Consider the following 226,392-nt stretch of genomic DNA (forward strand, 5'->3'; position numbering starts at 1 on the left):
GTCGTTGGAGGCATCAATCATGCGTTGCAGCAGCTTGGCGTTGATCATCGTGTCGAACCGAATGTGAAAGGGGCACCCAGGCGAAGGATTCTAGTGGATTGCCGAGCGGTCGGCATCTGCATGCGGGCCAATTGCCAGCGTCCGGAACCCGCATCAGGTGGTAGTATCCTACGCTTTTACTCAGCTTCGGGATTAGTTATGAAAGTTGCCATTCTTTCCGGCTCGGTCTACGGCACTGCCGAGGAAGTTGCACGCCATGCCGCCTCGCTGCTCCAGGCGGCGGGTTTCGAGACCCTGCTGGCCAACCGTGCCAACCTGCAGGACGTTCAGGGGTTTGCTCCGCAGGCCTTTCTGGCGATCACGTCCACCACCGGCATGGGCGAGCTGCCCGATAACCTGGTGCCGCTGTACAGCGAGATCCGCGATGTGCTGCCAGGTGCCTGGCGCGGCTTGCCCGGTGCGGTGATCGGCCTGGGCGACTCCTGCTATGGCGACACCTACTGCGGCGGCGGCGAGCAATTGCGCGAGCTGTTCGCCGAACTGGGCCTCGACGAAGTGCAGCCGATGCTGCGTCTGGACGCCAGTGAAACCGTCACTCCCGAAACCGATGCAGAGCCCTGGCTGGCCGAGTTCATCGCCAGGCTGCGCGGCTGATCACAGCGGTTGCGGGCGCTCGCGCAGCAGCGCCAGCCAGGCCTGCGCCGCCCGTGACAGGTAGGCGCCCTGGCGCCAGATGAAGGCGATGTCCCAGCGCAGGTCGCTGGGCTCGCTCAAGGTCACACGCACCACCCCCGGCCGTTCCAGGCCCCGCGCCACCACCCGTGGCAGCAACACCACGCCCTGGCCTGCCGCCACCAGTGCCGCCAGAAAATCCGCCTGGCCGCTGCGTCCGCCTTCCTTCGGGGTAAAGCCATAGGCCTGGCAGGCCGCCAGCAGGCGATCATTGAGCACGAAGCTGCGCTGGTACAGCAGAAACGGCGTGTCGGCCAGTTGCCCCAGGTTGATGCTGCCGGCAGTGGCCAGTGGGTGGGCTACCGGCAGCAGTGCATCCAACGGTTCGTTGCAGAAGGGCTGGCACTCGAAGCCCGGTGTGGTGGGCGTGAGGCTGCCGCCCAGCTCCAGCTCGCCGCTGCGCACGGCGTGCTCCACGTTCAGGCTGCCGCCTTCGAGCAGTTGCACGGTGATGTTCGGGTAGCGCCGCCGGTACTCGGCGAACAACCCGGCAAACAGCGCGTCGCTGCCCAGCAGCGGCAGCCCCAGGCGCAACTCGCCCCGCGCCAGCTGGCCAAGGTCGTCGAGTTCGTTGTGCAGTTCCTGGCGCAGCCGCAGCATGGTCTCGCCGCGGGCCAGCACGATCTTGCCGGCGTCGGTCAGGTGCAACTGCGAGCCATGGCGATCGAGCAGGGCCATGCCCAGGTCGTGCTCCAGCTGCGCCACCTGCTTGCTCACGGCCGACTGGCTGATATGCAGGGTCTGCGCGGCCTGGGTGAAGCCGCCGCGATGAACCACTTCGACAAAACTGCGTAGTTGCTTGAATTCCATTGCCTGAATTCCATTATGGAATGGAGGCCAGTCTAACAATTCGCTTTTTGCATGGGCAGCGGGATTTTAAACTGCAGACCTCAGAGGACCCCTTCGATGACTGCCGTTTCATTCAAGAAATTTTCGCGCCTGCTCGCCGAACTGGGCGTGCTGCTCGTGCTGTACCTGCTCGGTTGCCAGCTGTCGGCCTGGCTGCACTGGCCGATCCCGGGCGGTGTGGTGGGCATGGCGCTGTTGCTGCTGGTATTCGCCACCGGGCGGGTCAAGCCGGCAACCCTGCAGACCGGCGCCACCCTGCTGATGGCAGAGATGCTGCTGTTCTTCATTCCGGCGCTGATGAGCCTGCTCGACTACGGCCCGCTGCTGCGCAGCGAAGGCTGGCGCATTCTGCTGGTGATCGGTGCAAGCACGCTGCTGGTGATGCTCGCCACTGCCTTCACGGTGGAGTGGGCGTGCCGCTGGAGGCTGCGCCATGACGCTTGAGCCGATGTCGCTGTTCTGGCTGGCGCTGACTCTGCTGGCCTACCTGGGCAGCCGCTGGCTGTACCGACGTACCGGGCGCTACCTGCTGTCGCCGCTGATCCTGGTCCCGGTGGTGCTGCTGGCGGTGGCGGTGCCATTGCACACCGGTTACGCCGAGTATGCGCGCAACACGCACTGGCTGATGTCGGTGCTGGGCCCGGTCACCGTGGCCTTTGCGGTGCCTATCTGGCAGCAGCGGGCGCTGCTGGCACGCCACTGGCCGGCCCTGTCGCTGGGCATGCTGGTGGGCAGTGCGGCGTCCATCGGTAGTTCGTGGGCCCTGGCCCATGCGTTGTCGCTGGACAATCAGGTGAGCCTGTCGCTGCTGCCACGCTCGATCACCACACCCTTTGCCATGCCGCTGGCCCACGACCTGGGCGGTGTGCCGGAACTCACCGCGGTGTTCGTGATGTTCACCGGGGTGCTCGGTGCCCTGATGGGCGGGGTACTGCTCAAGTACCTGCCCTTGCGCACGCCGCTGGCACGCGGGGCGCTGTTCGGGGTGGGGGCGCACGGCGCCGGGGTCAGCCGAGCCCATGAGGTGGGCGGTGAAGAAGGCTCTGTGGCCGGGCTGGTGATGGTGCTGACGGGCATTTTCAACCTGTTCATGGCGCCACTGTTACGTCACCTGCTGTAACTATTTACTGCCCTGACCCGGTGGGCCAATAAGCTGGCTGGCAATGCAACACCCGCTATCGAGTCGCGCCTCTAGACTGACCGGCAGCAGAGCACACCCATGTGCCGAGGTGATTGCAATGACCGCCGCCAACCCTTTGCCCGACAACGCGCTGCCCCCAGGAAGTTGCAGCCCCGAACCAGGACCTGCGTGATGCCCCTCGCCGAGATTCCCTTGAGTGTCTGGCGTACCCGTGGTCGCAGTTTCACGTTTCGCCAGCAATCGATTCGCTACTGGAGCGCAGGGCAGGGCGAGCCCCTGCTTCTGCTGCACGGCTTCCCCACCGCCAGCTGGGACTGGCACTACCTGTGGCAACCCCTGGCCCAGCGCTTTCGCGTGATCGCCTGCGACATGCTCGGCTTCGGTGACTCGTCCAAGCCGTTGCACCACACCTACAGCCTGCTGGAACAGGCAGACGTACAGCAGGCCCTGCTCGAACACCTGCAGGTTCAGGAGCCGGTGCACCTGCTGGCCCATGACTATGGCGCCACGGTGGCCCAGGAACTGCTGGCCCGTCACCACGAGGGGGCGGCCCAGGTGGCCAGTTGCGCGTTTCTCAACGCCGGCCTGTTCCCGGAGTGCCACCGTGCGTTGCTGGTGCACAAGCTCCTGCTCAGCCGGCTTGGCTGGCTGGTGGCGCGCTCGTTCGGGCGCGACGACCTGGTCAGGAATGTCACCCACCTCTATGGCCGCAGCACACGCCCCAGTGAAAGCGTGCTGGATGACTGCTGGAGCCTGATCGCCTCCAACCGCGGCAATCGCATCCTGCACAAGCTGGCAGCCTATGTACCCGAGCGCGTCACCTGGCGCGAGCGCTGGGTGGCGGCCTTGCAGCAGTCAGGCGTACCGCTGCGCCTTATCAATGGCGCCGCCGACCCGGTATCGGGCGCGCATGTGGTGGCGCGCTACTGCGAACTGGTGCCCCAACCCGACACCGTGACCCTGCAGGGCATCGGCCATTATCCGCACACCGAGGCACCGGTACAGGTGCTGCGCCACTACCTGGCATTTCGGCAGCAACCTCTGCCAAGCCTGGCGCACAAGGTCGCCTGGTCCTGATCATCCCGCTGCCTTATTGCCTGCCATTCAGCGTCCGCCCGGTTGATTGTCCGGGGCCGGGCGCTGGCTGACACTGGCTGCCATATTCCTTGCAGTTAACGGAGTGCCGAGATGACCGAGTCGATTCGCCTGGATGAAAAAGTAGTGATTGTGACCGGCGCTGGCGGGGGCCTCGGGCGTGCCCATGCGCTGCTGTTCGCCCGTCATGGTGCCCACGTGGTGGTCAACGACCTGGGAGGCTCCACCCATGGTGAAGGCGCCAGCGCATCGGCGGCCGACCGCGTGGTGGCCGAGATTCGCGAGGCGGGCGGCACGGCGGTGGCCAGCCATGACTCGGTCACCGATGGCGAGCGTATCGTCCAGCAGGCGCTGGACACCTTCGGCCGCGTGGATGTGCTGGTCAACAACGCCGGCATCCTGCGGGACAAGACCTTTCACAAGATGGAGGACAGCGACTGGGACCAGGTGTACCGCGTGCATGTGGAGGGTGCCTACAAGCTCACCCGCGCCGCCTGGCCGCACCTGCGCGAGCAGAACGCGGGGCGGGTGATCTTCACCTCGTCCACCTCGGGCATCTACGGCAATTTCGGCCAGGCCAACTACGGCATGGCCAAGCTGGGCCTGTACGGGCTGACCCGCACCCTGGCGCTCGAGGGGCGCAAGCACGGCATCCTGGTCAATGCCATCGCCCCCACCGGTGGCACGCGCATGACCGAGGGGCTGATTCCGCCGCAGGTGTTCGAACAGCTCAAGCCCGAGCTGATCAGCCCGCTGGTGGTGTACCTGGGCAGTGATCGCTGCCAGGACACCGGCGGGCTGTACGAGGTCGGTGGCGGCTGGGTGGGCAAGGTGCGCTGGGAACGCAGCCTGGGGGTGGGCTTCGACCCGCGCCAGGGCATGAGCGTGGAAGACATCGCCGCAAGTTGGGATGCCATCGGCGATTTCGAGGGCGCGGTGCACCCGCAGGACAGCCTCGAGGCGTTGCAGCAGATGATGGCCAATCTGCACAGGCACGCAGGCTGAACCGGGCAGCACAAATAAAAAAGGCCGCTGCAAAAGCAGCGGCCAAGCAAGACGTAGATCAAGGAGCTTCAAAATCAACGTCGGTGAACCTGAAGGGGGAGGGTTCAACGTGTCAGGTGGTTACTCTAGGGGGAGAGGATTAACCTGACATTAACCGCCAAACCATCGGCCCAGCGCCTGGCGAAACCGCGTTTCGCTGCAAGCCCGGCCAGCATAGCCAGCCCCCCTACCGAAAAAAATAGACGTTTCGGACATTCACTGTTGCAAAGTGGGTAACAGTGCACCAAAACAGGTCACTGTGGTTCATAGCCCATGCGCCAGCTGATTGCCTGCGCCGCCGCCTGCAGCTGCTGCGCCGCCGGGCCCTGTTCATCGGCATGGAAAATCGAGGTCGGGCCCACCACGGTCAGCACGGCAGCGATGTTGCCCATGGCGTTGAACACCGGTGCCGACAGCGCATCCACCCCCGGCATCAGCAGGCCATGCACATGGTGCAGGCCGCGTGCGCGGATCTGCGCAAACAGCGCTTCGTAGTCTGCGGCGTCCTGGCCCAGGGCAAGCAGTTCCTGGTCGCGCAACTCGATGGTCTCGCGCTGGGGCAGGTAGGCCCCGAACACCAGCCCGGTGGACGAACTGAGCAACGGCAGCACCGAGCCGATCTGCGTCACCACCGTCACGGCGCGCACCGCAGGTTCGATGTTCACCACCGTTGCGCCCTGGTTGCCCCACACCGCGATAAAGCAGCTTTCATTGAGCGCGTCACGCAGCTGTGACAACGGCATGGCCGCCACTTTCAGCACGTCCATCCCGCCCAGCGCGGCCAGGCCCACGCGCAGGGCTTCACGGCCCAGCCCGTAGTGGTTGGTGGCCGGGTTCTGCTCGGCAAAGCCGCTGGCGATCAGGGCCTGCAGGTAGCGATGCACCTTGCTCGCGGGCATCTGTACATGCTCGGCCAGGCGCGACAGCGAGGTGGCCGGCGAGAGCTGGGCCAGCGCCTTGAGAATGTCGGTACCGACCTCCGCCGAGCGGACCTTCTGTTTGCCGTTGCTGTCGGCGGTGCTGGTTTTGCTCATGGGAAAGGGGTCCGTGTTGACAGGTGGGCGTCTTTATAGCTTGACGGGTTACAGGTATCAAATTACGTTATGCGTAATCAGTTTACGATAATAATAACGCTACCTGACTGGAGGCTCGATGAACGTCGATTCCACTCCCGCCCTCGCTTACCAGAGCGGCTTCGGCAACGAATTTGCCAGCGAGGCATTGCCCGGCGCCCTGCCGGTTGGCCAGAACTCCCCGCAAAAAGCCCCGTATGGCCTGTATGCCGAGCTGTTTTCCGGCACCGCATTCACCATGGCGCGCAGCGAGCAGCGGCGTACCTGGCTGTACCGTATCCGGCCATCGGCACTGCACCCGGCATTCGAACGCCTCGAGCGCCAGTTGAGCGGCGGCCCGCTGGGCCCGGTAACCCCCAACCGGCTGCGCTGGAGCCCGCTGGACATCCCGGCCGAGCCCACCGACTTCATCGACGGCTGGGTAGCCATGGCGGCCAACTCGGCGGCGCAAAAGCCGGCCGGCATCAGCATCTACAACTACCGCGCCAACCGTTCCATGGAGCGGGTGTTCTTCAACGCCGATGGCGAACTGCTGCTGGTCCCCGAGCAGGGCCGCCTGCGCCTCGTCACCGAGCTGGGCGTGCTGGACGTGGAGCCGCTGGAAATCGCCGTGCTGCCCCGTGGCCTGAAGTTTCGCGTCGAGCTGCTCGACAGTCAGGCGCGTGGCTACATTGCCGAGAACCACGGCGCGCCGCTGCGCATTCCGGACCTGGGCCCGCTGGGCAGCAACGGCCTGGCCAACCCGCGCGACTTCCTCGCGCCGGTGGCCCACTACGAAGAGCAGCAGGGCCCGGTGCCGCTGGTACAGAAGTTCCTCGGCGAGCTGTGGGGCTGCGAACTGCAGCACTCGCCGCTGGACGTGGTGGCCTGGCACGGCAACAACGTGCCGTACAAATACGACCTGCGCCGTTTCAACACCATCGGCACGGTCAGCTTCGACCATCCCGACCCGTCGATCTTCACCGTGCTCACTTCGCCTACCAGCGTACCGGGCATGGCCAACATCGATTTCGTGATTTTCCCGCCGCGCTGGATGGTGGCCGAGAACACCTTCCGTCCACCGTGGTTCCACCGCAACCTGATGAACGAGTTCATGGGGTTGATCAAGGGCGAGTACGACGCCAAGGCCGAAGGCTTCCTGCCCGGCGGCGCCTTGCTGCACAGCTGCATGAGCGCCCACGGCCCGGACGCCGAAACCTGCGCCAGGGCGATTGCCGCCGACCTTGCGCCGAGCAAGATCGACAACACCATGGCGTTCATGTTCGAGACCAGCCAGGTGCTGCGCCCGACCCGCCATGCGCTTGAATGCCCGCAACTGCAGGCCGACTACGACACGTGCTGGGCCACCTTGCCGAGCACCTTCACCCCGAATCGGAGATAACCATGAACCAGTCCGCCATTGCCCGCAGTTGGGTCGAGCACGCCAACGGGCATAGCGATTTCCCGCTGCAGAACCTGCCGCTGGGTATCTTCAGCCGTGGCAGCGACGAGCGTCGCTGCGGTGTGGCCATCGGTGACGCGATTCTGGACCTCGACGCGGTGCTGGCCGCCGGGCTGTTCGACGGCCAGGCCCGCAATGCGGTGCAGGCCACCCGTGGTGGTGCGCTGAACGCCTATTTCGCCCTGGGCCGTGAGGCCCGCGTGGCCCTGCGCGAGCGCCTGCTCGAACTGCTGGGTGCCGACAGCCCGCACCAGGCTGCGCTGAAGCCGGCCCTGTACCCGGCCGCCGAGTGCCAACTGCACCTGCCGGCGCGCATCGGCGACTACACCGACTTCTATGTAGGCATCGAGCACGCCAAGAACGTCGGCAAGCTGTTCCGCCCCGACAACCCGCTGCTGCCCAACTACAAGTATGTGCCGATCGGCTACCACGGCCGTGCCTCGACCATTCGCCCGTCGGGTACCGATGTCCGTCGGCCCAACGGCCAGACCCTGCCCGCCGGGCAAACCGAGCCGAGCTTCGGCCCGTGCGCGCGGCTGGACTACGAACTGGAGCTGGGCATCTGGATCGGCCAGGGCAATGCCATGGGCGATGCCATCCCGGTAGCGCAGGCAGGCGAACACGTGGCCGGCTACTGCCTGCTCAACGACTGGTCGGCCCGCGACATCCAGGCCTGGGAATACCAGCCGCTGGGCCCGTTCCTGTCCAAGAGCTTCATCTCCACCGTGTCGCCCTGGGTGGTCACCGCCGAGGCGCTGGAGCCGTTCCGCTGCGCCCAGCCGGCACGCCCCGAAGGCGATCCGCAGCCGCTGGCGTACCTGCTCGACCCGCGTGACCAGGCGGGTGGCGCGTTCGACATCGAGCTGGAAGTGCTGCTGCTGACCGAGCGCATGCGCGAGCAGAACCTGCCGGCGCATCGCCTGACCCTGAGCAACACCCTGAGCATGTACTGGACCGTGGCGCAGATGGTTGCGCACCACAGTGTCAACGGCTGCCAGTTGCAGCCAGGCGACCTGTTCGGTTCGGGCACCCTGTCGGGCGCCAAGCCTGGCCAGTTCGGCAGCCTGCTGGAGATTACCGAGGGCGGCAAGGTGCCGATCGAACTGGCCAGTGGCGAGGTGCGCAGGTTCCTCGAAGACGGCGACGAGATCATCCTGCGCGCGCGCTGCAAGCGTGATGGCGTGGCGTCGATCGGTTTTGGCGAGTGCCGCGGCAAGATCCTGTCGGCACATTGAGAGGGTACGAGCATGGAACTGTATACCTACTACCGTTCTACCTCGTCGTACCGCGTGCGCATTGCGCTGGCGCTCAAGCAGCTGGATTACCAGTCGCTGCCGGTCAATCTGCTCAAGGGCGCGCAGCGCGAGGCCGAGTTCCTGGGGCTGAACCCCCAGGGGCGCATCCCGGCGCTGCGTATCGACTCGGGCGAGCTGCTGGTGCAGTCGCCGGCCATCATCGAGTACCTGGAGGAGGTTTATCCACAGCCTGCGCTGTTGCCGCAGTCGCCGGTGGCGCGGGCGCAGGCGCGCGCCGTGGCGGCGTTGATCGGTTGCGACATCCACCCGCTGCACAATGTCAGCGTGCTCAACCAGCTGCGTGAGTTGGGGCATGACGACACCCAGGTGAACGCCTGGATCGGCCACTGGATCACCCAGGGGCTGGCGGCGGTGGAGCAGATGATCGGCGAGGCGGGGTTCTGTTTCGGCGATGAGCCGGGGCTGGCGGATGTGTACCTGATCCCGCAGGTGTATGCGGCCGAACGGTTCAATGTGGACCTGTCGGGCTGGCCACGGATTCGCCGGGTGGTGGCGCTGGCCGGTGAGCATGATGCGTTCGTGCAGGCGCATCCTTCGCGTCAGCCGGATACCCCCTGATGGCCCATTCGCCGGCCAGGCCGGCTCCTGCAGGCGCTGCGCGGCCCGTGTAGGAGCCGGCCTGGCCGGCGAAGCTTTCAGTGCACCGAAGGCGTCGGCGGCGGCAGGTGGCTCAGCCGCTCGGTCAGGCGCAACCGCTGGATCGGGTCATCCGTGAGCATCAGCGCATGCTCCAGATCAAACCGCTCTGCCTGCGGGCAATCCAGCCGCTGATACAGGGTCGCCCGCGCCAGGTAATCGCTGGCGCTGGCCGAGCCCAGCAACAACACCCGCTCGGCATCCTTCAGCGCCGCCAGGTCATCATCATTGCTCGCATGCAACTGACGCAGGTTGCGCGACAGTCGTTGCAGCATCTGCTGTGCGCTGGCCGTCACCAGATGCTCGGCGCTCAACGGCAACTGCGGGCCGAACTGGCGGCTGAGCAACTCGCGACAATCGGCCGGGTACAACCGGCGCCCGCCGCAGGGGTCCAGCAGGTGATCGGCCCCCGGCACGCGCAACAGGAAATGCCCCGGAAAATTCACCCCCTCCAGTGGTATCGACAGCCCGCGGGCCAGCTCCAGCGTGAGGATCGCCAGTGCCAGCGGTTGCCCGCGACGACGTTGCAGCACCTTGTTCAGCAGCGCCGCCTGCGGGCGCAATGGGTGATATTCGTCCTGCTGGAAGCCCGCCGCGCTGAGCGCCCGCAGCAACGGCTGCGCCAGTTCGCTCACCGGCAGCATGGGCAGGCTCTGGCTGACCTGCTGCTGCACGAGCTGCAATTCGCCCAGCACCTGGGCCGGCTGCACGCTGGCATCGTGTTCGGCAGCGATCCACAGCGCCGCCTCGAACAGGGCGGCGGGGTTGCGTTCCAGGCAGGCCAGGCAGGCTTGGCGTGGGGTCATGGCAGTCTCCGCTCAAGCTTCTGTTGTAGCGCCGGCAGGGGCGTTCGTCCAGTGCCGCAACGTGTGCCTTCGCGCCGCCTATACTGGTGGGAGCACTGACTCACGAGGGCTGGGCAATGTTCGCTCTCATGCAAAGCACGCGCACCCACTCACTGCACCTGTGCGTCGACCCGGCCACGGGCCTCAAGGCGGTGATCGCCATTCACAACCAGCGGCTGGGCCCGGCCATGGGCGGTTGTCGCTATCTGCCTTACCCGGACGACGACACCGCAATGACCGATGCCATTCGCCTGGCCCAGGGCATGAGCTACAAGGCTGCCCTGGCGGGCCTGCCGCTGGGCGGTGGCAAGGCGGTGATCATCCGCAACCCCCATGTGGAAAACCGCGCCGCGCTGTTCGAGGCCTTCGGGCGCTTCGTCGACAGCCTGGAGGGGCGCTACATCACCGCGACCGATAGCGGCACCTCGACCCTGGACATGGACTGCATCGCCCAGAGCACCCGGCACGTCACCAGTACCACCACCGCCGGCGACCCTTCGCCGCATTCGGCCATGGGCGTGTTCGCCGGCATCCGCGCCACGGCGATGGCGCGCCTGGGCACCGACAACCTGGAAGGGTTGCGCGTGGCTGTGCAGGGGTTGGGGAATGTCGGGTTTGCCCTGGCCGAGCAGTTGCATGCGGCGGGGGCGGTACTGCTGGTCAGCGACCATGACCCGGGGCGGGTGCAACTGGCCATGGAGCAGTTGAATGCGCTGCCGGTGGCCAGCGAAGCGCTGGTCAGCACGCCTTGCGACATCTTCGCGCCGTGCGGGCTGGGCCCGGTGCTCAACAGCCAGAGCGTCATGCAGCTGCGCTGTGCCGCGGTGGCCGGCTCGGCGAACAACCAGCTGACCCACCTTCAGGTCGCCGACCAGCTCGAAACCCGCGGCATTCTGTATGCCCCGGACTACATCATCAATTCCGGCGGGCTGATCTACGTGGCGCTGACCCACCAGGGCCAGGACCTTGGCACCATCACCGCGCACCTGGCGCGCATCCCCACGCGGCTGACCGAGGTCTTCGCCCACGCCCAGGCCGAGAAGAGTTCGCCGGCCCGCGTGGCCCAGCAACTGGCCGAGAAGCTGGTGTACAACGCCTGATGCCTACTCGGCGGGCTGCTCGGCAAGCAGCTCGGACAACGCGTCGGGCTGGCTCTTGAAGGCCTTGGCGAACACATCGCGGTTCTTCGCCATGTAGATACCCGCTTCCTCGACCTGCTGTTCGCTCAGCGACGGCACGGCCTTCAGCAGTACCTCGGCGAGCAGTTCGGCCAGCTCGAGCATCTTGTCGTGACGGTCTGCTTCAGCTTTATCCATGAACAAGCGCTCCAGATCGCGGCTGCTGCGGTATACCACTTCGACGGCCATTCATCACCTCACATGCCTTTCGATAATTGATGTGTACGAGTACTGTGTTTTTATACAGGTAAAAGCATAAGGCAAACCACCACGTTTGGGTAGTGGCATTTTTATAGCCCAATTTGCTCGCAATGGTGGGGTGGCGGGTGTCTTGCGGCAATCGGTCGCCTTCTCAAGCTGTGCCGCTGGCCTTTTTACTGCATGCAGGCAAAGCGTCACCTGGGTGGCGCATCCTCCCTTCGTCGTTTCCAAGGAATTCGCATCGTGAACATCAAATGGGCTGAAAAAGTGCGCAAGGGCCTGCATGGCTCGGCGGATTCGCTGGGCAACCTGTGCGTGGAGGCCTTTCATTACCTGGCACTGTTCGGCATCGGTGCCATCACCGCCTATGCAGCGGTGTCGGCATTCATCGAGATGATCGGCAAGGGTGGGGTGAGCGTCGATGACATCCTGCTGCTGTTCATCTACCTGGAGCTGGGGGCGATGGTGGGGATCTACTTCAAGACCAACCACATGCCCATCCGCTTCCTGCTGTACGTGGCGATCACCGCGCTTACGCGCCTGCTGATCGGCGACGTGTCGCACCACAAGGCCCCCGACGTGGGCCTGCTGTATGTGTGCGGCGGGATCCTGCTGCTGTCGTTCTCGATCCTGGTGGTGCGCTACGCCTCGTCGCGCTACCCCTCCACCAAGGCCATCGACGCCAGCGGCAAGGAAATCGAAGAGGCCAAGTAGCCTTGGCTCACGCCCCCGCGCGGCGCTCGCTGGCGGCGCGCAGGCCCGGGGTGCGTGCACCGTCGCGGGTCATGCTGGCCAGAATCTCCATGGCGCTGTGGCCCTGCTCGATGGCAATGCCAAAGCGCACGCTCTCGATCAGGCGCGCCAGGCGCTTGGGGTCATTGCGCTGGGCCGGGCTGATCAGGCGCTTGGCCACCACGCCCTGATCGTCGGACAGGGTCAGCATGATGCTGCCATCGAGCCGCTCGATACTCAGGTTGACCCGGTAGGTGTCGGCAAATGCAGCGTTGATCTGTTGGAAGGGGTTGATCATGGGGCTGTACCTGGCAAAGACATGTTCTGATTGACCGGGCCCTTGCCAGGTTGGTTCAGGTGGCGTTGCGAGGCAGGTGCCGAGTGGTCAATAAAAAAGGCGAGCCGTGGCTCGCCTTCTTTCATTGCCTAGGCTGTCAGGCCTGACGGGCCTGCAGGGCTTGCTCGTTCTCCAGGAATTCTTCCTGCAGCAGGGCATCGGCTGCCGGGGCGGTTGCGACCTTCTGGGTCACGCCACGTTTGCCGCGCAGTTTGCCGAACAGGTGCTCGAGGGAATGCTCGAGTTTGGTCGCGGCGCCTTCGATGGCCTGCTCCAGGCTATCGGCCTTGTGGCTGACGGAAATCGGTTGATGGCCTTTGGGGCGTGCCTCCATCTGGCAGCGCATGTCGTGGGGGCCTGGCTTGTCGCCGTTCTCATCGCGCAGGTGGACTTCGATGCGGGTGAGGTCTTCTTCGTAGCGTTCGAGCGTGCTTTCTACCGTAGTGCGTACCCACTCTTCGAGACGGGCACTGCTTTGGATATGGTTGTCGCTGTTGACTTGGATTTGCATAGTTCAATCCCTTATTCAGCTAGCTCGCAAGAGAACGATGCGGGCCATTGCGGCCTGTGGAAATCATCGCCTCTTGACTACAAGGTCAGGCAGTTGGCAGAACTTTTCAAGTGCTTGAAGAAGAAAAATATTTTGTGGCAATTAAACAGGTGAAAGGTTGTCTGGGGGTGTCCTGAGTCAATGCGCGGCCCCCCGGCAAGGTGCGCTCCTGTAGGAGCCGGCCTTGCCGGCGAAGCAGGCGCTACCGATCAGAAAGCGACCGATGTCTGCAGATAGACCGTCCGTGGCTCACCCACATACTTGCCCTTGTTGTTGTCGTCGAACGAGCGCGTGAAGTACTGGTGGTTGAAGATGTTCTTCACCCCCACCGCCACGTTCAGGTTCGACAGCTGCGGCCCGAAGTCATAGCCGGCGCGGCTGCTGAAGAGCATGTAGCCCGGGATGCGCCCGGCCGCGCCGTCTGCGCTTTGGGCCGAGGTGTTGGCGTTGTCGGCGAACTGGCTGCTCTGGTAGGTGCTGTCCAGGTTCAGCTTCCACGGCCCATCGGTGTAACCCAGCCCCAGCGTACCCTTGTGCCTGGAGGAGAACGGCACACGATTGCCCTTGTTCGGCCCATCTTCGCGGATGGTCGCGTCAACGAAGGCATAGCTGGCGTACACATCGAACCCGGCCAGCGCCGGCGTGAGGCCGTCCAGCGCGTACTTCACGCTCGTTTCCAGGCCCTGGTGGCGGGTTTCACCACGGGCGATCACGTCGTCGGTGGTCTGGTTGCTTTCGTACTGGTTGTCGAAATTGATCAGGAACAGCCCGGCCTCGGCCTGCAGGTTGCCGTTGTCGTAGCGCGTGCCCAGCTCCCAGGTGCGGGCCTTCTCGGGCTTCACTTCACCCTGGTTCACGCGGTTGGGCATCTGGCTGTACTGCACGCTGCCGAACGAACCCTCGGTGTTGGCGTAGAGGTTCCAGCTGTCGCTCAGGTGGTACATCACGTTCAGCGCCGGCAAAGCGGTGTTGTAGTCGCCCTTGTATTCCAGGCCCTTGAGCTTGTTGCTCTGCTGCGACTTGATCATCTCGTAGCGGATACCCGGGGTGATGGTCCACTGGCCGATGTCGATGCGGTCATCCAGAAACAGCGCATGGGCATCGGTGCCGCCACGGGTGTCGCGGTCGTTGGGGCTGGAGGTGGTCGGCAACTGGCCGGCGCTGACGCTCTCCATGTAGCGCAGCTCGTGCCCGGCCTCGTTGATGTAGCGGTAGCCAAGGCCCACCTCGTGGTGGCTGTCGCCCAGCGCAAAGCCCTGGGTGAAACGGGTTTCGATGCCGCGCACCCAGTACTCGCGCGGCGACAGCGAGATCGACCTGTTCTGCACCAGGTAGCCACTGCGCAGGGTCTTGGTGAAGAAGCTGTTGACGCTGAACTGGCGCTCGCCTTCCTTGTAGTCGTAACCGGCGTTGAACATCGTGCGCCGGCCCCAGAACTTGTCCTGCAGGCGGGTCGACTGATACGGGTCGGCGTCGTAGTCGACCACGTTGAGGCCGCCGGGCATCTGCGCCTCGCCCTCGTAGTACTGCGCCATTGCATGCAGGCTGTTGGCCTCGTCCAGTTGCAGCTTGCCCTTGAGGATCAGGTCGTCGATCTGCGTGTCGCTGTGCTCGCGCCAGTCGCCACCGCGGGTGCCCGAATACAGGATCGCGCCGCCCAGACCGTTGTCGGCGGTGCCGCCGGCCAGCAGGTTGGCGCTGCTCTTGAAACCGTCGTGGCTGGAGGAGGGGCTGGTCTGGGTCTGCAGGCCGGCCTTCAGCGTGGGTTCGTCGGGGATCGCGCGGGTCACGAAGTTGACGATGCCGCCCACGTTCTGCGGCCCGTAGCGCACGGCGCCGCCGCCGCGTACCACGTCCACCGCGTCCATGTTGCCCAGGCTGATCGGCGCGAACGACAGCTGTGGCTGGCCATAGGGCGCAAACGGCACCGGAATGCCGTCCATCAGCACCGTTGAGCGCGAGGCCAGGCGCGGGTTGAGCCCGCGAATGCCGAAGTTCAGCGCCATGTCGTGGCTGCCGGTGCCGTTGTTTTCCGGCGCATTCACCCCGGGTATGCGGTTGAGCACTTCCCGTGCGCTGCTGGCGCCGGTGCGTTCGAACTCTTCACGGCGGATCACGTCCCGTGCGCCGGGGTGTTCGAACACGTTGTCCTGGGTGGCTTCACCCAGCCAGTCGCCGACCACGCTGGAGCTGCCCAGCTCCAGCGGCGCGCCGGCGGCCGGGGCCAGCGGTTGCAGGCTGTAGGCGTTGTCGCCTTCGGCGCGGGCCTGCAGGCCGGTGCCTTCAAGCAGCGCGGCCAGGCCCTGTGCAGTGGAATACTCGCCTTCCAGCCCACGGCTTTTCACGCCCTGGGGCACCTGCGAGCCGAACGAGATCAGCACGCCGCTTTCACGCCCGAACTGGTTCAGGGCGTCTTCCAGCGACATCGGGGCGATGTGGTAGGTGCGTGCCTGGGCGGCGTGCAGGGGCGCAACGGCGCCGAAGGTGAGGCTGGCGCCCAGCAGCAGGGCATGGGCGAGGGGGCTTAGGCGAAGCGGCATGCAAAGGGTCCTTGAGAAGGTCGGGGCAAAGGGTTCTGCCTTCTCTGTCACGCGAGATGAAAAAACGGCTCAAGGTTCTGAAAATAATCTCAGGCGCGGGCTTCTACCGTGACCCAGTAGCGGGTGAAGCGCCGCACGCGCACCGGCAGCGACACCTCCAGCAGGTCCAGGATGCGTTCGCTGTCGGCCAGCGGGTAGCTGCCCGACAGCAGCAGGTCGGCCACCGCCGGATCGCACGTGAGCTGGCCGCGACGGTAGCGGGCCAGATCGTCGATGAAGTCCCCCAGGCGCGTATGCGCAGCCACCAGCATGCCGTCGACCCAGGCGCCGGTGTTGGCATCCACCGCATGGGTGGCGCCCCAGCGTGGCCCGTCGAAACGCGCCTGCTGCCCGGCTTCAAGCGCATGCCCGGCAAGCATCGCCCGGCCCTGCAGCACCGCCACCTGGCTGTGGTCGGCCCACTGTCGCACGTTGAAGCGCCCGCTCGACAACTGCAGCAGGCCGTTGCCGGTCACCACGCGCAGGGGGCGGGGGTCGTCGGCCACATTGAGCAGCAGTTCGCCTTCGAGCAGGTGGATCAGCCGCTGTTCGCGGTCCAGGCGCACGTCGGCGGCGCTGGCGGTGTTCAGGTGCAGGTGCGTGCCGTCGTCCAGGCGCATCTGGCGGCGCTGGCCCAGCGGGCTGCGGTAGTCGGCCAGCAGGGGCGGCAGCGGGTTGTGCTGCTGCAGGGCCAGCCCGCAGGCGCCGCCCACCCCGAGCAGCAACAGCGCCTTGAGCGCGCGCCGCCGGCTGGCCGAGCGTGGCGCCTGCAGGGCGGCGTGCGCCAGTGGCGAAGACAGCCCGCGCAGGCGCTGATTGACCCGCTGTATGTGTTCCCAGGCGCGACGATGTTCTTCGCTGGCCTGCAGCCAGCGCTCCATGGCCAGTTGCTGGCGGCTGTCGAGGGCACCGCCCTGCAGTTCGATCAGCCAGTGCACCGCCTGTTCTGCCACCTTTGGCGAGAATTCCTGGGCGTTCACAGGGCGAAGTAGCAGCGCATGGCCGCCTTGTTCAGATGGCGCTTCACGGTGGCCAGCGAAATGCCCAGCTCCCGGGCGATGTCGGCGTAGCCCAGGCCGTCGACCTGGGCCATCAGGAAGGCGCGCTTGACCACCACGGGCAGGCCGTCGAGCAGCCGGTCGAGTTCGATCAGGGTTTCCAGGATGATCGCGCGATGTTCTTCGCAAGGCGCCACCGCTTCGGGTAGCTGGGCCAGTGCCTGGTAGTAGGCGCGTTCCAGGTCCTGGCGGCGGTAGTGGTTGAACAGCACGCGCTTGGCCACCGTGGTGAGGAAGGCGCGAGGTTCGTTGAGCGTTGGTGTTTCGCGCGCCTACAGCAGGCGCATGAAGGTGTCCTGGGCCAGGTCGGCGGCGCTGTGCGGGCAGCCCAGGCGCTGTCGCAGCCAGCCGGTGAGCCAGTTGTGATGGGCGCTGTAGAGGCCTTCGAGCGAAGCAGGGGCGGGCTGGGCACTGGGCACCGTGACAACTCCGGCGCCGGGGGATGCGCAAAAGAATAAGAATTGTTCGCATTGTAGGATTTGACGCCACAGGCTTCAAGCCACCCGCTGCAAGCGGCCATACCACCGATCTGCTTCTTCAGGGCCGTTTGAAGCGGTGTCTTTGCATCTGCGAATATTAATCATTAATATTACGCCCCTCCTCACACTGGACCCGCTGTCATGAAAAGCAAAGCCGCCGGGCTGCCCTTCAGTTATCGCCTGACCGTGACCTCGCGCAGCCTCGCGGCGCTGCTCGGCGGTTACCTGCTGGCGGCCATGGCCAGCGTGTGCATCACCCTGTTGCTGCCCATGCCCAAGGCCGACGCGGTCGTCACCGGCATGATGCTGTCGTTTCTGTTCTACCTGGTGGCGATCCTCTGGTGCTTCGCCTGTCGCAGCGCCTGGCATGCCTGGCTCGGGGTGCTGCTGCCCGGCGCCGCGCTGGCCGCCATCAACGGCCTGGCCTACTGGATGCAAACCCCATGAAAGAAGGCTTTCGCCAGGCCATGGCCTGGCTGCACACCTGGGCCGGGCTGATCTTCGGCTGGCTGCTGTTCGCGATCTTCCTCACCGGCACGCTGTCGTACTTCAAGAGCGAAATCAGCCACTGGACCCAGCCGGAGATCCCGTACCGCACCCTCGACACCACCGCCAGCCTGAGCCTGGCGCAGCGCTACCTGCAAACCAACGCCGCCGATGCCGGCAGTTGGTTCATCCAGTTGCCCGAAGCGCGCGACCCGACCCTGCGCGTGGGCTGGCGTGCACCCGGCGCTGGCCGGCGCGATTTCAACGAAAAGATCCTCGACCCCGCCACCGGCAATCAACTGCACCCGCGCGACAGCAGCGGCGGCGAGTTCTTCTACCGCTTCCACTTCCAGTTGCAGATGCCCTACCCGTGGGGCCGCTGGCTGTCGACCTTCTGCGCGCTGATGATGCTGGTGGGGCTGGTCACCGGCATCATCACCCACAAGAAGATCTTCAAGGAGTTCTTCACCTTCCGCCCCGGCAAGGGCCAGCGTTCCTGGCTCGACGGCCACAACGCGATCGGCGTGCTGGTGCTGCCGTTCCACCTGATGATCAGCTACAGCAGCCTGGTGATCTTCATGGCCATGGTGATGCCGGCCAGCATCAGCACGATGTATGGCGACAACCTCCAGGCCTATTACAACGAGCTGTTTTCGCGCGACGAGCCGGTCAAGCCGGCGGGCACCCCGGCACCGCTGGTGCCGTTGGCGCAGCTGTATGCCCAGGCGCGCCAGCAGGCGCCCGGCAGCGAGATCAGCTGGGTCGAGGTGCAGAACCCCGGTGACCTCAACGCACGGGTGCGCCTGGTGCGTGCCAGCAACGAGGGCATCGCCCAGAACCGCGGCACCGGCTGGCTGTTCGACGGCGTGCAGGGCACCCCGCTCAAGGCCCCGGGCGAGCAGAGCACACCGTTGGTGATTGCCGCCGGCATGTACGGCCTGCACATGGGCCACTTCGCCGGCCCGACGCTGCGCTGGCTGTACTTCGTGTTCGGCCTGGCCGGCACTGCCGTGATCGGCACGGGGCTGGTGATGTGGCTGGGCAAGCGCCAGCTCAAGCACGCCAAGAGCGGCACCCAGCCCTTCGAGTTGCGTCTGGTCGAGGTGCTCAACATCGCCAGCATGAGCGGGCTGATCCTCGCCGTGGCGGCGTTCTTCTGGGCCAACCGCCTGTTGCCGGTGGCCCTTGAAGGACGTGCCGATCTTGAGGTCGACAGCTTCTTTGCCGTCTGGGGCCTGGCCCTGCTGCACGCACTGTTGCGCCCCGGGCGCCGCGCCTGGGGCGAGCAACTGCTGCTGGGCGCGGTACTGTTCGCCGCCTTGCCGGTGCTCAACGCCCTGACCACCGGCACCGGCCTGCTGCCTGCGATCGCCCAGGGCGACTGGATGATTGCCGGGTTCGACCTCACGGCGCTGGGCTGTGGCCTGCTGCTGGCCTGGATGGCGCGCAAGATGCTGCGCCCGCAGGTGTTGGCGCCCAAGCGCGCGGCACGCACGCCCAGGGTCGCACCGCTGATCGAAAGCGAGGTGCAGTGATGCTGGCCATCGCATTGTTCGGTTTTGCCGCAGTGGCGGCGTTGTGCCTGGCCATGGAGCGCCATTACACCGACCTGCTGGGGCACAAGCCCACGCCCCGCCGCCTGCGTGGCCTGCGCATGGGCGGCTGGTTGCTGATCGCCGTGGCACTGGGGCTGGCGGTGCGTCACAGCGGCTGGGCCATGGGCCTGGTGGAGCTGAGCGCGGTAGTGATGGGCGGCTTGTGCGCGTGGGTGTTCGTCCTTCCCTACGCCCCGCGCCTGCTGCTGGGCCTGGCCGCGGCCAGCCTGGTGCTGGCGCCGCTGGCACTGCTGGCGCCGTACTGAAACGATGAGCGAGCCGCTCGACAGCCACGACGACGCCCCGGGCCGCGCACGTTTCGTGCAGGTGTTCGTGGCGCAGCGTGCGCGCATGGAGCGCCTGGTCAGCCGCCGCGTGGGCTGTCGGGCCACCGCCGCCGACCTGGTGCAGGAACTGTTCCTGCGCTTCTGGCGTCGCCCGCAGGTCGAGGTCGAGGCGCTGGACACCTACCTGCTGCGCTGCGCCGGCAATATCGCCATCGACCACCTGCGCAGCCAAGGCGCCCGCGAGCGGGTCAGCGACAGCCTGCTGGCGCCGCATCAAGACAACCATGCCAGCGAGCCCGAGGCCGCGCTGGAGGCCGACAGCGACCTGCGTCGGATCGAGGCTGCCCTGCGCGAGCTGCCCGAGCGCACCCGCCAGATCTTCCTGCTCAACCGTATCCATGGCCGCACCTATGCCGACATTGCGCGGGCCATGGGCCTGTCCCAAAGCGCCGTGGAAAAACATATGATGCGTGCCCTCGAGGCCTGCAAGGCGAGTATCGCCGCCGAGCCTGCCGTGCCCCGCAAGCCAGGGAATGCCCCGCGATGAACGCTCCAGCCCCACCTACCGCCGAACAGCAGCAGGCCGCGCTCGCCTGGCTCGGCCAGATCAACCAGCAGCCCGCGCGTGCCGAGGGCGCCGCGTTCAAGCGCTGGTTGCTGGCCGACCCTGCGCACCCGCAGGCCTGGCGCCAGGCCCAGGCGCTGTGGCAGCAGACCGCCGCGCCTGCAGCACGCCTGGCCGCCGAAGACGCCCCGGCACTGGAGGCCTACCTGCGCGCGATGGACCGGCCTCGGCGCCGTTGGCCGGCCCGTGTGGCCGGGTTGGCACTGGCTGCCAGCGTAGTACTGGGCGTGGCGATGGGGGCGGGCTGGCACCCGGCCAACTGGGTCGATGACCTGGGCGCCGATTACGTGGCCGCGGTGGGCGAGCTCAAGGCCGTGACCCTGGCCGACCGGTCGCACCTGCTGCTGGATGCCGACAGCGCCATCGACGTGGACTTCAGCGGTGGGCAGCGTCGCGTGCAGGTGCGGCGCGGCGCGGTGTTCTTCGAGGTCACGCATACCGGTGCGCCGTTCACCGTGCAGGCCGATGGCGGCGAGGTGCGGGTGATGGGTACCCGGTTCGAGGTGCGTCGCCAGCCCCAGGGCACCACCGTTACCGTGCTGTCGGGCAAGGTCGGGGTCACGCCGGCGCCGGGGCAGGCGCAGCAGGTGCTCACGGCCGGCCAGCAGGTGGAGTACGCCCAGGGCCTGGCCGGTGCAGTGCAGGGCGTGGACAGCGAGAACCGCCTGGCCTGGCGCCAGGGCTGGCTCAACTACTACCAGGCGCCGCTGGCGCAGGTGGTCGACGACCTGGCCCGGCATTACCCCGGGCGCATCGTGCTGCTGGACGACGCCCTGGCGGCGCGCAAGGTCAGCGGCAGCTTCCCCGCCGCCGACCCGCTGGCGGCGCTGGACGCCCTGGGGGCGGTGGCCGGCTTCCAGCGCAAGACCCTGCTCGGGCGGGTCACGCTGCTGCGCTGAAAAATATTTTCACGGCCCGGTGAGGTAAGTACGTGCGGCAATCGTGTAGTGATTGAAAGTGCGATTCATTCGCATGAAACAGGTTCACTCACAGGTCGACGGCATGAAGTTCAGGGCAAAAGCATCGTTGGTGCGTTGCGTTTCAATCGGGCTTGGGGCGGCAGCGTGGCGGCCGCTGGGGGCGGGCGTGAGCCAGGCGGTGGCAGCGCAGCAGGTCGAGCAGGTGTACCGCTTTGCCCAGCCCAGCAAACCCTTGCCCCAGGCGCTCAACGACTTCAGCCGGGTGACCGGGTTGAGCGTGGTCTACACCGTCGAGCTGCCCGGCCTTGCCGCGCCGGCCCTGACGGGCACGTTCAGTGCCGAGCAGGCCCTGCAGCGCCTGCTGGGCAACAGCGGCTTCACCTACCGCCGCGTGAATGCGCGCACCCTCACCGTCGAACCGCTGGCCCAGGCCGGTGCACTCAACCTCGAGCCCACCACGGTCTCGTCCCAGCAGGACAGCGTCGGCAGCTACCAGCCGCCGGCCACCAGCGCGATCATGCGCAGCCAGGTGCCGAACCTGGAGATCCCCCAGGCCATCAACGTGGTGCCGGCCCAGGTGCTCGCCGACCAGGCGCCGCGCAACCTCGACGATGCGCTGAGCAACGTCAGCGGCATCACCCAGGGCAACAACTTCGGCGCCACCGCCGACACCGTGATGAAGCGCGGCTTCGGCGACAACCGCGACGGCTCGATCATGCGTGACGGCATGCCGCTGGTGCAGGGGCGCAGCCTCAATGCCAGCACCGAGCGGGTCGAAGTGCTCAAGGGCCCGGCCTCGCTGCTGTACGGCATCCAGGACCCGGGCGGGGTGATCAACGTGGTCAGCAAGCGCCCGCAACTGCAGCGCTACAACGCCGTGAACCTGCGCGGTTCCAGCTTTGGCAGCGGCAAGAACGGCAGCGGTGGCGGGCTCGACAGTACCGGCGCGCTGGGCGACAGCAACTTCGCCTACCGCCTGGTGCTCGACCACGAGGACGAAGACTACTGGCGCAACTTCGGCACCCACCGCGAGACGCTGGTGGCGCCGTCGCTGGCCTGGTTCGGTGAAGATACCCAGGTGCAGCTGGCCTATGAGCACCGCGAGTTCCTGTACCCGTTCGACCGCGGCACGGCCATCGACCCACGCACCAACCACCCGCTGAACATCCCCAGCACACGTCGGCTGGACGAGCCCTTCAACAACATGGAAGGGCGCTCGGACCTGTACCGCCTGGAGGTCGACCATCAGCTTGCCGATGACTGGAAACTCCACTTCGGCTACAGCTTCAACCGCGAAACCTACGATGCCAGCCAGGTGCGCGTCACTGCGGTTGACCCTGCCAAGGGCACCCTCACGCGCAACCTGGACGGCACCCGTGGCGCCCTGAGCAGCGACCGCTTCGCCACCGTCAGCCTGGACGGCAAGCTGCAACTGGCAGGCATGCAGCACGACGTGCTGGTGGGGGTGGATGACGAGTACCGCAAGGTGTTTCGTGCCGACCTGATTCGCGGCGCCCGCAACACCTTCGATTACCTGAACCCGGTGTACGGCCAGGTCCAGCCCGGCACCGCCGTGCGCGACAGCGACAGCGACCAGACCGACAAGCTGCGCAGCAACGCGTTGTTCTTCCAGGACTCGATCCACCTCGACGAGCACTGGATTCTGGTGGCCGGTGCGCGCTATCAGCAGTTCGACCAGTACGCCGGTCGCGGCCGGCCGTTCAAGGCCAATACCGACAACAGCGGCCAGGCCTGGGTGCCGCGTGCGGGGCTGGTGTACAAGGTCGACGACACGCTGTCGTTCTATGGCAGCTACACCGAGTCGTTCAAGCCCAACTCCAGCATCGCGCCGATGACCGGTGGCCTGGTGCTGGATTCCTCGATTGCCCCCGAAGAGGGCAAGTCGTGGGAGTTGGGCGCCAAGCTCGACCTGCCGGGGGCGATCACCGGCAGCGTGGCGTTGTTCGACATCACCAAGCAGAACGTGCTGGTGGCCAATTTCGACACGGCCACCGGCGACACCCTGTACAGCAGCGCCGGCGAAGTGAAGTCGCGCGGCCTGGAGATGGACCTCACCGGGCAGGTGAGCGAGCGCTGGAGCCTGATCGGCAGCTATGCCTTCACCGACGCCCAAGTGTCCCAGGACCCCAAGCTCAAGGGCAACCGCCTGCAGAACGTGGCGCGGCATACCGGGTCGTTGTCGGCGGTGTATGACGTGGGCAGCCTGTTCGGTGGTGATCGCCTGCGGGTCGGCGCCGGGGCGCGCTATGTGGGCGAGCGGGCCGGCAACGCGGAGAACGATTTCGACCTGCCGGCGTACACCGTGGCGGATGCGTTCGCCAGTTATGAAACCCGGCTGGATGAGCACAAGGTGCGCTTTCAGCTGAACGTGAAGAACCTGTTCGACAAGACCTACTACAGCTCGGCGGTGAACCGCTACTTCGTGGCAGTGGGGGATTCGCGGCAGGTGAGCCTGTCGAGCACCCTGGAGTTCTGAGAGCACAGGAAGAACACCCACCGTGAGGGCGGTGGGGGCCCTGTGGGAGCGGGCTTGACCCGCGATCAGCGGCGCATGGCCAACCGATAATCCCCCGGCGTGGCCCCCACCACCTGCCTGAAGCGATTGCTGAAATGGCTGGCACTGGCAAACCCGCACGCCAATGCCACCTCGCCCAACGCCCCGTCGCCACAGCGCAGCAACTGGCGTGCCCGGGCCAGGCGCCGCGCCAGCAGGTACTGGTGCGGCGGCAGGCCGAAGCTTGCGCGGAACATCCGTGCAAAGTGGTAGTGCGACAGGTTGCACAGCAACGCCAGCTCACCCAGGCTGATCGCCTGCTCCAGGTGCGCCTCGATGTAGTCGGCCAGGTGCCGGCGCTGATGCGTCGCCAACCCGCCCTTCAGGCGCAGCCCCCGACGCAGCCCCACCTGGTTGAGCACCGCATGGTCGAGAATCTCGTGGGCCAGGCTGCTGGTCAGCAGGCGCTCGCCGGGCTCGTCCCAGTTCAGCTCGATCAGCCGGCCAAAGCGCAGCGCCTGCTCCGGATCGTCGATGAAGGTCGCTTCGTGCAGTTGCACCTCGCGCGGTTCGCGGTCCAGCAGGCGGGTGCAGGCCAGGGCGAACTGCGCCTGGCTGATGTACAGGTGCGCCAGGCGGATGCTGCCATTGATCACCCAGTTCGAGGCGTGCTCGGCCGGCAGGATGCACAGCTTGCCGGGCCCGCCCTTGGCGGCGGGGCGATCCCGGCGAAAGGTGCCGGTGCCGCCGGCGATATAGCACGACAGCGTGTGGTGGCTGGGCGCTTCGTAGTCGCGGGCGTCGTGGCGGTTGTTCCACAGGGCTGCGACCAGCTCGTCGCCGAGCTGCGCACTGTGTTCCAGGCGGGCATTGGGCGAGGCGTGCATGGCTTGAAAGACTTGCAACTGGTCCAGCGGCGTCATGGGGTCTACCTCTGTCGGCCATCCTACTCGCGGCCACCGGGCCTGACAGCCCCGCCCAGCAAAAAACCGCAAGTTTGTGCAAGCGCACGGGGCGGCCCGCGCCGGACACTGCAGGCTGTCGTGAGGAGTGCATGCCATGAACCTGTCGTTGTACCTGCTGACCGTGCTGATCTGGGGCACCACCTGGATCGCCCTGAAACTGCAACTGGGGGTGGTGGCCATCCCGGTGTCCATCGTTTATCGCTTTGCCCTGGCGGCGCTGGTGCTGTTTGCCGTGCTGTTGATCGGGCGGCGCCTGCAGGTGATGAACCGGCGCGGGCACCTGATCTGCCTGGCCCAGGGGCTGTGCCTGTTCTGCGTGAACTTCATGTGCTTTCTGACGGCCAGCCAGTGGATTCCCAGCGGCCTTATCGCGGTGGTGTTCTCTACCGCCACGCTGTGGAACGCACTCAATGCGCGGGTGTTCTTCGGGCAGCAGGTGGCGGCCAACGTGCTGGCGGGTGGGGCGCTGGGGCTGGGCGGGTTGGGGCTGCTGTTCTGGCCGGAGCTGGCCGGGCATGCGGCCAGCCGCGAAACCCTGATCGGCCTGGGCCTGGCGTTGCTGGGTACGCTGTGTTTCTCGGCGGGCAACATGCTCTCGAGCCTGCAGCAGAAGGCCGGCTTGCGGCCGATGACCACCAATGCCTGGGGCATGCTCTACGGGGCCGGAATGCTGGCGCTGTACTGCGTGGTCAGCGGCATACCGTTCGCGATGGAATGGAATGTGCGGTATGTGGGGTCGCTGCTGTACCTGGTGATCCCGGGGTCGGTGATCGGCTTTACCGCGTACCTGACGCTGGTGGGGCGCATGGGGCCGGAGCGTGCGGCGTACTGCACGGTGCTGTTCCCGCTGGTGGCGCTGAACGTGTCGGCGTTCTACGAGGGGTACCAGTGGACAGCGCCGGCGCTGGGCGGGCTGGTGCTGGTGATGCTGGGCAATGTGCTGGTGTTCCGGAAGGGGCGGGTGGTGACGCCTTCGCCGGCAAGGCCGGCGCCTACCAGGGCCGCGTAACCCTTGCAGGAGCCCGCCTTGCGGGCGAATGGCAGCCTTACTTCCACACCTGCGGGTTCACCAGGTCGCGCGGGCGCTCGCCCAGCAGTGCCGCGCGCAGGTTGTCGATGGCACGGTTGGCCATCGCCTCGCGGGTTTCGGCCGTGGCCGAGCCCACATGCGGCAAGGTCACCGCATTGGCCAGCTGGAACAGCGGCGACTCGCTCAGCGGCTCTTTCTCGTACACATCCAGCCCTGCACCGCGAATCGTGCCCTGCTGCAACGCCGCCACCAGCGCCGCCTCATCCACCACCGGCCCTCGCGACACGTTGACCAGAAACGCACTGGGCTTCATCAGCTTCAGTTCGCGCTCGCCAATCAGGTGCCTGGTGTTGGCCCCCAGCGGCACCACCAGGCACACGAAGTCGGCTTCGGCCAGCAGTTGATCCAGGCTGCGGTACTGCGCGCCCAGTTCCTGCTCCAGCGCGGTCTTGCGGCTGTTGCCGCTGTAGATCACCGGCATGTTGAAGCCGAACCGGCCACGCCGCGCAATCGCCGCGCCGATGTTGCCCAGCCCGACGATGCCCAGCGTCTTGCCATGCACGTCGCTGCCAAAGTGTGCCGGGCCCACGGTGGCTTTCCATTCGCTGGCCTTGGTCCAGGCGTCCAGCTCGGCCACCCGCCGCGCCGCGCTCATGATCAGCGCAAAGCCGAGGTCGGCGGTGCTTTCGGTGAGGACGTCAGGGGTGTTGGTCAGGGCGATGCCGCGCTGGTTGAAGTAGGCCAGGTCGTAGTTGTCGTAACCCACCGACACGCTCGATACCACCTGCAGCTGCTCAGCGTTGTGCAGCTGCGCTTCGCCCAGCTTGCGCCCCACCCCGATCAGGCCGTGGGCCTGGGGCAGCGCTTCGTTGAACTGGGCATTGATGTCGCCCAGCTTGGGGTTGGGCACGATCACGTTGAAGTCTTGCTGCAGACGCTCGACCATCGGGGCGGTGATGCGGCTGAAGGCCAGTACGGTCTTTTTCATCGGCGAACTCGCTGCGGGCAGGGGAGAATGGGTAGCACGCTATCATTCTCCGCCGCCCCTGTGCAGCAAGATTTCAGGTGGCGATGAGCAGCTCGTGGGTCTTGAGGTCGGCCTCGTGGGCCGCGAGGATCTCCGGCAGCGAGTTGCGCAGGTACTCGACCCAGGTCTTGATCTTCGCATCCAGGTACTGGCGCGAAGGGTAGATCGCGTACAGGTTCAGCTCCTGCAGGCGGTACTCGGGCATCACCCGTACCAGGCTGCCGTCGCGCAGGCCGTCGATGGCCGAGTAGATCGGCAGCACGCCCACGCCCATGCCGCTGCGGATCGCCGCCTTCATGGCATCGGCCGAGTTCACCTGGAAGGGCGCCTGGGTGATGTTCACCACCTCCTGGCCCTCGGGGCCGTCGAACAGCCATTTTTCCAGCGGGATCACCGGGCTCACCATGCGCAGGCAGGCGTGCTTGAGCAGGTCGGCCGGCTTGTGCGCCACGCCGTGGCGCTTCACGTATTCGGGCGAGGCGCACACGATGCTGTAGGTGATGCCCAGGCGCTGCGACACGAAACCCGAGTCCGGCAGCTCGCTGGCGAGCACGATGGACACGTCGTAGCCCTCGTCCAGCAGGTCGGGCACGCGGTTGGCCATGGTCAGGTCGAAGGTCACGTCGGGGTGGGTTTCGCGGTAGCGGGCGATGGCGTCGATGACGAAATGCTGGCCCACGCCGGTCATCGAGTGCACCTTCAGTTGCCCGGCCGGGCGCGCATGCGCGTCGCTGGCCTCGGCCTCGGCTTCCTCCACGTAGGTGAGGATCTGCTCGCAGCGCATCAGGTAGCGCTTGCCCGCTTCGGTCAGTGCGATGCGCCGGGTGGTGCGGTTGAGCAGGCGGGTTTGCAGGTGCGCTTCAAGATTGGAAACCGCCCGCGACACGTTCGCGGTGGTCGTATCCAGTTGCACGGCAGCGGCGGTGAAACTGCCGACTTGCGCGACGCAACTGAAAGCACGCATGTTTTGCAGGGTGTCCATGGGGCGCTCTCAAGGAAGACGACAGAATTGTGACATGAAGTAACCAAAGCAGTCTTCAGACTAAAGCCGGATTATCGCGGTTTTCGTAACAAAGATTCGCAGTAAAGCACGCTTATCGCCAGTGCGGCGGCCCCCTAGAATTGCGTCACCTAGCGTCATCCACCTTACTAGTCGGGAACTCGCAGCTGTGCCGCGTCGCATCATCAGAGCGCTGAATGCGCTCAGTGTCTGTGCCTTTAGCTTGACCTTGAGCGGCTGTATCGGAACCTGGGGCATCGCCCCGCAAAGCAAGACGCTGCAAGCCAATACCCTGACCACCGACGCGGCCATCCGAGCAGCCGCGCAGGATGCCCACTGGCCCGACCAGCAATGGTGGCAAGCCTATGGCGACCCACAACTGGCGCGTTGGATCGCCCTGGCGCTCCAGGGCAGCCCGACCATGGCCATGGCCGCTGCCCGCGTGCGTGAAGCCAGGGCCATGGCCGGGGTGATCGAGGCCGACGAAAAACTGCAGGTCAACGGCCAGTCCAGCCTCAAGCGCCACAACTGGCCCGAAGACCAGTTCTATGGCCCCGGCGCGCTGTCCGGTGCCAACACCTGGGACAACAATGCCACCCTGGGCCTGAGCTATGCGCTGGACCTGTGGGGCCGCGAGCGCAATGCCAGCGAGCAGGCCGTGGACATGGCCCACATGAGCGTGGCCCAGGCGCGACAGGCGCAGCTCGAACTGCAGAACAACATCGTCAAGGTGTACATCCAGCTGTCGCTGCACTTTGCCCAGCGCGACATCGTCAAGGCCGAGCTGGCCCAGCAGGAGCAGATCCTGGCCCTGGCCGAACGGCGCCTGGCCGGCGGCATCGGCACCCATTTCGAGGTCAGCCAGGCGCAGACGCCGCTGCCCGAAACCCATCGCCAGCTCGACAGCCTCGATGAAGAAATCGCCCTGGCGCGCAACCAGCTGGCCGCGCTGGCCGGCAAGGGCCCGGGCGAGGGCGCGCAGTTGCAGCGGCCGAATCTCTCGTTGGCCACCGCGCTCAAGCTGCCGTCGGCGCTGCCTGCCGAGCTGGTGGGTCAGCGTCCCGACGTGGTTGCCAGCCGCTGGCAGGTGGCGGCCCAGGCGCGCGGTATCGATGTGGCGCATGCCGGCTTCTTCCCCAACGTCGACCTGGTCGGCGGGCTCGGCTTCATGGCCACCGGCGGCGGTGCGCTGGAGTTTCTCACCGGGCGCAAGTTCAACTACAACGTCGGCCCGGCCATCAGCCTGCCGGTGTTCGACGGTGGCCGCCTGCGCTCGCAACTGGGCGTGGCCTCGGCCGGCTACGACATCGCCGTGGCGCGCTACAACCAGACCGTGGTCGAGGCCCTCAAGGGGGTGTCCGACCAGTTGATCCGCCGCCACTCGATGGACGAGCAGCAGCACTTTGCCGCCGAGTCGGTGGCCTCGGCGCAGAAGACCTACGACATCGCCATGATCGCGTTCCAGCGCGGCCTCACCGACTACCTCAACGTGCTCAATGCGCAGACCCTGCTGTTTCGCCAGCAGCAGATCCAGCAGCAGGTGCAGGCCGCGCGCCTGACCGCGCATGCCGAACTGGTCACCGCCCTGGGCGGTGGGCTGGGCGCCGGCAACGATGTGCCGACGCCGGATAAGCAGGCCGCACCGGCCACCCCGCGCACCCTGGCGGTGTTCGACAAATGAGCGCCATGACCCTGCCGTTTCGCTGGCTGGCATCACTTGAATGGCGTCGCGGCTTCTTCGAATGGGCGCGCAGCGACGGCGTCACCTGGGTGTACATCTTCAAGGTGCTGAGCGCGGCGTTTCTCACCCTGTGGCTGGCCATGCGCCTGGAGCTGCCGCAGCCGCGCACCGCGATGATCACCGTGTTCATCGTGATGCAGCTGCAGAGCGGCCACGTGTTCGCCAAGAGCTTCTACCGCCTGCTCGGCACTCTGGCCGGTTCGTCGGTGATGGTCGCGCTGATCGCGATCTTCCCGCAGAACACCGAGCTGTTCCTGCCCAGCCTGGCGATCTGGGTGGGCATCTGCTCGGCGGGGGCGATGCGCTACCGCAACTTTCGCGCCTATGGCTTCGTGCTGGCCGGCTACACCGCGGCCATGGTCGGCCTGCCGGCCCTGCAGCACCCCGACGGTGCATTCATGGCGGCAGTGTGGCGGGTGCTGGAGATCTCCCTGGGCATCCTGGTGTCGACCCTGGTCAGCGCCGCGATCCTGCCGCAGTCGGCCAGTGCCTCGATGCGCAACGCCCTGTACCAGCGCTTTGGCGTGTTCGCCGGCTTCGTCGCCGAAGGCCTGCGCGGCGACAGCCAGCGCGACCGTTTCGAAAGCAGCAACGTGCGCTTCATCGCCGAGGCGGTGGGCCTGGAAAGCCTGCGCAGCGTGACCGCCTTCGAAGACCCGCACATGCGCCGGCGCAACGGCCGCCTGGGCCGCATGAACAGCGAGTTCATGGCCATCACCACGCGCTTCAACGCCCTGCACCAACTGCTCGAGCGCCTGCGCCAGCGCGGCCCGCTGCAGATCGTCACGGCCATCGAGCCGGGCCTCGATGCCCTGGCCAACCTGCTCGACGGCTATGCCGGGCGCTCGCTGACCCACGCCGATGCCGCACGCCTGGCCGAGCAACTGGCCGCCTACAAGGATGACCTGCCCGAGCGGGTACGCAGCCTGCGCGCCGCCTACCTCGACACCGCGCCCAGCGACGCCGACCTGCTCGACTTTCACACCGCCTACGAACTGCTGTACCGCTTCGTCGACGACCTGCACAGCTATGCCCAGACCCACGCCTCGCTGGCCGAGCACAGCCACGCCCGTGAGCAATGGGACGAACCCTACGTGGCCCAGACCAACTGGCTGGTGTCGCTGGCTGCCGGCGTGCGGGCCGCGTTCATTCTGCTGGTGCTGGGCAGCTTCTGGCTGGCCACGGCGTGGCCCAGCGGGGCCATGATGACCCTGATCGCGGCGGCCACCGTGGGCCTGTCGGCGGCCACCCCCAACCCCAAGCGCATGTCGTTCCAGATGGCCTGCGGCACCCTGTTCGGCGCGCTGGTGGGGTTCTTCGAAACCTTCTTCGTGTTCCCCTGGATCGACGGCTTCCCGCTGCTGTGCATGGTGCTGGCGCCGGTGTTCGTGGTGGGCGCGTTCCTGGCCTCGCGCCCGGCCTACGCCGGTTATGGCCTGGGCCTGCTGATCTTCTTCTCGACCGGCTCGGTGCCCGACAACCTCACCGTGTACAACCCCTACACCTTCGTCAACGACTACATCGCCATGGTCATCGGCATGCTGGTGTGCGCGGCGGCCGGGGCGATCATCCTGCCGCCCAACAGCCGCTGGCTGTGGAGTCGCCTGGAGCAGGACCTGCGCGGCCAGGTGCTGTTCGCCATCAGCGGGCGCCTGCGCGGGCTGGGATCGGCGTTCGAGAGCCGCACCCGTGACCTGCTGCACCAGGCCTATGGCCTGGCCGTGGGCCAGCCCCAGGTGCAGAGCAAGCTGCTGCGCTGGATGTTCGTGGTGCTGGAGGTGGGCCACGCGATCATCGAGCTGCGCAAGGAACAGGCGATACTCCCGGTGCACCCGTGCTATGCCGAGTCCCAGCCCTGGCGCCAGGCCATCCGCGTGATGGGCCGGGCGCTGGCGCGGCTGTTCCTGCAGCCCACCGCCAGCAATCACGAGCGTGCGCTGGTGGCAGTGGACCATGCGATCAGCCGCGTGCAGGCCACCGACGAACCTTTCGCCCGGCACTTCGACACCTCGGCCCTGCGCCGGGTGCAGAGCTACCTGCACTTCATCCGTACCTCGCTGCTCGACCCACAATCGCCGCTGGCCCACCTGCCCGCGACGCAAGGACTGCCCGATGCCCCGTGAAATCGCCTTCCACGGCCTGTACATGCCGACCATGACCTTGATGTTCCTGTTCGCCGCAGGGCTTGCCTGGGGGCTGGACCGGTTCATTGCCGGGCATGACGGCTACCGTTTTTTCTGGCACCCGGCGCTGCTGCGCCTGTGCCTGTTCATTTGCCTCTTTGGCGCCATGGCGCTGACCGTCTACCGTTGAGACCCTAGTCGATGAAAAAGTTTTTCAGCCTGATCGCCACCTTGCTGGTACTGGCAGCTGCCGTGGCGATCGGCCGGCAATTGTGGGTGCAGTACATGAACACGCCCTGGACCCGTGACGGGCGGGTACGCGCCGACATCATCAACGTGGCCGCCGACGTGCCCGGCTATGTGGTGGACGTGCCGGTGCGCGACAACCAGCTGGTGAAGAAGGGCGACCTGCTGATCCAGATCGACCCCGAGCACTACGAGGTGGCGGTCAGGCAGGCGCAGGCGCTGGTAGCCTCGCGCAAGGCCACCTGGGAGATGCGCAAGGTCAATGCGCACCGGCGTGCCGACATGGACAACCTGGTGATCTCGAGGGAGAACCGCGACGACGCCAGCAACATCGCCAACTCGGCCCTGGCTGACTACCAGCAGGCCCAGGCGCAGCTGGCGGCGGCAGAGCTGGACCTCAAGCGCACGCGCATCCTGGCCACGGTGGACGGCTACGTGACCAACCTCAACGTGCACCGCGGCGACTATGCGCGCACCGGTGAGCCGAAGATGGCGGTGGTCGACAAGGACTCGTTCTGGGTCTACGGCTTCTTCGAGGAGACCAAGCTGCCGCACGTGAAGGTAGGCGATCAGGCCGACCTGCAGATGATGAGCGGCGAGGTTCTCAAGGGGCATGTGGAGAGCATCTCGCGCGGCATCTATGACCGCGACAACCCTGAAAGCCGCGAGCTGATCGCCGACGTCAACCCCACCTTCAACTGGGTGCGCCTGGCCCAGCGGGTACCGGTGCGCATTCACATCGACGAGGTGCCCGAAGGCTTCCTGCTGGCAGCGGGCACCACCTGCACGGTGGTGGTCAAGCCGCGCGATTGAGCGCGTGCCGCTGCCATGGCGAACGTTCAGCGGTGCATGAACTGCGGCTCGCGCTTCTCGGCGAAGGCGGCCATGCCTTCCTTCTGGTCTTCGATGGCGAAGGTGGAATGAAACAGCCGGCGCTCCTGGCGTACGCCTTCGCTCAAGGTGGTTTCGAAGGCGCCGTTCACCGCCTCCTTGGCCATCATCGCTACCGGCCCGGAGTAGCCGGCGATCCGCGCCGCGACACGCAAGGCTTCGTTGAGCAGCGCCGCGTCGCTCACCACCCGGCTCACCAGGCCGCAGCGCTCGGCTTCGTGGGCGTCCAGGGTGCGCCCGGTGAGCACCATGTCCATGGCCTTGGCCTTGCCGATGAAGTGCGCCAGGCGCTGGCTGCCGCCGGCACCGGGGATGGTCCCCAGCTTGATTTCCGGCTGGCCGAAGCGCGCGCTCTCGGCGGCGATGATGAAGTCGCACATCAGCGCCATCTCGCAGCCACCGCCCAGTGCGTAGCCGGCCACCGCGGCGATCACCGGTTTGCGAAAGCTGGCCAGGCGCTCCCAGTCCACGGTCACGAAGTCGCTGGTGTACACGTCGATGTAGTTGCGGTTGCGCATGGCCATGATGTCGGCCCCGGCGGCGAACACCGTGTCGGTGCCGGTCAGCACCACGGCGCGCACGCTGCGGTCCTGTTCCAGGCGGTCGAGCACGCCGGCCAGCTCCGCCGCCAGTTCGGCGCACAGGGCATTGAGCGACAGCGGCCGGTTGAGGCGAATCAGCGCCACCGCGTCAATCTGTTCCAGCAGCAGGTAATCGAGTTTCATCCGTGTAGTCTCGTTCAAGGGGTGAGTGCAAGGGGGCGTCAGAGATGACGCGCATCGACCAGTACCGGGCAACCGGCCTTGTCGATGACTTTGCTGCTGATCGAGGGGTCGAACATGCGGTCCAGCCGCGACAGGTGGCGGTGGCCCATCACGATCAGGTCGCTGCCCAGGCGCTTGGCCTCGGCGACGATGCTCGACACCGGGTCGCCATTGACCAGGTTGCCTTCGGTCTGGAAGCCGCGTTCGCGCAGGTGGGTCACCGCCTGCAGCATGCTCATGTCGGCCACCTGCTGTTCATGGCTGGCCGCCGGGTATTCGGTTTCGTCCTGCGGGCTGATGTGGCCGTCCTGTTCGGGCAGCGCGTAGGCACGGTCGACCGCCAGCAGCACATGCAGGCGATGACGGGTCTGCTCGCAGAACGTGCTGACGGTTTCCAGGATGCCGTGGCTGCGTGGCGAGCCATCGATGGCGATCAAAACGACGCTGTACATGGGGCAGGGTCCACTCACTGTGCAAAGAGCAGCATTCTTGAAAAAGCATGCGGCGCGGTAAATGGTGCAGCGTGCAATGACTAGTTGCGCCACATGCAGGGGCTGTGAGCGCGGCGGAAACTGTTAAGCTTTGCCCCGGACTCAACGAAGCAATGAATGGATGCTTGCCATGCACTTTCCAGATATGAATTTGCTGGTCGCGCTGGATGCGCTGCTCGATGAAGGCAGTGTGGTCGGCGCGGCGCGGCGGATGAACCTGAGCCCCGCGGCCATGAGCCGTACCCTGACGCGCATTCGCCATGCGGTGGGTGACCCGATTCTGGTGCGCGCCGGCCGCGGCCTGGTGCCCACGCCCAAGGCCATGGCCCTGCGCAGTCAGGTGCGCAGCGTGGTGGAGCAGGCCAACCAGGTGTTCAGTTCCAGTGACGAGGTCGACCTGCAGAGCCTGGAACGGGCCTTCAACCTGCGCGCCAACGATGTGTTCATCGCGCCCTTTGCCGCGCCCCTGCTGGAAACCATGCGCGAACAGGCGCCGCACACGGTGCTGCGCTTCGTGCCCGAAGGCGAGGGCGGCGACGAGGACGCCGCACTGCGCGACGGGCGCCTGGACCTGTACATCAGTGCCACGCGCAACCTCGGCCCCGAGATCAAGGTGCAGAGCCTGTTCTCCACCACCTTCGTCGGCCTGGCGCGGGTCGATCACCCGATCTTCGATGACGAGATCACCCCCGAGCGCTTCGCCGGCTACGAGCAGATCAGCGTGTCGCGCCGTGGCCGCGCCGCCGGCCCGCTCGATGCGGCGCTGGCCGGCATGGGCCTGCAGCGGCGCGTGGCGCTGATCACCCCGAGCTTTCATTCGGCGATGTTCTCGCTGCCCGACTCCGAGTTGCTGCTGGCGCTGCCCGAGCACGTGCTGATGAGCGTGGCCCGGCTCGGCCTGCCGCTGCGCTCGTTCCGCATCCCGATGGCGCTGGAGGCGGTGACCATCATGCAGGCCTGGCACCCGCGCTTCGACAACGACCCCGCCCACCGCTGGTTGCGCCAGACCCTCAAGGAATGCTGCTCCAGGCACTACGCCTGAGCCCGGGGCAGGCACGCGTTATCGATGGCTTTTGTGGATTGCGTTTGACGCAGCAATAAACTGCGAATATGTCAGTTTTCGTCATCTATTGGCCTCCATAGACTTGCCGGGTACTTAACTACCCGGAGTCCTCCTGCCATGTGTGTGCCTTTTTTCTGCCGTGCTTCAGCGCCTGTGGGCGGGGGCCGGCCATGACGTCGCTGGCGGCCCAGGCGCCCTTGGGGGCCACCCCGGCGCCCGCTGCGGCGCCTGCCAAACCGGCCGCCCCGGCTGCCTTCGGCCTGCGTATCGTGGTGGGCCTGGTCGGCGTGCTGCTGGCGGTGCTGTGCGCCGGCCTCAACGAGATGGTCACCAAGATGGCCCTGGCCGACATCCGTGGCGGGATGCACATCGGCGCCGACGAAGGGGCCTGGCTGGTGGCGCTGTACTCGGCCACCTCGGTGTCGGCCATGGCCTTTGCGCCCTGGTGCTCGGTGACCTTCTCGCTGCGCCGCTTCACCCTGTGTGCCATCGGCGCCTTTGCCGTACTGGGGCTGCTCTGCCCGTTTGCACCCAACCTCGAAAGCCTGATGCTGCTGCGCACCCTGCAAGGCCTTGCCGGGGGCGCGCTGCCGCCGATGCTGATGAGCGTGGCGCTGCGCTTTCTGCCCCCCGGCATCAAGCTCTACGGCCTGGCCGGCTACGCCCTGACCGCGACCTTCGGGCCAAGCCTGGGCCTGCCGCTGGCGGGCATGTGGACCGAGTATGTCGGCTGGCAGTGGGCGTTCTGGCAGATCATCCTGCCCTCGCTGGTGGCCATGGGCTGCGTGGCCTGGGGCCTGCCGCAGGACCCGTTGCGCCTGGAGCGCTTCAAGCAGTTCGACTGGCGCGGCCTGTTGCTGGGGCTGCCGGCCATCTGCTCGATCGTGATCGGCCTGTCCCAGGGCGACCGCATGGGCTGGTTCAACTCGCCGCTGATCTGCTGGCTGCTGGGCGGCGGGGTGGTGCTGCTGGTGCTGTTCATGATCAACGAATGGTCGCACCCATTGCCGTTCTTCAAGCTGCAGATGCTGCGCAACCGCAACCTGACCCACGCCCTGATCACCCTGGGCGGGGTGCTGGTGGTGCTGTCGGCCGTGATCATCATCCCCACCAACTACCTGGCCCAGGTCCAGGGCTATCGGCCCGTGCACAGCGGCCCGGTGATGCTGCTGGTGGCGCTGCCGCAACTGCTGGCGCTGCCGCTGACCGCGGCGCTGTGCAACATCCGCGCGGTGGACTGCCGCTGGGTGCTGGCCATCGGCCTGGGCATGCTCGCCATGTCATGCCTGGGCGGCACGCAGATCACCTCGCAGTGGGTGCGCGAAAACTTCTATGTGCTGCAACTGTTCCAGATCTTCGGCCAGCCGATGGCGGTGATCCCGCTGCTGATGCTCGCCACCGGCGGCATGACCCCGCAGGACGGCCCGTTCGCCTCGGCCTGGTTCAACACCATCAAGGGCCTGGCTTCGGTGGTGGCCGCCGGGGTGCTGGAGGCCCTGACCACGGTGCGCCGGCATTTCCACTCCAACATGCTGGTGGACAACCTGGGCAACTCGCCGCTGGCTGCCAGCGATGCGCCGGGGCTGGCCAGGCGCATCCATGAGCAGGCCGTGGTGCTGACCTCGGCCGACCTTTACCTGTGCATGGCGCTGCTGGCACTGGCGCTGATCGTGCTGATTCCCTTTGTGCCTACCCGGATCTACCCGCCGCGTGCAGTGGCCTAGTCCCGTCGAGAGAGAAAGACATGACCTCAAGTAAAACTTCCAGACTCACCCTGATCGCCGTGGCGGTGATCGTCGTCGCCGGCCTGGCCTATGTGGCGCTGCCCGCGCTGTTCGGCAGCGGCGGCACGCAGTCCACCAACGATGCGTACGTCACGGCCGACTACACCGTGGTGGCGCCCAAGGTGTCGGGCTTCATCAAGGCGGTCCACGTCGAGGACAACCAGCAGGTCAAGGCCGGCCAGGTGCTGGCGCAGATCGACGACCGCGACTTCCAGGCGGCGCTGGCCGCCGCCGACGCGCAGTTGCTGATGTCCCGCGCGCAGTACCAGAACGCCCGCGCCACCCTCGAACGCCAGGCTTCGCTGATTGCCCAGGCCCAGGCCACGGTGGCTGCCGACGAGGCGGCGCTGGCGTTCGCCAACCATGAACTGACCCGTCACACCCGCCTGGCCGAGCAGGGCGCCGGCACCGTGCAGAACGCCCAGCAGGCGCGCAGCCGGGTCGACCAGGCCCAGGCACGCCTGGCCAACACCCGTGCGGCGCTGGCCGCGGCACGCAAACAGGTGGACATTCTCACCGCGCAGGTGGAGGCGGCCCAGGGCGGCCTCAAGCATGCCGAGGCCGCGCTGGACCGTGCCCGCCTGGACCTGTCCTACACGCAGATCGTCGCACCCATCGACGGCATGGTCGGCGAGCGCGCCGTGCGCGTGGGCGCCTACGTCAACCCGGGCGCACGGCTGCTCTCGGTGGTGCCGCTGGCGCAGGCCTACGTGGTCGGCAACTTCCAGGAAACCCAGCTGACCCACGTGCAGCCAGGCCAGGCAGTGCTGGTGAGCGTGGATACCTTTGCCGGTGAACAGCTGCGCGGCCATGTGCAGAGCGTGGCCCCGGCCACCGGCCTGACCTTTGCCGCAGTCAAGCCGGACAACGCCACCGGCAACTTCACCAAGGTGGTGCAGCGCATCCCGGTGAAGATCGTGCTCGACGCCGACCAGCCATTGCTCAGCCGCCTGCGCGTGGGCATGTCGGTGATCGCCAGAATCGATACCCAGAGCCCGGCCAGGGCCCAGGCCGGCAACGAGGTCAGCGCTCGATGAACTTCGCACAGGCTACTTCGCCCTTGCTGCTGGGCGCCACGCTGACCCTCGGCGCCTGCAGCCTGGGCCCCGATTTCGAAGCGCCGCGCTCCACCGCGCCGTCGGCCTGGCCGACCCTGCAGGAGAAGGCCGGCCCCAGCCAGCCCGAGGCGACACCGCTGCAGGCGCGCTGGTGGGAGCAGTTCAACGATGCGCAGCTGTCGTCACTGGTGCAGCGCGCGGTCGAACGCAACCTGGACCTGCAGGTGGCCACCGCCCGGCTGATGCAGAGCCGCGCGGTGCGCAGCAGCATTGCCTCCGAGCAGTACCCGTCGGTCGACCTGAACGGCAACTACAGCCGCGCCCGCAACAGCGAGGATGGCCTCAACGACCCGTCCGGCAAGAACGGCAAGTCGGCCTTCAACCTGTGGCAGGGCGACTTCACCGCTGCCTGGGAACTGGACCTGTGGGGCCGGGTGCGGCGTGAGGTGGAGGCCGCCGACGCCAGCGTCGAGGTGGCCGAAAACGACCGCCAGGGCGTGCTGCTGTCGTTGCTGGCCGAGACCGCCCACGACTATATCCAGCTGCGTGCGGTGCAGAGCACCCTGGCGGTGATCCGCGAGAACCTCGACGTGTCGCGCCACAGCCTGCGCCTGTCGCAGATGCGCCTGAACGATGGCGTGGCGACCAACCTCGACGTGGCCCAGGCCAAGGCGCAGGTGGCGTCCATCGAGGCGCGCCTGCCCACCCTGGAAGACCGCCAGGCGCAACTGATCAACGCCCTGAGCCTGCTGCTGGCCGAACCGCCACGCAGCCTGCAGAGCGAACTGCTGCAACCGGCACCGATGCCGCAGACCGCGCAGCGCTTTGCCATGGGCCTGCCCTCGGAACTGGCCGAGCGGCGCCCCGACATCCGCCAGGCGCAGGCGCAACTGCACGCCGCCACGGCCAGCATCGGGGTGGCCAAGGCCAGCTTCTATCCGAGCATCCGCCTGTCGGGCAGCGCGGGGTTCCAGTCGCTGCAACTGTCGGACTTCGGCAACTGGAGTTCGCGCCGGTTTGCCATCGGCCCGCAGTTGAGCCTGCCGATCTTCGAAGGCGGGCGCCTGACCGGCGTGCTCAAGCTGCGCGAGGCGCAGCAGCAGGAAGCGGCTGTGCAGTACCAGCAGGTGGTGCTGCGCGCCTGGCACGAGATCGACGATGTGCTGCGCCTGTACAACGCCAGCCAGCTGCGCCGCGACCTGCTCGACGAAGCGGTGCGCCAGAGCCGGGTGGCGCTGGACACCGCGCGCAACCAGTACGTGGAGGGCGCGGTCGACTTCCTCAACGTGCTGACCGTGCAGAGCGCCTTGCTGGCCAACCAGGAGCAGTGGGTCGAAAGCTCGGCGGCGGTGTCGCTGGCCATGGTCGGCCTGTACAAATCCCTGGGTGGGGGCTGGCAGTCATTTGCCCCACCGGCCCAGGCCAGCGCTGAACTCGATCGAGGGCAGCGGTCAAAGCACCCATGAGGCCTGCGCCGGCCGTGCCCCGGCACGGCCGGCGCCGCGCCGGGGTTCACATGTCATCCAGAAAAGGACGCAGGTATGAATATTTCCTTGCACGGCAAGCGTGCGATCGTCAGCGGCTCCACCGCCGGTATCGGCTTTGCCATTGCCCACGGGCTGGCCGAGGCCGGTGCCGAGGTGGTGGTCAACGGGCGCACCAAGGCCCGTGTCACGCGCGCCGTCGAACAGATCCAGCGCAAGTTGCCCGGGGCCAAGGTCAAGGGCATTGCGGCCGACCTGGGCACGGCCGAGGGGGCGGACATCCTGTTTGCCAAGGAGCCGGAAACCGACATCCTGGTCAACAACCTGGGCATCTTCGAGCCCAAGGGCTTCTTCGAGATCAGCGACGAGGACTGGCAGCGCTTCTTCGAGGTCAACGTGATGAGCGCGGTGCGCCTGTCGCGCCATTACGCCAAGGGCATGGCCACGCGCGAGTGGGGCCGGGTGCTGTTCCTGTCGAGTGAATCGGCGCTGCAGATCCCGACCGAGATGGTGCACTACGGCACCACCAAGACCGCTCTGCTGGCAATTTCCCGCGGGCTGGCCGAGACCCTGGCCGGTACCGGCGTGACCGTCAATGCGGTGCTGCCGGGCCCGACCCGCTCCGAAGGCGTGGGCGGCTACTTCAGCCAGATGGCCAGGGAGCAGGGGGTGGACATCGAGACGCTGGAGGCCCGGTTCATTGCCGAGCACCGCCCCAGCTCGGTCATCAAGCGCCTGGCCACGGTCGAGGAGGTCGCCAACATGGTGGTCTACCTGGCCTCGCGCCAGGCCAGCGCCACCACCGGCGCAGCCCTGCGCGTGGATGGCGGCGTGGTTCGTTCCATCGCCTGATGCACCCTGCCGCGCCCGGGCGAGCGACTCGCCCGGGCGCGGCCTTCAGCCGGCAATCGCCGGCAGGCTGGCCGGTTGCAGCCCGTAGTCGAACTCGGCGAACAGCCGGGCAAAGCGCTTGAGCGATTCGGGCGCGTCCATGCGTTCCATCACCACTTCGATGAACACCAGCGTGTCGGCCTGTGCGGCCTGGGCCAGCGCATCTTCGAGCTGGTCCTCGGTGTGCACGGTGAAGCTGCGCGAGCGCTCGCGGGTGTCCAGCACGCTGGCCAGTTGCGCATAGCGCCAGGGGTTCACGTCGTTGTAGCTGGCATGCTCGCCCAGGATCAGCCGTTCGATGGTGTAGCCATCGTTGTTGATCAGGAAGATCACCGGCTTGAGGTTGTGCGCCAGAATCGTCGACAGCTCCTGCACGGTCATCTGCAACGAGCCGTCGCCGATGAACAGCAGTTGGCGGCGTGTCGGTGCGGCCAGCAGGCTGCCCAGCAGCGCGGGCAGGGTGTAGCCGATCGAGCCCCAGATCGGCTGGGTGATGCAGGTTGCCCCGGTCGGCAGGCGCAGGCCGCTGATGCCCGCCGACGAGGTACCGCTTTCGGCGATGACCAGGTCGTCGGCTTCGATCAGGTGGCCGATGCGCTGCCAGAAGCGCAGCTGGCTCAGCGGCTTGCCCGACAGCGCGGCGAACGCCGGGCTGGCACTGAACGGCGGGATGCGCTGGGCGCGGCGCTCGCGTGCCAGCGCCTGTTGGCCCAGCGCCTGGAGCACCTGGCCCAGGCTCACGGCGGTGTAGTGCTGCCTGGCGATCGAGGCCGCGTAGGCATGCAGCTGGATCAGCGCGCCGTCCATGAAGCTGTGGGAGAACAGCGCGGTGCTGGTGTCGGTGAAGCGTGCGCCAAGGCTGATCACGCAGTCGGATTGCTCCAGTGCCGCACGCACGCCGGGCGCGGAGCCGGCACCGGCGTAGGTGCCGAGGAACAGCGGGTGCGACTCGGGCAGCATGGCCTTGGCCGGCGGCAGGCAGGCGAAGGGCAGGTCGAAGCGCTCGATCAGCTCGAGCACCTGGGGCACCAGGCCAAAGCGCGCCACGTCCATGTCCACCAGCAGCACCGGCGAGCTGGCGGCATCCAGGCGTGCCACCAGCGCCCGTACCACCGCTTGCAGTTGCCCCGGCTCGCTGCGCGGCTCGCTCAGTTGCAGCGGCGTGTCGGGCACCTCGATCGGCAGGGTGGCCAGGTCGCTGGGCAGTTGCAGGTACACCGGGCGGCGTTCGCGGTAGCAGGTCTGCAATACGCGGTCGATTTCCATGGCGGCGTTTTCCACGGTGATGCGCGCCTGGGCCACGGTGAACTGGCGCAGGGTCACCATGATGTTGTCGTAGTTGCCGTCGCCCAGGGTGTGGTGCATCAGGGCCCGGTCGATGATCGCGTGCAGCGGCGGCATGCCCGACACCATGATCACCGGCACCCGCTCGGCATAGGCGCCGGCGATGCCGTTGAGTGCACTGAGGTCGCCCACCCCGTAGGTGGTCAGCACCGCGCCGAAGCCCTGGGTGCGGGCGTAGCCGTCGGCCGCGTAGGCCGCGTTGAGTTCGTTGCAGTTGCCGATGAAGTCGAGCGTGGGCAGCGCCTCGACCTGTTCGAGCAGGGTCAGGTTGTAGTCGCCGGGCACGCCGAACAGGTGGCGGATGCCGAATTCCTGAAGGCGGCGCAGCAGAAAATCGCCAATGGTCATGTCCATGAGTAGGGGAGCCTCGTGATCCTTGAGAGAGGGTGCGCCGCTAGGGCTGGCGGCGCAGGTCGATGACGTTGCCGGCCTTGCCTTCGGAACGCTTGAGGGTGTGGCACGGGTGCAGCTGGATGTGGGTGCTGATGCCCACGTGCACCTTGATCTGGTGGCTCAGCTGCTGGCAGGCGGCCTGTTGCTGCTGGGCGCTCAGGCCGCTGTGTTCCGGGCGCAGCTCGACGTGTACGGCCAGCACGTCGAGGTTACCCTGGCGGCTGACATGCAGCTGGTACACCGGGCTGAACATCAGCAGCTTGAGCAGTTGCTCCTCGATCTGGCTGGGAAACACGTTGACCCCGCGGATGATCAGCATGTCGTCGCTGCGCCCGGTGATGCGGTCGATGCGGCGCATGGCGCGACCGTTGCCGGGCAACAGGCGGGTGAGGTCGCGGGTGCGGTAGCGCACCATCGGCAGCGCTTCCTTGCTCAGGGTGGTCAGCACCAGTTCGCCGAACTGCCCGTCGGGCAGCACCGCGCCGGTGACCGGGTCGATGATCTCGGGGTAGAAGTGGTCTTCCCAGAGTGTCGGGCCGTCCTGGGTGTCGAGGTGCTCCATGGCCACCCCCGGGCCCATCACTTCCGACAGGCCGTAGATGTCCAGGGCCTTGATGCCCAGGCGCTGTTCCAGCTCGCCGCGCATCTGTCCGCCCCACGGCTCGGCGCCGAAGATCCCGGCGCGCAGCGACAGCGACTGCGGGTCGATGCCCTGGCGTTCGATCTCTTCGGCGATGTTGAGCATGTAGGACGGCGTCACCATGATGATGTCCGGCTGGAAGTCCTTGAGCAGCTGCACCTGGCGTGCGGTCTGCCCGCCCGACATCGGGATCACCGTGCAGCCGAGTTTCTCGGCGCCGTAGTGTGCGCCCAGGCCGCCGGTGAACAGGCCGTAGCCATAGGCGATATGGATGCGGTCGCCGCGCCGCCCGCCCGCAGCGCGGATCGAGCGCGCCACCAGCGAGGCCCACACGTCGATATCGTTGCGCGTGTAGCCGACCACGGTGGGCTGGCCGGTGGTGCCGCTGGAGGCATGCAGGCGCAGCACCTGGTCCATCGGCACGGCGAACAGGCCGAAGGGATAGTGGTCGCGCAACTGTGCCTTGCTGGTCAGCGGGAAGTGCGCCAGGTCGTCGAGGTGCTTGAGGTCGTAGGGGTGCACGTCCAGTGCATGGAACTGCTCGCGGTACCAGGCCACATGGGTATAGGCATGCAGCAGGGTCTGGCGCAGGCGCAGCAATTGGTGCTGGCGCAACTCGTCGAGGCCGGCCTGTTCCAGGCGGTCATCGAACGGTTGGGCGAAGGGCACCGGGGCCAGGGCGGCGACAGGGCTTGCGTGCAGTAAAGTCGATTCGATCGGCATCGGGTCTGTTCTCTACCAGGAAGGGGAGTGGTCAAGGGCGCCCACGCTCGCGCTGCCATGCCCGCGCGCCGGGTGGGGCCGGGCGCGCAGGTGGCAGGGGCGGGCGCTGCGGGGTCAGCCGGCCTGGGTCAGGCGCAGCAGCTGGTTGAAGATGTTCTTCTGGTGCATCTCTTCGGTGCCGCCCACGCTGGCAAAGCCCAGCGCGTCCTTGACCAGGGTGGCGATGTCGCCTTCGTGGTAGCCCAGGCTGCCGTACAGCTTGAGCAGGCTGATGGCGCTGTGGATGAAGTCCTGCGCGGCGCCGAGCTTGGCGATCGAGCAGCTCATCAGCGCCTGGGGGTCGTTGCCCAGCAGCTGGTCGAGCGCGGCGTACACCATCCAGCGGTTGCGCTCCATGCCCATGGCGATGTCCACCAGGCGCTTCTGCACGTACTGGTGGGTGTCGATCGCGCTGTTGAAGCTCTGGCGGTTGGCCGCGTAGTGCATGGCCTCGGCCAGGAACGGCGTGGGCAGGTTGGCCGCTACCAGGCCGTAGTACGCACGCCCCAGCGAGATGATCCTGATCAGTTGCTGCAGGCCGCGGCCCGGCTCGCCCAGTACCTGTTCGGCCGGCACCGGCAGGTTGTCGAAGTGCAGCGGGCCGGTGGGCAGGTGCTTGTTGCCCAGCTTGTCGTCCGGCTCGCCACGGGTCAGGCCGGGGGTGTCCTTGTCGATGATCACCAGGGCGATGTTGTGCTTGGAGTCGGTGGCCAGGCGGGTCACGATCAGCAGGAAGTCGGCCACCGGTGCATGGGCGATGTTGAACTTGCTGCCGGTCAGCCGGTAGCCGTCCGCGCACGGGGTCAGCAGGCTGTGGATACTGCGCACGTCGGTGCCGGTGCCCGGTTCGGCGATGCCGGTGGCGCTCAGCGCGCCGGCCAGGATCGCGCTCAGGTAGCGGTCCTTCTGGGCGTCGCTGCCGTAGAGCATCAGGGCACGGACCATGCCGGCCTGGGCAATCACCGACAGCAGCAGCTCGGGCGTGCGGATCGACGAGGCCAGGCCTTCCAGCGCGGCACTGAAGCCCCACCAGTCTTCACCCAGGCCGCCGTATTCGAGCGGGATGACCAGCTTCCACAGGCCCGCGTCGCACAGGCGTTGCCAGCCGTAGTGATCGAAACCGGGGGCGGCGCTGCGCCGCGCCTCGGCCAGTTCCACGCCGATGGCGCGGTAGGTCGACAGCAGCGCGAGCTGCTGTGGAGTCCAGGAGAGTTTCATTGAGCGTACCTTTGCAGTCGGTTCGCCGGGGCGCCTGAGCGTCGGCGAACGGTTCGTCCCTGAGCGCCGGCTCAGCCTTCCTGGAAAGCCAGGACCTGATCCTTGAATGCCTGGGGCACAGGCACGGTGGCCTGTTTGTCGTAGTCGAACATCACGTGGTACGACTTGGCCCTGGCCACCACCTCGTGGGTATCGTCCTGGCGGCGCATGGTGTGCTCGATCTCGAAACTCTTGGTGCCGAATTTCACCACGGCGCTGCTGACCACCAGGGTTTCGCCGTACATGGCCTGCTTGAGGTAGTCGCACTCGCTGCGCACCATGATGTGCGGCAGTTTTTCGCTCTTTGGCAGTTGCAGCAGGTGGTGCATGTAGCAGAGATAGGCATGTTGCATGTAGTCATAATAGATGGGGCTGCTTACATGGCCCATCGAGTCGGTGTCGCGGTATTTGATTTCAATGACGGTCTCAAAGCCTTTCTGGCTCATGGTGCACTTCCTTTTGTTTGTTCTGTTTGAAGTTGGCGGAATGTTCTTGAAACTTCTCGGCAACTTGTTCGGTCCCTTGAAAGTGGGTTTCAAGTTGTTTCAAATGCTAGGCAAGTTGAACTTGCAAGGCTACTCGCGTTTGTTTGCGTGAAACTCGCTTTCGCGCTGCAGCGCTTGTCTGCCGTGGGGTTGCTGGCTGCTGGTTGTACGCCATGGTTCGTTTGTAGGGGCGGCCTTGAGGGTGGCGTTGAATTGCTCGCATTTCGCCGCCGACAACGAACTTTGGTCATGAATATTTAATATTCCCGGCAATGCGAGCAATCCACGGCGGGTACACGGGCACGGCTTTTGTGTGTGGGGTTTTTAATGCGAGTAGTTGTTCGTCAGGCATTCTTTTAGCATGGCCGCCACTCAGGCGCCGTTGTTGTAGCGGCCCTGTATCGCCATTCAGGGAGTGCAGTGTTCATGACCAATCAAGACAGGGTGGCGGTGGTCACCGGTGCGGCCAGCGGTATTGGCGCGGCGACCGCCCTGCAGCTGGCACGGGAGGGTTTTCAGGTGGCGTGCCTGGACCGTGACGAAGGCGGCCTGGATCGCACCCTGCATGCGCTGGGCCCAGGCCATCGGCCGTTCGCCCTGGACCTGTGCGATGAACAGGCAGTGGCCGCGGTGTTCGCCGAAATCGCCCGGTGGCACGGGCGCATCGATGGCCTGGCCACCTGCGCCGGGGTGGTCGACACCACGGCATTCGACGACCTGAGCGTGGCGCGCCTGCGCCAGTTGCTGGAGGTCAACCTGCTTGCCACCTTCAGCGTGGTGCAGCACAGCGTGCCCTTGATGCGCGCCGGCGGGCATATCTGCACCGTGGCCAGCGTCGCCGGCATTCGCGGCGGTGGCCTGGCCGGCACGCTCGGCTACGCCACCAGCAAGGGCGCGGTAATCACCCTGAGCAAGGGCCTGGCGCGCGAACTGGGCCCGCGCGGGCTGACCGTCAATTGCATCGCCCCGGCGGTGATCCGCACGCCGATGCTCGATGACACCACGCGCGTCGCCGGCAAGCTCGAACAGCTGCACGGCATGACCGCCTTGCGCCGCGAGGGCCGTGCCGAGGAAGCCGCCGAGGTGATCGCCTGGCTGCTGTCGGGCAAGGCCTCGTTCGTCAGCGGCACCACCATCGCCGTGGACGGCGGCCTGGCGATGCTCTGAGGCGCTTTCTTTTCTTCCTTTTCTTCTCTGTACAGGACGTCAACCATGGCAGTTTCCAAGGACAACCCACTGGCGCTTTGCCGCACCTTTTTCTTCATTCCCGGCGCCGACGAGCGCGCGTTGCTGGCGGCACTCGACGGCGATGGCGACGTGCTGGTGCAGGAGCTGGAGGACTTCACCCCACCGGCGCGACGCCCCGAGGCGCGTGCACTGGCGGTGGATATCCTGCAGCGCTGGCGCGCCTGCGGGCGGGTCAGTGCGGTGCGCATCAACCCGTTTGAAACCTGTGGCCACGAGGACCTGGCGGCAGTGATGGCTGGCCGCCCGCAGGTGGTGATGATGTCCAAGGTCGAGCGCCGCGAGCAGATGATCGAGCTGGACCAGTTGATCACCGAGCTTGAGGGGCGCCATGGCATCGCTGCCGGCAGCACGTTGATCGTGCCGAACATCGAGACCGCGCTGGGCGTGGTGCGCGCCATCGAGATCGCCGCCGCCAGCCCGCGTATCAAGGCGATGCTGGTGGCCACCGAGGACATGGTGGCCGACCTGGGCGCCGGGCGCAGCCGCGCCGGCACCGAGCTGTATTACCCGCGCTCGCGCTTTCTGCTCGAATGCGCGGCGGCGGGGGTGCTGGCCATCGACTCGCCCTACACCTTTGCCGACGCGCAGGGTGCCGAAGCCGACATGCAGTTCGCCCGCTCCATCGGCTACCAGGCCAAGGGTGTGGTCAACCCGGCGCACGTGGCGGTCGCCAATCGCTACCTCACCCCCGCTGACGCGGACGCCGAACTGGCGCGCCGGCAGGTGGCGGCGTTCGAGGCGGCTGCCCAGGGCGGCAACGTGCGTGCCGAAGTCGATGGCCTGGTGGTGGAAGTGCCCAGCTACCTGCAGGCGCTGCGCTTGCTGGAGCGTTACGAGCAGTTGCAGGCGCGTCAGGCGCTACGCCGCTGAGCTGTGCGGCTGCGCGCGGGCGCGGGCGGTGGCCAGCGGCATGGCCGGCGGGAGGCACAACAGCCCGATCAGCGAGCTGCTGATCGCATCCTCGATCTGCGCCTGGCTCATCTGCGGCGAGTCGAGGATGTAGGCCTTGACCATCGAGGTGATCACCTGGGCCGCCAGCCAGGCGGCCAGGTGCAGGTTGCTGTGAGCCAGCGTGGCCCGCCAGCGGTCCAGCAGGCGCTCGATGGACAGGGTGATGCGGGCCTTGTGCTGCAGGTCGTCGACGCTGCGGCTCAGGTTGGCCAGGTCGGTGTCGAGCAGCCGGTGCAGCTCCGGTTCCTGCTGGTGCAGGTGCAGCAGGGCTTGCACCAGCAGCCTGAGGTGGGCCGGCAGGTCGGCCACCTCGTGTGCGCCGGCGACCTCCAGAATCACCCGGTTCATGGCCTGCGCATGGCGCTCATGCAACGCCGCGATCAATGCATCCTTGTTCGGGAAGTACTGATAGACCGAGCCCACGCTGACCCCGGCGCGCTGGGCCACCAGGTTGGTGTTGGTGCCCTGGTAGCCATGCTTGACCACCACCTTGGCGGTGGAGGTGAGGATGGTTTCGACCATCATCCGCGAGCGGGCCTGGGTGGGGATCTTGCGCGGAAGGTTAAGGTGTTTCACGAATGTCTCCAGAAAGGGCCTGATTGCATTTGTGAGAAAGGCTGCCAGCAGGCAGCGGTGCTCCGACCTTGGAGATTTCTCCCTGATTGCCTGGAGCGCGCCGCCGCTGTGGCAATGCAGCCGATCCAGTACGAGGGCGATTCTTGGCCTTGGAGACGCTTTGGAAAATGCTCTGGTGTGCACTTTATAGTTAGCGATAGGGTCAGCTATCGCCGCCGCAGGCCCCCGCAAACCGGGCAGATCACAGGCTGCGGTCGAGGCCGAAACGTTTCTTCAGCACCTTTTCCAGCAGCCGTTTGGGCAGCACGCCGGCCAGCAGCGGCAAGGCGCGGCTGCCGTTGCCCAGGCGCAGCAGGTCGGGCGGGGTACGCTGCTGTACGGCCTTGAGCAGGCCCTGGGCGAACGCGCTGGCGGGGGTCGGTCTGTCCTGCGAGGCGCGGGCGCGGGCGCGCACCTGCTCGCGCAATGGCCACCACGGCGAGTCTTGCGCCAGCACCTGCTCGGCCTCGCGCCCGGCATTGCTGGCGAAGCTTGAGGCGATGGCGCCGGGCTGCACTTCCATCACGCCGATGCCGAACGGCGCCAGTTCCAGGCGCAGCGCATCGCTGAGCGCATGCACCGCCGCCTTGGATGCGCAATAGGCGCCGGCGAACGGGGTGACCAGCACACCCGACACGCTGCCGATGTTCACCACCAGGCCGCGATTGCGTCGCAGCAAGGGGAACAGTGCACGGGTCACACCGATCAGTGCGAACACGTTGGTCTCGAACTGGCGCTGCATCGCCTCGACACCGCCGTCCAGCAGCGGCCCCATCGCGCCGTAGCCGGCGTTGTTGATCAGGATGTCGAGGCCGCCATGGGCCGTTTCGATGGCGTCGGCCAGGCGCACCAGGGCGTCCTCGTCGTTGACGTCCAGCTGGCGGCTGCTGAAGCCGGCCTTGATCAGCGTGGCGACGTCATCGGCCTTGCGCGCGGTCGCCCACACGTCGTAGCCGGCGGACTTGAAGCTGTCGGCGAGGGCGCGGCCGATGCCGCTGGAGCAACCGGTGATCAGGACGACGGGCATGGAAGGGGGCTCTCCTCAGAATGTGGTGTTCGGTCAGGGCTTCGATCAGCCGGGTGATGCTCGTGGCGCACACCACGAGGTTGGGGCCGGCGACGGGCAACAGGATATGTGAAGGCAGATAGTGCAGCGACAGGCTCTGGAACAGGAGGGTCAGGGCCGGTTCTTGCGGGTGATCCTCGAACAGGTCGACGTTGAAATAGTGGAAGTCGACCTGAGGATGTTGACTGCCAAGCCGTGCAACATCGGGATGCATCGTGCGGCAAGGCGGGCAACTGGCCGAGCCCACCATGACCATGGCCGGGCGTTGGCGTGTGCAATCGTCGAGCAGCGCCTGGAGCTGGTCGAGGCGGGTCACGGGCCTGAGTGACATGGTGGTGCCTCCTGCAAGGATGCCGGTGCGCTCCATTCAACCCCGGCTGGCGTGTTTCAGGTAACTGACAAAAATACTAGTTGGCAAAGCCACCCTGCAGGTGCTCGGCACGAAACTCCAGGGTTTGCGGGCGGTAGCCTGAGCGCAGGGGGGGCAGGGGCAGGCAGTCGTGCCAGCTGGCCTCGGGCTGCAGGTCGCCGGGGCCGCGGTAGCGCGGTGCGGCGTAGGTGTTCTCGGCCAGGTTGACGGTGTCGCCGGGGGCGTAGGCGGCCACGCGCCAGCGCAGCTCGACCAGCGGCACGCGGTTGGCGTTCTTTATCTGTACGCGCAGCGGCCGGTCGGCCGGGCAGGCGTCGGGGGCGTAGTCCAGGCGCAGTTCCAGGCGGGCCAGCTGGCTGGCCTCGCGGTTGTCCAGCCACACCACCCACAGGCCCACCAGGCCCAGGCCGAGCAGCGCGGCCATGGAGATCGGCAAGGCCTTGGCCGGGTAGCGCAGCAGCAGGACCAGCCAGGTGAGGATGAGCAGGATACCGATGAACATGGAGGGCGCCTTGGGTGCGGATGAAGGATCATCCTACCCTGATAAAAGCATCGCGGGTCAAGCCCGCTCCCACAGGTTCGATGGCGACCGTTGTGGGAGCGGGCTTGACCCGCGAAAGGGCCTTCCGGGCTTCAGATCACTGTGCGATGGTCTTGATCGACACCCCGCGCTCCACTGGCGTGGAGCGCCCGTAGATGTCCTCGAAACGCTCGATGTCGTCCTCGCCCAGGTAGCTGCCCGACTGCACCTCGATGATCTCCAGCGGGATCTTGCCCGGGTTGCGCAGGCGGTGCACCGAGGCGATCGGGATGTACGTGGACTGGTTCTCGCACAGCAGGAACACGTTCTCGTCGCACGTCACCTCGGCCGTGCCCGACACCACGATCCAGTGCTCGGCACGGTGGTGGTGCATCTGCAGCGACAGGCTGGCGCCGGGTTTTACCGTGATGTGCTTGACCTGGAAGCGCCCGCCCATGTCCACCGAGTCATACGAGCCCCACGGGCGGTACACCTCGCAGTGGTTCTGGGTTTCGTTGCGGCCCTGGGCGTCCAGGGTGTTGACCATCTGCTTGACCCCCTGAACCTTGTCCTTGTGCGCGATCATCATGGCGTCCTTGGTCTCGACCACCACGATGTTCTCCAGGCCGATCACCGATACCAGCTTGCCGTTGCCGTGGATCATGCAGTTGTGGCTGTCCTGCACCACCACGTCGCCCTTGGTCACGTTGCCGTTGGTGTCCTTCTCGTGCACGTCCCACAGCGACGACCAGCAGCCCACGTCGCTCCAGCCCGCACTCAGCGGCACCACGCAGGCGCGCTGGGTCTTTTCCATCACCGCGTAGTCGATGGAGTTGTCCGGGCAGCAGGCGAAGGTGGCCTCGTCGATGCTGATGCTGTCGCCGTCTTCCAGGCTGCGCTCCAGGGTCAGCAGGCAGGTGTCGTAGATGTCGGGGTCGTGCTTTTTCAGCTCTTCGAGGAAGCGGCTGGCGCGGAACAGGAACATGCCGCTGTTCCAGTAGTAGCCGCCACTTTTGACGAACTCGGTGGCGCGTTTTTCGTCAGGTTTTTCAACGAACTGTGCCACGCGGCTGATGCCTTCGGGCAGCAGGGCGTCCTGGCTCGACTTGATGTAGCCGTAGCCGGTTTCCGGCTTGGTCGCCGGCACCCCGAACAGCACCATTTCGCCGCGTTCGGCGGCCACCGTGGCCAGGGCCAGGGCGCGTTGCAGGGCCTTCTGGTCGTCCAGCACGTGGTCGGCCGGCAGCACCAGCATCAGCTCGTCGCGGCCTTCGTTGACCAGTTTCATGGCCGTGAGCGCCACGGCCGGCGCGGTGTTGCGCCCGAACGGCTCCATCAGGATCGCCTGGGTGTCCAGGTTCAGGTTGGCCAACTGCTCGTTGACGATGAAGCGGTGGTCCTTGTTGCACACCACGATGGGCGCGTCCATGCCGTCGAACACCAGGCGCGACAGGGTTTGCTGGAACAGCGTGTGTTCACCGGTCAGGGCCAGGAACTGCTTGGGGAATTGCTTGCGCGACAGGGGCCACAGACGCGAGCCGCTACCACCGGACAGGATGACTGGAATCATGGGTAATCTCCGAACGTTGAAAGGGGCAGTTGATTAACGGGTGGACACAGGGCGCTTGACCCAGACCGGCGACAGGTTGCTGCCACTGCCGGTCACATACAGCACGGCCGCTTCGCCACGTTCGAGTGCAACGGGCTTGAGGTCGCTGACTTTCTTGTCGCCTTCATACAGCGCCAGGCTGACCTTGACCGGGTTGATCTCGCGCTCGCCGCGCGCCTTGGCCGCCACCGGCTTGACCACTTCGGTCTTGCCATCGGCGGTCTTCAGGGTCAGGGCCTGGTCGCTCAGGTTCTGCACGCGTACCAGGGATTTCTGCTTGTTCTTGAACGGCGGTTCCTCGACCAGTTGCGGCTGGCCGCTGCCGTGGTTGACCAGGGTGTAGTAGTGATCGCCCGCCAGCTTGACCGGTACGGTCTGGCTGCCGACCTTGGCGCTGTAGTCGCCCTGGGGCATGAAGCTGAAATCGCTGCTGCCCTGGGCGGCCACTTCGCTGATCTGGGTGTTGCCGACACTGGCGGCCACCGGCTGGTTGCCGGCGTTGTACAGGCGCACGAAGGTCGAGCCCTTGGGCGCGCTGGGGCCATACAGTGCGGCGTCGGCGCCGGCCCAGGCCTGCAGCGAGAGCAGGCTCATGCCGGCGGTCAGGGCGAATGCTTTGGCAATGCGGTGCTTGGTGGTCATGTGCAGTTCCTCTCAGTGTTGCGTCCGATTGGACGACAGGGCCATGTCTTGATTGGCGGTACGGGTTTGCTTCAGCTGGGCGATCCACTGCGGATCGAAGGCGCTGAGGTCGTTTTTCATTGGCAGATAACGTTCCGGGAACTCCCATACCAGCACCTGTGGGGCGCTGGTCTTGAAGGCGTCGGTCTGCAGGTACTTGAGCATCGGCAGCAGCGGGCCATGGCCGTCCTCGGCGTCATTGACCACGTCGCTGCGCAGCGCCTGCTGCAACGCACCGAGGAAGTTCCAGTGCGGGTTGGCGCTGTAGCTGGTGCCGATCAGCGCCACGGGGATCTCGTTGTCGGCAAACAGCGCGTCGTCGCTGTCGGCCTGGTCCTGGGCCCGGGCAGGGCGGGTGGTGCGTTGCTGCAGGCTGTCCGGGGCCGGCAGCAGGTGGCTGAACAACGGGTCCAGCGGCAGGAAGTTGGTGAGGTCGCCCTTGTACGGTGTGGCGGCTTTGGCTTCGGTGACGAACTGCTGCGGCGTGCCGCTGAGCAGGGTCTGGCGGGCCACGGCTTCGGCCAGGTGGCGTGCCACCACCTCGGCGCCCAGTGGTGTCCAGTGGGTGTCGGTGCGCAGGAACACCTGGCCCTGGGCCTTGGCCGCCTGCAGCGGGCCGAGCAGGTCCGGGGCGAACACGCCGGCCTGGCGCGCCTTGGCATGGAACTGGTTGTACAGGTCGGCATGCAGGCTGGCGGGCGTCTGCTCACCGATGTACTCCGGGTACAGGCGGGCCTTGGCCGGAATGATCGCCAGCACCAGTTGCACACCGTGCTGCTTGAGGGTGTCGCGCACGCCGCGGATCAGTGCGAGGTTCTCGGCCTCGAACTGTTCGCTGCCGGCCACCGGCTTGAACTCTTCATCGCTGAACAGCCATTGCTCGCGGCCCAGCACCACACCCGGGCGGCCTTCGTTGAACAGTTTGAAGTCCAGCGCCGCCCAGAGGTTGGTGCCCAGGCGCTTGATCGGGAACTGCGCGTCGTAGTGGGTTTCAGCGGCCTTGGCCAGCTTGCCGTCGAGCAGGGACATCTGCGCGGTACGCTGGAAACTGCCCAGGCCCCCCAGCGACCAGATGCCCAGGCCCAGCAGCAGGGCCATGAACAGCACGGCGTAGAGTTTGCGTAATGATCGGGTCATGGTCGGCTCGCTCAGAACTGGAAGTAGAGGAACGGCGAGTAGCTTTGCGCCGAGAGTTTGAGGATCGAGGCCACGAACAGCAGCAGCACCAGCGCGCGGGTCATGTACAGGCCCCAGTCCAGGCTCACGCTGCCGTCGCCATGCACGGCCACCGGGCTGGCCTTGGCCGTGGGCTTGGCGTTGCGGTAGAAGTCGCGCAGGCCGAAGAACGCCAGGCTCAGGTAGGCGATCACCAGGGTGGCCACTTGCAGGCCGGTGAGGCTGGCGCGGTTGAGCTCCGACAGCTGCCATTCACCGAAGCTGAACATGGCGCCGTACATGCGCCCGGCCACGTGCAGGTTTTCGGCGCGGAAGATCACCCAGCCCATCACCACCAGCAGGAAGGTGAAGGCCCACTTGACCGGGTTGAAGCGCTGCGGGTTGGTGTCCAGGCCCAGTGCGCGCTCGATCGCCAGCCACATGCCGTGCCAGGCGCCCCAGATGATGTAGGTGAAGTTGGCGCCGTGCCACAGGCCGCCCAGCAGCATGGTCAGGAACAGGTTGCGGTAGGTGGCGAAGGTGCCGCCGCGGTTGCCGCCCAGGGTGATGTACAGGTAGTCGCGCAGCCAGGTGGACAGGCTGATGTGCCAGCGCCGCCAGAACTCGGTGATCGACTGGCTGATGTAGGGCTGCTTGAAGTTCTCCATGAAGCGAAAGCCCATCATCAGGCCCAGGCCGATGGCCATGTCGCTGTAGCCGGAGAAGTCGAAGTACAGCTGCGCGGTGTAGGCCAGTGCGCCCAGCCAGGCGTCGCCGGTGGTCGGGTTCTGCAGGGCGAAGCAGTGGTCGGCGACCACCGCCAGGGTGTCGGCGATGAACACCTTCTTGATGAAGCCCTGCATGAACCGCGTGCAGCCTTCGGAGAACTTGTCCAGGGTGTGGGTGCGGTGGTTGAACTGGTCGGCCAGGTCGCGAAAGCGCAGCACGGGGCCGGCGATCAGGTGCGGGAAGATCGCCACGAACGCGGCGAAGTCGATCAGGTTGCGGGTGGCCGGGGTGTCGCCGCGGTACACGTCGATGATGTAGCTGATCGACTCGAAGATGTAGAACGAGATGCCGATGGGCAACAGGATGTGGGTGAGGATGAACGGCTCCAGGCCGTACGAGGTCATGATCGCGTTGATGCTGTCGACGCCGAAGTTGGCGTACTTGAAGTAGCCCAGGATACCCAGGTCGACCACCACCCCCAGCAGCAGCCAGCGCTGGGCCGGCTTGGTGCGCACGCCGGCGGCGCCCACCTTGAGGCCGATCCAGTAGTTCCACAGGGTGACCGCAGCGAACAGCGCCAGGAAGTCCACTCGCCACCAGGCGTAGAACACGTAGCTGGCCAGCAGCAGCAGGGCGTTGCGGTAGCGTTGCCCGCTCAGGTAGTACAGGCCGAGAAAGATCGGCAGGAACAGGAACAGGAACACATTGGACGAGAACACCATCCCGATCTCTCCTTGTCGTTATCCACAATCGGGGCAGCAGCCCCCCAAACCCCCCGCTGAAATTGCGGGGGAACCAGATCAAACGCATCGCGGGTCAAGCCCGCTCCCACAGGGATTGCGGTCGTTGCTACTTCTTCTGTTCTGCCTGCGGGTCGTAGACGCGCGTCAGGTCGCCGCCCAGGCGGAAACTCTTGAACGGCTGCATCGCGTGCTTGCGCTTGAGCGCATCGGCGTCGCACTGGTACAGGCTGCACCACGGCTCAAGCCAGGCGTATTTGCTGTCGATCTTCAGATCGTCCATGTCCTGCTTCTGGCCATTGCGCGCCTTGAACGCACTCGGGTCTCTGGCCCCGGACAACACCCGCTCGCCCAGGCGCTTGAGCGCGCCGTTGTTTTCCGGGCGCAGGTCCACGCCGTTGGCCTGGGCGAAGCTGGCGATCATCGACAGCGGCGGCAGTGCGTAGTTGTGGTACGCCAGGGCGCGCTGCTTGCGCTTCATCTCGTTGGGCAGAAAGCCCTGCGCATCGACCTGGTTGGCACCCACGCGGTACTCCTTCACGGCCCAGTCGAACAGGTCGCGGCGATCGGTCGCCACCGCCGTGGCCATCACCGACCAGGCGGCCCAGTACGAGTGGTTGTTGATCTTTTCCAGCGGCAGGTCGCTCCAGTCCTTGACCGTCTGCTCGGCCAGGCGCGCGAACCATTTCTCGATCTGTTCGGCCTGGGCCTGGTGCGCCGCCAGTGGCTGTGCGTTGGAGAACTTCAGGCGCAGGTATGCCGAGCTCAGGCTGCCCAGCGCCCATTTGCGCATCGACTTGCCGGTGTGGTTGTAGTCGGTGGACATCAGCGCATCGGCCTGCGCCCAGGTGCCCAGCCACTGCAGGGTGCAGTCCAGCTGCTGCGGGCGGCCGTCGCGCATGTACTGCATCACCTGCTTGCTGACCCCGCGCTCCAGCGTGGTGATGCTGGCGGTGGAGTCGCGAAAGGCCTGTTCGGATGCCTTGTTCAGCGTCGCGCGGGCCTTGTCCGAGCCTTCGTACTTGCTGCGAAACTGCAGCGCGCCGGTGTAGGGCTTGGGCACGGCCTCACAGGTGAAGTCGTTGGGGCTGGTCTTGGGTTTCTCGATGCCGGCGTAGTAGCCCTGCGGCGGGACCAGCCCGCCGGCCTGCACCGCCGGGCCGAACAGGGCCAGGGCGAGCAGGGCGGGGGTGGCAAGGGTGCGGATGGATGTCATGTGCGCCTCACAGGCCGGCCTGGGCAGCATGCTGCCCGGCGCCGGCGATCGGGTTGCGTGTACACAGCCTGGCCTGGACCTTCTGGCTGCCGCTTTCGGGACCCTGCACTTCCACCGCGAGCAAGGTCTGGTTGGCCCAGTCCTCGTCCTCGCGCAGTTGGAAGGCGAAGCGTCCGTCGGTGTCGGAGGTTTCGGGTTTTTCGATCTTCAGGTCCTCGTGACGACCATTGAGGTACCACAGGGTGGCCTGCAAGGTCTTGACCGACTTGTCTTCGAACTGGATGTCCAGTTGATGACGGCCGTTGACCAGGTTCTTGATCACGCCGTTCTTGCCATTGACCAGCAGCTCGTTGGTGCCCGGCTTGAGCGAGGTGCTGACGCTCATCTGCGCAGGCTTGCCTTCGCAGCCGTTGTCGAGCAGGGCGAGCATCTGGCGCCAGATGGTTTCCTGGTCCAGGCGGTACAGCGGCGAGAACTCCCACACCAGGATCTTGGGCGGGTTGTTCTGGAACTCCTCGCTGCCCAGGTACTGGATCATCGAACCTTCCAGGCCGCCACCGGGGAACGCGACGTTGAGCACGTCGGCGCCGATGTACTGCTGCAGAAAACCCGAGAAGTTGTAGTTCTTGCCGCTGTGGCTGGTGCCCACCAGGGTGATCTGCGGGTTGCCCGAGTCGCCGAACAGGTCGTCGCCGCCACTCTCGCCCTTGGGCTCGGTGACGAACTGGTCCATGTACTGCACCGCGTAGCTGGTGCCGCACAGTTGGCCGGCGACGTTGTGCAGGGTGCCGGTCTTGCCCATGCGGCCGGACGGGTGGCTTTCGAATTCACGCCGCGGGATGTCGGCGAAGGCCGGCATGCTGTGCACGGTGTCGGCCACGATTTTTGCCGCACGCTCGGCGCCATAGGGCGTCCAGTGCTGGTCGCCGCGGAAGTAGAAGTCCTTGCCCTGCTGCGCGGCCGGCAACTGTTCGTTGGTCAGCGGCGACAGGTCGGGCACGTTGTAGCCCATTTGGGCGAAGCGCTTGAGCATGGCCTGGTAGTTGCGCAGGGCCTTCTCGTAGTTGAACGCGGCCTTGTCGGCCGGGTTGAGCATGTTGCGGTTCACCAGGCCACGGGTGGGCTGGTACACCACCACCAGTTCCACGCCGCGCGCCTTGAACGCATCGTGCACCTGCTGCAGGCGTTTGTAGCCGGCCGGGGTGGTGCTGAATTCGGTGCGCAGGTCTTCGCGGGTACGGAACAGCCAGTCGCCCTGGGCTTGCACCAGGGTGGTGAAGTTCTGCTGGTAGCGGGTGGTGTAGCGGCTGGCATCGTGGGCTTCGGGGCACAGTTGGCAGCACGGCTGGGCGGTGAAGCTGGGCGCCTGCACCTCGTCGGCACGCACGCCGTTGCTGATCGCCAGCAGCGCCGCACTCAGGCCAAGCAGTTTCATCAGGTGTGGGGTCATGTCAGGTTTCCTCAATCCGCCATGTCGGTCTGGCGTTCGACCGGGTCGATCAGTACGGCTTTGCCCTGGCGAACCATCAGGTCGAGAATCTCGTCCTGGCGATCGCCCAGCACCCCGGAGAAACTGATGCCGCTGGACTTGCTCGGGGCCAGCATCGACACCCGGTACAGCTCCACGCTCAGGGGCGAGTCGATCGACAGCGGGCCGCTGCCGTTGGCCGCCAGTTCACCGCCCACCACGATCAACGACACCTTGGTGTCGAACGGGTCCAGGTCGATGTCGCGGTCGGTATCGGACAGGTCCTTGATGTGCCCGTACACGCCCACCAGGCCGTTGGCCATGGCGAGGTTTTCGTACAGGCGGATGTTCACGCTGTTGCGCACGCGGATGCCGTGGCGACGGTTGCTGATGACCTTGTTGCCCCAGATCAGGTTGTCGCCGCTTTCGTACAGGGTGATGCCGTCGGTGTGGTTGCGGTAGATCTCGTTGTAGGCGATCAGGTTGTTGACGCTGTTGCGGTCGATCACCACGCCCGAGAGCTTGTTGTCGTAGCTCTTGTTGTTGATGATCCAGCTGTCGTTGACCTCGCGCGAGACGATGATGCCGTGCTTCTTCTTGGTGCCATGCACGGTGTTGCCGGCGATGATCAGGCGGTGCGAACGGTCGTGGGGGTCGATGCCGTACACGATGTTGTCGCGGTAGGTGTTGTCCTTGACCACGAAGTCGCTGGTCTCGTAGCAGTAGAAGCCGTACCACATGTCGCTGAACTCGGAGCCGATGATCCAGCCGGTGGGTTCGGGGCGGCCCATCTGCTTGGCCATGTTGGGCGTGTACTGCGAAATGCTCACGCCGTAGGACTTGCTCTGGGCATAGCCGAAGCTGGCCATGCGGGTGTTGACGATGTAGGTCTCGGTGCCGCCCCACGAGAGCAGGAACGGGCGAAATTCCTTGGGTGTGCGGAAGGTCGCCGGGCCGTTGTCCTTTTCGCGCCAGCCGGTGACGCGGGTGTGGCTGACGAACAGCTTGCCGTCGTTGACGATGAACGCACCGCCTTCCTGGGACAGGCGCAGTTCCTTGACCTTGGCATCGATCTCGAGCACGCCCTTTTGCCCCACCACGATCGGCAGGCGCGACAGGTATACCCCCGGCGCGGTTTCACGCAGGTACTGGGCCGGCACGTGCTTGCTCAGCTCGGTGAAGTCGACATGCCCGTCATCGACGAAGATCGCCTGCGGGATGCCGTGCTGGCGGGCTACCCATTCGGCCATCTTGTTGTCGCCGCCGATGAACTCCTTGAGGGCGTCTTCCTGCAGCATGCGGCGTACCGTGACCTTGCCCTTGCGTGCACGCTGGATCTTGGCCTGCACCGCTTCGGCGGTGTAGCCGCTGAGGTCGGGCAGGGTCGGCGCCGGGATCTGCAACGGCTCGATCGGCGCGCTGCTGACGGTGTAGGTCTTGGCGTGCTGCAGCTCTTTGGCCGGGCTGGCCACGGGCAGGCCGTTGGCCAGGGCGATGCTGCTGGCCAGCAGCAGGCTGCCGGCGATCAGCGTGTTGAGCGGGTAAAGGTTCATGTCAATGCACTCCAGGCATCAGAAACGCCAGATCACGTCGATGAAGGCGCGGTGCATGTACGAGTCCGCTTCCTTGCCATAGGCGTCGCCTGGCTTGAACACCCCACCGCGAAAGCGCACCAGTGCCGACGGTTCGTCGATCGACTGGCTCAGCGCGGCCGGCAGCAGGCCCTGCTTGAAGTACTTGGTGACCACCAGGTCCATCTCCTGGCCGAGGTCTTTTTCGCCCTGGATCAGCGGGCGGTTGATGCCGTCATCATCGACCACGGCGTTGATGCCGCTGCTGCCGATGTTCTGCTTGCCGTCGACGCGCCAGAACTTGTGGTACACCAGGCTTGCGTCGTAGTCGTCGCGCAGTTGCCAGGAGGTGAACAGGGTGGCGGCCTGCAGGTTGCCCAGCTCGCCACGGAAGGCCTCGCCGAAGCGGTGCACACGCGAGCGGGTGCCGGTGAAGTTGGAGCGGTTGCTCTCAAGGCCGGTCTGTTCGAAGTTGCCCGAGCCGTCGCTGCCACCGCCGCCGCTGCCGCGGGCATAGGCCGCGCCGACCTGCCAGTTGGGGTCCAGGCGCAGGCGGATGCCCAGGTCGGTGGCCCAGGCGTTGACATCGCCGCTCTGCTTTTGCGTGGCCAGCTGGTCGCCGTTGGCCAGGGTGGTGGCGCTCAGGCGATCACGGTCGCCGGTGAGCCAGGTGACGCTGCCCCAGTAGTTGACGGTGTTCTGGTTGCGCCAGTTGTAGGCGTCGCTGTTGGCCTCAAGGCCCAGCCAGGTGAGGTCGCCGTTGCGGGTCTTGTCCAGCGGGTCGAGGGTCTCGCCCGGGTTCTTCAGCTTGCCGTCGTCGTGGGTGTGGTGCGCGCGCAGGCCGACCCAGTGGCCTGGGGTCCATTGCGCGGCCACGTCGCCGTAGACGTGCAGGCGGTCCTTGTCTTCGGGGGCCAGGTCGGTGAGGTCGGTGCGGTACTCGCTGAAACGCTGGGCCACGCCGGCGTTGGCGCGCAGCAGGGTGGTGTCGAAGGTCCAGTTCAGCGCCTCGATGTTGGTGTCGCGCCACATGCCGTCGTCGCTGCGCAGGCGCTGGCGGCCCAGGCGCAGTTGCTCGCCGGGGTAGGCGGTCAGGCCGCTGTAGCCGACCCAGAACTCGCGCATGGCCAGGTAGCTCTTGTCCTGCTCGCGGCCGCTGGCGCGGCGGGTTTCGACCTGGCTGTCGTCGTCGGCCTGGCGCAGGGTGTCGGTGTCGATGGTGTCGGTGGCGGTGACCGCCTGGCCCATGGCGTAGGCGCTCCAGTTGCCGCGCTCGCCATACACCCAGGGGCGCAGGTCCAGGCCCAGGCCGTTGACGTCGCCGCCGGAGCGGGTGCCCAGGTCGCGGTCATCCTCGGACTGGCCGGTGACTTTCACTTCCAGGCCGAAGTTCTTCTCGGCGGTCATCGCGGCCAGGGTCGGGCACGACCAGAGCAGGGCACAGCCCAGGCCCAGGCCGGCCTTCATCCACGGGTTGAGTGTCATAGGGATTCCTCGCCGTCTTGTTCGGTGGTGTCCTGCAGGGCCTGCATGGCCTGGGCGCCGGGGCCCTGACCCATGGCGCCACGGGCCTGGCGCTCCTGTTGCAACAGGCGCTGGGCCTGGGCCTTCTGCGGGGCGGATAGCTGCTGGTCGAGCTCGCCGGCCATCGCCGTCGATTGCTCGCTGGGGTTGGCCTGCGCCAGTTGCGCGAACACCCAGGCGTTGACCAGGTCCTGGCGAATGCCGCGACCTTCGCTGAACAGTTGGGCCAGCGCGTAGTCGGCGCTGAGCTGGCCACCACGGGCGGCGCGCAGCAGGTGATCGACGGCTTTCTGCGGTTCGACCTGGCCCAGATAGCCACGGCGGTAGAGCTGGCCGAGGTAGTAGTGGGCGCTGATTTCGCCGGCATCGGCGGCGGACTGCAGGTGCGTCTCGGCTTTTTTCGCGTCGGCCGGAACGGCCTTGCCTTCGTAGTAGAGGCGGCCCAGCAGCAGCTCGGCGCGCGGTTGTGCGGCCTCGCGGCCCTTGTCGATGTAGGCCAGCAACTGGTCGCTGTCGCCCAGCTCGGGGAAGCTGTAGAGCAGTTGCGCCAGGCTGACCCAGGACGCGGGGTTGCTCGGTGCGACCTGTTCGAGCAGGGCCTGGGCGGTTTTCTCGTCGGTCTGGCCCAGGCTGGGGTCGGCCAGTACGCGGGCCACGCTGTCGACCCGGCTGGCCGGTACCGCACTGCGGGCATAGGCGGCCTTGAGCTGGTCGATCAGCGCGGCCTGTTGTTCGGGCTGGGCGCGCTTCTGGTACACGCTGGCCAGTTCCACATAGCAGATGTCGGTGCTGGCCAGTGCGGCCTTGCAGATACGTTCCACCTCGTCCAGGTGCTGGTCGTAGGTGTTCTGGGTACGGTACAGCAGCACCTGGGCCAGGCCCGCCTCGGGGTAGCCGGCGGCGCGCCATTGGTCGATCTGCTGCTGGGCATCGAGGTCGGGGAAACTCTGCGGGTATTGCAGGTAGAGCATGGCCAGCGGGATCAGGGTGTTGCTTTCGCCGGCGGCGAAGGCCTGCTTGAGCAGGCCCTGGGCCTCGTGGCGCTCGGCCTCGCTGCTGTCGGGCTTGGCCACCAGCAGACGGCCGAGGCGGGCCTGGGCGCGGGGCGAGGTGCGGGCGGCGGCGCGGTAGGTGGCCTCGGCCTGCCTGAGCTTGGCCGGGTCACCGGTTTCGACCTGGATATCGGCCAGGCCTACCTGGGCCTCGCTGTAGCCCAGGTCGGCGAGTTGCTGGTAGTTGCGCTCGGCCAGGGCGGTGTCGCCGCGCTTGAGGGCTTCGTTGGCCAGGCGCTGGTCGGGCAGGCCGGCGCCACCGGCCAGGCTGACGGCCAGGGCCAGTGCACCCATCGGTAGGAGCCGGCCTTGCCGGCGAAGGGGGCTGCACGATTCGCCGGCAAGGCCGGCTCCTACAGGGATCGCGGTGTGTTGGGTAGTCACCGGCATGTCCTCTTCAAAGCCCACGGGCCACGGCCTTGTCGATCAGCCAGTCCATCGACGGGCCCCGGTCGCTGTTGACCGACACCGGGCGCCCGGCCAGCTCGCTGGGCATCGGCGCATCCGGCTTGATCTGCACGCGAATGTCCGAAGACAGGTCGTCGCTGTTCTGGCTGGTGCTGCTGACGATGCGACCCTGGCGCACGTCGTCTTCGCCGGCCACCTGGAAGTTGACGCGGGTGCCGGGTTGCACTTCGTCGAACTGGCGGTAGCTGAAACGGGCCTCGATGATCGGGTTGGTGGTGCGCGGGATCAGCTGGAAGATCACTGCGCCCTTGCTCGCGTATTGCCCGTCATCCACCAGCTGCCTGGCCACCACGCAGTCGCACGGGCTGGTGAGGGTGCCGCTGAGCTGCTTGCCGAACAGTTCCTCGACCCGCGCCGGCTCCAGTTGCTGGTCGTCCAGGTGGCCCTTGAGCAGGTCGAGCATGCTGGTGTTGAACGAGGCCAGCGGCGCGCCCTTGACCACCGGGCCGTCCGCCTTCACCAGGCTCTGCACGGTGCCGTCGCGCGGCATGGTGACGTTGGTGGTGGGGACGCTGACCACCCCGGCCTCGGCATGGCTGACGAAGTACAGGCCGTACACCGACTTGGCGATGAAGCCGAACGCGGCCACGCCAACCACGAACACGCCGAGGCTGAAGGTGACCGCACGCAGGCGGCCGAAGGCGCTCAGGCCGCCGCCGGTGTCCTTCTGCTTGCGCGCCTTGGTGAAGTTGTCGCGTTGCAGGGTGCTGAGCACGTCGCCGATGCTGATCAGCTCGCCCGACAGGTGCGAGGTGATGATGTGGCGCAGGGTGGCGATGTCGCGCTGTTCCAGGTTCTGGAACTGCACGCCGGTACGACCGTCGGCGACGTTGTGCGAGCGCACCTGGAACTCGATGTCGATGGCCAGGCCCAGGTTGTCGACCACGAACTGCAGGCGGCCGCGCACCACTTCGCCGACCTTCAGCGGGTGGCGGGTGTAGAAGCTCAGGCCACCGGCCGAGAGGTCCTCGACCTTGACTTCGAGGGTCTCGCGGTTGGCCCCCAGGTAGCGCAGCTTGGCGGGGATCTTTACCCGGGCGTGCTGACGCTGGGCTTCGGACTCATGCACGACATTGGCATTCACGGCGGTATTCATGGCGATATGTTCCTGTTTATTCCGTAGGGCGGCGGCTCACACGACCATGAACAGCACAGCGACGAAGATGCTGGCTGCCGAGAAGGTCATGGTCCGCGAAGACCAGGTGTTGAACCATTGTTGAAAGCTCGCGAGGTCGCGTTTGAGCGCAGTGGGCTGGCGGGTCCAGGACTGCTTGTCGAGGCGGAAGAACACGTAGATCTTCATGATTGCGCCGACGATCTGGTTGTAATAGAGAATCAGCGGGTAGGCCGGGCCGATGGCATGCCCCGAGCACATCAGCATCAGGGTCAGGATCAGGCGGGTGATGCCGATCCACAGCAGGTACACCAGCAGGAAGGCAGGGCCGAACTTGAGGCTGGCGATCAGCGCCACGGTGAGCCCGAGCAGGCTGGTCCACATCGACACGCGCTGGTCGAACAGCACCACGCTGGTGAACAGGCCGAGGCGGCGAACGCCCAGGCCCAGGGCGCGGGAGTTCTGGCGCAGGTTGTTGCCGTACCAGCGGTACATCAGCTTGCGGCTGGCCTTGATGAAGCTCTTTTCCGGCGGGTGCTCGACCGTGTTGATCGCCGCATCCGGCACGTAGAACGTGTCGTAGCCCAGGCGCATGAGGCTGAACCAGCTGGACTTGTCGTCGCCGGTGAGGAACTTGAAGCGGCCCAGGCGCCAGTGCTGCAGCGAGTCGTTCTCGACGTCCTTGATGAACTCGGGGTTGGTCACCACGGCGGCGCGGAACACCGACATGCGCCCGGTCATGGTCAGCACGCGCTTGGACAGGGCCATCGAGCACATGTTGATGTGGCGCTGGGCAAAGCGCAGCTTGTGCCACTCGCTCATGATGTAGCCGCCGCGCACTTCGCAGAATTCGTTGGTGGTCAGGCCACCGACATTGGGGTAGAGCTTGAACCAGGGCACGGTCTTGGCCACCACGCCTTCGCCGAGCACGGTGTCGCCGTCGATCACCGCGACCACCGCGTTCTCGTCGGGCAGGTGGCGCGAGATGGCGCGAAAGCCGTAGGCCAGGCCGTCACGCTTGCCGGTGCCGGCGATGCGCACGAAGTCCAGGGCCACGCGGTCGGGCGGGTTGAACTTGGCCCACAGGCTTTTCACCAGCAGTTCGTCGCTCATTTCCACCAGCGAGCAGACCACGGTGGTGGGGTAGCCGCAGTCGATTGCCTCGCGGATCACCGAGCTGTACACCTGCGCGGTGGTCAGGGCGTCGATGCGAAAGCTGGTGACCATCAGGTACACGTGCGACGGGTCGGCCGCGCTGCCCAGTTTGCGCACCTTGCGTCGCAGCATCGGGTAGACGATGTAGAGGAACAGCATGCCCCGCACGAAGTGCGTGGCACCCATGGAATAACGCCAGATTCCGACAGCGCCGATGAGGAAGATGAAGTCCTTGGAGTCGGGGTCGAAAACGGTCTTGGGCAAGGCCAGGGCGATCAGCATGAGCAGGCTCACGTAGAACAGCCATCCGGCGACCTGTAGCAGGCCGTGCTTGAGCCTTTGCATGGTGTGCATCCGTAGCGAATGAATGGGAAGGAACTGCACGGGGCTGGGGCGACCCCGTGCAGTGGCTGCTGTTACCAGCAGATGCCTTCGGTGCGGCTGGTGGGGCAGGTCGGCTTGCCCATGAAGCCGACCAGGTCGATGACCTGCTTGCCGGCCGGGGCCTGTTGCGCCAGCGCACGGAACTTCTCGTCGCGGTTACCCAGCACGATCACGTCGGCGTGGTTGATCACCTGCTCGAAGTCGGCGTTGAGCAGGGACGAGACGTGGGGGATCTTCGACTCGATGTAGTCCTTGTTGGCGCCGTGCACGCGGGCGTACTCGACGTTGCTGTCGTAGATGTTGAGCTCGTAGCCCTTGCCGATCAGGCGTTCGGCCAGTTCCACCAGCGGGCTCTCGCGCAGGTCGTCGGTGCCGGCCTTGAAGCTCAGGCCCAGCAGGGCAACCTTGCGCTTGTCGTGGCTTTCGATGATGTCGAAGGCGTTCTGCACCTGGGACTCGTTGCTGGTCATCAGCGAGTTGAGCAGCGGCGCCTTCACGTCCAGGCTGCCGGCGCGGTAGGTGAGGGCGCGCACGTCCTTGGGCAGGCACGAGCCGCCGAAGGCGAAGCCTGGGCGCATGTAGTACTGCGACAGGTTCAGGGCCTTGTCCTGACACACCACTTCCATCACTTCGCGGCCATCGACGCCGCAGGCCTTGGCGATGTTGCCGATCTCGTTGGCGAAGGTGACCTTGGTGGCGTGCCACACGTTGCAGGTGTACTTGATCATCTCGGCCACTTCGATGTCCTTGCGAATGATCGGGGCGTCGAGCTCTTCGTAGAGGGCCTGCAGCACGTCGCCGCTGGCGCGGTCGAGTTCGCCGATGACAGTCATCGGCGGCTGGTCGTAGTCCTTGATCGCGGTGCTTTCGCGCAGGAACTCGGGGTTGACCGCCACGCCGAAGTCGACGCCGGCCTTCTTGCCCGAGCAGTCTTCGAGAATCGGGATCACCACGTTCTTGACGGTGCCCGGCAGTACGGTGCTGCGCACCACGATGGTGTGGCGGCTGCTCTTGTCGCGCAGTACCAGACCGATTTCGCGGCACACCGACTCGATGTATTCCAGGCCCAGGTCGCCGTTCTTCTTGCTCGGCGTACCGACGCAGATCATCGACACGTCGCTGTCGCGAATGGCCTGGGCAAAATCGGTGGTGCCCCGCAGGCGCTGGTTGGCAATGCCTTGCTGCAACAGGGCTTCGAGGCCCGGCTCCACGATGGGGGATTTGCCCTGGTTGATCAGGTCGATCTTGGTCGCCGATACATCCACGCCGATCACTTCATGGCCCCGGGCGGACAGGCAGCCCGCACAGACCGCACCTACATAACCCAAACCAAAGATGCTGATACGCATCGCATTCACCTCATGTGTTTATCATGTCGGCGCACAACTAAGCGCCAGACCGGGTTGGTTGACCAGCAAATTCAGGGTGCACGGAAGTGTCACGGTTAAACCGCTAACTGCCGGCAGGCAAATTAAAATGGAGTGCGAAAAATAAACGGCACTCAAGTTGGCGGCTAATGGCCATTTACATTAGGGGGTGAGCCCTGGACGGTATCCGTCTTTATTGCAGTACCCACTTCGCGTACTGCTGTGCTTGTTATTTCAAGTGGATTAAATCCTTTGAAATCAACCACTAGGACGATTTTTAAGGGTGCTCTCTCCTGGCTTGGACGCGTAATCTTGTCGAACAATTGCGCGGACAAAAAAGTGCTTTCAAAACTTCCTGATACTGTCCATTTGTCATGTACGTCATCTCTCACATCCATCACGAGATAATCCGTACCGGTGGTATGAGCGAGCCTCAAGGGGATAAGTTCCAGGCTCGCCCGAGTCGCCGTGAAGGATTTTTTAATATTTCAACAGTTGACGATACTTTCACTTTGATAGCACACGGCAGTTTCGTCCCGTGTCTGTAGGGCAAACTTGGAGGGGGATGTTTTTATGCCAGCATGAAAAAAAATTTCAGGATATTTCGTCAGAAAACTACGAACGGTCTTATGACGTTTGGCGATATGGCTAGAGGGGGTGGTTTTTTGGCGCCACGGGATTGGCGCTGGCGGGCTGTGAGGACGCCATCGCGAGTCAAGCCCGCGCCCGCAAGGATTCAGGTGATCCCGGGGGGAGCGGGGGAACCCGCGATGCTTTCTACTCGGCCGGGTGGTCGCGCAGGAACACCAGGTTGTCCGGTTTGGACTGCTCGGCACTGTAGTAGTAGCCCTGCACGTCGAACTGCTTGAGCCGCTCGGGGTCGTCGATGCGCTCCTGGGTCACGAAGCGGGTCATCATGCCCCGCGCCTTCTTGGCATAGAAGCTGATGATCTTGTACTGGCCATTCTTGAAGTCGCGAAACTCGGTGTTGATCACCCGCGCCTTCAACGCGCTGCGCTTGACCGCCGAGAAGTACTCGTTGCTGGCCAGGTTCAGCAGCAGGTCGTCGCCTTGCTCGGCCAGCGCCTGGTTCAGCCACTCGCTGATGCGCGTGCCCCAGAAGGCGTAGAGGTCCTTGCCGCGGGCGTTGGCCAGCTTGGTGCCCATCTCCAGCCGGTAGGGCTGCATCAGGTCCAGCGGACGCAGCAGGCCGTACAGCCCCGACAGCATGCGCAGGTGCTGCTGGGCATAGGTGAAGTCGTCTTCGCTCAGGCTCTGTGCATCCAGCCCGGTGTACACGTCGCCCTTGAACGCCAGCAGCGCCTGCTTGGCGTTGGCCGGGGTGAAGTTCGGGGTCCAGCTGCCGAAGCGCGCAGCATTGAGGCCGGCCAGCTTGTCCGAGAGGTGCATCAGGTCGCTGATCTGCTGCGGCGAAAGTTCGCGCAGTTGCAGGATCAGTTCCTGGGAGTCGTCCAGGTATTGCGGCAGGGTGTGCCGCTGGGTAACGGGCGGGGTGTCGTAATCGAGGGTCTTGGCGGGTGAGATCACCGTCAGCATGAGGTCGGCTCCTTGAATCGTGGCGTCGATTCTACGGGCGGGGGGCGCCGATCTCCAGCTATCGCGCCAATAGCCAAGACCCTGGCGGCGCTTGGCGCTATAGTGCGCGGCGAGAAAATGGAGAGTGTGATCGTGCGCATAGCCCTTCTTTTACTGGCCGGCCTGCTGAGCACGCTGGTGCACGCTGCCCCGATCGAGCTGGCCCGGTTCGACCGCAGCGTGTGGCCCGAACAACTCGACAGCCCGGCCCTGTTCGATGTGGCCTCGCGTGCCGAAATCCTCAGCTTTGCCCGCGTGCTGTATGACAGCGAGGCCCTGAGCGAGGCGCAGCTGGCCGAGCGCCTGAACCTTCGCCAGGTCAACCTGGTGACGCTGAATGCGTTGCGTCAGCGCCTGTGGCAGCGGCTGTGGCGCAACTATGACCTGGCCCAGCAGAGCTGCGAGCAGGACGCCTCGTTCTGTTACGCCATCGACAGCCTGCCGGACCTGCGCCAGCAGGCGGGCAAGTTCAGTGTTGCAGACGATTCGTTCTACGCCGGTTGGGCGCAGCCAAGCCGACGTTTTCACGAGTACTACCTGAACGAGCAGTTGCGCAAGGCGGCGCTGTTTACCCAGACCTCCAGCGAGGTGGAGCGGTTTTCCGACCAGGAGCGCGATGGCCAGGCACTCAACGACCGGCTGTTCGTGCTCAGCTTCGATGGCGGCCCCGGGCCGGCTACCGAGGCGCTGACCGACTACCTGCGCCGGCAGAAGCTTGGCGGGCTGTTCTTCGTGGTGGGCAAGAACCTGCAGGCGCGCCGCGACCAGACCTCGGCCGCGGCGCTGCAACAACTGTATGCCGGGCAGTGCGTGGGGCTGCAGGGCTGGCAGTACAGCTCGCATGCGCAGTGGACTGGCTGGCAGGACTCGGTGGTCTCCAGCCGGGCATTGGTACAGAGCAGCCTGCCCGAGGCATTCGTGCCGCTGTTTCGCCCGCCCTACGGGCAGCGCCGCGCTGACAGTGCGGCGTTTTTTGCCGGCCAGCAGCTGCAGGTGATGTTGTGGGATATCGACGCCCAGGACCAGGCCGGGTTGAATGCCGAGCAGTCGGCGCAGCGGGTGCTGAGCCTGATGCTGCTGTGGCGCCGCGGGGTGATCCAGTTTCATGACGGCCAGCCCAGGGCCCAGGCGGCGATCGACTGGTTGCTGCAGCACACGGCCCAGAGCGGGATTGGCTGGGGCGACTGCCGGGAATTCGCCGAAACCCCGTAATCGCTGGGCGCGGCGGCACCCGGCGGAAAAAATCGCCAGGCGTTCATCGGGGTTTGATCATTAACTGTAGTGGTGCTTGCGGCTCACGCCAAGGGCTTGACCGCACAACGAAAAATAAACTTCAAAAAAACGTAAAAACGCTTTTTATCGTCACGGGTTTTGCGGTATCAAGAAGTCAGACCGCCGAACCCTGCAGCACAGGTGGCGTACTAATGGCCCCTCCTTTGTTCGCAGCTTCCCTACCGTAACGACGCGGCCAGGGGGAGACCGGCGGTCACTTCGCGGCGCAGCACCGCCCAGGTATTGCGTCGTCTGGCCCCTACAAAGGTGACCGAGTATGGATGATCAAGGACGTAACGTTTCTTCCAACCAGCCAATCCTTTACGTGCTCGATACCAATGTTCTGATTCACGATCCGAACGCCTTGCTGAATTTCGAGGAACACCACGTCGCGCTGCCGATGACCGTGCTCGAGGAGCTCGACAAACTCAAGACCGGCAAACACACGATCGCCGCCGAATGCCGCCAGGCCATTCGTCTGATCGACCAGACCCTGGGCGATGCCACGCCCGAGGATGTCGAGCAGGGCGTACCGATCCAGCGCGGCAAGAGCGGCCCCAAGGGCTTCCTGTCGATCCTGATGACCCCACGCGCCGAACCCAACCGGCTGCTGCCCGAACACCTCAACGACAACATCATCATCAACCAGTTGCTCGAGCTGCGTAGCCGGCGCAAGGAACTGGACGTGGTGCTGGTGACCAAAGACATCAACATGCGCCTCAAGGCCCGCGCCTGCGGTATCGCCGCCGAGGACTACAGTACCGATCAGCTGGTCGACGACGTTTCGTTGCTGCCCAAGGGCTACCATTCGGTCAGCGGCTCGTTCTGGGACCGTGTCAACAAGGTCGAGACCCGCCAGGAGCGCGGGCGCACCTGGCACCGCGTGCAACTGGCCGACAACCTGCCGGCGGTTCACATCAACGAGTTCATCATCGACGAGCAGGGCTTCGTCGGCTGGGTCAAGGGCATCCGTGACAGCGAGTTGCTGCTGCTCGACCTGCATCAGGAGCCACTGCTGCACCAGGAAGCCTGGGGCCTGAAACCGCGTGATATCCATCAGGGCCTGGCGCTGTTCGCCCTGCTCGACCCCGACATCCACCTGGTCAACCTCACCGGTGCCGCAGGTTCGGGCAAGACCATCCTGGCACTGGCCGCAGCCATCGAGCAGACCATGGTCAGCAAGCGCTACCGGCGCATCATCGCCACCCGCAGCGTGCAGGGGCTGGACCAGGAAATCGGCTTCCTGCCGGGCACCGAAGCGGAAAAAATGGAGCCCTGGCTGGGGGCGATCACCGACAACCTCGAAGCCTTGCACATGGACGACGAGAACACCCATGGCAGCGTCGAGTACATCCTCGAGCGCGTGCCGTTGCAGTTCAAGTCGCTCAACTACATTCGCGGTCGCAGCTTCCAGCAGAGCCTGATCCTGATCGACGAATGCCAGAACCTCACCCCGCACCAGATGAAGACCATCATCACCCGTGCCGGGGCCGGTTCCAAGGTGATCTGCCTGGGCAACCTGGCGCAGATCGACACCCCTTACCTGTCCGCCACCAGCTCGGGCCTGACCTACCTGACCGAGCGCTTCAAGGACTTCCCCAACGGCGTGCACATCACCCTGCAGGGCGTGCCGCGTTCGGTCCTGGCCGAATACGCCGAATCCCACCTGTAACCCCTGCCACCGGGCGGCCTTGCGCCGCCCGGTTTTTTCCGCTGCCTAATGTTGACCCCTGGGTTTACAATCGGTGCTCCTGATCAGGAGTAACCCTGTGCTGACTCATCTCGATTCCCAAGGTCGGGCCAACATGGTCGACGTCACCGACAAAGCCGTCACCTCGCGCGAGGCGGTGGCCGAAGCGCGGGTGCGCATGCTCCCGCAAACCTTGCAGATGATCGTGGCTGGCGGCCACCCCAAGGGCGACGTGTTTGCCGTGGCGCGCATTGCCGGCATCCAGGCGGCAAAGAAGACCAGCGATCTGATCCCGCTGTGCCACCCGTTGATGCTCACCAGCGTCAAGCTCGAGCTGACTGGCGAAGGCGACGACACGGTGCATATCGTGGCGCGCTGCAAGCTGGCCGGGCAGACCGGCGTCGAGATGGAGGCCCTGACGGCCGCCAGTGTGGCGGCGCTGACGATCTACGACATGTGCAAGGCGGTGGACCGGGGCATGACCATCCACAGCGTGCGTGTGCTGGAAAAACTGGGCGGCAAGAGCGGGCACTACCAGGTGGAGGCGCCATGAACATCGACGTGGTGTATTTCGCGCGGTATCGCGAGGCGCTGGGCAGCGACGGCGAACGCCTCGACGGGCTGTTCGACAGCGTCGACGATGTGCGCAAGGCCCTGCTGGCACGCGGGGAGGGGTACGCGATGCTGGGCGAGCAGAACCTGATGTGCGCGCGCAACCAGGAGTTGTGCAGGCTCGAGGAGCCGGTGGCCGACGGCGACGAAGTGGCGTTCTTTCCGCCCGTGACCGGGGGCTGAGGTGGGCGTTCGAGTGCAGGCCGGCGCGTTCGACCCCGGCGCCGAGACCAATGCGATGCACGCGGCCAACGTCGGGGTGGGCGCGGTGGTGTCGTTTGTCGGCTATGTGCGCGACTTCAACGACGGTCGCGAGGTGGCGGGGATGTTCCTGGAGCATTACCCGGGCATGACCGAAAAGGCCCTGGCCAAGATCGTGCTGGAGGCCGAGCAGCGCTGGCCTTTGCTCAAGGTCGAAGTGCTGCACCGTATCGGCGCATTGCAGCCGGGTGAGCCGATCGTGTTCGTGGGGGTAGCCAGTGCGCACCGGCAGGCGGCGTTCCAGGCGTGCGACTTCGTGATGGACTATCTCAAGACCCGCGCGCCGTTCTGGAAGAAGGAGCAGACCGGCGAGGGGCCGCGCTGGGTCGAGGGGCGCCAGAGTGATGCGGACGCGGCGGGGCGTTGGTAGACGCGCCGCCGGCAAGGCTGGCTCCTGCAACGGTGCGGTGCCGCGAATCGGTTGAAAATTAATACACAAAAGTCCAGTATGGAATTATAAGTACAAAATAGTTCCAGGCTGCCTTGTGCCCGCCGCTTTTTCCTCTGTCTTGCAACACACCCCAACAACGAGCGAGAGAGACCGCTGATGAAAACCCCATCCCTGTTGGCCGCGCTGGCGTTGAGCCTGTTTGCCGCCGCCCCGTCGTTCGCCGCTGAAAAGACCCTGCGCATCGGTATCGAAGCCGCCTACCCACCGTTCGCGTTCAAGACCGCCGACGGCGCTATCAGTGGCTTCGACTACGACATCGGCAACGCCCTGTGTGCGCAGATGCAGGTCAAGTGCCAGTGGACCGAACAGGAATACGACGGCCTGATCCCGTCGCTCAAGGTCAAGAAGATCGACGCCGCCCTGTCGTCGATCACCATCACCGAAGACCGCAAGAAGTCGGTGGACTTCACCCACAAGTACTACTTCACCTCCGCACGCCTGGCCATGAAGGTCGGCAGCCAGGTCGATGACGACTTCGCCAACCTCAAGGGCAAGCGCATCGGCGTGCAGCGCGCGACCACCACCGACCGCTATGTGACTGCGGAACTGGTGCCCAAGGGCATCGAGATCGTGCGCTACACCAGCAACGAGGAAATCTTCATGGACCTGGTGGCCGGTCGCCTGGACGGTGTGTTCGCCGACACCATCCCGCTTGAACAGGGCTTCCTGGAGACGCCCAAGGGCAAGGGTTACGGGTTTGTCGGGCCAGAGCTGAAAGACCCCAAGTACGTGGGTGAGGGCGCCGGGATCGCGGTGCGCAAGGGCAACGCCGAACTGGTGGCCCAGCTGAACGCGGCCATCGACGCCATTCGCGCCAATGGCGAGTACCAGAAGATCCAGGCCAAGTACTTCAAGTCCGACATCTACGGCGACTGACCGTCGCCTGCCCGAGGCCTGAGTTCGTTCAGGCCTTGAGCTCCTTGAGGTGCTTGTACACCGTGGCCCGGCCCATGTTCAGCACGTTGGCCACGTAGTTGGCGGCGCTCTTGCCGCGAAACGCACCCTCGGCGTGCAGGGCCAGCACCAGTTCGCGCTTGTGGTCGCGATTCAGGTTGCTCAGTGCCAGCTGGCGCTCGCGCAGCCAGCTGTTGAGAAACGTGTTGATGCGCTCCTGCCAGTCATCGCGAAACAGCGCGTCGGGCTGGGCGATCAGCCGGGTGGGCGAGAGAAACAGGTCCAGCGCCGCCTTGGCGTTTTCGAACATCGAGATGTTCAGGTTGATGCACAGCACGGCCTGCGGCTTGCCCTGGGCGTCGCGCAGCACGGTGCTGAGCGAGCGGATCTTCTGCCCGTCCCAATTGAGCTTTTCGTAGGGGCCGATGTTGGTTTCGTCGGTACCTGCCTCGAACATGTCTTCCAGGGCCGCATCGTCGCCGATCTCGCGCTTGGACAGGTTGTTGGCGATGTAGTCGATCTTCTGGCTGCGCAGGTCGTGCAGCACCACCTCGGCGTGGGGGAAGAACAGCGTGGCGATGGCGTCGGCAATCGCGCGAAAGTTGCTCAGGGCGGGGTCGTGGGGCGGTGTCGGCATGCAGGCGGGCTCCAGGCGGTGTCAGCGCCCTAGGCGAAGGGCGCTGGGAGTGTGCCGCAAACGCGGGCGGGCGTCACCCGTGCAGGCGGTACAGGGCGTTGGCCAGGGCGATGTCTTCCAGGCCCAGGCCGATGGAGCGGAAGAAGGCATGGCGCTGGTAGGTCGGGCGCGGCGCCTGCTCGCTGAGCAACTGGGCCAGGTCGCCGATGATGGCGTCGGCCTGCCAGCCGTGCTGCTCGCTGGCGATGCGCATCTCGCCGGCAGAGCCGGGGGTGGTCAGGCGGTAGTCGCAGTACACGTCCATGTCGGTCAGGCACTCGGGCGGCACTTCGTGGGCGCGTACCGCGTTGGTGCTGATCGAGGTGATCAGGGCCGGCTTGCTCAGCTGGCGCGGGTCGATCACAGGCTTTGCCGACGAGGTGCACAGCATGATCACGTCGGCGTCGTGCAGTGCTGATTGCAGGTCGTCCACCAGGCTCAGGCGTGGGTCGAGTGCACCGAGGGCTTCGCGCTGCTCGGCGCTTTTATCCTTGAGGCCTGGCGAGTGCAGGCGGATGTCCTGCCAGTCGCGCACGCCGCGCACATAGTGCAGGTGGGCCTGGGCGATGGGGCCGCTGCCGATCACGGTCAGGCGCCTGGCGCTGGTGGGGGCCAGGGCGTCGACCGCGACGGCGGTGGTGGCAGCGGTGCGTGCGGTGGTCAGTTCGCCGGCGTCGCACAATAGCAGTGGCTGGCCGCTATCCATGGACATCAGCAATGTCCAGGCGGTGATCAGCGGTGCGCCTTCGCGCACGATGTAGGGCGAGGTCTTGACGCCGTAGACGCGGTCTTCGGCGAGTACCCCGCCGTAGTTGATGAAGTCGCCCCTGCCGGCCGGGAACTCCACCAGCTGTTGCGGCGGCTGCACGGCCTGGCCGGCGGCCAGGTCACGGAACAGCTTGCGCAGGATCTGCGGCACGTCCACCTGCGCGAGCAGTTGGCGGGCCAGGGGCTGGTCGATCACGCGTGGGGTAGACATGCGGCGCTCCATTTGAACTATTTTGTCTATTATGGACAAATAGTTTAATTGCGCCAACCCTATCGCGGGTCGAGCTCGCCCCCACAATCATTACTGTTGTCGCTGTGGGAGCGGGCTTGACCCGCGATGAGCCAGCCCCGGTCAACGCAAAAAAAAACGCAGCCGGCGAGGGCTGCGTTTTCTGTCCATCAATCGACTCAGTGATGCTTGCGCGCCACCGGCTTGAGCAGCTCGGTCGGCGGGGTCTCGCAACTGATCTTGCGCCCCAGCAATGCCTCGATACCCGGCAACTGGTACGAATCGTCCTCACCGGCGAAGCTGATCGACACGCCACTGGTACCCGCACGGCCGGTACGGCCGATACGGTGCACGTAGTCGTCCGGGTCTTCGGGCAGGGTGAAGTTGATCACGTGGCTGATGCCGTCGATGTGGATCCCGCGACCGGCCACATCGGTGGCCACCAGCACGGTGACCCGGCCTTCGCGGAAATTCTCCAGGGTCTTGATGCGCTTGTGCTGCGGCACATCGCCCGACAATTGCGCGGCATTCACGCCGTCACGCACCAGGCGCTCCTCGATACGGCGCACCTCGTCCTTGCGGTTGGCGAACACGATGACCCGCTCCCACTTGTTCTCGGTCACCAGGTTGTACAGCAGCTTGTACTTGTCGGCGCCGGCTACCGCATACACATGCTGCTCGACGGTTTCGCTGGCAACGTTCTCCGGCTCGATCTCGACGATGGCCGGGTCGGTGGTCCACTGTTGCGCCAGGTTCATCACGTCTTCGGTGAAGGTGGCCGAGAACAGCAGCGTCTGGCGCTCGCTCTTGGGCGGGGTCTGGCGGATGATCTGGCGAACCTGCGGGATGAAGCCCATGTCGAGCATGCGGTCGGCTTCGTCCAGCACCAGCACCTCGACCATGTCCAGGTGCGCTTCACCGCGCTGGTTGAAGTCCAGCAGGCGACCCGGGGTGGCCACCAGGATGTCGCAGTGGCGTGCCTCAAGGGCCTTGAGCTGCTTGTCGAAGTCCATGCCACCGACGAACGTCATCACGTTCAGGCCGGTGTACTTGGTCAACTCGGCGGCGTCCTTGGCGATCTGCACCACCAGCTCGCGGGTAGGGGCGATGATCAGCGCCCGCGGCTCGCCCATGTAGCGCTCTTTGGGCGGCGGGGTCTGTTGCAGCTGGCTGATGATCGAGATCAGGAACGCGGCGGTCTTGCCGGTGCCGGTCTGGGCCCGGCCGATCGCATCCTTGCCACGCAGGGTGAAGCCCAGTACTTCGGCCTGGATCGGCGTGCAGTACGGGAAGCCCAGGTCGTGGATGGCATGCATCAGCTCGGGCGAGAGCTTGAAGTCGTGGAAGCGGGTCTTGCCCTCTTGCGGTTCCACCACAAAGTCTTCCAGTTTCCAGGTGCTGGCCTGGGGTTTTGGCTTGCGCTCGCGGCGCGGCTTGGCCTCGACCGGTTTGCTCGCCGGTTGCTCCAGGGGTTTTTCCGCCGGCTTTTCGGCGCGCGCTGGCGCGGCGGCTTCGGTCTGAGCCTTGAGCGGCGCGGCGGGAGCCGGGGCCTTGGGTGCTGCGGGCGGCTGCACGGTAGCAACGCTTTCGGTGGCGAGTTGCTCAACCTCGCTCTTTCCGAACATCTTCTTGAGTGCTTTGAGCACGGTCATCTCATCAATTGGTTAAGGAATGTACGCCGGCCAGTGTAATGCAAGATTCGGGCGCGGCGTAGTGGATTGCTCCGACAACTACAGACAAGGCGTTTTTTAGCGCAGCCGCTCGATCAGCCAGGCGCCGATGTCCTGGATTTCCTCGGGCAGCACGGCGTGTTCCATCGGGTATTCCTTCCACTGCACGGTGACGCCCCAGCTGTTCAGGTACTCGAAGGCGGCACGCCCCATGGACGGGATGACCACCGGGTCGTACACGCCGTGCAGGCACAGCGCCGGAATGCGCTGCTGGCTGGCGCTGAGCACGGTGCTGTCGGTGAAGGTCGGGGCGTAGGTGGAAAGGGCCATTACCCCGCCCAGCGTCTCCTGCCACTTTACATAGGCGGTGTGCAGAACCACTGCACCGCCCTGGGAGAAGCCGGCCAGGATGATGCGCGACAGGGCGACGCCCTTGGCCTGTTCCTGCTTGATAAGGTCGATGACCGCCTGTGCCGAGGCGTCGAGTTGCGCTTCGTCGATGGCGCGTGCACCCGGCGTCAGCGCCTTGATGTCGTACCAGCTGGGCATGGCGTAGCCATTGTTGATGGTGACCGGCTGGGTGGGTGCCTGCGGCATCACGAAGCGCGTGCTCAGCAGCACTTCCTGCAGGGCTTCGGCCACCGGCATGAAGTCGTAGCGGTCGGCGCCCAGGCCATGCAGCCAGATGACACAGGCGTCGGCGGTTTTCTGGGGTTCGAGAATCAGGGGATTGGTCATGACTGCTCCGAAAAAGTGCACGCAGGCCGGGGTGCGTGCTTGAAAAAAGGCATCGCTGGCGTTGCGTGCAAGGCTGTCACAGAACAGTCGGTCGTGCCAATCACCCGCCGCACGCAGTGCTGCGCCGATGCGGCGTCAGGCCGGCGCGGTCAGTCCTCTTCCTTGGGCGCGGGTGCAGGCGGTGGACGCAGGCCGATCTCGGCGATCAGCTTCAGCGGCTTGCCGTTGCGCACCACTTCGATGGCCACCTTGTCGTTGGGCTTGATCCGCGCCACCTGGTTCATCGAGCGCCGGCCATCGCCGGCCGGTTCGCCATTGATGCTCAGAATCACGTCACCCAGCTGCAGGCCGGCCTTCTGCGCCGGCCCGTCGCGGAAGATGCCCGCCACCACGATGCCTGGCCGGCCCTGCATGCCGAACGACTCGGCCAGCTCCTGGCTCAGCGGTTGCACCTCGATGCCCAGCCAGCCGCGAATCACCTGGCCATGCTCGATGATCGACTTCATCACCTCCAGCGCCAGCTTGGTGGGGATGGCGAAGCCGATGCCCTGCGAGCCGCCGGACTTGGAGAAGATCGCGGTGTTGATGCCGGTCAGGTTGCCATTGGCATCCACCAGCGCGCCACCGGAGTTGCCCGGGTTGATGGCCGCGTCGGTCTGGATGAAGTCTTCGTAGTTGTTCAGGCCCAGCTGGTTGCGCCCGGTGGCGCTGATGATGCCCATGGTCACGGTCTGGCCGACGCCGAACGGGTTGCCGATGGCCAGCGCCACATCACCGATGTGGATGTTGTCCGAGCGCCCGATGGTGATCGAGGGCAGGTTCTTGAGGTCGATCTTGAGCACGGCCAGGTCGGTTTCCGGGTCGCTGCCGATCACCCGTGCCAGGGTCTCGCGGCCGTCCTTGAGCGCCACCACGATCTGGTCGGCGCCGGAGGTCACGTGGTTGTTGGTCAGCAGGTAGCCCTCCGGGCTCATGATCACCGCCGAGCCCAGGCTCGATTCCCAGCGCCGCTGCTTGGGCAGGTTGTCACCGAAGAAGCGGCGGAACTGTGGGTCTTCGAACAGCGGGTGCGCGGTCTTGTTGACCACCTTGGTGGTGTACAGGTTGGCCACTGCGGGGGCCGCATTGCTCACCGCATCGGCATACGACACGGGGCCCTGCATCAGCCGCGTGGTCTGCGGCGCCTGCTGCAGGTTGACGTCCTGGCTGGGCAGGCCGACCCATTGGGGAAATTGCTGGATGACCAGCAGGGCGATCAGTACGCCGGTGACCAGTGGCCAGGCAAAGTAACGCAGAGCCTTGAACATGAGATGGATCCTGGGAGGTGGCCAGAGCCGATGCCGCAGTGGGGAGTAGATGAACGCGCGCGATCATACTGCGGCAAGGCCCGTGCAGGAACTGCTAAATCACGTCGAGCCATGACGGTCATGGCGCCGCGCCCCCGGGCAGTTGCCGTCGGTTTCCCCAAAAACGGTCGACGGCTCATAATGGCGGCCATTATACGAGGCCTTGTGCCACGCTGAACCGCTGAATTGAGGAGTCTTTGCATGGCTGTTGCCCTGAGCACCCTGGTCGAGGAAGCCGATCGCTACCTTGGCAGCGCAAAAATCCAGGACTACTGCCCCAACGGCCTGCAGGTCGAGGGCAACCCGCAGGTGTCGCGCATCGTCACCGGCGTCACCGCCAGCCAGGCATTGCTGGACGCTGCGGTCGAGGCGGGCGCCGACCTGGTGCTGGTGCACCACGGCTACTTCTGGAAGGGCGAGAACCCCTGCATCACCGGCATGAAGCAGCGCCGCCTCAAGACCCTGCTCAAACACGACCTGAGCCTGCTGGCCTACCACCTGCCGCTGGACCTGCACCCCGAGGTGGGCAACAACGTGCAGCTGGCGCGCCAGCTGGACATCACCGTCGAGGGCCCGCTGGACCCGGCCAACCCGCGGGTGGTGGGCCTGGTGGGCTCGCTGGCCGAACCGATGTCGGCGCGGGATTTCGCGCGCAAGGTCAGCGACGTGATGGGCCGCGAGCCGCTGCTGATCGAAGGCGACGAGGTCATTCGCCGGGTGGGCTGGTGCACCGGCGGCGGCCAGGGCTACATCGACCAGGCGATTGCCGCAGGGGTCGACCTGTACCTGAGCGGCGAGGCGTCGGAGCAGACTTTCCACAGTGCTCGCGAGAACGGCATCAGCTTCATCGCCGCCGGCCACCACGCCACCGAGCGTTACGGGGTGCAGGCGCTGGGCGATTACCTGGCACGTCGATTCGCTCTGGAACACCTGTTCATCGACTGCCCGAACCCGATCTGAGGCTAAAACGCCAAGGCATATTCTTATACTGTTTCGTTCTAGTAGCCTGCCTAAATAGAATCGGGTGCTGTGATAAAGTGGCCCGCTCGAACACGGCCCGCTGGCCGTCCATAAGATTGATTTTCCGTGAGTAGCCATGGTCGACAAGCTGACGCATTTGAAACAGTTGGAGGCGGAGAGCATCCACATCATTCGTGAGGTGGCCGCCGAGTTCGACAACCCGGTGATGCTGTACTCGATCGGCAAGGATTCGGCCGTGATGCTGCACCTGGCACGCAAGGCCTTCTTCCCGGGCAAGCTGCCGTTTCCGGTGATGCACGTCGACACCCAGTGGAAATTCCAGGAGATGTACAGCTTCCGCGACAAGATGGTCGAGGAAATGGGCCTGGAGCTGATCACCCACGTCAACCCCGATGGCGTTGCCCAGGGCATCAATCCGTTCACCCACGGCAGTGCCAAGCACACCGACATCATGAAGACCGAGGGCCTCAAGCAGGCGCTCGACAAGCACGGCTTCGACGCCGCCTTCGGTGGCGCGCGCCGCGACGAAGAGAAGTCGCGGGCCAAGGAGCGTGTGTACTCGTTCCGTGACAGCAAGCACCGCTGGGACCCGAAGAACCAGCGCCCAGAGCTGTGGAACGTGTACAACGGCAAGGTCAACAAGGGCGAGTCGATTCGCGTGTTCCCGCTGTCGAACTGGACCGAGCTGGATATCTGGCAGTACATCTACCTCGAAGGCATCCCGATCGTGCCGCTGTACTTTGCAGCCGAGCGCGAAGTGATCGAGAAGAACGGCACCCTGATCATGATCGATGACGAGCGCATCCTGGAGCACCTCTCGGATGAAGAGAAGGCTCGCATCGTCAAGAAGAAAGTGCGTTTCCGTACCCTTGGCTGCTACCCGTTGACGGGCGCGGTGGAGTCGCAGGCCCAGAGCCTGACCGACATCATTCAGGAAATGCTCCTGACGCGCACTTCCGAGCGCCAGGGCCGCGTCATCGACCACGATGGCGCAGGTTCCATGGAAGACAAGAAACGTCAGGGCTATTTCTAAGTTAGGGTCAGACCATGTCGCACCAATCCGAATTGATCAGCGAGGACATCCTCGCCTACCTGGCCCAGCACGAACGCAAGGAACTGCTGCGCTTCTTGACCTGCGGTAACGTCGACGACGGCAAGAGCACCCTGATCGGGCGCCTGCTGCACGATTCCAAGATGATCTACGAAGACCATCTGGAAGCCATTACCCGCGATTCGAAGAAAGTCGGCACCACCGGTGACGACATCGACCTGGCATTGCTGGTCGACGGCCTGCAGGCCGAGCGCGAGCAGGGCATCACCATCGATGTGGCCTACCGCTATTTCTCCACGGCCAAGCGCAAGTTCATCATCGCCGACACCCCGGGCCACGAGCAGTACACCCGCAACATGGCCACCGGTGCGTCCACCTGCGACCTGGCGATCATCCTGGTGGACGCGCGCTACGGCGTGCAGACCCAGACCCGCCGGCACAGCTACATCGCTTCGCTGCTGGGCATCAAGCACATCGTCGTGGCCGTGAACAAGATGGACCTCAAGGGCTTCGACCAGGACGTGTTCGAAGGCATCAAGGCCGACTACCTGAAGTTTGCCGAAGCCATCAACATGACCCCCAGCAGCCTGCACTTCGTGCCGATGTCGGCGCTCAAGGGCGACAACGTGGTCAACCGCAGCGAGCGTTCGCCGTGGTACACCGGCCCTGCGCTGATGGAAATCCTCGAAACCGTGGAAGTGGCGGCCGACCGCAACTTCACCGACCTGCGTTTTCCGGTGCAGTACGTCAACCGTCCCAACCTGAACTTCCGTGGCTTTGCCGGCACCCTGGCCAGCGGCGTGGTACACAAGGGCGACGAGATCGTGGTGCTGCCGTCGGGCAAGAGCAGCCGCGTGAAGTCCATCGTCACCTACGAAGGTGAGCTGGAGCAGGCCGGCCCGGGCCAGGCCGTGACCCTGACCATGGAAGACGAGATCGACATCTCCCGTGGCGACCTGCTGGTGCACGCCGACAACGTCCCGCCGGTGACCGACCAGTTCGACGCCATGCTGGTGTGGATGGCCGAAGAGCCGATGCTGCCGGGCAAGAAATACGACATCAAGCGCGCCACCAGCTACGTGCCGGGCTCGATTGCCAGCATCGCCCACAAGGTCGATGTGAACACCCTGGAACAGGGCGCTGCGAGTGCGTTGCAGCTCAACGAGATCGGCAAGGTCAAGGTGAGCCTGGATGCTCCGATCGCGCTGGACGGCTACGACAGCAACCGCACCACCGGCGCGTTCATCATCATCGACCGCCTGACCAACGGCACCGTGGGCGCGGGCATGATCATCGCGCCACCGGTACTGCCTCACGGCAGCACCGGCCAGCATGGCAGGCAGGCCCACGTGACCACCGAGGAGCGTGCCTTGCGCTTCGGCCAGCAGCCGGCCACCGTGCTGTTCAGCGGCCTGTCGGGCGCGGGCAAGAGCACCCTGGCGTATGCCGTTGAGCGCAAGCTGTTCGACATGGGCCGTGCGGTGTACGTGCTCGACGGGCAGAACCTGCGCCATGACCTGAACAAAGGCCTGCCGCAGGACCGTGCCGGGCGTACCGAGAACTGGCGTCGTGCTGCGCATGTGGCGCGTCAGTTCAACGAAGCGGGCTTGCTGACCCTGGCCGCGTTCGTGGCACCGGATGCCGAAGGCCGTGAACAGTCCAAGGCGCTGATCGGCAAGGAGCGCTTGCTGACCGTTTACGTCCAGGCTTCGCCGTTGGTGTGCCGTGAGCGTGATCCGCAGGGGCTGTACGCGGCCGGTGGCGACAACATCCCGGGCGAGAGCTTCCCGTATGACGTGCCGCAGGATGCGGACCTGGTGATCGACACCCAGAGCGTTGGCGTGGAAGAGGGCGTCAAGCAGGTACTGGAACTGCTGCGCAAGCGTGGCGCGATCTAAGCGCTGCTGCTGAATGAAAAGCCCGCGATGGTGAAGGCCATCGCGGGCTTTTTTGTGGCGGCTGGCCGCTTCGCCGGCAAGGCCGGCTCCTACGGTGAGCGCAAGGCCATGCAGGAGCAGGCCTTGCCGGGGAAGTGCCCAGCGGACACGCCGCTTCAAATATGCTTCTGTGCCACCGGAATCACCCGCTTCTCCTTCACCGCCTTGAACGAGAAGCTCGAATAGATCTCCTTCACCCCCGGCAGCCGCTGCAGTACCTCGCGGGTGAACTCGCCGAACGACTCCAGATCCCGTGCCAGAATCTCCAGCAGGAAGTCATAGCGCCCGGAGATGTTGTGACACGCCACGATTTCGGGGATATCCATCAGCCGCTGCTCGAATGCCCGGGCCATCTCCTTGCTGTGCGAATCCATCATGATGCTGACGAAGGCGGTCACTCCGAAGCCCAGGGCCTTGGGTGACAGGATGGCCTGATAGCCGGTGATGTAGCCCGACTCCTCCAGCAGCTTGACCCGCCGCCAGCACGGCGAGGTGGTCAGGGCGACGCTGTCGGCGAGCTCGGCCACGGTCAGTCGGGCGTTGTCTTGCAGCGCGGCCAGCAGTGCGCGGTCGGTACGGTCGATGGCGCTAGGCATGTCTTGCCCTCCATAGCCTGTTCTTGTTGTTTTTATGTCAGTGAGCGGCGCTTTTCGTAGGCGTATTTGGAAAAATTTAAGCCGGTCTGTGGAATAAGCTTATAACAAACCACAAGAGGCGGTTGCCATGCACGGCTCCAACAAGCTCCCAGGATTTGCCACCCGCGCCATTCACCATGGCTACGACCCCCAGGACCACGGCGGCGCACTGGTGCCACCGGTCTACCAGACCGCGACGTTCACCTTCCCCACCGTGGAATACGGCGCTGCGTGCTTTGCCGGCGAGCAGGCCGGGCATTTCTACAGCCGCATCTCCAACCCCACCCTCAACCTGCTGGAAGCACGCATGGCCTCGCTGGAAGGCGGCGAGGCCGGGCTGGCGCTGGCCTCGGGCATGGGGGCGATCACGTCCACGCTATGGACACTGCTGCGCCCCGGTGACGAGGTGCTGCTGGGCAACACCCTGTACGGCTGCACCTTTGCCTTCCTGCACCACGGCATCGGCGAGTTCGGGGTCAAGCTGCGCCATGTGGACATGGCCGACCTGCAGGCATTGGAGGCGGCCATGACGCCGGCCACCCGGGTGATCTATTTCGAGTCGCCGGCCAACCCCAACATGCACATGGCCGATATCGCCGGCGTGGCGAAGATTGCACGCAAGCACGGCGCGACCGTGGTGGTCGACAACACCTATTGCACGCCGTACCTGCAACGGCCACTGGAGCTGGGCGCCGACCTGGTGGTGCATTCGGCCACCAAGTACCTGAGCGGCCATGGCGACATCACTGCTGGCATTGTGGTGGGCAGCCAGGCACTGGTGGACCGTATACGCCTGCAGGGCCTCAAGGACATGACCGGTGCGGTGCTCTCGCCCCATGACGCCGCACTGCTGATGCGCGGCATCAAGACCCTCAACCTGCGCATGGACCGCCACTGCGCCAACGCTCAGGTGCTGGCCGAGTTCCTCGCCGGGCAGCCGCAGGTGGAGCTGATCCATTACCCGGGCCTGGCGAGCTTCCCGCAGTACACCCTGGCCCGCCAGCAGATGAGCCAGCCGGGCGGCATGATCGCCTTCGAACTCAAGGGCGGCGTCGGTGCCGGGCGGCGGTTCATGAACGCCCTGCAACTGTTCAGCCGCGCGGTGAGCCTGGGCGATGCCGAGTCGCTGGCGCAGCACCCGGCAAGCATGACTCATTCCAGCTATACCCCAGAGGAGCGTGCGCATTACGGCATCTCCGAGGGGCTGGTGCGGTTGTCGGTGGGGCTGGAAGACATCGACGACCTGCTGGCCGATGTGCAACAGGCACTCAAGGCGAGTGCCTGAACCCGTCACGGATGAGGTCAATGCAATGGTGGCAATGATGAACCTTGTGCCTGGCGACGGCGTGCCCGGTGACAGCGACCCTGGCGAAACCGCAGAGTGGCTGGAGGCGCTGGAGTCGACCCTGGCGCACTGCGGCCCGGCCCGCGCGCGGTTTCTGCTCGAACAATTGGAGGCGCATGCCCGCGAACTGGGCCTGGAGCGTGGTGCCCAGCCGTACTCGGCGTACCGCAACACCCTGTCGCTCGAACATCAGGGCGCCTACCCGGGCGACCTGGAACTGGACGAGCGAATCACCAGCATCCTGCGCTGGAATGCCCTGGCGATGGTGGTGCGTGCCAACCATGCCTACGGTGACCTGGGCGGGCACATCGCCAGTTACGCTTCGGCCGCAGAGATCTTCGAGGTGGGGTTTCAGCATTTTTTTCGCGGCGAGGAGGGCGGCGAGCAGCGCACGGCAGACCTGGTGTTCTTCCAGCCACACTCGGCGCCCGGCATCTATGCCCGGGCCTTTCTTGAAGGGCGCCTGAGCGAGGCTCAGCTGGCCAGCTATCGGCAGGAGATCGCAGGCGATGGCCTGTGCTCCTACCCGCATCCGTGGCTGATGCCCGACTTCTGGCAGTTTCCCACCGGGTCGATGGGCATCGGCCCGCTCAACGCCGTGTACCAGGCGCGCTTCATGCGCTACCTGCAGCACCGCGGCCTGGCTGATACCGCGCAGCGCCATGTGTGGGGCGTGTTCGGCGATGGCGAGATGGACGAGCCCGAATCCATCGCCGGGCTGACGCTGGCGGCCCGTGAGCAACTCGACAACCTGACCTTCATCGTCAACTGCAACCTGCAGCGCCTGGATGGTCCGGTGCGTGGCAATGGCCAGATCATCCAGGAGCTGGAGTCGCTGTTCAGCGGCGCCGGCTGGAACGTGATCAAGGTGTTGTGGGGCTCGGAATGGGATGCGCTGTTTGCCCGCGACAGCGAGCACGTGCTGCTGCGCCAGCTGGCGGCAACCCCCGACGGCCAGTTCCAGACCTTGGGGGCCAATGACGGCGCCTACAACCTGGAACACTTCTTCAACCAGCACCCGGCCTTGCAGCGCCTGGTCGAGCACATGAGCTCGGCCGAGATCAACGCGCTCAAGCGCGGTGGCCATGATTTTCGCAAGCTGTATGCCGCCTTTGCCGCCGCCAAGGCGTGCAAGGGCCGGCCGACGGTGATCCTGGCCAAGACCAAGAAGGGCTACGGCATGAGTGCGGCCGGCGAGTCGCGCATGACCGCGCACCAGGCCAAGAAGCTCGACGTGCAGGCGCTGCTGGCCTTCCGTGACCGCTTCCACTTGCCCTTGAGCGATGCGCAGGTTGAGCAGTTGCAGTTCTACCGGCCGGACGAAAACAGCCGGGAGATGCGCTACCTGCGCGAGCGGCGCAATGCCCTGGGCGGCAGCCTGCCGTCGCGGCGGCCCCAGGCGCGCACGCTGCCGGTACCGGCGCTGGAGGTGATGGGCGGTTTTGCAATGCACGCCGAGGGCAAGGAGATGTCCACCACCATGGCTGCGGTGCGCATGCTCGGTGCCTGGCTCAAGGCCCCGGAGCTGGGGCCGCGGGTGGTGCCGATCGTCGCCGATGAAGCGCGCACCTTCGGCATGGCCAGCCTGCTCCGGCAGATCGGCATCTACTCGCCCCATGGGCAGCGCTACGAACCCGAAGATGCCAGTTCGCTGCTCTCCTACAGGGAGTCGCGCGATGGTCAGTTGCTGGAGGAGGGCATCACCGAGGCCGGGGCCCTGTCGTCCTGGGTAGCGGCGGCCACCTCCTATGCGGTGCATGGCGAGCCGATGTTGCCGGTGTACATCTATTACTCGATGTTCGGCTTCCAGCGGGTCGGCGACCTGATATGGGCGGCGGCCGACCAGCGTGCACGGGGCCTGCTGCTGGGGGCTACGGCAGGGCGCACCACCCTGGGCGGCGAAGGCTTGCAGCACCAGGATGGCTCGAGCCTGGTGATGGCGGCCATGGTGCCCAACTGCCGCGCCTGGGAGCCGTGCTTTGCCGGCGAACTGGCGGTGATTCTGGAACACGCGGCGCGGCGCATGCTGGTGGAGCAGTGCGACGAGTTTCACTATGTGGCGGTGATGAATGAAAGTTATCCACACCCCTCCCTGCCACCTGAGGCACATGCGGCAGTGTTGCGCGGGATGTACCGGTTTGCCGAACAGCCGGTGGAGCATGCCCTGGGGCGGGTTCGCCTGCTGGGCTCCGGGGCGATCCTGCGCGAGGTGATCGCCGCGAGCGAGCTGCTGGCGGCGGACTGGGGCATCGCCAGCGAGGTGTTCAGTGTGACCAGCTTCAGCGAACTGGCGCGTGATGCACGGGATGTGCAGCGCGGGCAGCGTCTGGGGCTGGGTGGCAGCAGCCATCTGGCGCAATGCCTGGTGGGAGATACGCCGGTGATTGCCGCAACTGACTATGTACGTGCCTGGCCGCAATTGATTGCCGAGTACGTGCCGGCGCCGTACGTGACGCTGGGCACCGACGGCTTCGGGCGCAGCGATACGCGCCAGCGGTTGCGCCAGTTCTTCGAGGTGGACCGCTTCAGTGTGGTGCTGGCCAGCTTGCAGGCGCTGGTGGATGACGGGCTGCTGGAGGTCGATGTGATGGCGCAGGCACGGGCCAGGTATCCGGCGCTGGATGCGGCGGGCCCCTGGTATCGTTGATGTGAGGGGATGAAAAAAGGGGCCGGTGATCGGCCCCTTTTTTCTTTGTATCGGATGGTTGGGTGTGGCATTCGCCGGCAAGGCCGGCTCCAGCAGGAGCGCGCCATGCCAGTGACGGGGCCGCTGCGATCAGCGCTTGAGCCCGTAATGCTCATCCAGCATGCCCGGGGTGTTCGGTGCCTTGGGCGCGTAGTCGCGTGGCACTTCGGTGTCCTTGGGCGGGGTCAGACGGTCACGCGGGCCCTGCGCTTCGGAGTGCAGTGCGGCCAGCAGGCGCTGACGGGTCTGTTCGTCCAGGGCCAGACGGTTGGCGCCTTCGGCCAGGTGGTCCTGCACTTCCTGGTAGCTCTGGGTCAGCTTCTTGACCAGCGCCGCGGTGCTGTTGAAATGGGTCACCACTTCACTCTGATAACTGTCAAAACGTTCCTGGATATCGTCCAGCTGCCGCTGGGTGCTGCTCGGGGCGGCATTGGGCAAGAGGCGGGCGACCAGGAAACCAACGACTACACCCACTACCAGGGCCAGGGTCGGCAACAACCAAACTAAGAGCGAGAGTTCCACGAGTCCTTCCTCTATAAACGGCTTTGCTTTACGTTAACGGCTCGGACCTGCGCTGTATACCGCGAGCGATCGCAAATATCTCAGACAGAATCATCAGCTAGACGAGTCGACCCCTCCAGAGGTCACGGAGTTCACCCTTGCTTATCCGCGAAACCCCCGTATTCATCGATGGCCCGGTTGGCCAGCTGGAAGCCCTGTACCTGGACGTGGCAGACCCTCGCGGCATCGTCCTGCTGTGCCACCCCAACCCCGTGCAGGGCGGCACCATGACCAACAAGGTGGTGTCGATGCTGCAGCGCACCGCACGCGATGCCGGCTACATCACCCTGCGCTTCAACTACCGCGGTGTAGGCCAGAGCGCTGGCAGCCATGACATGGGCAGCGGCGAAGTCGACGATGCACAGGCCGCTGCAGCCTGGCTGCGCGAAAAACATCCCGAATTACCTTTGACGCTGATGGGCTTCTCCTTCGGCGGCTTCGTCGCGGCCAGCCTCGGCGGCCGGCTCGAAGCCCAGGGCGTCACGCTCAAGCACCTGTTCATGGTAGCCCCGGCAGTGATGCGCCTTGGCGGTACCGACGGCCTGCCGCAGGCAGGTGCCTTGAGCGTGATCCAGCCCGAAACCGACGAGGTGATCGATCCGCAGATCGTCTACGCCTGGTCCGATGCACTGGCGCGCCCCCATGAGCTGCTGAAAGTGGCAGAATGCGGTCACTTTTTTCACGGCAAGCTGACCGACCTCAAGGATCTGGTGCTGCCACGCCTTTCGAACTGATACAAGCCTGATAAGCGATTACCCATGACCACTCGTATCCTTACCGGTATCACCACCACGGGCACGCCGCACCTTGGCAACTATGCCGGTGCCATCCGCCCGGCGGTCCTCGCCAGCCAGCAGCCGGGCGTCGACTCGTTCTACTTCCTGGCCGACTACCATGCGCTGATCAAGTGCGATGACCCGCAGCGCATCCAGCGCTCGCGTCTGGAAATCGCCGCCACCTGGCTGGCCGGCGGCCTGGACCCGGAACGCGTGACCTTCTACCGCCAGTCCGACATTCCCGAGATCCCCGAGCTGACCTGGCTGCTGACCTGCGTGGCGGCCAAGGGCCTGCTCAATCGCGCGCATGCCTACAAGGCCTCGGTGGACAAGAACCTGGAAAGCGGCGAAGACCCGGATGCGGGCGTGAGCATGGGCCTGTACAGCTATCCGGTGCTGATGGCGGCGGACATCCTGATGTTCAATGCCAACAAGGTGCCGGTGGGGCGCGACCAGATCCAGCACGTGGAAATGGCCCGTGATATCGGGCAGCGCTTCAACCACCTGTTCGGCCAGGGCAAGGACTTCTTCGCCATGCCCGAGGCGCTGATCGAGGAAAGCGTGGCCACCTTGCCGGGCCTGGACGGTCGCAAGATGTCCAAGAGCTACGACAACACCATCCCGCTGTTCACCAGTGCCAAGGAGATGAAGGACGCGATCTCGCGCATCGTCACCGACTCGCGCGCGCCGGGCGAGGCCAAGGACCCGGACAACTCGCACCTGTTCACCCTGTTCCAGGCCTTTGCCACCGCCGAGCAAGCCGAAGCCTTCCGCAGCGAGCTGCTGCAGGGGCTGGGCTGGGGCGAAGCCAAGCAGCGCCTGTTCCAGCTGGTCGACGGCCAGTTGAGCGCGCCGCGCGAGCATTACCACCAGCTGATTTCCCGCCCGGCGGACCTGGAGGACATTCTTCTGGCCGGCGCGCAGAAGGCCCGCAGGATCGCCACGCCGTTTCTTGAGCAACTGCGCGAAGCAGTGGGCCTGCGCTCGTTCCGCAGCACGGTTCAGGTCAGCGGTGAAACCAGGAAGAAGGCGGTCAAGGCGGCACGCTTCGTGAGCTTCCGTGAAGAGGACGGCAGCTTCCGCTTCCGCCTGCTGGCAGCCGACGGCGAGCAGTTGCTGCTGTCGCGCAGCTTTGCCGATGGCAAGGCGGCCGGTGCGGTGAGCAAGCAGTTGCAACTGGGCCAGCCGCTGGATGTCCGTGACGAAGGCCTGGGCTTCAGCCTGTGGCTGGAAGGCGAGTGCGTGGCCGACGGCCCGCAGTTCGCCGATGCCACGGCGCGCGATGCCGCCATCGAGAGCCTGCGCGCTGCCTTGCAGCCCCAGCAGGACTGACCGTCAATCGCAAGTCTGATTGCCATTACCCGGGGCCGTCGCTACAGTGACGGCCCGCTTTTGTTGCCTTGCTAACGAATTATGACGCCCCTAGAACGATATCAAGCAGATCTGAAACGTCCCGAATTCTTCCATGACGCGGCGCAGGAAACAGCGGTGCGTCACTTGCAGCGCCTGTACGACGACCTGGTCGCGGCGCACAACAGCAAGCCGGGTGTGTTCGGCAAGCTGTTCGGCAGGAAAGAGCAGGCGCCCGTCAAGGGCCTGTATTTCTGGGGTGGGGTAGGGCGCGGCAAGACCTACCTGGTCGATACGTTCTATGAGGCGCTGCCTTTCCCGCAGAAGGTGCGTACGCACTTCCACCGCTTCATGAAGCGCGTGCACGAGGAAATGAAGACCCTCAAGGGCGAGAAGAACCCGCTGACCATCATTGCCAAGCGGTTCTCCGACGAGGCGCGGGTGATCTGCTTCGACGAGTTCTTCGTGTCCGATATCACCGACGCGATGATCCTTGGCACCCTGATGGAGGAGCTGTTCAAGAACGGCGTGACCCTGGTGGCCACCTCCAACATCGTGCCGGACGGCCTGTACAAGGACGGCCTGCAGCGTGCGCGCTTCCTGCCGGCAATTGCCCTGATCAAGCAGAACACCGACATCGTCAACGTCGACAGCGGCGTGGACTATCGCCTGCGTCACCTGGAGCAGGCCGAGCTGTTCCACTTCCCGCTGAATGAAGCGGCCCACGAAAGCCTGCACAAGAGCTTTCGCGCATTGACGCCGGAATGCACCCAGGCGGTGGAAAACGACGTGCTGATGATCGAGAACCGCGAGATCCGTGCGCTGCGTACCTGCGACGACGTGGCCTGGTTCGACTTCCGCGAACTGTGCGACGGCCCGCGCAGCCAGAACGACTACATCGAACTGGGCAAGATCTTCCATGCGGTGCTGCTCAGTGGCGTGGAGCAGATGGGCGTGGCCACCGACGATCTGGCGCGTCGCTTCATCAACATGGTCGACGAGTTCTACGACCGCAACGTCAAGCTGATCATCTCGGCTGAAGTGGAGCTCAAGGACCTGTACACCGGCGGGCGCCTGAGCTTCGAGTTCCAGCGTACCCTGAGCCGCTTGCTGGAGATGCAGTCCCACGAGTTCCTGTCGCGGGCACACAAGCCTTAAATCGCGTCACTGCTTTCGCGGCTCACGCCCGCTCCCACAGAGGTTTGCAGCGAACCTGTGGGGGCGGGCGTGACCCGCGATAGGCCCTCAGGCCTCCTGCATGAATTGCTGCCGATACTGGTTAGGCGACAGCTCCGTGTGCTGCCTGAACAATCGCGCAAAAAAGCTGGCGTCGTCATAGCCCACCTCGTAGCTGATGGTCTTGATGCTCTTGCGCGTCCCCGACAGCAAGCCCTTCGCCGTCTCGATCCGCAGCCGTTGCAGATAATGCAGCGGCTTGTCCCCCGTCGCACTCTGGAACCTGCGCATGAAGTTGCGGATGCTCATGCCATGGTTGCGTGCCACGTCCTCGAAACGGAACTTGTCGGCGAAGTGTTCCTCCAGCCACTGCTGGATCTGCAGGATGATCAGGTCCTGGTGCAGCTTCTGTCCGCCAAAGCCCATGCGCCCCGGGGTGTAGTTGCGTTGCACCTCGTAGAGGATGTCGCGGGCCACGGCCTGGGCCACGTTGGCCCCGCAGAAGCGCTCGATCAGGTAGATGTACAGGTCGCAGGCCGAGGTGGCGCCGCCGGCGCAATAGAGGTTGTCGGCATCGGTGAGGTGCTTGTCCTGGTTCAGCGACACCTTCGGGAAGCGTTCGGCGAACTGGCCGAAGAAGCGCCAGTAGGTGGTGGCCTCCTTGCCATCGAGCAGGCCGGCCTCGGCCAGCCAGAACACGCCGCTGGCCTCGCCGCACAGCACAGCGCCACGGGCATGCTGCTCGCGCAGCCAGGGCAGTACCTGGGGGTAGCGCTGGCACAGGGCATCGAAGTCGTCCCAGAACGCCGGCAGGATGATCACGTCGGCCTGCTCGAGGCCGCTGTCCACCGGTAGCTGCACGCCGCTGAAGCTCTGCACGGGCAGCCCGTCGGGGCTCACGAGGCGGGTTTCGAACATCGGTTGCAGGCCCAGGCCCAGTTGCTTGCCATAGCGCAGGCTGGCCAGGTGGAAGAAATCCTTGGCCTGCATCAGGGTCGATGCGAATACCTTGTCGATGGCCAGGATGCTGACGCGCCGCAGCGATGCGGTAGGTTGGGTAAACATCATTGTCGTTATTCTTATAGGGTAGAGTGGTCAATCACCGGCTGGATCGTCTTATTTTTTGGCGATTGTGTCTACCCTCGGTTCCCGCAGCGGGCTGCGGGAACCGTTGCAGCGCTTTACGGGGCGGGGTTGGGCTGATCCTGGTGGATCGCATCGATGGCGGCCAGCAGCTCGTCACCGAGCTTCAGGCTGGCGCTTGCCAGGTTGCTGTCCAGTTGCGCCAGCGAGGTGGCGCCGATGATGTTGCTGGTCACGAACGGCTGCTGGGTCACGAAGGCCAGGGCCATCTGTGCCGGGTCCAGGCCGTGCTCGCGGGCCAGGGCCACATAACGGCTGCACGCGGCGACGGTCTGCGGGTTGGAATAGCGCGAGAAGCGGTTGAACAGGGTCAGGCGGCCGTTTTCCGGGCGCGCGCCGTTCTCGTACTTGCCCGACAGCATGCCGAAGGCCAGCGGTGAGTAGGCCAGCAGGCCGCACTGCTCGCGGATAGCGATTTCCGCCAGGCCCACTTCGAAGCTGCGGTTGAGCAGGTTGTACGGGTTCTGGATCGAGACCGCACGGGGCCAGCCGCGGCTTTCGGCCAGTTGCAGGAACTTCATGGTGCCCCACGGGGTTTCGTTGGACAGGCCGATGTGGCGGATCTTGCCTGCCTTGACCTGTTCGTCGAGCACTTCGAGGGTTTCTTCCAGCGGCGTGAAGTGGTCCTGGGGCAGGTGCTGGTAGCCCAGCTTGCCGAAGAAGTTGGTGCTGCGCTCGGGCCAGTGCAGCTGGTACAGGTCGATCCAGTCGGTCTGCAGGCGCTTGAGGCTGGCGTCCAGGGCCGCCACGATGTGCTGGCGGTTGTGCTTGAGCTGGCCGTCGCGAATGTGGCTGATGCCGTTGCCGGGGCCGGCCACCTTGCTGGCCAGGATCCAGTCGGCGCGATCGCCGCGCTGGCTGAACCAGTTGCCGATGATCTGCTCGGTGGCCGAGTAGGTTTCCGGGCGCGGTGGCACCGGGTACATCTCCGCGGTATCGATGAAATTGATCCCGGCCGCCTTGGCCCGTTCGATCTGGGCGAAGCCCTCGGCCTGGTCGTTCTGCTCGCCCCAGGTCATGCTGCCCAGGCACAATGCACTCACGTTGAGGTCGGTGCGACCCAGCTGGCGATACTCCATGACGATCTCCACGGCAAAAGAAGCATAAAAGCAGGTTGATATTTTTTCTGCAATCTGGATAATTCTGCACCTCTCTCAGCAGTGGAAGTGATGCCCCGCCGCCGAAGAATCTTGCCGAGTATTGGACGTGCTGACCCGAGCCCCCGATAGCGTCCGTATCCGGCTGCCTTTGACCTTGTCAAAGTACGCACTATTCAGTAAGATCTGCCGTCTTAAAATTGCGGGACGGCCCCTGAGGCTATAAAGAATGAAAACTTTTACTGCTAAACCGGAAACAGTAAAACGCGACTGGTTCGTCGTTGACGCTGCTGGCAAGACCCTGGGTCGTCTGGCCACTGAGATCGCGAGCCGTCTGCGTGGCAAGCACAAGCCAGAATACACCCCTCACGTTGACACCGGCGACTACATCGTCGTGATCAATGCCGAGCAGGTACGTGTTACTGGTGCCAAGACTTCGGACAAAATGTACTACTCCCACTCCGGTTTCCCGGGCGGCATCAAGGAAATCAACTTCGAGAAGTTGATCGCCAAAGCGCCTGAGCGCGTGATCGAGACCGCGGTAAAGGGCATGCTGCCTAAAAACCCGCTGGGTCGCGACATGTACCGTAAGCTGAAAGTCTATGCGGGCGCTGTACACCCTCATACTGCTCAGCAGCCCCAAGAACTGAAGATTTAACGGAATAGTTCATTATGTCGGCGACTCAAAATTACGGCACTGGCCGTCGCAAGACTGCAACCGCACGCGTTTTCCTGCGTCCGGGTACTGGCAGCATCTCCATCAACAACCGCTCCCTCGAGACCTTCTTCGGTCGTGAAACCGCGCGCATGGTAGTTCGCCAGCCGCTGGAACTCACCGAAACCACCGAGAAGTTCGACATCTACGTCACCGTCATCGGTGGTGGTGTCAGCGGTCAAGCGGGCGCTATCCGTCACGGTATCACCCGTGCACTGATGGACTACGACGAAACCCTGCGTGGCGCTCTGCGCAAAGCTGGCTTCGTTACCCGTGACGCTCGTGAAGTCGAGCGTAAGAAAGTGGGTCTGCGTAAAGCACGTAAGCGTCCTCAGTACTCCAAGCGTTAATTCGCTTCGGCGTTCAAAAAAAGCCCGGTTCCTGGTGGAACCGGGCTTTTTTTATGTCTTGAATAAAAGGGGCTGCCGACCCTGTGTGACAACTTGCCGCATAGACGCAGGTCAAGTGCTATAAGGGATACAGCCTTTATGCCGGGTAATAACCTTGTCTTCGATGGGTCTTTTCATTACCATGCGGCAAATTTTTAGCAGTTCGAAATTTATTTTTAGCAGTTCGAAATTTACTTAGTAGATGCCTGTTGCAACAGGCCACAAAGCTGATGGGAGAGGACTGAATGAGCAATGACGGCGTCAATGCAGGCCGGCGTCGCTTCCTGGTAGCAGCCACGTCCGTGGTGGGTGCTGCAGGAGCGGTGGGGGCTGCGGTCCCGTTCGTAGGGTCATGGTTTCCCAGTGCCAAGGCGAAAGCTGCCGGTGCACCGGTCAAGGTCAACATCGCCAAGGTGGAGCCCGGCCAGCAGATGATTGCTGAATGGCGCGGCCAGCCCGTGTTCATCGTCCGCCGCACCGAGGAGATCCTGGGCAACCTGAAGAAGATCACCGGTGAGCTCTCCGACCCCGAGTCCAAGGCGTCGGAGCAGCCGGCCTACGTCGACCCGTCGAACCGCTCGATCAAGCCGGAAATCCTCGTGCTCGTCGGCCTGTGCACCCACCTGGGCTGCTCGCCGACCTTCCGTCCCGAAGTGGCGCCTGTCGACCTGGGTCCCAAGTGGGTGGGTGGCTATTTCTGCCCATGCCACGGCTCCCACTACGACCTCGCCGGCCGCGTCTACAAGTCCCAGCCAGCGCCGCTCAATCTGCCAGTGCCACCGCACTCGTACGAGTCGGATGACATCATCGTCGTCGGCGTCGATCAGGAGAACGCGTGATGAGTAAGTTCATGGACTGGGTTGACGCCCGCTTCCCCGCCACCAAGATGTGGGAAGATCACCTGAGCAAGTACTACGCACCGAAGAACTTCAACTTCTTCTATTTCTTCGGCTCCCTGGCCCTGCTGGTCCTGGTCAACCAGATCGTGACCGGCGTGTGGCTGACCATGAGCTTCACCCCTTCGGCCGAAGAGGCGTTCGCCTCGGTCGAATACATCATGCGTGACGTCGAATACGGCTGGATCCTGCGCTACCTGCACTCCACGGGTGCGTCGGCGTTCTTCATCGTGGTCTACCTGCACATGTTCCGTGGCCTGCTCTACGGCTCGTACCAGAAGCCACGCGAGCTGGTATGGCTGTTCGGCATGCTGATCTACCTGGCGCTGATGGCAGAGGCCTTCATGGGCTACCTGCTGCCCTGGGGCCAGATGTCGTACTGGGGTGCCCAGGTGATCATCTCGCTGTTCGGCGCCATCCCGGTCATCGGCGGCGACCTGACCCAGTGGATCCGTGGCGACTACCTGATCTCCGGCATTACCCTGAACCGCTTCTTCGCCCTGCACGTGGTGGCCCTGCCGATCGTGATTCTCGGCCTGGTGGTGCTGCACATCCTGGCGCTGCACGAAGTGGGTTCGAACAACCCGGATGGCGTGGACATCAAGAAGAAAAAGGACGAGAACGGCATTCCGCTGGACGGCATCCCGTTCCACCCGTACTACACCGTCAAGGATATCGTCGGCGTGGTGGTGTTCCTGTTCGTCTTCTGCATGATCGTGTTCTTCTTCCCGGAAATGGGCGGCTACTTCCTGGAGAAACCCAACTTCGAACAGGCCAACGCGTTCAAGACCCCGGAGCACATCGCCCCTGTGTGGTACTTCACGCCGTTCTACGCGATCCTGCGTGCGGTACCCGACAAGCTGCTGGGCGTGATCGCCATGGGTGCTGCGATCGCGGTGCTGTTCGTGCTGCCATGGCTGGACCGTAGCCCGGTCAAGTCGATGCGCTACAAGGGCTGGATGAGCAAGGCCTGGCTGTGGGTGTTCTGCATCTCCTTCGTGATCCTGGGCGTGCTCGGCGTGCTGGCGCCAACCCCGGGTCGCACCTTGCTGTCGCAGGTATGTACCTTCCTGTATTTCGCCTACTTCATTCTGATGCCGTTCTACACCAGGCTCGAGAAGACCAAACCGGTTCCGGAAAGGGTGACTGGCTGATGAAAAAGCTATTTGCAGTATTGCTCCTGGCAGTGATGCCTTCGCTGACCTTCGCCGCCGAACACGGCGTGGAACTGGACAAGGTCGACATCGACCTGACCGACAAGGCCGCCATGCAGGACGGCGCACGGACCTTTGCCAACTATTGCATGGGTTGCCACAGCGCCAAGTTCCAGCGTTACGAGCGTGTCGCCGATGACCTGGGCATCCCGCACGAGCTGATGCTCGAGAAGCTGGTGTTCACCGGCGCCAAGATCGGCGACCACATGAACATCGGCATGCAGCCGGCCGACGCCAAGGCCTGGTTCGGTGCGGCGCCGCCCGACCTGACCCTGGTGGCGCGGGTACGCGGCACCGATTGGCTGTACAGCTACCTGCGGGCCTTCTACGAGGACCCGTCACGCCCTTGGGGTGTGAACAACAAGGTCTTCCCCAACGTTGGCATGCCAAACGTGCTGGTGGGCCTGCAGGGGCGTCAGGTGGTCGGTTGCAAGCAGATCCAGACCGTGGTCGAGGGCAAGAAGCAGTTTGACCCGCTCACCGGTGCCCCGCTGACCCACGAAGCGTGCGATCAGCTGACCATCGTGCCGAAATCCGGTACCCTGACCGACGAGCAGTTCGACGAGAAGGTCAAGAACCTGGTGACCTTCCTGGCCTACTCGGCCAACCCGGTCAAGCTGCAGAGCCAGCGCATCGGCACCTACGTGCTGCTGTACCTGGCCTTCTTCTTCGTGTTCGCCTACCTGCTCAAGCGCGAATACTGGAAGGACGTGCACTGATCACAGGGTAAAATCTGTTAGTTTAACGCGCGCCCTGGGGTCCCTCTGCAGTATGGAGGGCCCCCAGGGCGCGTTTGCATTTGTAATTTCATAAGTTCAACACGCGAGGAGGACCCCCATGGGCGTGACCAATCGGTTAGCCTGCTACTCCGACCCCGCTGATCATTATTCTCATCGGGTGCGCATCGTTCTCGCCGAGAAAGGTGTCGGCGTCGAGATCATCAGTGTCGAAGCCGGGCGCCAGCCGCCCAAGCTGCTGGAAGCCAACCCGTATGGCAGCGTACCGACCCTGGTTGATCGTGACCTGGCGTTGTATGAGTCGACCGTGGTGATGGAATACCTCGACGAGCGCTACCCGCACCCGCCGCTGTTGCCGGTCTACCCGGTGGCGCGTGCCAACAGCCGCCTGCTGATCCACCGTATCCAGCGTGACTGGTGTTCGCTGGTGGACCTGATTCTCGACCCGCGCAGCAAGGAGCCTGCCCGCGTGCAGGCGCGCAAGGAGCTGCGCGAGAGCCTTACCGGCGTTTCGCCGTTGTTCGCCGACAAGCCTTGTTTCCTGAGTGAGGAGCAAAGCCTGGTGGATTGTTGTCTATTGCCCATACTGTGGCGTTTGCCGGTATTGGGTATCGAACTGCCGCGGCCAGCCAAGCCGCTGCTCGATTACATGGAGCGTCAGTTTGCGCGGGAAGCCTTCAAGGCCAGCCTGTCCGCCGCTGAACGCGATATGCGTTAGGTTTTAAGGAGCCGTTGATGAACTCCAGTCGTCCGTATCTGGTGCGAGCCTTGTATGAGTGGATCGTGGACAACGATTGCACGCCGCACATGCTGGTCAATGCCGAGTACCCTGCGGTGCAGGTGCCTCAGGGCTTCGCCAGCGATGGCCAGATCGTTTTGAACGTGTCGCCCAATGCCGTGCGTCACTTGCACATGGATAACGAAGCCGTGAGCTTCGAGGGGCGTTTCGGTGGGGTTGCCCACACGCTGTACGTGCCTGCCGGCGCCATCCTGGGTATCTATGCCCGTGAGAATGGCCAGGGCATGGTGTTCGAGCTCGAGCCGCCACTGATGGAGGATGACGACCTCGAGGACGAGGGCGTCGAGCCGGATGATGACGGCCCGCCGAGTGGCGGGCAGCCGCCGCGGCCAAGTGGGCGGCCGAGCTTGAAAGTGGTGAAATGAAAAAAGGCGACCTTGCGGGGTCGCCTTTTTTTGGGCCTGTGTGCTTACAGGTCGGTGATGGTGCGCACCTGATCCTTGTTCACACGGGTGCGTTTGCCGTCGAGCTGCTGGAACTCGTAGAAGCCGGAGCTGCGTTCGAGTTTCGGCGCGTCGACCGCCTGGAACTCACGGCCATCATTGAGGGTGATCAGGCTTGGGGTGGAGCAGCCGGCCAGGGTGGCGAAGGTAGCGATCAGCAGGGTGGCGAACAGGCCGTTCTTCATGGGTATTCCTGTGGGGTGTCGGTGGGGGTTGCGGTGCGCCGGCGGCTTCACGCCCTTCACCGGCGAGGCCGGCGAAGGGCGTGAAGCCGCGGTCAGTCAATGTATTCGAACAGCTTGACGATCTTCTGCACACCCGACACGCCTTGCACCAGGTTGGTGGCCTGATTGGCTTCCTGCTGGGTCAGCAGGCCCAGCAGGTAGACGATGCCGTTCTCGGTCACCACCTTGATGCGCGAGCCGGGGATGTTGCTGTCGGTCAGCATCTGGGCCTTGATCTTGGTGGTCAGCCAGGCGTCATTGTTGCGCGCCAGCAGTGAGGAGGGCGGCAGCACCTGAAGTTCGTTGTGCACCTTCTTGACCCGCTGCACCTGACCGGCGGTCTGCTCGGCCAGGCTCTTGAGGTCGGCGCGCGGGGTCTGCCCGGCCAGCAGCACGATGCCGTTGAAGCTGGTGACGACGATGTGCGAGTTCTTGTCCAGGTCCGGGCTGGCCTTGGCCACGTTCACCGCTACCTTGGTTTCGATCAACGAGTCGTCGATCTTGCTGCCGAAGGTGCGGGTGCCGCGATCGTCCTCGATCGGGTTTTCGCGGCTGGCAGTAATCACCGAACTGCAGCCGGTGATGCTCAGGCACAGGGTCAGGGCCATCAGGCCAAGGCGATTAGGGGTCATTCTTCACTCCCGAACAATTGGCTGTCGATCAAGTCGCAAAGGCAGTGGATCGCCAGCAGGTGGACTTCCTGGATGCGTGCGGTGACGGTGGCCGGTACGCGAATCTCCACATCTTCGGGCAGCAGCAGCGAGGCCATGCCGCCGCCATCGCGTCCGGTCAGAGCTACGACAATCATTTCGCGATCATGTGCGGCCTGGATCGCCTGAATGATGTTCGCCGAGTTGCCGCTGGTGGAAATCGCCAGCAGCACGTCGCCCGGTTGGCCCAGGGCGCGGATCTGCTTGGAGAAGATCTCGTTGTAGCTGTAGTCGTTGGCGATCGAGGTAATGGTCGAGCTGTCGGTGGTCAGCGCGATGGCCGGTAGGCTCGGGCGCTCGCGCTCGAAGCGGTTGAGCAGTTCGGACGAGAAGTGCTGGGCATCGCCCGCCGAGCCGCCGTTGCCGCAGGCGAGCATCTTGCCCTCGTTGAGCAGCGCGTTGACCATCACCTGACTGGCTTGCTCGATGTGTGGTGCAAGGACTTCCATCGCCTGTTGCTTGGTGTTGATGCTGGCCTGGAAAAGCTGGCGAATTCGGGATTGCATGTCCATCTGTGTGACCTTAAGTGGGGCGGCTGGTCGGGCGTGTCGCAACGTCTTGAAGACCCTGCGGCACATGACTGTGCAGCCCGCGAAACAAAGAGCAAAAAAGTTGAGTGGGTAACGGATGCATCAAGCGGGGCGGGTTCAACTGTCGAAAGCGTTCTTCAGCCAGTCGAGCGGTGTGCCCGAGTGGCCGCGGCCCTGCAGGGCAATCACGTCGAAACGACAGGGCTGGTTGGCCCAGCGCGCCTCCTGCTGCAGAAAATACTGGGCCGCTAGCACCAGTTTTTGCTGTTTGCGGGTATCGACGCTGGCCAGTGCTCCGCCAAAGCCCGCGTGCAGCCGGTAGCGGACTTCGACGAATACTACTGTATCGCCGTCAAGCATGACCAGATCAAGCTCGCCGCGTTTGCATCGCCAGTTCTGCGCCAGCAACTGCAGGCCCTGCGCCTGAAGGTAATGCAGGGCCTGCTGTTCGGCCGCGATACCCGCGGCCTGGCGAGAACCGTCGGGCATCAGCGCGGGGTGTCCGGCAGGCGCTTGACCTGACCGCCGGTGAACTCGGCCCATGGCAACTGGCGTTCGATGCGTTGGTTGGCGTTCATGCTCAGGCTGCCGGACAGGCCTTCGATACGGTTGTCCGGCAGTGCCTTGAGCTGGCCCAGGCGCGGCGCGAGGCTGTAGGCATCGGCACCCATCGCGTACAAGCGACCGATGCTGCCGGCCGCTTGCGGCCACTGGCGTACCACCTGCTGGCGCAGGCTGTTGCCGGTGTCGAGCAGCCACGGCGTTTCGCAGAAGCGAATGCCGTTCATGTCGTTGTACTCGTTGACGTTGCCGCTGGCGCTGTACACGTTGGAGGTGGCGTACACCGGTACGTCACCGGCGTACTGGAAGTTCAGTGTCGGCTTGATCTGCTGGGCCTGGGTCGGGGTTGCGGCCAGGAAGATGAAATCGATGTCCTGGCGACGCGATGGCTGTGCCGAGACACTGCCGCCCACGGTGCTCTGCAGGCTCTTGGCGCGGCCTTCGCTCTGGCGCAGCTGGAACAGGTCGGCGATCTGCTGGGCCAGGGCTACCGGCTGCGACACGTGGGCAGCGGCAATCAGGGTGCCGCCCTTGGCTTCCCAGTCCTGGCGGAAGGCCTTGAGTACGCGATCGCCCCATTCGCCGCTCGGCACCAGGGCCACGGCACGACGCATGCCGTCGGCCTGGGCGCGGCGCGAGACTTCGCGGGCTTCGTCTTCGGCGGCCAGGCCGAACTGGAACAGTTGCGCCGGGCCGGTCTGGCCGGCGTCGCTGTAGTTCAGTGCCAGGGTGGTGATCGGCAGTTGCGGGTAGGCGCTCAACTGCTTGACCAGGTTCTTCTCGAGCGGGCCTACCACCAGCTGGACGCCGCTGGCCTGGGCCTTGCGGTAGAAGTCATCGAGGGAGGTCAGGCGCGAGCTGTCGAAGACTTCGACCGAAGGCGGCTTCTGGCCGGCCTGCTGGGCCTGGAAGTGCGCCGCCATGAAGCCGTCGCGCAGGGCGCGGGCGACACCTGCCAGCGGGCCTTCCTGGGGCAGCAGCAGGGCGATCTTGGTCAGCGGCTGGCTGGCCAGTTCCTTGAGTTTGAGCAGGGGCTGTGGCAGTTGCACGGCGGCAGGGTGGCCGGGGTGCTGGTTGCGCCAGCTTTCGATGGCGGCCTGCTGCTGTTCGAGGGTGCCGGCGCTCTTGACGGCCAGGGCCAGGCTGGTCCAGCCGGCCATCACGTCGGTGCCGGTGCCTTGCAGTTGTTCGGTGGGCAGGGCGGCAACCAGGTTCCAGATGGCCTCGTGGTTGGCACTGGCGGCGGCGCCGCTGAGCAGGGGAGCCATGGCGACGCGCTGTTGCGCGGCAGCCAGGGTCTGGCCATCGGCTTCCAGGGCGGCGGCATGCACGCTGCGGGTGCGCACCTGAAGCTCGGGCGGCAGTTCGTCCAACCGGGCCAGGCTCGGGTGGCTCAGGGCGGTGAGGGCGGCCTTGGGCTGGTTGCGGCTCATCGCCAGCTCGGCGCCAAGGGTGCTGGCGAACACTTGCTGGGCCGGCTTGAGGGTGTCCAGTGGCACCTGCTCGAGGATCCGCGAGGCCCGTGCGAAGTCTTTCTGGTGGTAGGCCAGGTCAGCGGCGCTCAGGCGCAGCAGTGCAGCCTTTTCAGGTGTCTTGCTGGTGGCGGCCTGGTCGAGCAGTTGCTCGATGCTGGCATCCGGAGTGCGCGGCAGCTCACCCAGGCTGGACGAGGGCGAACTGGCGCAGGCTGCCAGCAGGGCAGCGAGGCAGAGGGCTGAGAGCAGCCGCAGGCAAGCGATCATGTAAAAATCCTGTTACTCGATCAAATTAACCTGCAATTGTACCCAAGCGCTGGCCGGGGCGCGATCTTGCTGGCGTTAATCCTTCAATATAGGTCGCCCTGCGCAGGCGTGCCGCCGCTGTGGGTAACGCATTGTTGCCGCCTTACGGGCTACAATGGCGCTTTGTTCTCTATTTACAGGTGTGTGCTGTGACCGATGCTCCAGGTGCTTCCAATTCCACTGCCGGCAAGCTTTTCGTGGTGGCTACGCCCATTGGCAACCTGGATGACATGAGCGCCCGGGCCTTGAAGGTGCTGCGCGAGGCGGCGCTGATCGCGGCCGAGGACACGCGCCACTCGGTCCGCCTGCTGCAGCACTTCGGCATCAACACGCCGCTGGCCGCCTGTCACGAGCACAACGAGCGCGACGAGGGCAGCCGCTTCATCACGCGCCTGCTGGCCGGCGACGATGTGGCGTTGATCTCCGATGCCGGTACGCCGCTGATCTCTGACCCGGGCTACCATCTGGTGCGCCAGGCGCGAGCGGCGGGCATCGATGTGGTGCCGGTACCGGGCGCCTGCGCACTGATCGCGGCGTTGTCGGCGGCGGGCCTGCCGTCCGACCGGTTCATCTTCGAGGGTTTTCTGCCGGCCAAGGCGGTAGGTCGCCGCGCGCGCCTGAGCCAGGTCAAGGAAGAACCCCGTACGCTGATTTTCTATGAGGCGCCGCACCGCATTCTGGAGTGTCTGCAGGACATGGAGGCGGTGTTTGGCGGCGAACGGCCGGCGTTGCTGGCTCGTGAGCTGACCAAGACCTTCGAGACCCTGAAGGGGCTGCCCCTGGCCGAGCTGCGCGCGTTTGTCGAAAACGACAGCAATCAGCAGCGTGGGGAGTGCGTGGTGCTGGTGGCGGGCTGGACCGCCCCGGAGAACGAAGAGGCCGTGAGCAGCGAAGTGATGCGCGTGCTTGATCTTCTGCTGGCAGAGATGCCGCTCAAGCGTGCAGCAGCCCTGGCGGCGGAAATTACCGGGGTGCGGAAGAATGTTTTGTATCAAATAGCGTTGGAAAAACAGAAAGACCACTAATGTCATAGTGATATTATTTGTTTTATCGCTTGTTCTCGGGGCCCGCTGCCGTTAACCTTTGCGGCGGAGAGTCGATTGGACAGTCGCTGCCTTCTTTTGTTCCGCAAAAGAGGGGGGAGGAAAGTCCGGGCTCCATAGGGCGGAGTGCCAGGTAATGCCTGGGGGGCGTGAGCCTACGGAAAGTGCCACAGAAAATAACCGCCTAAGCACTTCGGTGCCGGTAAGGGTGAAAAGGTGCGGTAAGAGCGCACCGCACGGCTGGCAACAGTCCGTGGCTAGGTAAACCCCACTCGGAGCAAGACCAAATAGGGTTCCATATGGCGCGGCCCGCGTTGGAACCGGGTAGGTTGCTAAAGGCGTCCAGTGATGGCCGTCGTAGAGGAATGACTGTCCTCGACAGAACCCGGCTTACAGATCGACTCTCCACCTTTTCCCTTCCTGCTTGATTCGATAGCAGATGTGTTCTGGTAATACCAAAAAAATCTTACTCTTCATAAATCACTTTAACTTTGCACTCTATCCGTTTGAGTGAATTTGCCTTTCCCCGTCAAAACCCCTCTCGATTCTCCTCTTTGTATCGCCTTGTTGCTCTAAATCGCCGATCTGTAAGGGTTTTCCTTATAAGCGCGCCTTGACGGTGTGGTGGGCGGATTCCTATAGTGTGCGCAAGTGGCGGAAAGTGGCATGAAGTGGGTTTTCAGACACAAAAAAGCTAACATTTAGGGAAGTGCAGCCGTGTTTCGCGGAGCCAACGCAATCAACCTCGACGCAAAAGGCCGTCTCGCAATGCCGAGCCGGTACCGTGACGAGCTCGATTCGCGCAGTTCCGGGCAGTTGATCGTGACGATCGACGCGGTTGATCCCTGCTTGTGCGTGTATCCGCTGGATGAGTGGGAACTGATCGAAGCCAAGCTGCGTGCCTTGCCGTCGTTACGCGAAGAGAACCGTCGCCTGCAGCGTCTGCTGATCGGCAATGCGGTGGATCTGGAGCTCGACGGCAGTGGGCGTTTCCTGGTGCCACCGCGTCTGCGCGAGTACGCCAAGCTGGACAAGCGGGCGATGCTGGTGGGGCAACTGAACAAATTCCAACTGTGGGACGAGGACGCCTGGAACGCTGTTGCTGCAGCTGACCTGGTGGCCATTCAACAACCGGGCGCGATGCCTGATGAACTGCGTGATCTGATCCTGTGACTATAGATAGTGGCTTCAAACACATCACCGTACTGCTTGACGAAGCCGTCGAGGCTCTCGCCGTACGCGCCGATGGCTGCTATCTGGATGGCACCTTCGGGCGTGGCGGGCACAGTCGGCTGATTCTCCAGCACCTGGGGCCGCAGGGTCGGCTGCTGGGGTTCGACAAGGACCCACAAGCGATTGCCACCGGGCAAGCGCTGGCGGCCGAAGACGGCCGCTTTGTCATTGTGCAGCGCAGTTTCGCCGAGCTGGGCGCCGAAGTGGCCGAGCGGGGCCTGTCCGGCAAGGTCAATGGCATCCTGCTCGACCTGGGCGTGTCCTCGCCGCAGCTCGATGACCCCGAGCGCGGCTTCAGTTTCATGAACGACGGCCCGCTGGACATGCGCATGGACCCGAGTCGTGGCGTCAGCGCCGCCGAATTCATCGCCACCGCGCCGGCCGAAGAAATCGCCCGCGTGTTCAAGGAGTACGGCGAAGAGCGTTTCGCCAAGCGCATGGCCAACGCCGTGGTCGCCCGTCGCGAGCAGCAACCCTTTACCCGTACCGCCGACCTCGCCGAAGTGCTCAAGGTCGCCAACCCCGCGTGGGAAAAGGGCAAGAACCCCGCCACCCGTGCTTTCCAGGGGCTGCGCATTCACGTCAACAACGAGCTGGGCGACCTCGAAGCCGGGCTCGAGGCTGCCCTCGATACGCTCGAGATCGGTGGCCGTCTGGTGGTCATCAGCTTCCATTCGCTGGAAGACCGCATCGTCAAGCTGTTCATGCGCAAGCTGGCCAAGGGAGAGGCCGACAACCTGCCACGCAACCTGCCGGTACAACACAAGCCCTTCGAGCCCAAGATCAAGGTCCATGGCAAGGCGCAGTTCGCCTCCGAGGCCGAGCTCAAGGCCAACCCGCGCTCGCGTAGTGCGGTCATGCGTGTGGCGGAGAAGCTGCGTTGAGCAGGCTTTTCGCCAAGCCTTTGCCAGGCGGCAGCTTCCTGATGCTGCTGCTGTTCATTGGCGTGCTCGTTTCGTCGGTGGCGGTGTCCTACAGTGCGCACTGGAACCGCCAGTTGCTCAATACCCTGTACGGCGAGCTCAACGAACGCGACAAGGCGCAGGCCGAGTGGGGCCGGTTGATTCTGGAGCAGAGCACCTGGACCGCCCACAGCCGCATCGAGAACCTGGCCAGCGAACAGCTGCACATGCGCATTCCCGCCGCTGACGAAGTACGGATGGTGGCGCCATGATGAAACTTGAAGGCGCACTCTACCCGTGGCGGTTCCGCGTTGTGGTCGGCCTGCTGGTGATCATGGTGGGGGCCATTGCCTGGCGTATCGTCGACCTGCAGGTGGTCGACCGCGACTTCCTCAAGGGGCAGGGCGATGCCCGCAGCCTGCGTCACATTCCGATTCCTGCGCACCGCGGGCTGATCACCGACCGCAACGGCGAGCCGCTGGCCGTGAGTACGCCGGTCACCACCCTGTGGGCCAACCCCAAGGAAATGCAGGCTGCCAAGGACCGCTGGCCGGCGCTTGCCGCCGCGCTCAAGCAGAACCCGCAGCAACTGGCCGAGCGCCTCGAACAGCAGGCCAACAAGGAATTCATCTACCTGGTCCGCGGCCTTACCCCGGAGCAGGGCCAGGTGGTGCTCGACCTCAAGGTGCCCGGCGTGTACGGCATTGAAGAGTTCCGCCGCTTCTATCCCGCCGGCGATGTCGCTGCGCACATGGTCGGGTTCACCGACCTCGACGATCACGGTCGCGAGGGGGTGGAACTCGCCTACGACGAGTGGCTGGCCGGGGTGCCCGGCAAGCGGCAGGTGATCAAGGACCGGCGCGGCCGGCTGATCAAGGACGTACAGGTCACCAAGAACGCCAAGGCCGGCAAGACCTTGGCGTTGTCCATCGACCTGCGTCTGCAGTACCTGGCCACCCGCGAACTGCGTAACGCGATTGCCGAACAGGAAGCCAAGGCCGGTAGCCTGGTGATCATGGATGTGAAGACCGGCGAAGTGCTGGCCATGGTCAACCAGCCCACCTACAACCCCAACAACCGCCGCCGCATGTTCCCGGCGGCGATGCGCAACCGTGCCATCATCGACGTGTTCGAGCCGGGTTCCACGGTCAAGCCTTTCTCCATGAGCGCCGCCCTGCAAAGTGGGCGCTGGAAGCCGACCGACAAAGTCGAGGTCTATCCGGGCACCCTGCAGCTGGGCCGCTACACCATTCGTGACGTGTCCAGGAGCGAAGGCCCGATCCTCGACCTGACCGGCATCCTGATCAACTCCAGTAACGTGGGCATGAGCAAGATCGCCTTCGATATCGGTGGCGAGTCCATCTACCGCGTGATGTCGCAACTGGGCCTGGGCCAGTACACCGGCCTGGGCTTCCCGGGCGAGCGTGTCGGCAACCTGCCCAACCACCGCGAGTGGCGCAAGGCCGAGACCGCGACCCTGTCCTACGGCTACGGCCTGTCGGTGACCGCGTTGCAGCTGGTGCATGCCTACGCCGCGCTGGCCAACAACGGCAAGATGGTACCGCTGAGCATTCTCAAGGTGGACAAGACCCCGGAAGCCACCCAGGTGGTGCCCGAGGATACCGCCAAGACCATCCAGGGCATGCTGCAGCAGGTCATCGAAGCGCCACGTGGCGTGTTCCGTGCGCAGGTGCCTTCCTATCACGTGGGCGGCAAGTCGGGTACGGCCCGTAAGGCCACGGTCGGTTCCAAGGGCTACACCGAGAACGCCTACCGCTCGCTGTTCACCGGCTTCGGCCCGATGAGCGATCCGCGCTATGCCATCGTGGTGGTGATCGACGAGCCGAGCAAGGGTGGCTACTTCGGCGGCCTGGTATCGGCGCCGGTATTCAGCAAGGTCATGTCCGGCACCCTGCGACTGATGAACGTGCCGCCAGACAACCTGCCGGCTCCTACTCCACAGCAGCAGGCCGGTGCTGCGCCCGCCAAGGGAGGGCGCGGTTGATGTCGATGCCATTGAGTAAGCTGTTTGCCCTGAGCGGCAACAACGACCCGTTGATCCGTGAACTGACCCTGGACAGCCGCAAGGTCCGCGCCGGGGACTTGTTCCTGGCGGTGCCGGGTGCGCGTGTCGACGGCCGCGAGCATATTGCCGATGCGCTCAAGCGCGGCGCGGCAGCCGTGGCCTATGAAGTGCAGAACACCACCGTGCTGCCGATCACCGATGTGCCGATGATTCCGGTCAAGGGCCTGATTGCCCAGCTGTCGGATATCGCGGGGCGCTTCTATGGCGAGCCGAGCCGCCAGCTCGAGCTGATCGGCGTGACCGGCACCAACGGCAAGACCAGCGTCACCCAGCTGGTGGCCCAGGCGCTCGACCTGCTGGGCCAGCACTGCGGCCTGATCGGCACCCTGGGTACCGGTTTCTACGGCCAGCTGCAAAGTGGCCGGCTGACCACGCCAGATCCGATTGCCGTGCAGTCGACCCTGGGCGACCTGAAGAAGGCTGGCGCCAAGGCCGTGGCCATGGAAGTGTCCTCCCATGCGCTGGAACAGGGCCGGGTAGCGGCACTGGCCTTCGACATCGTGGTAATGACCAACCTGTCACGCGATCACCTGGACTACCACGGCAGCATGGAGGCCTACCAGGCCGCCAAGGCGCGCCTGTTCGCCTGGCCCGACCTGCGCTCGCGGGTGGTCAATCTGGACGATGCCTTCGGGCGTGAGCTGGCGGCGCAGAAGGGTGATTCGCGCCTGATCAGCTATAGCCTCGTCGACGCTGCCGCCTCGCTGTACTGCCGCGAAGCGAAGTTCGACGACGATGGCGTGCGTGCGGTGCTGGTGACGGCACAGGGCGAGCATATGCTGCGCAGCCGCCTGCTCGGGCGCTTCAACCTCAGCAACATGCTGGCCGCGGTCGGCACGCTGATGGCGATGGATCATCCGCTGGACGAAATTCTCAAGGTCACGCCGCAGCTCGAAGGCCCCGTAGGGCGCATGCAGCGCCTGGGCGGTGGCAGCAAGCCGTTGGTGGTGGTCGATTACGCCCACACCCCCGATGCCCTGGAAAAGGTCCTCGAAGCCCTGCGTCCCCATGCACAAGGCAAGCTGTTGTGCCTGTTCGGCTGCGGCGGCGACCGCGATCGCGGCAAGCGCCCGCTGATGGCCGAAGTGGCCGAGCGCCTGGCCGACCGCGTGCTGGTCACCGACGACAACCCGCGCAGCGAGGCGCCCCAGCAGATTTTCGACGATATCCGCCCAGGCTTCGCCCGGGGTGAAAGCGTCGAGTTCATCGCCGGCCGTGGCCCGGCGATTGCGCACCTGATTGCCACCGCCGCTGCCGACGACGTCATCGTGCTGGCGGGCAAGGGGCACGAGGATTACCAGGAGATCAACGGCGAGCGCCATGACTTCTCCGACCTGGTCGAGGCCGAGAGAGCCCTGGCAGCCTGGGAGGCCCCGAATGCTTGAGTCAATGTCCCTCAGCCAGTTGGTAGCGCCGCTGCAGGGCCGCCTGCATGGCCAGGATGCAACCTTCGATGGCGTCAGCATCGACAGCCGCGCGATCACCCCTGGCCAGTTGTTCGTCGCCCTGGCCGGGCCGCGTTTCGACGGTCACGATTACCTGGACGAAGTGGCAGCCAAGGGCGCCGTCGCGGCGCTGGTGCAGCACGAAGTGCCGGGCAGCAACCTGCCGCAACTGGTGGTTGCCGATACCCGCCTGGGCCTGGGCCAGTTGGGGGCGCTCAATCGCGCCGCCTTCGACAAGCCGGTTGCCGCAATCACCGGCTCCAGTGGCAAGACCACGGTCAAGGAGATGCTGGCCAGCATCCTGCGCACCCGCGGGCCGGTACTGGCCACCCGTGGCAACCTCAACAACGACTTCGGCGCACCGCTGACCCTGCTGGAGCTGGCCCCGCACCATACGGCGGCGGTCATCGAGCTGGGCGCCTCGCGCATCGGCGAAATCGCCTACACCGTCGGCCTGACCCAGCCGCAGGTGGTGATCATCAACAACGCCGGTACCGCTCATGTGGGTGAGTTCGGCGGGCCGGAGAAAATCGTCGAAGCCAAGGGCGAGATCCTCGAAGGCCTGGGCCAGGATGGCGTGGCGGTATTGAACCTGGATGACAAGGCGTTCGGCATCTGGAAGCAGCGCGCCGGCCATCACCCTGTGAACACTTTCGCCCTGGCCAATGCCGACGCAGATTTTCATGCCACCGACATTCGTCACGACGAACGCGGCTGCCCCGGTTTCGAATTGCGCAGCCCGCTGGGCAACGCCCGCGTCCAGCTCAACCTGCTGGGCACTCACAATGTCAGCAACGCCCTGGCCGCCGCGGCTGCCGCACAGGCTTTCGGCGTGACACTGGAAGGCATCGTCGAGGGTCTTGACGCGGTGCAGCCGGTCAAGGGCCGCACCGTGGTGCACATGGCGCCCACCGGTGTGCGCGTGATCGACGACAGTTACAACGCAAACCCCACCTCCATGTGCGCTGCCGTTGATATACTCGCCGGCTTTTCCGGGCGTACCGTCCTGGTGCTCGGGGATATCGGCGAATTGGGCCAGTGGGCCGAGGAAGGGCATCGGCAGGTCGGCGCATACGCCAAGGGCAAGGTTGCAGCACTTTATGCCGTGGGCCCGATGATGGCCGAAGCGGTCAAGGCATTTGGCACCGGGGCCCATCATTTCGCCACTCAAGCTGACTTGATCGACGCCGTTCGCGTCGAGCAGGCCAACAACACCACCATTTTGATCAAGGGTTCGCGCAGCGCTGCGATGGAAAACGTCGTGGCGGCCTTGTGCGGTTCCAGCGGGGAGAAACATTAATGCTGCTGCTGCTGGCTGAGTATCTGCAACAGTTCTACAAAGGCTTCGCGGTCTTTCAGTACCTGACCCTGCGCGGGATTCTGGGTGTACTGACCGCGTTGTCGCTGGCCCTGTGGTTGGGCCCCTGGATGATTCGTACCCTGCAGATTCGCCAGATCGGTCAAGCCGTGCGCAATGACGGCCCGCAATCGCACCTCTCCAAGTCCGGCACCCCGACCATGGGCGGTGCGCTGATTCTGTCCGCCATCGGCGTGAGCACGCTGCTGTGGGCCGACCTGACCAACCGTTATGTGTGGGTGGTGCTGATCGTCACCCTGCTGTTCGGCGCCATCGGCTGGGTCGACGACTACCGCAAGGTGATCGAGAAGAACTCGCGTGGCCTGCCAAGCCGCTGGAAGTACTTCTGGCAATCGGTGTTCGGCCTGGGCGCGGCGATCTTCCTGTACATGACCGCGCCCACCAGCGTGGAAACCACCCTGATCGTGCCGATGCTCAAGGATGTCACCATCCCGCTGGGCATCGGCTTCGTGGTGCTGACCTATTTCGTCATCGTGGGCTCGAGCAACGCGGTCAACCTGACCGACGGCCTGGACGGCCTGGCGATCATGCCGACGGTGATGGTCGGTGGTGCGCTGGGTATCTTCTGCTACCTGTCGGGCAACGTGAAGTTCGCCGAATACCTGCTGATCCCCTACGTGCCGGGCGCCGGCGAGCTGATCGTGTTCTGCGGCGCGCTGATCGGCGCGGGCCTGGGCTTTCTGTGGTTCAACACCTACCCGGCGCAGGTGTTCATGGGTGACGTCGGCGCCCTGGCCCTGGGTGCCGCGTTGGGCACCATTGCCGTGATCGTGCGTCAGGAGATCGTGCTGTTCATCATGGGCGGCGTGTTCGTGATGGAGACCCTGTCGGTGGTGATCCAGGTGGCCTCCTTCAAGCTGACCGGCAAGCGCGTGTTTCGCATGGCACCGATCCACCACCACTTTGAACTCAAGGGTTGGCCCGAGCCTCGGGTGATCGTCCGCTTCTGGATCATCACCGTGATTCTCGTGCTGTTCGGCCTTGCCACCCTGAAACTGAGGTAGAAACGAGTGTCCCTGATCGCGTCTGACCACTTCCGCATCGTTGTCGGCCTCGGCAAGAGCGGCATGTCCCTGGTTCGCTTCCTGGCGAACCGGGGCATTGCGTTTGCGGTGGCCGATACCCGCGAGAACCCGCCGGAGCTGGCGACCTTGCGTCGCGACTACCCGCAGGTGGAAGTGCGTTGTGGCGAACTGGATGTGGAGTTCCTGTGCCGTGCCGACGAGCTGTACGTCAGCCCCGGCCTGGCCCTGGCGACCCCGGCCCTGCAGCAGGCGGCCGCGCGCGGCGTGAAGCTGTCGGGCGACATCGAGTTGTTCGCGCGCAATGCCAAGGCGCCGATCATTGCCATCAGCGGTTCCAATGCCAAGAGCACCGTCACCACCCTGGTCGGGGAGATGGCCGTTGCGGCAGGCAAACGTGTGGCAGTGGGCGGTAACCTCGGTACCCCGGCACTGGACCTGCTGGACGACGCCATCGAGCTGTACGTGATGGAGCTGTCGAGCTTCCAGCTGGAGACCACCGATCAGCTGAATGCCGAAGTGGCCACCGTGCTCAACGTCAGCGAAGACCACATGGACCGCTACAGCGGCCTGCCGGCCTATCACCTGGCCAAGCACCGGATCTTCCGTGGCGCACGGCAGGTGGTGGTCAACCGCCAGGATGCACTGAGCCGTCCGCTGCCGATGGAAAACGTGCCGTGCTGGACGTTCGGCCTGAATGTGCCCGACTTCAAGGGCTTCGGGCTGCGCGAAGAGAACGGCGAGAAGTACCTGGCGTTCGAGTTCCAGACCCTGATGCCGGTGCGCGAGCTGAAGATCCGTGGTGCGCACAACCAGTCCAACGCCCTCGCGGCGCTGGCCCTGGGGCATGCTGCAGGCCTGCCGTTCGACGCCATGCTGGCCAGCCTGCGCACCTTTGCCGGCCTGGCCCACCGTTGCCAGTGGCTGCGCGAGCGTGACGGCGTGAGCTGGTACGACGACTCCAAGGCCACCAACGTCGGTGCCGCGCTGGCGGCCATCGAAGGCCTGGGTGCGGATATCGACGGCAAGCTGGTGCTGGTGGCCGGCGGCGACGGCAAGGGCGCGGACTTCTCGGCGCTGCGTGCCCCGGTGGCGGCGCACTGCCGCGCCGTGGTGCTGTTGGGCCGTGATGCCGAGCGCCTGGCCCAGGCGTTGGGCGACAGCGTGCCGCTGATTCGCGTCGGCAGCCTCGACGAAGCCGTGCAGCAGGGCGCCGCGCTGGCCCAGCCGGGCGACGCGGTGCTGCTGTCGCCTGCCTGCGCAAGCCTGGACATGTTCAAGAACTTCGAAGAGCGTGGGCGCCTGTTCGCCCAGGCCGTGGAGGGGCTGGCATGATCTTCGGCATCATCAAGCCTTATCCGTCCCCCCTGGTCACTGGTCGCGGCATCGATCTCGATTTCGCCATGCTCGCTGGCTGCCTGGCGCTGCTGGGCCTTGGCCTGGTGATGATCACCTCGGCCTCCTCGGAAGTGGCCGCGTTGCAGTCGGGCAACCCGCTTTACCACATGATCCGTCACCTGGTGTACGTGGCCATCGGCCTGGTCGCCTGCGTCGTCACCATGATGGTGCCGATCGCCACCTGGCAGCGCATGGGCTTCATGATGCTGGTCGGTGCCTTCGGGTTGCTGGTGCTGGTACTGGTGCCTGGCATCGGCCGCGAAGTGAACGGCTCGATGCGCTGGATCGGCTTCAGCTTCTTCAACGTGCAGCCTTCCGAGATCGCCAAGGTGTTCGTGGTGATCTACCTGGCTGGTTACCTGGTGCGCCGCCAGACCGAGGTGCGCGAGAGCTGGATGGGCTTCTTCAAGCCGTTCATCGTGCTGCTGCCGATGGCCGGCCTGCTGCTGATGGAGCCGGACTTCGGCGCCACGGTAGTGATGATGGGCGCCGCCGCGGCGATGCTGTTCCTGGGCGGGGTGGGGCTGTTCCGCTTCAGCCTGATGGTGGTGCTGGCGGTGGCGGCGGTGTTCATTCTGGTACAGGCGCAGCCCTACCGGATGGCGCGCCTGATCACCTTCACCGACCCCTGGTCGGATCAGTTCGGTTCCGGCTATCAGCTGACCCAGGCCCTGATTGCGTTCGGTCGCGGTGAGTGGCTGGGCGTGGGCCTGGGCAACAGCGTGCAGAAGCAGTTCTACCTGCCCGAAGCACACACCGACTTCGTGTTCTCGGTACTGGCCGAAGAGCTGGGCGTGGTCGGTTCGCTGCTGACCGTTGCGCTGTTCGTGTTCGTCAGCCTGCGCGCGATGTACATCGGTCTGTGGGCCGAGAAAGCCAAGCAGTTCTTTGCCGCCTACATGGCCTACGGCCTGGCCTTCCTGTGGATCGGCCAGTTCCTGATCAACATCGGGGTGAACGTCGGCCTGCTGCCGACCAAGGGCCTGACCCTGCCGTTCCTCAGCTACGGCGGCAGCTCGCTGGTGATCTGCTGCGTGTGCATGGGCCTGCTGCTGCGCATCGAGTGGGAGAGCCGCACGCACCTGGGCAGCGAAGAACATGAATTCGATGAGAGCGATTTTGCCGAGGAGCCAAGACATGGCCGTTGAAGGCAAAAACGTATTGATCATGGCAGGCGGCACCGGGGGCCACGTGTTCCCGGCCCTGGCCTGCGCCCGTGAGTTCCAGGCACGCGGTTACACCGTGCACTGGTTGGGCACCCCACGCGGTATCGAAAACGAGCTGGTGCCCCAGGCCGGGTTGCAACTGCACCTGATCCAGGTCACCGGCTTGCGTGGCAAGGGCAAGCTGTCGCTGCTCAAGGCGCCGTTCACCCTGTTCAAGGCGGTGCTGCAGGCGCGGCGCATCATCCGTCGGCTCAAGCCGGTGTGTGTGGTCGGCTTTGGCGGCTATGTGACCGGCCCGGGCGGTGTGGCGGCGAAGCTGGCTGGCGTGCCCGTGGTGATCCACGAGCAGAACGCCAAGGCCGGTACCGCCAATCGGCTGCTGGTGCCGCTGGCAGGCCGAGTCTGCGAAGCTTTCCCGAACACCTTCGAGGCCAGCGACAAACTGCGCACCACCGGCAACCCGGTGCGCGGCGAGCTGTTCCTGGAGCCTGTGCGCGCGCCACTGGCCGGGCGCCGCGCGCGCCTGCTGGTGCTGGGCGGCAGCCTGGGCGCGGAGCCGTTGAACAAACTGTTGCCGCAGGCCCTGGCCCTGGTACCCGAAGCCCTGCGCCCCGAGGTGTTCCACCAGGCCGGCAAGCAGCATGACCAGATTACCGCCGAGCGCTATCGCGAGGCCGGGATCGAGGCTCAGGTAGAGCCGTTCATCAAAGACATGGCCCACGCCTATGGCTGGGCCGACCTGGTGATCTGCCGGGCCGGTGCGCTGACCGTCAGCGAACTGGCTGCGGCCGGTCTGCCCTCGATGCTGGTGCCGCTGCCCCATGCCATCGACGATCACCAGACCCACAACGCCCACTATCTGGCACGTGAAGGCGCCGCCTTCCTGATGCCGCAAGCGACAACTGGCGCAGCGCAACTCGCTGAACGCCTGAACGAGGTACTGATGCAACCGCAAAAACTCGACACCATGGCCAGCACCGCACGACGCCTGGCCAAGCCCGCGGCTACCAGCACCGTGGTCGATATCTGCCTGGAGGTGGCCCATGGTTGAAAGCCAGAAAGCCATCCCGCAACCTGAAATGCGCCGTATCCGCCGCATCCACTTCGTCGGTATCGGCGGCGTGGGCATGTGCGGTATTGCCGAGGTATTGCTCAACCTGGGTTACCAGGTTTCCGGCTCGGACCTCAAGGCCTCGCCGGTCACCGAGCGCCTGGAGTCCTTTGGTGCCGAAATCTTCCTTGGCCACCGCGCCGAGAACGCCGCCAGTGCCGATGTACTGGTGGTGTCCAGCGCCATCAATACGGCCAACCCGGAAGTGGCGACGGCCCTTGAGCGGCGTATCCCCGTGGTACCGCGTGCCGAGATGCTCGCCGAGCTGATGCGCTATCGCCACGGCATCGCGGTAGCCGGTACCCACGGCAAGACCACCACCACCAGCCTGCTGGCCTCGGTGTTCGCCGCCGGCGGCCTGGACCCGACCTTCGTGATCGGTGGCCGGCTGAATGCAGCAGGTACCAATGCACAACTGGGTACCAGCCGCTACCTGATCGCCGAAGCCGACGAAAGCGACGCCAGCTTCCTGCACCTGCAGCCGCTGGTGGCCGTGGTCACCAACATCGACGCCGACCACATGGCGACCTATGAGGGCGACTTCAACAAGCTGAAGAAGACCTTCGTCGAGTTCCTCCACAACCTGCCGTTCTACGGCCTGGCCGTGGTATGCCTGGATGATCCGGTGGTGCGCGAGATCCTGCCGCTGGTCAAGCGCCCGGCAGTGACCTACGGCTTTGCCGAGGAAGCCGACGTGCGTGCGATCAATGTGCGCCAGTCGGGCATGCAGACCCACTTCACCGTGCTGCGCCGTGACCGCGAGCCGCTGGACGTGTCGGTGAACATGCCGGGCAACCACAATGTGCTCAATGCACTGGCCACCATTGCCATCGCCACCGACGAGGGCATCAGCGACGAGGCCATCGTGCAGGGGCTTTCGGGCTTCCAGGGCGTGGGCCGACGTTTCCAGGTGTACGGCGAACTGCCGGTCGACGGTGGCAGCGTGATGCTGGTGGACGACTACGGTCACCACCCCACCGAAGTGGCGGCCGTGATCAAGGCCGTGCGCGGTGGCTGGCCGGAGCGCCGCCTGGTGATGGTTTACCAGCCGCACCGCTACAGCCGTACCCGCGACCTGTACGACGACTTCGTGCAGGTGCTGGCCGATGCCAACGTGCTGCTGCTGATGGAGGTCTACCCGGCCGGCGAAGAGCCGATCCCGGGGGCCGACAGCCGCCAGCTGTGCCACAGCATCCGTCAGCGTGGCCAGCTGGACCCGATCTACATCGAGCGCGGCATCGAGCTGGCGCCACTGGTCAAGCCGCTGCTGCGTGCCGGTGACATCCTGCTGTGCCAGGGTGCCGGCGACATCGGTGGCCTGGCCCCGCAATTGTTGAAAAGCCCATTGTTCGCGGGCGCGGTTGCCACCGCAGGGAAGGCCAAATGACTGCTCAATACTCCAAGCTGCATTCGACCATCGACCCGAAGGCCTTCGGCCGTGTCGGCGTGCTGTACGGCGGCAAGAGTGCCGAGCGCGAGGTGTCGCTCAAGTCCGGCGCCGCGGTGATCGAGGCGCTCACCAGCGCCGGCGTCGAGGTGATCGCCATCGACGTGGGTGACGATCTGCTCGACCGCCTGCAGCGCGAGAAGCTCGACCGCGCCTTCATCATTCTCCACGGCCGTGGCGGTGAAGACGGCAGCATGCAGGGCCTGCTCGAGTGCCTGGGTATCCCCTACACCGGCAGCGGCATCCTGGCGTCGGCCCTGGCGATGGACAAGTTGCGCACCAAACAGGTGTGGAAAAGCCTGGGTATTCCAACCCCGCACCACGCGGTGCTGGCCAGCGAGCAAGACTGTATTTCTGCGGGCGCGGAACTGGGCTTCCCTTTGATCGTCAAACCGGCCCATGAAGGCTCCAGTATCGGTATGGCGAAAGTGAGCAGCGTCGAAGAATTGATCGTTGCCTGGAAGGACGCCGCCACCTACGACTCGCAAGTATTGGTTGAACAATGGATTCACGGTCCGGAGTTCACCATTGCCGTGCTGCGCGGCCAGGTGCTGCCGCCGATTGCGCTGGGCACCCCGCACACGTTCTACGACTACGACGCCAAGTACGTCGCCAACGATACCCAGTACCGCATTCCGTGCGGCCTGGACGCTGCCAAGGAACAGGAACTGATCGAACTGACCGCACGTGCGTGCGACGCCATCGGCATTGCCGGCTGGGGTCGTCTGGACGTGATGCAGGACGAGCAGGGCAACTTCTGGCCTCTGGAAGTCAACACCGCACCAGGCATGACCGATCACAGCCTGGTCCCAATGGCGGCACGCGCGGCCGGCCTGGACTTCCAGCAGTTGGTGCTGGCGATCCTGGCGGCCAGCGTCGAGGCGCGAGGTTAAGCCCATGCAAGGCGCGATGGTACGTCATCAGCAACCCGCCACCGGCCGCAAGCCGGTGCCGCGCGGTGCCAGCCGGATGGTGGCCAAGGAGCCACTGTCGGCGCGCCTGCCCAAGGCCAATTTCAGCGTGTTCAAGCGTCTGCTGTGGCCGGTTCTGCTGGTAGTGGCCGGGTTCGGTGCCTACGAGGGCGCACAGCGCCTGATGCCGTATGCCGACCGGCCGATCACCAAGATCGCCGTGCAGGGCGACCTGAGCTACATCAGCCAGCAGGCCGTGCAGCAGCGTATCGCGCCCTATGTGGCCGCCAGCTTCTTCACCGTCGACCTGGCCAGCATGCGCACCGAGCTCGAGCAGATGCCGTGGATCGCGCATGCCGAAGTGCGCCGCGTGTGGCCGGACGAAGTGGTGATCCGCCTCGAGGAACAGCTGCCGGTGGCGCGCTGGGGCGACGAGGCCCTGCTCAACAACCAGGGCCAGGCCTTCACCCCGCGCGAGCTGGCCAACTACGAGCACCTGCCGCAGCTGTTCGGGCCGCAGCGGGCGCAGCAGCAAGTGATGCAGCAATATCAGGTACTGAGCCAGATGTTGCGGCCCATGGGCTTCTCGATCGCCCGGCTGGAACTGCGCGAGCGGGGCAGCTGGTTCCTGACCACCGGTGCCGGCAGCGCCGGGCCGGGTATCGAGTTGTTGCTGGGGCGCGACCATCTGGTGGAAAAGATGCGCCGCTTCATTGCCATTTACGACAAGACGCTCAAAGAACAGATCACGAACATCGCCCGCATCGATCTGCGTTACGCCAATGGCCTGGCCGTTGGCTGGCGGGAACCGAATGCACCGACGACAGCCCAACCCGCTGTTGCGAAGAATTAGAGAGAGGCAGGACCCATGGCAAATGCGCATAGCGGCAAAATGATCGTCGGGCTGGATATCGGTACGTCCAAGGTGGTTGCACTGGTGGGCGAAGTGGCCGCCGATGGCACCCTGGAAATCGTCGGTATCGGCACCCATCCATCGCGCGGGCTGAAGAAGGGCGTGGTGGTCAATATCGAATCCACCGTGCAGTCGATCCAGCGCGCCGTCGAAGAGGCCCAGCTGATGGCTGGCTGCCGGATTCACTCGGCGTTCGTCGGCGTGGCGGGCAATCACATCCGCAGCCTGAACTCCCACGGCATCGTCGCCATCCGCGATCGTGAAGTCAGCGCGGCGGACCTGGAGCGGGTGCTGGACGCGGCCCAGGCCGTGGCCATCCCGGCCGACCAGCGGGTGCTGCACACCCTGCCGCAGGACTACGTGATCGACAACCAGGAAGGCGTGCGCGAGCCGCTGGGCATGTCCGGCGTGCGCCTGGAAGCCAAGGTGCACGTGGTCACCTGTGCGGTCAATGCAGCACAGAACATCGAAAAATGCGTGCGCCGCTGCGGCCTTGAAATCGACGACATCATCCTCGAGCAACTGGCCTCGGCCTACTCGGTGCTGACCGATGACGAAAAAGAGCTGGGCGTGTGCCTGGTGGACATCGGCGGCGGTACCACCGACATCGCGATCTTCACCGAGGGCGCCATCCGTCACACGGCAGTGATTCCGATTGCCGGCGACCAGGTGACCAACGACATCGCCATGGCGCTGCGTACCCCCACCCAGTACGCCGAAGAGATCAAGATCCGCTACGCCTGTGCCCTGGCCAAGCTGGCCGGTGCCGGCGAAACCATCAAGGTGCCGAGCGTGGGCGATCGTCCGCCGCGCGAACTGTCGCGTCAGGCCCTGGCCGAAGTGGTCGAGCCACGCTACGACGAACTGTTCACCCTGATCCAGGCCGAACTGCGTCGCAGTGGCTACGAAGACCTGGTGCCGGCCGGCATCGTGCTCACCGGCGGTACCGCCAAGATGGAAGGCGCGGTGGAACTGGCCGAAGAGATTTTCCACATGCCGGTACGCCTGGGCGTGCCTTACACCGTGCGGGGCCTGAGCGACGTGGTGCGCAACCCCATCTATTCCACCGGCGTGGGCCTTCTGACCTATGGCCTGCAGAAGCAGTCCGAAGGCGTGACCCTGACCGGTATCAGCAGCAACAGCTATGGCGATGAACCGAAGGCCCCGGTGCTTGAGCGACTCAAGCGCTGGGTCCAGGGCAACTTTTAAGTTTCAAAGCAGTAGTAGTAGGCGCAAAAAACTAGAGAACTGAAAGGAGAGGGAAAATGTTCGAGCTCGTAGACAACGTCCCGCAAAGCCCGGTCATCAAAGTGATCGGCGTCGGTGGCGGCGGTGGCAACGCCGTCAATCACATGGTCAAGAGCAACATCGAAGGCGTCGAATTCATCTGCGCCAACACCGATGCTCAAGCGCTGAAAAACATCGGCGCGCGCACCATCCTGCAACTGGGTACCGGCGTGACCAAGGGCCTGGGTGCAGGTGCCAATCCGGAAGTCGGTCGTCAGGCCGCGCTGGAAGACCGTGAGCGCATCGCCGAAGTGCTGCAAGGCACCAACATGGTGTTCATCACCACCGGCATGGGCGGCGGTACCGGTACCGGTGCTGCTCCGATCATCGCCGAAGTGGCCAAGGAAATGGGCATCCTCACCGTTGCGGTGGTGACCCGTCCGTTCCCGTTCGAAGGTCGCAAGCGCATGCAGATCGCCGACGAGGGCATCCGTGCCCTGGCCGACAGCGTCGATTCGCTGATCACCATTCCGAACGAGAAGCTGCTGACCATCCTGGGCAAGGATGCCAGCCTGCTGTCGGCCTTCGCCAAGGCTGACGACGTGCTCGCCGGTGCCGTTCGCGGTATCTCCGACATCATCAAGCGTCCGGGCATGATCAACGTCGACTTCGCCGACGTGCGTACCGTGATGAGCGAGATGGGCATGGCCATGATGGGTACCGGTTGCGCCAGCGGTCCGAACCGTGCGCGTGAAGCGACCGAGGCGGCCATCCGCAACCCGCTGCTCGAAGACGTCAACCTCCAGGGCGCCCGCGGCATCCTGGTGAACATCACCGCAGGTCCTGACCTGTCGCTGGGTGAATACTCCGATGTGGGCAGCATCATCGAGGCATTCGCCTCCGACCACGCCATGGTCAAGGTCGGTACCGTCATCGACCCGGACATGCGCGACGAGCTGCACGTCACCGTGGTAGCCACCGGCCTGGGTGCCAAGATCGAGAAACCGGTCAAGGTCATCGACAACACCCTGCAAGCGTCCGCTGTACAGACCCCAGCCCCTGCACCGGCCCGTCCGGAGCAACCTTCGGTCAACTACCGCGATCTGGAGCGTCCGACCGTCATGCGCAACCAGGCTCACGCCGGGGCCGCTGCGGCACAGAAGCTGAACCCGCAGGACGACCTGGATTATCTGGATATCCCGGCTTTCCTGCGTCGTCAGGCCGATTAATGGAATTTATCAGGGCTATGAAGGTGATTGGTGTTCAGCAAAGGCCGGGTCTGCTATTATCCTCAGCCTTTGTTGATACCAGTTCGCAATTTGCGCTGAAGCGGCCAATGCCATGATTAAACAACGCACCCTGAAAAATATCATCCGTGCCACAGGTGTCGGTCTGCACTCCGGGGAAAAGGTTTACCTGACCCTCAAGCCCGCCCCTGTGGATACCGGCATCGTATTTTGCCGTGCCGACCTCGACCCTGTGGTGCAGATCCCTGCCCGCGCGGAAAACGTCGGCGAGACGACCATGTCCACGACACTGGTCAATGGCGATACCAAGGTAGACACGGTAGAGCACCTGCTCTCGGCCATGGCTGGCCTGGGCATCGATAACGCCTACGTCGAGCTCTCCGCGTCCGAAGTGCCAATTATGGACGGCAGCGCCGGGCCCTTTGTATTCCTGATTCAATCTGCCGGCCTGGAAGAACAGGACGCAGCCAAGAAGTTCATCCGCATCCTGCGTGAAGTGACAGTGGAAGACGGCGACAAGCGCGCCACTTTCCTGCCTTTCGAAGGGTTCAAGGTGAGTTTCGAGATCGATTTCGACCACCCGGTGTTCCACAACCGGACCCAGAGTGCCAGCGTGGACTTTTCCAGCACCTCGTTCGTGAAGGAAGTCAGCCGCGCCCGTACCTTCGGGTTCATGAGTGACATCGAGTACCTGCGCAAGCACAACCTCGCCCTCGGCGGCAGCGTGGAAAACGCCATCGTCGTGGACAAGGATGGCGTGCTCAACGAAGACGGCCTTCGCTACGAAGACGAATTCGTCAAGCACAAGATCCTCGATGCGATTGGCGACCTCTACCTGCTGGGCAACAGCCTGATCGGCGAGTTCAAGGGCTACAAGTCCGGACACGCGCTGAACAATCAGCTGCTGCGCAAGCTGATCGAGGAAACCGATGCGTGGGAAGTGGTGACGTTCGAAGATGCCAGCACGGCACCGATCTCTTACATGCGTCCGGTTGCGGCAGTGTAAGTACGAACTCTCTCTTCTTTAGTTATTTTTTGGGGCTGCCTTCGGGTGGCCCTTTTTTATTTCACCATGACTCCAGCACCGAAATTCGCTGGACTACGCTACAGCCCGATACAGCAGGTTTATCAATGACTTAAGCGAGTTCAACATATGCCGGTGCTTTCCGAAACCTGACCTGACTTCCGACCGCCTGACTCCTATCCGGCCCTTGGAATCCAGGTCTTTCCAAGGAGTCATCATGGCTAAGATCAAACTCACTAAGTCCGCTGTCGATGCGGCGCAACCCCAGGCAGAGGCCGTCGAACTCCGGGACACGCTGGTCCCCGGCTTCCTGTGCAAGATTACCCCGGCGGGTCGCAAGGTGTTCATGCTCCAGTACCGGACGAACGCTGGCGAGCGCCGCAAGCCCTCGCTAGGACTGTACGGGGAGCTGACCGTCGAACAGGCGCGGTCGCTGGCGCAGGAATGGCTGGCCCAAGTCCGCCGAGGCGGAGATCCCGCCGCAGAGAAGGCGGAGGCGCGCCAGGCACCTACGGTCAAGGAGCTATGCACGAAGTTCATGGAGGACTACTCCAAGAAGCGCAACAAGCTCAGCACCCAAGCCGGCTATCAGGCTGTCATCAATCGCAACATTATTCCGCTGCTGGGACGCAAGAAAGTTCAGGACGTGAAGCGTCCTGAAATCGCCGGACTGATGGAAAAGCTTTCGTACAAGCAGACCGAGGCGAACAAGGTATTCAGCGTCTTGCGCAAGATGTTCAACATGGCCGAGGTATGGGGCTATCGGCCCGACGGTACCAACCCTTGCCGTCACGTCCCGATGTTCCCTGCCGGCAAATCGACTCACCTCATCAGCGACGAAGAAATGGGCAACCTGTTCCGACAGCTCGACAAGATCGAGTCGGAGGGGCTGGAGAACTACGTCATCCCTTTGGGAATCCGCCTGCAGTTCGAGTTCGCCGGCCGCCGCTCGGAAATCATCGCGCTGGAATGGAACTGGGTTGACTTGCAGAACCGGCGCGTCGTCTGGCCTGACAGCAAGACAGGCGGCATGTCTAAGCCCATGAGCGAGGAAGCCTATCGGCTACTCTCGACGGCACCCCGGCAGGAGGGTAGCCGCTATGTGCTGCCTTCTCCTAGCCACGCTGGCAAGCATCTAACCACGGGCGAGTATTACGGTGGCTGGAGCCGTGCGCTCAAGGCGGCTGGCGCTACGCACGTGGGCACGCACGGCATCCGCCACCGTTCGGCGACCGACATTGCCAATTCGGGCATCCCGGTCAAGGTCGGCATGGCGCTAACGGCGCACAAGACCGTCGTCATGTTCATGCGCTACGTCCACACCGAGGATAAGCCGGTGCGAGAGGCGGCCGAACTGGTGGCGAATCGGCGTAAGACGATCACCGGGATGCAGGGAGCCAAGGAGGTGGCCGCATGACCCGGCGCAAGGCATCCGTCTCAGCGCCAGCAGCGCCGCCCGCGCTGCTGGGCGACATCCGGGCACTGATCGAAGCGTCGCGCCAGCGCGTCGCCTCGGCGGTCAATGCCGGGCTGACATTGCTGTTCTGGCGCATTGGCCAGCGCATCCATACGGAAGTGCTTGCCGGGCAGCGGGCCGGGTACGGCGACGAAATCCTGCCGACCCTGGCGGCGCAGCTTGTCCGCGACTACGGACGTAGCTTCGCGGACAAGAACCTGCGCCGGATGGTGCAGTTCGCCGCCACCTTCTCGGACGAGCCAATTGTCGTGACGCTGTCACGACAATTGAGCTGGTCGCATTTCGTGGCGCTGCTGCCGCTAAAAGACCCGCTCCAGCGGGACTACTACGTGCAAATGGCCAGCGCCGAACGCTGGAGCGTGCGGACGCTACGCGAGCGCATCGACTCGATGCTATACGAGCGCACGGCGCTGTCCAAGAAGCCGGACGAGACGATCACGCAAGAGCTGGCGGCGATGCGCGATGCGCAGCGCATGTCGCCGGCGCTGGTCATGCGCGACCCGTACATCCTCGACTTCCTGGGCCTGCGCGATACCTGGCAGGAAGGCGACCTGGAAGCCGCGATCATCCGCGAAATGGAGTCTTTTTTGCTGGAGTTGGGCGCGGGCTTCTCTTTCCTAGCCCGGCAGAAACGCATCCAGATCGACGACGAGGATTTCCACCTGGACCTGCTGTTCTATAACCGCAAGCTGCGGCGGCTGGTGGCGGTGGAGTTGAAGATCGGCGAGTTCAAGGCAGCATACAAGGGGCAGATGGAGCTTTATTTGCGTTGGCTCGACAAGCACGAACGCGAACCGGAGGAAGCCTCGCCGCTGGGCATCATTCTTTGTACCGGCAAGAAGTCAGAGCAGATCGAGTTGCTGGAGCTGGACAAGTCGGGCATCCACGTAGCCGAATACCTGACGACCCTGCCGCCGCGTGCGGTGCTGGGGGAGCGGTTGCAGCAGGCGACCGAACGGGCGCGGTTGCAGATCGAGCAGCGGCAGCCTGGCGAGAAGTCCTGACAGCAGCATCTGTCCAACCGTACACCCAAACCACAGCACGAGCATGTGGCAACGGATCTCTTGCTCTATCGAGGCTCCATGCTAGTGTGGAATCGCCATAGGCCGATAAGGAACTGGCCTGCGGCTCAAGGATGCGCTGGGGCTAGTGGGCGCGAGCGCCCAATCACATGATTATCGCGGGCAGCAGCGCCATGTTCTATGCCGATCGCTGTTTTAATTAAATATCTCAAACTATAAAGTCAGTTAATTTTTTCAAAATATTCACGAATCAAGTCATCATTTTTTAAATACGAATCGAGAACCTGAAACAGAAAAAGATCCCCGCTAATATTTATATCAAACGGGATCATTGAGTTATCTATTTTGAATGTCTTTATTTTTCTATGCCCCTTGATGTTGGCATTGCTCAATCTTTCTTGATAGCTATCCAACGTATATACGATAAATTCGTGATCCAAGTGAGTTATAAAAAAATCATCGCCTTTTGAACTGTATTCAAGATGGATGACTTGCGTTACGACGTCGTCGCCTGCCACCTCAAAGTCCTCCATCAATTCTTCAAAAGTCAAACTTAGCTTCTCTGCGTCATGGTGAATCCATAGATTGTTCTCATATTTATCGGTGGAGTAGAACTTTGACAATCTAGGAAGGGAAGATATTTTCAATCGCAACGGAGCGCCAAACTCCATCTCCTCCATTGCAGGGACATAATCGGAGACGTAATCAATCCTGAATGCTATTTCGGACAGCATTCCTTTTTCAATGAGTTCCTCGATAGAGGTAAGCAGCTTCCTCGGAACTTTTATCCAGAAGTGTCGCCCTATGCGTTCATCGCGTATTGTCTGACTATCCTTGTCGTTGAATATCTGAATATTCTCGTTCAGGCTGACAAGACTATATTTAGAGAACTGAGCATCTTCCTTTCTTATGTCAATTCCAATTTTCTCGTACTCACGTTCAACTACCTTGGAATATTTTAGCTCCAGCATCTCAGCCCTCCCCATGATTGATTGGTGCTTGGAATAAAAAATGCAGCCAATGCGATAATTTGCGTAATTTTCTTTTATGTACGAAACACCATCTTCGTCATGGATATGCTTGTAGGAATTGTTGAGAATTTCTAGCGATCCCGGATACTCGTTGAGATAATTATTTAAGTAGTCCATTAAATGCTGGATTGTCTTTATAGCCAATCGCTTGTCCACTAGATCAAGCTGTGGCCCATAAAACTTGGCTGCGTTTGGATGGTCGCGTTTGGCTTCAAATTCTTTCAGAATGGCCGCCTTTTCATTCATGCAGCCCTCCGTATAAGCACGCATTACGTCTGCCTGAAAGCTCTCATTTGCCAGAGAGGTTTGGATGAGGGGAAGCAATTTCTTGACAAAGATCGGGTCTTTATTAAGAAAGACGTAGCAAAATTTCCCAAAGCTGAATAACGCGATTTTTTCCGAAGAAAATTCATTGATTTCTTCAAAGATATTTTTCATATTTTTTACTCAACTCGCCGTAGTCCAAATAGTAAGCGACGGAACCTTGAGCGTCTCCACTTTGTGGATCGCGCTGCTCCACGTTCGCTATTCGCTCATCCCTGACGGGACTGGCATTCGCCAGCCCTCCACGGCCCGACACTGTGATCCGGGCCTGCGCGCTCCGCTTGCATGTTGAGCTGGCGACAGCAGGGCATGCAGAGCGAGCCGCGCGCAGATGATTCAGCCAAACGCTAAACAAAGCTGTAGGGCATCCCATAGAGAGCGCGGTTGCGCTACTCGTGATTTCTATGGAATTTGATCGTATCCAAAACTGCATGAGGCAAGCTTGCGAGTTACTTGATACTCTTCGCCAGAATACTGGCGAACTCGACCTCGTTCCGAAACAAGGTGCAGGTTCTTCCTTGCCCGCGAACCAATGACATACAGCAATTTCATCGCGCTTTCTTGACCGTTCGGATCATTGAAATGCGGCACCATATCTTCTAATAATGCATAAGCGATCACTGCATCGAACTCGGCTCCCTTGACGCCGTGTATCGTCGAGATGGTGATTCCAGTCCTATGCTGAAATACCTTCCTGAATGTCTCAATATCGCCTATAAATTCGCTACCTTCACTCTTCAATCGATTTACCCGGGCTTGCGAACTATCGAAGAAGGCAACGTGATGCTCTTGAAGCAGCGTGAAAAGGCGAAAGTCGATTGCTAAGTTTGCAAACAGACGCTCGAAAAATGCGCTCAAGTAGGTAAGACCATCTGTTTCATCGATCTTAATTGCATTGCACTCCCTCAACAAGGACCTCCGCGTGAGCTTCGACACGCTAGCCCCGGCCGCCTCTAGGTCATTCAGAATCTCCCCGGCCCACCGCAGTCTGCGCACATACATTCCCGGCGATGCCTGAGTAAGTGCAATCTTAGAAAGCCTGTACCAGAAATTCTCTGTGTCCCGTGCAAAGGGAACCATACCGGGGCCATCGAATGAGTACTCCGGCATGCTGGCGACCAAACGACGTGTCATGCTTGCAAGATGCGTCCACTGTGGCGCGAGAATGCACACCTCGTGAGGTGAGATGCCCATAGTCTCAATGTTGAAACGGATGAGCCGGATGAGCTCAGCGTCCAGATCATTTTTGCTCACTGTGTCGTCGAATGAAATAAGGCTTGGGTACGCCTTGTCCTCGGATGCGGCTTCGATGCGTGTGTTGTGAACGTTGTAGTTTCCGAAGTACTCAATGATGCGCTCAGAAGAACGGTAGTTCCGCGACAGTTCGAGTTCGTCCAAATCGATATTGGCCATCGCCTTGAAATCCTCGAAGGCAATCGGATATCCGCCAAGCGATTGATAAATCGCCTGGTTAGGATCTCCGACAATAAAGGCCTTGGTCGCACCTTGACCAGCTTTCAGAATGGCGGTGATGATCGAATACTGAATTCGTTTGGTGTCCTGATACTCGTCGATCAGCACGAAAGAGAACAACTGTGCCAGAAGAGTGCTGATCGCAGGATGACGTGCGATCAGTTGGTACGCATAGTAAAGAATGAGCTCAAAGTCTAGCTGCCGACTTTCGTGCAGAATCTCAAAATACTTGCCCAATATGACGTGAAGACCCGAATGCTTCCAATCTTGTGGGCAGGAGAGCACATATCCAGTTTCGGTGTAATAAAACTCACAATCCCAGAATGTTATTTTTGGCTTCTGGTAAGGCTTGCACAATGCCTCCAGGATTTTCTCGCGCTCATGCTGATCGATCACACGGAAGCCTCGATCCAACGCTTCGTGATAGATGCCGTACGGTTTCAATATCCATTCAAGACAGAACGAATGTATCGTTCCTATCCATAATCGGGATGTATCCACCCCAAGGCTCTCAATGCGCTCGTGGATTTCGTCGGCGGCACGGTGCGTATAAGTGATGGCAACGACAAACTGCTTGTTCGATTTCAGCCTGGACAACTCATAGGCGATTTTGTAGGTGAGCGTGCGCGTTTTCCCGCTGCCCGGGCAAGCGATGAGAAAGACGCTCCCTGGCTTCAGAATGGCTGCTTCCTGCTCGGGATTCAGATCATCTTTGTTCCACATGAACATGATCAGAACACCGCGAGTACATCGTTGATGCGATCATCTGGGAACGTGGCAAGCATCTCGTTTCGGATGCCGACGAAGTCGATGTCTCCATTTCGGAAGGCCAGCAGCTTGGCCCTAAAGTCGTCGAATACGGCAGACGCAGTGAAGATATCTTCTGCATCGATGTAGTTCACGCGGTAGCTCAGCACGTTAAACCAGACTTCCTTAGTGACCACCGGATGCGCAAAAGCGATGGCGTCCAAGATGTACTTCGGAATGGCGGTCTGCGGATCGATCTTCTTTCCCAGCAAGATGGCAAACCATCCCTTGCCGTAGTTGTCCGCCATGGTCAATGCGCGCTGACCGAACAACGCGATGTCCGCTGATTCGAGCTCCGCCTTGGCCGTCGCGATGGTTGGTGCATCCTTGTAGACATCAGGAAGGATGCCGACCACCTTACGCGCATTGCCGGCGGCAATGAAGTCGACCTCGAAGGTATGGGGGGCAAAGAATGGAGAAACCCACCCGTTATCTTTGAAGGTGTCTTCCAATAACGCTTTCCTGGCGACCCCTTTTTCCTGGGATGCCTGATACTTGCCCTTGCGCCGGAGCAGCCCTTCGGAGTCTCCCGCCGCCGGCGTTGTGTCAATGATGGACTTGTCAAGGTCGGTGACGATGCTGCACCGCTTCCGGATTCGGGCATCATCGAAAAGAACCGCGACGTTCTGAAATCCAGTGCTGCGGATATTAATTAAACTGATGCCGAGTTCATCAAGGCTGACGCCTAGCACGTTCTTGATCAGGATCGGAACGAGAATTTCTTCTGCATCGCCCTCCACTAAGAGGACGCTCTTGGCAAACAACAAGTTGCTACGGACAGCATCCAGGTAGCGTTGAATGTTGCCGATCTCTTCTGGGTTTAGGCCAATTGCAGGCTGGTATGCCTCGCAACGATCACCTTCTCTGCCGAGGATGTTCACGTTCTGAACATTGCTGACCTCAGAGATGTGCGTCGAATGGGTCGAATAAATGATCTGTGTGTCGTCGTATTTGAGCTTGTCGAACAGTGTTTTCTGGATATGTGTGTGAATGTGAGCTTCCGGCTCTTCGATAAGCAGAAAGTTGGCGATCGACTGTTTAGCCTTTTGATACTTGAATTCAAGCAGTTTCAACGTGAGGAATATCAGGTTTGCTCCACCAAGGCTCAGCTCGTGGATCGGTCCTTCGTGGCTCTCCCCCGATTCGCCAACGAACAGCTTGAGCGACTGGAACAACTTGTCAGCTTCGTCTGGCAGATCCGACTTGATAGAAAGAGAAGACGGCGAATACGCCTCACCCGCCGCATCCTTGATGGTGTCTCTGATATCCGTCCGGACGACCTGCACGTCTGGCAACGCTTCGATGGAGTCATTCAATGCCTTTACCCCGTCGGTGATAGCCTGGAACGCCACGGGGTCGATATCGCCGCTCTTGCCCTTCAGAAGCGAAAAGAGCGGATTTGTCCGGTTGTTGTGAAATTCGGAGACGACGTCCCGTAGCGCCTGGACGAAAGTGAACGAAATTTCTTTGGAGACGGACAGCACGTTCGGAATCTTCGCGCCGATAACACGAAATTCAACCTCTTCATTGAATCGAACATTCGCGAAGTCGCCGACCACATCCTTATAGAAGGCCTCGTCGTTGAAGTCGGCTTCACTCCGACCTGTGAAAATCGTTTCATAGTCGTCGATGGTGACCGGGTTCAGGATAGCGTCGAGGCCTGCCTGATCACCATCGTTCAATTGAGAAAGTCGCAGCCTGATTTCCTTCTTCGGACGAAAGATCAGGTTGTAAGTGGCCTTGCCGTTCGCCTCTTCCTCAATTACGCCCGTCCCATGTCGGAAGAGCGCCTGCACTGATTCATCCGCAGAGATTTCCTCAAACTCAAGACTGATGATGATCCAATGTCCCTGCCAGCGCCCTAGGCCGCGATGAAAGTCGGTATGCTCCAGCCGGTAGGCAGAGCGAATCATGTTGTCATCAAGCAGCAATCTGATTGCGCGAAAGAGATTGGTTTTGCCAGATCCATTTTCGCCGATGACAGTGTTGATACCCTTCTGGAACAGCAGCTTCGTGTTGGGAAAGTTCCGGTAGTTGACCAGGCTGAGCTTGGATATATGCATTTGATTCAATCTTGTTGTTGAAATCCACATGCCGATCGGCCGATGGATTGGTTGAACACTGCAGCCATTGATCCCAACTACGGAATGGCCAACTGTCAGTTGGTTTTAGAACGGCACCGTGTCTAAGGTAGGAATCGGTTGGAGCGCATTTTTAATCTCGGTTAGCCTTGCAAGTAGTTCATCGAAAGTCACGATCACGATCTCTGCGAACGCATTTCGAACGAGCTCGAATGACTTTCTTTGCTGATGCTCTTGTGGCGTCATGCCAGCGACAACTATGCAGCGAACCGCATAGCTGTGGAGGTCGTATCGGTTCATGTTATTTTTTATGACGGGTAGTTCACTCTGCAATTTGAAACGCTGATCTAGAATTTGAGCAATCGCTCCACCCAATTCTGTCGATGGGCCAAAAACATCATCTCCACGATAGGGAGATTTTCCTAGCAGTTCGGTTTGCGGCTTTTTTATCTCAATGAGGCCAAGATTGCCCGTGGAAGCGGATGCGTATAGAAAATCTGAAAATTTTCCGCCGGACCCGTTAAGTCGCTTGCCACCTGCATAAGCTTGCCCCTGAACCAGCATGGCTGGAACGGCAAATGCAAGACTAAGTATGAAAGGATTTTCCAGAAAGAAGCTTTGCCACTTGCTTTCCGTCAGTCCTTTTCCAAGCATTTCCTGGTATCGCTCAATCAGTTGATTCAGTGTGATGAGCTCAATATCATTCTTTAATGCCAGCAGCGAGCGCGGCTCAGATTCCGCCAGTGCTTCTATATTGTCTTGAACCATGCGAACAGCGGCGCGCCGATCACGCTTGGAAAGCGTCACATGCTGCCGCCCACCATCGGTCATTTCCGTTAGTGCATCAGGTCTTACGCTCTTCTTTAGAGCGGGAAATTGTGCTGAATCGGCAGCATGTAATAAGGTCTGGTAGACATGAAATTGCTTGTCCTTGCGCGCGTCTCTCTGGTGGCGAGAGGCTATGCGATTTAATTCTTTTCTTAATTCATGAAATCTTCTTATTCCGAGAATAAAGAATGGCGAATCAATTTTCGCGTCATTTCCTTTGTGGACAATGAGTATGCTTACGTTTTCTAAGCTGGCGGCTGTTTCGCAAATTTGCCGATATTCCCACAGAAGCCCCAAACCGAATCGAAAATCTTTGGCAAACCCATCCGGCAACTGCTCAAGAAGCCCAACGACATCGTCAGTAGTCTCTGGCAGTATGTAGGGCTCGATAACAGGCCGAGCGACGACGATGCGTTCAAGGGTGCCGTATTTAGGTTGCAGGTAATCGTCGCGATCTTCTCGAATATTAAGAGGCCAAATGGTCAATCTGTCTGGACACACATTGAGCAGTCTCGCTATTGGCGAATCCGGCTTGCGCTCCGCTGCGGGAATATCAGTGAAGAAAACGTTAATGCCTTCCTCTTCCGGTTCGGCTGCTTCAATGACAAGGAAGGGGCCGCCGTCCAAACGCTCACGTTGATTGAATGCTGAAGGTCTGATAGATGCCATGAACTATTCTTGATCCCTACTGTTCAGAGAAACGATTTGCGGGCCTTGCCTCAGCGCAACCTTATGGTGCCTTCCGATCAGAATCGGACGACACACGATTGATGTCAAAGGGGAGTGCCTTATCTGCCGCGATTCGGGTCAGCAGCATCCGAATCGCATCCGAAATTGATAACCCCATTTCAGCCAGAACAACAGTTGCGGCTTCTTTAATCTGCCCGTCAATCCGGGCACGAACGACGTCGTTACTTGCCATTGTTGCGCTCACAATAGATGTAGCTACATTGTGGCTCATAAGTACTATTGCGTCACTTACATTTTGTTGTGAACAGTAGAGCATCCCGGCGTGCCGCCGTCGGGCTCGCGGGCGTTGCCCCGCGCCTCGTGCCGAGTCGCGGCCATGCGGCTTTGATCCCTGATGCCTCCGGCCGTCTCTTCGCTCCTGGCCTGCGCGCGGCGCTTGCCCTCCAGGGGATCGGCTGGACAGCCCATCCCCGCCGCGCCTTGCTTGGCGCCCCTCGCATGCACCGAACAGGTTGCACCTGATCGACCAACAGCCATCCAGCTAGGCGTGCCGCTGGCACGCAGGGGCGCTCGCCGCGCGGCGTTGGTTTCAGCGCACCCCCTGGCCCATTGGCCGCTGTTCGTCTTTCCCCAAGTTCATCGCTTTTTCCCGCGACCGTAGCCCGCGGTGCCTGGCCGTCAAGGCGCGCAGGGCCGAGTCCTCGCTGCGCTGCGGGCCGCACCAACCCTGCGCTTCTCCCTTGACGGCCAGTCCCTCGCTGGCCCGGTTTTTCGCGGGCGATGAACTCAGGAAAGACGGCGGCAAACAGGACCGGCCCAGGTCTCTGCGCCGAACCAACCGAAGCCACAACGGGCTCCGAATCTTGGAATCCGGTCAGCTTTGAAACCACAGCAACTCATTGGAGAAAACCATGCAACTCGCATCTCGATTCGCTTCCCATTCCCCGACGCTGCGCAGTGACTACCCGCTGTCCGACGACCAAATCCGCCGCGTAGCCCCGTCCATCTTCGCGGAGGCCCCGCACGATAGCCGCTCCGAACGGTACGCCTACATTCCCACCGCCGCCGTGCTGGCGGAACTGCGCAAGGAAGGGTTTGAACCCTTCATGGCAGCGCAAACCCGCGTGCGGCACGACGACCGCCGCGACTACACCAAACACATGATTCGCCTGCGCCATGCCAGTCAGATCAACGGCGCGGAAGCCAATGAAATCGTGCTGCTGAACTCGCACGACGGCACCAGCAGCTATCAGATGCTGGCCGGAATGTTCCGGTTCGTTTGCAGCAATGGCCTTGTGTGCGGCGATACCGTGGCCGATGTGCGCGTGCCGCACAAGGGCGACGTGGCCGGTTCTGTCATCGAAGGCGCTTTCGAGGTGTTGAGCGGCTTCGAACGCGTGAAGGAATCCCGCGACCTGATGCGCGCTATCACGCTGGACGAAGGCGAAGCCGAAGTGTTCGCCCGTTCCGCGCTGGCCCTCAAGTACGACCCCACCGATAACAAGCCCGCGCCCATCACGGAAAGCCAAATCCTGATGCCGCGCCGGTTCGACGACCGCCGCCCGGACTTGTGGAGCGTGTTCAACCGCACCCAAGAAAACCTGACCAAAGGCGGATTGCATGGCCGCAGCGCCAACGGACGCCGCCAGCAGACCCGCCCCGTGCAGGGCATTGATTCCGATGTGCGCCTCAATCGCGCCCTCTGGATGTTGGCCGATGGCCTGCGCCAGTTGAAGGCCTGATTCCCCACGCGGCAGGGGCAGGCAGCAGCCCTTGCCGCTTTCTTCGCTGCTGCATCCCTGAACCGATAGGAGTTATCACCATGAACGCCATTACCCAAACCGAAGCCCGCGCCCTCAACACCGCCGCCGCTATCCCGCTGGAAGCCGCCGACCCGACCAAGAACCTGATTTTGGTTCCGCTGTCGCGGCTGGTGTCGCGTCCTGCTGGCCGCAACGTGCGCAAGACCCCGCGCATGTCCATTCCCGAACTCGCCGCGAGCATTCAGCGTGTCGGCCTGCTGCAAAACCTCATCGTCATTGCCGCCGCCGATGGCGAGCATTACGAAGTCGTGGCCGGTGGCCGCAGGCTGGCCGCGTTGAAGCTGCTGGCGAAGAAGCGCCGCATCAGCAAGGAATGGGAAGTGCCTTGCCTGTTGGTGGCCGATGGCACCGCCCGCACGGCCAGCCTCACCGAGAACGTGCAGCGCGAAGCCATGCACCCCGCCGACCAGTTCGAGGCATTCGCCGCGCTGGTGGCCGAAGGCCGACCCATCGAGGACATAGCCGCCGATTTCAGCGTCACGCCGCTGGTGGTGCAGCGCCGCTTGAAGCTGGCGAACGTCTCGCCCCGGCTGCTGGCCGACTACCGCGCCGAAGCCGTGACGCTCGATCAGTTGATGGCCCTTGCCATCACCGACGACCACGCCGCGCAGGAAACCGCGTTCTACGACGCGCCGACGTGGCAGCGCAACCCTTCCCAATTGCGCGACCGCCTCACCGAGCGCGAGATTGACGCATACCGGCATCCGCTGGTGCGTTTCGTGGGGCTGGATACCTACGGAGCCGCAGGCGGTGGTGTGCGCCGTGACCTGTTCGCGGAAGGTGACGCGGGCGTGTATCTGACCGATGCCGCGCTGCTGGAACGGCTGGCGCAAGACAAGCTGGCAGGTATCGCCGCCGAGGTGAAGGACGAAGGCTGGGCGTGGGTGGATGCCACCCCCGCCGTGACCCATGCCGACCTGCACGCCTTCCAGCGTGCGCCGAGGGAGCGCCGCGAACCGAACAAGCGCGAAGCGCAGCGCATCGAGAAGCTGCAAACCAAGATGCACGAACTGGCCGCCGCCGTGGATGACGCGCTTGATACCGAGGACGAGGAAAAGGCCGATGCCTTGCAGGAAGAAGGCGAAGCCGTGGGCGAGCAGTTGCAGGCGCTGGAAGATGGCTTGCAGGACTACGGCACGACCGTGAAGGCCGCAGCCGGTGCCATCGTCACCATCGACCGCAACGGGCAGGCAGTGATTCATCGCGGGTTGATGCGCGAGGCCGAGGCCAAGGCGCTGCGCACACTGGAACGCCTGCGCCAAGGTTTCGGCAGCGAAAGCGAAGCCGGGAACGACGACGAAGGCGAGGACGACGAGCAGCCCAAGACCGCCGCCATGTCCGACAAGCTGGCGCAGCGGTTGAGCGCCCACCGCACCGCCGCGCTGCAAATCGAAGTCGCCCGGCATCCGCAAGTGGCGCTGGCCGCGCTGGTGCATGGCATGGTGCAGACCGTCTTGCAGGGCAGCCACTACGGCCACGACTTGCCGCTGGGCGTGAGCCTGAAAGCGCAAGACCGGCTGGAAGGCATCGCCCCGGATATACCGGATTCGCCCGCCGCCGTGGCGCTGCGCGAGTTGCAGCAGGTAGCAGGCGAAGGCTTGCCGGAGGACAGCGCCGAACTGTTCGCCGTGCTGCTAGCGAAGTCGCAAGATGAACTGGTGCGGCTGCTGGCGATATCCGTGGCCGTCACGGTGGACGTGGTGACACCCCGCGCCACGCCGCAGCAACCGGGCGCGGAACTGGCGCAGGCTGTCGGCTTGGACATGGCCGCATGGTGGAAGCCCACCAATGAGGGTTATTTCCGGCATGTGCCGAAGGCCGCGATTCTGGAAGCCGTGGAGCAGTACGCCCCGGCGCACGTCACCCGGCTGGCGAAGTTGAAGAAGGCCGACATTGCCAGCGAAGCCGAGCGGCTGGCCGATGGCACCGGCTGGATGCCTGCCATCTTCAAGGCCGAAGGCACCGACGACACCACGGCGCAGGATGCGCCGCAGGCGGTGACGAACGACGAGCCGGAAGCCATCGACAACGACGACGAGCAGCAGGCCCACGCACTCGCCGCCTGACCTTCACCACCACCGAGCGCCCCGGTTTCGGCCGGGGCGCTTCGCTGTTCCATCAGCATCGGCCCCAGGCCGTTCCGCCCTGGTGCCGATGGTCAAAAATCCGGGCGCGGCGGTGGCCGCGCCCGGTTTCCAAGCCCAAAGCCAGAACGCCCCTTCGCCGCCTTCGGGCGGACGGCGAAGGGGCGGCGCACAAGTGACCTTGTGCGCGGGAAACCCTCGAAGCCCATAAGTGCGTCGGCGCACAGCGCCGACGACATTCCGAACGCGCCCCACCGCAATGGACGGGCGTGTGGGGCTACGCCCCGGCTTGCTGCCGCAGGTTGCACGAAAGCGTGCCGTCCTCGACGCTGGCGGTTCGTCGCCTGTACGTCACGAAGGACGGTTCACCGACACGCCGCCCGGCCTTGCAATGGAGCTTCCACGCCACGCCTCACGCAAAGGGCCGCAAGCAGCGGTAGGAACGCTTTCACCTTGTCGCTGGGCATTGTCCTTGCCCGTGTCAGGGCGCAGGCCGGTGAAGCCGTCGCGCGGGGATGCCGAGTCGGCCATGCCTCCATTCGGGAGCGGGCGGCCAGTACGTCCTTGTGTTGTTGTGAATCCTGGCGGTGGCTGGGCTTCATGGCCGCAACCTTCCAGCGAAAACAATTCCCCCTGCGCTGCGCGCATTCCTCGCGGGACAAATTCTTTTCGCTTCCAGGTTCTCCACGGTGTTGCGACCGCTGCGCGGTGCGGCCAGCCCATCCCCCGCCGGACGGATCACAACAAGGACGCACTGGCGCGACCTTGTTCAACCCGAAAGGAGAAATCATCATGGCTAACATCGGCACCTTCACCGCAGAGAAAGACGGCTTCACCGGCCAGCTCCGCACCCTGACCCTCAACTTCAAGGTCAAGCTGGTTCCCAACGACAAGGGCGAGAACGAAAGCGCCCCGGACTTCCGCCTGCAAGCGGCCGGCCACGACTTCGGCGCGGCGTGGAAGAAAACCAGCGAGGCCGGGCGGGATTACCTGTCGGTGGCCATCGACGATCCTTCATTCCCGGCGACGGTCTATGCCCGCCTGATCGAAGGCGAGAATGACACGCACGACCTCATCTGGTCGCGCAGCAAGCCCAAGGCGGCCTGACGGCCGCCCACCGCGCCCCGCCCATTGCGGCGGGGCGCGGTGCTGCTGATCGCAGCATCGCACGCACAGGGTTTCGGCAGTTGCCCCATGTCCCGCATGTCCAAGGCCAGCATTGCATTGGTGATGGTCGAATGGCTCGAAGCCCGTGGCAGTAGGAACAGCATGGCGTGTCGGCGCATTGCGCCGCCGGGCTTTCGGGCTGCGCCCCATGCCGCCAATGGCGTCATGTCCATTCGGCTTCAATCCCTCACGCCTTCGCGCCTGGCGGCGCTGCGCGCTCCGCTTGCGGGCATTCAGACGCGCTAGGGCGCGTCGCGCTCTTTCAGCACGGCCTCGAACTCCTGGCGCACCCGCGCCAGCAGTTCGTCGGCCTTGTGCGTGTCGTCGCCGGCGTAGGCCAGCGTCAACAGCGTCAGCGGATGCACTTCCATGACCTCGCACAGCTCGGTCAGCTTGTGCAGGGTCGGACTTTTCAAGTCGCGCTCCAGCGTACTCATATAGGTGCGGCTGGACACGTCGGAGAACGCTTCCTGGCTCAAGCCTCGCGCCTTCCTGACTGTCCGTATTGCCGTTGCCAATGAGTGTTTCGCTGTCACTAACTTGGTTTCCCCATAAAAACCAAGATGACAGCCCATTGCGCCCTATAGGGCTACAATCTATAGTGTTCATTCATGGCTGAAAGGCCCGCTTTCGTGCTTTTACGGAAATCCGCAGATGCGGATTCCGACAGAACCGGGGAATCGCATCCGTGTCTTTCCGGCTTCCGACAATTCCGCTTCGGCGCTTCTGTTCTTCTACGGATGCGATGGCTTGCACATCGGTGCTTCCACACGAATGCACGGATGCGTTTCGGCAGTTCTGCGCTTCGGCACCAAAGCGCATTCGCGCATCGTCGGTTTCGTGGAGAAGCTGCCCATGACCCTGCCGCTTGTCACCGCTGATGAACGCGCCCGGCTGCTGGCCCACGGCGCGGCGCTCGCCGCTGGTCAGCGGCTCGACCCGCTGCCCGTGGTGCGCTTGTTCACCCCGGACGCGCATGTGACCTGGCTGCTGGTGTCGCTCGACCCGGCGGATGGCGACACGGCCTACGGCCTGATCGACCTCGGTATCGGTATGCCTGAGCTCGGGATGGTCAAGCTGTCCGACCTGGCGGGCATCGTCGGGCCGCGCAAGCTGCCGGTGCGGCGGGATCGGTATTTCCAGGCGGTGCGCCCGTTATCGGAGTACGTCCGGCTGGCGCAGGAGAACGGCGCGATCACGGACTGATGAAAACCAGCGCGGCCTAGCCAGCCGGGGCGCATCGTGACTATTTCAATCTTGATCAAGACCGTGCAGGTCTGAATCCGCATTCTTGCACCGAAGTGGTGCGATCCTGTTGAAAACAGTCCTGATCTTGGGCGCGGGCTGCGGCACGGTGTTCGGTGCTGCGCGTCATTTTCCTGAAGGCGTAGCCGTCGCATTCAGACGATTTCCGCAACACGCAGAGCCAAATGGTCTTGACACCGACAGTTACAGCCTAACCAATTTTGATGACGACCTGATGGCATTTCGATAGTTCCCGCATCGCGGAAATCGTGGCGACGCATCCCAAACAGAGGGAGGTTTCGCCATGACTGATCGCAGCGCCGAACACTGGTATCCGACAGCGGCCTATCTCTACGTTCTGCACCTTGACGGCCCTGCGCTGGCGTGGGAATACCTGCGCCGAAATCCCGACTACCGCCGCGACTGGCTGCGCCGCCGCCGCCGGCCGGACACGGCGCAGGCGTGGGGCCTGCGCCTGCTGGAAGACCCAGCCCTGGATGCGCGCGACGCGCATCCGGCCTGGTTTCCCGATCACGATGCCGTCGTGCAGGTTTACCCGGACGATGACCCGCCACCCGAAGCCCATGCCTTCGAGTTCTGGCGCGTCCCCGGCCGCAAGCAACTGATCCACGACGGCAAGCGCCTGGTGCTGGTGTCGCATTGGCCCGGCTGCTGCCTGCGGCTCGCGCTCGCGCCGGGCCTGGAAGACAGCATGGCCTACCTCTACGCCACCCGCGCCTGCGCCACGCCCTGCGCGCGCTATCGCACGCTCGCGTCCGAGCTGGACGCATTGGCCGTGGCCACGGTTGCCACGCCTGCGGCGGCGGCCCGTTCCAGGCCCACGACGGCCGCGGTGCTGGAACTGCACCCCTTGCAGACGCTCGACGCGACCCTGGCGGGCGCGTCATTGCGCGAAGTGGCCGAAGGGCTGTTCGGCGCCGATGCCGTCGCCGCCGACTGGCACAAGGACAGCGCCTTACGTGCCCGCGTGCGGCGGCTGGTACGTCGTGGCGATGCGCTGATGCGTGGCGGCTATCGCCGCCTGGCACAGCTTCCGCCGCCGTTGCAGTAGGGGGGGACGTTTCGCGTCCCCCGTAGATCGTCCCTTAGCAAGCAGCCTCGCTTTCTTGAAAGTGCCTCTAACCGGCCGCGTGGTGTGGCCGGGCTTGATGGAGGTACATCCCATGCGACCCGCTCCCTTGCGGCCTGCCGCCGCTGCTGTCGCTGCGCCTGCGCAGCCCCAACGCTACCTGACCAACGACGAAGCCGCCGAGTACCTGCGCCTGTCGCCACGCACGCTGGAGAAACAGCGCGTGATCGGCGGCGGCCCGAAGTTCCGCAAGTTCGGCCGCCGCGTCATGTACGCGGTGTCCGACCTCGATGCCTGGGCCGACCAGCGCAGCTACGAGGCGACTTCCGACCCGGAATATGCCGAACGCCACGCGGGCGATTACCGTGATGGCCGCTGATCGCTGGCGCGTGGGTGGCCGTCGCCATGTCCAGCCCGCCAGGGCAAGCCTTGCAGCGCGAACAGCTCGACCTGTTCCGCGCGCTGCCGGGCGACATGGCACCCCGCGACAGCCAGGACTTGATGGCCTTTCCGTTCTTCTCGCTGGCGAAGTCGCGGCGTACCGCGCCGATCGACTTCCGCGCCGGCGGCATCACCATCCGCGTGGAGGGTACGCAGGAGCACGGCATCGCAACGATATGGGATGCCGACCTGCTGATTTGGGCCGCCTCGCAGATCGTGGAGGCGCGCGACGCGGGCTTGCGCCCGTCGCGCTGGATACGCGCCACTCCCTACGAGATCCTGCGCTTCATCGGGCGCGGCACGTCTCTCAACGACTACCTGCGCCTGAAAGCCGCGCTCGACCGGCTGCAATCGACCACGGTGGCCACGTCCATCCGCGAAACCACGGGAAGGCGATTGCATCGCTTCTCGTGGATCAACGAGTGGAAGGAACTGGCCGATGCCAGCGGCGTGCCGCTGGGCATCGAACTGATCCTGCCGGACTGGTTCTATGCGGGCGTGCTCGATGCCGCCTTGGTGCTGACCATCGACCCAGCCTATTTCCGCTTGAAGGGCGGGATCGAGCGCTGGCTGTACCGCCTGGTGCGCAAGCACGGCGGCAAGCAGCCGGGCGGCTGGCAATTCGACTTCCGGCACCTGCACCGCAAGTCGGGCAGCGCTGCGCGCTTCTCCGACTTCGCTTACGACCTGCGCGTCCTGGTGGCGCGGCAGTCGCTGCCCGGCTACGTCCTGGGCATCGAGCGAATGCCGGACGACGGACAAGAACTGCTGACCTTCCGGCCCGTGCTGCACACGGCACGGGGATAACTCGTGGAAAAGGTGTGGACGGCCTCGTGCTATCAGGAGTACCGGGTATCGTGCTATCGGGAGTACGCCTATCGTGCTATCAGGAGTACGAAAACGCCGGAAAGCCAATAACGGCGCGGGTTTGCGGCCCCTCTAACTTCCCTAACAAGAAATACATAACTTTTAGTAGAAGCGCGCCGTTTCGGTGGACAACCGAGAAACGGCACGGCGAACAGCGTTTTGCACGGCAGGTAAAGCCCGGCTTTCCAGCAGGGAGGGCCGCGCCATGATCCTCGCTCTGCTCAACCAGAAAGGCGGTGTCGGCAAGACCACGCTCGCCACGCACATCGCGGGCGAACTGGCGATGCGCGGCCAGCATGTCGTCCTGCTCGATGCCGACCCGCAGGGTTCATCCCTGGACTGGACGCAGCGCAGAAGCCAGCAAGGCTTGCCACGGCTGTTCAGCGCCGTGGGCCTCGCACGCGAAACGCTGCATCAGGAAGCGCCAGAACTCGCCAGGCGGGCCGATCACGTCATCATCGACGGGCCGCCGCGCATCGCCGCCTTGGCGCGCTCCGCGCTGCTGGCGGCCGAGCGCGTGCTGATCCCGGTGCAGCCCAGCCCCTACGACCTCTGGGCCAGCTCGGAAATGGTTTCGCTGATCCGCGAGGCGCAGGTGTTCCGGCCGCTGCTCCGCGCGGCCTTCGTCATCAACCGGCGCGTCAGCACCACCATCATCGGGCGCGAGGCGCGGCAATCGCTCGCCGAACAGCCGCTGCCCGCGCTGCGCTCGGAGGTGCATCAGCGCATCGTCTTCGCCGACAGCGTGGCCGCTGGCCGGCTCGCACGCGAGACAGCGCCCGACAGTGCCGCCGCCCGCGAAATCACCGCCCTGGTGGACGAACTGCTGCGGTGGCCGACATGACAGCGCAGCAGCCACCCAACAGCAAACGCACGGGCAAGCGCGTCGGCATCGGCGCACGTCCGCCCGCGAATCCGCACGCCGAGGCGTGGATTCGTCAGGGCGATGCCGACGCGCTGGGCAAAGGCGACCTCTACACGGCCCGCCTCACGCTCGACATCACGCCCGCCATGCGGGCGCGCATCAAGGTGTCGGCCTTCACGCAAGGCGTGACCGTGGCCGACCTGCTGCGCGGCCTGCTGGAGCGGGAGTTTCCGCCGGAGAACACACCATGAACGCATTCGCTTGGCCTGCCGCGAACGCGGCACCGGCTGCGCCGCTGCCTGCGCTTTCGGCACTCGCCGGACAGGCCGGCAATGTGCCGCTGACGCGCGTTTCGCTGGCCTACCTCGAACATCGCTTCAAGCTCTACCTGCGCTTCGGCGAACCGGCGCGCACGCTTCAGCTCGACCGCTGGCGGCGCTGCGCGGTGTTCCTGCCGGGCGCGATGCTCTGCCGCATCCGCTGGCAGGCCAACGACTACGGCACGATCCGCTGGCAACTCATGGTGATGCAGGCTTGCACACCGCTGGACGCGGCGCAGCGCATCCCCGGTGTTCAGCCGGGCGCGCGCTTGCTCCTACACACCGAAGGCGATGCCAACGTGCGCGCCGTGCTGGAGCGCATCGACGGCATCGAGGCGCTGGGCATCGCTGCCATCGACGTGTCGCCGGCGTACTGGCGCACGCTGGGCAACCGTCTTGCGGCTCGCCTTGCGCTGCCCGAATACACCACCGAGCGGCATACCGCCTGGCTGGCCGGGAAGGTGCTGCCATGACCGCCCCGACCACCACACCCAACGCGCCCGACGTGGCGCCGCGTCCTCGCTCACGCCTGCGCGCTCGCATCGTGCTGGCGACACTGGCCGCCATCGGCTTCGCTGCGCTGGCCTGGGCGGCTTTCGTGTCGCCGCTGCCGCGTCTGACCTACAACCCGTCCGACAGCGTGGCGGTCGGCTGGTATCGCATTGACCCGTTCGACCCGCGCACCGCCTCGCTGCCACGTCCGTTGTCCGTGGACAGCATCGTGCTGGTGCCGCTTCCGGCCACGGCTGCCGCGCTCGCTGCGCAGCGCGGCTACCTGCCGACGCGCGTTCCGCTGCTCAAACGTGTGGGCGCGGTCGCGCCGCAACACGTCTGCATCGTCGCCGGTCAGGTACGCATCGACGGCGTGCCTTCGGCCGCCGTACTGCCCGCCGACCGGCTGGGCCGGGCGCTGCCGTCCTTGCAGCTTTGCCGCCGCCTTGAACCGGGCGAACTGCTCCTGTTGAGCGTGACGAATCCAGCATCGTTCGACAGCCGCTATTTCGGCCCGGTCAGCGCATCCGCCGTGATCGGCGTTGCGCATCCGGTGTGGCCGGAGATACGCCCATGATGGCCGCCGATTCGCTGCGCTCTGACGTGCCATCGGGCATGTCGTTCTGCTGGCTGCTTCAGTGTCGCTGCGCCTGTCGTGCCGGTGCATTCGCACCGCACGTCGCGCAGCATCCGGCGCAGCCGTCCAACGTTCAGGCGTCTTGCCTCGAACGCGCCCGGCCTGCGGCCATTGGCGCTTTCGCCGGCGCGCTGTCTGTTCACGCAGCAGCGCCGCCGGGCCGCCGTTGCCTGGAGCGACAGCGAAGGGCAAAGGCGGAAGGCAAGACAAAAGGACGCGGCACCTGGCCGCGTCGAAAGCCAGTCAGCACATGGGGGGAACGCGGCACGGAGCGGCTTCGCCACCGTGCCGCGTTTGGCGCGAGGGTCGCGCCAATGCTGGCATGTCCGCGTGCTTCGCACGACAGGACACGCCCAAGCTTGCGGGGAGCGCAGCCATGACCGACAGCCGCGACGACGACTTTCGCGTGCGCCCCAGCGCCCCGAAGAACCGGGGCAAGGGCCAGGGGCAGAGCTTCGTTTCCAAGGTGCTCAAGCAGGCCGGCAAAGCCAGCAGCGGCAAGTCGGCAGTACGCCGTCCTGGCGCGGCTGGCACCGGCCAGCGGCCCGGCTCTCGGCTCGGACGTGGCCACACGGCGGCGCGCTTCGCCGGGGCGAAGCTAATGCCCATGTCGCGGCGCGTGACCATCAAGACCTTGCTGGTCAATCACCAGCGGGCCAGCCCGCAATCGCTCGCCAAGCACCTGCGCTACATCGAGCGCGACGGCGCGGGTCGCGATGGCGAACCGGGCCGGGGCTACGGGCCACAGGCCGACGAAGCCGATCTGGACGCCTTCAAGGAACGCTGCGCCGACGACCGGCACCATTTCCGCTTCATCGTCTCGCCCGAGGACGGGGCCGAGCTGGACGACCTGCGCACCTACACCCGGCATCTGGTGAGCCGCATGGAAGCCGACCTGGGCACGCGGCTGGATTGGGTGGCGGTGGATCACTGGAACACCGACAACCCGCACACCCACCTGATCGTGCGCGGGCGCGACGACACCGGCAAAGACCTCATCATCGCGGGTGACTACATCGCCCACGGCTTCCGCCATCGCGCCGCCGAGCTGGCGACCGAGTGGCTGGGGCCGCGCACCGAACTGGAGATTCAGCAGACCTTGAGGCGCGAGGTGGAACAGGAGCGGTGGACGAGCCTGGATCGCACCTTGCAGCGCGAGACCGGCGAGGATGGCCGGGTGCATGTCGAACGGCTCAACGAGCCGAGGTTGCAACGCCAGCGCCTGCTGCTGATCGGCCGCCTGCAACGCTTGCAGCGCCTGGGCCTAGCCGACGAGGTGCAGCCCGGCACCTGGGCCATTCATGCCGATGCCGAGAAGACCTTGCGTGCCCTGGGTGAGCGTGGCGACATCATCCGAACGATGCAGCGGGCCATGAGCGGCCAGCCGCGTGAGCTGGCGGTGTTCGAGCCGGGCGACGATGGTCGCAGCCTCATCGGCCGCGTGGCCGCGAAGGGGCTTGCCGATGAGTTGCACGACCGAGGCTATCTGATCATCGACGGCACGGACGGTAAGGCCCACTACGTTGCACTGAACGCCCGCGACGAACTGGCGAACTATCCCACGGGCGCTGTGGTAGAGGTGAAGGGTTCGACTGAGGTGCGCACGGCCGACAAGAACATCGCCTCGCTGGCGAGCGATGGCCTGTACCGCACCGATCATCACCTGGTAATCGAGCAGGGCCGGGCTACGCCCGGACGCGACCCGCAGGAAGTCGTCGCCGCTCATGTCCGGCGGCTGGAAGCCCTGCGCCGGGCTTGCATCGTGGAGCGCGTGGCCGAAGGGCTATGGAAGGTACCGGACGACCTGGCCGAGCGTGGCCGCCAATACGACGCGCAACGGCTGGGCGATGTAGCCGTAGAGCTGAAATCACACCTTCCTATTGAACGGCAGGCCCGCGTCATCGGCGCGACTTGGCTTGACCAGCAACTGATCGGCGGTGGCCGTGGGCTGGGCAACTTGGGCTTTGGCGGTGATACCAAGCAGGCCATACAGCAGCGAGCCGATTTCCTCGAAGAACAGGGGCTGGCACAGCGCCGCGGGCAGCGCGTCATCCTCGCGCGCAACCTGCTGGGCACGCTACGCAATCGGGAACTAGTGCAGGCCGCGAAAGACATTGCGGCGGAAACCGGCCTAGAGCATCGCCCGGTGGCCGACGGGCAGCGCGTAGCCGGTATCTACCGGCGTTCCATTATGCTCGCCAGCGGGCGCTACGCGATGCTCGATGACGGCATGGGGTTCAGCCTTGTGCCGTGGCGGCCGGTAATTGAGCCGCGACTGGGACAACAGCTTGCCGCAAAGGTTATCGGCGGAAGTGCCTCTTGGGAACTTGGACGAAAGCCCAGTATCGGTATCAGTTAGATATCAAGGGAAGCTGAGTACCAGGCGCAGTCTGCTTGGCTGCTGTGATTCTTCTTAGAGATTCAATCAATGCCATAAACTCCTTGGATTGCCTCAGTGCTTCGCCTCCCGCAGTTTGCAGGTCCAAGACATCCGTAGCCTCGATCGTGAAGGCTGTGGGCACGCGCAGCAGCGAATGCCGGATCTTGTCGTCCGGCACGTCGTTCAGACTTACGCTTACTACGTAGATTTCTGCGTCGGCCGCAAAGGGGCTGTCCGCTTGGCCACGGGTGCGGACAATCTCGGAACGCCAGTGTTGCAGGTCGTCGTTAAGCATGGCCAGCGTCACCTGGGTCTCGCGAGCGCCGGCACCGAAGATCAGCGACTCAAGTACTTGCGTCGTGCTGGGAACTCGGTCGCTACTGTCCACTCTCTCGCTCAGTCCTCGTTCGGAGTTCACCGTCACCAACACGAGTCGGCGCAAGCTTCCGGGCTTGACCTCCGAGAAATTGGCGCTCATTGAGCCCGAAGCTACTAGCCGGTCTAGCATCAGACGTACGCCGAGGTTGTCGGAGACACCACCGTCCACGAGGTGGATATAGGGCCGATCGTGCGCATTGAGGTAGCTGTCTATGCCGCTTTGCAGGATGCGTGATCTGTAATTTTGCCCTCTGACAGGCAAAGATCGGAGAGGCGGCGGACAGGTATTGGCGTTGTTTCGCACCGTTACGGGCGACAGCACCAGCGGTACTGCCGACGAGGCCGCCACCGCGAAAGACAGCGGCGTTGCATCGAGGTCGGAACAGATTAGCCGGAATTGCTCGGTGGTGAAATCGAAAGGGGCACCGGTCGTGAGGTCGGTTGCCGTGATCATCAGTTCGGGCGCGCCCGGTCGTCGGCGCACGTCACCAAAGGTGCGGCCTTCAAAAAGTTCGTCCAAGCGTTGAGCCAGGATCTGGCTGCGCCCAAACCAAGGTGAAGTTAGTCTATAAAGACGCTCAGGCCACAGAGCTTCACGTATGAGTCGCCCCTCAAAAGGCACAAGCAGAAAATCCGGCTCGAAACGAGTCAGCGTGGCATCGCCGAAGGCCGCGAAGTGCGCGGCAAGGATGCTGCCCCCCGACACTCCGCTGACCAGGAACACCTGATCCAACAGAGTGGTCTCCTGGCCCTCTAGCGCGAAGCGTGTGGCCTTGAGTTCGCGCAGCACGCCCAGGCCGAAGGCCGCCGCCCGAGCGCCCCCGCCTGACAGTGTCACCGCTACAACCACCGGTTGGTTGACCTCCGACGGCCTGATGCGTTGGTCGTTCTCGGCGAGAGACATTAAGGCGGCGTCGGAAAGTGTCGGGTTGATCCAAGGACGGTAAGTGGAACACCCTGTCAGAACTACCGTTGCCAGCACACCGGCCAAACTCCATCGTGTGAATTTACACACCTCCAGGCGCTTTACCTCTGCAAGCAGCACCACGCAGCGTTTCGAATAGACAAGAACGAGAAACGCCGGCAATTTTGCGACGAAGCAGAGCCACTCCAGAATGCTGCAGACGTTACAAGAACGGCACCCTACGAATCCCCTTGATGAGGCTCCTCGCGATCCGCGCGAAGTTATGGAATAGCAGCTATTCACGAGCCAGCACTTCTCCAAGCGCTATTGATCCGTTCAAGGCAGGTGGTGATTGCAGACTTTGCATGCCCGAGCAGTGTGTAGGAGCCTTTGAAATCCGCGAGAGCGTTGCCGTGCTCGAAGCAGCTAGCAGCAGCCACCCGACGATCTGTTTGTTCATCTACTGCCTCAAACTCCAAACTAGCTCCCCCAGTTGTCACTGGTCCAACAAGCAACGTCGTTAGGGTGTTGACTGCTCTATTGGGCGTCTCAATGGTCGTAATTGCCACACGCACACGTATGCGGCCTGACGATGCGGGAGCTTCGGACTTATTGATCCGGCCCTGTGAAGTATTAAGCCGCGTAGCGAACGTAACGATCTTGGAAGTAGCCAATAACGCGCTCAGGGTTTTGCTCCAGCATCGCCATGTGATCATTGGCAGCCTCGCGTAACTTGGCCTTGGTTCTTACCGGCACTCGCTTGCCTATCTCTTGCTTGAGATCCGCATTCAGACGCTCCTCTGGATTGAGCTGGGGGCTGTAGCTGGGTAAGTAAAACAGCTCAATCTGGTCTTGATGTTCGGCCACCCAAGCCTTCACAAGTTTGCTGTGATGCACGCGCAAATTGTCCAGAATCAAAAAGACTTTTTTCCTAGCATCCTTGATCAAGGCTTGCAGGAATTCAATGAGCTTGTCGGCGTCAAATGCTTCATCAATGATCATCCAGCGTGTCTTGCCCTGGTTGGTCACTGTTGCAATCATCGATAGCTTCTGACGCGTGCCACCGATAGCCATGGTCACCGGAGTTTTGCCTGTCGGCGCATAGCTTCTGCCGCGCACGTCGGTGTTAACCAACGCCGTCTCATCGCCCCAGTGAATTTCCGCCCCTTCAGCTCTGGCGCGCTGCTCGATACCGGGATACTCGCCCTCCAACCAAGCTTGTACTGCGGCAGGGCTTTGCTCATAAGCTCGCTTGATGGGCTTTTGCGGCGTGAAGCCCCAGCGGGTGAGGTACTTTCCGGTACTTCGAGTCTGTAGCTTTACGCCAAATTCTTGCTCGATCAATTGGCTCACGGCAGCTCGGCTCCACAGATGAAAGTCCATCTTGAGTTGCTCGGGCCGCTTGTCAATAATCATCCGCTGAATCGTCTCTTCTTGCGCTGGGCTGAGCACACGGCCATCCCCTGGGCTGCGCCCTCGCAAGGCTGGTCGGATGGCGCCCCAGCCACCAGCTTCAAACAGATCAATCGTGGCGCGCACTGGCGGGTAGCTCAGCCCTGTCATCTCCACGATTTGCATGATCTTGATGCCCTTTTTGTGCAGCCGAACGACTTGCTTGCGGCGCTCGTGAAGTTGCTCCAGCGTTTGCTTTCTTGCGTTTTCTTTTTCCATCAATCTCTGACCAGAAAACGCAGAGAAAATTCATACTTTATTGGGCCTTATCTATAGTTTGGAGATGTCGCAGTTCACTGTTGACGTGATCGAGAAGCTCTCGCACTTGCTCAGCTTCAAGCCCACCTATGCGTCCAGTTGCCGTCACTACCTGAGCATCCTCGACTAATATTTCCCGGTAACGACTGGGTTCAAAGCCTGGCGCCTTGAAGAGCAGAACATTTTCGTACTTCGTTTTTCCCAATACATCGTAATCACCAAGAAACCCTGATCGAGTCATTCCGTTTGAAGCACAGCCAGATAAGGTTGCCGTGAGGCCTGCCAGCAGCACAAAATGGATTAATGAAATAGGGCGTTTCATATATATTTTCATTTATCCCATTTTCAGACAGACGATGCCAGCAACAACCAGCGCAATTCCAACCCAACGTATCAAGGAGGCGGTATCGCCGAACACATACACGCCCACGAAAAACGCGCCCAGCGAACCGATGCCGGTCCAGACCGCATAAGCTGTTCCTATGGGGATCTGTTTAAGAGATAACCATAGGAAAAAGCCGCTGGCTGCCATACAGGCAACTGCAATCGCCGGCCCCACGTAGCGCATCGCTGCATTGGCCGCACCCATCTTGAGGCCTAGTGGCCAACCGATTTCGAACAGGCCGGCAATCAGTAGAACCAACCATGGATTCCATGACAACGGGTTCATATATTTCTCCAAATCTATTCAGTGAAAATTGATTATCAAAGCATCAAAGCATCAAAGAATAGGCAGTAGGCGGTCAATTCGCTCTGCTTCTGATTTCTTCTTAAACTCTCTGATGGCGAGAATCTGTCTCCCCGATCTCTCCGGCCACGAGAGAGATCGGGGGAAGCGTGTGGACAGTTACGCTGAGGGATCAGACCGGTTGCACTGGTTGTTGTACCGCCTCGTGACTCCGTTTGCTGCCCGGCCACTTCATTCCGAACAGCACCTCGTAGAGCAACGGAATCAGGCCAAGCGTCACGAGCGTGCCAAGTGCGAGACCACCGATCATGCCGATGGCCATGCCCTTCCACAGCGGCCCCGCAAACAACATCAGGGGCACGAGACCCGCGATACAGGTCACCTTGGTCATCACGATTGGACGCAGCCGCTGCATCGCAGCTCCCACCAGGGCTTCATGTCGGGCGAGACCTTCCGAGAGGCCGTGTTCAATTTGTTCGAGCAGAAGAACGGCGTTGTTGACGATGATTCCGAACAGCGCAAGCACCCCGAATGTCGCCATGAAGCTGAAAGGAGTGCCTGTTGCCTTCAGTGCAATCACGACCCCAATCAACGTGAAGGGAATCGTTGCGAGAATCACGATCAGCTTGCGGAAGGAGTTGAACTGCCAGATGAATAGCAGCAACATCGCCAGAAGAGCGAACGGCATGTAGTGCGTGAGCGATGCATTCGATTCAGCCGATTCCTCAATTTCTCCACCAAGCTCTATGGCATAGCCTGCAGGTAGTTCAATTGCGGCGATCCGAGGTGCGAGGTGATCCACGATCTCTTGCGCGGTGTATGCGGTGTTCTGCCCCTGAACTGTGACTGTACGAATGAGATTGCGGCGCTGGATCACAGACGGCTCGCTAGCGAGCGTGACATCGGCCACTTGCGCCAGGGAAACCGGCTGGCCACCCGACGCTGGATAGATGGTCGTCGAACCAACGTCCGCAGTGCTGCGCCGATCATTGGACGTCCCGCGCATCACGATTGGCACGCTGGTATCGCCATCTCGGATCACAGAGATCGACTGGCCGATGTAGCGGGTGCCAAGCCAGGCAGCTATGTCGTCGGTGGTGACGCCAGCACGTCGCGCACGATCTTGATCGACCCGAACATCGAGACGGCCGACACGGGTATCCCAGTTGTTCTTGATGTTGGCCGTACCTGGCAGCTCCCGTAGCGCGGACTCAATTTTCGCCGCCGCATTCATCAGCACCTCATGATCCGGCCCACTGACCCGGTAGACGGCTGTGCCGGCTTCGGTAGTGCCTAGCGAGAACCGCTGAGGCTCTGCGCGTACATCTCCATGATGCTGCGCGAAGTAAGCCCGAGTTCGGGCAATCACGACGTCAATGTTGGTGCCTGCCTTGACCGTCACGACAAAGTACGCGATGTTCGATGCTGGCAATGGGGGATTGAGCCCAAGGATGAAGCGCGGCCCACCGTCAGCGACGTAGCCAATGTGATCCGTGATTTCGGGGTTGATTTCTTGATCACCGAGCCAGCCGCTCACTTCCTTCACTTTGGCAAGAGTGAGCCGTGAATCCGTTCCAGGGGCGAGCTGCACCGGTATTTGGAATTGAACTCGGTCGGACTTCGGCAAGAAGTCGTATGGCAGTGTCGTGAATCCGTACAGAGCTACGGCCAATGCACCCGTCATCACACCAACGTAGATCGCCTTGTGGTCAAGCACCCACTCAAGCAACTTGCGATAGCCGCGATAGAAGCGTGTGTTGTAGGTTTGCGCGTCATTCGCCGGTTGATGATGCACTTTGGTGAAGTGGTAGCACAGCAGTGGAGTGACGGTCAGACACAACAGCCAAGATCCGAGTAACGTGAGCGCGAGGACAATGACGAGAGAGCGCAGATACTCACTCGTCGCACTCTGGCCGAAGAAGAACGGGGAGAAGGCGATGACGATAACCAATGAGGACGTCAGCAGCGGCAGTGCGAGGGTACGACCCGCTTCGAGACAAGCCTGTTTGCGGTCTTCACCGGCTGCCAAGCGCCGTTCAATGTCTTCGGCAATCACGATGCCGTTGTCTACCAAGAGCCCCAAAGCGATGATGATGGCTGCCATCGAAACACTTTGCAGCTCGATGTTCAGCGCGCGCATCACGATCAGTGCCCCCAGAATGGTAAGCGGCACGATCATCCCGACGATGAATCCTGTGCGCCATCCCAGGAAAAGGACGACGACGCCGAGCACGATGACAATCGTTTCGATCATCACCTGGTTCATCTTGCCCATTTCACGTTTGACGACGTCTGCCTGGAATGTCACATAGGAGAGCTCGAAACCTGCGGGCAGAAGTTTCTCAAGCTCGGCCACACGGGATTTGAGGGCTACGCCGAATTGCTCCACGTTCTGGCCCGAGGTCATGGACACTGCCATCACTACGGCAGGCTGGCCCTTATAGACTGCAGCAGACTCGGGAGGATCTGCAGGTTGTACCTGCACGCGCGCAAGCTCTCCCAGTGAGATTGAAGGAGCAGGCGAAGCACCGCGCGCACCCTGAGCTTGCGCCATCATGATCGGCAACGCGCGCAGCGAGGCGGCGTCGCGAACCTCTCCACTAACAGCCAGCGAAGCGTTGATGCCACCGATGGCGATTTGCCCGCCTGAAAGCACGACGTTTTGTTTAACGAGTTGATCGATCACCCCTTGTGGGGTCAATCCAAGCTGGGCTAGTTTTGGTCGATCAAATTCGAGATAGACGCGCTCTTCCTGCAAGCCGTAGAAGCTGATGCGATCAACGCCGGGAAGCGCGTATAGGCGATCGCGCATCTCTTTCAACGACACACGCATTTCGCCCATGGAGTAGCCCGGCGCGGTCACCGCAATGGAGGCCACGGCAACACGGCCGAAGTCGTCGTTGACAAATGGCCCCAACGTACCCTGTGGAAGCAGAGGCTGAGCATCGGCAACCTTCGCGCGAACGCGCTGCCATATGGGGGCTAGGTCGGTGTACCGCTCCCAGATCGTGACCTGTATGACGGCCCCGCCCGCGCGAACGGTTGTGGTTACACGCTTGACCTCGGCCAGCTCCCGCAAACGCTCCTCGATCGGACGCGCGATCAACTGCTCAACACGTTCGGCTGGCATGCCAGGGTTCAGAACGGCAACAACCGCATCTCGAATCGTGACCGATGGCTCTTCCTGCGAAGGGAAATTGAGAAACGTGGCAATGCCGGCAACAAGAATGATGACCGCGGCAAGGTAGGTGAGTCTGCTGGCGCGCAGCGCCATTTCTGTGATCTTCATAGCGAAGTCTTCCTGTAGCGGGTCAGCGTCCGGCCAATTGGGTCGTGGCCTTGAGTGGGGTGACTTGTTGCTCGTTCGTCAGCCAACTCGCGCCAGCCGCGACTACCATCTCGCCGCGCTTCAGGCCGCCCACAACGCGAACGTTGTCGCCGCCTGGCTCGCTCTGGAATTGCACTTCCCGGCGGTGCACCTTCTTTCCGGTCACGTCATATACAAACACTGCGGCTTGTCCTGCTTTCTCACTGAGCACCAGTGCCGAATAGGGAAGCATCAGACGATCTGGTGAGGCATCCTTCGCTTCCGGTGCCTTCAGCAATACTTGAACGGCAGACCCGGGTCGAAGACTGCGCGCAAGAGTAGCATCTTGAGGAACGAGCACGACAGGTAAAAGTGAGCCATTTTCAGCACGCAAGCCGATGCGTTGTACCGAAGCACGAACGGGACTTGCTGACTCGCTCAGGCGCAGTTCGGCGACCTGCCCAATTTTGATATTTGCCGCCTGGGTCGTCGATGCAGTCGCAAGGACTTCTACGCCGCTGCGTAGTCCATCCACTTGAAGCACCGGCGCTCCGGCTGCAATATCTGTGAACGGCAGAGCGAGTTTCTCCGCGACGACGCCGTCGAATGGCGCATGAATGGCGGCCCCCCTTCGCGCACGCTCGGCAAGGCCGAATGCGGCCTTTGCATTGCGCACCTGGCCTTCAGCTGCAACCAACTGTGCTTTCACACTCTCGAATGCAGCCGGGGAGATTACGTTGCCCTCAAGCAGCCCCCTTTGCTGCGTTGTCTGCACGATTCTGTCTGCCAATGCGGCTTCCGCAGCAGCGAGTGTCGCCCGAGCCTGTTCTAGGCGGAGTTGCTCGGGCTGAACATCCAACTCAGCCAGAAGCTGTCCGCGAGAGAAGCGATCTCCCACGTCCACATGAAGCTTGCTGATACGCCCGCCAGTCTCGAACCCCAAGGTACTCCGCTCACTGGAGCGAGCTAGACCACTCAATTCAATGCGATTGGCCACAGAACCTACATCCCCCACCGTGAGCAGCTTGACCGCTCGCGGTGGATCGGAAGCAGGCTCCTTCTGACTACCACAGCCGGCAAGCGATGCGAGCAGAACAAACGCGAGGCCGACTTTCTGCATTTGCCAGGACTGGGATTTAAAGGGAGTGCAAGACACGGGAAGGCCTTTCATCAGCGTTTATCAATAGGGGTGAGTTCCAGTTCGCCGCGGGCGAGCGCCTGGAGGGTGTGCATGAGTCGAGAAAGGTCTTCGGCAGCAAACGTCGGAAAACCCATCATTTCGGCGAGGAAGACTCCGTCCAAGGCAAATAGAACGATTCCGGCGATATCGGTGCCGCGTGGAGATTTGCTCGCGTTCTCGTACTGCCTGCGGTACCAGCCGCGCACAGGCTCAAGCAGCGTGGGGTCTTCAGCCACGGCCGCCAGCAATGCAGCGCTCATCTTTTGCATCCCGCCGTCAGGCATAGCCGAGACCTGGCTGGATAGCCAAGGGTCTGGATCGCCGACGAATGGCAGCTCTCGCTCTTCCTGCCCGCCATCAAACGCCGAGACCTGGTCATCAATCATCGTGAGGAGCAGATCGCGCTTGGTCTCGAAGTGGTACAGGAACGCACCTTTGCTCATTCCTGCCCGTGCAACGACCGCGTCAAGCGTTAGGTGCCCGGCACCTCCCTCCATGACTACGTCACGCGCAGCTTGAAGGATGCGCTCCCGTGTTTGTTGCGCTTTCTTAGAGATGGAGGGGGCTTCAGCGCCGTTGTCCGCCGAATGCGACTCCTCTGGGCTTGATTTCATACGAGTTGCCATGGTGAAACTCCAAAGATGCTTGATTTTTGAACCGTCTGGACGGTATAGTACACGCCATGAACTATGCCCGTCAAGACGGCCTCCTCAATTCACAACCTAGTGGCTCAACATGTCCGATCCCTACGCCCGCCGCGGCCTTACTGCTGTTGCATTCCTATCGATCACGCTTCTCGCCGCGTGCAGCCACTCGCCTCACAGGGTGGAGACATCACGCGTTGAGGTTCCGGCCAAATTCATGAACGAAGCGGGTCTGGCTGTGCAGCAGGTGCCAGCACAAGCACTCCCGGCCGAGTGGTGGACGGCGTACGGTGATCCGCTGATTGACGCGCTGGTGCGCAACGCGCTGGAGCACAACACCGATCTCGCTATTGCAAGAGCGCGGATTGATGAAGCTGTGGCGATCACCCGACGTACACGCGCTTCAATGTTCCCTAGCTTGGCGCTCACGCCCCAAGCAACGCGCGCGCGCGACTTTTCTTTGGCACCGACCATCAGCAGCGATGCCAGGCTTCCGCTGTCGGCTTCATGGGAAGTTGATCTAGCGGGCCGCCTCTCGCATGCCGCTGATGGCGCACGGATGGACGCAGTTGCTGTCGAACAGAACTGGTTCGCGACACGTTGGCAGATCGCCTTTGAGACAGTGTCCGCTGCACTGCAGCAGCGGCAGGCGGCAGAGCTGGAAGATCTGGCAAAAGAGCGACTTCAAGTCGCCGAGCGCCTTGAGCGTCTGACAGAGCAGAAGTTCAAGGCAGGTCAAGCTACGGGCTTTGACATTGAACGCACGCGTTCCGAGGTCATCGCCCTCCGGGTGGAGCAAGAGCAGTTGCGACGCGTACGCGGCGAAGCAACGCATGCCTTGGATGTGCTCGTTGGCCGGATTCCGGGGGCGCTTGGCAGCGGTCCTGCGCTTGCCTCTCTCACCATGCCCGATTGGACTCCCAGAAGCGTGCCAGGCGAATTGCTGCAGCAGCGCCCCGACGTCAGAGCCGCGCAGGCGCGTCTTGCAGCGGCGACGGCGCGATGGAACGCAGCAGAAGGCGAGCGGTTCCCCAAACTTGTGCTCGATTTGAGTGGTGGGCGCCAACGCTTCGAGAACAACGGAACACGTGTGGCAGGGAACATTTTCTCTCTGGGCTTGGGTGTGACGCTTCCGATCTTTGACGGTGGAGCAATACAAGCGGGAATCGACGAGGGCTCAGCACGCAGTCGCGGCGCACAGGCTGACCTGGAACGCACGGTTTTGCTTGCGCTTCAGGATGTGGAGAACGCTTATCTGGGCTGGCAGACCCAGCGGACTTCTCTGCAGCATCAGGTCGATGGTCTTGTCGTCGCTGATCGACTCCTTGACCGCAGTCGACGCCTCTTTGAGGCGGGACAGGTGGATGCGACCGTTGTTGCAGAAGCGGAGCGTGGCACCTTGTCCCAGCGAGCGGCTCTGGTCCGTGCTCGCGCCGACGCAGCCGTGCAATGGGGTGTTCTCGCTAAAGCGCTTTCTGGTTCGCCAGAGCATGTGAATCTGCAATCTTCACCCTGAGTCCTTGAGTTGGAAGAACGCAGCATGGCAGCGAGTTTTAAATACTGAATAGATCGACGATTAGTAGGGGACGCATGGAAATTCGACATCTACGTTGTTTTATGGCGCTCGCCGAGGAACTTCACTTCGCTCGCGCCGCTGCGAAACTGCATATTGAGCAGTCCCCACTGTCTCGCACGATCAAAGAACTCGAAGAGGAGTTAGGAGCACAGCTCTTTATTCGGAACACGAGAAGCACGCGTTTGACACGAGCTGGGTTGATGCTCATGGAGCACGCACCTCGGGTGTTCGCATCCTTGCAACAGGCGCGGGACTGCGTGAAGGCAGCAAAAAATGGCTTTCATGGACAACTCCGCGTCGCCTTGTCAGACGGCGCAACACTACTGTGCTTACCAGCCCTATTGGCGTTGTGTCGCGAGGAGGAGCCCGAGGTTGAGATTCGCTTTTTTGAGGTGCCACTATCCCAACAAATCAAAGGATTGCACGACGACCTGTATGACGTCGGCTTTGCACAGTCCGACGACGTAGGTGATGGAATCGTCGCACTTCCCGCGTGGACTGACACGCTTATGGTGGCGCTGCCAGCTCGGCATCCGTTGCTGGCTCTTAAGCGAATTCCATTGGATGAACTGCTGCGCTACCCGCTAGTGCTATCTGATCCTCAAGTGTGCGAGGGCCACGCCAAGCACATTGAGCGAGTACTTAGCCGGGCTGAAATGCAGCCTCTAGTTGCCGAGCGGGTTACCACTTTCGACCTGATGATGGCGTTGGTATCTGCCGGTTTTGCACTCGGACTTACAGGGGCTGCACACATTGCAGCCTCCCGAGAGCCAGGAGTCGTGGCGAGGCCGCTTTCGACACGCGTACCACCTTTGACGACCTATCTACTCAGACTTGAAGGCGATCCGTTTGACGAGCTTGCGCGCTTCATTCAGCGAGTACAGGCCATCGAATTGCCAGAGTTTCTCAGGTCAACAAAAAGCCGAAATCCCGATCTTCCGGAGGAATTGATGCCATGAGACTCGCCATCACGCTCGTCGCTGCAATGCTAGTCGCATGCGGTCAATCTGATAAACCGCACAAAGCCACTAGTGCAGAAAAGAAAACCCCGACAGTAGAAGAGCTGGTGGCAGACCCGGAACAGCTCAAGAAGTTGCGCCAGCAATGCAAGACGGATCGGCCTACTTTGGGCGAACTGCTTTGCAACCGGGTAGCGGAGGCAACACGTAAGCGGTTCTACGGTGACGGAAAAACGCCATACACACCGCCCAAAGAATCCCCCAAATTCTGAAATTCAGCAATTCAGCAATTCAGCAATTCAGCAATTCAGCAATTCAGCAATTCGCTAGTCTGCCTGAATCTTCTGTTCGGCACGCTGATATTCGCCGGCGCTTACGGAGTCACTCCCTGGCTAGACACAGCGCGAATTCATTCTTTCTTATCGACCTTTCTGCCCCAAACGGTCTTTGACCGGCACTAAGCCAGCACCGATCCTGACGCCTGCGGCACATTTCTAAGCCGCGTTTCCCAAGGGAATCAGCGTAGGAGAGATTGGAGGCGGGGCTATGCAAGGTACGAATGTGCTGTTCGGTCAGATAGCCGTGGTATTCGGCATCGTGATCGCGGGTGTGTGGGGCGCCACACAATGGACGGCAGCAGCCCTTGGCTATCAGGTACGCCTTGGCTCCCCCTGGTTTGATTTCCTCGGCACACCGATCTACCTCCCGTGGAAGCTGTTTGAGTGGTGGTTCTTCTTCGATGCCTACGCGCCACGCGTTTTCGACACGGGCGGTGCCATAGCGGGTGGCAGTGGCTTGCTGGCGGTGGTGGTCGCAGTCTGCATGTCGATCTGGCGCTCTCGTCAATCACGCCTAGTCACGACCTATGGCTCGGCACGCTGGGCAAGTACGGAGGACATTCGCAAAGCCGGCCTTACGCAGCCGATCGGCGTGTTCCTCGGTCAGCACGATGGCAAGTACCTTCGGCATGAAGGCCCGGAACACATCCTCACTTTCGCGCCCACGCGCTCAGGCAAAGGCGTCGGCCTTGTGGTGCCGACGCTGCTTTCTTGGCCTGCATCCGCCGTAGTCCACGACATCAAGGGCGAGAATTGGCAGATCACCGCAGGTTGGCGCTCACGCTACTCACACTGCCTGCTGTTCAATCCGACCGATGCGAAGTCGGCGGCCTACAACCCGCTGCTGGAAGTTCGGCGCGGCGCACATGAAGTGCGTGACGTACAGAACATAGCCGACATTCTGGTCGATCCAGAAGGCGCGCTTGAGAAGCGCAACCATTGGGAGAAGACTTCGCACGCGCTGCTGGTCGGGGCCATCCTGCATGTGCTCTACGCGGGCGAGGACAAGACGCTGCGCGGCGTCGCCAATTTCCTCTCCGATCCGGCCAGCCCCTTCGAGCTGACCTTGCACCGGATGATGACCACACAGCACCTCGTGAACGTGGAAGGTGGTGGCCCGCATCCAGTCGTCGCTTCGGCGGCGCGCGAAGTGCTCAACAAGTCGGACAACGAGCGTTCCGGCGTGTTGAGCACCGCCATGTCGTTCCTGGGCCTCTACCGCGACCCCACGGTGGCCGAAGTCACCTCGCGCTGCGACTGGCGTATCGCCGACCTGATCGCGTCCGAGCATCCGGTGTCGCTTTATCTGGTAGTGCCACCTTCGGATATTTCGCGGACGAAACCGCTCATTCGCCTGATCCTCAACCAGATCGGCCGACGGCTCACCGAATCGCTCGACGGCAGCGACGGCATCGAACGCCGCCACAAGCTGCTGCTGATGCTCGATGAGTTCCCGGCGCTGGGCCGCCTGGACTTCTTCGAGACGGCGCTTGCCTTCATGGCGGGCTACGGAATCCGCAGTTTTCTTATCGCCCAATCGCTCAACCAGATCGACAAAGCCTACGGCCAGAACCATTCGATTCTGGATAACTGCCATGTCCGCGTGACGTTCGCCACCAACGATGAACGCACTGCGAAACGGATCTCCGAAACGCTTGGCACCGCTACCGAACTGCGCGCGCAGCGCAACTATGCCGGGCACAGATTGGCACCGTGGCTGGGGCACCTCATGGTGTCGCGGCAGGAGACGGCCCGCCCGCTACTGACGCCCGGTGAAGTGATGCAGCTTCCGACTGAGGAAGCTGTGGTGATGGTGTCCAGCGTGGCACCGATCAAGGCCAAGAAGCTGCGCTACTACGCCGACGCGAATTTCAAGAACCGCGTTTTACCGCCGCCTGTGCTCGCGGCCGGGCAATACGCGGACGCGCCACCGGCCCGGCCCGACGACTGGAGCGGCCTATCGATCCCAGCCGTGTCAACGGTCCGGGCTGCGGGCCTGTCCGGCGATGGCACAGGCACCGCCGATGACGGCGGCCCACGCCGACAGCCGGAGCTATCCGAAGTCAGCGAATACAGCCCCGAACCGCTGCTCGCCGGCCATGACCTGACTCTGCTCGATGACGACGACGACCTGCCGCTGCCGCTTCCCGGCCAGCTCGACCCGGCCATGCAGCGCACGGCCCGGCTGGCTTCCCTCGACCCCAACGACGGAATCGACTTATGAGCCAATACCGCCTCAATCTGTTCATTCAGCCCGAGCACGCCAAGCGTCTCGAAGAACTGGCCGCCAAGAAAGGCGTGTCCAAGTCGTCCATTGTCGCGGCGGCGCTCGCGTCGTGGCTATCGCCCGATGCTGGCGACCAGCGCGAGGCGGCCATCGCCAAGCGGCTCGATCGCCTGTCGCGGCAGGCCGAGCGCATGGAGCGCGACCAGAACATCCAGATCGAAACACTGGCGCTGTTCATCCGCTACTTCCTGACCGTCAGCACCCCGATTCCCGAAGCCCATCAGGACGCAGCTCGCGCCCAAGGCAAAGCGCGTTTCGAGCAATTCGTGGAGCGGCTCGGCCGCCACCTGCTGCGTGGCCGCAGCCTGGTGCGCGACGTTGTGGAAGAACTGCACCCAGACCCGGCGCGAATGGATGACGCGGAGGCACTGGCTGAAGCGCAGGAGCGTGCCTCATGAGCGCCATTCCGCAAACCCCGCCCGAACTCTCATCCGCCGCAACCTCTCTGGATCGCCGTATCCAGATGCTGCGCACGGCAATGGGGCCAGTCATCGCCGCTGCGCTGGCCGACCCCGACGTGGTGGAAATCATGCTCAACCCCGACCGCACCCTATGGGTGGATCGGTTGTCATCGGGCCGCATGCCGCTGGGCGTGGAGCTGTCCCAAGACGATGGCGAACGCATCATCCGGCTGGTGGCTGCGCACGTCGGCGCAGAGGTGCATCGCGGGCGGCCGCTGCTGACCGCCGAGCTGCCCGAAACCGGCGAGCGGTTCGAGGGCATCTTGCCGCCCGCAGCGCCCGGCCCAGCCTTCGCGCTGCGCAAGCGCGCCGTGAGCATCATCGGGCTGGATCGCTATGTGGCCGACGGCATCTTGACCACAGGCCAGGCCGAGTTCCTGCGCCGCGCCGTGCGTGAGCGCCAGAACATCCTGATCGCCGGGGCGACGAGCAGCGGCAAAACCACACTCGCCAATGCCTTGCTTGCGGAGATCGCCGCCACGGGCGACCGCGTGCTTGTGCTCGAAGACACCATCGAGCTGCAATGCGCAGCCCGCGACCATGTGCCGCTGCGCACCCGCGCTGGCGTCGTGTCTATGACCGAGCTGGTGCGGGCCACGATGCGCCTGCGCCCCGACCGCGTGATCGTCGGCGAGGTACGCGGCGGCGAAGCCCTGGACTTGGTTAAGGTGTGGGGCACCGGCCACCCCGGCGGCATCGCCACCATCCACGCCGGTTCCGCGCTGGGCGCGCTGCTGCGCCTCGAACAGTTGATTCTTGAAGTGGCGGTGAACCCACCGCGTGCGCTGATCGCCGAGGCGGTCAACGTCGTGATCCACATCGCCGGGCGTGGCCGCAAGCGCCGCGTCGAAAGCATCGCCCGTGTCGTCGGTTTCGACGGCACCGGCTATCGCCTGGCGGACGCGCTGGAAACACCGTTTCCCGAGCTGATGCCGGTTCCTCTCGCAGCCGATGCCGCTGCGCCTTCCTCGTCCCTTGACCTACCTGGAGAACTGCCATGACGCAGATGCACGTTCACGCTTTCCGTAATTCCGTAAATCCGGTTTCAACCATCGCACGCCTGCGGCGGCTGGCCGGCCCCGCGCACCACGGCCTGCTGCTGGCCGCAGTCATGCTGATGACGGCGGGCACGGCGAAGGCATCCGGCTCCTCGATGCCATGGGAAGGCCCGCTGCAATCCATTCTGGAGTCGATTCAGGGGCCGGTGGCACGCATCGTCGCGGTCATCATCATCATCGCCACGGGCCTCGCGCTCGCCTTCGGCGACACGTCGGGCGGCTTTCGCAAGCTGATCCAGATCGTGTTCGGTTTGAGCATCGCGTTCGCCGCGTCCTCGTTCTTCCTGTCGTTCTTCAGCTTCTCCGGCGGGGCTGTCGTATGAGTGGCCCGGATAGCTTCGCGGCCGGCTTCGAGGTGCCGCTACATCGCTCGCTGACCGAGCCGCTCTTGATGGGCGGCGCACCGCGCACGGTGGCGATTGCCAACGGCACGCTAGCCGCTGCCGTCGGGCTGGGCCTGCAACTCTGGATTCCTGGCGTAGTGCTCTGGATCGTCGGTCACTCGCTGGCCGTGTGGGGCGCGAGGGTCGATCCGCAGTTCATGCAGGTCTTCGCCCGGCACATCAAGCACAAGCCGCTGCTGGACGTGTAGGAGACGCCGCCATGCTTAACCTTGCCGAATACCGCCAGCGGCCCGCCTTGCTGGCCGACTGGCTTCCCTGGGCTGGGCTGATCGCGCCGGGCGTGGTGCTGAACAAGGATGGCTCGTTTCAGCGCACGGCGCGCTTTCGCGGGCCTGATCTGGACAGCGCCACGCAGGGCGAATTGATCGCCACGACGGCACGGCTAAACAACGCGTTGCGCCGGCTGGGTTCGGGCTGGGCGCTGTTCGTGGAAGCCGAGCGCCAGTCGGCCGCGGACTATCCGCATTCCGACTTTCCCGAACCGCTGTCCTGGCTGGTGGACGAAGAACGCCGCGCTGCCTTTGAGGAATCGGGGAACCACTACGAAAGCAGCTATCACCTGACGCTAGCCTATCTGCCGCCGGAGGAATCCCGCGCTCGTGCAGCCAAGCTGCTCTACGAGCACGCGCCGGGCGATGGTGTGGACTGGCGCGGTCGGCTTGACGCCTTCCTGGCAGAAACGGATCGGGTTTTCGACCTGCTCGATGGCGTGATGCCAGAAATCGTCTGGTTGGACGATGCCGCGACGCTGACTTATCTTCACGCCACGGTGTCCACGCGGCGCTACCGGCTGGCCGTGCCCGAGGTGCCTTTCCACCTCGACGCACTGCTGGCCGATTCCGCCCTAGTCGGCGGCCTTGCGCCCATGCTGGGTGACCAGCATCTGCGCGTGGTGTCGGTGCGGGGCTTTCCGACCTCGACCTGGCCGGGCCTGCTGGACGACCTCAATCGCCTGGGCTTTGCCTATCGCTGGAGTACCCGGTTTCTCTGCCTCGATAAAGCCGAGGCGGAAAAGGAGCTGGGCCGCCTGCGTCGCCAGTGGTTTGCGAAACGGAAGAATGTCATTGCGCTACTGCGCGAAACCATCTTCCAGCAGGAATCGCCGCTGGTGGACACGGATGCCAGCAACAAGGCGGCCGACGCGGATGCCGCCTTGCAAGAGCTTGGCAGCGATCAAGTCGCCTTCGGCTACCTCACCGCCACGGTGACGGTGTTCGATGACGACCCTGCCGTAGCCGACGAAAAGCTGCGCATGGTGGAACGTGTCATCCAAGGACGTGGCTTCGTCACCATCCCCGAAACCTTAAATGCAGTCGATGCGTGGCTGTCGTCCATACCAGGCAATGCCTATGCCAACGTGCGCCAGCCCATCGTCTCGACGCTGAATCTGGCGCACATGATGCCGGTGTCCGCCGTGTGGGCTGGGCCGGAGAAAAACGCCCATCTCGACGGCCCGCCGCTGATCGTCACGCGCACGGATGGCGCGACGCCGTTCCGGCTGGTGACGCACATCGGCGACGTGGGGCATACGCTGGTCGCGGGGCCGACGGGCATGGGAAAATCTGTCCTGCTGGCGATGCTCGCCTTGCAGTTCCGCCGCTATGGCGGCTCGCGCATCTTCGCCTTCGACATGGGGCGATCCATGCGGGCGACGGTGCTGGGCCTGGGCGGCGAACACTACGACCTCGGCGCGGACGGCGCCATTGCCTTTCAGCCCTTGGCCCGTATCGACAGCGAAGGCTATCGCACCTGGGCCGCCGAGTGGATCGAAGGCCGCCTGCTGCATGAAGGCGTGACCGTCGGCCCCGACGAGAAAGCCGCCATTTGGTCGGCGCTCGGCAGCCTCGCTGGTGCGCCGGTGGAGCAGCGCACGATGACCGGGCTTTCGGTGCTGCTGCAATCGAACGCGCTGCGGCAGGCATTGTCGCCGTATGTGCTGGGCGGCGCGCACGGCAAGCTACTGGATGCCGACCGCGACCGGCTCGGCAGCGGCGACGTGCAGGGCTTTGAGATGGAAGAGCTAATGCACAGCCCCGCCGCCGTGCAAGCGGTGCTGCGCTACTTGTTCGCCCGCTTCGATGCACGTTTCGACGGTGCTCCCACGCTGCTGATTCTCGATGAAGCCTGGCTATTCCTTGATGAACCGTCCTTCGCGGCACGCATCCGGCAATGGTTGAAAACTCTGCGCAAGAAAAACGTGTCGGTGATCTTCGCCACGCAGTCGCTTGCCGACATCAAGGATTCGACCATCGCGCCCGCGATCATCGAAAGCTGCGCGAGCCGGATTTTCTTGCCCAACCCGCAGGCGACCGAGCCGCAGATTCGCACGGTCTACGAGGGCTTTGGCCTCAACAGTCGGCAAATCGAAATCGTCGCCACCGCGCAGCCCAAGCGCGACTACTACTACCAATCGCGCCTGGGCAATCGTCTGTTCGACCTCGACCTGGGGCCAGCCGCGCTCGCCTTCTCGGGCGCATCCACACCGCAAGACCAACGCGACATTGACCGAGTGCTGACGCAGGCCGGCGCTCCCGGCTTCGCCGGTGCGTGGCTACGCCATCGCGGCCTCGATTGGGCCGCCGACCTGCTGCCGTCCTCGCCGTCGGCGGCTTCTTTCCTCGCTACTCAACCCCTGGAGATTTCGCCATGAAGACCCGTGTACTTTCCGTTTCGCTCGCCGCCGCGCTGGCCGGCTCGCTGATGCTCGCTCAGCCAGCGGCGGCGCTCACTTTCGTTGATCCCGTCAACTTGGTGCAGAACACGCTGACTGCCATCCGCACGCTGGAGCAGATCAACAACCAGATCAACCAGCTCCAGAACGAAGCGCAGATGTTGATGAACCAGGCGCGCAACCTGGCGAATCTCGACTTCAACATCGTCAACCGGCTGCGCTCGACGCTCGCCACGACTGAACGCCTGATTGCCGAGGCGCAAGGGCTGGCCTACGACGTGCAGAGCATGGATGCCACGTTCTCGCGCCTGTACCCGGAGCAGTACGCCGCCACCATCAGCGGCGACCGCATGGCACAGGACGCACGCGAACGCTGGAAGAACACGCTCGACGGCCTGCACACCGCGATGCGGATGCAGGCGCAGGTGTCGCAGAACCTGACGCAAGACGAAAGCGCGCTGGCCGACCTCGTGAGCCAAAGCCAATCGGCCACGGGTGCGCTGCAAGCGATGCAGGCAACGAACCAGCTTCTCGCCTTGCAGGCCAAGCAGTCCATCCAGGCCCAGCAGCTCCAGATCACACAAGACAGGGCGGCCTCGCTGGAGCTGGCGCGGCAGGCAGCGGCCACCGAGCGCGCCCGCGAAGTGCGGCGGCGCTTCCTGGGCACCGGCACGCCGTACACACCGCAGTCCGTCAACTTCTACAACAACTGACGGGAGGCGGCCATGCGATGCGTTCCTGTCCTGCTGGCCGTGCTGCTGACCGCATGCGGCCAGCAGCCGGCTGAAGACCTGACCGCCACCTTGGCCGCCGATCCCGTGCGGCTCAAGGCGCTGCGCGCCCAATGCGCAGCCGACCGGCAAACCGCAGGCGAAGACACCTGTCGCGCCGCTGCCGAAGCCTTCCGGCGGCGCTTCTTCACCGGCCAGACTGGGCCGGACGAATACCGGACGCTGGCAGAACTGCCGCCGATTCCGGCGAGTTTCGACACGCCAACCGACGACGCGCCGGAAGGTGATGCGTCGCTCGCCGCTGCGGAGGACACGCCATGAACGACGTAACGATCATCGACAGATTCCTCGATACCTTCTCGCGCTACATCGACTCCGGTTTCGGTCTGCTGCAAGGCGAAGTCGCGTTCCTGACGGCCACTCTCATTGTCATCGACATGACCATTGCCGGTCTGTATTGGGCCATGAGCCATGCGACCGGCCAGGGCGAGGACGTGATCGCCAAGCTGCTGCGCAAGGTGCTTTACGTCGGTGCCTTCGCCTACATCATCGGTAACTTCAATTGGCTGTCGAGCATCGTGTTCCGCTCGTTCGCCGGGCTAGGCATCACCGCCACTGGCTCGGCCATAACGATGGAGAACTTCTTGCAGCCGGGTCGGCTTGCCAAGACCGGCATCGACGCCGCTGCGCCGATCCTCGACCAGATCGGTGACATGGCCGGCTTCCCCGAAGTGTTCGTGAACCTCGACCCCATCGTGGTGCTGTTCATCGCTTGGCTGGTGGTGATCCTCTGTTTCTTCGTGCTCGCGGTTCAGCTTTTCATCACGTTGATCGAGTTCAAGCTGACCACGCTTGCCGGCTTCGTCTTGATCCCGTTTGCGCTCTGGAACAAAACCTCGTTCCTCGCGGAAAAGGTGCTCGGCAATGTGGTTTCGTCAGGCATCAAGGTCTTGGTGCTGGCGGTAATCGTCGGCATCGGCTCGGGCCTGTTCGCGGAGTTCCAGGTTCATCCCGACGAGCCTTCCATCGACCATGCGCTTGTCGTGATGCTGGCTTCGCTTGCCTTGCTGGCGCTGGGCATCTTCGGCCCCGCCATCGCCACGGGCCTTGTGTCCGGTGCGCCGCAGCTCGGCGCGGGTGCGATGGCGGGCGCTGCCGTCGGCGCGGTAGGCACGGGTGTTGCCATCGGTGCCGCCGCGACCGGCGTGGGCGGTGCCGTCATGGCGGGCGCACGCATGGCCCCGGCCGCCGCAAAGCTGGCCGGGAGCGGCGCACGCGCCGCCACGTCGGCGGCCAGCAGCGCCAAGTCCGCATTCCAGGCCGGTTCCGCCGCTGCGGGCGGCGGGGCTAAAGGCGCGGCTGCGGGCCTCGGCAATGTCGCCAAGACCGGCGCGCAAGCGGCAGGCCGCCGAGCTGCATCGGGCGCTTCCGCTGCCGGTCAGAAGGTGGCCGACTCCTTCCGGGCAGGATGGAACGGTGCGGATGTCGGCGCTGCCGGTTCCGGCCAGGCCGCCGCAGGCGAAGGCGCAGCCAGCGCGCCGAAGCAAGAGCAACCCGCCTGGGCAAAGCGGATGCACCGCCGCCAGCAGATCACCCATGCCGCAACCACCGCAGCCCACACGCTGCGCAGTGGCGACGGCGGCGGCTCAGGGCAAGGCCCAAGCCTGCGCCCCGATGCGTGACCCGATACCTGACCACCAAGGAGAACCCTATGCGATTCAAACGCCCGCAGGTGCGCTATGCCGACACGCCGCAGCCTGCCACCCCGTACCAATCCGCCGCGCAGGTGTGGGACGAGCGCATCGGCTCGGCCCGCGTCCAGGCCAAGAACTGGCGTTTTATGGCCTTCGGCTGCCTCACGCTTGCGCTGCTGATGGCCGGTGGCCTGGTGTGGCGCTCGGCGCAGTCCATCGTCACCCCTTACGTCATCGAGGTCGATCAGTCGGGGCAGGTGCGCGCCGTCGGCGAAGCCGCCACGCCGTACCGGCCCGCCGATGCGCAGATCGCGCACCACCTGGCGCGCTTCGTGACGCTGGTGCGCTCGCTGTCTATCGATCCCATCGTGGTGCGGCAAAACTGGCTGGACGCCTACGACTACACCACCGACAAAGGCGCGGCGGTGCTCAACGACTACGCCAGCAAGAACGATCCTTTCGCCCGTGTTGGCCGCGAGTCGGTGACGGTGCAGATCACCAGCGTGGTACGCGCCAGCGATGCCTCGTTCAACGTCCGTTGGACGGAGCAACGGTTCATCAACGGTGCCCCCGCCGGGACCGAGCGATGGAACGCGGTGCTTTCCACCGTCCTGCAAACCCCGCGCACCGAACAGCGCCTGCGCAAGAACCCGCTGGGTATCTACGTCAACGGCCTGTCGTGGAGCCGCGAACTGGATTCTTCTGAAGGAGCCAAGCCATGAACCTGTCTTTCCGCTTATACGCTTTCGCGCTGACCGTGGTGGCCCTGTCGGGCTGCGCTTCGCAGGGCAAGCCGCCTCCGTCCATTTCGCTCGATGAGCCGGTGCAGGCACAGCCGCTGCCGGAGCCGCCTGCTCCAGTGGAAGTCGTCGCCATGCCCGAGCCGCTGGCGCTGCCAGCGCAGTTGAAGCCGCTGCACGAGTTGGACGCGGCCCCGGCTAAGCCGGAGCCGGCCGATGAGAAGGTGCGCGTTTCCCGTGCCAATGCCGAGGCGCGCATCGCGCCCACGCGCGAGGGCTACGTCAATGCGATTCAGGTGTGGCCCTTCACCGATGGTGCGCTCTACCAAGTCTATGCCGCGCCGGGACGCGTGACCGTGGTTTCCTTGCAGCCGGGCGAGGAACTAGTGACGGTCGCAGCCGGCGATACCGTGCGCTGGATCGTCGGTGACACGTCCAGCGGCAGCGGCGACGCGATGCGCATCAATGTGCTGGTCAAGCCCATCCGCTCAGGCCTCAAGACGAATTTGGTCATCACCACCAGTCGCAGAACATACCTGCTGGAACTGACCTCGACGGAAAAGGCATGGATGGCGTCGGTGTCCTGGGACTACCCAAAAGACCGGATGTTGGCCTTGCAGCGCCAGTCGCAGGCGGCTAGCGCCGCCGCACCGGTCGATACCGGACTGTCGCTGGAGAAGATCCGCTTCCGATATTCCGTCTCAGGCAGCAATCCGCCGTGGAAGCCGCTGCGCGCCTTCGACGATGGCGAGAAGGTCTATATCCAGTTCCCGCCGGGAATCGCCCAAGGCGAGCTGCCACCGCTGTTCGTCATCGGCGCGCAGGGCGACGGACAACTGGTGAATTACCGTTTTCGCTCGCCTTACTACATCGTGGATCGGCTGTTCGGCGCGGCCGAACTGCGCCTGGGCGGCGACAAGGGTGACGTGGTGCGTATCGAACGCACGGATGGCTTGGCGCGGAGGAACTGACCATGAGCCAGGACGACACTCCCGACCTCGCCACGCCGCATGCGGGCAAGGTGGCACCCGAGGCAGTTGCGCTGCGCGCCCAACCGCGCCCGGTCACGCGCCTGAACCGGCGCACGCTGGCCATCCTCGTCGGCGGTCTCTCGGTCGCTGTGCTCGGCGCGCTGATGTGGTCGCTGCAACCGCAGCGGCGCGGTGCAGGCGAGCAGACCGAGCTTTACAACGTCGATCGCGTCTCGAAGTCCGAAGGGTTGGACGCGCTGCCGGCGGACTACTCGAAGCTGCCGCCCCCCTTGGCGGCATCCGTGCCGGAGTTGGGGCCGCCGCTGCCAGGCGATCTTGGCCCGGCCATTGTGAAGTCGCAGCAGCCGGTGACGGCCGCCTACGCGGCCCCCGGCAACGACCCCAACGACGCGTTGCGCAAGGAAGCCGAAGCAGCAGCGGCATCGGCGGTGTTCTTCCGCTCTGGTTCGCAGAAGGCCGCGCCGGTGGCGCAGACACAGGTAGCCGCTGCGCCGGGCTTCACCGCCAATGCGGCCTTCGACCCGCTGGCGGCCGGGCCTGCGTCGACGGCGGCCCAGCCCGCCGACCCGACCGCCGTGCAGAACCGGCAAGACCAGAAAGAGGCATTCCAGAAAGCCGGAACCACGGAAGCCCGTGATTCCGGCAACCTGACGCTGCCGGCGTCGCCGTATCAGGTCATGGCCGGAACGGTGGTCGCCGGGGCGCTGGTGACGGGCATCAAGTCGGACTTGCCGGGCGATGTGATCGCCACAGTGACGGAGCCGGTCTATGACACGGCTACCGGCAAGTTCCTGCTGATCCCGCAGGGGTCACGCATCCTGGGCAAATACAACAGCCAGGTCAGCTACGGGCAGAGCCGCGTGCAAGTGGTGTGGAACCGGATCATCCTGCCCGACACGTCTTCGCTCAAGCTCGACAACTTGGCCGGCACCGATCCGGCCGGCTACGCCGGCTTGGAAGATGATGTGGATTGGCATTGGGATCGCGTCTTTGCCGGTGCGGCACTGACGACGCTACTGGGCATCGGTGCCGAACTGGCTGCGCCGGAGAACCGGCAGGACGGTGATCGCGTCATCATCGCCGGCCGCGATAGCGCCCAGGACAGCATCAATCAGGTCGGTCAGGAGATGACCCGGCGCAACCTCAACATCCAGCCCACCTTGACGGAGCGCCCCGGCTTGCCGGTTCGCATCATCGTCAACCGCGATCTGGTGCTGCGGCCGTACCAGCCACTTTTCTTCAACAGGGGGACTTCGCGATGACGACGCGCAAGCTACGGCTCGGGCCGCTGCCGAAAACGGAATCCACGAAGCTGACTTTTGCTTGCCCGGCCAGCCTGAAAGCCGACCTCGACCGCTACGCTACGCTGCACGCGCAGACCTACGGCGAGGCGGTCGATGCCACGGTGCTAATTCCGCACATGCTAGAAGCCTTCATGGTCGGAGATCGGGGATTCAGGAAGGGAGGCGCGGGCAAGGCCGCGCCGCCGAAGCCAAGCTGATGATGCCGGTTTCCGCTGGCGGCCATCCCTCAAACGCGCAGCCCAAGGCTGCGCGTTCTTCATTCTGGAGGACGGCGACCGATTGGGCTATGAAGACCAAACGCGGCTACCGCCTGCAGGCAACCGCCCCCGATGCAGCACGCTCGGGCTTTCTACCGCGAAGCTCCTATGTGGCTCCCAGCCCACAACGCCACAGCCCCGCAAGGCGGCCCGAAGTAGAGCCAAACCCGCACCCCATATAGACTTCCGGCCATCAGGCTGATTTCAACAATCGCTTGACTGCGGACATTTTTTATTGCCGCGCACTCGCAGGTTTGCGAGCGCTGTGCGCTCGTCTATCCCTTGCCGTGCCTGGCCAGGCGCTCCAGCGCCGCCTTGAGCTTGGGGTCGGTGATCCCTTCGGCCGTAGCGTGGATGTTCTGCGCCGAACGTGTCGAGATGTCCATCGGGTGCCCCGCCGCGGGTGCCACACCGGCCACCGGCTGCACCCTGAAATTGATGCGGGTCAGGCTGCTGAAGGCCTCCATCATCTGCAGCTGGCGCAGCAGGCGTTTCTGCTGGTAGCGCAGGCGCGTGGCCCAGTGCCCGTCGGTGACGATCAGCAGCAGCGTACCCTCGCGCCACGAGGCCACATGGCAATGCTCGCGCGCTGCCGGCTGCAACTGGCTCTCCACCAGGCGCTGCAGCTGGGCCAGGCGCTGGGCCTGGCTGAACAGGGCCTTGAGCGGTCGCGCTTCACGCAAAAGCACGGCGGGTGCACGGGCGGGCAGGGGGCGAAAAGCCATGGGCAGGGTCCGAAAAGTACAGTGGCGCCATCTTAACAGATCGCCCCGCCGGTAATTCTTCATGTGACGATGGGTTGAAGTTGGCGAAAAAGGCCTTATTGTAAAAAAGCCCCGTCAAAAGCGCTGTGCCAGCATCGTGGAAATCCGCCACTTTCCTCACCATCGTTTCCGGGTAGAATGCTCGTTCGCATGCGGCCATAAGGGCTGCACGGGCGACTCACGGGGCCGCCCTCCATCCCTACGTGTGGAAGATCCTGCCAATATGTTTGCGCCTTTGTTAAAAAAACTTTTTGGAAGCAAGAACGAGCGTGAAGTCAAACGCATGCTCAAGACGGTACAGATCGTCAATGCCTTCGAAGAGCAGATGGTCGCCCTGACGGACGAGCAGTTGCGGGCCAAGACCGCAGCGTTCAAAGAGCGCCTGGCCAAAGGCGAGACCCTTGACCAACTGTTGCCCGAAGCCTTCGCCGTTGCGCGTGAGGCCGGCAAGCGGGTCATGGGCATGCGTCACTTCGATGTACAGCTGATCGGTGGCATGACCTTGCACGAGGGCATGATCGCAGAGATGCGTACCGGTGAAGGCAAGACCCTGGTGGCGACCCTGGGCGTGTACCTCAACGCGCTGTCCGGCAAGGGCGTGCACGTGGTCACGGTCAACGACTACCTGGCCCGCCGCGACGCCAACTGGATGCGCCCTCTGTATGAATACCTGGGCCTCACCGTGGGTGTGGTCACCCCGTTCCAGCCGCCGGAAGAAAAGCGCATCGCCTATGCCGCCGACATCACCTACGGCACCAACAACGAATTCGGTTTCGACTACCTGCGCGACAACATGGCGTTCAGCATGGAAGAGAAATTCCAGCGCGAGCTGAATTTCGCCGTGATCGACGAAGTCGACTCCATCCTGATCGACGAAGCCCGTACCCCGCTGATCATCTCCGGCCAGGCCGAAGACAGCTCCAAGCTGTACATCGAGATCAACAAGCTGATCCCGCAGCTCAAGCAGCACATCGAAGAGGTCGAAGGCCAGGTCACCCAGGAAGGCCACTACAGCATCGACGAGAAGACCCGCCAGGTCGAACTCAACGAAGCCGGCCACCAGTACATCGAAGAGATGCTCACCCAGGTCGGCATGCTGGCCGAGGGCGAGAGCCTCTACTCGGCGCACAACCTGGGCCTGCTGACCCACGTGTATGCCGGCCTGCGTGCCCACAAGCTGTTCCACCGCAATGTCGAGTACATCGTGCAGGACGGCCAGATCCTGCTGATCGACGAGCACACCGGCCGCACCATGCCGGGCCGTCGCCTGTCCGAGGGCCTGCACCAGGCCATCGAGGCCAAGGAACACCTGAACATCCAGCCCGAGAGCCAGACCCTGGCCTCGACCACGTTCCAGAACTACTTCCGCCTGTACAACAAGCTGTCCGGCATGACCGGTACCGCTGACACCGAAGCGTTCGAATTCGCTCAGATCTACCAGCTCAACGTGATGGTGATCCCGCCGAACAAGCCGCTGGCGCGCAAGGACTTCAACGACCTGGTCTATCTGACTGCCGAAGAGAAGTACACCGCGATCATCGCCGACATCAAGGAGAGCATGGCTTCCGGGCGTCCGGTGCTGGTGGGTACCGCCACCATCGAAACCTCCGAGCACATGTCCAACCTGCTGATCAAGGAAGGCATCGATCACAAGGTCCTGAACGCCAAGTTCCACGAGAAGGAAGCTGAGATCATCGCCCAGGCCGGTCGCCCGGGTGCACTGACCATCGCCACCAACATGGCCGGTCGTGGTACTGACATCCTGCTGGGCGGCAACTGGGAAGTCGAAGTGGCTGCCATGGACAACCCGACGCCCGAGCAGGTTGCCCAGGTCAAGGCCGACTGGCAGAAGCGTCACCAGCAGGTGATCGAGTCCGGTGGTCTGCACGTGATCGCCTCCGAGCGCCACGAATCGCGCCGTATCGACAACCAGCTGCGTGGCCGTTCCGGCCGTCAGGGCGACCCGGGCTCGAGCCGCTTCTACCTGTCGCTGGAAGACAGCCTGATGCGCATCTTCGCCTCCGACCGGGTCAAGAACTTCATGAAGGCCCTGGGCATGCAGTCCGGCGAGGCCATCGAGCACCGCATGGTCACCAACGCCATCGAGAAGGCCCAGCGCAAGGTCGAAGGTCGCAACTTCGACATCCGCAAGCAACTGCTCGAATTCGACGACGTGGCCAACGAGCAGCGTAAGGTCATCTACCACATGCGCAACAGCCTGCTGGCGGCGACCAACATCGGCGACACCATCGCCGAGTTCCGCCAGGAAGTGCTCGATGCCACCGTGGCCCAGCACATCCCGCCACAGTCGCTGCCCGAGCAGTGGGACGTGCCGGGCCTGGAAGCGGCCCTGGCCAGCGATTTCGGGGTCAAGCTGCCGATCCAGCAGTGGCTGGACGAAGACGACCACCTGTACGAAGAGACCCTGCGCGAGAAGTTGATGGCCGAGCTGATGGCGGCCTACAACGAGAAGGAAGAGCAGGCCAGCGCCGATGCCCTGCGTACCTTCGAGAAGCAGATCCTGCTGCGTGTGATCGACGACCTGTGGAAAGACCACCTGTCGACCATGGATCACCTGCGCCACGGTATCCACCTGCGTGGCTACGCCCAGAAGAACCCGAAGCAGGAATACAAGCGCGAGTCGTTTGCCCTGTTCCAGGAACTGCTGGACTCGATCAAGCGCGACACCATCCGCGTGCTCTCGCACGTTCAGGTTCGCCGCGAAGACCCGATCGAAGAGGAAGCACGCCTGCGCCGCGAAGCCGAAGAGCTGGCCCAGCGCATGCAGTTCCAGCACGCCGAGGCCCCTGGCCTGGAAGCGGGCGAGCTGCTTGAGGAGGGTGCCGACGTCGCCGTGGCCGCAGCGCCGGTGCGCAACGAGCAGAAGCTGGGCCGCAACGAACCCTGCTGGTGCGGTTCGGGCAAGAAGTTCAAGCAGTGCCACGGCAAGATCGACTGATCGCACCGCCGTTGCCCCCTGCTGATATCTGAACACCGCGCCGCGACGGGCCCAACCGTCGCGGCGTTGTTCCATCTCAAGCGCCGGTATCTCGAGCCGGCGCCTTTTTTCTAGGAGCGCTTTCATGGCTGTCGGTCTTGGTCCTTTGCCAACGTTGCACCCGGTTCCAGGTTTTGAACTCGGTATTGCCTCTGCGGGCATCAAGCGCCCCGGGCGCAAGGACGTTGTGGTAATGCGCTGCGCCGAAGGCTCCAGCGTTGCCGGCGTGTTCACCCTCAATGCGTTCTGCGCTGCCCCGGTGATCCTGGCCAAGCAGCGCGTGCAGGGCAGTGTGCGTTACCTGCTGACCAACACCGGCAACGCCAACGCCGGTACCGGCGCCCCCGGCCTGGCCGCTGCCGAGCGCACCTGCGCCAGGCTGGCCGAGCTGGCGGGTGTCGACGCCGATGCGGTGCTGCCGTTCTCCACCGGTGTGATCGGTGAGCCACTGCCGGTCGAGAAGATCGAAGGCGCGCTGCAGGCCGCCCTGGACGACCTGTCGGAAAACAACTGGGCCGAGGCCGCCACCGGCATCATGACCACCGACACCCTGCCCAAGGGTGCCAGCCGCCAGTTCCAGCATGACGGCGTGACCATCACCGTGACCGGCATCAGCAAGGGCGCCGGGATGATCCGCCCGAACATGGCGACCATGCTCGGCTACATCGCCACCGACGCCAAGGTGGCGCCGGCCGTGCTCAAGGACCTGCTGCTGGACGGTGCCAACAAGTCGTTCAACCGCATCACCATCGACGGCGATACCTCGACCAACGATTGCTGCATGCTGATCGCCACCGGCAAGGCCGACGTGGCTGAAGTGACCGAAGCCCGCGGCCCGCTGTTCGACGCGCTGAAAAAGGCGGTGTTCGAGGTGTGCATGGAAGTGGCCCAGGCCATCGTGCGTGACGGTGAAGGCGCGACCAAGTTCGTGACCGTTCAGGTCAACGGTGGTGGCAATCATCAGGAATGCCTGGACGTTGGCTATGCCGTGGCGCATTCGCCGCTGATCAAGACCGCGCTGTTCGCCTCCGACCCGAACTGGGGCCGGATCCTGGCAGCTGTGGGCCGTGCTGGCGTGCCGAACCTGGACGTGAGCCTGATCGACGTGTACCTGGACGATGTGTGCATCGCCAGCAAAGGCGGCCGCAACGCCACCTACACCGAGGCCCAGGGCTCGGCCGTGATGGCCCAGGAAGAGATCACCATCCGCATCGACCTGGGGCGTGGCGACTGCAGCGAGACGATCTGGACCACCGACCTGTCCCATGAGTATGTGAAGATCAACGCCGAATACCGTACCTGACCGTATTGCGGGTCAAGCCCGCTCCCTCAAGGATTGCAGTAACCCTGTGGGAGCGGGCTTGACCCGCAATAGGCCCCCGCACATCCCGATGGAGCCCACCCATGAGCTACCAACTGATCATCGGCGACAAGCTGTATTCCTCCTGGTCGCTGCGCGCCGCCCTGGCCCTCGAACTTGCCAGGGTGCCCTACACCGAACTGCTGATCACCCTCAACCAGCCCGATACCCGCCAGCGCATCCTGGCGCACTCCGCCACCGGCAAGGTGCCCCTGCTCAAGTCCGAACACGGCACCATCGCCGATTCGCTGGCAATCGCCGAGTACCTGGCCGAGCGCCACCCTGAAGCCAACCTGTGGCCCAGCGACATCGCTGCCCGGGCCCAGGCGCGTTCGGCCTGCGCGCAGATGCACAGTGGCTTCTTCGCCCTGCGCAGCACCATGCCGATGAACCTGGACCACGATCAGGCCCTTGAGAGCATTCCACTCGAGGTGCAGATCGACATCGACCGCATCGTCGCGCTGTGGTCCGAGTGCCGCCTGGTGGCCAAGACCCCGGGCCCGTACCTGTTCGGCGAACTGAGCCTGGCCGACGCCTTCTTCGCCCCGGTGGCGGTGCGCCTGCGCAGCTACCGTGTCGAACTGCCTGCGGCAGCCGCCGCCTACGTCGAGGCCATCTACCAGTGGCCGGCCTTCCAGGCCTGGCAGAAGGCTGCGCTGGCGGAGCGTGCGTCGTGAAGCGGGTGCATGTTGCCGCTGCGGTGATCCGTGGCACCGACGGGCGCATCCTGATTGCGCGCCGTGCCGACAGCCAGCACCAGGGCGGCCTGTGGGAGTTTCCCGGCGGCAAGGTGGAGGCGGGGGAGGCGGTCGAGATCGCCCTGGCCCGCGAGCTGCACGAGGAACTGGGCATCGTCGTGACCCGTGCGCGGCCCTTGATCAAGGTGCGTCACGACTACCCCGACAAGCAGGTGCTGCTGGACGTGTGGGAGGTCGACGGCTTTACCGGCGAGCCCCATGGCGCCGAAGGCCAGCCACTGGCCTGGGTGTCACCACGCGAACTGCCGCAATACGACTTCCCTGAAGCCAACCAGCCCATCGTGGCGGCCGCGCGGTTGCCTGGCCACTACCTGATCACCCCGGGCGAACTGGAAGCCCCGCAGTTGCTGCGCGGCATCCAGAAGGCGATTGCCGGCGGGATCAAGCTGGTGCAGTTGCGCGCGCCCAACGGCTACGACCCCAAGTACCGCGATGTGGCGGTGGATGCGGTGGGGCTGTGTGCCGGCAAGGCGCAGTTGATGCTCAAGGGGCCGCTGGAGTGGCTGGGCGATTTCCCGGCGGCAGGGTGGCACCTTACGGCCGAGCAGTTGCGCAAATACGCGCCCAAGGGCCGACCGTTCCCCAGGGAGCGCTGGCTGGCCGCGTCATGTCACAACGCCGAAGAACTGGCGCTGGCCGAGCAGATGGGGGTGGATTTCGTCACCCTGTCGCCGGTGCAGGCGACCCAGACGCATCCCGAGGCGGTACCGTTGGGCTGGGAGCAGGTCAGCGAGCTGATCGAAGGCTTCAATCGGCCGGTGTATGTGCTGGGTGGCGTGGGGCCGGCTGATTGCGAGCGGGCCTGGCAGTTCGGCGCCCAAGGCGTGGCCGGAATTCGGGCGTTCTGGCCTGAGGCCTGAGTGAAGCCTCGCCGGCAAGGCCGGCTCCTACAGACGGCGCTGACCTTTGTAGGAGCCGGCCTTGCCGGCGAAGCGGCGTCATGGCCTGGCCGCAGCCTGCCACAACACCTCCGCCACCCCCTGGCGCCGCGCAATCACCCGCGCCGCCACGAACAGCAAGTCCGACAGCCGATTGATGTACGCCAGCCCCACCCCAGCCAGCGGCTCTGCCGCATTCAACTGCTGACACCGCCGCTCCGCACTGCGGGCCAGGCTGCGGCATACATGGGCCTGGGCAATCAGCGCCGAACCGCCCGGCAGAATGAAGTTCTCCAGAGGCCCCAGCTCTTCGTTCCAGTGGTCGATCGCCGCTTCCAGGCGCTGCACCTCGGCCTCGTTCAAGGCCTTGTAACTGGGCATCGCCAGCTCACCACCCAGGTCGAATAGCCGATGCTGACACGGCGCCAGCACTTCGACCACCTCGTCCAGGTGTTGCTCGGCCAGGCCTGCCAGCAACACGCCCAGCTGGCTGTTGAGCGTGTCCACCTCGCCGATGGCCTCGATGCGCGGATGGTCCTTGGCGACGCGACGGCCGTCGCCCAGGCCGGTTTCGCCCTTGTCGCCGGTGCGGGTGTAAATCTTCGACAAGCGAAAACCCATGCTCATGACTCCATCGTTGGCGGGCCGGGGGGTGGCATCGGCAGGTTGCTCAACGGCAGGCGCAAGGTGAAGCACGTGCCCTGACCCGGCGCCGACTGCACCTCCATCTGGCCCTTGTGGTTGTTGGTGATGATGAAATACGACACCGACAGGCCCAGGCCAGTGCCCTGGCCGATTTCCTTGGTGGTGAAGAACGGCTCGAAGGTGCGCTTGCGCACCGCCTCGGGCATGCCCACGCCGTTGTCTTCGACCTGGCTCTCGGCCCACGGCGGGTTGAGCCGGGTACGCAGGATGATACGCCCCGGTTCGCTGTCGTCTTCGCGCTGGTGAATCGCCTGGGCGGCGTTCTTGAGCAGGTTGAGCAGCACCTGTTCCAGCTCGTTGGCGGTGCCGGGCACCGGGCCCAGGGCCGGGTCGAACTGGCGCACGATGGCCTGGCCCTTGAAGTCGAAGCCTTCGGTCAGGTCGAAGTCGTTGCCGGCGATCTCCACCGCCTGGTCGATCAGTGCCGGCAGGTCGCACGGTGCCATCTGGCGGTTGCTGCGGCGGCTGAAGCTGAGCATGTGGGTGACGATCTTGGCCGCTCGTGCGCCGGCCTGCTGGATACCATCGAGCAACTGGGGTACCTGGCGGTTTTCCAGGTACTGGTTGACCGTACCCAGGTCGATGCCGGTTTCGCTGGCCTGCTCCAGGTTCTTCGGCAGGTCGGGGGACAGGCGTCGACGGATGTTCTGCACGTTGTGCAGGATCGCCCCCAGCGGGTTGTTGATCTCGTGGGCCATGCCAGCAGCCAGGCCACCGACCGAGAGCATCTTCTCCGACTGCACCATCATCTCTTCGAGCGACAGGCGCTGGGTGATGTCGTCGATGCGAATCACCACGCCGCGCCCGCCACCGCCCATCAGCGGGTAGAAGGTCAGGGCGTAGTGGCGCGCATCGTCGCCCCTGGTCCAGGTGACCCGCTCGATCTTGGCCACGCGGTGCTTCTCGACGCTTTCCTTGAGCTGCGGCAGGAACGGCTTGAGCGGCTCGAACGCGAGGAAGATCGGCTGATTCAGCGCCTCGTCCAGCGGCGTGCCGGAAAGCGCGCTGGCCTCCTGGTTCCACTGGGTCACGTAGAGCTGTTCGTCCAGGGCGATCAGTGCCGAGGGCATGGAGTCGATGATGCTGTTGAGGTAGTTCTGAAAGCCGGTGAGCTTGCGCTCGATCTTGCTGCGCACCTGTACTTCGAGTTCCAGCTTGCGGTTGGTGTGACGGGTTTCCTCGGCCAGGCCCTGGGCCTGGTCATAGGCGGTCTGGAATTCGTCGCGGGCGCGCTTGAGTTGCTGTTCGCGGGCTTCGATGCGCGACAGCATGGTGTTGAACGCCTCGGCCAGGCTGCCGATTTCGTCGCGGTTGCCGGGGCGCGCGCGCAGGGCATAGTTCTCTTCGCGGGTCACCTGGCGCGAGAGCTGTTCGAGCTGGTAGATCGGCTGGGTGATCAGGCGCTTGATCTGCCGCGCAATCAGCATCCATAGCAGGATGCTGAACACCAGGATGCCCAGGCTGGCGGTCAGCGTGCCGGTATAGAAGGCCATCGGCAGCTCGCTGCTGGCCACCAGCAGCAGATGCCCGGGCGGGTTGCCGGGGCGCGGCAGGGTTACCAGCTGGGTGCTGCGAAACTCGGTCAGGCGCCAGCTCTCGATGTTGCGGTAGCGCTTGGGCACTGCCAGGGGTTCGCCGTGCTGCAACTGCGCCAGCAGCTTGCCGTCGCTGCCATACAGCGCGGCGGCGCGCAGTGGGGTGTAGCTGTCCAGTTCCTTGAGCAGGTCGTTGGCCGCCTCTGGCGAGTCGGCGGCGCGCTGTGCCAGCTCCGGGTGCGATACCAGGCGGCCGATGGTCTGCAGGGCCTGGGGCGCCATGGCCTCCTGGGAGATCCAGTAGGCGGCGCTGATGAAGGTCAGGTTGGCCACCAGCAGAATGGTGATCAGCAGCACCAGCAGGGCGGCCAGCAGCTTCTGGCCGACCGGCAGGTTTTCCAGGCGTTCGCGCAAGGGCATGGTGACGGCGTGATCCTGTGGGTGGAGGGGCAGGGTAGCGTTGCCCTCAGTCGCTGGGCAACCCGCGTGCGTTCAGGTGTTCGACCAGGCGCCGGTGCAGCCGTTCAAGGTGCGCCAGATGGCGGCCGTGGCGGGCGGCAACGCGGCAGGCGTGGCCGAGCAGGTAGTGGATCTCGGTGCGTCGGCCCTGGCGCACGTCCTGGTACATGGAAGAGTAGTTCGCCGCCGTGGCCTGGATGACCCGTTCGACCTCGACCTGCAGATCGGTGGCGGCTTCGGGCTGGCCGCAGTGCTGCAGCAGCTCGGCCAGTTCCGCGCACAGCGTGGCCACCTCGCAGTGATGCTCGGCCAGGCCGCCGTTGCGGCACGCATGCAGCACGGTCAGTGGGTTGATGGCGCAGTTGAGCGCCAGCTTGCGCCATAGCCGGGTGAGGATGTCCGGGGTCCACTGGTGCGGGATGCCGGCGTCGGTCAGGTCGTCGAGCCAATCGGGCGGCAGCGGGTTGGCCGGGTCGCCCAGCCAGTTGAAGCCATGCCCGGCAAAGTTCACCTGCCAGTCGGCTTCGCGAAACGCGCCCTCGGTGCTGGAGGCGAAGATGCAGCGTGCGTGGGGGACCTGGCTGGCGACTTCGTCCTGGCTGCCCAGGCCGTTCTGCAGCAGCACCAGCTCGGCATTGCGCGCCAGTCGGGGCGCCAGCTGCGCCACTGCCGCGGGCGCGTCGTAGGCCTTGCAGGCCACCAGCAGCCGGTGGATAGGCGTGCCTGCATCGGCGGTTTCGGCGGGGATCGCGTGGCGCTGCGCCTGGCCGTTGTGTACCAGGCTCAGGCCGCCCGCCGCCTCGTAGGCGTGCAGGCGCGCAGGGTCGCGCAGGATCAGGCGGACCGCCTTGCCGGCCTGAGCCAGGCGGCAGGCCCAGAGGCTGCCCAGGCTGCCGGCGCCGAGAATATGCCAGGTGCTGCTCATCTGCGTTTCGCAACCGTTATAATGAACCCGCATTTTAACCGTCAAACCCGGCACGCTCCATCATGCTCTGCGACCAGGGGCCCATGAGCGTGCGTTTATTTTTTTGGAGAATGGATATGCCGTCGTTCGACGTGGTATCGGAACTGGACAAGCACGAAGTCACCAACGCCGTGGAAAACGCGGTCAAGGAGCTCGACCGCCGCTACGACCTCAAGGGCAAGGGCAGCTTCGAGTTCAAGGAAAAGGAACTGACCGTCAACCTCACCGCCGAGGCCGAGTTCCAGCTCGAGGCGATGATCGACATCCTCAAGCTGGCGCTGGTCAAGCGCAAGATCGACGTGCAGTGCCTGGAGGTCAAGGATGCCTTCGCATCGGGCAAGGTGATGAAGCAGGAAGCGACGCTGAAGGAAGGCATCGACAAGGAACTGGCCAAGAAGATCGTCGCCCACATCAAGGACGCCAAGCTCAAGGTCCAGGCCGCCATCCAGGGCGAGCAGGTACGCGTTACCGGCAAGAAACGCGACGACCTGCAGGAGGCCATCGCGGCCCTGCGTGCCAAGGAGTTCGGCATGCCGCTGCAGTTCAACAACTTCCGCGACTGATCCCCGTACACCCGGAACCTTGGCGCCGTTTCGGCGTCCGAGGTTTCTGCGGCCGCTGAAACGATTGCGGCGCCACGCTTTCCCCGTTTTTTGCCGCCCGGCATCAGGAGACAACCTATGGATTTGAACGCTGAAGTGGATCAGTTGGTCAGGACTTCGCAGACCTGGATCCCGATGATCATGGAATACGGCAGTCGCCTGTTGCTGGCGCTGCTGACCCTGGCCATCGGCTGGTGGGTGATCAACAAGGTCACCTACCGCCTGGGCAAGCTGCTGGCCCTGCGCAACGCTGACCTGGCGCTGCAAGGCTTCATCAGCAGCCTGGCGAACATCATTCTGAAGATCCTGCTGGTGGTCAGCGTGGCCTCGATGATCGGCATCGAGACCACCTCGTTCGTGGCCGCTATCGGTGCCGCCGGCCTGGCCATCGGCCTGGCCTTGCAGGGCAGCCTGGCGAACTTCGCCGGTGGGGTGCTGATCCTGCTGTTCCGTCCGTTCCGCCTGGGCGACTGGATCGAGGCCCAGGGGGTCAGCGGTACCGTGGACAGCATCCAGATCTTCCACACGGTGCTGCGTACCGGTGACAACAAGACGGTGATCCTGCCCAACGGCAGCCTGTCCAACGGCATCATCACCAACACCAACCGCCAGCCGACCCGCAAGGTGGTGTTCGATGTGGGCGTGGACTACGAGGCCGACCTGCAGGTAGCGCGCAAGGTGCTGCTGGACCTGGCCAATGACCCGCGGGTGCTGCAGGAACCGGGCGCGCCCCAGGCGGTGATTTCGGCACTGGGCGACAGCTCGATCACCGTGTCGCTGCGAGCCTGGGTGAAGACGGCTGACTACTGGGACGTAATGTTCATGCTCAACGAGCATGCGCGCGACCGGTTGAAGGCCGAGGGCATCGACATCCCGTTTCCGCAGCGGGTAATCCGTGTGGTGCAGGAAGCGGCCGTGCAGTAATAACGCCTCGAGCTCATCGCGGGTCAAGCCCGCTCCCACAGGTACATCATGTGTCTGGAGACAGTGATTACTGCGTGGGAGCGCGGCTTGCCCCGCGATTCGGGTGCACCGATTACACTTGTTCACTTCTTGTTACTGTCCGACCTTTGCCTTTTCTGGCATACAGGCTGGCTGATTTTCCCTGCCAGGCCTTGCCATGCTTACCCCGCTGATAAACATCACCCCGTTCCGGGCATTCTGTTTCGCCATGACCCTGGCGTTGTTCGAATTGCTGACCTACCTGGCCAGCGACGTGGTGATGCCTGCCATGCCCACGGTGGTGGGCGACCTGAATGCCAGCCCCGAATTCATCCCCCATGCGCTGAACCTCTACCTGCTTGGCGGTGTGCTGCTGCAGTGGCTGATCGGCCCGCTGGCCGACCGCTACGGGCGGCGTCCGCTGCTGCTGTGGGGGTGCGCCATCTTCTGCCTGGCCTGCCTTGCCACCTACTGGGTCGAGGGCATCGAGCTGTTCAACCTGCTGCGCCTGTTGCAGGGTATCGGCCTGGGCTTTGTGGTCACGGTCAGCTACCCGGCCCTGAACGAAGCCTTCAGCGAGGCGGATGCGGTGCGCATGATGGCCCTGCTGGCCAACATCGCGCTGCTTTCGCCGCTGCTCGGCCCACTGGTAGGCACCGTGCTGCTGGAATGGGTCTCGTGGCGCTGGCTGTTCGTACTGTTCGCAGGGTTCGCCGTGCTGACCTGGTGCGCGCTGTACCGCTTCATGCCTGAAACCCTGGGGGTGGAGCGGCGCGACGGTACGCGCCTGGCCTTCCAGCCCATCCACCTGCTGCCCTTGCTGGCCGGTTACGGGCAACTGCTGGGCAACCGCCGCTTCGTTGCCGGCAGCGCTGCCCTGGGCCTGGTGGGCCTGCCGCTGATCGGCTGGATCGGTCTGTCGCCGGTGCTGCTGATTCATGACGAGGGCTTGAGCACCCTGGACTATGCACTGTGGCAATTGCCGGTGTTCGGCGGCCTGATTGCGGGCAACCTGATCATCAACCGCATTGCCGAGCGCTACAGCCTGCGCGCGCTGATCCGCAAGGCCCTGTGGCCGTATCTGATCGGCCTGGGCGCGGCCATGCTGGGCACCTGGCTGTACCCCTCGGTGTTCAGCCTGGTGGCGGGCATGTCGCTGTACGCACTGGGCCTGGGCATCGCCAACGCGGTGCTGTACCGCATGACGCTGTTCTCCAGCGAGCAGAGCAAGGGCCTGGTGTCGGCGATGCTGGGCATGATCACCATCGCCTTGCTGGGCCTGGGCGGTGCCTTGCTGGCGATGCTGGGGGCAGGGGCGAGCCTGTTGAGCTTCGCCCTGGCGGCAGGTTGCGCCGGGTTGCTGGCGCTGTGGCCGTTGCGCACGGTGCTGCAGGACGACGCCGAACTGGCGTCGCTGGCCTAGGCTCCGGGGCGCTCGGTGGTCTCGGGCTCCACGGGGGCCAGCTTGCCGCGCCGCAGTTCCTGGTGCCAGTGCAAGGCGATCAGGATCAGCGTTGGCACCCCGAGCATCGCGGTGATCAGGAAGAAGTCGTGATAGCCGTACTTCTCGACCATCACGCCTGAGTAGCCACCGATCAGGCGCGGCAACAGCAGCATGATCGAGCTGAGCAGGGCGTACTGGGTGGCCGAGAACTTCAGGTTGGTCAGGCTCGACAGGTAGGCCACGAAGGCCGAGGTCGCCAGACCCGAGCTGAAGTTGTCGAGCGAGATGGTCACCACCAGCATCTGCAGGTTCGGCCCCATGTCGGCGAGCATCAGGAACAGCAGGTTGGTCGCGGCGGAGGTCACACCGCCGATGAACAGGATCGGCAGGATGCCGAAGCGCACGATCAGCAGGCCGCCCATGCCGGCCCCGAACAGGGTCATGAACAGGCCGAAGATCTTGCTGACGCTGGCGATCTGGTCCTTGGTGAAGCCCTGGTCGATATAGAACACGTTGGCCATCACGCCCATCACCGTGTCCGACATGCGGTAGGTGGCGATCAGCCCCAGCAGCAGCAGCGCCTGCCAGCGGTAGCGCACGATGAAGTCGTTGACCGGGGTCAGCACCGGGGCCAGCCCGCGTCGCCCCATGGACGACAGGCACAGCGTGGTGAGGGTGATGTAGAGGATCGCGCGCAGGAAGGCGCGGTCTTCAAGCAGCAGGTCGAGCAGGCTGGCGCCTTCGAACAGCACGCTGGCGAAATTGGTGTTGTACAGCTGGGTGAACATCGCCGGTACCGACACCAGCAGAATGATCAGCACGAAGACCGAGGCCAGCTGGTGGCCGAAGCCGTAGCGCGCCGCCGACAGCTGGGTACGCAGTGGGACGGGCGGCTCGCGCATCAGCAGGCTGGTGATCAGGGCGGGCACCATCAGCACGCCGAACAGCACATAGGTGCCGGTCCAGGCGCTGTGCTTGTAGCTGAAGCCGGTGGAGCCGAACCCTTCGGCAAAGAACAGCGCGCCCGCAGTGGCCAGCAGGGCGGCGACCCGGTAGCCGGCCATGTAGCTGGCGGCCAGGGCGGCCTGGCGCTGGTCGCCGGCGATCTCGAGGCGGTAGGCATCCACGGCGATGTCCTGGGTGGCCGAGGCGAAGGCCACCAGCACCGCCAGCGCGATCAGCCACGACAGGTGCTTCTGCGGGTCGCAAAAGCCCATGCCGACCAGGCCGATGACCACCAGGATCTGTGACAGCACCAGCCAGGAACGGCGTCGGCCAAGCTTGCCCAGCAATGGCAGGCGCCATTGGTCCAGCAGTGGCGACCATACCCACTTGAAGGCATAGGCCAGGCCGATCAGGCTGGCATAACCGATGGTTTCACGGGCAACCCCGGCTTCGCGCAGCCATACCGACAGGGTCGAGAACACCAACATATAGGGCAGGCCGGCGGCAAAGCCGAGCAGCAACAGCACCAGGGTCGACGGGCTGGCATAGGCAGCGAGCGCAGCGCGCCAGGTTTTACGGGGCATGGGCCAACATCTGCCTCAAGTTTGCGAAAACAAAGCGCGCACTCTAACCGCTGTGCTCCATCGGGCGCCAGCCATGGCGCAACATATCCACACGATTGTTCCGGACGGTCACCCCTTCGGCCCGCAGGCGGGCCCGCTGCTCATCCCCGGAGGGCGTGCCAAGGGCCAGGCTCAGGCGTCCGCCGGCGCCCAGCACGCGGTGCCAGGGCAGGCGAGTGTCGCTCGGCAACTGGCTGAGGGTGCGCCCCACCCAGCGCGCCGCGCGGCCCAGGCCGGCGATGGCCGCCAGTTCACCATAGCTGACCACCTTGCCTGGCGGCAGTTGGCCCAGCACCAGGTAGAGCGCCGTCCGTCGGTCTTCTGCGCGCTGCTGCGCGTCGGTCAAGGCCGCGCTCATCGGGGCGTTGCGGGGCAGTGAAGGGGGCAGGGCGCACAAATACGAATTGAACTCATCGGCATTGGCTGGGTCAGTCCTTGTTCTGCTGGCGGGTATCTGGATAATGCCCGATTTTTCTGCGAACCCGAGTTTCTGTACTGCCTATGTATTCTAGAGCCTTGTTGTGCCTTGTGATGACCGGTGTCTGCGCCCCTGCGGTGGCCGATACCGTATGGATGAAGAACGGCGACCGGCTCAGCGGCAAGATCAAGGTCTTCGACGGTGGCAAGCTGGTGCTGCAGACCGAGTACGGTGGCTCCATCGCGCTGGACTGGAAGAAGGTCAAGACCCTGGAGAGCGACCAGGAACTGCTGGTCAAGCAGGACGCCTACACCGGCGAGAAGGCCAAGTCGCTGCAGGCCGGTGAAGACGGCCAGGTGATCCTGGCCAATGGCGAGGCGCCCAAGGCGGTTGAACTGGCCAGCATCCAGCAGATCATGAAGCCCAAGCCGCTGGTCGAAGACATGCTGTGGAAGGGCAACATCGACCTGGCACTGGACTACAAGCGCGCCGAAACCGACAGTGACGACTACGACGTCGACTTCAAGACCACTGCCCGTCACGGTCGCTGGCGGCATAACGCCGAGGGCGAGTACAACCGCGAGACCAAGAACGACACGACCACCACCAACAACTGGAGCGCCGAATACGCGCTGGACCGCTTCATTACCGAGCAGTGGTTCTGGCAGGGGCGTCTGAACTACAAGCGCGACCACATCGAAGACCTGACCCGCCAGCGCACGGTCGGTACCGGCCCGGGCTACCAGTTCTGGGACGACGAGCTGGGCGCGTTCTCGCTGGGTTCGCTGCTCAACCGCACCGACTACGAGTACAGCGACGGCGGCAAGGACAACTTCTATTCGCTGGGCGTGAAGTGGGACTACAACCGCTACCTGATCGGCAAGTCGGTCGAGCTGTTCACCAACGGCGAGGTTGGCAAGCCGCTGGGCGGCGTGGCGGACTACAGCCTGGATGCCGAGGTGGGCCTGCGCTACAAGGTCACCGAATGGGCATCGCTGAACCTGAAGGCAGAGAAGGACATCATCAGCGGCACCAGCGACAGCGACCTGGACAAGACGCGCTACACCGTCGGCTTCGGCGTGGCCTGGTAAACCGCTTTCGCATTCAGGGGCCGGCGCCTGCAGGCCCCTTGGCAATCGCCACTGATAATGATTAGCTTGTCGCGATCACACCTTTCCCAGGAGCACCCCCGTGAGCGCGAAGGCTGCAAGGCAGGCAAGAGAGCTGCTGCTCAAGGAGTACCGTGGCGTACTCTCGACCCATTCCAAATCGATGCCCGGCTTCCCCTTCGGTTCCGTGGTGCCGTATTGCCTGGACGCCGACGGTAACCCGCTGATCCTGATCAGTCGCATTGCCCAGCACACCCACAACCTGCAAAAAGACCCCAAGTGTTCGCTGCTGGTAGGCGAGCGCGATGCCGAGGACGTGCAGGCGGTGGGTCGTCTTACCTTGATGGCCGAGGCCCACAAGCTGGCCGACCCCGAGGCCATCGAGGCCGCCGCCGGGCGCTATTACCGCTACTTCCCCGAATCGAGCCAGTACCACAGCGCCCACGACTTCGACTTCTGGGTGCTCAGGCCGGTGCGCCATCGCTATATCGGCGGCTTCGGCGCGATTCACTGGCTGGACGACGTGACCCTGGCCAACCCGTTCGCCGGCAAGGCCGAGGTGAGCATGGTCGAGCACATGAACGACGACCATGCCAACGCCATCGCGCACTACGTCGAGCTCAGCGGCCTGCCTGCCAGCGCACCGGCCTCGCTGGTAGGGATCGATACCGAGGGCATGCACCTGCGCATCGGCCAGGGGCTGCACTGGCTGGCGTTTCCAAGGTCTTGCAATACACCGATACAAGTACGCGAAGCCCTGGTTTTGCTGGCCCGCGCCGAACAGTGGCCTGATCGCGAGGCGGTCGAGGGTTGAAATTGCAACGGCCAGCAACCATTTAAGGTCGTACCTGCAAGGACATCTTGCGTAGAGGAACCCTTGATGCGTGCTTTTCTACTGCTGTTTCTGCTTTTCCCGGTGCTCGAGCTGTATGTGTTTTTCAAGGTCAGCACCGCGATCGGATTTTTCCCGGCGCTGCTGCTGATCATCGCGGGCTCGGCCCTCGGTGTGCTGGTGGTGCGGGTCGCGGGCCTTGCCACCGCGCTGCGTGCGCGGGCGAGCCTGCAGCGCGGCGAATTGCCGGCCGAAGACATGTTCCACGGCCTGATGCTGGCCCTGGGTGGCGGTCTGCTGTTGCTCCCCGGCTTCATCAGCGACGTGATCGGCCTGATCGTGCTGTTGCCGTTCAGCCGCCGGTTGCTGGCCAACAAGCTGCGCCAGCGCGCCGAAGCCCAGGCCATGCGTCAGCGCGCCTTCGGCGACGACCCGTTCAATGCGCCGCCCGGCGCACCGCGTCAGCCCAATGTGATCGAAGGCGAATACGAAAAGCGTGACCCGTGACGCGAGCGCTCGCCCGCGTAGCATGAAACGGCCCTTCGGGGCCGTTTTTCATTTGGCGCGCCGGCCTGCAAAAATTTTCATCGGCAAGCCTTGTAATCGCCTTGGCCGACCTCATGTATGGGTCACCGCAAGGTTTCTGGGCATTTGCCCCAGACAATACATGCGTGGCCCGCCCCGCGGTCCACGATCGGCTACGCCGAAAGCATCAACACGCCGGTAACGATACCGGCCGATGAAAACCACTATCAGGAGAGATCGACAATGAAGCTTCGTCCTCTGCATGACCGCGTCGTCATCCGTCGCAGCGAAGAAGAATCGAAAACCGCTGGCGGTATCGTTCTGCCAGGCTCGGCCGCTGAAAAACCCAACCGTGGCGAAATCGTCGCCGTGGGTACCGGCCGCATCCTGGACAACGGCGAAGTGCGCGCGCTGGCCGTGAAAGTGGGTGACAAGGTGGTTTTCGGCCCGTACTCGGGCAGCAACACTGTGAAAGTTGACGGCGAAGACCTGCTGGTAATGGCTGAGAACGAGATTCTCGCCGTTATCGAAGGCTGATCCGCTGGTTTCCCGTTACTCCAAAGTATTCAAGGATTAAACGATCATGGCTGCTAAAGACGTAAAATTCGGCGATTCCGCCCGTAAGAAAATGCTGGTTGGCGTCAACGTTCTGGCTGACGCGGTAAAAGCGACCCTGGGCCCGAAAGGCCGCAACGTGGTTCTGGCCAAGAGCTTCGGCGCGCCAACCATCACCAAAGACGGTGTTTCGGTTGCCAAGGAAATCGAACTCAAGGACGCCTTCGAGAACATGGGCGCCCAACTGCTGAAAGACGTGGCCTCCAAGGCTAACGACGAAGCGGGCGACGGCACCACCACCGCTACCGTTCTGGCTCAGGCCATCGTCAGCGAAGGCCTCAAGGCCGTTGCTGCCGGCATGAACCCGATGGACCTCAAGCGCGGTATCGACAAGGCGACCATCGCCATCGTCAAAGAGCTGAAGAACCTGTCCAAGCCATGCGCCGATTCCAAGGCCATCGCTCAGGTCGGTACCATCTCGGCCAACTCCGACACCTCCATCGGTGAAATCATTGCCGAAGCCATGGAAAAAGTCGGTAAAGAAGGCGTGATCACCGTCGAAGAAGGCTCGGGCCTGGAAAACGAACTGTCGGTTGTAGAAGGCATGCAGTTCGACCGTGGCTACCTGTCCCCTTACTTCGTCAACAAGCCGGACACCATGGTTGCCGAGCTCGACGGCCCGCTGCTGCTGCTGGTCGACAAGAAGATCTCCAACATCCGCGAACTGCTGCCAGTACTGGAAGCCGTTGCCAAGGCCGGTCGTCCGCTGCTGATCGTGGCTGAAGACGTTGAAGGCGAAGCGCTGGCTACCCTGGTGGTCAACAACATGCGCGGCATCGTGAAAGTGGCTGCGGTCAAGGCACCTGGCTTCGGCGACCGCCGCAAGGCCATGCTGCAGGACATCGCCGTTCTGACCGGCGGTACCGTGATCTCCGAAGAAATCGGCCTGAGCCTGGAGTCGACCACCCTGGAGCACCTGGGCAACGCCAAGCGCGTGACCCTGTCCAAGGAAAACACCACCATCATCGACGGTGCTGGCGTTGAAGCCGACATCGAAGCACGCGTCAAGCAGATCCGTGCCCAGATCGAAGAGACTTCCTCGGACTACGACCGTGAAAAACTGCAAGAGCGTCTGGCCAAGCTGGCTGGCGGTGTTGCCGTGATCAAGGTCGGTGCCGGCACCGAAGTTGAAATGAAAGAGAAGAAAGCCCGCGTTGAAGACGCCCTGCACGCTACCCGCGCAGCCGTCGAAGAAGGCGTGGTACCTGGCGGTGGCGTGGCGCTGGTTCGCTCGCTGCAGGCCATTGCCGAGCTCAAGGGCGACAACGAAGACCAGAACGTGGGTATCCAGTTGCTGCGTCGCGCCGTCGAGTCCCCACTGCGCCAGATCGTTGCCAACGCCGGCGACGAGCCAAGCGTGGTAGTCGACAAGGTCAAGCAAGGTTCGGGCAACTTCGGTTACAACGCTGCTACCGGCGAGTACGGCGACATGATCGAAATGGGCATCCTGGACCCTGCCAAGGTGACCCGTTCGGCTCTGCAGGCCGCGGCCTCGATCGGTGGTCTGATGATCACTACCGAAGCCATGGTTGCCGATGCGCCTGAAGACAAGGCTGCCGGTGGCATGCCTGACATGGGCGGCATGGGTGGCATGGGCGGCATGGGCGGCATGATGTAAGCCAGCCTTACCCGCTTGAAGAAGAGCCCCGCCTTGTGCGGGGCTTTTTTATGTCTGGCAGAAACCCTTCGCCAGCAAAGCTGGCTCCTACAGACGTTCAGCGAATCCTGTAGGTGCCAGCCTGGCTGGCGAAGCGGCCAGTGACGGCTTGCGATACAACACCAGCCAGTAGCACCCCAACCCGATCAGCCAGCAGAACACCGCTGTCCACACATTGTGCGAAAAGAAGTGGGCGCCCTGCAGCATCCTGCCCACCGAAAACACCACCCCCAGGCCAAAGGCGAACACCAGCGCGGCCTTGGCCAGGCGTGGCTTGCGATCACGCAGGACAAAAAACAGCGCAAACAGGGTAAACCCCGTGGCCGCATGCCCGCCCGGCCAGCAGCGCCCTGGCTTGTCGGTGGCGGGGCGGGCCTCTAACAGCTTGCTGTAGGTTTCCTGGCCGCCGAATTCGCTCAGGCTCCAGGGGCACTGCACCGCCGTCGCGGCCTTGAGCGGCGTCACGAAGCCGGTCGACAGGCCCATCGCCAGCACCAGGCAACCCAGTTCCCGGCGCCAGCTCTTGAGGGGCTGCAGCACAAAGCTGGCGGCAAAGCCGACGATGGCCAGCACCGCGAACAGGATCACCAGCTCCTTGGCGCGGTCATGCAGGATGTCTTCGAGAAAATAGCTGTGACGACCGATGAACTGGCCCGCCTGCGGGTCGAACGCGAGGTTGGCCAGGGCCATGTCCAGGTCGGTCAGCTCCAGCAGGATCAGGCACACGGCGGTCAGCAGCGGAATGCCCAGGGCAATCCACAGGTTCAGCGGGCGGGACGCGGGCAAAGGGGGAGTGGCAGGCATGGCAGGGTCCAGGCAGGCAATGGAAACTGCCGATTGTGTGCCGGCGCGCCTACGCTATGTGTGAAGCTGGGGTGAAAAAAATGTCAGTTGCGATTAAATCCATGCGGCGCTGGCGGGGCCTGGACGATGGCCTTAAGCTGCGCCTGCCAAGCAGGCAAACGAGGACGGGGGAGAGGTACCGATGCGAATTCTACTGGTTGAAGACAACCGCGATATCCTGGCCAACCTGGCCGATTACCTGGGCCTCAAGGGCTACACCGTCGACTGCGCCCAGGACGGCCTGTCGGGCCTGCACCTGGCTGCCACCGAGCACTACGACCTGATCGTGCTCGACATCATGCTGCCCGGCATCGACGGCTACACGCTGTGCAAGCGCCTGCGCGAGGATGCCCGGCGCGATACCCCGGTGATCATGCTGACCGCCCGCGACCAGCTCGACGACCGCCTGCAGGGCTTTCGCTCCGGCGCCGACGACTACCTGCTCAAGCCGTTCGCCCTGTCGGAACTGGCCGCTCGCATCGAAGCGGTGCTGCGCCGGGCCCAGGGCGGTGGCCGGCGCAGCCTGAACGTCGGCGACCTGAGCTACGACCTCGACACCCTGGAAGTCACCCGCCAGGGCAAGTTCCTCAAGCTCAACCCGGTCGGCCTCAAGCTGCTTGCAGTGCTGATGCAGAAGAGCCCCCACGTGCTGCGCCGCGAGGTACTGGAAGAAGCCCTGTGGGGCGACGACTGCCCCGACAGCGACAGCCTGCGCAGCCACGTCCACCAGTTGCGCCAGGTGATCGACAAGCCATTCGACAAGCCCCTGCTGCATACCGTGCACGGTGTTGGCTATCGACTGGCCGAGGGTCGTGATGGAGTTTAAGCAAAGCCTTGCCCAGCGCATCATCATCGCCTTCGCGCTGATGAGCGCGCTGGTGGCCGGGGCCTTCGCCTTCGGCATCGTGGCCACCGTGCACCTGGTGGAAGAGCGCCTGATCTCCTCGGTACTGGGGGGCGACCTCAAGCGCATGCTGCTGATGGACAGCGTATCGGAGTGGAGCCACCGCCCGCGGCCCGACCAGTTGTTCTACTACAGTGGCGGGCGCGACGACTTCGACCTGCCCAAGGACCTGCGTCACCTCACCCCGGGGTTTCACGAAGTGTTTCGCGAGCACCTGTCGTACCACGCCATGGTCGAGGTGGTGGACGGGCGGCACTACGTGCTGCTGCAGGACCAGAGCGATTTCGAAGAACGCGAGCGCGTGCTGTTCGCCGTGGTGGTGGTGGGCTTCGTGCTCAGCCTGGCACTGGCGGTGTTCCTCGGCTGGGTGCTGGCACGGCGGGTGATGGCCCCGGTGATCCGGCTGGCGCGCCAGGTGCGCCACCGCGACCAGTTGCTGGGCCTGGCGCCGCCCCTGGCGCCGGACTACGCGGCCGACGAAGTGGGGCAACTGGCGGTGGCCTTCGACGCCACCCTGGGGCGCCTGCGTGATGCACTGACCCGCGAGCGGCTGTTCACCAGCGATGTCAGCCATGAACTGCGCACGCCCCTGATGGTGCTGGCCAGCTCGTGCGAGCTGCTGCTGGAGAACCCGGCCATCGACAATCGCGCCCGCGCCCAGGTCGAACGCATTTCGCGGGCCACCGAAGAAATGCGCGAGCTGGTGCAGACCTTCCTCATGCTCGCCCGCGCCCAGCGCGACGAGGGTGCCGTCGCTTCGCGGGCAAGCCTGCGTGAGGTGGGCAACGAACTGATCGGCGTCTGGCGCGACACCATCGAGCAGAAGGGGCTGACCCTCACCTACCACGACACCGGCGCGCTGCCGACCCTGTACAACGCCACGTTCCTGCAATCGGTGATGGGCAACCTGCTGCGCAATGCGGCGCACTACACCGACCAGGGGTACATCCGCCTCACCCTGGAGCCCGATGGCTTCACCGTTGAGGACAGCGGCGTGGGAATTCCCGAGGAGCATCGCGAGGCCATGTTCCAGCCGTTCGTGCGCGGCGGCGAAAAACGCGGGGAAGGGCTCGGGCTGGGCCTGTCTCTGGTGCAGCGGATCTGCGAGGACCAGGGCTGGAGCGTCAGCCTGAGCGCCGCCGAACCCCATGGTTGCCGGTTCCATGTGAAATTGGGCACGGCCGGGTCGCAGGCCTCCGGAAACACCTTGTAACTTACCGACGCAACCTGACATTTTTTTCACGTTCGCATGACCTGACGCCAACGTCGCCCTGCTTAAGGTAGGCGGCATTGGAGTCAGGAGATGCACCATGCGCAGTCCCATCAAGCTCAAGTTTTCCGAAAAGTACGACGAGCAGCACGCTCAACAGTACCTGCACAAGCACCAGGACGGCATTGCCCGCCGCTTGTCCCACCAGCGTGACGAGCAATTGGCCCGGCGTGCCCTGGCGCTGGCCGGGGAGCCTGGCCTGGTGCTGGACCTGCCCAGCGGTGCCGGCCGTTTCTGGCCGCTGCTGGCCGAAAAGACCAACCGCGTGATCATCGGCGCCGACAATTCCGCCGCCATGCTGCAGATCGCCTGCGGGTCGCAACCGGCAGAAGTGGTCAAACGGGTACGGCCCTTGCAGACATCAGCCTTCGCCATCGATCTGCCGGACAACGCGGTAGACAGCATTTTCTGCATGCGGCTGTTCCACCACATTGGCGAAGCGGCCCATCGCAAGGCGATTCTTTCGGAGTTTCAACGGGTTAGCCGCGACAGCGTGATCATCTCGTTGTGGGTGGACGGCAACATCAAGGCCTGGCGGCGTAAGCGCCTGGAAGCACGCCGTAACAACGGGCAGGCCGATGGCAGTTACCAGAACCGTTTTGTGTTACCAGCTGCTACGGTTGAACAGGAGTTCGAGGCCGCAGGTTTCCGTATTCAGGAACGAATGGACTTTTTGCCGTTCTATGCGATGTGGCGAGTTTACGTATTGCGCAAGGGGTGAAGGAATGGCTGTGGAAGGAACGGGCGGTACGGCGGTCTCGGATCAATTCGATTACTTCTGGCAGCGCCAGGGCGAATGGGTGGAGGCACCCAACCAGCGGCGTGGCGGCGAAAGCGGCGTGCAGCGCCTGAGCGACGAGACGGGCCATCTGCTGTATGCCAAGCGCCAGGTCGGGCATATCTACCGCAGCCTGCTGCACCCCTTCGGTCGCCCCACGGTATTGCGTGAGTTCGCTGCCCTGAGCAGTTTCGAGCAGTTGGGCGTGCGGGTGCCGCATATCGTCTATTGCGGCGTGGAGCGCGATGCCCAGCACCAGTGGCGGGCGCTGCTGGTCAGCGAGGCGCTGGACGGTTTCGAGGAGATCGACCTGTGGTACGCCGGCGGCGGGCGCGAGCAGCACGGCGAGGCGCTGCACGACCGGGTGCTCGAGGACCTGGCCGGCAACCTGGCGCGCATGCACCGCGGGCACTGGCAGCATGGCTGCCTGTACAGCAAGCATATTTTCGTGAAGGTGACCGGCGAGGGCGCGGATGCGCGTGCCGAGGTCGCCTTGCTGGACCTGGAGAAGTGCCGCCGGCGCATCAGCTGCCAGCGTGCGGCCGCCAATGACCTGAAGCAACTGCGCCGCCATTCGTCGTGGAACGATGCGGACTGGAAGAAGTTGCTCTACTTTTACGAAGTGGCGTTTGGCAGCGCTGTCAAAGGTTTAGAGCAATGAAACTAGAAATAGCACGAGGTTTGTTTCTGCTTGTGGCGTTGGCGGTGGCTTCGGTGGCTTTCGCCGCGTGGGAGGAGCCGCGTCCGCAGGTGCTCAGTTCCATCGACCTGGGCGCGCAGTGTCCGCTGCCGCGGACGGCCAAGCCGGTCGTCACGGCGCAACCGGACCATGACCTGCTGTTGTTCCTGTTCGGCATGAGCCGGGGGCTGCGCTCCAACGGGTGATGAAGTGTATCGACCCATCGCGGGTCAAGCCCGCTCCCCCAGGGTTGCAGTGATCCTTGCGTGGGCGGGCTTGACCCGCGATGCGTTCAACTCGATTCCAGCGCCGTACTTGGCATTTCCTTCCTGGCCAGCAACGTATACACGCACGGCAACACGAACAACGTGAACAGCGTGCCCACCGACATCCCGGTTGCGATCACCATGCCGATGTCGAACCGACTCACCGCCCCGGCGCCCGTCGCCAGTATCAGCGGCACCATGCCGAATACCATCGCCGCCGTGGTCATCAGCACCGGCCGCAGGCGTATCGCTGCCGCTTCCTCTACGGCATCCCGCGCGCTCAGCCCCTTGTGCAGGCGCAACTGGTTGGCGAACTCGACGATCAGGATGCCGTGCTTGCTGATCAGCCCGATCAGCGTCACCAGCCCCACCTGGGTGTAGATGTTCATGCTCGACCACCCCAGAAACAGCGGGATCAATGCTCCACAGATCGACAGGGGCACCGTCACCAGGATCACCAGCGGGTCGCGGAAACTCTCGAACTGCGCCGCCAGCACCAGAAAGATGATCGCCAGCGCCAGGCCGAAGGTCACCCACAGCGCACTGCCTTCCTGCACGAACTGACGTGCCTGCCCGCTGTAGTCGAAGGCGAAGCCTGCCGGTGCCTCCTGTTGGGCGATGCTGCGCACCGTCTCAAGGGCCTCGCCCATGCTCACCAGCGGGAAGCCCTGGATGATCGCCGAGTTCAGCTGCTGGAACTGGTTGAGCTGGCGCGGCCGCGCGCGGTCGCTGACGCTGATCAGGGTCGACAGGGGCAGCATCCGGCCCTGCTCGTTCTTCACGTAGTAGTTGTTCAGCCAGCCGGGGTTGTCGCGGTAGGCCTGCTCGACCTGGGCGATCACCTTGTAGCTGCGCCCCTCGATGGTGAAGCGGTTGATCTCGGCCTCGCCCAGCAGCGTGGCCAGGGTGCCGCCCAGGGCATCCATCGACACCCCCATCTGCGCCGCCTTGGCCCGGTCGATATCCACCACCACCTCCGGCTTGTCGAATGCCAGGTCGATGTCCAGGAAGGCGAACTTGCCCGAGGCCTGGGCGCGGTCCTTGACCCGCTGCGCCACTTCCAGCAACGACACGTAGTCATTCGGCGTGTTGATCACGAAGGCGAATGGCAGGCCTTCGCCGGTGCCCGGCAGGGAGGGCAGGTTGAAGCCGAAGATCTGCAGGCCGCTGATGGTCGCCAGCTTGGCCTGCACCTCGGGCAGCAACTCCATCTGGGTGCGGCTGCGCTGGTTCCACGGCTTGAGCAGAAAGCCGCCGATGCCCGATTGCACGCCGTTGAAGCCGTTGATCTGGAACGAGGAGTAGTACTCGGGGAATGACTTGAAGATCGTGATGAACTCGTCGGTGTAGGCGTTCAGGTAATCGAGGTTGGCCGGTTGCGGGGCGGTGGCCATCATGAAGATGATGCCCTGGTCTTCGTCCGGGGCCAGCTCGTTCTTGCTGAACATCAGAAACACCGGGATCAGGCACAGCACGATCAGGGCGAACACGATCACCACCGGCCGGGTCTCGAGGGTGCCGTGCAAAAGCGTCTGGTAGCGGCGCTTGAGCCGCTCGAACAGTTGGTCGAGACGATGGGCCAGGCCGCTGGGGTTCTGCTCCGGGCGCAGCAGCAGGGCACACATCATAGGCGACAGGGTCAGCGCGACGATGCCGGAAATCACCACGGCCCCGGCCAGGGTCAGGGCGAACTCCTTGAACAGGGCCCCGGTGAGGCCCTCCAGGAAACCGATGGGGGCGTACACCGCCGCCAGGGTGATGGTCATCGAGACCACCGGCATGGCGATCTCCCGGGCGCCTTCCAGCGCGGCGTCGAACGGCGTCTTGCCCTCCTCGATATGGCGGTGGATGTTCTCCACCACCACGATCGCATCGTCCACCACCAGGCCGATGGCCAACACCATCGCCAGCAGCGTCAACAGGTTCAGCGAGTAGCCCATCAATTGCATGAAGAACAGCACGCCGATCATCGACAGCGGGATGGTGATCACCGGGATCAGCACCGAGCGCAGCGCGCCGAGAAACAGGAACACCACCACGATCACGATCAGCACCGCCTCGACCAGGGTCTTGACCACCTCGTCGATGGAGGCCTGGATGAACAGCGTGGCGTCATAGGCGATGGAGGCCTTGAGGTTGGGCGGCAACTGCGCTTCCAGCTCCGGCATCAGCTTGCGCACCTCCTTGATCACGTCCAGCGGGTTGGCGGCCGGGGTGGCCTTGATGCCGATGTACACCGACGGCGTGCCGTCGAACGAGCTGACCGTGTCGTAGTTCTCCGCGCCCATCTCCACCCGTGCCACATCGCCCAGCAGCACGCGGCTGTCGCCCTTGGTCTTGAGCGGGATGGCGGCGAAGGCTTCGGCCGACTTGAGTTCGGTGGTGGCGTTGATGCTGGTGACCACGTACTGGCCCTTGACCTCGCCGGCGGCGGACAGGAAGTTGTAGCGGCGCACCGCGGCAGTCACATCGCCGGCGCTCAGGCCGTAGCCGGCCAGCTTCACCGGGTCGATCCACAGGCGCATGGCGAACACCTGGTTGCCGAGGATCTCGGCTTCGGCCATGCCGGGCAGGGTAGCGAGCTTGGGCTGGATCACCCGCGACAGGTAGTCGGTGATCTGCGGGTTGCTCAGCTCCTTGCTGTAGAAGCTGATGTACATCAGCGCCGAGGCATCGGCGGCCTCCTTGCTCAGCACCGGGTCCTCGGCGTCCTGGGGCAGCTTGTTCTTGACCTCGTTGGCCTTGGCCAGCAGCTCGGTGAACAGCCGGTCGCTGTCGGAGCCGATGCGCGCGTAGATCGAGATCACCGAAAAATTCTGCCGGCTCACCGAGGTCATGTAGTCGATGCCTTCGGCACTGGCCAGGCTCTGCTGCAGGGGCTGGGTGATGTAGCCCTGGATGGTTTCGGCGTTGGCCCCTGGGTAGGCGGTGGTCACCGTGATCAGGGCGTTTTCCATCTGCGGGTACTGGCGGATCGGCAGCTTGCTCCAGGCCTGGAACCCCAGCAGCACGATCAGCAGGCTGACCACGCTGGCCAGCACCGGGCGACGGATGAACGGGTCGGTAAAGGCCATGGCGGTTCCTTGGTCAGTCGGCGCCGGGCTGGCTGGTCGGTTCGGCTTGCAGGGTCTTGTCGGCGCTCAGGGTGACGGCAGCGCCCTGGGTCAGCTTCAACTGGCCGGCGGTGACCACCGTTTCGCCGGGCGTGAGGCCCTTGGCGATCACCACCAGGCCGTCGCGGCGCTCGCCGGTCTCGACGAAGCGCCGCTCGGCGATCAGTTGCGGCTGGCCATCGGCCGTGGTCTGCACCTTGCCGTCTTCGGACTTTTGCGGCACGGCGACATACACCGAGTTGCCATAGAGGGTGTAGGTGACGGCGCTCTGCGGCACCACCACCGCGTTGCGCGGGTTGGGCAGCAACACCTGCAGGCTGGCGAACATGCCCGGCAGCAACGTGCCGTCGGGGTTGGCCAGGGTGGCGCGCACCTGCAGGTTGCGGGTGGTGTCGTCGACCTTGGGGTTGATCGCGCTGAGGGTGGCGGTGAAGCTGCGGTGCGGGTAGGCGGCCACCGAGACCAGCGCCTGCTGGCCGAGGCTGAGGTTGGGCAGCGCCTGTTCCGGCACGAAGAAGTCGACATACAGGCTGCTCAGGTCCTGCAGGGTGGCGATCACCGTGCCGCTGGCCAGGTAGCTGCCCAGGTCGACCTGGCGGATACCGATGGTGCCGGTGAACGGCGCGTTGATGCTCTTTTTCGCCAGGGATGCCTTGAGTTGCGCCACTACCGCCTGGTTGCGCAGCAGTTGGGCGCGCAGGCGGTCGAATTCGCCCTTGGAGATGGCCTGGCTGCCGACCAGCTGGCTGCCTCGCTGATAATCCACCTGGGCCAGCCCGAGGTCGGCCTGGGCGGTGCCGAGCAGGGCCGTCTCGACGTCGCTGTCCAGCTGCAGCAGCAGTTGCCCGGCCTTGACCTGCTGGCCGGATTCGAAGTGCAGGGCCTTGACCGTGCCGGCGATCTCCAGGCTCAGGTCCACCCCTTGCAGGGCCTTGAGGCTGCCCACGGCGGGCAGGCGGCTTTGCCAGGGCTGCTCGCGCGCCTCGGCGGCGGCGACGCTGACCGGCGGCTTGGGCGCGGAGAACTGCTGGATCTGGCGGTAGATGGACAAACCCTTGTAGCCGCCCAGGGCCAGCACCAGCAGCAGGACGATACCCAGCATGATGAGCATGCGACGGCGCAGCATGGACCAGCTCCCTGGAAGCGTTGTTGCGCAAGTCTAGTCGGTCGCGGCGCAGGGGGCCGGGTGTTGCTTGGGGATATTTGCTGCCAGTACCGGCCCCTTCGCCGGCAAGGCCGGCTCCTACAGACGGCGCCCAACCCGTAGGAGCCGGCCTTGCCGGCGAAAGGGGCGACCGGATATCAGATCAGGTGCAGATGGTTGTCCCACAACCCCGAAGGCAGTTGCAGCGGTTGCCCCACCAGCGCTGCCTTGCGGCAGTCGTACAGCCGGCAACGCCCTTGCCCGGAGGTCACCACAAAGCCATCGGCCACTGCGCCCACGCCCGCGCAGTCCGGCATCGGCGCATCCAGCTTCACCTCGGCGCTGTCCAGGTCCCAGATGAACAGGCGGTTGGCCCGTGGCGCGGTCATCGCCACCAGTCGCAGCTCGCTGTGCACCGCCACGCTGGCGGTGTACTGGGCCATGGACTGCAACTGGCGCTCCGGCACCGGGAAGGCCACGAACGGCTGCCCCGGACGCTTGATCGCCAGCAATTCGGCGGTTTCTTCCGAGCCGCCCATGAACTGCTGGCACGCCAGCACGGTGCCGTCGTCGGCAATCGCCAGGTGGCGCACGCTGTTCATCTGCTGGCTCAGGGTTTCCTTGCTCAGCAGGGTGCCGTCGCGCTGCATCAGCACCAGGCTGGGCTGCATCGCATCCAGGTTCATCTCCACCCGGCTCTCGGCTTCGGTGCGGATCCCGCCATTGGCCACCACCAGGGTCTCGCCGTCAGGCAGCCACGACACCTGGTGCGGGCCGATACCGTGGGTCGGGATTTCCGAATGATGGGCCAGGCGTTCGCCTTCGAAGCGGTACACACCCAGCACGCCACGGCCCGGGTCGGTGGTGTCGTTCTCGGTGGCGTACAGCCATTCGCCGCCCTTGTGGATCACCGCGTGGCCATAGAAGTGCCGGTTAGGCTGCGAGGCCAGGGTCTGCAGCAGGCGCCCGTCGCGCAGGTCGATCAGGTAGCTCTCGGTGCCGGGGCGGCGCGCCACGAACAGCGCGATCGGCCGCTCGGGGTGGTTGATGATGTCGTGGCAGCGCAGGCCGACCTGGGTGGCGAACACCTGGGTGCCGTCCAGGCGATAGCCCACGGCATAGTGCTTGCCGTCGGCATCGTCACGGGCCGACAGCAGCAGTGGCTGCTGGCCCTTGCTGCGCCACAGGGTCCAGCCGCCCAGGGTCAGGGCGCTGAGCAGCACGCTACCGAGTTTGAGGGCCTGGCGTCGCAACATGATCAGTCACCGTCGTTGGCATTGAAGCCCAGCTGGATGTTCAGCGCCTTGGCCAGTTCACCTTCATGCAGGCGGTGAACCACGTTCAGGCTGTCGTAGAAGGCGTTCAGTTGCTCGCGGCCGGCATCGTCCTGGAGCATTTCGCCCAGGGGCCGGTCGATCGCCTTCAGTTGCTTGAGGGCATCAGCATAGGCCGCGTCGATCTTGTCGGCCAGGGCCTTCTGGTCCTTGCCCAGCAGGCCGCGCAGGCCCTGGTTGTCGACCCCGACCCACACGGTCTGGGCGGCGATCAGGCTGGCTTCCAGGCTCTTGAGCGAGGAGTGGCTGCGCCAGGCTTCAGCCTGCAGCGGCTGCGGGATGCCCTTGCTCAGGCGCCCCATCGGCGTGCCGAGCTTCTTCTTCAGGGTGTCCAGCGCGGTGACCTGGGCGCGCAGCAGGTCGGCGATCGCCTCATGGGAGTCGGCGTAGCGCTGGTTGGGGAACTTGGTCATCTGCGCCAGCATGCCGTCGGTGCTGTTCCAGCCTTTGAGGATCTCTTCGGCGAGGTTCTTCTGGTGTTCGCCGATGGCCACCAGCAGCGGGCAATAACGGGCCTTCTGTTCGGCGGTGGCGACGTCCGGCTTGCTGTCGAACAGGATGTACTCGTAGGCCGACAGGCCGCGCACCACGACGCTGGACTTGGCCACGGTCTCGGCATCCACCGGCTTGTCGCCGTTGACCAGTTGCTCGACCTGACGGCCCACCAGGTTCTTCTTGTCGGGCCAGAACTGCACCTGCCAGGCGCGGTTGCCCTCGGCCAGCGGGCCGATCAGCAGCGGTTGCAACTCGGCCCAGGCTTTTTGTGCGTGCAGGAAGTCGGCGCGTGCGGTGGCTAGGTCGGCCTTGCCTTCGCAGAAGGCCAGGGCGCTGACGGCCAGCTGGCGGTCGGCTTCGACCCAGCGGCTGTAGGTCGGCAGGATCACCTGCTTGGCGATCGCGGCAGAGGTCACGGCCTGCGGGTCCTGCGGCGAGCAGGCGCCCAGGGCGATGGCGGCGAGGCTGGTGAACAACAGCTTGGGACGGAACATGTCCGGCTCCTTCTCTAGAGTGAGTTCAGGAACGCCAGCAACGCGGCGCGTTGCTCGGCATTGAAGGTCAAGACGTGCTGGCGCGCAGGCTCGGCTTCGCCGCCGTGCCAGAGCACGGCCTCGAGCAGGTTGCGGGCGCGCCCGTCATGCAGAAACTGGGTATGACCACTGACGGTCTGGTTCAGGCCGATGCCCCACAGCGGCGCGGTGCGCCAGTCCTGGCCACCGGCGGCGAATTCGCTGCGGTTGTCGGCCAGCCCCGGGCCCATGTCGTGCAGCAACAGGTCGCTGTAGGGGCGGATGGTCTGGTTGGCCAGCTCCGGTTCGGCGGCATTGGCCGAGGTGGTGAATGTGGGGGTGTGGCAGCCCTGGCAGCCGGCCTGGAAGAACAGGTTCTTGCCAGCCAGCACCTGGGGCGAATCGACGTCCTTGCGTACCGGCACCGCCAGGTTGCGGGTGTAGAACAGCACCAGGCGCAGGATATTGTCGCTGACCTCCTGCTCGCCATCGGCGCCGTTGCCATTGGGCTGGGCCAGGCAATCGAGCTGCGCCGGGGTGCAGTCGTCGCGCGGCACCAGGCTGCTGGTCAGGCCCATGTCGCTGGAGAACGCATGGGCATTCTGCTGGTTGAGGTTGGGTTGCCCGGCCTTCCAGCCGAAGCGGCCAAGTACCTGCTTGCCCTGGGCGTCGTCCCATACCAGGTTGGGCCGGCCACGAATGCCGTTGCCGTTGCGCCCCTCGGGGTCGGCGTTGGCCAGGATGGCCTCATCAGGGATGGCCTCGAGCAGGCCCAGGCCGATCATCGGCGGCGCGACGCGTGCCGAGAAGCGTGTGTCGGGGTGCATCGGGCCGTAGCCAAGCTGGGTGATCTGCAGCTGCGGCTTGCGCAGTTCGACCTGGGTGCCGTCCTTGAAGGTGACGTTCACCGGGGTGTAGCTGACCCGCACCTTGCCCTCGGGGGCCACGCCGGGCACGGCCATGTCCTGCAACTGCCCGCCATAGACCGGCTCGGGCACGATGCCCAGTTGCTCGATCACCTTGGCGTATTCGGGCTGGTCGGGGATCGACAGGCGCACCAGCATCGATACCGCGTTTTTGGCGCCCTCTGCGGGCGGGTGCCCGCGCCCGTCGCGAATATGACAGTTCTGGCAGGCGTTGGTGTTGAACAGCGGGCCCAGGCCATCGCGTGCGGTGGTGGTGGACGGGGCGATCACCCACGGGCTGCGGAAGAAGCTGTTGCCCACGCTGAAGTCCAGGCGCTGGCTCGGGGTGAGGTTGGCCGAGGGCATGGAGTAGGCGTTGCGGTCGCGCTTGTTCACGGTGGTGCTGCCACCGGCACGTGCCTCGCCAGGTTCGGCCTTGGTGAAACGCGGGGCGTCGTCACAGGCGCTCAGGGCCAGGGCCAGCAGCAGGGGAAGGGCGCGGTGAAGCGGAGCGGGCATCGAGAATCCTGAATGGCTAGCGTAAAACCGGCGTGCAAGCTTAGCAGGCGCGGGGGATATGAATAAGAGGGATTTGCGTTTGCTGGATGAAATCTGCTTCAGCTTCCAGCGAAGAGGTCCCACAAAAAAAGGCGACCCGAAGGCCGCCTCTGTTTCAGCACGCTACCACTCAGAACTCGTGGTCAGCGGTGTCCGGGTTCAGGTCGGTGATGCCCAGTTTGCCCGCAGCCTGTTCGATGGCACCGGTCTGCTTGACCAGCGCGGCGATGGCGTCACGCACGATCTGGTTGCCCGCAGCGTTGTCGGCAGCGATCAACTGGTCGTAGTGCTCACCCTTGAGGGCGTGGTCGACCATCACCTGGATCTTCGCCTCGGTGGCTTCCAGATCGGCCTTCAGGGTGTTGTCGGTGGCCGGATCGACCTTGGCCACCAGCGACGACAGGCTCGGGCCGCTCAGCTTGGTGCCGTCGGTGCGGGTGTACTCGCCCAGGTAGACGTTGCGGATGCCCTTGGCGTCGTAGAAGTGCGAGTAGTGGGTGTTGTCGCTGAAGCAGTCCTGCTCGTCCTCAGGCGAGTTGGCTTCCAGCGAGACCTTCATGCGCTCGCCCGCCAGTTCGCCCAGCGACAGGCTGCCCATGCCGAACAGCATCTTGCGCAGGCCGTTGGCGACAGGTTCTGCCTCCAGGGTGGCGCGATAGTTGTCGGCCACTGCCGGCTTCCAGTTGCCGACCATTTCTTCCAGGTCGTTGACCAGCAGCTGGGTCACGGCCTTGAGGTAGGCACGACGACGCTCGTTGTGACCGCCGGTGGCGCCTTCGCCTTGCAGGTAGTCCGAGGCAGGGCGGTTGCCGGCGCCCGGGCCGGTGCCGTTGAGGTCCTGGCCCCACAGCAGGAATTCGATGGCGTGGTAGCCGGTGGCGACGTTGGCTTCCGAACCGCCCAGCTCGTTCAGGCTGGCCAGCTTCTCGGGGGTCAGGTCCTTGACGTCGACCTTGTCTTCGCCCACCTGGATCTCGGTGTTGGCGATGATGTCGGCGGTGGCGGCCGGGTTGCCCAGGGCGTGTTCATAGCTCTTGTCGACGTAGTCGATCAGGCCTTCGTCCAGCGGCCAGGCGTTCACCTGACCTTCCCAGTCGTCGATGATGGTGTTGCCGAAGCGGAACACTTCGCTCTGCAGGTACGGTACACGGGCGGCTACCCAGGCAGTCCTGGCGGCGGCCAGGGTGTCGGCGTCGGGCTTGGCAAGGAAGGCATCGACTGCGGTCTGCAGGGTCTTGGCGGTGCTCAGCGAGTCGCTGTACACGGCATACACCATCTCGGCGTAGTGCTTGACCACCGCCTGGGCGGCGGCTTCGTCGACGGCCCCGGACGCCTGGGTGGTGCTGGCGGCAGCAGGTGCGGCGGCCTGTGGTGCGGCGGCCTTGTCCTTGTCATCGCCGCAGCCGGCGAGGGAGATGGCAATGGCCAGCAGACTGGCGGTGGCCAGAGGCATACGAATCATGGGCTATTCCTGCGTCGAGAGGTTGAACAGGCGTGCAGCCGCACGCAAAGGTGCAACATAATGCGAAAGATATGCATTTTCTGTAAAGAGGTTGCCACGTAAAAATTCAAATGCTGTTCACGCTGCCCTTGGCGGCAGCGTCACTCACAGAATCGATACCTGGTTGCGTTGCGCTGCTTTGAGGAAGGCGGTCAGCTCGCGTGCCGGCAGCGGCTTGCTGTAGTGGTAGCCCTGACCTTCATGACAGCCCTGGGCAATGATGTAGGCTTCCTGCTCGGCGGTTTCCACGCCCTCGGCGATCACCTGCATGCCCAGGCTCTTGCCCAGCTGGATGATCGCGCGAACGATGGTGGCGTCGTCGTCATCGTCGAGCAGGTCCTGCACGAAGCTCTTGTCGATCTTGATCTTGTCCAGCGGCAGCGACTTGAGGTAGCTGAGCGAGGAGTAGCCGGTGCCGAAGTCGTCGATCGCGATCAGCGCGCCGGAGCGGCGCAGGCTCAGCAGGTGCTGGGCGGCAGTGCTGATGTCTTCCATCAGGCCGGTCTCGGTCACTTCCAGTTCCAGGCTGCGCGGCGGCAGGCGGTAGATCTGCAGCAGGTTGTTGACCACCCGGGGCAGCTCGCTGTGGTGCAGTTGCACGGTCGACAGGTTGACTGCCATGCGCAGGTCGCTGAAGCCCTGGTCGTGCCATTCGCGCAGTTGCCGGCAGGCCTGGTCGAGCACCCATTCGCCGATCACGATGATGTTGCCGTTCTGTTCGGCCAGCGGTATGAACTGATCGGGCGGAACCATGCCCAGCTCCGGGTGCTGCCAGCGCAGCAGCGCCTCGACGCCCACCACGCGGTGGTCGCGGTAGCTGATCTGCGGTTGGTAAACCAGGTACAGCTGATTGCGCGGCAGGGCTTCGCGCAGGTCCTTTTCCAGCTCGCGGCGCCGGCGCATCTCGCTGTCGACGCTGGCGATGTAGAACTGATAGCGGTTGCGCGAACGGCTCTTGGCCAGGGTCATGGTCTGTTCGGCCTTTTGCAGCAGCTTCTCGGTGCTGTCGCCGTCTTCGGGGAACAGGGTGATGCCGATGGTGGCGCGCAGGCGGATCTCCTGATGGTCCAGGGCGAACGGCGCTTCCAGGTCATCGAGAATGCTCTGGGCCAGCTCGGCGGCCTCGTAGGGTTGTTCGATGTCGGCCTGCACCAGCGCGAACTGGTCGCCGCCCAGGCGGGCGAGGGCACCCAGGCGACCGCTGTGGGCACGCAGGCGGTCGGCCAGGGCCAGCAGCAACTGGTCGCCGGCCTGGTAGCTGAATTGTTCGTTGATGCCCTTGAAGTCGTCCAGGCCTACGCACAGCACCGCAACCCGGCGCTGCAGGCGCCCGGCATCGACCAGGATCTTGTCCAGTTGCTGTTGCAGTTGCTGGCGGTTGGGCAGGCCGGTGAGAAAGTCGTACTGGGCCATGCGCAGCAGGCTGTTCTCGGCCTCGTGGCGCAGGTGGGTATTGCGTTCGATGGACGCCAGCAGTTGGTTGGCGGTGTTCACCCACAGACCGAGTTCGTTCTTCTCGTGGCCCTTGAGCAGCGGCAGCTGATGCTGGCTGGGGCGGTCGGGGTTGATCTGAGTGAGGTTCTCGATGAGCTTGGACAGTGGCTTGGTCAGCAGCCAGTGATAGACCAGGTACAGCACCAGCCCCATGGCCAGGGCGCGGAGCACGCCGGCAATGAAGATGATCACCGAATTGACCACGAAGCCCTGGCCGTAGGCGCCGGTGTCGAGGGTGATGCTCAGGTCGCCGTAGTATTCGCTGTAGGGCGCGCGGCCGACGAGCTGGGTGGTGTAGGTGCGTTCCTGGCCGAGGATCAGGTCGGTGAGCCAGCGGGTCGGCAGTTCCTGCAGAGGGCGCGACTTTTCTGCCAGCATGGTTTCGTTGGGGTGACCGATGGAGGCCATGCGCACGGACTCATCCTGGAACAGCCCCTCGATGACCTGCATGCCCATTTCGCGGTCCAGGCTGTATACGGCCTGGGTGGAAGGGTCGCGGAACATGTCGAGGATTCGCTGGGCGTCGTTGGCGACAGCCTGGCGGGTCTTGTAGGCATCGAAGACGATCTGCGCACAGCTGAGTACCACGCCCACGGCCAGTGCCGAGAGCAGGACCACTCTGAGCAACTTGACCGACAAGCTGTTTTTGAGTTCCAGCTTCAATGGGGTTTCCTTAATCCATGCGCATGGCATCATTTTGCCATCATCTGTGGCAATCCACTATCGGCCGTTGGCAGGATTCATGATCCAGCGGTCACTGTATCGGTTGCCCGGCCTTGCGACTTGAGCGATGTACGACAAGTTTCCCAACGATTGATGTTAGCGCGGTATGGGGGGACAGCAAGAGAGGGTGTTGGTGAAATTGGTTAAAAAAGGTTGGTGGGTGGGGTTTTGCTCTTTGCCGCTTTTTCGGCATAAAAAAACCCGGCCTGAGCCGGGTTTTTTCAGAAGCAGCACTTATGCAGTGAAGGTCTTGCCTTCGAACTGCTCAGCCACGAACTTCCAGTTGACCAGGTTCCAGAACGCCTCGACATACTTCGGACGCACGTTACGGTAGTCGATGTAGTAGGCATGCTCCCACACGTCGCAGGTCAGCAGCGGGGTGTCACCGCTGGTCAGCGGGTTGCCGGCACCGATGGTGCTGGCCAGCGCCAGGGAGCCGTCAGCTTTCTTGACCAGCCAGCCCCAACCGGAACCGAAGGTGCCAACCGACGTCTTGGTGAACTCTTCCTTGAACTTGTCGAACGAACCGAACGCGGCGTTGATGGCTTCAGCCAGCGAACCGGTAGGCTGGCCACCAGCGTTTGGCGCCAGGCAGTTCCAGTAGAAGGTGTGGTTCCAGACCTGAGCGGCGTTGTTGAAGATACCGCCCGAAGAAGTCTTGACGATCTCTTCCAGGGTCTTGCCTTCGAACTCGGTGCCTGGCACCAGGTTGTTCAGGTTCACGACGTAGGTGTTGTGGTGCTTGTCGTGGTGGTATTCCAGGGTTTCCTTGGAAATGTGCGGCTGCAGGGCATCGTGTGCGTAAGGCAGCGGCGGCAATTCAAAAGCCATGGTGATTCTCCTAATCAGGTCTGTTGCGGTGAGCGCAAGGCCGATCACGGGCGGCCGGAATGCATCGGCGAGTTTTTACTCTTTGCGACGCAGATTCGGGATCATAGCACCGGGCCCTGACCTAAACCACGCAACAAGTGTATGGAATAGAGGTTCCAGAGCCTTTGCCGACACCTGACGAACGGGTCAGCCCAGCGCCAGTTGCAACGCCACCGCAAACATCATCACCGCCACCATCAGGTCCAGCAGGCGCCAGGTGCCAGGCCGGGCCAGCCACGGCGCCAACCAGGCCGCACCCAGCGCCAGGGTGAAGAACCACAGCAGCGAGGCACTGGCCGCACCCGCCACGTAGGCACCCGGCACGCTTTGCTGCGCACCCAGCGAGCCGATCAGCAACACGGTATCCAGGTACACGTGGGGGTTGAGCAGGGTCACCGCCAGGGCGCTGAGCAACACCGCGCGACGCGAACGCTGACCCAGGCCCTCGCCCTGCTCCAGGCTCTGGCTGGAGCAGGCGCGGATCAGCGCCTTGCTGCCATACCACAGCAGAAACACCACCCCACCCCAGCGCGCGACCGCCAGCAGGGTCGGGTTCTGCGCCAGCACCGTGGCCAGACCGAACACGCCAAGCGCCACCAGCACCGCATCACAGAACACGCACAGTGCCGCCACCGGCAGGTGGTGCTCACGGCGCAGGCTCTGCGCCAGCACGAAGGCGTTCTGGGTGCCGATGGCCATGATCAGCCCGAAGGCGACCAGCAGGCCGTTGAGGTAGCTTTGCCACATGGGAGGTGCTCCGCGAAGCAGCCACACGGGCTGCCGAAAATACAGGGGGGATCGCTGGCTATTGTGCGGGCAGTGGGCGTATAAGAAAAACCAATAAACCTCATCCGGCATTAGGGAAACTGATGTTCGACTACAAGTTGCTTTCCGCCCTGGCGGCGGTGATCGAGCAGGGCGGTTTCGAGCGGGGCGCACAGTTGCTCGGGCTGTCGCAATCGGCCATTTCGCAACGTATCAAGCTGCTGGAGGCGCGCGTTGGCCAGCCGGTGCTGGTACGCGCCGCGCCGCCAGCGCCCACCGAGATAGGCAAGCGCCTGCTCAACCATGTACAGCAGGTGCGCCTGCTCGAGCGCGACCTGCAGCATCAGGTGCCGGCGCTGGACGATGGCGGCCAGCCCGAGCGTCTGCGGGTAGCGCTCAACGCCGACAGCCTGGCCACCTGGTGGGCGGCGGCGGTCGGGGCGTTCTGTGCACAGGAGCGGGTGCTGCTGGAGCTGGTGGTGGAAGACCAGGAGGTGGGCCTCAAGCGCATGCGCGCTGGCGAAGTGGCGGCCTGCCTGTGCGCCAGCGAGCGACCGGTTGCCGGGGCGCGCAGCGAGCTGCTCGGCGCCATGCGCTACCGTGCGCTGGCCAGCCCCGACTTCATGGCGCGCCACTTTCCCCAGGGGGTAGAGGTGGCGCGTCTGGCCCGCACCCCGGCCGTGGTGTTCGGCCCGGACGATTTTCTGCAGCATCGCTACCTGGCGTCGCTGGGTATCGATGGTGCATTCCTGCATCACCTGTGCCCGTCTTCGGAGGGCTTTCTGCGCATGACCGAGGCCGGCGTGGGTTGGGGCCTGGTGCCCGAATTGCAGGCCCAGGCGCAACTGGCCAGCGGGCAACTGGTGGAAATTCTGGCGGATAAGCCGATCGATGTGCCGCTGTACTGGCATCATTGGCGCAATGGCGGGCAATTGCTCGGCCAACTCACCGACCACCTGCGGCGCAGCGCCAGCAGCTGGTTGGTGCCGTGGTCGGGTTTGCCGGCGTCTGCATCATCTGCAAACAAGTAGGCGGAGTGCTTCATGCGAATTCTGGTCACCGGCGCAAGCGGCTTCATTGGCGGGCGCTTTGCACGCTTTGCCCTGGAGCAGGGCATGGAGGTACGGGTCAATGGCCGGCGGGCCGAAGGCGTCGAGCACCTGGTGCGCCGCGGCGCCCAGTTCATTCCGGGGGACCTGGGCGACCCGGAGTTGGCCCGGCGGGTCTGCCAAGGCGTCGAAACCGTGGTGCACTGCGCCGGTGCGGTGGGCAACTGGGGACGCTACCAGGACTTTCACCAGGGCAACGTGGTGGTCACCGAGAACGTGGTGGAGGCGTGCCTGAAGGAACACGTTCGTCGCCTGGTGCACCTGTCCTCGCCGTCGATCTACTGGAACGGGCGCTCGCGCCTGGGGGTGACCGAAGAGCAGGTGCCGCGGCGCCTGCACGATGCCTACGCGACCACCAAGTACCTGGCCGAGCAGAAGGTTTTCGGTGCCCAGGAGTTCGGCCTGGAAGTGCTGGCCCTGCGCCCGCGCTTCGTCACCGGGGCAGGGGATGTGAGCATCTTCCCGCGCCTGCTCAAGATGCAGCAGAAACGCCGTCTGGCGATCATCGGCAACGGCTTGAACAAGGTCGACTTCACCAGCGTGCAGAACCTCAACGAGGCGCTGATCAACGCGGTGCTGGCCGGCAACGACGCGCTCGGGCAGGCCTACAACATCAGCAACGGCCACCCGCTGCCGCTGTGGGACGTGATCAATTACGTGATGCGGCGCATGGACCTGCCCCAGGTCACGCGCTACCGCTCCAGTGGCCTGGCCTACAGCCTGGGCGCGCTGAACGAGGGGGCCTGCCTGCTGTGGCCGGGCCGTCCGCAACCGACCCTGTCGCGCCTGGCGGTGCAGGTGATGAACAAGGATTTCACCCTGGACATCAGCCGCGCCCGCCAGCAACTGGACTACCGCCCGCAGGTCAGCCTGTGGGCGGCGCTGGATGAATTCTGCGGCTGGTGGAAGGCCCAGCACGGCGGCCACTGACTTATACTGGCGCTCATTTGCACTCACGGCGGTTGATCCATGCGCAACGATGCTCACGACGATTTCGATGATGTACCCAGCCTCAAGGCCGGCGGTCGCGATGATGACGACTTTGCCCCGGCGCCAGGTGCACGGGTGGCCGCCGTGCGCGGCAAACCGCGCAAGCCGGCGGCCACCGGGCCGTTGTGGGCGCTGGTGGGCGCTTCGTTCATCGCCCTGGCCGGGCTTGGCTGGTGGAGCTTCCAGCAGATTTCGCTGATGGAGCAGCAACTGGTGGCCACCCAGGAAAGCTTTGCGCGCATCAGTGAAGAAGCTGCCGGGCGCCTGCAGGACATCAGCGGCAAGGTGGCGGCCAGCGAGTCGAGCGTCAGCACCGGCAGCGAGGCACTGAAGCTGCAGATAAAGCAGTTGCAGGCCAGCCTCGCCGAGCAGAGCAAGCAGCAGCAGGGCGTAGCCGGGCAGCAGGGTGACCTGGGCAAGCGGCTGGAGCAGGCCCTGGCGCAGGTTGGCGAGCAGCAGGCGACCAATGCCCAGTTGCAGGCGCAACTCAAGGCCGTGGCCACGGAGCTGGCGGCGGTGAAGGCGGCGCAGGCTGATACCGGCAAGGTCGATGCGCAGCTCAAGAGCCTGTCGACGGAGATTGCCGCATTGAAGAAGCAGGGGGATCCGGGGGCGGCGATCCAGCGCCTGGAACAGGACCTGATCGTGCTCAAGAGCGAGCAGGAGAATCGCCCGGCGGCGGCTGCCGGGGCGGGTGCCTCGACGGCGGAGTTCGATGCGTTTCGCGGGCAGGTGACCCGCAACATCACCACCTTGCAGAGCCAGGTGCAGAACCTGCAGCGGCAGATCAACGCCAAGCCCTGATCCGCTGTGAACCTATCGCGGGTCAAGCCCGCTCCCACCGGTACAGTGGCTGTCTGCACACCACCGATACCCTTGTGGGAGCGGGCTTGACCCGCGACAGAGCCGACGCTTACATCACCGGGTAATCGATGTACCCGACCGGGCCCTTGGAGTAGAACGTGTCAGGCCGTGGCTCGTTCAGCGGTGCATCCGCTTGCAGCCGTGCCGGCAGGTCGGGGTTGGCAATGAACGGCACGCCGAAGGCCACCGCATCGGCCGTGCCGTTGGCAATGGCAGCATTCGCACTGGCCTTGTCGAAGCGTTCGTTGGCGATGTACGGCCCGCCAAACGCCTCTTTGAGCAACGGCCCGATGCTGTCTTCGGCCACTCGCTCACGCGCACAGATGAAGGCGATGCCACGTTTGCCGAGCTCCCGCGCCACGTAGGTGAACGTCTCGGTCAGGTTGGCATCGCCCATGTCGTGCAGGTCGGCCCGTGGCGACAGGTGCACGCCCACGCGCTGCGCGCCCCACACGTCGATGAGCGCATCGGTCGCTTCCAGCAGCAGCCGTGCACGGTTCTCCAGCGAGCCGCCGTATTCGTCGGTGCGCTGGTTGGTGCTGCTCTGCAGGAACTGGTCGATCAGGTAGCCGTTGGCCGCATGCAGCTCCACACCGTCGAAGCCGGCCGCCTTGGCGTTCTCGGCACCGACGCGGTAGGCCTCGATGATGTCGGCGATTTCCTCGGTTTCCAGCGCGCGCGGGGTGACGAATTCGGTGATCGGGCGCACCAGGCTCACATGCCCCTTGGGCTGCACCGCGCTCGGCGCAACCGGCGTTTCGCCGTTCAGGTACAGCGGGTGCGAGATGCGTCCCACGTGCCACAGTTGCAGGAAGATGCGCCCGCCAGCACCGTGCAGCGCCTTGGTCACGTTGGTCCAGCCACGCACCTGGTCGTTGCTCCAGATGCCCGGTGTGTCGGGGTAGCCCACGCCCAGCGGGGTCACCGAGGTGGCCTCGCTGAGAATCAGCCCGGCGCTGGCGCGCTGTACGTAGTACTCGGCCATCAGCGCGTTGGGTACGCGGCCTTCGTCGGCCCGGCAGCGGGTCAGCGGGGCCATGATGATGCGGTTGGGCAACTCGAGGTCGCCGAGGGTGATCGGGTCGAATAGCGTTGTCATGTGCGTGAACCTCGTGGCAATCAGTGAGTGGCAGGTGCCAGTTCGGCTTTGTTGCCGCCCTGGCTGAATGTGATAAGGGTGACGATCAGGGCCAGCACGGCCAGCGCCGCTGCCGCCAGGGGCACGCGGGTCAGGCCCAGGCCCTGGTCGATCACGGTGCCGCCGACCCAGGCGCCCAGCGCATTGCCCAGGTTGAAGGCACCGATGTTCAGGGTCGACACCAGGTTCGGTGCCGCCTTGCCGAAGCTCACCACGTTGACCTGCAGGGCCGGCACGGCGGCGAACGCGGCAGTGGCCCAGAGGAACAGGGTGATCTCGGCCGGAATCAGCGCGGTACTGGTCCAGCTCAGGGCGGTGGAGATGACCGCCATGGCGGCGAACACGCCCATCAGCGTGGCGGCCAGGCGACGATCGGCCAGCTTGCCGCCCAGGATGTTGCCCAGGGTCAGGCCCAGGCCGATCAGCAGCAGGGTCCAGGTCACGCCGCGCGGCGACACGCCGGTGACATCACCCAGCAACGGCGCCACATAGGTGAACAGGGCGAACATCGAGGCCGAGAACAGCACGGTCATCGACAGCGACAGCCAGATGCCGGCGCCCTTGAGCGCAGCCAGCTCGGCACGCATGTCGAGTTTCTCTTCGTCGCGCTTGATCGGCAGGAAGCGGATCAGGCCGATCAGCGCGATCACGCCGATCACGGTCACTGCCCAGAACGTCGAGCGCCAGCCGTACACCTGGCCCAGCGCGGTACCCAGTGGCACGCCCAGCACGTTGGCCAGGGTCAGGCCGGTGAACATCAGCGCCACGGCCGAGGCGCGGCGGTTGGCCGGAACCAGGTTGGCCGCCACCACCGAACCGATGCCGAAGAAGGCGCCGTGGCACAGCGCGGTGACCACGCGGGCAAACATCAGCACGTTGTAGTCGGTGGCCAGGGCGCACAGCAGGTTGCCGATGATGAACACCCCCATCAGCGCCACCAGTGCGGCCTTGCGCGGCAGCCGGGCGGTGGCCAGGGCCATGAACGGCGCGCCGATGGCCACGCCCAGCGCGTAGCCGGTCACCAGCCAGCCGGCACCGGGGATCGACACACCCAGGTCGCTTGCCACATCCGGCAGCAGGCCCATGATGACGAACTCGGTGGTACCGATGGCGAAGGCGCTCAGCGCCAGGATCAACAGCGAAAGGGGCATTGCAAGGTCCTTGTCAGAGCTCTTGGCTCATCTGCTGGAGGAAGGCCTGGATGGTTTCCTCGTTGCGTTTGAAGAAGTGCCACTGGCCAATCTTCTGGCTGCTGATCAGCCCCGCGCGCTGCAAGGTGGCCAGGTGGGCCGAGACCGTGGACTGCGACAGGCCGCAGCGTTGGTCGATCTGCCCGGCGCACACACCGTGTTCGGTGCTGTGGTGCTGGTCAGGGAAGCAGGCTTGCGGGTCTTTCAACCAGTTCAGGATTTCTCGCCGTACTGGGTGGGCCAGGGCTTTTATTATTTCGTCGAGATCAAGAGGCATGGGTGGGCTCGTGGTGGGTATAGCGTTATATCGCGATGGGGCGAAATATAAATTGGTATTTCGCGATATACAAATATGATTTGGTTCTGTCGTGCGTATGAATCGCTATATCGGGTTATAACGATATTCAAGCGGGCAAGCGGTGCTACACTGCGGCCTATGAACTACCTCGCACACCTTCACCTGGGCGGCCAGCAGCCCGAACAACTGCTCGGCAGCCTGTACGGCGACTTCGTCAAGGGGCCGTTGCAGGGGCGCTTTGCCCAGCCGCTGGAAGCCGCCATCCGCCTGCACCGCCAGATCGACGTGTACACCGACAGCCACCCGCGGGTACTGGCGGCGCTGGCGCGTTTTCCGCGTGAGCGGCGCCGTTATGCCGGGATCATTCTCGATGTGTTTTTCGACCACTGCCTGGCGCTGCACTGGCACGACTATGCCCGGCAGCCGCTGAGCCAGTTCACCGGGCGCGTGTACCAGGTGCTGGCGGCCGAGCCCGAGCTGCCCGGGCGCCTGGCGCAGATTGCGCCGTACATGGCGGCGGACGACTGGTTGGGGTCGTACCGCGAGTTCGCGGTGCTCGAACAGGTGTTCAACGGTATTGCCCGGCGCCTGTCCCGCCCCGAGGGTATGGCAGGCGCGATGCAGGAGGTACAGGCGCTGTACGGCCCGCTGATGGAAGACTTTCGCCACTTCTACCCCGAACTGCAGGGCTTTGCGGCCGACGCTCAGGCCGCCTTGGCGCGGCGCTGAGGCTGGGCCACCGGCTGGGCGCCGAACAACGTCGTGTGGATCGCCAGTTGGGCATTGAACGCCAGTGCCGCACGTTCCTGGCCGGCGCTCTGGATGGGCGCCAGCAGGTGGATCTGCACCTCGCCACAGTCGTGGTCAAACAGGCGCAGCAGGTGCGAGAGCAGGTCGTCATCGCCCACGAACGGCGCGATGGGGTCGGGCTTGCCGCCCCGCAGGTAGCGCACGGCCACCGGTTGCACGGGCGTGGCGGTGTCGATTGCGCTGGCCAGCAGGCGCCCGTGGAAGGTGCGCAGGCTGCGCCCGTCGGTGGTGGTGCCTTCGGGGAAGATCAGCACCGGGCAGGCCTGTTGCAGGTGGCGCGCGATCTGCTGGCGCAGCAGCTGGCTGTCGCCGCCGCCGCGGCGGATGAACAGGGTGCCGGCCTTGAGCGCGAGCCAGCCGGCTACCGGCCACTGGCGCACCTCGGCCTTGGAGAGGAACGACATCGGCGCGAGCATGCCCAGCAGCGGGATGTCGGTCCACGACACGTGGTTGCTGACCCACAGCATCGGTTGCTGCGGGCGGTTGCCGATCACCGTGACCTTGAACGGCAAGGCCCGGGCAAGCCGGGCCATGAACAGTTGCGACCAGCGCTGGCGGCGGTCGTCGTGAGTACTCAGGTGCAGGCGCTCGTACAGGCTGAACAGGCTGGCCATGCCCAGCCCGAACAGCACCACCAGCAGCACCCGGACGATTCGCGCATACACGCGCAGGCGTTGCATCACACCGCCGCCTTGAAGTGGCGGGCGTAGCGTGGGCACAGCTCGTCGCGCTTGAGCAGGATGAATACGTCGGCCACCTGGAAGTCTTCGTCCCAGCACGGCTCGCCGCAGATCTTGGCGCCCAGGCGCATGTAGGCCTTGAGCAGCGGCGGCATCTCGGCGATGACGTTGCCGGGCAGTGCCAGGCTGGGCAGCGGGTTCTTCGGTTCGGCGCGCAGGTGCTCGGTGCACAGGTAGCGCTCGCGCAGGCGTTGCATGATCGCGTGGGCCTGCACGCCGCCGTCCTGCATGGGGATGCTGGCGCAACCCATCAGGTAGCTGTAGCGGCCCTCGTTGAGTACCTCGGCAAGCTCGCCCCACAGCACCGCGATGGTGCCGCCGTTGCGGTAGGCCGGGTCGACGCAGGTGCGCCCCAGTTCAAGGATGGGGCCCTGCAGATGGCCCAGGCCATGCAGGCTGAACTCCTCTTCGCTGTAGAAGCGCCCCAGGCTGCTGGCGGCCTGGTGGTCGAGCAGGCGGGTGGTGGCCACCAGGTGCCCGCTGTTGAGGTCGCGTACGCCGATGTGCTGGCAGTGGATGTCGTAGTCGTCCATGTCCAGCCCGTGTTCGGCGCCTTTGAGCCTGGCCTTGAATTCGCTGCTGAACACGCGAAAGCGCAATGCCTGGGCTTCGTGCAGCGCGGCGGGGCCGACCAGGCGCTCGGCCTGCAGACGGCGTTCGTTACGGGTGTCGCCAGGGCATGCAGTCAGGGTCATTGCGAGTCTCCATAAACCAGCCATGGGGTTGCGGCCGGTCGACTATGTTGTGCAAGCTCAGCCTAGGTAGACGCGGTGTCACCCCCATGAAGCTTTGGTGATGCTTGTATGACAGCCCTCAAGGAGCACGCCGATGGCCTGGCTGCAGCGACTCAACGACCCCATTCCGCCCTTGGCAACCGGTAACCTGGGTGACACCTACGCCAGCCTGCTGGAGCAGCTGGGCACGGTCAGCCCGTTCGAGCTGGCAGTGCTGGGCGGGCAAGCCATGCCGACCCCGGGGCTGGCGTTTCTGGTGGGCTACCAGGCCGCCTTGCGCGTGCTGTGGCCCAGCGCCCCGGCGGGCCTCGGCGCCCTGTGTGCGAGTGAGCGGCGCAGCGTGCGCGCCGCCGACATGGGCATGCGCCTGGCGCTCGACACGCTGCGCCTGAGCGGCAGCAAGGACTTCGTCACCGCCGGGCCGGACGCCGACTGGCTGCTGGTGGCGGCGCGCTGCGAAGCACCGGGCCAGGCGCCTCGGCTGAGCCTGGCGGTGGTGTACCCGGGGGAGCCGGGTGTGCGCGTGGAGCCCTTGCCGAGCCTGCCGTTGATGCCTGAGGTCGGGCATGCCCGCCTGCACCTTGAACAGGCCCTGTGCGAACGCCTGGCCGGTGACGGCTGGGATGCCTACGTCAAGCCGTTCCGCTCGCTGGAAGACCTGTACGTGCTAAGCGCCCTGAGCGCCTGGCTGTACGGGGTAGGCCGCGCCAATGCCTGGCCGCAGGGGCTTTTGCTGCGCCTGATCGGGCTGCTGGCCGGGTGTGCCGAAGGCAGCCGGCAATGCGCCGATTCGGCGGCGTTCCACCTGTTGCTGGGCGGCCTGTTCGCGCAGTTCTCGCAACTGAGCGGCGAGCTCGACCAGGCGCTGACGAGCACGCCGGGGCCCTGGGCCGAGCTGTGGCAGCGCGACCAGGGCATCCTGCAGATCGCCAGCGCGGCGCGGGCCAGGCGCCTGGCCAAGGCATGGGCCGGCAGCGGGCTGGCCTGAGGTTGCCGGGCTGCCCGCATGGCCACAGGCTGTCGCTTGCTGCCGTGCGGGCAGGCGGGTAATGTTGGCGGCTTTACGCTTTCAGGAACCTGCATGTTCAGCCTGCCCCGAATCGCTCTCGCCCTGCTGGCCCTGGCGAGCCTGCCTGCCCAGGCCAACTGGCACCTGGACGGCGAATCGTCGCGCCTGTCGTTCATCACCAGCAAGAACGGCAACGTGTCCGAGGTGCATCGCTTTCTGGTGCTGCATGGCAAGGTCGATCGCAAGGGTGCGGCCGAGCTGCAGATCGAGATGGACTCGGTCAGCAGCGGCATCCCGCTGCGTGACGAGCGCATGCGCAACGACCTGTTCGAGGTGGCCAAATACCCCGACGCGACCATCCAGGCGCAGATCGACCTGCGTCCGATCAACGACCTGGCCAACGGTGCCCAGGTCGAACTGCGCCTGCCGGTGACCGTCAACCTGCACGGCAAGACCCATAGCTACAACGCGCAGTTGCTCGCCACCCGGCTCGACGAGCGGCGTTTCCAGGTGGTGACCCTGGAGCCGCTGGTACTGAGCGCCGATCACTTCGACCTGCTGCCCGGCCTCAAGACGTTGCAGAAGCTCGCCGGGCTGCAGTCGATCAACCTGTCGGTGCCGGTGGGTGCGGTACTGATCTTCACGGCGCGCTGAAATGGCCGGGCCGGTGTTTCCTTGGCGTGCCGGCAACCAGTTCGAACTGCTGATCGACGGCCCACAGTTCTTCCCGCGCATGCTGCAGACGATCATGGGTGCCGAGCACCAGGTCGACCTGGAGCTGTACCTGGTCGAGGCCGGGGCGTGTGCCGAGGCCATGGTGCAGGCGCTGGTGCAGGCCGCCGAGCGCGGCGTGCGGGTACGCTGCCTGTTCGATGACTACGGCTCGCTGGCCTTTACCTTGAGCCTGCGTCAGCGCCTGCTGGGCGCCGGCGTTGAGTTGCGCTGGTACAACCGCCTGCGGTGGCGCCGGGGGCTGCGCAACCTGTACCGCGACCACCGCAAGCTGCTGCTGGTGGACCAGGCCTGGGCGGTGGTCGGCGGCACCGGGGTCACCGACCAGTTCTGGACACCGGGCGAGCCGGTCAGCGAATGGCACGAGGTGATGGTGCAGATGCAGGGGCCGCTGGTGGCCGACTGGCAGATGCTGTTCGATCGCCAGTGGCGTTCCAACCTGCGCCGCACCGCGTGGCGCCCACCCACCCATTTCGGCCTGGCGCACCTGCCGCGGGTGCCGGTTGCAGGCCCGGGCCTGGGCCGGGTGGCCTATGCCGACGCCCGCCAGCACCGCGACATCCTGCAGTCGCTGGTGCGTGCGCTGATCAGCGGCAAGCGTCGTATCTGGCTGGCCACGCCGTATTTTCTGCCCACCTGGAAGGTGCGCCGGGCTTTGCGCCGCGCGGCCGCGCTGGGCATCGATGTGCGCCTGCTGCTGACCGGCCCGCGTACTGACCATCCTTCGGTACGCTATGCCGGTCATCGCTATTACCCGCGCCTGCTGCGGGCAGGGGTGAAGATATTCGAATACCAGCCATGCTTCCTGCACCTGAAGATGGTGCTGGTGGACGACTGGGTGAGCATTGGCTCATGCAATTTCGACCACTGGAACCTGCGTTTCAACCTTGAGGCCAACGTCGAGGCCATCGACCCGCAACTGACCGCCGACGTGGTGGCGAGCTTCGAGCGCGACTTTGCCCTGAGCCGCCAGGTCGACCTGGACGACTGGCAGGCGCGGCCGCTGTGGCGGCGTGTGAAACAGCGTATCTGGGGCTGGCTGGACCGGGTGGTGGTCAACCTGCTGGACCGGCGCGACTGAGGTTCTTTCGATTTTCCCCCGCATCAGAAGGAGTTGACGAAATGGCAGCGAAAAAGATTCTCATGCTGGTCGGCGATTACGTCGAAGACTATGAAGTGATGGTGCCGTTCCAGGCGCTGCAGATGGTTGGCCACACGGTGCATGCGGTGTGCCCGGGCAAGTCGGCCGGGCAGTCGGTACGTACCGCCATCCATGACTTCGAGGGCGACCAGACCTACAGCGAGAAGCCGGGGCACAACTTTGGCCTGAACTTCGATTTCGCCCAGGTGCGTGCCGAAGACTACGACGCGCTGGTGATCCCGGGCGGGCGTGCGCCGGAGTACCTGCGCCTGAATGAAGAGGTGCTGCAACTGGTGCGCGCCATCGACCAGGCGGGCAAGCCGATTGCGGCGGTGTGCCATGGGGCGCAACTGCTGGCGGCGGCCGGGGTGCTGGAGGGGCGCGAGTGCAGTGCGTACCCGGCGTGTGCGCCGGAGGTGCGCCTGGCAGGTGGGCGTTACGTCGAGATCGAGGTGACGGCGGCGCATGTGCAGGGCAACCTGGCCAGTGCGCCGGCCTGGCCTGCGCACCCGGCGTGGCTGGCGGGGTTCCTGGGGTTGCTGGGTACGCGCATTACCCTCTGAAAGCCTTCGCTGGCGTGCCGGCGAAGAGGCCGGTACAGGCAACAAAAAAGCGGCAAGGGATCACTCCCTTGCCGCTTTCAGCTTTCAGCTTGTAGCGCTGGCGCTTACTTCACTTCCACTGCCAGGCTTTGCGCGATCTTGCTCTGCCACAGCGCAGGCCCGGTGATGTGCACCGACTCGCCCTTGCTGTCGACCGCAACGGTCACCGGCATGTCTTTCACGTCGAACTCGTAGATCGCTTCCATCCCCAGTTCGGCAAATGCCAGCACCTTGGATTTCTTGATCGCCTGAGCCACCAGGTAGGCAGCGCCACCCACGGCCATCAGGTACACGGCCTTGTTGTCCTTGATCGCGTCGATGGCGGTCGGGCCGCGCTCGGACTTGCCGATCATGCCCAGCAGGCCGGTCTGCTCCAGGATCTGACGGGTGAACTTGTCCATCCGCGTTGCGGTGGTCGGGCCTGCCGGGCCAACCACTTCTTCGCGCACCGGATCAACCGGGCCGACGTAGTAGATGAAGCGGCCCTGGAGGTCCACCGGCAGCTCTTCGCCACGGTTGAGCATCTCGACCATGCGCTTGTGCGCGGCGTCGCGGCCGGTCAGCATCTTGCCGTTGAGCAGGATGGTCTCGCCCGGCTTCCAGCTTTGCACGTCTTCCGGGGTCAGGGTGTCGAGGTTGACGCGACGGGCCGACGGGCCGGCTTCCCAGACGATTTCCGGATAGGCGTCCAGCGACGGTGCTTCCAGCTCCGCAGGGCCGGAACCATCGAGCACGAAGTGCGCGTGACGGGTGGCTGCGCAGTTGGGGATCATGCACACCGGCAACGAGGCCGCGTGGGTCGGGTAGTCCATGATCTTGACGTCGAGCACGGTGGTCAGGCCGCCCAGGCCCTGGGCGCCGATGCCCAGCTGGTTGACCTTCTCGAACAGTTCCAGGCGGATCTCTTCGATGCGGTTCTGCGGGCCACGGGCCTTGAGCTCGTGGATGTCGATGGACTCCATCAACACTTCCTTGGCCATCACCGCGGCCTTCTCGGCAGTACCGCCGATACCGATGCCGAGCATGCCCGGCGGGCACCAGCCGGCGCCCATGGTCGGAACGGTCTTGAGCACCCAGTCGACGATCGAGTCGGACGGGTTGAGCATGGCCATCTTCGACTTGTTTTCCGAACCGCCGCCCTTGGCCGCGACATCGACCTCGACCTTGTCGCCAGGGACGATCGAGTAGTGGATCACGGCCGGGGTGTTGTCCTTGGTGTTCTTGCGGGCACCTGCCGGGTCGGCCAGGATCGAGGCGCGCAGCACGTTCTCGGGCAGGTTGTAGGCGCGACGCACGCCTTCGTTGATCATGTCGTCCAGGCTCATGGTCGCGCCATCCCAGCGCACGTCCATGCCGACGCGCACGAACACGGTGACGATACCGGTGTCCTGGCAGATCGGCCGGTGGCCGGTGGCGCACATGCGCGAGTTGATCAGGATCTGCGCGATGGAGTCGCGCGCAGCCGGCGACTCTTCACGCAGGTAGGCCTCGTGCATGGCCTGGATGAAATCGACGGGGTGGTAGTACGAAATGAACTGCAGGGCGTCGGCAACGCTCTGAATCAGGTCGTCTTGCTTGATCACGGTCATGCAGCGCGCTCCTCTTAAAGACGGGAACATTCATTAAGGTATCGCGACGTTCACGGGCCGAGGCGTCGCAATGACCTTTCAAGGCGCGCCGACACGCAGTGGCCGACGCAAAAAGGCGCGGCAGTATAGCGCGCATCGCCTGCCGGTACACGCGCCAGTGCGGCCAACCATGGTCGCCTGCTGCCAGGCACTGTTTTTGCGTGGCAATTATTTCGAACACGTCCTACAGTACCGACTGCCCCCCGTCACAACCGCTGCCGCTCGGCTGCCTGGTGAGTCACCCGTGACCGAAACCGCTCTGCAAAAGCTTCTTCTCAAGCGTTTCCTGCTGGCTGCCGGCAGTTACCTGCTGGTGCTGCTGCTGGCCTGGGTCGCCGTGCTGGGCGGGCATGTGCAGGCGCCGGTGCCGGTCATCGGCGCGAGCAGTGTGCTGCTGGTGCTCAACCTGGCGTGGCTGGGCTGGGTGTTTGCCAGTGGCGTCAACCTGCGCTGGCGTGACCCCAGCCTCACGGAGTTCCAGGTGTTGCTGGCAGCGGCCTGGCAAACCTGGCTGCTGGCCAACCTGGACCAGGCCCGTGGCACCTTCCTGGTGCTGTACCCGTTGATCCTGATGTTCGGCCTGTTCCACCTCAACGGCCGTTCGTTCACCCGCTGCGCGCTGGTGGTGCTGTGCAGCTTTCTCGGCCTGAACCTGTGGGAGTGGGGCAACGGGCGCCTGTCGGACCCGGCGCTGGCGGCGTTGCAGGTATGCACGCTGTTCGTGGTGCTGTGCTGGTTGTGCCTGTATGCCCGCTACGTGCAGGCCTCGCGCCAGCGCATGCGCCAGCGCCGCATCGCCCTGCAGGCGCACCAGGACACCCTGCGCGGCATGATGGGGCAACTGGAGGAACTGGTGGCCACCGACGAGCTGACCGGCCTGTTCAACCGCCGGCATTTTCTGCGCCTGGCCAGCGATGCCCTGGCCAGCATGCCCATGGGGAGCCGGCATGGCCTGGCGCTGATCGACCTGGACCATTTCAAGCGCATCAACGACGCCCACGGGCATGCGGTCGGCGACCGGGTACTGCAGGCCTTTGCCCAGGTTGCCAGCGAGCACCTGTGCGACGCCGCGGTGCTGGCCCGCTATGGCGGCGAGGAGTTCGTGCTGCTGTTGCCCGATTGCACGGCCCAGGCCCTGGAACATTGCTGCGAGCGTCTGCGTCAGGCCTTCGGTGCGTTGCCCTCGGCGGCGATGCAGGGGCAGGTGGGGCCCTTGAGCCTGTCGGTCGGGATGACCCTGCTGACAGCCGAGGATGACCTGGACAATGCATTGCACCGTGCCGACCAGGCGCTGTACCGCGCCAAGCGCAGCGGCCGAAATCGCTGTGTGCCGGCCTGGGAGGTGGTGGATGCCTGAGTTGTGCGTAGGTGAGCGCAGCTGGCAGGTGGCCGAGGGCAGCAACCTGCTGGATGCGCTGAACGAGGCTGGCGTGGGCGTGCCCTACAGCTGCCGGGCGGGGAGCTGCCATGCATGCCTGGTGCGCTGTCTGGCGGGTGTGCCGGGTGATGCCAGGCCCGATGCGCTGAGCGAAGGCAAGCGCCTGGAGGGCTGGCGGCTGGCCTGCCAGTGCCGGGTCGAGAGTGACCTGCAGGTAGCGGTGTTCGACCCGGTGCGCGATGGGGCGCCGGCGCGGGTCGTCGCGCTGGACTGGCTGGGCGCGCAGGTGCTGCGCCTGCGCCTGCAACCGGACAGGCCGTTGCGGTATCAGGCGGGGCAGCATCTGGTGCTGTGGAGCGCGCAGGGTGTTGCGCGACCGTATTCGCTGGCCAGCGTGCCGGGCGAGGATGAATGGCTTGAATTTCACCTGGATTGCCGGCATGCCGGGGCGTTCTGCAGCGCGGCGCGGGGGTTGCAGGTGGGCGACCTGGTGCGCCTGGGGGAGTTGCGCGGTGGCGCACTGCATTACGATCCGGACTGGCAGGCCCGGCCGTTGTGGCTGCTGGCGGCGGGTTCCGGGCTGGCGCCACTGTGGGGGATTGTGCGCGAGGCGCTGCGTCAGGAGCATCAGGGGGCGATCAGGGTGGTGCATGTGGCGAGCGAGGCGGGTGGGCATTACCTGCAGCGGGAGCTGGATGAACTGGCGCGGCGGCACCCGCAGATGGAGGTGCAGTTGCTGATACCGGAGGAGTTGGGGCCGATGCGTCTGGCATCGCGTCAGACGATTGCGCTGGCTTGTGGCTCTGCGTCGAGTGTGGAGCGGTTTGCGCGTGGGTTGTTTCTGGCGGGGTTGCCGCGTAATCAGCTGTTTGCGGATGTATTCGTGGGGCATGCCTGAGCTCCTATTCCCCTAAGGAGGTACTGCAGGCTCCTGCGGCGTTTGCGCTGGCCTTGGCTCTGGCTCTGGCTCTGGCTCTGGCTCTTGATCTGCTTTTGATTTTGATCTTCCGTCCCCCAGAAGGCCGAGTGGAGGTGTCGTGCAGGGGGCGGGGCGAAGCCCCTTCGGCGTTAGCCGAAGCGAGCGACTGTTAGAGTTGCTTGCAACTCGGGTCGCGTGCCCCCGGAGAGGCGCCGGAGGGAGGGGACCCGTAGCGAAGCGTAGGGCCTGATGATGGACGGAGCGGTTTTGCTTACTTTTTCCAAGAAAAAAGTAAGCCGCTGTAAGAGCGGAAGGGGCCCTCGGCGTCTGTATTCATGTTGGATATGCTCGCTGTCATTGGAACCACTGATCCAGAGTCGAGAGATTATCCAGCCTGGATGGCGATTCCACTCGGCCTTCTGAAGGGCCGGCAGATCAAAGCCAGATTAAGACCAAGATCACCGGCACCTGCACCGGCGTATCGGCACCCATAAAAAAGCCCCGCCATCAAGGAGGGGCTCTAGTGACAACCGGTCAGCTTCAGACCAACGGATCACCGACATGCAGAATCTTCATGCCATTGGTGCCACCGATGGTGTGGTAGCTGTCACCCTTGGTCAGGATGACCCAGTCACCTTGCTCGACCACGCCACGCTTGAGCAGCTCGTCCACCGCCGCCTGGCTGACTTGCTCCGGCGCCAGCGCCGCAGGGTCGAACGGTACGGTGTACACGCCACGGAACATCGCAACCCGCGCCTGGGTCTCGCGGTGCGGCGAGAAGGCGAAAATCGGGATCGACGAACGAATACGCGACATGATCAGCGGGGTGTAGCCACTCTCGGTCAAGGCAATGATCGCCTTCACACCCGGGAAGTGGTTGGCGGTGTACATGGCCGCCAGCGCGATGCTCTCGTCGCAACGGCTGAACTGCGTGCCCATGCGGTGGCTGGAGGTCTTGCTGGTAGGGTGCTTCTCGGCGCCCAGGCAGATCCGCGCCATGGCCTGTACCGCCTCGAGCGGGTAGGCACCGGCAGCACTCTCGGCCGACAGCATCACCGCGTCGGTGTAGTCGAGCACGGCGTTGGCCACGTCGGACACTTCGGCACGGGTCGGCATCGGGTTCTGGATCATCGACTCCATCATCTGGGTCGCGGTGATCACCGCCTTGTTGTGGCGGCGTGCATGCAGAATGATCTTCTTCTGGATGCCCACCAGCTCGGCGTCGCCGATTTCCACACCCAGGTCACCACGGGCCACCATCACTGCATCACTGGCGCGAATCAGGCCGTCGAGGGTCTCGTCGTCGGCCACGGCTTCGGCACGTTCGATCTTGGCCACCAGCCAGGCCGTACCACCGGACTCGTCACGCAGGCGACGGGCGTATTCCATGTCGCTGGCATCACGCGGGAACGACACGGCCAGGTAGTCCAGGTCCATCTCGGCCGCCAGCTTGATATCGGCCTTGTCTTTCTCGGTCAGGGCCGGGGCGGTCAGGCCGCCGCCGCGACGGTTGATGCCCTTGTGGTCCGACAGCGGGCCGCCGATCAGCACCACGCAGTGCAGGGCGTCGGCGCTGGCGGTTTCGACGCGCATGACCACGCGGCCGTCGTCGAGCAGCAGTTCGTCACCCACGCCGCAGTCCTTGACCAGGTCCGGGTAGTCGATGCCGACGATATCCTGGGTGCCTTCGGTGAGCGGGTGAGCCGTGGAGAAGGTGAAGCGGTCGCCGACCTTGAGTTCGATTCGCTTGTTGGCAAACTTGGCAATGCGGATCTTCGGCCCTTGCAGGTCGCCCAGCAGCGCGACGTGGCGGCCATGCTTGGCAGCGATGTCACGGATCATGCGGGCGCGAGCCTTGTGCTCGTCCGGGGTACCGTGCGAGAAGTTCAAGCGAGCGACGTCCAGACCCGCAAGGATCAGTTGCTCGATAACTTCCGGCGAGTTGCTGGCGGGGCCAAGGGTGGCGACAATTTTGGTGCGGCGGATGGTCATGCACAGACTCCTGTAGTGAAGCGCAGCGAAAGGCTACTCCGGAAAATCGCTGTAGTCATTGTTCCTTTGCACTACCTTGGTGGGAGGAGGAGGGGCGCTTGAACGAGTGGCAAGCGGCAAGCGCAATGCAGTCCGCTTGCCGCTGTTCCTCCTATAGCTTTCAAGGAAAGCGCCGATACACTGCTCAGTAGAGGAGACCCCCCATGCGAGCCTTGATCGTTTTAGCCCTGGCGACCAGTGTCGTCGGTTGCACCCGCTGGTCGATGGACCATCACCTGAACAATGCCTACCGCGCCTATGATCGCGGCAACTGCGAGCAGGTCATGCTCGAGCTGTCGCAGGTCGACCGCACCAGCCGTGCGCGCCCGTTCATCCACCCCGAGGCGTCGATGCTGCGCGGTCAGTGCCTGGAGCGCCAGAAGCTCTATGTGGATGCGGCGCAGACCTACCAGTACATCATCACCCAGTACCCGCGCAACGAGTACGCCTACCGTGCCCGCGCCCGCCTGCAGACCCTCGAGCAGCTTGGCCACTATCGCCCCAATGGCGAGCCGGCCATCGCCCGTCCGGCCAGCAGCACCCCCTGGCGTTGATGGCCGCGCAACGACGTCGATACTGACGTTAATACTAAAGTGCGCGGGTCCGAATGTGACGGGGCAGTCAGGTTGCGCTAGGCTTGTGAGGTACATGCGGTACACCAGAACGATCCAGCGCGACCCTGCTCAAGGGTCTTCGACAGCGACTCCTATCATGTTTACCGAACGTCGAATCGAGCGTCACCTGCTCCCGTATTACCTCAAGGTCTTCAACCGGTTTACCGGGTTGCCCATCGGTTATCTGGGCAATGTGTCCGAAGACGGCCTGATGCTGATCAGCGACCTGCCACTGCTGGTGGGCCCCGATTTCGAACTGCAGCTCAAGGTGCCCGGGCGCGCCGGTGCGCTGCACGTGATCAACCTCACCGCCAGCTGCCTGTGGTGCCACGAAGACGAGAACCCGGGGCACTACGATTCCGGCTTCATGCTGCTGCAGGCTCCTCGCGAATACGACGAGCTGGTGTCGTCGCTGCGCAACTATTTCAGCTTCCACCCGTTGAGTGCGTCGGCCTGAGGTAGACTCCCGGCAGATTTTCTGTTCAGGACGACGCCGTGAGCTCCAGCATTTTCTGGCACGACTATGAAACCACCGGTATCAACCCGCGCAGCGACCGGCCCCTGCAGGTGGCAGGGGTGCGCACCGATCTGGACCTCAACGAGATCGAGCCGCCGGTCAACCTCTTCTGCCAACCCGCCGACGATATTCTGCCGCACCCTGCGGCGTGCCTGATAACCGGCATTACCCCGGCGCAGCTGGCCACCCAGGGCCTGTGCGAAGCCGAGTTCATGACCCGGGTGCACGCCGAGCTGGCGCGCCCGGGTACTTGCGGGGCTGGCTACAACTCGCTGCGTTTCGACGACGAAGTGACGCGTTACAGCCTGTATCGCAACTTTTTCGACCCCTATGCCCGCGAGTGGCAGGGCGGCAACAGCCGCTGGGACCTTATCGATGTGGTGCGCACTGCCTACGCCTTGCGCCCCGATGGCATCCAGTGGCCGCAGCGCGACGGCCAGGTGAGCCTGAAGCTGGAGCTGCTGACGGCGGCCAATGGCATCGATCACGGGCAGGCGCACGAGGCGCTTGCGGATGTGCGTGCCACGTTGGCAATGGCGCGCTTGATCCGCGAGAAGCAACCCAGGCTGTATGCATGGTTGTTCC

The 226,392-nt window shown here is 64.1% G+C and carries 212 protein-coding genes, 1 other RNA gene and 1 pseudogene (2 of these 214 only partly in view); 128 read left to right on the forward strand and 86 right to left on the reverse strand.

Annotated features, from left to right (window positions below; genetic code table 11):
- On the reverse strand, positions 1-48 hold the 5' end (the start) of the coding sequence (locus MF6396_RS00320) for a PAS domain-containing protein (RefSeq protein ID WP_078479492.1). 414 nt of this gene lie to the left of the window's left edge; 48 of the gene's 462 nt are visible here — the first part of the coding sequence; the start codon lies at positions 46-48; its stop codon lies off the left edge, out of view.
- A gap of 150 nt (positions 49-198) precedes the next feature.
- Between MF6396_RS00320 and MF6396_RS00325 the strand changes: the two genes are divergently transcribed.
- Complete coding sequence (locus tag MF6396_RS00325) at positions 199-654, forward strand: flavodoxin (RefSeq protein ID WP_043860425.1); 456 nt, start codon at positions 199-201, stop codon at positions 652-654.
- On the opposite strand, the gene MF6396_RS00330 is transcribed toward MF6396_RS00325, so the two are convergent.
- Positions 655-1,542 carry a LysR family transcriptional regulator gene (locus tag MF6396_RS00330; protein ID WP_078479493.1) on the reverse strand — a complete coding sequence of 296 codons (888 nt, stop codon included), beginning with the start codon at positions 1,540-1,542 and terminating at the stop codon, positions 655-657.
- Between the two features lie 96 nt (positions 1,543-1,638).
- Here MF6396_RS00330 and MF6396_RS00335 point away from each other — a divergent pair, with 96 nt between their 5' ends.
- From MF6396_RS00335 to MF6396_RS00350, 4 genes are all read left to right on the forward strand, one after another.
- Positions 1,639-2,025 carry a CidA/LrgA family protein gene (locus tag MF6396_RS00335; RefSeq protein ID WP_043860423.1) on the forward strand — a complete coding sequence of 129 codons (387 nt, stop codon included), beginning with the start codon at positions 1,639-1,641 and terminating at the stop codon, positions 2,023-2,025.
- Positions 2,015-2,701, forward strand: coding sequence for an LrgB family protein (locus tag MF6396_RS00340; protein WP_043860422.1), 687 nt, complete (start codon positions 2,015-2,017; stop codon positions 2,699-2,701). Before MF6396_RS00335 ends, MF6396_RS00340 begins: the two co-directional genes overlap by 11 nt.
- Before the next feature lie 192 nt (positions 2,702-2,893).
- Positions 2,894-3,799, forward strand: coding sequence for an alpha/beta fold hydrolase (locus MF6396_RS00345; protein ID WP_043860421.1), 906 nt, complete (start codon positions 2,894-2,896; stop codon positions 3,797-3,799).
- Positions 3,800-3,910: 111 nt separating this feature from the next.
- Entirely contained in the window at positions 3,911-4,822 is a 912-nt protein-coding gene (locus MF6396_RS00350; protein ID WP_054914880.1) for an SDR family oxidoreductase, read from the forward strand.
- Between the two features lie 293 nt (positions 4,823-5,115).
- Here MF6396_RS00350 and MF6396_RS00355 read toward each other — a convergent pair whose 3' ends face one another.
- Positions 5,116-5,895 carry an IclR family transcriptional regulator gene (locus MF6396_RS00355; RefSeq protein WP_043860419.1) on the reverse strand — a complete coding sequence of 260 codons (780 nt, stop codon included), beginning with the start codon at positions 5,893-5,895 and terminating at the stop codon, positions 5,116-5,118.
- A 118-nt stretch (positions 5,896-6,013) separates the two neighbouring features.
- Here MF6396_RS00355 and hmgA point away from each other — a divergent pair, with 118 nt between their 5' ends.
- The 3 genes from hmgA to maiA are packed head-to-tail and all read left to right on the forward strand — an operon-like array spanning position 6,014 to position 9,249.
- A complete protein-coding gene (gene hmgA / locus MF6396_RS00360) occupies positions 6,014-7,315 on the forward strand; it encodes a homogentisate 1,2-dioxygenase (protein ID WP_078479494.1) in 1,302 nt (433 codons plus the stop codon).
- Positions 7,316-7,317: 2 nt separating this feature from the next.
- Entirely contained in the window at positions 7,318-8,610 is a 1,293-nt protein-coding gene (fahA, locus tag MF6396_RS00365; RefSeq protein ID WP_078479495.1) for a fumarylacetoacetase, read from the forward strand.
- A 12-nt stretch (positions 8,611-8,622) separates the two neighbouring features.
- Positions 8,623-9,249, forward strand: coding sequence for a maleylacetoacetate isomerase (gene maiA, locus MF6396_RS00370; protein WP_058540845.1), 627 nt, complete (start codon positions 8,623-8,625; stop codon positions 9,247-9,249).
- Between the two features lie 77 nt (positions 9,250-9,326).
- Here maiA and MF6396_RS00375 read toward each other — a convergent pair whose 3' ends face one another.
- Positions 9,327-10,133: a SirB1 family protein gene (locus tag MF6396_RS00375; protein ID WP_043860415.1), complete on the reverse strand. Its 807-nt coding sequence runs from the start codon at positions 10,131-10,133 to the stop codon at positions 9,327-9,329.
- Between the two features lie 116 nt (positions 10,134-10,249).
- Between MF6396_RS00375 and MF6396_RS00380 the strand changes: the two genes are divergently transcribed.
- The gene (locus MF6396_RS00380) at positions 10,250-11,272 is read left to right on the forward strand and encodes a Leu/Phe/Val dehydrogenase (RefSeq protein WP_054914877.1); all 1,023 of its coding nucleotides are present in this window, start codon (positions 10,250-10,252) and stop codon (positions 11,270-11,272) included.
- Between the two features lie 3 nt (positions 11,273-11,275).
- Here the strand turns inward: MF6396_RS00380 and MF6396_RS00385 are convergent, their stop codons facing one another.
- Positions 11,276-11,539 carry a YebG family protein gene (locus MF6396_RS00385; RefSeq protein ID WP_078479496.1) on the reverse strand — a complete coding sequence of 88 codons (264 nt, stop codon included), beginning with the start codon at positions 11,537-11,539 and terminating at the stop codon, positions 11,276-11,278.
- Between the two features lie 255 nt (positions 11,540-11,794).
- On the opposite strand from MF6396_RS00385, the gene MF6396_RS00390 reads away from it, so the two are divergent.
- Positions 11,795-12,265: a phosphate-starvation-inducible protein PsiE gene (locus tag MF6396_RS00390; protein ID WP_043860412.1), complete on the forward strand. Its 471-nt coding sequence runs from the start codon at positions 11,795-11,797 to the stop codon at positions 12,263-12,265.
- Between the two features lie 7 nt (positions 12,266-12,272).
- Here the strand turns inward: MF6396_RS00390 and MF6396_RS00395 are convergent, their stop codons facing one another.
- The 5 genes and pseudogenes from MF6396_RS00395 to MF6396_RS00415 form a co-directional block, all read right to left on the reverse strand.
- Positions 12,273-12,581, reverse strand: coding sequence for a DUF3509 domain-containing protein (locus tag MF6396_RS00395; protein WP_043860411.1), 309 nt, complete (start codon positions 12,579-12,581; stop codon positions 12,273-12,275).
- A 136-nt stretch (positions 12,582-12,717) separates the two neighbouring features.
- Positions 12,718-13,131, reverse strand: coding sequence for an HPF/RaiA family ribosome-associated protein (locus MF6396_RS00400; RefSeq protein WP_043860410.1), 414 nt, complete (start codon positions 13,129-13,131; stop codon positions 12,718-12,720).
- A gap of 248 nt (positions 13,132-13,379) precedes the next feature.
- On the reverse strand, positions 13,380-15,710 hold the full coding sequence (gene fecA, locus MF6396_RS00405) for a TonB-dependent Fe(3+) dicitrate receptor FecA (RefSeq protein WP_078479497.1): 2,331 nt from the start codon (positions 15,708-15,710) through the stop codon (positions 13,380-13,382).
- Positions 15,711-15,799: 89 nt separating this feature from the next.
- Entirely contained in the window at positions 15,800-16,729 is a 930-nt protein-coding gene (locus MF6396_RS00410) for a FecR domain-containing protein (RefSeq protein WP_058540849.1), read from the reverse strand.
- A pseudogene (locus MF6396_RS00415) lies at positions 16,726-17,226 on the reverse strand (sigma-70 family RNA polymerase sigma factor). The gene MF6396_RS00410 and the pseudogene MF6396_RS00415 overlap by 4 nt, the downstream one beginning before the upstream one ends.
- 201 nt (positions 17,227-17,427) lie before the next feature.
- Here MF6396_RS00415 and MF6396_RS00420 point away from each other — a divergent pair.
- The 6 genes from MF6396_RS00420 to MF6396_RS00445 all read left to right on the forward strand — a co-directional run bounded on the left by MF6396_RS00420 (position 17,428) and on the right by MF6396_RS00445 (position 23,696).
- Positions 17,428-17,733, forward strand: coding sequence for a DUF3649 domain-containing protein (locus MF6396_RS00420; protein ID WP_078479498.1), 306 nt, complete (start codon positions 17,428-17,430; stop codon positions 17,731-17,733).
- Complete coding sequence (locus MF6396_RS00425) at positions 17,730-19,307, forward strand: PepSY-associated TM helix domain-containing protein (protein WP_078479499.1); 1,578 nt, start codon at positions 17,730-17,732, stop codon at positions 19,305-19,307. Before MF6396_RS00420 ends, MF6396_RS00425 begins: the two co-directional genes overlap by 4 nt.
- Complete coding sequence (locus MF6396_RS00430; protein WP_043859708.1) at positions 19,307-19,633, forward strand: DUF3325 domain-containing protein; 327 nt, start codon at positions 19,307-19,309, stop codon at positions 19,631-19,633. The genes MF6396_RS00425 and MF6396_RS00430 overlap by 1 nt, the downstream gene beginning before the upstream one ends.
- Before the next feature lie 4 nt (positions 19,634-19,637).
- Positions 19,638-20,201, forward strand: a complete 564-nt coding sequence (locus tag MF6396_RS00435; protein ID WP_078479500.1) for an RNA polymerase sigma factor — start codon at positions 19,638-19,640, stop codon at positions 20,199-20,201.
- Positions 20,198-21,178 (forward strand): FecR family protein, encoded by a 981-nt coding sequence (locus tag MF6396_RS00440; RefSeq protein ID WP_078479501.1) that lies wholly within the window; start codon positions 20,198-20,200, stop codon positions 21,176-21,178. Before MF6396_RS00435 ends, MF6396_RS00440 begins: the two co-directional genes overlap by 4 nt.
- A gap of 103 nt (positions 21,179-21,281) precedes the next feature.
- A complete protein-coding gene (locus MF6396_RS00445; RefSeq protein ID WP_078479562.1) occupies positions 21,282-23,696 on the forward strand; it encodes a TonB-dependent siderophore receptor in 2,415 nt (804 codons plus the stop codon).
- 65 nt (positions 23,697-23,761) lie between these two features.
- Here MF6396_RS00445 and MF6396_RS00450 read toward each other — a convergent pair whose 3' ends face one another.
- Positions 23,762-24,637 (reverse strand): helix-turn-helix domain-containing protein, encoded by an 876-nt coding sequence (locus MF6396_RS00450; RefSeq protein WP_043859711.1) that lies wholly within the window; start codon positions 24,635-24,637, stop codon positions 23,762-23,764.
- A 136-nt stretch (positions 24,638-24,773) separates the two neighbouring features.
- Here MF6396_RS00450 and MF6396_RS00455 point away from each other — a divergent pair, with 136 nt between their 5' ends.
- Positions 24,774-25,688 (forward strand): DMT family transporter, encoded by a 915-nt coding sequence (locus tag MF6396_RS00455; protein WP_054914866.1) that lies wholly within the window; start codon positions 24,774-24,776, stop codon positions 25,686-25,688.
- A 37-nt stretch (positions 25,689-25,725) separates the two neighbouring features.
- Here MF6396_RS00455 and MF6396_RS00460 read toward each other — a convergent pair whose 3' ends face one another.
- A complete protein-coding gene (locus MF6396_RS00460; protein ID WP_078479502.1) occupies positions 25,726-26,697 on the reverse strand; it encodes a 2-hydroxyacid dehydrogenase in 972 nt (323 codons plus the stop codon).
- A 73-nt stretch (positions 26,698-26,770) separates the two neighbouring features.
- On the reverse strand, positions 26,771-27,718 hold the full coding sequence (locus MF6396_RS00465) for a LysR family transcriptional regulator (protein ID WP_043860975.1): 948 nt from the start codon (positions 27,716-27,718) through the stop codon (positions 26,771-26,773).
- A gap of 187 nt (positions 27,719-27,905) precedes the next feature.
- Here MF6396_RS00465 and MF6396_RS00470 point away from each other — a divergent pair, with 187 nt between their 5' ends.
- The 4 genes from MF6396_RS00470 to MF6396_RS00485 are packed head-to-tail and all read left to right on the forward strand — an operon-like array spanning position 27,906 to position 32,659.
- Positions 27,906-29,417, forward strand: a complete 1,512-nt coding sequence (locus MF6396_RS00470) for an efflux transporter outer membrane subunit (protein WP_043860976.1) — start codon at positions 27,906-27,908, stop codon at positions 29,415-29,417.
- A complete protein-coding gene (locus MF6396_RS00475) occupies positions 29,414-31,600 on the forward strand; it encodes an FUSC family protein (protein ID WP_054914863.1) in 2,187 nt (728 codons plus the stop codon). The genes MF6396_RS00470 and MF6396_RS00475 overlap by 4 nt, the downstream gene beginning before the upstream one ends.
- Positions 31,590-31,790 (forward strand): DUF1656 domain-containing protein, encoded by a 201-nt coding sequence (locus MF6396_RS00480; protein WP_043860978.1) that lies wholly within the window; start codon positions 31,590-31,592, stop codon positions 31,788-31,790. Before MF6396_RS00475 ends, MF6396_RS00480 begins: the two co-directional genes overlap by 11 nt.
- Before the next feature lie 11 nt (positions 31,791-31,801).
- A complete protein-coding gene (locus MF6396_RS00485; protein ID WP_043860979.1) occupies positions 31,802-32,659 on the forward strand; it encodes an efflux RND transporter periplasmic adaptor subunit in 858 nt (285 codons plus the stop codon).
- A gap of 26 nt (positions 32,660-32,685) precedes the next feature.
- On the opposite strand, the gene MF6396_RS00490 is transcribed toward MF6396_RS00485, so the two are convergent.
- Together MF6396_RS00490 and MF6396_RS00495 are read right to left on the reverse strand one after the other, a co-directional pair.
- Positions 32,686-33,462, reverse strand: a complete 777-nt coding sequence (locus MF6396_RS00490; RefSeq protein ID WP_043860980.1) for an enoyl-CoA hydratase — start codon at positions 33,460-33,462, stop codon at positions 32,686-32,688.
- Positions 33,463-33,500: 38 nt separating this feature from the next.
- A complete protein-coding gene (locus MF6396_RS00495) occupies positions 33,501-33,953 on the reverse strand; it encodes a universal stress protein (protein ID WP_043860981.1) in 453 nt (150 codons plus the stop codon).
- A gap of 169 nt (positions 33,954-34,122) precedes the next feature.
- On the opposite strand from MF6396_RS00495, the gene MF6396_RS00500 reads away from it, so the two are divergent.
- From MF6396_RS00500 to MF6396_RS00520, 5 genes are all read left to right on the forward strand, one after another.
- On the forward strand, positions 34,123-35,034 hold the full coding sequence (locus MF6396_RS00500; RefSeq protein ID WP_078479503.1) for a LysR family transcriptional regulator: 912 nt from the start codon (positions 34,123-34,125) through the stop codon (positions 35,032-35,034).
- A 191-nt stretch (positions 35,035-35,225) separates the two neighbouring features.
- A complete protein-coding gene (locus MF6396_RS00505) occupies positions 35,226-36,779 on the forward strand; it encodes an MFS transporter (RefSeq protein WP_043860983.1) in 1,554 nt (517 codons plus the stop codon).
- 20 nt (positions 36,780-36,799) lie between these two features.
- Positions 36,800-37,876 (forward strand): HlyD family secretion protein, encoded by a 1,077-nt coding sequence (locus MF6396_RS00510; RefSeq protein ID WP_054914861.1) that lies wholly within the window; start codon positions 36,800-36,802, stop codon positions 37,874-37,876.
- Entirely contained in the window at positions 37,873-39,363 is a 1,491-nt protein-coding gene (locus tag MF6396_RS00515) for an efflux transporter outer membrane subunit (RefSeq protein WP_078479504.1), read from the forward strand. Before MF6396_RS00510 ends, MF6396_RS00515 begins: the two co-directional genes overlap by 4 nt.
- Before the next feature lie 75 nt (positions 39,364-39,438).
- On the forward strand, positions 39,439-40,233 hold the full coding sequence (locus tag MF6396_RS00520; protein WP_078479505.1) for an SDR family NAD(P)-dependent oxidoreductase: 795 nt from the start codon (positions 39,439-39,441) through the stop codon (positions 40,231-40,233).
- 45 nt (positions 40,234-40,278) lie between these two features.
- On the opposite strand, the gene MF6396_RS00525 is transcribed toward MF6396_RS00520, so the two are convergent.
- From MF6396_RS00525 to MF6396_RS00540, 4 genes are all read right to left on the reverse strand, one after another.
- Entirely contained in the window at positions 40,279-41,970 is a 1,692-nt protein-coding gene (locus tag MF6396_RS00525; RefSeq protein WP_043860987.1) for an alpha-keto acid decarboxylase family protein, read from the reverse strand.
- A 40-nt stretch (positions 41,971-42,010) separates the two neighbouring features.
- Positions 42,011-43,372, reverse strand: coding sequence for a phenylacetate--CoA ligase PaaK (gene paaK / locus MF6396_RS00530; protein WP_078479506.1), 1,362 nt, complete (start codon positions 43,370-43,372; stop codon positions 42,011-42,013).
- Between the two features lie 114 nt (positions 43,373-43,486).
- Complete coding sequence (locus tag MF6396_RS00535; protein WP_078479507.1) at positions 43,487-44,629, reverse strand: acyl-CoA dehydrogenase family protein; 1,143 nt, start codon at positions 44,627-44,629, stop codon at positions 43,487-43,489.
- A gap of 71 nt (positions 44,630-44,700) precedes the next feature.
- On the reverse strand, positions 44,701-45,114 hold the full coding sequence (locus MF6396_RS00540) for an acyl-CoA thioesterase (RefSeq protein ID WP_043860990.1): 414 nt from the start codon (positions 45,112-45,114) through the stop codon (positions 44,701-44,703).
- Positions 45,115-45,579: 465 nt separating this feature from the next.
- Here MF6396_RS00540 and MF6396_RS00545 point away from each other — a divergent pair, with 465 nt between their 5' ends.
- Positions 45,580-46,320, forward strand: coding sequence for an SDR family NAD(P)-dependent oxidoreductase (locus tag MF6396_RS00545; protein ID WP_078479508.1), 741 nt, complete (start codon positions 45,580-45,582; stop codon positions 46,318-46,320).
- Positions 46,321-46,365: 45 nt separating this feature from the next.
- Positions 46,366-47,271: an HpcH/HpaI aldolase/citrate lyase family protein gene (locus MF6396_RS00550; protein ID WP_043860993.1), complete on the forward strand. Its 906-nt coding sequence runs from the start codon at positions 46,366-46,368 to the stop codon at positions 47,269-47,271.
- Here the strand turns inward: MF6396_RS00550 and MF6396_RS00555 are convergent.
- The 17 genes from MF6396_RS00555 to yaaA all read right to left on the reverse strand — a co-directional run bounded on the left by MF6396_RS00555 (position 47,260) and on the right by yaaA (position 67,713).
- A complete protein-coding gene (locus tag MF6396_RS00555) occupies positions 47,260-47,928 on the reverse strand; it encodes a TetR/AcrR family transcriptional regulator (RefSeq protein ID WP_052504232.1) in 669 nt (222 codons plus the stop codon). The genes MF6396_RS00550 and MF6396_RS00555 overlap by 12 nt on opposite strands.
- A gap of 241 nt (positions 47,929-48,169) precedes the next feature.
- Positions 48,170-48,994 (reverse strand): SDR family oxidoreductase, encoded by an 825-nt coding sequence (locus tag MF6396_RS00560; RefSeq protein ID WP_054914855.1) that lies wholly within the window; start codon positions 48,992-48,994, stop codon positions 48,170-48,172.
- Positions 48,885-49,364, reverse strand: a complete 480-nt coding sequence (locus MF6396_RS28645) for a thioredoxin family protein (RefSeq protein ID WP_161493020.1) — start codon at positions 49,362-49,364, stop codon at positions 48,885-48,887. Before MF6396_RS28645 ends, MF6396_RS00560 begins: the two co-directional genes overlap by 110 nt.
- Positions 49,365-49,440: 76 nt before the next feature.
- The gene (locus MF6396_RS00570) at positions 49,441-49,905 is read right to left on the reverse strand and encodes a hypothetical protein (RefSeq protein WP_043860996.1); all 465 of its coding nucleotides are present in this window, start codon (positions 49,903-49,905) and stop codon (positions 49,441-49,443) included.
- 136 nt (positions 49,906-50,041) lie between these two features.
- On the reverse strand, positions 50,042-51,493 hold the full coding sequence (locus MF6396_RS00575) for a mannose-1-phosphate guanylyltransferase/mannose-6-phosphate isomerase (protein ID WP_043860997.1): 1,452 nt from the start codon (positions 51,491-51,493) through the stop codon (positions 50,042-50,044).
- Between the two features lie 33 nt (positions 51,494-51,526).
- On the reverse strand, positions 51,527-52,174 hold the full coding sequence (locus MF6396_RS00580) for an alginate O-acetyltransferase AlgF (protein WP_043860998.1): 648 nt from the start codon (positions 52,172-52,174) through the stop codon (positions 51,527-51,529).
- A gap of 12 nt (positions 52,175-52,186) precedes the next feature.
- Entirely contained in the window at positions 52,187-53,350 is a 1,164-nt protein-coding gene (locus tag MF6396_RS00585; protein ID WP_078479510.1) for an alginate O-acetyltransferase, read from the reverse strand.
- An 11-nt stretch (positions 53,351-53,361) separates the two neighbouring features.
- The gene (locus MF6396_RS00590; RefSeq protein WP_054914852.1) at positions 53,362-54,819 is read right to left on the reverse strand and encodes an MBOAT family O-acyltransferase; all 1,458 of its coding nucleotides are present in this window, start codon (positions 54,817-54,819) and stop codon (positions 53,362-53,364) included.
- 127 nt (positions 54,820-54,946) lie between these two features.
- Positions 54,947-56,053 (reverse strand): mannuronate-specific alginate lyase, encoded by a 1,107-nt coding sequence (locus MF6396_RS00595; RefSeq protein WP_058541092.1) that lies wholly within the window; start codon positions 56,051-56,053, stop codon positions 54,947-54,949.
- A 7-nt stretch (positions 56,054-56,060) separates the two neighbouring features.
- On the reverse strand, positions 56,061-57,503 hold the full coding sequence (locus tag MF6396_RS00600; protein WP_058540861.1) for an alginate O-acetyltransferase: 1,443 nt from the start codon (positions 57,501-57,503) through the stop codon (positions 56,061-56,063).
- 11 nt (positions 57,504-57,514) lie between these two features.
- Entirely contained in the window at positions 57,515-59,074 is a 1,560-nt protein-coding gene (algG, locus tag MF6396_RS00605) for a mannuronan 5-epimerase AlgG (RefSeq protein WP_058540862.1), read from the reverse strand.
- Between the two features lie 18 nt (positions 59,075-59,092).
- Positions 59,093-60,577: an alginate export family protein gene (locus tag MF6396_RS00610; RefSeq protein WP_058540863.1), complete on the reverse strand. Its 1,485-nt coding sequence runs from the start codon at positions 60,575-60,577 to the stop codon at positions 59,093-59,095.
- On the reverse strand, positions 60,574-61,962 hold the full coding sequence (gene algK / locus MF6396_RS00615) for an alginate biosynthesis TPR repeat lipoprotein AlgK (RefSeq protein ID WP_193791517.1): 1,389 nt from the start codon (positions 61,960-61,962) through the stop codon (positions 60,574-60,576). The genes MF6396_RS00610 and algK overlap by 4 nt, the downstream gene beginning before the upstream one ends.
- 103 nt (positions 61,963-62,065) lie before the next feature.
- Positions 62,066-63,232, reverse strand: a complete 1,167-nt coding sequence (locus tag MF6396_RS00620; protein ID WP_043861005.1) for an alginate biosynthesis protein Alg44 — start codon at positions 63,230-63,232, stop codon at positions 62,066-62,068.
- 36 nt (positions 63,233-63,268) lie between these two features.
- Complete coding sequence (alg8, locus tag MF6396_RS00625) at positions 63,269-64,759, reverse strand: mannuronan synthase (RefSeq protein WP_370409113.1); 1,491 nt, start codon at positions 64,757-64,759, stop codon at positions 63,269-63,271.
- A 62-nt stretch (positions 64,760-64,821) separates the two neighbouring features.
- Complete coding sequence (locus tag MF6396_RS00630; protein WP_043861007.1) at positions 64,822-66,138, reverse strand: nucleotide sugar dehydrogenase; 1,317 nt, start codon at positions 66,136-66,138, stop codon at positions 64,822-64,824.
- Positions 66,139-66,933: 795 nt separating this feature from the next.
- Positions 66,934-67,713 (reverse strand): peroxide stress protein YaaA, encoded by a 780-nt coding sequence (gene yaaA, locus MF6396_RS00635; RefSeq protein ID WP_043861008.1) that lies wholly within the window; start codon positions 67,711-67,713, stop codon positions 66,934-66,936.
- 132 nt (positions 67,714-67,845) lie between these two features.
- Here yaaA and MF6396_RS00640 point away from each other — a divergent pair, with 132 nt between their 5' ends.
- The 6 genes from MF6396_RS00640 to MF6396_RS00665 all read left to right on the forward strand — a co-directional run bounded on the left by MF6396_RS00640 (position 67,846) and on the right by MF6396_RS00665 (position 72,914).
- Complete coding sequence (locus MF6396_RS00640) at positions 67,846-68,964, forward strand: polysaccharide deacetylase family protein (RefSeq protein WP_078479564.1); 1,119 nt, start codon at positions 67,846-67,848, stop codon at positions 68,962-68,964.
- A 337-nt stretch (positions 68,965-69,301) separates the two neighbouring features.
- Positions 69,302-70,696: a PhoH family protein gene (locus MF6396_RS00645; protein ID WP_043861009.1), complete on the forward strand. Its 1,395-nt coding sequence runs from the start codon at positions 69,302-69,304 to the stop codon at positions 70,694-70,696.
- 97 nt (positions 70,697-70,793) lie between these two features.
- Positions 70,794-71,267: a cyclic pyranopterin monophosphate synthase MoaC gene (moaC, locus tag MF6396_RS00650; protein ID WP_058540865.1), complete on the forward strand. Its 474-nt coding sequence runs from the start codon at positions 70,794-70,796 to the stop codon at positions 71,265-71,267.
- On the forward strand, positions 71,264-71,509 hold the full coding sequence (locus tag MF6396_RS00655; protein ID WP_078479511.1) for a MoaD/ThiS family protein: 246 nt from the start codon (positions 71,264-71,266) through the stop codon (positions 71,507-71,509). The genes moaC and MF6396_RS00655 overlap by 4 nt, the downstream gene beginning before the upstream one ends.
- 1 nt (position 71,510) lies before the next feature.
- Positions 71,511-71,957 (forward strand): molybdopterin synthase catalytic subunit MoaE, encoded by a 447-nt coding sequence (gene moaE / locus MF6396_RS00660; protein ID WP_043861012.1) that lies wholly within the window; start codon positions 71,511-71,513, stop codon positions 71,955-71,957.
- A 177-nt stretch (positions 71,958-72,134) separates the two neighbouring features.
- Positions 72,135-72,914 (forward strand): ABC transporter substrate-binding protein, encoded by a 780-nt coding sequence (locus MF6396_RS00665; protein ID WP_078479512.1) that lies wholly within the window; start codon positions 72,135-72,137, stop codon positions 72,912-72,914.
- Between the two features lie 28 nt (positions 72,915-72,942).
- Here MF6396_RS00665 and MF6396_RS00670 read toward each other — a convergent pair whose 3' ends face one another.
- The 5 genes from MF6396_RS00670 to algW all read right to left on the reverse strand — a co-directional run bounded on the left by MF6396_RS00670 (position 72,943) and on the right by algW (position 78,320).
- Positions 72,943-73,569 carry a helix-turn-helix transcriptional regulator gene (locus tag MF6396_RS00670; RefSeq protein WP_078479513.1) on the reverse strand — a complete coding sequence of 209 codons (627 nt, stop codon included), beginning with the start codon at positions 73,567-73,569 and terminating at the stop codon, positions 72,943-72,945.
- 73 nt (positions 73,570-73,642) lie between these two features.
- Positions 73,643-74,587: an ornithine cyclodeaminase family protein gene (locus tag MF6396_RS00675; protein ID WP_043861015.1), complete on the reverse strand. Its 945-nt coding sequence runs from the start codon at positions 74,585-74,587 to the stop codon at positions 73,643-73,645.
- 197 nt (positions 74,588-74,784) lie between these two features.
- Positions 74,785-76,251, reverse strand: coding sequence for an ATP-dependent RNA helicase RhlB (rhlB, locus tag MF6396_RS00680; RefSeq protein ID WP_078479565.1), 1,467 nt, complete (start codon positions 76,249-76,251; stop codon positions 74,785-74,787).
- Positions 76,252-76,353: 102 nt separating this feature from the next.
- Positions 76,354-77,013: an alpha/beta hydrolase gene (locus MF6396_RS00685; protein WP_043861016.1), complete on the reverse strand. Its 660-nt coding sequence runs from the start codon at positions 77,011-77,013 to the stop codon at positions 76,354-76,356.
- 149 nt (positions 77,014-77,162) lie between these two features.
- On the reverse strand, positions 77,163-78,320 hold the full coding sequence (gene algW / locus MF6396_RS00690; RefSeq protein WP_043861017.1) for a Do family serine endopeptidase AlgW: 1,158 nt from the start codon (positions 78,318-78,320) through the stop codon (positions 77,163-77,165).
- A gap of 240 nt (positions 78,321-78,560) precedes the next feature.
- Between algW and MF6396_RS00695 the strand changes: the two genes are divergently transcribed.
- The 3 genes from MF6396_RS00695 (at position 78,561) to cysN (ending at position 82,289) form a co-directional block, all read left to right on the forward strand.
- The gene (locus MF6396_RS00695) at positions 78,561-79,319 is read left to right on the forward strand and encodes a Nif3-like dinuclear metal center hexameric protein (protein ID WP_043861018.1); all 759 of its coding nucleotides are present in this window, start codon (positions 78,561-78,563) and stop codon (positions 79,317-79,319) included.
- Between the two features lie 136 nt (positions 79,320-79,455).
- Positions 79,456-80,373: a sulfate adenylyltransferase subunit CysD gene (gene cysD, locus MF6396_RS00700; RefSeq protein WP_054914845.1), complete on the forward strand. Its 918-nt coding sequence runs from the start codon at positions 79,456-79,458 to the stop codon at positions 80,371-80,373.
- Between the two features lie 14 nt (positions 80,374-80,387).
- Positions 80,388-82,289, forward strand: coding sequence for a sulfate adenylyltransferase subunit CysN (gene cysN / locus MF6396_RS00705; protein WP_078479514.1), 1,902 nt, complete (start codon positions 80,388-80,390; stop codon positions 82,287-82,289).
- 155 nt (positions 82,290-82,444) lie between these two features.
- On the opposite strand, the gene MF6396_RS00710 is transcribed toward cysN, so the two are convergent.
- Positions 82,445-82,924: an Lrp/AsnC family transcriptional regulator gene (locus MF6396_RS00710; protein ID WP_043861021.1), complete on the reverse strand. Its 480-nt coding sequence runs from the start codon at positions 82,922-82,924 to the stop codon at positions 82,445-82,447.
- 127 nt (positions 82,925-83,051) lie between these two features.
- On the opposite strand from MF6396_RS00710, the gene MF6396_RS00715 reads away from it, so the two are divergent.
- Together MF6396_RS00715 and mdeB are read left to right on the forward strand one after the other, a co-directional pair.
- Entirely contained in the window at positions 83,052-84,248 is a 1,197-nt protein-coding gene (locus tag MF6396_RS00715; protein WP_078479515.1) for a methionine gamma-lyase, read from the forward strand.
- Positions 84,249-84,273: 25 nt separating this feature from the next.
- Positions 84,274-86,955, forward strand: coding sequence for an alpha-ketoglutarate dehydrogenase (gene mdeB, locus MF6396_RS00720; protein ID WP_078479516.1), 2,682 nt, complete (start codon positions 84,274-84,276; stop codon positions 86,953-86,955).
- A 129-nt stretch (positions 86,956-87,084) separates the two neighbouring features.
- On the opposite strand, the gene MF6396_RS00725 is transcribed toward mdeB, so the two are convergent.
- Positions 87,085-87,516, reverse strand: a complete 432-nt coding sequence (locus tag MF6396_RS00725) for a YhcB family protein (RefSeq protein WP_043862040.1) — start codon at positions 87,514-87,516, stop codon at positions 87,085-87,087.
- 137 nt (positions 87,517-87,653) lie between these two features.
- Here MF6396_RS00725 and MF6396_RS00730 point away from each other — a divergent pair, with 137 nt between their 5' ends.
- From MF6396_RS00730 to zapE, 3 genes are all read left to right on the forward strand, one after another.
- Complete coding sequence (locus tag MF6396_RS00730; protein ID WP_054914842.1) at positions 87,654-88,289, forward strand: alpha/beta hydrolase; 636 nt, start codon at positions 87,654-87,656, stop codon at positions 88,287-88,289.
- Between the two features lie 24 nt (positions 88,290-88,313).
- The gene (locus MF6396_RS00735) at positions 88,314-89,663 is read left to right on the forward strand and encodes a tryptophan--tRNA ligase (RefSeq protein ID WP_043862042.1); all 1,350 of its coding nucleotides are present in this window, start codon (positions 88,314-88,316) and stop codon (positions 89,661-89,663) included.
- A gap of 81 nt (positions 89,664-89,744) precedes the next feature.
- Positions 89,745-90,839 carry a cell division protein ZapE gene (gene zapE / locus MF6396_RS00740; protein ID WP_078479517.1) on the forward strand — a complete coding sequence of 365 codons (1,095 nt, stop codon included), beginning with the start codon at positions 89,745-89,747 and terminating at the stop codon, positions 90,837-90,839.
- A gap of 87 nt (positions 90,840-90,926) precedes the next feature.
- Here zapE and MF6396_RS00745 read toward each other — a convergent pair whose 3' ends face one another.
- Both MF6396_RS00745 and MF6396_RS00750 read right to left on the reverse strand, forming a co-directional pair.
- The gene (locus MF6396_RS00745) at positions 90,927-91,823 is read right to left on the reverse strand and encodes a GlxA family transcriptional regulator (RefSeq protein WP_167400212.1); all 897 of its coding nucleotides are present in this window, start codon (positions 91,821-91,823) and stop codon (positions 90,927-90,929) included.
- A gap of 215 nt (positions 91,824-92,038) precedes the next feature.
- On the reverse strand, positions 92,039-93,079 hold the full coding sequence (locus MF6396_RS00750) for an NADP(H)-dependent aldo-keto reductase (RefSeq protein ID WP_043862044.1): 1,041 nt from the start codon (positions 93,077-93,079) through the stop codon (positions 92,039-92,041).
- Positions 93,080-93,326: 247 nt separating this feature from the next.
- Here MF6396_RS00750 and rplM point away from each other — a divergent pair, with 247 nt between their 5' ends.
- The 7 genes from rplM to MF6396_RS00785 all read left to right on the forward strand — a co-directional run bounded on the left by rplM (position 93,327) and on the right by MF6396_RS00785 (position 98,212).
- Positions 93,327-93,755 (forward strand): 50S ribosomal protein L13, encoded by a 429-nt coding sequence (gene rplM, locus MF6396_RS00755; protein WP_043862045.1) that lies wholly within the window; start codon positions 93,327-93,329, stop codon positions 93,753-93,755.
- 14 nt (positions 93,756-93,769) lie between these two features.
- Positions 93,770-94,162 carry a 30S ribosomal protein S9 gene (gene rpsI / locus MF6396_RS00760; RefSeq protein WP_043862046.1) on the forward strand — a complete coding sequence of 131 codons (393 nt, stop codon included), beginning with the start codon at positions 93,770-93,772 and terminating at the stop codon, positions 94,160-94,162.
- 284 nt (positions 94,163-94,446) lie between these two features.
- Positions 94,447-95,040: a ubiquinol-cytochrome c reductase iron-sulfur subunit gene (gene petA, locus MF6396_RS00765; protein WP_043862047.1), complete on the forward strand. Its 594-nt coding sequence runs from the start codon at positions 94,447-94,449 to the stop codon at positions 95,038-95,040.
- Positions 95,040-96,251 carry a cytochrome b gene (locus MF6396_RS00770; RefSeq protein WP_043862048.1) on the forward strand — a complete coding sequence of 404 codons (1,212 nt, stop codon included), beginning with the start codon at positions 95,040-95,042 and terminating at the stop codon, positions 96,249-96,251. Before petA ends, MF6396_RS00770 begins: the two co-directional genes overlap by 1 nt.
- Positions 96,251-97,030 (forward strand): cytochrome c1, encoded by a 780-nt coding sequence (locus MF6396_RS00775; RefSeq protein ID WP_043862049.1) that lies wholly within the window; start codon positions 96,251-96,253, stop codon positions 97,028-97,030. Before MF6396_RS00770 ends, MF6396_RS00775 begins: the two co-directional genes overlap by 1 nt.
- Before the next feature lie 118 nt (positions 97,031-97,148).
- On the forward strand, positions 97,149-97,766 hold the full coding sequence (locus MF6396_RS00780) for a glutathione S-transferase N-terminal domain-containing protein (protein ID WP_043862050.1): 618 nt from the start codon (positions 97,149-97,151) through the stop codon (positions 97,764-97,766).
- 17 nt (positions 97,767-97,783) lie between these two features.
- The gene (locus MF6396_RS00785) at positions 97,784-98,212 is read left to right on the forward strand and encodes a ClpXP protease specificity-enhancing factor (RefSeq protein ID WP_043862051.1); all 429 of its coding nucleotides are present in this window, start codon (positions 97,784-97,786) and stop codon (positions 98,210-98,212) included.
- Positions 98,213-98,256: 44 nt separating this feature from the next.
- Here MF6396_RS00785 and MF6396_RS00790 read toward each other — a convergent pair whose 3' ends face one another.
- From MF6396_RS00790 to MF6396_RS00810, 5 genes are all read right to left on the reverse strand, one after another.
- A complete protein-coding gene (locus MF6396_RS00790) occupies positions 98,257-98,475 on the reverse strand; it encodes a YgdI/YgdR family lipoprotein (RefSeq protein ID WP_043862052.1) in 219 nt (72 codons plus the stop codon).
- Between the two features lie 92 nt (positions 98,476-98,567).
- Positions 98,568-99,146 (reverse strand): BON domain-containing protein, encoded by a 579-nt coding sequence (locus MF6396_RS00795; protein WP_043862053.1) that lies wholly within the window; start codon positions 99,144-99,146, stop codon positions 98,568-98,570.
- A complete protein-coding gene (locus MF6396_RS00800; RefSeq protein WP_043862054.1) occupies positions 99,143-99,736 on the reverse strand; it encodes a phosphoheptose isomerase in 594 nt (197 codons plus the stop codon). The genes MF6396_RS00795 and MF6396_RS00800 overlap by 4 nt, the downstream gene beginning before the upstream one ends.
- A gap of 135 nt (positions 99,737-99,871) precedes the next feature.
- Positions 99,872-100,243, reverse strand: coding sequence for a YraN family protein (locus MF6396_RS00805; RefSeq protein ID WP_043862055.1), 372 nt, complete (start codon positions 100,241-100,243; stop codon positions 99,872-99,874).
- The gene (locus MF6396_RS00810) at positions 100,243-102,057 is read right to left on the reverse strand and encodes a penicillin-binding protein activator (RefSeq protein WP_078479518.1); all 1,815 of its coding nucleotides are present in this window, start codon (positions 102,055-102,057) and stop codon (positions 100,243-100,245) included. Before MF6396_RS00810 ends, MF6396_RS00805 begins: the two co-directional genes overlap by 1 nt.
- A gap of 188 nt (positions 102,058-102,245) precedes the next feature.
- On the opposite strand from MF6396_RS00810, the gene rsmI reads away from it, so the two are divergent.
- The 20 genes from rsmI (at position 102,246) to MF6396_RS00910 (ending at position 124,130) form a co-directional block, all read left to right on the forward strand.
- On the forward strand, positions 102,246-103,121 hold the full coding sequence (rsmI, locus tag MF6396_RS00815; protein ID WP_043862057.1) for a 16S rRNA (cytidine(1402)-2'-O)-methyltransferase: 876 nt from the start codon (positions 102,246-102,248) through the stop codon (positions 103,119-103,121).
- A 67-nt stretch (positions 103,122-103,188) separates the two neighbouring features.
- Positions 103,189-103,548, forward strand: an RNA gene (gene rnpB / locus MF6396_RS00820) — RNase P RNA component class A.
- Between the two features lie 308 nt (positions 103,549-103,856).
- Positions 103,857-104,312, forward strand: a complete 456-nt coding sequence (gene mraZ / locus MF6396_RS00825; protein ID WP_043862058.1) for a division/cell wall cluster transcriptional repressor MraZ — start codon at positions 103,857-103,859, stop codon at positions 104,310-104,312.
- Positions 104,309-105,256, forward strand: a complete 948-nt coding sequence (rsmH, locus tag MF6396_RS00830; RefSeq protein ID WP_043862059.1) for a 16S rRNA (cytosine(1402)-N(4))-methyltransferase RsmH — start codon at positions 104,309-104,311, stop codon at positions 105,254-105,256. Before mraZ ends, rsmH begins: the two co-directional genes overlap by 4 nt.
- Entirely contained in the window at positions 105,253-105,546 is a 294-nt protein-coding gene (gene ftsL, locus MF6396_RS00835; protein WP_043862060.1) for a cell division protein FtsL, read from the forward strand. Before rsmH ends, ftsL begins: the two co-directional genes overlap by 4 nt.
- The gene (locus tag MF6396_RS00840; protein WP_177346312.1) at positions 105,546-107,279 is read left to right on the forward strand and encodes a peptidoglycan D,D-transpeptidase FtsI family protein; all 1,734 of its coding nucleotides are present in this window, start codon (positions 105,546-105,548) and stop codon (positions 107,277-107,279) included. The genes ftsL and MF6396_RS00840 overlap by 1 nt, the downstream gene beginning before the upstream one ends.
- Positions 107,279-108,745 (forward strand): UDP-N-acetylmuramoyl-L-alanyl-D-glutamate--2,6-diaminopimelate ligase, encoded by a 1,467-nt coding sequence (locus MF6396_RS00845; RefSeq protein ID WP_078479520.1) that lies wholly within the window; start codon positions 107,279-107,281, stop codon positions 108,743-108,745. Before MF6396_RS00840 ends, MF6396_RS00845 begins: the two co-directional genes overlap by 1 nt.
- On the forward strand, positions 108,738-110,105 hold the full coding sequence (locus MF6396_RS00850) for a UDP-N-acetylmuramoyl-tripeptide--D-alanyl-D-alanine ligase (protein WP_078479521.1): 1,368 nt from the start codon (positions 108,738-108,740) through the stop codon (positions 110,103-110,105). The genes MF6396_RS00845 and MF6396_RS00850 overlap by 8 nt, the downstream gene beginning before the upstream one ends.
- Entirely contained in the window at positions 110,105-111,187 is a 1,083-nt protein-coding gene (mraY, locus tag MF6396_RS00855; protein ID WP_043862064.1) for a phospho-N-acetylmuramoyl-pentapeptide-transferase, read from the forward strand. Before MF6396_RS00850 ends, mraY begins: the two co-directional genes overlap by 1 nt.
- 6 nt (positions 111,188-111,193) lie before the next feature.
- Complete coding sequence (murD, locus tag MF6396_RS00860; RefSeq protein WP_054914838.1) at positions 111,194-112,540, forward strand: UDP-N-acetylmuramoyl-L-alanine--D-glutamate ligase; 1,347 nt, start codon at positions 111,194-111,196, stop codon at positions 112,538-112,540.
- On the forward strand, positions 112,537-113,751 hold the full coding sequence (ftsW, locus tag MF6396_RS00865) for a putative lipid II flippase FtsW (protein ID WP_054914837.1): 1,215 nt from the start codon (positions 112,537-112,539) through the stop codon (positions 113,749-113,751). The genes murD and ftsW overlap by 4 nt, the downstream gene beginning before the upstream one ends.
- Positions 113,741-114,820, forward strand: a complete 1,080-nt coding sequence (gene murG / locus MF6396_RS00870) for an undecaprenyldiphospho-muramoylpentapeptide beta-N-acetylglucosaminyltransferase (RefSeq protein ID WP_043862067.1) — start codon at positions 113,741-113,743, stop codon at positions 114,818-114,820. The genes ftsW and murG overlap by 11 nt, the downstream gene beginning before the upstream one ends.
- On the forward strand, positions 114,813-116,267 hold the full coding sequence (gene murC / locus MF6396_RS00875) for a UDP-N-acetylmuramate--L-alanine ligase (RefSeq protein WP_043862068.1): 1,455 nt from the start codon (positions 114,813-114,815) through the stop codon (positions 116,265-116,267). Before murG ends, murC begins: the two co-directional genes overlap by 8 nt.
- Entirely contained in the window at positions 116,264-117,220 is a 957-nt protein-coding gene (locus MF6396_RS00880) for a D-alanine--D-alanine ligase (RefSeq protein WP_043862069.1), read from the forward strand. The genes murC and MF6396_RS00880 overlap by 4 nt, the downstream gene beginning before the upstream one ends.
- A 4-nt stretch (positions 117,221-117,224) precedes the next feature.
- Positions 117,225-118,091: a cell division protein FtsQ/DivIB gene (locus tag MF6396_RS00885; RefSeq protein ID WP_043862070.1), complete on the forward strand. Its 867-nt coding sequence runs from the start codon at positions 117,225-117,227 to the stop codon at positions 118,089-118,091.
- A 15-nt stretch (positions 118,092-118,106) separates the two neighbouring features.
- Positions 118,107-119,360: a cell division protein FtsA gene (gene ftsA, locus MF6396_RS00890; RefSeq protein WP_043862071.1), complete on the forward strand. Its 1,254-nt coding sequence runs from the start codon at positions 118,107-118,109 to the stop codon at positions 119,358-119,360.
- A gap of 56 nt (positions 119,361-119,416) precedes the next feature.
- Positions 119,417-120,607: a cell division protein FtsZ gene (ftsZ, locus tag MF6396_RS00895; RefSeq protein ID WP_043862072.1), complete on the forward strand. Its 1,191-nt coding sequence runs from the start codon at positions 119,417-119,419 to the stop codon at positions 120,605-120,607.
- 112 nt (positions 120,608-120,719) lie between these two features.
- Positions 120,720-121,631 carry a UDP-3-O-acyl-N-acetylglucosamine deacetylase gene (gene lpxC / locus MF6396_RS00900; protein ID WP_043862073.1) on the forward strand — a complete coding sequence of 304 codons (912 nt, stop codon included), beginning with the start codon at positions 120,720-120,722 and terminating at the stop codon, positions 121,629-121,631.
- A 235-nt stretch (positions 121,632-121,866) separates the two neighbouring features.
- Positions 121,867-123,066, forward strand: coding sequence for a tyrosine-type recombinase/integrase (locus MF6396_RS00905; RefSeq protein ID WP_004883034.1), 1,200 nt, complete (start codon positions 121,867-121,869; stop codon positions 123,064-123,066).
- Complete coding sequence (locus tag MF6396_RS00910) at positions 123,063-124,130, forward strand: PDDEXK nuclease domain-containing protein (protein WP_078479522.1); 1,068 nt, start codon at positions 123,063-123,065, stop codon at positions 124,128-124,130. Before MF6396_RS00905 ends, MF6396_RS00910 begins: the two co-directional genes overlap by 4 nt.
- 239 nt (positions 124,131-124,369) lie before the next feature.
- Here the strand turns inward: MF6396_RS00910 and MF6396_RS00915 are convergent, their stop codons facing one another.
- The 5 genes from MF6396_RS00915 to MF6396_RS00935 form a co-directional block, all read right to left on the reverse strand.
- The gene (locus MF6396_RS00915) at positions 124,370-125,617 is read right to left on the reverse strand and encodes a hypothetical protein (protein ID WP_004883036.1); all 1,248 of its coding nucleotides are present in this window, start codon (positions 125,615-125,617) and stop codon (positions 124,370-124,372) included.
- A 288-nt stretch (positions 125,618-125,905) separates the two neighbouring features.
- Positions 125,906-127,705, reverse strand: a complete 1,800-nt coding sequence (locus MF6396_RS00920) for a UvrD-helicase domain-containing protein (RefSeq protein ID WP_004883039.1) — start codon at positions 127,703-127,705, stop codon at positions 125,906-125,908.
- A 2-nt stretch (positions 127,706-127,707) separates the two neighbouring features.
- On the reverse strand, positions 127,708-129,846 hold the full coding sequence (locus tag MF6396_RS00925; protein WP_004883041.1) for an AAA family ATPase: 2,139 nt from the start codon (positions 129,844-129,846) through the stop codon (positions 127,708-127,710).
- Positions 129,847-129,951: 105 nt separating this feature from the next.
- Positions 129,952-131,361 carry a Shedu immune nuclease family protein gene (locus tag MF6396_RS00930; protein WP_004883043.1) on the reverse strand — a complete coding sequence of 470 codons (1,410 nt, stop codon included), beginning with the start codon at positions 131,359-131,361 and terminating at the stop codon, positions 129,952-129,954.
- A 61-nt stretch (positions 131,362-131,422) separates the two neighbouring features.
- Positions 131,423-131,653, reverse strand: coding sequence for a type II toxin-antitoxin system RelB/DinJ family antitoxin (locus MF6396_RS00935; protein WP_050554911.1), 231 nt, complete (start codon positions 131,651-131,653; stop codon positions 131,423-131,425).
- A 640-nt stretch (positions 131,654-132,293) separates the two neighbouring features.
- Here MF6396_RS00935 and MF6396_RS00945 point away from each other — a divergent pair.
- The 4 genes from MF6396_RS00945 (at position 132,294) to MF6396_RS28345 (ending at position 136,702) form a co-directional block, all read left to right on the forward strand.
- Positions 132,294-133,124, forward strand: coding sequence for a DUF932 domain-containing protein (locus MF6396_RS00945; RefSeq protein WP_004883049.1), 831 nt, complete (start codon positions 132,294-132,296; stop codon positions 133,122-133,124).
- An 80-nt stretch (positions 133,125-133,204) separates the two neighbouring features.
- The gene (locus MF6396_RS00950; protein ID WP_004883050.1) at positions 133,205-135,271 is read left to right on the forward strand and encodes a ParB/RepB/Spo0J family partition protein; all 2,067 of its coding nucleotides are present in this window, start codon (positions 133,205-133,207) and stop codon (positions 135,269-135,271) included.
- Positions 135,272-136,081: 810 nt separating this feature from the next.
- On the forward strand, positions 136,082-136,396 hold the full coding sequence (locus MF6396_RS00960) for a DUF736 domain-containing protein (protein WP_004883051.1): 315 nt from the start codon (positions 136,082-136,084) through the stop codon (positions 136,394-136,396).
- An 87-nt stretch (positions 136,397-136,483) separates the two neighbouring features.
- On the forward strand, positions 136,484-136,702 hold the full coding sequence (locus MF6396_RS28345) for a hypothetical protein (protein ID WP_103790875.1): 219 nt from the start codon (positions 136,484-136,486) through the stop codon (positions 136,700-136,702).
- Here the strand turns inward: MF6396_RS28345 and MF6396_RS00965 are convergent.
- The gene (locus tag MF6396_RS00965; RefSeq protein WP_064717570.1) at positions 136,699-136,992 is read right to left on the reverse strand and encodes a helix-turn-helix domain-containing protein; all 294 of its coding nucleotides are present in this window, start codon (positions 136,990-136,992) and stop codon (positions 136,699-136,701) included. The two genes, MF6396_RS28345 and MF6396_RS00965, sit on opposite strands and share 4 nt — an antisense overlap.
- A gap of 319 nt (positions 136,993-137,311) precedes the next feature.
- On the opposite strand from MF6396_RS00965, the gene MF6396_RS00970 reads away from it, so the two are divergent.
- From MF6396_RS00970 to MF6396_RS01020, 9 genes are all read left to right on the forward strand, one after another.
- A complete protein-coding gene (locus MF6396_RS00970) occupies positions 137,312-137,662 on the forward strand; it encodes a DUF2958 domain-containing protein (protein ID WP_028699139.1) in 351 nt (116 codons plus the stop codon).
- A 343-nt stretch (positions 137,663-138,005) separates the two neighbouring features.
- Positions 138,006-138,773, forward strand: coding sequence for a DUF2285 domain-containing protein (locus tag MF6396_RS00975; protein WP_078479523.1), 768 nt, complete (start codon positions 138,006-138,008; stop codon positions 138,771-138,773).
- A gap of 127 nt (positions 138,774-138,900) precedes the next feature.
- Positions 138,901-139,170 carry a helix-turn-helix transcriptional regulator gene (locus MF6396_RS00980; protein ID WP_425313408.1) on the forward strand — a complete coding sequence of 90 codons (270 nt, stop codon included), beginning with the start codon at positions 138,901-138,903 and terminating at the stop codon, positions 139,168-139,170.
- Positions 139,171-139,196: 26 nt separating this feature from the next.
- Positions 139,197-140,039, forward strand: coding sequence for a replication initiator protein A (locus MF6396_RS00985; RefSeq protein WP_004883059.1), 843 nt, complete (start codon positions 139,197-139,199; stop codon positions 140,037-140,039).
- A gap of 265 nt (positions 140,040-140,304) precedes the next feature.
- Complete coding sequence (parA, locus tag MF6396_RS00995; RefSeq protein WP_004883061.1) at positions 140,305-140,943, forward strand: ParA family partition ATPase; 639 nt, start codon at positions 140,305-140,307, stop codon at positions 140,941-140,943.
- A complete protein-coding gene (locus tag MF6396_RS01000) occupies positions 140,940-141,215 on the forward strand; it encodes a hypothetical protein (protein WP_004883063.1) in 276 nt (91 codons plus the stop codon). The genes parA and MF6396_RS01000 overlap by 4 nt, the downstream gene beginning before the upstream one ends.
- A complete protein-coding gene (locus MF6396_RS01005) occupies positions 141,212-141,757 on the forward strand; it encodes a DUF2840 domain-containing protein (protein WP_004883064.1) in 546 nt (181 codons plus the stop codon). Before MF6396_RS01000 ends, MF6396_RS01005 begins: the two co-directional genes overlap by 4 nt.
- Positions 141,754-142,353: a S26 family signal peptidase gene (locus tag MF6396_RS01010; RefSeq protein ID WP_004883067.1), complete on the forward strand. Its 600-nt coding sequence runs from the start codon at positions 141,754-141,756 to the stop codon at positions 142,351-142,353. Before MF6396_RS01005 ends, MF6396_RS01010 begins: the two co-directional genes overlap by 4 nt.
- Positions 142,354-142,789: 436 nt before the next feature.
- Positions 142,790-144,772, forward strand: a complete 1,983-nt coding sequence (locus MF6396_RS01020) for a relaxase/mobilization nuclease domain-containing protein (protein WP_004883068.1) — start codon at positions 142,790-142,792, stop codon at positions 144,770-144,772.
- On the opposite strand, the gene MF6396_RS01025 is transcribed toward MF6396_RS01020, so the two are convergent.
- The 7 genes from MF6396_RS01025 to MF6396_RS01060 all read right to left on the reverse strand — a co-directional run bounded on the left by MF6396_RS01025 (position 144,765) and on the right by MF6396_RS01060 (position 153,586).
- The gene (locus tag MF6396_RS01025) at positions 144,765-146,219 is read right to left on the reverse strand and encodes a patatin-like phospholipase family protein (RefSeq protein ID WP_196636953.1); all 1,455 of its coding nucleotides are present in this window, start codon (positions 146,217-146,219) and stop codon (positions 144,765-144,767) included. The genes MF6396_RS01020 and MF6396_RS01025 overlap by 8 nt on opposite strands.
- A 155-nt stretch (positions 146,220-146,374) precedes the next feature.
- Entirely contained in the window at positions 146,375-146,791 is a 417-nt protein-coding gene (locus tag MF6396_RS01030) for a DUF3313 family protein (protein WP_102063781.1), read from the reverse strand.
- Complete coding sequence (locus tag MF6396_RS01035; protein WP_078479524.1) at positions 146,709-147,746, reverse strand: IS630-like element IS1471 family transposase; 1,038 nt, start codon at positions 147,744-147,746, stop codon at positions 146,709-146,711. The genes MF6396_RS01030 and MF6396_RS01035 overlap by 83 nt, the downstream gene beginning before the upstream one ends.
- A gap of 373 nt (positions 147,747-148,119) precedes the next feature.
- Positions 148,120-148,455: a DMT family transporter gene (locus tag MF6396_RS01045; protein WP_004883073.1), complete on the reverse strand. Its 336-nt coding sequence runs from the start codon at positions 148,453-148,455 to the stop codon at positions 148,120-148,122.
- Positions 148,456-148,645: 190 nt separating this feature from the next.
- Positions 148,646-151,762, reverse strand: coding sequence for an efflux RND transporter permease subunit (locus MF6396_RS01050; RefSeq protein ID WP_004883075.1), 3,117 nt, complete (start codon positions 151,760-151,762; stop codon positions 148,646-148,648).
- A gap of 22 nt (positions 151,763-151,784) precedes the next feature.
- Positions 151,785-152,951 (reverse strand): efflux RND transporter periplasmic adaptor subunit, encoded by a 1,167-nt coding sequence (locus MF6396_RS01055; RefSeq protein ID WP_023123862.1) that lies wholly within the window; start codon positions 152,949-152,951, stop codon positions 151,785-151,787.
- Positions 152,951-153,586, reverse strand: a complete 636-nt coding sequence (locus MF6396_RS01060; protein ID WP_028699136.1) for a TetR/AcrR family transcriptional regulator — start codon at positions 153,584-153,586, stop codon at positions 152,951-152,953. Before MF6396_RS01060 ends, MF6396_RS01055 begins: the two co-directional genes overlap by 1 nt.
- Positions 153,587-153,695: 109 nt before the next feature.
- Between MF6396_RS01060 and MF6396_RS01065 the strand changes: the two genes are divergently transcribed.
- The 16 genes from MF6396_RS01065 (at position 153,696) to MF6396_RS01140 (ending at position 169,016) form a co-directional block, all read left to right on the forward strand.
- On the forward strand, positions 153,696-155,120 hold the full coding sequence (locus MF6396_RS01065) for an efflux transporter outer membrane subunit (RefSeq protein ID WP_028699135.1): 1,425 nt from the start codon (positions 153,696-153,698) through the stop codon (positions 155,118-155,120).
- Positions 155,121-155,194: 74 nt separating this feature from the next.
- On the forward strand, positions 155,195-156,139 hold the full coding sequence (locus MF6396_RS01070; protein WP_004883081.1) for a LysR family transcriptional regulator: 945 nt from the start codon (positions 155,195-155,197) through the stop codon (positions 156,137-156,139).
- On the forward strand, positions 156,136-156,411 hold the full coding sequence (locus tag MF6396_RS01075) for an EexN family lipoprotein (RefSeq protein ID WP_004883082.1): 276 nt from the start codon (positions 156,136-156,138) through the stop codon (positions 156,409-156,411). Before MF6396_RS01070 ends, MF6396_RS01075 begins: the two co-directional genes overlap by 4 nt.
- A 274-nt stretch (positions 156,412-156,685) precedes the next feature.
- Positions 156,686-158,701, forward strand: a complete 2,016-nt coding sequence (locus MF6396_RS01080; protein WP_004883083.1) for a conjugal transfer protein TraG — start codon at positions 156,686-156,688, stop codon at positions 158,699-158,701.
- Positions 158,698-159,162, forward strand: coding sequence for a ribbon-helix-helix protein, CopG family (locus MF6396_RS01085; protein ID WP_004883086.1), 465 nt, complete (start codon positions 158,698-158,700; stop codon positions 159,160-159,162). The genes MF6396_RS01080 and MF6396_RS01085 overlap by 4 nt, the downstream gene beginning before the upstream one ends.
- Positions 159,159-160,226, forward strand: a complete 1,068-nt coding sequence (trbB, locus tag MF6396_RS01090; protein ID WP_004883088.1) for a P-type conjugative transfer ATPase TrbB — start codon at positions 159,159-159,161, stop codon at positions 160,224-160,226. The genes MF6396_RS01085 and trbB overlap by 4 nt, the downstream gene beginning before the upstream one ends.
- Positions 160,223-160,606 carry a TrbC/VirB2 family protein gene (locus MF6396_RS01095; RefSeq protein ID WP_004883090.1) on the forward strand — a complete coding sequence of 128 codons (384 nt, stop codon included), beginning with the start codon at positions 160,223-160,225 and terminating at the stop codon, positions 160,604-160,606. The genes trbB and MF6396_RS01095 overlap by 4 nt, the downstream gene beginning before the upstream one ends.
- On the forward strand, positions 160,603-160,875 hold the full coding sequence (locus tag MF6396_RS01100) for a VirB3 family type IV secretion system protein (protein ID WP_004883097.1): 273 nt from the start codon (positions 160,603-160,605) through the stop codon (positions 160,873-160,875). The genes MF6396_RS01095 and MF6396_RS01100 overlap by 4 nt, the downstream gene beginning before the upstream one ends.
- A gap of 11 nt (positions 160,876-160,886) precedes the next feature.
- Positions 160,887-163,337: a conjugal transfer protein TrbE gene (gene trbE / locus MF6396_RS01105; protein ID WP_004883099.1), complete on the forward strand. Its 2,451-nt coding sequence runs from the start codon at positions 160,887-160,889 to the stop codon at positions 163,335-163,337.
- Entirely contained in the window at positions 163,334-164,071 is a 738-nt protein-coding gene (gene trbJ / locus MF6396_RS01110; RefSeq protein ID WP_004883101.1) for a P-type conjugative transfer protein TrbJ, read from the forward strand. The genes trbE and trbJ overlap by 4 nt, the downstream gene beginning before the upstream one ends.
- Positions 164,072-164,083: 12 nt before the next feature.
- Complete coding sequence (locus MF6396_RS01115; protein WP_004883103.1) at positions 164,084-164,410, forward strand: hypothetical protein; 327 nt, start codon at positions 164,084-164,086, stop codon at positions 164,408-164,410.
- Positions 164,407-165,771 carry a P-type conjugative transfer protein TrbL gene (gene trbL, locus MF6396_RS01120; RefSeq protein WP_078479525.1) on the forward strand — a complete coding sequence of 455 codons (1,365 nt, stop codon included), beginning with the start codon at positions 164,407-164,409 and terminating at the stop codon, positions 165,769-165,771. The genes MF6396_RS01115 and trbL overlap by 4 nt, the downstream gene beginning before the upstream one ends.
- Before the next feature lie 29 nt (positions 165,772-165,800).
- Positions 165,801-166,505, forward strand: a complete 705-nt coding sequence (gene trbF / locus MF6396_RS01125) for a conjugal transfer protein TrbF (protein WP_004883108.1) — start codon at positions 165,801-165,803, stop codon at positions 166,503-166,505.
- Positions 166,502-167,494, forward strand: coding sequence for a P-type conjugative transfer protein TrbG (gene trbG / locus MF6396_RS01130; RefSeq protein WP_004883112.1), 993 nt, complete (start codon positions 166,502-166,504; stop codon positions 167,492-167,494). The genes trbF and trbG overlap by 4 nt, the downstream gene beginning before the upstream one ends.
- A gap of 2 nt (positions 167,495-167,496) precedes the next feature.
- Positions 167,497-168,777, forward strand: a complete 1,281-nt coding sequence (locus MF6396_RS01135; RefSeq protein WP_004883119.1) for a TrbI/VirB10 family protein — start codon at positions 167,497-167,499, stop codon at positions 168,775-168,777.
- Positions 168,774-169,016, forward strand: coding sequence for a DUF2274 domain-containing protein (locus tag MF6396_RS01140; protein ID WP_004883121.1), 243 nt, complete (start codon positions 168,774-168,776; stop codon positions 169,014-169,016). Before MF6396_RS01135 ends, MF6396_RS01140 begins: the two co-directional genes overlap by 4 nt.
- A 335-nt stretch (positions 169,017-169,351) precedes the next feature.
- Here the strand turns inward: MF6396_RS01140 and MF6396_RS01145 are convergent, their stop codons facing one another.
- Positions 169,352-169,801 (reverse strand): DUF721 domain-containing protein, encoded by a 450-nt coding sequence (locus MF6396_RS01145; protein ID WP_054914835.1) that lies wholly within the window; start codon positions 169,799-169,801, stop codon positions 169,352-169,354.
- A 262-nt stretch (positions 169,802-170,063) separates the two neighbouring features.
- Between MF6396_RS01145 and secA the strand changes: the two genes are divergently transcribed.
- The 4 genes from secA to MF6396_RS01165 all read left to right on the forward strand — a co-directional run bounded on the left by secA (position 170,064) and on the right by MF6396_RS01165 (position 175,816).
- Positions 170,064-172,799 carry a preprotein translocase subunit SecA gene (secA, locus tag MF6396_RS01150; RefSeq protein ID WP_078479526.1) on the forward strand — a complete coding sequence of 912 codons (2,736 nt, stop codon included), beginning with the start codon at positions 170,064-170,066 and terminating at the stop codon, positions 172,797-172,799.
- A 124-nt stretch (positions 172,800-172,923) separates the two neighbouring features.
- On the forward strand, positions 172,924-174,141 hold the full coding sequence (argJ, locus tag MF6396_RS01155; RefSeq protein ID WP_078479527.1) for a bifunctional glutamate N-acetyltransferase/amino-acid acetyltransferase ArgJ: 1,218 nt from the start codon (positions 172,924-172,926) through the stop codon (positions 174,139-174,141).
- A 101-nt stretch (positions 174,142-174,242) separates the two neighbouring features.
- Positions 174,243-174,875, forward strand: coding sequence for a glutathione S-transferase (locus tag MF6396_RS01160; protein ID WP_054914832.1), 633 nt, complete (start codon positions 174,243-174,245; stop codon positions 174,873-174,875).
- Positions 174,872-175,816, forward strand: a complete 945-nt coding sequence (locus tag MF6396_RS01165; RefSeq protein WP_078479528.1) for a Nudix family hydrolase — start codon at positions 174,872-174,874, stop codon at positions 175,814-175,816. The genes MF6396_RS01160 and MF6396_RS01165 overlap by 4 nt, the downstream gene beginning before the upstream one ends.
- A 78-nt stretch (positions 175,817-175,894) precedes the next feature.
- Here MF6396_RS01165 and MF6396_RS01170 read toward each other — a convergent pair whose 3' ends face one another.
- The 3 genes from MF6396_RS01170 to MF6396_RS01180 are packed head-to-tail and all read right to left on the reverse strand — an operon-like array spanning position 175,895 to position 179,458.
- Positions 175,895-176,455 carry a cob(I)yrinic acid a,c-diamide adenosyltransferase gene (locus tag MF6396_RS01170; protein ID WP_078479529.1) on the reverse strand — a complete coding sequence of 187 codons (561 nt, stop codon included), beginning with the start codon at positions 176,453-176,455 and terminating at the stop codon, positions 175,895-175,897.
- 2 nt (positions 176,456-176,457) lie between these two features.
- Complete coding sequence (locus tag MF6396_RS01175) at positions 176,458-178,494, reverse strand: ATP-binding protein (RefSeq protein ID WP_078479530.1); 2,037 nt, start codon at positions 178,492-178,494, stop codon at positions 176,458-176,460.
- Positions 178,495-178,540: 46 nt separating this feature from the next.
- Positions 178,541-179,458 (reverse strand): putative 2-dehydropantoate 2-reductase, encoded by a 918-nt coding sequence (locus tag MF6396_RS01180; RefSeq protein ID WP_043862081.1) that lies wholly within the window; start codon positions 179,456-179,458, stop codon positions 178,541-178,543.
- A 116-nt stretch (positions 179,459-179,574) separates the two neighbouring features.
- On the opposite strand from MF6396_RS01180, the gene MF6396_RS01185 reads away from it, so the two are divergent.
- The 3 genes from MF6396_RS01185 to MF6396_RS01195 all read left to right on the forward strand — a co-directional run bounded on the left by MF6396_RS01185 (position 179,575) and on the right by MF6396_RS01195 (position 182,464).
- On the forward strand, positions 179,575-180,060 hold the full coding sequence (locus MF6396_RS01185) for a YajQ family cyclic di-GMP-binding protein (protein WP_043862082.1): 486 nt from the start codon (positions 179,575-179,577) through the stop codon (positions 180,058-180,060).
- Positions 180,061-180,177: 117 nt separating this feature from the next.
- Positions 180,178-181,023: a mechanosensitive ion channel family protein gene (locus tag MF6396_RS01190; RefSeq protein WP_043862083.1), complete on the forward strand. Its 846-nt coding sequence runs from the start codon at positions 180,178-180,180 to the stop codon at positions 181,021-181,023.
- A 196-nt stretch (positions 181,024-181,219) separates the two neighbouring features.
- Positions 181,220-182,464: an MFS transporter gene (locus MF6396_RS01195; RefSeq protein ID WP_043862084.1), complete on the forward strand. Its 1,245-nt coding sequence runs from the start codon at positions 181,220-181,222 to the stop codon at positions 182,462-182,464.
- On the opposite strand, the gene MF6396_RS01200 is transcribed toward MF6396_RS01195, so the two are convergent.
- Positions 182,461-184,014, reverse strand: a complete 1,554-nt coding sequence (locus MF6396_RS01200; RefSeq protein ID WP_078479531.1) for an AmpG family muropeptide MFS transporter — start codon at positions 184,012-184,014, stop codon at positions 182,461-182,463. The two genes, MF6396_RS01195 and MF6396_RS01200, sit on opposite strands and share 4 nt — an antisense overlap.
- 43 nt (positions 184,015-184,057) lie before the next feature.
- Positions 184,058-184,411, reverse strand: a complete 354-nt coding sequence (locus MF6396_RS01205) for an MGMT family protein (protein WP_043862086.1) — start codon at positions 184,409-184,411, stop codon at positions 184,058-184,060.
- Between the two features lie 143 nt (positions 184,412-184,554).
- Between MF6396_RS01205 and MF6396_RS01210 the strand changes: the two genes are divergently transcribed.
- The 5 genes from MF6396_RS01210 to groL all read left to right on the forward strand — a co-directional run bounded on the left by MF6396_RS01210 (position 184,555) and on the right by groL (position 189,170).
- Positions 184,555-185,562, forward strand: coding sequence for a DUF481 domain-containing protein (locus tag MF6396_RS01210; protein ID WP_043862087.1), 1,008 nt, complete (start codon positions 184,555-184,557; stop codon positions 185,560-185,562).
- A gap of 100 nt (positions 185,563-185,662) precedes the next feature.
- Positions 185,663-186,394 (forward strand): HugZ family pyridoxamine 5'-phosphate oxidase, encoded by a 732-nt coding sequence (locus MF6396_RS01215; protein ID WP_043862088.1) that lies wholly within the window; start codon positions 185,663-185,665, stop codon positions 186,392-186,394.
- Between the two features lie 66 nt (positions 186,395-186,460).
- Positions 186,461-186,919, forward strand: a complete 459-nt coding sequence (locus tag MF6396_RS01220; RefSeq protein WP_054914827.1) for an FxsA family protein — start codon at positions 186,461-186,463, stop codon at positions 186,917-186,919.
- Between the two features lie 261 nt (positions 186,920-187,180).
- Positions 187,181-187,474 (forward strand): co-chaperone GroES, encoded by a 294-nt coding sequence (locus MF6396_RS01225; protein ID WP_009050540.1) that lies wholly within the window; start codon positions 187,181-187,183, stop codon positions 187,472-187,474.
- 46 nt (positions 187,475-187,520) lie between these two features.
- Entirely contained in the window at positions 187,521-189,170 is a 1,650-nt protein-coding gene (groL, locus tag MF6396_RS01230) for a chaperonin GroEL (protein ID WP_043862090.1), read from the forward strand.
- An 87-nt stretch (positions 189,171-189,257) separates the two neighbouring features.
- On the opposite strand, the gene MF6396_RS01235 is transcribed toward groL, so the two are convergent.
- A complete protein-coding gene (locus tag MF6396_RS01235; RefSeq protein ID WP_078479532.1) occupies positions 189,258-190,013 on the reverse strand; it encodes a phosphatase PAP2 family protein in 756 nt (251 codons plus the stop codon).
- 181 nt (positions 190,014-190,194) lie between these two features.
- Between MF6396_RS01235 and colR the strand changes: the two genes are divergently transcribed.
- The 5 genes from colR (at position 190,195) to MF6396_RS01260 (ending at position 193,889) form a co-directional block, all read left to right on the forward strand.
- Positions 190,195-190,878 carry a two-component system response regulator ColR gene (gene colR, locus MF6396_RS01240; protein WP_043862092.1) on the forward strand — a complete coding sequence of 228 codons (684 nt, stop codon included), beginning with the start codon at positions 190,195-190,197 and terminating at the stop codon, positions 190,876-190,878.
- Positions 190,868-192,169 carry a sensor histidine kinase gene (locus MF6396_RS01245; RefSeq protein ID WP_043862093.1) on the forward strand — a complete coding sequence of 434 codons (1,302 nt, stop codon included), beginning with the start codon at positions 190,868-190,870 and terminating at the stop codon, positions 192,167-192,169. Before colR ends, MF6396_RS01245 begins: the two co-directional genes overlap by 11 nt.
- Before the next feature lie 97 nt (positions 192,170-192,266).
- A complete protein-coding gene (locus tag MF6396_RS01250) occupies positions 192,267-192,947 on the forward strand; it encodes a class I SAM-dependent methyltransferase (protein WP_078479533.1) in 681 nt (226 codons plus the stop codon).
- A gap of 4 nt (positions 192,948-192,951) precedes the next feature.
- Entirely contained in the window at positions 192,952-193,665 is a 714-nt protein-coding gene (locus MF6396_RS01255) for a lipopolysaccharide kinase InaA family protein (protein ID WP_043862095.1), read from the forward strand.
- A complete protein-coding gene (locus MF6396_RS01260) occupies positions 193,662-193,889 on the forward strand; it encodes a hypothetical protein (RefSeq protein ID WP_043862096.1) in 228 nt (75 codons plus the stop codon). Before MF6396_RS01255 ends, MF6396_RS01260 begins: the two co-directional genes overlap by 4 nt.
- An 86-nt stretch (positions 193,890-193,975) precedes the next feature.
- Here MF6396_RS01260 and MF6396_RS01265 read toward each other — a convergent pair whose 3' ends face one another.
- The 9 genes from MF6396_RS01265 to MF6396_RS01305 form a co-directional block, all read right to left on the reverse strand.
- A complete protein-coding gene (locus MF6396_RS01265) occupies positions 193,976-197,023 on the reverse strand; it encodes a multidrug efflux RND transporter permease subunit (protein ID WP_043862097.1) in 3,048 nt (1,015 codons plus the stop codon).
- A 13-nt stretch (positions 197,024-197,036) separates the two neighbouring features.
- Positions 197,037-198,188, reverse strand: coding sequence for an efflux RND transporter periplasmic adaptor subunit (locus MF6396_RS01270; RefSeq protein WP_043862098.1), 1,152 nt, complete (start codon positions 198,186-198,188; stop codon positions 197,037-197,039).
- A 176-nt stretch (positions 198,189-198,364) separates the two neighbouring features.
- The gene (locus MF6396_RS01275; protein ID WP_078479534.1) at positions 198,365-199,462 is read right to left on the reverse strand and encodes a DUF1513 domain-containing protein; all 1,098 of its coding nucleotides are present in this window, start codon (positions 199,460-199,462) and stop codon (positions 198,365-198,367) included.
- Between the two features lie 2 nt (positions 199,463-199,464).
- Positions 199,465-200,529: an imelysin family protein gene (locus MF6396_RS01280; RefSeq protein WP_043862100.1), complete on the reverse strand. Its 1,065-nt coding sequence runs from the start codon at positions 200,527-200,529 to the stop codon at positions 199,465-199,467.
- Between the two features lie 14 nt (positions 200,530-200,543).
- Positions 200,544-201,971 carry a di-heme oxidoreductase family protein gene (locus tag MF6396_RS01285; RefSeq protein ID WP_078479535.1) on the reverse strand — a complete coding sequence of 476 codons (1,428 nt, stop codon included), beginning with the start codon at positions 201,969-201,971 and terminating at the stop codon, positions 200,544-200,546.
- A 169-nt stretch (positions 201,972-202,140) separates the two neighbouring features.
- Entirely contained in the window at positions 202,141-203,472 is a 1,332-nt protein-coding gene (locus MF6396_RS01290) for an imelysin family protein (RefSeq protein ID WP_078479536.1), read from the reverse strand.
- Between the two features lie 144 nt (positions 203,473-203,616).
- Positions 203,617-205,668: a putative bifunctional diguanylate cyclase/phosphodiesterase gene (locus MF6396_RS01295; RefSeq protein ID WP_054914822.1), complete on the reverse strand. Its 2,052-nt coding sequence runs from the start codon at positions 205,666-205,668 to the stop codon at positions 203,617-203,619.
- Between the two features lie 294 nt (positions 205,669-205,962).
- Complete coding sequence (locus tag MF6396_RS01300; RefSeq protein WP_054914821.1) at positions 205,963-206,559, reverse strand: superoxide dismutase; 597 nt, start codon at positions 206,557-206,559, stop codon at positions 205,963-205,965.
- 186 nt (positions 206,560-206,745) lie between these two features.
- A complete protein-coding gene (locus MF6396_RS01305) occupies positions 206,746-207,345 on the reverse strand; it encodes a LysE/ArgO family amino acid transporter (protein ID WP_043862105.1) in 600 nt (199 codons plus the stop codon).
- Positions 207,346-207,467: 122 nt separating this feature from the next.
- Between MF6396_RS01305 and MF6396_RS01310 the strand changes: the two genes are divergently transcribed.
- The 3 genes from MF6396_RS01310 to MF6396_RS01320 are packed head-to-tail and all read left to right on the forward strand — an operon-like array spanning position 207,468 to position 210,266.
- Positions 207,468-208,394 carry a LysR family transcriptional regulator ArgP gene (locus MF6396_RS01310; protein WP_058540891.1) on the forward strand — a complete coding sequence of 309 codons (927 nt, stop codon included), beginning with the start codon at positions 207,468-207,470 and terminating at the stop codon, positions 208,392-208,394.
- A gap of 12 nt (positions 208,395-208,406) precedes the next feature.
- Positions 208,407-209,402: an NAD-dependent epimerase/dehydratase family protein gene (locus MF6396_RS01315; RefSeq protein ID WP_058540892.1), complete on the forward strand. Its 996-nt coding sequence runs from the start codon at positions 208,407-208,409 to the stop codon at positions 209,400-209,402.
- Between the two features lie 39 nt (positions 209,403-209,441).
- Entirely contained in the window at positions 209,442-210,266 is an 825-nt protein-coding gene (locus MF6396_RS01320) for a hypothetical protein (protein ID WP_058540893.1), read from the forward strand.
- Between the two features lie 109 nt (positions 210,267-210,375).
- On the opposite strand, the gene MF6396_RS01325 is transcribed toward MF6396_RS01320, so the two are convergent.
- Genes MF6396_RS01325 through MF6396_RS01335 form a run of 3 tightly spaced genes read right to left on the reverse strand, consistent with a single transcriptional unit; the run spans position 210,376 to position 212,931 of the window.
- Positions 210,376-211,425, reverse strand: a complete 1,050-nt coding sequence (locus tag MF6396_RS01325) for an alkene reductase (protein ID WP_043862109.1) — start codon at positions 211,423-211,425, stop codon at positions 210,376-210,378.
- 20 nt (positions 211,426-211,445) lie between these two features.
- Positions 211,446-212,615, reverse strand: a complete 1,170-nt coding sequence (locus tag MF6396_RS01330; protein WP_078479537.1) for an MFS transporter — start codon at positions 212,613-212,615, stop codon at positions 211,446-211,448.
- 13 nt (positions 212,616-212,628) lie between these two features.
- A complete protein-coding gene (locus MF6396_RS01335) occupies positions 212,629-212,931 on the reverse strand; it encodes an ArsR/SmtB family transcription factor (protein WP_043862111.1) in 303 nt (100 codons plus the stop codon).
- A gap of 159 nt (positions 212,932-213,090) precedes the next feature.
- Here MF6396_RS01335 and MF6396_RS01340 point away from each other — a divergent pair, with 159 nt between their 5' ends.
- Positions 213,091-213,681 carry an acyl carrier protein phosphodiesterase gene (locus MF6396_RS01340; protein ID WP_043862112.1) on the forward strand — a complete coding sequence of 197 codons (591 nt, stop codon included), beginning with the start codon at positions 213,091-213,093 and terminating at the stop codon, positions 213,679-213,681.
- Here MF6396_RS01340 and MF6396_RS01345 read toward each other — a convergent pair.
- Positions 213,657-214,442 carry a lysophospholipid acyltransferase family protein gene (locus tag MF6396_RS01345; protein WP_078479538.1) on the reverse strand — a complete coding sequence of 262 codons (786 nt, stop codon included), beginning with the start codon at positions 214,440-214,442 and terminating at the stop codon, positions 213,657-213,659. The two genes, MF6396_RS01340 and MF6396_RS01345, sit on opposite strands and share 25 nt — an antisense overlap.
- A complete protein-coding gene (gene olsB, locus MF6396_RS01350; protein ID WP_043862114.1) occupies positions 214,442-215,197 on the reverse strand; it encodes an L-ornithine N(alpha)-acyltransferase in 756 nt (251 codons plus the stop codon). Before olsB ends, MF6396_RS01345 begins: the two co-directional genes overlap by 1 nt.
- Positions 215,198-215,330: 133 nt before the next feature.
- Here olsB and MF6396_RS01355 point away from each other — a divergent pair, with 133 nt between their 5' ends.
- The 4 genes from MF6396_RS01355 to MF6396_RS01370 all read left to right on the forward strand — a co-directional run bounded on the left by MF6396_RS01355 (position 215,331) and on the right by MF6396_RS01370 (position 218,681).
- Positions 215,331-216,224, forward strand: coding sequence for an acyl-CoA dehydrogenase family protein (locus MF6396_RS01355; protein ID WP_043862115.1), 894 nt, complete (start codon positions 215,331-215,333; stop codon positions 216,222-216,224).
- Between the two features lie 93 nt (positions 216,225-216,317).
- Complete coding sequence (locus MF6396_RS01360; protein ID WP_043862116.1) at positions 216,318-216,899, forward strand: YceI family protein; 582 nt, start codon at positions 216,318-216,320, stop codon at positions 216,897-216,899.
- Between the two features lies 1 nt (position 216,900).
- The gene (locus MF6396_RS01365) at positions 216,901-218,058 is read left to right on the forward strand and encodes a phospholipase D-like domain-containing protein (protein WP_054914815.1); all 1,158 of its coding nucleotides are present in this window, start codon (positions 216,901-216,903) and stop codon (positions 218,056-218,058) included.
- A 41-nt stretch (positions 218,059-218,099) separates the two neighbouring features.
- Positions 218,100-218,681, forward strand: a complete 582-nt coding sequence (locus MF6396_RS01370; RefSeq protein ID WP_043862118.1) for a DJ-1/PfpI family protein — start codon at positions 218,100-218,102, stop codon at positions 218,679-218,681.
- Positions 218,682-218,785: 104 nt separating this feature from the next.
- On the opposite strand, the gene MF6396_RS01375 is transcribed toward MF6396_RS01370, so the two are convergent.
- Positions 218,786-220,309 (reverse strand): fumarate hydratase, encoded by a 1,524-nt coding sequence (locus MF6396_RS01375; RefSeq protein ID WP_078479539.1) that lies wholly within the window; start codon positions 220,307-220,309, stop codon positions 218,786-218,788.
- Between the two features lie 283 nt (positions 220,310-220,592).
- On the opposite strand from MF6396_RS01375, the gene MF6396_RS01380 reads away from it, so the two are divergent.
- Together MF6396_RS01380 and MF6396_RS01385 are read left to right on the forward strand one after the other, a co-directional pair.
- On the forward strand, positions 220,593-221,705 hold the full coding sequence (locus MF6396_RS01380; protein ID WP_054914813.1) for a GGDEF domain-containing protein: 1,113 nt from the start codon (positions 220,593-220,595) through the stop codon (positions 221,703-221,705).
- Positions 221,698-222,624 carry an iron-sulfur-binding ferredoxin reductase gene (locus MF6396_RS01385; protein WP_078479540.1) on the forward strand — a complete coding sequence of 309 codons (927 nt, stop codon included), beginning with the start codon at positions 221,698-221,700 and terminating at the stop codon, positions 222,622-222,624. The genes MF6396_RS01380 and MF6396_RS01385 overlap by 8 nt, the downstream gene beginning before the upstream one ends.
- Before the next feature lie 561 nt (positions 222,625-223,185).
- On the opposite strand, the gene pyk is transcribed toward MF6396_RS01385, so the two are convergent.
- The gene (pyk, locus tag MF6396_RS01390) at positions 223,186-224,637 is read right to left on the reverse strand and encodes a pyruvate kinase (protein ID WP_043862122.1); all 1,452 of its coding nucleotides are present in this window, start codon (positions 224,635-224,637) and stop codon (positions 223,186-223,188) included.
- Positions 224,638-224,840: 203 nt separating this feature from the next.
- On the opposite strand from pyk, the gene MF6396_RS01395 reads away from it, so the two are divergent.
- The 3 genes from MF6396_RS01395 to sbcB all read left to right on the forward strand — a co-directional run.
- Positions 224,841-225,230, forward strand: a complete 390-nt coding sequence (locus tag MF6396_RS01395) for a tetratricopeptide repeat protein (RefSeq protein WP_043862123.1) — start codon at positions 224,841-224,843, stop codon at positions 225,228-225,230.
- 157 nt (positions 225,231-225,387) lie between these two features.
- A complete protein-coding gene (locus MF6396_RS01400) occupies positions 225,388-225,747 on the forward strand; it encodes a PilZ domain-containing protein (RefSeq protein WP_043862124.1) in 360 nt (119 codons plus the stop codon).
- 38 nt (positions 225,748-225,785) lie between these two features.
- Positions 225,786-226,392: the 5' portion of an exodeoxyribonuclease I gene (gene sbcB, locus MF6396_RS01405; RefSeq protein ID WP_043862125.1), read on the forward strand. Its footprint extends 827 nt past the window's final position; the window shows 607 of its 1,434 coding nt (coding positions 1-607); it begins with the start codon at positions 225,786-225,788; its stop codon lies beyond the right edge, outside the window.

The sequence above is a fragment of the Pseudomonas sp. MF6396 genome, assembly GCF_002018915.1.
Lineage (GTDB): Bacteria > Pseudomonadota > Gammaproteobacteria > Pseudomonadales > Pseudomonadaceae > Aquipseudomonas > Aquipseudomonas palmensis.

Bases quoted from the DNA above. Each gene is read 5' to 3' on its own strand.
- MF6396_RS00325 (WP_043860425.1), top strand. From the start codon at position 199: ATGAAAGTTGCCATTCTTTCCGGCTCGGTCTACGGCACTGCCGAGGAA.
- MF6396_RS00330 (WP_078479493.1), bottom strand. From the start codon at position 1,542: ATGGAATTCAAGCAACTACGCAGTTTTGTCGAAGTGGTTCATCGCGGC.
- MF6396_RS00335 (WP_043860423.1), top strand. From the start codon at position 1,639: ATGACTGCCGTTTCATTCAAGAAATTTTCGCGCCTGCTCGCCGAACTG.
- MF6396_RS00340 (WP_043860422.1), top strand. From the start codon at position 2,015: ATGACGCTTGAGCCGATGTCGCTGTTCTGGCTGGCGCTGACTCTGCTG.
- MF6396_RS00345 (WP_043860421.1), top strand. From the start codon at position 2,894: ATGCCCCTCGCCGAGATTCCCTTGAGTGTCTGGCGTACCCGTGGTCGC.
- MF6396_RS00350 (WP_054914880.1), top strand. From the start codon at position 3,911: ATGACCGAGTCGATTCGCCTGGATGAAAAAGTAGTGATTGTGACCGGC.
- MF6396_RS00355 (WP_043860419.1), bottom strand. From the start codon at position 5,895: ATGAGCAAAACCAGCACCGCCGACAGCAACGGCAAACAGAAGGTCCGC.
- hmgA (WP_078479494.1), top strand. From the start codon at position 6,014: ATGAACGTCGATTCCACTCCCGCCCTCGCTTACCAGAGCGGCTTCGGC.
- fahA (WP_078479495.1), top strand. From the start codon at position 7,318: ATGAACCAGTCCGCCATTGCCCGCAGTTGGGTCGAGCACGCCAACGGG.
- maiA (WP_058540845.1), top strand. From the start codon at position 8,623: ATGGAACTGTATACCTACTACCGTTCTACCTCGTCGTACCGCGTGCGC.
- MF6396_RS00375 (WP_043860415.1), bottom strand. From the start codon at position 10,133: ATGACCCCACGCCAAGCCTGCCTGGCCTGCCTGGAACGCAACCCCGCC.
- MF6396_RS00380 (WP_054914877.1), top strand. From the start codon at position 10,250: ATGTTCGCTCTCATGCAAAGCACGCGCACCCACTCACTGCACCTGTGC.
- MF6396_RS00385 (WP_078479496.1), bottom strand. From the start codon at position 11,539: ATGGCCGTCGAAGTGGTATACCGCAGCAGCCGCGATCTGGAGCGCTTG.
- MF6396_RS00395 (WP_043860411.1), bottom strand. From the start codon at position 12,581: ATGATCAACCCCTTCCAACAGATCAACGCTGCATTTGCCGACACCTAC.
- MF6396_RS00400 (WP_043860410.1), bottom strand. From the start codon at position 13,131: ATGCAAATCCAAGTCAACAGCGACAACCATATCCAAAGCAGTGCCCGT.
- fecA (WP_078479497.1), bottom strand. From the start codon at position 15,710: ATGCCGCTTCGCCTAAGCCCCCTCGCCCATGCCCTGCTGCTGGGCGCC.
- MF6396_RS00420 (WP_078479498.1), top strand. From the start codon at position 17,428: ATGAAAAGCAAAGCCGCCGGGCTGCCCTTCAGTTATCGCCTGACCGTG.
- MF6396_RS00425 (WP_078479499.1), top strand. From the start codon at position 17,730: ATGAAAGAAGGCTTTCGCCAGGCCATGGCCTGGCTGCACACCTGGGCC.
- MF6396_RS00430 (WP_043859708.1), top strand. From the start codon at position 19,307: ATGCTGGCCATCGCATTGTTCGGTTTTGCCGCAGTGGCGGCGTTGTGC.
- MF6396_RS00435 (WP_078479500.1), top strand. From the start codon at position 19,638: ATGAGCGAGCCGCTCGACAGCCACGACGACGCCCCGGGCCGCGCACGT.
- MF6396_RS00440 (WP_078479501.1), top strand. From the start codon at position 20,198: ATGAACGCTCCAGCCCCACCTACCGCCGAACAGCAGCAGGCCGCGCTC.
- MF6396_RS00445 (WP_078479562.1), top strand. From the start codon at position 21,282: ATGAAGTTCAGGGCAAAAGCATCGTTGGTGCGTTGCGTTTCAATCGGG.
- MF6396_RS00450 (WP_043859711.1), bottom strand. From the start codon at position 24,637: ATGACGCCGCTGGACCAGTTGCAAGTCTTTCAAGCCATGCACGCCTCG.
- MF6396_RS00455 (WP_054914866.1), top strand. From the start codon at position 24,774: ATGAACCTGTCGTTGTACCTGCTGACCGTGCTGATCTGGGGCACCACC.
- MF6396_RS00460 (WP_078479502.1), bottom strand. From the start codon at position 26,697: ATGAAAAAGACCGTACTGGCCTTCAGCCGCATCACCGCCCCGATGGTC.
- MF6396_RS00465 (WP_043860975.1), bottom strand. From the start codon at position 27,718: ATGGACACCCTGCAAAACATGCGTGCTTTCAGTTGCGTCGCGCAAGTC.
- MF6396_RS00475 (WP_054914863.1), top strand. From the start codon at position 29,414: ATGAGCGCCATGACCCTGCCGTTTCGCTGGCTGGCATCACTTGAATGG.
- MF6396_RS00480 (WP_043860978.1), top strand. From the start codon at position 31,590: ATGCCCCGTGAAATCGCCTTCCACGGCCTGTACATGCCGACCATGACC.
- MF6396_RS00485 (WP_043860979.1), top strand. From the start codon at position 31,802: ATGAAAAAGTTTTTCAGCCTGATCGCCACCTTGCTGGTACTGGCAGCT.
- MF6396_RS00490 (WP_043860980.1), bottom strand. From the start codon at position 33,462: ATGAAACTCGATTACCTGCTGCTGGAACAGATTGACGCGGTGGCGCTG.
- MF6396_RS00495 (WP_043860981.1), bottom strand. From the start codon at position 33,953: ATGTACAGCGTCGTTTTGATCGCCATCGATGGCTCGCCACGCAGCCAC.
- MF6396_RS00500 (WP_078479503.1), top strand. From the start codon at position 34,123: ATGCACTTTCCAGATATGAATTTGCTGGTCGCGCTGGATGCGCTGCTC.
- MF6396_RS00505 (WP_043860983.1), top strand. From the start codon at position 35,226: ATGACGTCGCTGGCGGCCCAGGCGCCCTTGGGGGCCACCCCGGCGCCC.
- MF6396_RS00510 (WP_054914861.1), top strand. From the start codon at position 36,800: ATGACCTCAAGTAAAACTTCCAGACTCACCCTGATCGCCGTGGCGGTG.
- MF6396_RS00515 (WP_078479504.1), top strand. From the start codon at position 37,873: ATGAACTTCGCACAGGCTACTTCGCCCTTGCTGCTGGGCGCCACGCTG.
- MF6396_RS00520 (WP_078479505.1), top strand. From the start codon at position 39,439: ATGAATATTTCCTTGCACGGCAAGCGTGCGATCGTCAGCGGCTCCACC.
- MF6396_RS00525 (WP_043860987.1), bottom strand. From the start codon at position 41,970: ATGGACATGACCATTGGCGATTTTCTGCTGCGCCGCCTTCAGGAATTC.
- paaK (WP_078479506.1), bottom strand. From the start codon at position 43,372: ATGCCGATCGAATCGACTTTACTGCACGCAAGCCCTGTCGCCGCCCTG.
- MF6396_RS00535 (WP_078479507.1), bottom strand. From the start codon at position 44,629: ATGAAACTCTCCTGGACTCCACAGCAGCTCGCGCTGCTGTCGACCTAC.
- MF6396_RS00540 (WP_043860990.1), bottom strand. From the start codon at position 45,114: ATGAGCCAGAAAGGCTTTGAGACCGTCATTGAAATCAAATACCGCGAC.
- MF6396_RS00545 (WP_078479508.1), top strand. From the start codon at position 45,580: ATGACCAATCAAGACAGGGTGGCGGTGGTCACCGGTGCGGCCAGCGGT.
- MF6396_RS00550 (WP_043860993.1), top strand. From the start codon at position 46,366: ATGGCAGTTTCCAAGGACAACCCACTGGCGCTTTGCCGCACCTTTTTC.
- MF6396_RS00560 (WP_054914855.1), bottom strand. From the start codon at position 48,994: ATGCCCGTCGTCCTGATCACCGGTTGCTCCAGCGGCATCGGCCGCGCC.
- MF6396_RS28645 (WP_161493020.1), bottom strand. From the start codon at position 49,364: ATGTCACTCAGGCCCGTGACCCGCCTCGACCAGCTCCAGGCGCTGCTC.
- MF6396_RS00570 (WP_043860996.1), bottom strand. From the start codon at position 49,905: ATGTTCATCGGTATCCTGCTCATCCTCACCTGGCTGGTCCTGCTGCTG.
- MF6396_RS00575 (WP_043860997.1), bottom strand. From the start codon at position 51,493: ATGATTCCAGTCATCCTGTCCGGTGGTAGCGGCTCGCGTCTGTGGCCC.
- MF6396_RS00580 (WP_043860998.1), bottom strand. From the start codon at position 52,174: ATGACCACCAAGCACCGCATTGCCAAAGCATTCGCCCTGACCGCCGGC.
- MF6396_RS00585 (WP_078479510.1), bottom strand. From the start codon at position 53,350: ATGACCCGATCATTACGCAAACTCTACGCCGTGCTGTTCATGGCCCTG.
- MF6396_RS00590 (WP_054914852.1), bottom strand. From the start codon at position 54,819: ATGGTGTTCTCGTCCAATGTGTTCCTGTTCCTGTTCCTGCCGATCTTT.
- MF6396_RS00595 (WP_058541092.1), bottom strand. From the start codon at position 56,053: ATGACATCCATCCGCACCCTTGCCACCCCCGCCCTGCTCGCCCTGGCC.
- MF6396_RS00600 (WP_058540861.1), bottom strand. From the start codon at position 57,503: ATGACCCCACACCTGATGAAACTGCTTGGCCTGAGTGCGGCGCTGCTG.
- algG (WP_058540862.1), bottom strand. From the start codon at position 59,074: ATGAACCTTTACCCGCTCAACACGCTGATCGCCGGCAGCCTGCTGCTG.
- MF6396_RS00610 (WP_058540863.1), bottom strand. From the start codon at position 60,577: ATGACACTCAACCCGTGGATGAAGGCCGGCCTGGGCCTGGGCTGTGCC.
- algK (WP_193791517.1), bottom strand. From the start codon at position 61,962: ATGGGTGCACTGGCCCTGGCCGTCAGCCTGGCCGGTGGCGCCGGCCTG.
- MF6396_RS00620 (WP_043861005.1), bottom strand. From the start codon at position 63,232: ATGAATACCGCCGTGAATGCCAATGTCGTGCATGAGTCCGAAGCCCAG.
- alg8 (WP_370409113.1), bottom strand. From the start codon at position 64,759: ATGCACACCATGCAAAGGCTCAAGCACGGCCTGCTACAGGTCGCCGGA.
- MF6396_RS00630 (WP_043861007.1), bottom strand. From the start codon at position 66,138: ATGCGTATCAGCATCTTTGGTTTGGGTTATGTAGGTGCGGTCTGTGCG.
- yaaA (WP_043861008.1), bottom strand. From the start codon at position 67,713: ATGCTGACGGTGATCTCACCCGCCAAGACCCTCGATTACGACACCCCG.
- MF6396_RS00645 (WP_043861009.1), top strand. From the start codon at position 69,302: ATGGATGATCAAGGACGTAACGTTTCTTCCAACCAGCCAATCCTTTAC.
- MF6396_RS00655 (WP_078479511.1), top strand. From the start codon at position 71,264: ATGAACATCGACGTGGTGTATTTCGCGCGGTATCGCGAGGCGCTGGGC.
- MF6396_RS00665 (WP_078479512.1), top strand. From the start codon at position 72,135: ATGAAAACCCCATCCCTGTTGGCCGCGCTGGCGTTGAGCCTGTTTGCC.
- MF6396_RS00670 (WP_078479513.1), bottom strand. From the start codon at position 73,569: ATGCCGACACCGCCCCACGACCCCGCCCTGAGCAACTTTCGCGCGATT.
- MF6396_RS00675 (WP_043861015.1), bottom strand. From the start codon at position 74,587: ATGTCTACCCCACGCGTGATCGACCAGCCCCTGGCCCGCCAACTGCTC.
- MF6396_RS00685 (WP_043861016.1), bottom strand. From the start codon at position 77,013: ATGACCAATCCCCTGATTCTCGAACCCCAGAAAACCGCCGACGCCTGT.
- algW (WP_043861017.1), bottom strand. From the start codon at position 78,320: ATGTTCAAGGCTCTGCGTTACTTTGCCTGGCCACTGGTCACCGGCGTA.
- MF6396_RS00695 (WP_043861018.1), top strand. From the start codon at position 78,561: ATGGCTGTTGCCCTGAGCACCCTGGTCGAGGAAGCCGATCGCTACCTT.
- cysD (WP_054914845.1), top strand. From the start codon at position 79,456: ATGGTCGACAAGCTGACGCATTTGAAACAGTTGGAGGCGGAGAGCATC.
- cysN (WP_078479514.1), top strand. From the start codon at position 80,388: ATGTCGCACCAATCCGAATTGATCAGCGAGGACATCCTCGCCTACCTG.
- MF6396_RS00710 (WP_043861021.1), bottom strand. From the start codon at position 82,924: ATGCCTAGCGCCATCGACCGTACCGACCGCGCACTGCTGGCCGCGCTG.
- MF6396_RS00715 (WP_078479515.1), top strand. From the start codon at position 83,052: ATGCACGGCTCCAACAAGCTCCCAGGATTTGCCACCCGCGCCATTCAC.
- mdeB (WP_078479516.1), top strand. From the start codon at position 84,274: ATGGTGGCAATGATGAACCTTGTGCCTGGCGACGGCGTGCCCGGTGAC.
- MF6396_RS00735 (WP_043862042.1), top strand. From the start codon at position 88,314: ATGACCACTCGTATCCTTACCGGTATCACCACCACGGGCACGCCGCAC.
- zapE (WP_078479517.1), top strand. From the start codon at position 89,745: ATGACGCCCCTAGAACGATATCAAGCAGATCTGAAACGTCCCGAATTC.
- MF6396_RS00750 (WP_043862044.1), bottom strand. From the start codon at position 93,079: ATGGAGTATCGCCAGCTGGGTCGCACCGACCTCAACGTGAGTGCATTG.
- rplM (WP_043862045.1), top strand. From the start codon at position 93,327: ATGAAAACTTTTACTGCTAAACCGGAAACAGTAAAACGCGACTGGTTC.
- rpsI (WP_043862046.1), top strand. From the start codon at position 93,770: ATGTCGGCGACTCAAAATTACGGCACTGGCCGTCGCAAGACTGCAACC.
- petA (WP_043862047.1), top strand. From the start codon at position 94,447: ATGAGCAATGACGGCGTCAATGCAGGCCGGCGTCGCTTCCTGGTAGCA.
- MF6396_RS00770 (WP_043862048.1), top strand. From the start codon at position 95,040: ATGAGTAAGTTCATGGACTGGGTTGACGCCCGCTTCCCCGCCACCAAG.
- MF6396_RS00775 (WP_043862049.1), top strand. From the start codon at position 96,251: ATGAAAAAGCTATTTGCAGTATTGCTCCTGGCAGTGATGCCTTCGCTG.
- MF6396_RS00780 (WP_043862050.1), top strand. From the start codon at position 97,149: ATGGGCGTGACCAATCGGTTAGCCTGCTACTCCGACCCCGCTGATCAT.
- MF6396_RS00785 (WP_043862051.1), top strand. From the start codon at position 97,784: ATGAACTCCAGTCGTCCGTATCTGGTGCGAGCCTTGTATGAGTGGATC.
- MF6396_RS00790 (WP_043862052.1), bottom strand. From the start codon at position 98,475: ATGAAGAACGGCCTGTTCGCCACCCTGCTGATCGCTACCTTCGCCACC.
- MF6396_RS00795 (WP_043862053.1), bottom strand. From the start codon at position 99,146: ATGACCCCTAATCGCCTTGGCCTGATGGCCCTGACCCTGTGCCTGAGC.
- MF6396_RS00800 (WP_043862054.1), bottom strand. From the start codon at position 99,736: ATGGACATGCAATCCCGAATTCGCCAGCTTTTCCAGGCCAGCATCAAC.
- MF6396_RS00805 (WP_043862055.1), bottom strand. From the start codon at position 100,243: ATGCCCGACGGTTCTCGCCAGGCCGCGGGTATCGCGGCCGAACAGCAG.
- MF6396_RS00810 (WP_078479518.1), bottom strand. From the start codon at position 102,057: ATGATCGCTTGCCTGCGGCTGCTCTCAGCCCTCTGCCTCGCTGCCCTG.
- MF6396_RS00840 (WP_177346312.1), top strand. From the start codon at position 105,546: ATGAAACTTGAAGGCGCACTCTACCCGTGGCGGTTCCGCGTTGTGGTC.
- MF6396_RS00845 (WP_078479520.1), top strand. From the start codon at position 107,279: ATGTCGATGCCATTGAGTAAGCTGTTTGCCCTGAGCGGCAACAACGAC.
- MF6396_RS00850 (WP_078479521.1), top strand. From the start codon at position 108,738: ATGCTTGAGTCAATGTCCCTCAGCCAGTTGGTAGCGCCGCTGCAGGGC.
- mraY (WP_043862064.1), top strand. From the start codon at position 110,105: ATGCTGCTGCTGCTGGCTGAGTATCTGCAACAGTTCTACAAAGGCTTC.
- ftsW (WP_054914837.1), top strand. From the start codon at position 112,537: ATGATCTTCGGCATCATCAAGCCTTATCCGTCCCCCCTGGTCACTGGT.
- murG (WP_043862067.1), top strand. From the start codon at position 113,741: ATGGCCGTTGAAGGCAAAAACGTATTGATCATGGCAGGCGGCACCGGG.
- murC (WP_043862068.1), top strand. From the start codon at position 114,813: ATGGTTGAAAGCCAGAAAGCCATCCCGCAACCTGAAATGCGCCGTATC.
- MF6396_RS00880 (WP_043862069.1), top strand. From the start codon at position 116,264: ATGACTGCTCAATACTCCAAGCTGCATTCGACCATCGACCCGAAGGCC.
- MF6396_RS00885 (WP_043862070.1), top strand. From the start codon at position 117,225: ATGCAAGGCGCGATGGTACGTCATCAGCAACCCGCCACCGGCCGCAAG.
- ftsA (WP_043862071.1), top strand. From the start codon at position 118,107: ATGGCAAATGCGCATAGCGGCAAAATGATCGTCGGGCTGGATATCGGT.
- ftsZ (WP_043862072.1), top strand. From the start codon at position 119,417: ATGTTCGAGCTCGTAGACAACGTCCCGCAAAGCCCGGTCATCAAAGTG.
- lpxC (WP_043862073.1), top strand. From the start codon at position 120,720: ATGATTAAACAACGCACCCTGAAAAATATCATCCGTGCCACAGGTGTC.
- MF6396_RS00905 (WP_004883034.1), top strand. From the start codon at position 121,867: ATGGCTAAGATCAAACTCACTAAGTCCGCTGTCGATGCGGCGCAACCC.
- MF6396_RS00910 (WP_078479522.1), top strand. From the start codon at position 123,063: ATGACCCGGCGCAAGGCATCCGTCTCAGCGCCAGCAGCGCCGCCCGCG.
- MF6396_RS00915 (WP_004883036.1), bottom strand. From the start codon at position 125,617: ATGAAAAATATCTTTGAAGAAATCAATGAATTTTCTTCGGAAAAAATC.
- MF6396_RS00920 (WP_004883039.1), bottom strand. From the start codon at position 127,705: ATGTTCATGTGGAACAAAGATGATCTGAATCCCGAGCAGGAAGCAGCC.
- MF6396_RS00925 (WP_004883041.1), bottom strand. From the start codon at position 129,846: ATGCATATATCCAAGCTCAGCCTGGTCAACTACCGGAACTTTCCCAAC.
- MF6396_RS00930 (WP_004883043.1), bottom strand. From the start codon at position 131,361: ATGGCATCTATCAGACCTTCAGCATTCAATCAACGTGAGCGTTTGGAC.
- MF6396_RS00935 (WP_050554911.1), bottom strand. From the start codon at position 131,653: ATGAGCCACAATGTAGCTACATCTATTGTGAGCGCAACAATGGCAAGT.
- MF6396_RS00945 (WP_004883049.1), top strand. From the start codon at position 132,294: ATGCAACTCGCATCTCGATTCGCTTCCCATTCCCCGACGCTGCGCAGT.
- MF6396_RS00950 (WP_004883050.1), top strand. From the start codon at position 133,205: ATGAACGCCATTACCCAAACCGAAGCCCGCGCCCTCAACACCGCCGCC.
- MF6396_RS00960 (WP_004883051.1), top strand. From the start codon at position 136,082: ATGGCTAACATCGGCACCTTCACCGCAGAGAAAGACGGCTTCACCGGC.
- MF6396_RS28345 (WP_103790875.1), top strand. From the start codon at position 136,484: ATGTCCCGCATGTCCAAGGCCAGCATTGCATTGGTGATGGTCGAATGG.
- MF6396_RS00970 (WP_028699139.1), top strand. From the start codon at position 137,312: ATGACCCTGCCGCTTGTCACCGCTGATGAACGCGCCCGGCTGCTGGCC.
- MF6396_RS00975 (WP_078479523.1), top strand. From the start codon at position 138,006: ATGACTGATCGCAGCGCCGAACACTGGTATCCGACAGCGGCCTATCTC.
- MF6396_RS00985 (WP_004883059.1), top strand. From the start codon at position 139,197: ATGTCCAGCCCGCCAGGGCAAGCCTTGCAGCGCGAACAGCTCGACCTG.
- parA (WP_004883061.1), top strand. From the start codon at position 140,305: ATGATCCTCGCTCTGCTCAACCAGAAAGGCGGTGTCGGCAAGACCACG.
- MF6396_RS01000 (WP_004883063.1), top strand. From the start codon at position 140,940: ATGACAGCGCAGCAGCCACCCAACAGCAAACGCACGGGCAAGCGCGTC.
- MF6396_RS01005 (WP_004883064.1), top strand. From the start codon at position 141,212: ATGAACGCATTCGCTTGGCCTGCCGCGAACGCGGCACCGGCTGCGCCG.
- MF6396_RS01010 (WP_004883067.1), top strand. From the start codon at position 141,754: ATGACCGCCCCGACCACCACACCCAACGCGCCCGACGTGGCGCCGCGT.
- MF6396_RS01020 (WP_004883068.1), top strand. From the start codon at position 142,790: ATGACCGACAGCCGCGACGACGACTTTCGCGTGCGCCCCAGCGCCCCG.
- MF6396_RS01030 (WP_102063781.1), bottom strand. From the start codon at position 146,791: ATGATCACATGGCGATGCTGGAGCAAAACCCTGAGCGCGTTATTGGCT.
- MF6396_RS01035 (WP_078479524.1), bottom strand. From the start codon at position 147,746: ATGGAAAAAGAAAACGCAAGAAAGCAAACGCTGGAGCAACTTCACGAG.
- MF6396_RS01045 (WP_004883073.1), bottom strand. From the start codon at position 148,455: ATGAACCCGTTGTCATGGAATCCATGGTTGGTTCTACTGATTGCCGGC.
- MF6396_RS01050 (WP_004883075.1), bottom strand. From the start codon at position 151,762: ATGAAGATCACAGAAATGGCGCTGCGCGCCAGCAGACTCACCTACCTT.
- MF6396_RS01055 (WP_023123862.1), bottom strand. From the start codon at position 152,951: ATGAAAGGCCTTCCCGTGTCTTGCACTCCCTTTAAATCCCAGTCCTGG.
- MF6396_RS01060 (WP_028699136.1), bottom strand. From the start codon at position 153,586: ATGGCAACTCGTATGAAATCAAGCCCAGAGGAGTCGCATTCGGCGGAC.
- MF6396_RS01065 (WP_028699135.1), top strand. From the start codon at position 153,696: ATGTCCGATCCCTACGCCCGCCGCGGCCTTACTGCTGTTGCATTCCTA.
- MF6396_RS01070 (WP_004883081.1), top strand. From the start codon at position 155,195: ATGGAAATTCGACATCTACGTTGTTTTATGGCGCTCGCCGAGGAACTT.
- MF6396_RS01075 (WP_004883082.1), top strand. From the start codon at position 156,136: ATGAGACTCGCCATCACGCTCGTCGCTGCAATGCTAGTCGCATGCGGT.
- MF6396_RS01080 (WP_004883083.1), top strand. From the start codon at position 156,686: ATGCAAGGTACGAATGTGCTGTTCGGTCAGATAGCCGTGGTATTCGGC.
- MF6396_RS01085 (WP_004883086.1), top strand. From the start codon at position 158,698: ATGAGCCAATACCGCCTCAATCTGTTCATTCAGCCCGAGCACGCCAAG.
- trbB (WP_004883088.1), top strand. From the start codon at position 159,159: ATGAGCGCCATTCCGCAAACCCCGCCCGAACTCTCATCCGCCGCAACC.
- MF6396_RS01095 (WP_004883090.1), top strand. From the start codon at position 160,223: ATGACGCAGATGCACGTTCACGCTTTCCGTAATTCCGTAAATCCGGTT.
- MF6396_RS01100 (WP_004883097.1), top strand. From the start codon at position 160,603: ATGAGTGGCCCGGATAGCTTCGCGGCCGGCTTCGAGGTGCCGCTACAT.
- trbE (WP_004883099.1), top strand. From the start codon at position 160,887: ATGCTTAACCTTGCCGAATACCGCCAGCGGCCCGCCTTGCTGGCCGAC.
- trbJ (WP_004883101.1), top strand. From the start codon at position 163,334: ATGAAGACCCGTGTACTTTCCGTTTCGCTCGCCGCCGCGCTGGCCGGC.
- MF6396_RS01115 (WP_004883103.1), top strand. From the start codon at position 164,084: ATGCGATGCGTTCCTGTCCTGCTGGCCGTGCTGCTGACCGCATGCGGC.
- trbL (WP_078479525.1), top strand. From the start codon at position 164,407: ATGAACGACGTAACGATCATCGACAGATTCCTCGATACCTTCTCGCGC.
- trbF (WP_004883108.1), top strand. From the start codon at position 165,801: ATGCGATTCAAACGCCCGCAGGTGCGCTATGCCGACACGCCGCAGCCT.
- trbG (WP_004883112.1), top strand. From the start codon at position 166,502: ATGAACCTGTCTTTCCGCTTATACGCTTTCGCGCTGACCGTGGTGGCC.
- MF6396_RS01135 (WP_004883119.1), top strand. From the start codon at position 167,497: ATGAGCCAGGACGACACTCCCGACCTCGCCACGCCGCATGCGGGCAAG.
- MF6396_RS01140 (WP_004883121.1), top strand. From the start codon at position 168,774: ATGACGACGCGCAAGCTACGGCTCGGGCCGCTGCCGAAAACGGAATCC.
- MF6396_RS01145 (WP_054914835.1), bottom strand. From the start codon at position 169,801: ATGGCTTTTCGCCCCCTGCCCGCCCGTGCACCCGCCGTGCTTTTGCGT.
- secA (WP_078479526.1), top strand. From the start codon at position 170,064: ATGTTTGCGCCTTTGTTAAAAAAACTTTTTGGAAGCAAGAACGAGCGT.
- argJ (WP_078479527.1), top strand. From the start codon at position 172,924: ATGGCTGTCGGTCTTGGTCCTTTGCCAACGTTGCACCCGGTTCCAGGT.
- MF6396_RS01160 (WP_054914832.1), top strand. From the start codon at position 174,243: ATGAGCTACCAACTGATCATCGGCGACAAGCTGTATTCCTCCTGGTCG.
- MF6396_RS01170 (WP_078479529.1), bottom strand. From the start codon at position 176,455: ATGGGTTTTCGCTTGTCGAAGATTTACACCCGCACCGGCGACAAGGGC.
- MF6396_RS01175 (WP_078479530.1), bottom strand. From the start codon at position 178,494: ATGCCCTTGCGCGAACGCCTGGAAAACCTGCCGGTCGGCCAGAAGCTG.
- MF6396_RS01180 (WP_043862081.1), bottom strand. From the start codon at position 179,458: ATGAGCAGCACCTGGCATATTCTCGGCGCCGGCAGCCTGGGCAGCCTC.
- MF6396_RS01185 (WP_043862082.1), top strand. From the start codon at position 179,575: ATGCCGTCGTTCGACGTGGTATCGGAACTGGACAAGCACGAAGTCACC.
- MF6396_RS01190 (WP_043862083.1), top strand. From the start codon at position 180,178: ATGGATTTGAACGCTGAAGTGGATCAGTTGGTCAGGACTTCGCAGACC.
- MF6396_RS01195 (WP_043862084.1), top strand. From the start codon at position 181,220: ATGCTTACCCCGCTGATAAACATCACCCCGTTCCGGGCATTCTGTTTC.
- MF6396_RS01200 (WP_078479531.1), bottom strand. From the start codon at position 184,014: ATGCCCCGTAAAACCTGGCGCGCTGCGCTCGCTGCCTATGCCAGCCCG.
- MF6396_RS01205 (WP_043862086.1), bottom strand. From the start codon at position 184,411: ATGAGCGCGGCCTTGACCGACGCGCAGCAGCGCGCAGAAGACCGACGG.
- MF6396_RS01210 (WP_043862087.1), top strand. From the start codon at position 184,555: ATGTATTCTAGAGCCTTGTTGTGCCTTGTGATGACCGGTGTCTGCGCC.
- MF6396_RS01220 (WP_054914827.1), top strand. From the start codon at position 186,461: ATGCGTGCTTTTCTACTGCTGTTTCTGCTTTTCCCGGTGCTCGAGCTG.
- MF6396_RS01225 (WP_009050540.1), top strand. From the start codon at position 187,181: ATGAAGCTTCGTCCTCTGCATGACCGCGTCGTCATCCGTCGCAGCGAA.
- groL (WP_043862090.1), top strand. From the start codon at position 187,521: ATGGCTGCTAAAGACGTAAAATTCGGCGATTCCGCCCGTAAGAAAATG.
- MF6396_RS01235 (WP_078479532.1), bottom strand. From the start codon at position 190,013: ATGCCTGCCACTCCCCCTTTGCCCGCGTCCCGCCCGCTGAACCTGTGG.
- colR (WP_043862092.1), top strand. From the start codon at position 190,195: ATGCGAATTCTACTGGTTGAAGACAACCGCGATATCCTGGCCAACCTG.
- MF6396_RS01245 (WP_043862093.1), top strand. From the start codon at position 190,868: ATGGAGTTTAAGCAAAGCCTTGCCCAGCGCATCATCATCGCCTTCGCG.
- MF6396_RS01250 (WP_078479533.1), top strand. From the start codon at position 192,267: ATGCGCAGTCCCATCAAGCTCAAGTTTTCCGAAAAGTACGACGAGCAG.
- MF6396_RS01255 (WP_043862095.1), top strand. From the start codon at position 192,952: ATGGCTGTGGAAGGAACGGGCGGTACGGCGGTCTCGGATCAATTCGAT.
- MF6396_RS01260 (WP_043862096.1), top strand. From the start codon at position 193,662: ATGAAACTAGAAATAGCACGAGGTTTGTTTCTGCTTGTGGCGTTGGCG.
- MF6396_RS01265 (WP_043862097.1), bottom strand. From the start codon at position 197,023: ATGGCCTTTACCGACCCGTTCATCCGTCGCCCGGTGCTGGCCAGCGTG.
- MF6396_RS01270 (WP_043862098.1), bottom strand. From the start codon at position 198,188: ATGCTGCGCCGTCGCATGCTCATCATGCTGGGTATCGTCCTGCTGCTG.
- MF6396_RS01275 (WP_078479534.1), bottom strand. From the start codon at position 199,462: ATGTTGCGACGCCAGGCCCTCAAACTCGGTAGCGTGCTGCTCAGCGCC.
- MF6396_RS01280 (WP_043862100.1), bottom strand. From the start codon at position 200,529: ATGTTCCGTCCCAAGCTGTTGTTCACCAGCCTCGCCGCCATCGCCCTG.
- MF6396_RS01285 (WP_078479535.1), bottom strand. From the start codon at position 201,971: ATGCCCGCTCCGCTTCACCGCGCCCTTCCCCTGCTGCTGGCCCTGGCC.
- MF6396_RS01290 (WP_078479536.1), bottom strand. From the start codon at position 203,472: ATGATTCGTATGCCTCTGGCCACCGCCAGTCTGCTGGCCATTGCCATC.
- MF6396_RS01300 (WP_054914821.1), bottom strand. From the start codon at position 206,559: ATGGCTTTTGAATTGCCGCCGCTGCCTTACGCACACGATGCCCTGCAG.
- MF6396_RS01305 (WP_043862105.1), bottom strand. From the start codon at position 207,345: ATGTGGCAAAGCTACCTCAACGGCCTGCTGGTCGCCTTCGGGCTGATC.
- MF6396_RS01310 (WP_058540891.1), top strand. From the start codon at position 207,468: ATGTTCGACTACAAGTTGCTTTCCGCCCTGGCGGCGGTGATCGAGCAG.
- MF6396_RS01315 (WP_058540892.1), top strand. From the start codon at position 208,407: ATGCGAATTCTGGTCACCGGCGCAAGCGGCTTCATTGGCGGGCGCTTT.
- MF6396_RS01320 (WP_058540893.1), top strand. From the start codon at position 209,442: ATGCGCAACGATGCTCACGACGATTTCGATGATGTACCCAGCCTCAAG.
- MF6396_RS01325 (WP_043862109.1), bottom strand. From the start codon at position 211,425: ATGACAACGCTATTCGACCCGATCACCCTCGGCGACCTCGAGTTGCCC.
- MF6396_RS01330 (WP_078479537.1), bottom strand. From the start codon at position 212,615: ATGCCCCTTTCGCTGTTGATCCTGGCGCTGAGCGCCTTCGCCATCGGT.
- MF6396_RS01335 (WP_043862111.1), bottom strand. From the start codon at position 212,931: ATGCCTCTTGATCTCGACGAAATAATAAAAGCCCTGGCCCACCCAGTA.
- MF6396_RS01340 (WP_043862112.1), top strand. From the start codon at position 213,091: ATGAACTACCTCGCACACCTTCACCTGGGCGGCCAGCAGCCCGAACAA.
- MF6396_RS01345 (WP_078479538.1), bottom strand. From the start codon at position 214,442: ATGCAACGCCTGCGCGTGTATGCGCGAATCGTCCGGGTGCTGCTGGTG.
- olsB (WP_043862114.1), bottom strand. From the start codon at position 215,197: ATGACCCTGACTGCATGCCCTGGCGACACCCGTAACGAACGCCGTCTG.
- MF6396_RS01355 (WP_043862115.1), top strand. From the start codon at position 215,331: ATGGCCTGGCTGCAGCGACTCAACGACCCCATTCCGCCCTTGGCAACC.
- MF6396_RS01360 (WP_043862116.1), top strand. From the start codon at position 216,318: ATGTTCAGCCTGCCCCGAATCGCTCTCGCCCTGCTGGCCCTGGCGAGC.
- MF6396_RS01365 (WP_054914815.1), top strand. From the start codon at position 216,901: ATGGCCGGGCCGGTGTTTCCTTGGCGTGCCGGCAACCAGTTCGAACTG.
- MF6396_RS01370 (WP_043862118.1), top strand. From the start codon at position 218,100: ATGGCAGCGAAAAAGATTCTCATGCTGGTCGGCGATTACGTCGAAGAC.
- MF6396_RS01375 (WP_078479539.1), bottom strand. From the start codon at position 220,309: ATGACCGTGATCAAGCAAGACGACCTGATTCAGAGCGTTGCCGACGCC.
- MF6396_RS01385 (WP_078479540.1), top strand. From the start codon at position 221,698: ATGCCTGAGTTGTGCGTAGGTGAGCGCAGCTGGCAGGTGGCCGAGGGC.
- pyk (WP_043862122.1), bottom strand. From the start codon at position 224,637: ATGACCATCCGCCGCACCAAAATTGTCGCCACCCTTGGCCCCGCCAGC.
- MF6396_RS01395 (WP_043862123.1), top strand. From the start codon at position 224,841: ATGCGAGCCTTGATCGTTTTAGCCCTGGCGACCAGTGTCGTCGGTTGC.
- MF6396_RS01400 (WP_043862124.1), top strand. From the start codon at position 225,388: ATGTTTACCGAACGTCGAATCGAGCGTCACCTGCTCCCGTATTACCTC.